Origin of the sequence: Mesorhizobium sp. B2-1-1, from assembly GCF_006442975.2 — a bacterium.
In the GTDB taxonomy this organism is placed as follows: Bacteria; Pseudomonadota; Alphaproteobacteria; order Rhizobiales; family Rhizobiaceae; genus Mesorhizobium.
The window spans coordinates 3196039-3422979 of sequence record NZ_CP083954.1 but is presented as its reverse complement, the minus strand read 5'-3'; the positions used below and the strand labels follow the sequence as shown (position 1 = coordinate 3422979).

Annotated in this window: 219 protein-coding genes, 4 tRNA genes and 1 riboswitch (2 of these 224 cut by a window edge); of the genes, 95 read left to right on the top strand and 128 right to left on the bottom strand. The window is 63.1% G+C overall.

Going from position 1 to position 226941, the window contains the following annotated elements; all coding sequences use genetic code 11:
- The 5 genes from FJ972_RS16735 to gcvP form a co-directional block, all read left to right on the top strand.
- Positions 1-227, top strand: the 3' portion of a protein-coding gene (locus FJ972_RS16735) for a cytochrome b/b6 domain-containing protein (RefSeq protein WP_140521252.1). Its footprint begins 658 nt before the window's first position; only the last 227 of its 885 coding nucleotides appear in the window; its start codon lies off the left edge, out of view; its stop codon occupies positions 225-227.
- A 1-nt stretch (position 228) separates the two neighbouring features.
- Positions 229-1020: a molybdopterin-binding protein gene (locus FJ972_RS16730; RefSeq protein ID WP_140520988.1), complete on the top strand. Its 792-nt coding sequence runs from the start codon at positions 229-231 to the stop codon at positions 1018-1020.
- Between the two features lie 222 nt (positions 1021-1242).
- Positions 1243-1329: riboswitch (glycine riboswitch) on the top strand.
- A gap of 148 nt (positions 1330-1477) precedes the next feature.
- Positions 1478-2575 carry a glycine cleavage system aminomethyltransferase GcvT gene (gcvT, locus tag FJ972_RS16725; RefSeq protein WP_140520989.1) on the top strand — a complete coding sequence of 366 codons (1098 nt, stop codon included), beginning with the start codon at positions 1478-1480 and terminating at the stop codon, positions 2573-2575.
- Positions 2576-2582: 7 nt separating this feature from the next.
- Entirely contained in the window at positions 2583-2951 is a 369-nt protein-coding gene (gene gcvH / locus FJ972_RS16720; RefSeq protein WP_140495853.1) for a glycine cleavage system protein GcvH, read from the top strand.
- Positions 2952-2968: 17 nt separating this feature from the next.
- Complete coding sequence (gcvP, locus tag FJ972_RS16715) at positions 2969-5779, top strand: aminomethyl-transferring glycine dehydrogenase (RefSeq protein WP_140520990.1); 2811 nt, start codon at positions 2969-2971, stop codon at positions 5777-5779.
- A 9-nt stretch (positions 5780-5788) separates the two neighbouring features.
- On the opposite strand, the gene FJ972_RS16710 is transcribed toward gcvP, so the two are convergent.
- The 10 genes from FJ972_RS16710 to cpaB form a co-directional block, all read right to left on the bottom strand.
- Entirely contained in the window at positions 5789-6964 is a 1176-nt protein-coding gene (locus tag FJ972_RS16710) for a GGDEF domain-containing protein (protein WP_140495851.1), read from the bottom strand.
- A gap of 175 nt (positions 6965-7139) precedes the next feature.
- Positions 7140-7610, bottom strand: coding sequence for a hypothetical protein (locus tag FJ972_RS16705; RefSeq protein ID WP_140495850.1), 471 nt, complete (start codon positions 7608-7610; stop codon positions 7140-7142).
- Between the two features lie 163 nt (positions 7611-7773).
- Positions 7774-8601, bottom strand: a complete 828-nt coding sequence (locus FJ972_RS16700; protein ID WP_226880314.1) for a hypothetical protein — start codon at positions 8599-8601, stop codon at positions 7774-7776.
- 60 nt (positions 8602-8661) lie between these two features.
- A complete protein-coding gene (locus FJ972_RS16695) occupies positions 8662-9624 on the bottom strand; it encodes a type II secretion system F family protein (protein ID WP_140520991.1) in 963 nt (320 codons plus the stop codon).
- Between the two features lies 1 nt (position 9625).
- Positions 9626-10591 carry a type II secretion system F family protein gene (locus FJ972_RS16690; RefSeq protein ID WP_140517027.1) on the bottom strand — a complete coding sequence of 322 codons (966 nt, stop codon included), beginning with the start codon at positions 10589-10591 and terminating at the stop codon, positions 9626-9628.
- A gap of 4 nt (positions 10592-10595) precedes the next feature.
- Complete coding sequence (locus FJ972_RS16685; RefSeq protein ID WP_140517029.1) at positions 10596-12017, bottom strand: CpaF family protein; 1422 nt, start codon at positions 12015-12017, stop codon at positions 10596-10598.
- A complete protein-coding gene (locus FJ972_RS16680) occupies positions 12014-13228 on the bottom strand; it encodes an AAA family ATPase (RefSeq protein ID WP_140517031.1) in 1215 nt (404 codons plus the stop codon). Before FJ972_RS16680 ends, FJ972_RS16685 begins: the two co-directional genes overlap by 4 nt.
- 24 nt (positions 13229-13252) lie before the next feature.
- Complete coding sequence (locus FJ972_RS16675) at positions 13253-13522, bottom strand: hypothetical protein (RefSeq protein ID WP_140520992.1); 270 nt, start codon at positions 13520-13522, stop codon at positions 13253-13255.
- 4 nt (positions 13523-13526) lie between these two features.
- Positions 13527-14966 carry a type II and III secretion system protein family protein gene (locus tag FJ972_RS16670; RefSeq protein WP_140520993.1) on the bottom strand — a complete coding sequence of 480 codons (1440 nt, stop codon included), beginning with the start codon at positions 14964-14966 and terminating at the stop codon, positions 13527-13529.
- A gap of 62 nt (positions 14967-15028) precedes the next feature.
- Positions 15029-15955, bottom strand: a complete 927-nt coding sequence (cpaB, locus tag FJ972_RS16665) for a Flp pilus assembly protein CpaB (protein ID WP_246671066.1) — start codon at positions 15953-15955, stop codon at positions 15029-15031.
- Between the two features lie 235 nt (positions 15956-16190).
- Between cpaB and parE the strand changes: the two genes are divergently transcribed.
- Positions 16191-18251 carry a DNA topoisomerase IV subunit B gene (parE, locus tag FJ972_RS16660; protein ID WP_140517037.1) on the top strand — a complete coding sequence of 687 codons (2061 nt, stop codon included), beginning with the start codon at positions 16191-16193 and terminating at the stop codon, positions 18249-18251.
- A gap of 38 nt (positions 18252-18289) precedes the next feature.
- Entirely contained in the window at positions 18290-20356 is a 2067-nt protein-coding gene (locus tag FJ972_RS16655; RefSeq protein WP_140520994.1) for an FUSC family protein, read from the top strand.
- Positions 20357-20363: 7 nt separating this feature from the next.
- On the opposite strand, the gene FJ972_RS16650 is transcribed toward FJ972_RS16655, so the two are convergent.
- The 3 genes from FJ972_RS16650 to FJ972_RS16640 all read right to left on the bottom strand — a co-directional run bounded on the left by FJ972_RS16650 (position 20364) and on the right by FJ972_RS16640 (position 22342).
- A complete protein-coding gene (locus FJ972_RS16650) occupies positions 20364-20822 on the bottom strand; it encodes a HEPN domain-containing protein (protein ID WP_140495841.1) in 459 nt (152 codons plus the stop codon).
- On the bottom strand, positions 20815-21123 hold the full coding sequence (locus FJ972_RS16645) for a nucleotidyltransferase family protein (RefSeq protein WP_224646996.1): 309 nt from the start codon (positions 21121-21123) through the stop codon (positions 20815-20817). The genes FJ972_RS16650 and FJ972_RS16645 overlap by 8 nt, the downstream gene beginning before the upstream one ends.
- A gap of 94 nt (positions 21124-21217) precedes the next feature.
- Positions 21218-22342: a DUF2336 domain-containing protein gene (locus tag FJ972_RS16640; RefSeq protein WP_140520995.1), complete on the bottom strand. Its 1125-nt coding sequence runs from the start codon at positions 22340-22342 to the stop codon at positions 21218-21220.
- Between the two features lie 151 nt (positions 22343-22493).
- On the opposite strand from FJ972_RS16640, the gene FJ972_RS16635 reads away from it, so the two are divergent.
- Both FJ972_RS16635 and FJ972_RS16630 read left to right on the top strand, forming a co-directional pair.
- Positions 22494-22946: a MaoC family dehydratase gene (locus FJ972_RS16635; protein ID WP_140495838.1), complete on the top strand. Its 453-nt coding sequence runs from the start codon at positions 22494-22496 to the stop codon at positions 22944-22946.
- Positions 22946-23827, top strand: a complete 882-nt coding sequence (locus tag FJ972_RS16630) for an HpcH/HpaI aldolase/citrate lyase family protein (protein WP_140495837.1) — start codon at positions 22946-22948, stop codon at positions 23825-23827. Before FJ972_RS16635 ends, FJ972_RS16630 begins: the two co-directional genes overlap by 1 nt.
- Positions 23828-23830: 3 nt before the next feature.
- Here the strand turns inward: FJ972_RS16630 and FJ972_RS16625 are convergent, their stop codons facing one another.
- From FJ972_RS16625 to FJ972_RS16615, 3 genes are all read right to left on the bottom strand, one after another.
- Positions 23831-24505, bottom strand: coding sequence for a methyltransferase family protein (locus FJ972_RS16625; RefSeq protein WP_140495836.1), 675 nt, complete (start codon positions 24503-24505; stop codon positions 23831-23833).
- Between the two features lie 202 nt (positions 24506-24707).
- Positions 24708-25316, bottom strand: a complete 609-nt coding sequence (locus tag FJ972_RS16620; protein WP_140520996.1) for a flavin reductase family protein — start codon at positions 25314-25316, stop codon at positions 24708-24710.
- Positions 25317-25901, bottom strand: a complete 585-nt coding sequence (locus FJ972_RS16615; RefSeq protein WP_140520997.1) for a nitroreductase — start codon at positions 25899-25901, stop codon at positions 25317-25319.
- Between the two features lie 154 nt (positions 25902-26055).
- On the opposite strand from FJ972_RS16615, the gene FJ972_RS16610 reads away from it, so the two are divergent.
- Positions 26056-27018, top strand: a complete 963-nt coding sequence (locus FJ972_RS16610) for a hypothetical protein (protein ID WP_140495833.1) — start codon at positions 26056-26058, stop codon at positions 27016-27018.
- Between the two features lie 53 nt (positions 27019-27071).
- On the opposite strand, the gene FJ972_RS16605 is transcribed toward FJ972_RS16610, so the two are convergent.
- The 5 genes from FJ972_RS16605 to FJ972_RS16585 form a co-directional block, all read right to left on the bottom strand.
- Positions 27072-28010, bottom strand: a complete 939-nt coding sequence (locus FJ972_RS16605) for a lysophospholipid acyltransferase family protein (RefSeq protein WP_140520998.1) — start codon at positions 28008-28010, stop codon at positions 27072-27074.
- 118 nt (positions 28011-28128) lie between these two features.
- Positions 28129-30105, bottom strand: a complete 1977-nt coding sequence (thrS, locus tag FJ972_RS16600; protein WP_140520999.1) for a threonine--tRNA ligase — start codon at positions 30103-30105, stop codon at positions 28129-28131.
- A gap of 147 nt (positions 30106-30252) precedes the next feature.
- The gene (gene blaOXA / locus FJ972_RS16595) at positions 30253-31071 is read right to left on the bottom strand and encodes a class D beta-lactamase (RefSeq protein ID WP_140521000.1); all 819 of its coding nucleotides are present in this window, start codon (positions 31069-31071) and stop codon (positions 30253-30255) included.
- Positions 31072-31213: 142 nt separating this feature from the next.
- Positions 31214-31588, bottom strand: a complete 375-nt coding sequence (gene yidD, locus FJ972_RS16590; RefSeq protein ID WP_140521001.1) for a membrane protein insertion efficiency factor YidD — start codon at positions 31586-31588, stop codon at positions 31214-31216.
- A gap of 76 nt (positions 31589-31664) precedes the next feature.
- Entirely contained in the window at positions 31665-31823 is a 159-nt protein-coding gene (locus FJ972_RS16585) for a hypothetical protein (protein WP_140521002.1), read from the bottom strand.
- Positions 31824-31914: 91 nt separating this feature from the next.
- On the opposite strand from FJ972_RS16585, the gene FJ972_RS16580 reads away from it, so the two are divergent.
- Entirely contained in the window at positions 31915-32820 is a 906-nt protein-coding gene (locus FJ972_RS16580) for a LysR substrate-binding domain-containing protein (RefSeq protein ID WP_140521003.1), read from the top strand.
- Positions 32821-32836: 16 nt separating this feature from the next.
- Here the strand turns inward: FJ972_RS16580 and FJ972_RS16575 are convergent, their stop codons facing one another.
- On the bottom strand, positions 32837-33283 hold the full coding sequence (locus FJ972_RS16575; protein ID WP_140521004.1) for an iron-sulfur cluster assembly scaffold protein: 447 nt from the start codon (positions 33281-33283) through the stop codon (positions 32837-32839).
- A 242-nt stretch (positions 33284-33525) separates the two neighbouring features.
- Between FJ972_RS16575 and folE the strand changes: the two genes are divergently transcribed.
- From folE to FJ972_RS16560, 3 genes are all read left to right on the top strand, one after another.
- On the top strand, positions 33526-34161 hold the full coding sequence (gene folE / locus FJ972_RS16570) for a GTP cyclohydrolase I FolE (protein ID WP_140517057.1): 636 nt from the start codon (positions 33526-33528) through the stop codon (positions 34159-34161).
- A gap of 90 nt (positions 34162-34251) precedes the next feature.
- Entirely contained in the window at positions 34252-34710 is a 459-nt protein-coding gene (gene hisI, locus FJ972_RS16565) for a phosphoribosyl-AMP cyclohydrolase (RefSeq protein WP_140521255.1), read from the top strand.
- A gap of 97 nt (positions 34711-34807) precedes the next feature.
- Positions 34808-35779: a patatin family protein gene (locus FJ972_RS16560; RefSeq protein ID WP_140495825.1), complete on the top strand. Its 972-nt coding sequence runs from the start codon at positions 34808-34810 to the stop codon at positions 35777-35779.
- 11 nt (positions 35780-35790) lie between these two features.
- On the opposite strand, the gene recJ is transcribed toward FJ972_RS16560, so the two are convergent.
- The 7 genes from recJ to FJ972_RS16525 all read right to left on the bottom strand — a co-directional run bounded on the left by recJ (position 35791) and on the right by FJ972_RS16525 (position 42563).
- Positions 35791-37575 (bottom strand): single-stranded-DNA-specific exonuclease RecJ, encoded by a 1785-nt coding sequence (recJ, locus tag FJ972_RS16555; protein WP_140521005.1) that lies wholly within the window; start codon positions 37573-37575, stop codon positions 35791-35793.
- Positions 37576-37635: 60 nt separating this feature from the next.
- Complete coding sequence (glpX, locus tag FJ972_RS16550) at positions 37636-38619, bottom strand: class II fructose-bisphosphatase (protein WP_140495884.1); 984 nt, start codon at positions 38617-38619, stop codon at positions 37636-37638.
- A gap of 179 nt (positions 38620-38798) precedes the next feature.
- Positions 38799-38966 (bottom strand): Thivi_2564 family membrane protein, encoded by a 168-nt coding sequence (locus FJ972_RS16545; protein ID WP_140495823.1) that lies wholly within the window; start codon positions 38964-38966, stop codon positions 38799-38801.
- A gap of 65 nt (positions 38967-39031) precedes the next feature.
- Positions 39032-39388, bottom strand: a complete 357-nt coding sequence (locus FJ972_RS16540; protein ID WP_140517065.1) for a hypothetical protein — start codon at positions 39386-39388, stop codon at positions 39032-39034.
- Between the two features lie 128 nt (positions 39389-39516).
- Positions 39517-40830, bottom strand: coding sequence for a homoserine dehydrogenase (locus tag FJ972_RS16535; protein ID WP_140517067.1), 1314 nt, complete (start codon positions 40828-40830; stop codon positions 39517-39519).
- Between the two features lie 48 nt (positions 40831-40878).
- On the bottom strand, positions 40879-42096 hold the full coding sequence (locus FJ972_RS16530; protein ID WP_140495820.1) for an LL-diaminopimelate aminotransferase: 1218 nt from the start codon (positions 42094-42096) through the stop codon (positions 40879-40881).
- Positions 42097-42170: 74 nt separating this feature from the next.
- Entirely contained in the window at positions 42171-42563 is a 393-nt protein-coding gene (locus FJ972_RS16525; RefSeq protein WP_140521006.1) for a hypothetical protein, read from the bottom strand.
- A gap of 98 nt (positions 42564-42661) precedes the next feature.
- Between FJ972_RS16525 and phaC the strand changes: the two genes are divergently transcribed.
- From phaC to FJ972_RS16505, 4 genes are all read left to right on the top strand, one after another.
- The gene (phaC, locus tag FJ972_RS16520) at positions 42662-44497 is read left to right on the top strand and encodes a class I poly(R)-hydroxyalkanoic acid synthase (RefSeq protein ID WP_140521007.1); all 1836 of its coding nucleotides are present in this window, start codon (positions 42662-42664) and stop codon (positions 44495-44497) included.
- A gap of 216 nt (positions 44498-44713) precedes the next feature.
- A complete protein-coding gene (locus tag FJ972_RS16515; protein ID WP_140521008.1) occupies positions 44714-45961 on the top strand; it encodes a YcbK family protein in 1248 nt (415 codons plus the stop codon).
- A gap of 268 nt (positions 45962-46229) precedes the next feature.
- Positions 46230-46304, top strand: a tRNA-Glu gene (locus FJ972_RS16510).
- A 167-nt stretch (positions 46305-46471) separates the two neighbouring features.
- Entirely contained in the window at positions 46472-47614 is a 1143-nt protein-coding gene (locus FJ972_RS16505) for a hypothetical protein (RefSeq protein WP_140521009.1), read from the top strand.
- Positions 47615-47654: 40 nt separating this feature from the next.
- Here the strand turns inward: FJ972_RS16505 and FJ972_RS16500 are convergent, their stop codons facing one another.
- The 4 genes from FJ972_RS16500 to FJ972_RS16485 form a co-directional block, all read right to left on the bottom strand.
- A complete protein-coding gene (locus FJ972_RS16500; protein ID WP_226880309.1) occupies positions 47655-48014 on the bottom strand; it encodes a DUF6074 family protein in 360 nt (119 codons plus the stop codon).
- Positions 48015-48056: 42 nt separating this feature from the next.
- Positions 48057-48353, bottom strand: coding sequence for a DUF982 domain-containing protein (locus tag FJ972_RS16495; protein WP_140517077.1), 297 nt, complete (start codon positions 48351-48353; stop codon positions 48057-48059).
- Between the two features lie 178 nt (positions 48354-48531).
- On the bottom strand, positions 48532-48768 hold the full coding sequence (locus tag FJ972_RS16490) for a hypothetical protein (RefSeq protein ID WP_140521010.1): 237 nt from the start codon (positions 48766-48768) through the stop codon (positions 48532-48534).
- Between the two features lie 108 nt (positions 48769-48876).
- Complete coding sequence (locus tag FJ972_RS16485) at positions 48877-49275, bottom strand: hypothetical protein (protein ID WP_140521011.1); 399 nt, start codon at positions 49273-49275, stop codon at positions 48877-48879.
- Between the two features lie 209 nt (positions 49276-49484).
- Between FJ972_RS16485 and map the strand changes: the two genes are divergently transcribed.
- The 9 genes from map (at position 49485) to FJ972_RS16440 (ending at position 58458) form a co-directional block, all read left to right on the top strand.
- Positions 49485-50312, top strand: a complete 828-nt coding sequence (gene map, locus FJ972_RS16480; RefSeq protein ID WP_140517079.1) for a type I methionyl aminopeptidase — start codon at positions 49485-49487, stop codon at positions 50310-50312.
- A 48-nt stretch (positions 50313-50360) separates the two neighbouring features.
- On the top strand, positions 50361-51149 hold the full coding sequence (radC, locus tag FJ972_RS16475) for a RadC family protein (RefSeq protein WP_140521012.1): 789 nt from the start codon (positions 50361-50363) through the stop codon (positions 51147-51149).
- A gap of 231 nt (positions 51150-51380) precedes the next feature.
- Complete coding sequence (locus FJ972_RS16470) at positions 51381-52562, top strand: carbohydrate kinase family protein (protein ID WP_140521013.1); 1182 nt, start codon at positions 51381-51383, stop codon at positions 52560-52562.
- Between the two features lie 36 nt (positions 52563-52598).
- Positions 52599-53375: a glutamine amidotransferase gene (locus FJ972_RS16465; protein WP_140495807.1), complete on the top strand. Its 777-nt coding sequence runs from the start codon at positions 52599-52601 to the stop codon at positions 53373-53375.
- Between the two features lie 27 nt (positions 53376-53402).
- On the top strand, positions 53403-54173 hold the full coding sequence (locus FJ972_RS16460) for an ATP-binding cassette domain-containing protein (RefSeq protein ID WP_140517083.1): 771 nt from the start codon (positions 53403-53405) through the stop codon (positions 54171-54173).
- A gap of 31 nt (positions 54174-54204) precedes the next feature.
- Positions 54205-55191, top strand: a complete 987-nt coding sequence (locus FJ972_RS16455; RefSeq protein WP_140495805.1) for an autoinducer 2 ABC transporter substrate-binding protein — start codon at positions 54205-54207, stop codon at positions 55189-55191.
- A gap of 68 nt (positions 55192-55259) precedes the next feature.
- Complete coding sequence (locus FJ972_RS16450) at positions 55260-56186, top strand: ABC transporter permease (RefSeq protein ID WP_224518945.1); 927 nt, start codon at positions 55260-55262, stop codon at positions 56184-56186.
- Positions 56183-57139 carry an ABC transporter permease gene (locus FJ972_RS16445; RefSeq protein ID WP_140517085.1) on the top strand — a complete coding sequence of 319 codons (957 nt, stop codon included), beginning with the start codon at positions 56183-56185 and terminating at the stop codon, positions 57137-57139. Before FJ972_RS16450 ends, FJ972_RS16445 begins: the two co-directional genes overlap by 4 nt.
- A 2-nt stretch (positions 57140-57141) precedes the next feature.
- Positions 57142-58458, top strand: a complete 1317-nt coding sequence (locus FJ972_RS16440) for a M20 family metallopeptidase (RefSeq protein ID WP_140521014.1) — start codon at positions 57142-57144, stop codon at positions 58456-58458.
- A gap of 193 nt (positions 58459-58651) precedes the next feature.
- Here the strand turns inward: FJ972_RS16440 and FJ972_RS16435 are convergent, their stop codons facing one another.
- The 7 genes from FJ972_RS16435 to FJ972_RS16405 all read right to left on the bottom strand — a co-directional run bounded on the left by FJ972_RS16435 (position 58652) and on the right by FJ972_RS16405 (position 67116).
- On the bottom strand, positions 58652-59530 hold the full coding sequence (locus tag FJ972_RS16435; RefSeq protein WP_140521015.1) for an SMP-30/gluconolactonase/LRE family protein: 879 nt from the start codon (positions 59528-59530) through the stop codon (positions 58652-58654).
- Positions 59531-59571: 41 nt separating this feature from the next.
- Complete coding sequence (locus tag FJ972_RS16430) at positions 59572-60534, bottom strand: 3-keto-5-aminohexanoate cleavage protein (RefSeq protein ID WP_140521016.1); 963 nt, start codon at positions 60532-60534, stop codon at positions 59572-59574.
- Complete coding sequence (locus FJ972_RS16425; RefSeq protein WP_140521017.1) at positions 60531-61478, bottom strand: 3-hydroxyacyl-CoA dehydrogenase; 948 nt, start codon at positions 61476-61478, stop codon at positions 60531-60533. Before FJ972_RS16425 ends, FJ972_RS16430 begins: the two co-directional genes overlap by 4 nt.
- A 10-nt stretch (positions 61479-61488) precedes the next feature.
- The gene (locus FJ972_RS16420; RefSeq protein WP_140521018.1) at positions 61489-62295 is read right to left on the bottom strand and encodes an SDR family oxidoreductase; all 807 of its coding nucleotides are present in this window, start codon (positions 62293-62295) and stop codon (positions 61489-61491) included.
- A gap of 13 nt (positions 62296-62308) precedes the next feature.
- Positions 62309-64375 (bottom strand): ABC transporter permease, encoded by a 2067-nt coding sequence (locus FJ972_RS16415; protein WP_140521019.1) that lies wholly within the window; start codon positions 64373-64375, stop codon positions 62309-62311.
- Positions 64372-65913, bottom strand: coding sequence for a sugar ABC transporter ATP-binding protein (locus FJ972_RS16410; RefSeq protein WP_140521257.1), 1542 nt, complete (start codon positions 65911-65913; stop codon positions 64372-64374). The genes FJ972_RS16415 and FJ972_RS16410 overlap by 4 nt, the downstream gene beginning before the upstream one ends.
- Positions 65914-65988: 75 nt before the next feature.
- On the bottom strand, positions 65989-67116 hold the full coding sequence (locus FJ972_RS16405) for a sugar ABC transporter substrate-binding protein (RefSeq protein WP_140495797.1): 1128 nt from the start codon (positions 67114-67116) through the stop codon (positions 65989-65991).
- 216 nt (positions 67117-67332) lie between these two features.
- Here FJ972_RS16405 and FJ972_RS16400 point away from each other — a divergent pair, with 216 nt between their 5' ends.
- From FJ972_RS16400 to FJ972_RS16370, 7 genes are all read left to right on the top strand, one after another.
- Positions 67333-68013, top strand: coding sequence for a GntR family transcriptional regulator (locus tag FJ972_RS16400; RefSeq protein ID WP_140521020.1), 681 nt, complete (start codon positions 67333-67335; stop codon positions 68011-68013).
- A gap of 284 nt (positions 68014-68297) precedes the next feature.
- Positions 68298-69182, top strand: coding sequence for a cytochrome c oxidase subunit II (gene coxB / locus FJ972_RS16395; protein WP_140521021.1), 885 nt, complete (start codon positions 68298-68300; stop codon positions 69180-69182).
- 21 nt (positions 69183-69203) lie between these two features.
- Positions 69204-70973, top strand: a complete 1770-nt coding sequence (gene ctaD, locus FJ972_RS16390) for a cytochrome c oxidase subunit I (protein ID WP_140495794.1) — start codon at positions 69204-69206, stop codon at positions 70971-70973.
- Positions 70970-71674, top strand: a complete 705-nt coding sequence (locus FJ972_RS16385; RefSeq protein WP_140495793.1) for a cytochrome c oxidase subunit 3 — start codon at positions 70970-70972, stop codon at positions 71672-71674. The genes ctaD and FJ972_RS16385 overlap by 4 nt, the downstream gene beginning before the upstream one ends.
- Before the next feature lie 13 nt (positions 71675-71687).
- Entirely contained in the window at positions 71688-72407 is a 720-nt protein-coding gene (locus FJ972_RS16380) for a heme-copper oxidase subunit III family protein (RefSeq protein ID WP_140495792.1), read from the top strand.
- Between the two features lie 9 nt (positions 72408-72416).
- Positions 72417-72815 (top strand): cytochrome C oxidase subunit IV family protein, encoded by a 399-nt coding sequence (locus tag FJ972_RS16375; RefSeq protein WP_140495791.1) that lies wholly within the window; start codon positions 72417-72419, stop codon positions 72813-72815.
- Positions 72816-73004: 189 nt separating this feature from the next.
- Positions 73005-73478, top strand: coding sequence for an aminoacyl-tRNA deacylase (locus FJ972_RS16370; RefSeq protein WP_140521022.1), 474 nt, complete (start codon positions 73005-73007; stop codon positions 73476-73478).
- Positions 73479-73537: 59 nt separating this feature from the next.
- Here FJ972_RS16370 and FJ972_RS16365 read toward each other — a convergent pair whose 3' ends face one another.
- The 5 genes from FJ972_RS16365 to tig form a co-directional block, all read right to left on the bottom strand.
- Positions 73538-74359, bottom strand: a complete 822-nt coding sequence (locus FJ972_RS16365; RefSeq protein WP_140495789.1) for a DUF2189 domain-containing protein — start codon at positions 74357-74359, stop codon at positions 73538-73540.
- 312 nt (positions 74360-74671) lie between these two features.
- Complete coding sequence (locus tag FJ972_RS16360) at positions 74672-75607, bottom strand: heme o synthase (protein ID WP_140521023.1); 936 nt, start codon at positions 75605-75607, stop codon at positions 74672-74674.
- Positions 75608-75759: 152 nt separating this feature from the next.
- Positions 75760-76140, bottom strand: a complete 381-nt coding sequence (locus FJ972_RS16355; RefSeq protein WP_140521024.1) for a c-type cytochrome — start codon at positions 76138-76140, stop codon at positions 75760-75762.
- 192 nt (positions 76141-76332) lie between these two features.
- A complete protein-coding gene (locus tag FJ972_RS16350; protein WP_140495786.1) occupies positions 76333-76851 on the bottom strand; it encodes a hypothetical protein in 519 nt (172 codons plus the stop codon).
- 163 nt (positions 76852-77014) lie between these two features.
- A complete protein-coding gene (gene tig / locus FJ972_RS16345) occupies positions 77015-78490 on the bottom strand; it encodes a trigger factor (protein ID WP_140495785.1) in 1476 nt (491 codons plus the stop codon).
- Positions 78491-78965: 475 nt separating this feature from the next.
- Between tig and FJ972_RS16340 the strand changes: the two genes are divergently transcribed.
- Positions 78966-79050 (top strand) — tRNA-Leu (locus FJ972_RS16340).
- Between the two features lie 63 nt (positions 79051-79113).
- Here FJ972_RS16340 and FJ972_RS16335 read toward each other — a convergent pair.
- The 3 genes from FJ972_RS16335 to FJ972_RS16325 form a co-directional block, all read right to left on the bottom strand.
- Positions 79114-79332 carry a hypothetical protein gene (locus FJ972_RS16335; protein WP_140495784.1) on the bottom strand — a complete coding sequence of 73 codons (219 nt, stop codon included), beginning with the start codon at positions 79330-79332 and terminating at the stop codon, positions 79114-79116.
- Positions 79333-79527: 195 nt separating this feature from the next.
- Positions 79528-80112: a GDYXXLXY domain-containing protein gene (locus FJ972_RS16330; protein ID WP_140521025.1), complete on the bottom strand. Its 585-nt coding sequence runs from the start codon at positions 80110-80112 to the stop codon at positions 79528-79530.
- A complete protein-coding gene (locus FJ972_RS16325; RefSeq protein WP_140521026.1) occupies positions 80109-81227 on the bottom strand; it encodes a DUF2157 domain-containing protein in 1119 nt (372 codons plus the stop codon). The genes FJ972_RS16330 and FJ972_RS16325 overlap by 4 nt, the downstream gene beginning before the upstream one ends.
- Before the next feature lie 235 nt (positions 81228-81462).
- Between FJ972_RS16325 and FJ972_RS16320 the strand changes: the two genes are divergently transcribed.
- The 6 genes from FJ972_RS16320 (at position 81463) to FJ972_RS30265 (ending at position 84442) form a co-directional block, all read left to right on the top strand.
- Positions 81463-81603, top strand: a complete 141-nt coding sequence (locus tag FJ972_RS16320) for a DUF1127 domain-containing protein (protein WP_013531315.1) — start codon at positions 81463-81465, stop codon at positions 81601-81603.
- A gap of 48 nt (positions 81604-81651) precedes the next feature.
- Positions 81652-81792 (top strand): DUF1127 domain-containing protein, encoded by a 141-nt coding sequence (locus FJ972_RS16315; RefSeq protein ID WP_013531314.1) that lies wholly within the window; start codon positions 81652-81654, stop codon positions 81790-81792.
- 570 nt (positions 81793-82362) lie between these two features.
- The gene (gene trmFO / locus FJ972_RS16310) at positions 82363-83769 is read left to right on the top strand and encodes a methylenetetrahydrofolate--tRNA-(uracil(54)-C(5))-methyltransferase (FADH(2)-oxidizing) TrmFO (RefSeq protein WP_140521027.1); all 1407 of its coding nucleotides are present in this window, start codon (positions 82363-82365) and stop codon (positions 83767-83769) included.
- Positions 83770-83836: 67 nt separating this feature from the next.
- The gene (locus tag FJ972_RS16305; RefSeq protein WP_140521258.1) at positions 83837-84127 is read left to right on the top strand and encodes a type II toxin-antitoxin system ParD family antitoxin; all 291 of its coding nucleotides are present in this window, start codon (positions 83837-83839) and stop codon (positions 84125-84127) included.
- Entirely contained in the window at positions 84111-84338 is a 228-nt protein-coding gene (locus FJ972_RS16300) for a type II toxin-antitoxin system RelE/ParE family toxin (RefSeq protein WP_318012665.1), read from the top strand. The genes FJ972_RS16305 and FJ972_RS16300 overlap by 17 nt, the downstream gene beginning before the upstream one ends.
- The gene (locus tag FJ972_RS30265; protein WP_319023017.1) at positions 84242-84442 is read left to right on the top strand and encodes a type II toxin-antitoxin system RelE/ParE family toxin; all 201 of its coding nucleotides are present in this window, start codon (positions 84242-84244) and stop codon (positions 84440-84442) included. The genes FJ972_RS16300 and FJ972_RS30265 overlap by 97 nt, the downstream gene beginning before the upstream one ends.
- 17 nt (positions 84443-84459) lie before the next feature.
- On the opposite strand, the gene FJ972_RS16295 is transcribed toward FJ972_RS30265, so the two are convergent.
- The 7 genes from FJ972_RS16295 to yajC form a co-directional block, all read right to left on the bottom strand.
- Positions 84460-85410 (bottom strand): sterol desaturase family protein, encoded by a 951-nt coding sequence (locus tag FJ972_RS16295; RefSeq protein WP_181167414.1) that lies wholly within the window; start codon positions 85408-85410, stop codon positions 84460-84462.
- Entirely contained in the window at positions 85410-85844 is a 435-nt protein-coding gene (locus FJ972_RS16290; RefSeq protein WP_140521028.1) for a type II secretion system protein, read from the bottom strand. The genes FJ972_RS16295 and FJ972_RS16290 overlap by 1 nt, the downstream gene beginning before the upstream one ends.
- An 82-nt stretch (positions 85845-85926) precedes the next feature.
- A complete protein-coding gene (locus tag FJ972_RS16285) occupies positions 85927-86742 on the bottom strand; it encodes a phytoene/squalene synthase family protein (protein WP_140495880.1) in 816 nt (271 codons plus the stop codon).
- Positions 86743-86767: 25 nt separating this feature from the next.
- On the bottom strand, positions 86768-87157 hold the full coding sequence (locus FJ972_RS16280) for an Mth938-like domain-containing protein (RefSeq protein WP_140495776.1): 390 nt from the start codon (positions 87155-87157) through the stop codon (positions 86768-86770).
- A 29-nt stretch (positions 87158-87186) separates the two neighbouring features.
- On the bottom strand, positions 87187-89739 hold the full coding sequence (secDF, locus tag FJ972_RS16275) for a protein translocase subunit SecDF (protein ID WP_140495775.1): 2553 nt from the start codon (positions 89737-89739) through the stop codon (positions 87187-87189).
- An 89-nt stretch (positions 89740-89828) separates the two neighbouring features.
- Positions 89829-90896, bottom strand: coding sequence for a SecDF P1 head subdomain-containing protein (locus FJ972_RS16270; protein WP_140521029.1), 1068 nt, complete (start codon positions 90894-90896; stop codon positions 89829-89831).
- A 52-nt stretch (positions 90897-90948) separates the two neighbouring features.
- The gene (gene yajC / locus FJ972_RS16265; RefSeq protein WP_140495773.1) at positions 90949-91287 is read right to left on the bottom strand and encodes a preprotein translocase subunit YajC; all 339 of its coding nucleotides are present in this window, start codon (positions 91285-91287) and stop codon (positions 90949-90951) included.
- 287 nt (positions 91288-91574) lie between these two features.
- Between yajC and FJ972_RS16260 the strand changes: the two genes are divergently transcribed.
- Complete coding sequence (locus FJ972_RS16260) at positions 91575-92450, top strand: ATP-binding protein (RefSeq protein WP_140521030.1); 876 nt, start codon at positions 91575-91577, stop codon at positions 92448-92450.
- An 84-nt stretch (positions 92451-92534) separates the two neighbouring features.
- On the opposite strand, the gene FJ972_RS16255 is transcribed toward FJ972_RS16260, so the two are convergent.
- The 14 genes from FJ972_RS16255 to FJ972_RS16190 all read right to left on the bottom strand — a co-directional run bounded on the left by FJ972_RS16255 (position 92535) and on the right by FJ972_RS16190 (position 109248).
- Positions 92535-92840: a hypothetical protein gene (locus FJ972_RS16255; RefSeq protein WP_140521031.1), complete on the bottom strand. Its 306-nt coding sequence runs from the start codon at positions 92838-92840 to the stop codon at positions 92535-92537.
- A gap of 238 nt (positions 92841-93078) precedes the next feature.
- The gene (locus tag FJ972_RS16250) at positions 93079-94608 is read right to left on the bottom strand and encodes a LysM peptidoglycan-binding domain-containing M23 family metallopeptidase (protein WP_140521032.1); all 1530 of its coding nucleotides are present in this window, start codon (positions 94606-94608) and stop codon (positions 93079-93081) included.
- Positions 94609-94785: 177 nt separating this feature from the next.
- Positions 94786-95439 (bottom strand): protein-L-isoaspartate(D-aspartate) O-methyltransferase, encoded by a 654-nt coding sequence (locus FJ972_RS16245; RefSeq protein ID WP_140495769.1) that lies wholly within the window; start codon positions 95437-95439, stop codon positions 94786-94788.
- The gene (gene surE / locus FJ972_RS16240; protein WP_140495768.1) at positions 95436-96194 is read right to left on the bottom strand and encodes a 5'/3'-nucleotidase SurE; all 759 of its coding nucleotides are present in this window, start codon (positions 96192-96194) and stop codon (positions 95436-95438) included. The genes FJ972_RS16245 and surE overlap by 4 nt, the downstream gene beginning before the upstream one ends.
- Positions 96194-97498, bottom strand: a complete 1305-nt coding sequence (gene serS, locus FJ972_RS16235) for a serine--tRNA ligase (protein WP_140495767.1) — start codon at positions 97496-97498, stop codon at positions 96194-96196. The genes surE and serS overlap by 1 nt, the downstream gene beginning before the upstream one ends.
- A gap of 376 nt (positions 97499-97874) precedes the next feature.
- Positions 97875-98738: a twin-arginine translocase subunit TatC gene (gene tatC / locus FJ972_RS16230; protein WP_140495766.1), complete on the bottom strand. Its 864-nt coding sequence runs from the start codon at positions 98736-98738 to the stop codon at positions 97875-97877.
- A complete protein-coding gene (gene tatB / locus FJ972_RS16225) occupies positions 98735-99469 on the bottom strand; it encodes a Sec-independent protein translocase protein TatB (RefSeq protein ID WP_140521033.1) in 735 nt (244 codons plus the stop codon). The genes tatC and tatB overlap by 4 nt, the downstream gene beginning before the upstream one ends.
- Before the next feature lie 86 nt (positions 99470-99555).
- Positions 99556-99777: a twin-arginine translocase TatA/TatE family subunit gene (locus FJ972_RS16220; RefSeq protein WP_015317533.1), complete on the bottom strand. Its 222-nt coding sequence runs from the start codon at positions 99775-99777 to the stop codon at positions 99556-99558.
- A 179-nt stretch (positions 99778-99956) separates the two neighbouring features.
- Positions 99957-100736, bottom strand: a complete 780-nt coding sequence (gene scpB / locus FJ972_RS16215) for an SMC-Scp complex subunit ScpB (RefSeq protein ID WP_140521034.1) — start codon at positions 100734-100736, stop codon at positions 99957-99959.
- Positions 100733-101536, bottom strand: a complete 804-nt coding sequence (locus FJ972_RS16210; protein WP_140521259.1) for a segregation and condensation protein A — start codon at positions 101534-101536, stop codon at positions 100733-100735. Before FJ972_RS16210 ends, scpB begins: the two co-directional genes overlap by 4 nt.
- 60 nt (positions 101537-101596) lie before the next feature.
- The gene (gene nagZ, locus FJ972_RS16205; protein ID WP_140521035.1) at positions 101597-102616 is read right to left on the bottom strand and encodes a beta-N-acetylhexosaminidase; all 1020 of its coding nucleotides are present in this window, start codon (positions 102614-102616) and stop codon (positions 101597-101599) included.
- A gap of 125 nt (positions 102617-102741) precedes the next feature.
- A complete protein-coding gene (locus tag FJ972_RS16200) occupies positions 102742-106110 on the bottom strand; it encodes an SPOR domain-containing protein (protein ID WP_140521036.1) in 3369 nt (1122 codons plus the stop codon).
- 103 nt (positions 106111-106213) lie between these two features.
- Positions 106214-107971 (bottom strand): arginine--tRNA ligase, encoded by a 1758-nt coding sequence (gene argS, locus FJ972_RS16195; RefSeq protein WP_140521037.1) that lies wholly within the window; start codon positions 107969-107971, stop codon positions 106214-106216.
- Between the two features lie 62 nt (positions 107972-108033).
- Positions 108034-109248, bottom strand: a complete 1215-nt coding sequence (locus FJ972_RS16190; RefSeq protein WP_140521038.1) for a deoxyguanosinetriphosphate triphosphohydrolase — start codon at positions 109246-109248, stop codon at positions 108034-108036.
- 127 nt (positions 109249-109375) lie between these two features.
- Between FJ972_RS16190 and erpA the strand changes: the two genes are divergently transcribed.
- From erpA to FJ972_RS16170, 4 genes are all read left to right on the top strand, one after another.
- A complete protein-coding gene (gene erpA / locus FJ972_RS16185) occupies positions 109376-109723 on the top strand; it encodes an iron-sulfur cluster insertion protein ErpA (RefSeq protein ID WP_140495759.1) in 348 nt (115 codons plus the stop codon).
- A gap of 7 nt (positions 109724-109730) precedes the next feature.
- Entirely contained in the window at positions 109731-110123 is a 393-nt protein-coding gene (locus FJ972_RS16180; protein ID WP_140495758.1) for a VOC family protein, read from the top strand.
- Positions 110124-110130: 7 nt separating this feature from the next.
- A complete protein-coding gene (xth, locus tag FJ972_RS16175; protein ID WP_140495757.1) occupies positions 110131-110925 on the top strand; it encodes an exodeoxyribonuclease III in 795 nt (264 codons plus the stop codon).
- A 64-nt stretch (positions 110926-110989) separates the two neighbouring features.
- A complete protein-coding gene (locus FJ972_RS16170) occupies positions 110990-111307 on the top strand; it encodes a hypothetical protein (RefSeq protein WP_140521039.1) in 318 nt (105 codons plus the stop codon).
- 36 nt (positions 111308-111343) lie between these two features.
- Here FJ972_RS16170 and FJ972_RS16165 read toward each other — a convergent pair whose 3' ends face one another.
- From FJ972_RS16165 to FJ972_RS16145, 5 genes are all read right to left on the bottom strand, one after another.
- A complete protein-coding gene (locus FJ972_RS16165) occupies positions 111344-112171 on the bottom strand; it encodes a tetratricopeptide repeat protein (RefSeq protein ID WP_140517142.1) in 828 nt (275 codons plus the stop codon).
- Complete coding sequence (ilvD, locus tag FJ972_RS16160; RefSeq protein WP_140495754.1) at positions 112158-113882, bottom strand: dihydroxy-acid dehydratase; 1725 nt, start codon at positions 113880-113882, stop codon at positions 112158-112160. The genes FJ972_RS16165 and ilvD overlap by 14 nt, the downstream gene beginning before the upstream one ends.
- A 307-nt stretch (positions 113883-114189) precedes the next feature.
- Positions 114190-115419, bottom strand: coding sequence for an OmpP1/FadL family transporter (locus tag FJ972_RS16155; protein WP_140495753.1), 1230 nt, complete (start codon positions 115417-115419; stop codon positions 114190-114192).
- 359 nt (positions 115420-115778) lie between these two features.
- Positions 115779-118562 (bottom strand): valine--tRNA ligase, encoded by a 2784-nt coding sequence (locus tag FJ972_RS16150; protein WP_140521040.1) that lies wholly within the window; start codon positions 118560-118562, stop codon positions 115779-115781.
- 259 nt (positions 118563-118821) lie between these two features.
- Positions 118822-119319, bottom strand: a complete 498-nt coding sequence (locus tag FJ972_RS16145) for a MarR family winged helix-turn-helix transcriptional regulator (RefSeq protein WP_140517148.1) — start codon at positions 119317-119319, stop codon at positions 118822-118824.
- 43 nt (positions 119320-119362) lie between these two features.
- On the opposite strand from FJ972_RS16145, the gene FJ972_RS16140 reads away from it, so the two are divergent.
- Entirely contained in the window at positions 119363-120907 is a 1545-nt protein-coding gene (locus FJ972_RS16140) for an FAD-dependent oxidoreductase (RefSeq protein WP_140517150.1), read from the top strand.
- Between the two features lie 193 nt (positions 120908-121100).
- Here the strand turns inward: FJ972_RS16140 and FJ972_RS16135 are convergent, their stop codons facing one another.
- The 4 genes from FJ972_RS16135 to FJ972_RS16120 all read right to left on the bottom strand — a co-directional run bounded on the left by FJ972_RS16135 (position 121101) and on the right by FJ972_RS16120 (position 124580).
- Positions 121101-121931 carry a PopZ family protein gene (locus tag FJ972_RS16135; RefSeq protein ID WP_140521041.1) on the bottom strand — a complete coding sequence of 277 codons (831 nt, stop codon included), beginning with the start codon at positions 121929-121931 and terminating at the stop codon, positions 121101-121103.
- A 258-nt stretch (positions 121932-122189) separates the two neighbouring features.
- Positions 122190-123569 (bottom strand): TolC family outer membrane protein, encoded by a 1380-nt coding sequence (locus tag FJ972_RS16130; protein WP_140521260.1) that lies wholly within the window; start codon positions 123567-123569, stop codon positions 122190-122192.
- A 178-nt stretch (positions 123570-123747) separates the two neighbouring features.
- The gene (locus FJ972_RS16125; protein WP_140495747.1) at positions 123748-124416 is read right to left on the bottom strand and encodes a protein-L-isoaspartate O-methyltransferase family protein; all 669 of its coding nucleotides are present in this window, start codon (positions 124414-124416) and stop codon (positions 123748-123750) included.
- Positions 124417-124506: 90 nt separating this feature from the next.
- A tRNA-Cys gene (locus FJ972_RS16120) sits at positions 124507-124580 on the bottom strand.
- Between the two features lie 220 nt (positions 124581-124800).
- On the opposite strand from FJ972_RS16120, the gene FJ972_RS16115 reads away from it, so the two are divergent.
- On the top strand, positions 124801-125052 hold the full coding sequence (locus FJ972_RS16115; RefSeq protein WP_140495746.1) for a hypothetical protein: 252 nt from the start codon (positions 124801-124803) through the stop codon (positions 125050-125052).
- 55 nt (positions 125053-125107) lie between these two features.
- Here the strand turns inward: FJ972_RS16115 and FJ972_RS16110 are convergent, their stop codons facing one another.
- Entirely contained in the window at positions 125108-125368 is a 261-nt protein-coding gene (locus FJ972_RS16110; protein ID WP_140495745.1) for a hypothetical protein, read from the bottom strand.
- Positions 125369-125588: 220 nt separating this feature from the next.
- On the opposite strand from FJ972_RS16110, the gene FJ972_RS16105 reads away from it, so the two are divergent.
- Positions 125589-125663: transfer RNA gene (locus FJ972_RS16105), tRNA-Asn, on the top strand.
- A 450-nt stretch (positions 125664-126113) separates the two neighbouring features.
- Here the strand turns inward: FJ972_RS16105 and FJ972_RS16100 are convergent.
- From FJ972_RS16100 to FJ972_RS16090, 3 genes are all read right to left on the bottom strand, one after another.
- On the bottom strand, positions 126114-126800 hold the full coding sequence (locus FJ972_RS16100) for an ABC transporter permease (protein WP_140495744.1): 687 nt from the start codon (positions 126798-126800) through the stop codon (positions 126114-126116).
- A gap of 1 nt (position 126801) precedes the next feature.
- Positions 126802-127524, bottom strand: a complete 723-nt coding sequence (locus FJ972_RS16095) for an ABC transporter permease (RefSeq protein WP_140495743.1) — start codon at positions 127522-127524, stop codon at positions 126802-126804.
- Between the two features lie 74 nt (positions 127525-127598).
- Positions 127599-128384 (bottom strand): transporter substrate-binding domain-containing protein, encoded by a 786-nt coding sequence (locus FJ972_RS16090; protein WP_140495742.1) that lies wholly within the window; start codon positions 128382-128384, stop codon positions 127599-127601.
- A 552-nt stretch (positions 128385-128936) separates the two neighbouring features.
- Between FJ972_RS16090 and FJ972_RS16085 the strand changes: the two genes are divergently transcribed.
- Together FJ972_RS16085 and FJ972_RS16080 are read left to right on the top strand one after the other, a co-directional pair.
- Positions 128937-130232 carry an amidase gene (locus tag FJ972_RS16085; RefSeq protein WP_181173484.1) on the top strand — a complete coding sequence of 432 codons (1296 nt, stop codon included), beginning with the start codon at positions 128937-128939 and terminating at the stop codon, positions 130230-130232.
- A gap of 152 nt (positions 130233-130384) precedes the next feature.
- Entirely contained in the window at positions 130385-131389 is a 1005-nt protein-coding gene (locus FJ972_RS16080; protein ID WP_140521043.1) for a LysR substrate-binding domain-containing protein, read from the top strand.
- Between the two features lie 6 nt (positions 131390-131395).
- On the opposite strand, the gene FJ972_RS16075 is transcribed toward FJ972_RS16080, so the two are convergent.
- Positions 131396-132421 (bottom strand): aminotransferase class V-fold PLP-dependent enzyme, encoded by a 1026-nt coding sequence (locus FJ972_RS16075; RefSeq protein WP_224671531.1) that lies wholly within the window; start codon positions 132419-132421, stop codon positions 131396-131398.
- A 121-nt stretch (positions 132422-132542) separates the two neighbouring features.
- Entirely contained in the window at positions 132543-133544 is a 1002-nt protein-coding gene (locus FJ972_RS16070) for an ornithine cyclodeaminase family protein (RefSeq protein ID WP_181173483.1), read from the bottom strand.
- Positions 133545-133758: 214 nt separating this feature from the next.
- Here FJ972_RS16070 and FJ972_RS16065 point away from each other — a divergent pair, with 214 nt between their 5' ends.
- The 4 genes from FJ972_RS16065 to FJ972_RS16050 all read left to right on the top strand — a co-directional run bounded on the left by FJ972_RS16065 (position 133759) and on the right by FJ972_RS16050 (position 136741).
- Complete coding sequence (locus FJ972_RS16065; protein ID WP_226880292.1) at positions 133759-135105, top strand: NAD(P)/FAD-dependent oxidoreductase; 1347 nt, start codon at positions 133759-133761, stop codon at positions 135103-135105.
- Positions 135106-135175: 70 nt separating this feature from the next.
- Entirely contained in the window at positions 135176-135526 is a 351-nt protein-coding gene (locus FJ972_RS16060; protein ID WP_140521045.1) for a RidA family protein, read from the top strand.
- A 107-nt stretch (positions 135527-135633) separates the two neighbouring features.
- Positions 135634-136065, top strand: a complete 432-nt coding sequence (locus FJ972_RS16055; RefSeq protein ID WP_140521046.1) for a cupin domain-containing protein — start codon at positions 135634-135636, stop codon at positions 136063-136065.
- 229 nt (positions 136066-136294) lie between these two features.
- Positions 136295-136741 carry a hypothetical protein gene (locus tag FJ972_RS16050; RefSeq protein ID WP_140521047.1) on the top strand — a complete coding sequence of 149 codons (447 nt, stop codon included), beginning with the start codon at positions 136295-136297 and terminating at the stop codon, positions 136739-136741.
- A gap of 69 nt (positions 136742-136810) precedes the next feature.
- Here FJ972_RS16050 and FJ972_RS16045 read toward each other — a convergent pair whose 3' ends face one another.
- Positions 136811-137266, bottom strand: coding sequence for a carboxymuconolactone decarboxylase family protein (locus tag FJ972_RS16045; RefSeq protein ID WP_140495736.1), 456 nt, complete (start codon positions 137264-137266; stop codon positions 136811-136813).
- Between the two features lie 122 nt (positions 137267-137388).
- Entirely contained in the window at positions 137389-137817 is a 429-nt protein-coding gene (locus FJ972_RS16040) for an SRPBCC family protein (protein WP_140495735.1), read from the bottom strand.
- 199 nt (positions 137818-138016) lie between these two features.
- Between FJ972_RS16040 and FJ972_RS16035 the strand changes: the two genes are divergently transcribed.
- A complete protein-coding gene (locus FJ972_RS16035) occupies positions 138017-138775 on the top strand; it encodes a copper homeostasis protein CutC (RefSeq protein WP_140521048.1) in 759 nt (252 codons plus the stop codon).
- Positions 138772-139266, top strand: coding sequence for a GNAT family N-acetyltransferase (locus FJ972_RS16030; RefSeq protein ID WP_140521049.1), 495 nt, complete (start codon positions 138772-138774; stop codon positions 139264-139266). Before FJ972_RS16035 ends, FJ972_RS16030 begins: the two co-directional genes overlap by 4 nt.
- Positions 139267-139293: 27 nt before the next feature.
- On the opposite strand, the gene FJ972_RS30365 is transcribed toward FJ972_RS16030, so the two are convergent.
- The 6 genes from FJ972_RS30365 to FJ972_RS16005 form a co-directional block, all read right to left on the bottom strand.
- Positions 139294-139410 (bottom strand): MFS transporter small subunit, encoded by a 117-nt coding sequence (locus FJ972_RS30365; RefSeq protein ID WP_140495732.1) that lies wholly within the window; start codon positions 139408-139410, stop codon positions 139294-139296.
- An 11-nt stretch (positions 139411-139421) separates the two neighbouring features.
- Entirely contained in the window at positions 139422-140801 is a 1380-nt protein-coding gene (locus FJ972_RS16025; RefSeq protein ID WP_140495731.1) for an OFA family MFS transporter, read from the bottom strand.
- A gap of 239 nt (positions 140802-141040) precedes the next feature.
- Positions 141041-142063 (bottom strand): acyltransferase family protein, encoded by a 1023-nt coding sequence (locus FJ972_RS16020; protein WP_140521050.1) that lies wholly within the window; start codon positions 142061-142063, stop codon positions 141041-141043.
- A 192-nt stretch (positions 142064-142255) separates the two neighbouring features.
- Positions 142256-143053, bottom strand: coding sequence for an FAD binding domain-containing protein (locus tag FJ972_RS16015; RefSeq protein WP_140521051.1), 798 nt, complete (start codon positions 143051-143053; stop codon positions 142256-142258).
- Between the two features lie 112 nt (positions 143054-143165).
- A complete protein-coding gene (locus tag FJ972_RS16010) occupies positions 143166-145514 on the bottom strand; it encodes a xanthine dehydrogenase family protein molybdopterin-binding subunit (RefSeq protein ID WP_140521052.1) in 2349 nt (782 codons plus the stop codon).
- A gap of 89 nt (positions 145515-145603) precedes the next feature.
- Positions 145604-146092: a (2Fe-2S)-binding protein gene (locus FJ972_RS16005; protein WP_140521053.1), complete on the bottom strand. Its 489-nt coding sequence runs from the start codon at positions 146090-146092 to the stop codon at positions 145604-145606.
- A gap of 304 nt (positions 146093-146396) precedes the next feature.
- On the opposite strand from FJ972_RS16005, the gene FJ972_RS16000 reads away from it, so the two are divergent.
- The 4 genes from FJ972_RS16000 (at position 146397) to FJ972_RS15985 (ending at position 151303) form a co-directional block, all read left to right on the top strand.
- The gene (locus FJ972_RS16000; RefSeq protein ID WP_226880289.1) at positions 146397-147533 is read left to right on the top strand and encodes an FIST signal transduction protein; all 1137 of its coding nucleotides are present in this window, start codon (positions 146397-146399) and stop codon (positions 147531-147533) included.
- 8 nt (positions 147534-147541) lie between these two features.
- Entirely contained in the window at positions 147542-148882 is a 1341-nt protein-coding gene (locus FJ972_RS15995) for a hybrid sensor histidine kinase/response regulator (protein ID WP_140495725.1), read from the top strand.
- Positions 148883-149008: 126 nt separating this feature from the next.
- Positions 149009-149614, top strand: a complete 606-nt coding sequence (locus FJ972_RS15990; protein WP_140521055.1) for a hypothetical protein — start codon at positions 149009-149011, stop codon at positions 149612-149614.
- Positions 149615-149650: 36 nt separating this feature from the next.
- Positions 149651-151303: a hypothetical protein gene (locus tag FJ972_RS15985; protein ID WP_140521056.1), complete on the top strand. Its 1653-nt coding sequence runs from the start codon at positions 149651-149653 to the stop codon at positions 151301-151303.
- Between the two features lie 76 nt (positions 151304-151379).
- Here FJ972_RS15985 and FJ972_RS15980 read toward each other — a convergent pair whose 3' ends face one another.
- Positions 151380-152063 (bottom strand): response regulator, encoded by a 684-nt coding sequence (locus FJ972_RS15980; RefSeq protein ID WP_140495724.1) that lies wholly within the window; start codon positions 152061-152063, stop codon positions 151380-151382.
- A gap of 226 nt (positions 152064-152289) precedes the next feature.
- Between FJ972_RS15980 and FJ972_RS15975 the strand changes: the two genes are divergently transcribed.
- From FJ972_RS15975 to FJ972_RS15965, 3 genes are all read left to right on the top strand, one after another.
- On the top strand, positions 152290-152988 hold the full coding sequence (locus FJ972_RS15975) for a fumarylacetoacetate hydrolase family protein (protein ID WP_140517182.1): 699 nt from the start codon (positions 152290-152292) through the stop codon (positions 152986-152988).
- 4 nt (positions 152989-152992) lie between these two features.
- Positions 152993-153643: a maleylacetoacetate isomerase gene (gene maiA / locus FJ972_RS15970; RefSeq protein ID WP_140517184.1), complete on the top strand. Its 651-nt coding sequence runs from the start codon at positions 152993-152995 to the stop codon at positions 153641-153643.
- A 133-nt stretch (positions 153644-153776) separates the two neighbouring features.
- Positions 153777-154817: a zinc-dependent alcohol dehydrogenase family protein gene (locus FJ972_RS15965; protein ID WP_140517186.1), complete on the top strand. Its 1041-nt coding sequence runs from the start codon at positions 153777-153779 to the stop codon at positions 154815-154817.
- Here FJ972_RS15965 and FJ972_RS15960 read toward each other — a convergent pair.
- Positions 154814-155713, bottom strand: a complete 900-nt coding sequence (locus FJ972_RS15960) for a DMT family transporter (protein ID WP_140521057.1) — start codon at positions 155711-155713, stop codon at positions 154814-154816. The two genes, FJ972_RS15965 and FJ972_RS15960, sit on opposite strands and share 4 nt — an antisense overlap.
- Before the next feature lie 108 nt (positions 155714-155821).
- Between FJ972_RS15960 and FJ972_RS15955 the strand changes: the two genes are divergently transcribed.
- On the top strand, positions 155822-157222 hold the full coding sequence (locus FJ972_RS15955; protein WP_140521058.1) for a PLP-dependent aminotransferase family protein: 1401 nt from the start codon (positions 155822-155824) through the stop codon (positions 157220-157222).
- Between the two features lie 23 nt (positions 157223-157245).
- Here FJ972_RS15955 and FJ972_RS15950 read toward each other — a convergent pair whose 3' ends face one another.
- Positions 157246-158136 (bottom strand): LysR family transcriptional regulator, encoded by an 891-nt coding sequence (locus FJ972_RS15950; protein WP_140517192.1) that lies wholly within the window; start codon positions 158134-158136, stop codon positions 157246-157248.
- 136 nt (positions 158137-158272) lie between these two features.
- Here FJ972_RS15950 and FJ972_RS15945 point away from each other — a divergent pair, with 136 nt between their 5' ends.
- Positions 158273-159718, top strand: coding sequence for an MFS transporter (locus tag FJ972_RS15945; RefSeq protein ID WP_140521059.1), 1446 nt, complete (start codon positions 158273-158275; stop codon positions 159716-159718).
- Between the two features lie 34 nt (positions 159719-159752).
- Here the strand turns inward: FJ972_RS15945 and FJ972_RS15940 are convergent, their stop codons facing one another.
- From FJ972_RS15940 to FJ972_RS15930, 3 genes are all read right to left on the bottom strand, one after another.
- Complete coding sequence (locus FJ972_RS15940) at positions 159753-160250, bottom strand: MaoC family dehydratase (protein ID WP_140495716.1); 498 nt, start codon at positions 160248-160250, stop codon at positions 159753-159755.
- A gap of 247 nt (positions 160251-160497) precedes the next feature.
- The gene (locus FJ972_RS15935; protein WP_140495715.1) at positions 160498-160926 is read right to left on the bottom strand and encodes a phasin family protein; all 429 of its coding nucleotides are present in this window, start codon (positions 160924-160926) and stop codon (positions 160498-160500) included.
- A 69-nt stretch (positions 160927-160995) separates the two neighbouring features.
- Positions 160996-162291, bottom strand: a complete 1296-nt coding sequence (locus tag FJ972_RS15930) for a DUF445 domain-containing protein (protein WP_140521060.1) — start codon at positions 162289-162291, stop codon at positions 160996-160998.
- 398 nt (positions 162292-162689) lie between these two features.
- Here FJ972_RS15930 and rirA point away from each other — a divergent pair, with 398 nt between their 5' ends.
- A complete protein-coding gene (gene rirA, locus FJ972_RS15925) occupies positions 162690-163151 on the top strand; it encodes an iron-responsive transcriptional regulator RirA (protein WP_140495713.1) in 462 nt (153 codons plus the stop codon).
- Between the two features lie 96 nt (positions 163152-163247).
- Here the strand turns inward: rirA and FJ972_RS15920 are convergent, their stop codons facing one another.
- The 5 genes from FJ972_RS15920 to hemP are packed head-to-tail and all read right to left on the bottom strand — an operon-like array spanning position 163248 to position 167357.
- Positions 163248-164036, bottom strand: coding sequence for a heme ABC transporter ATP-binding protein (locus FJ972_RS15920; RefSeq protein WP_140521061.1), 789 nt, complete (start codon positions 164034-164036; stop codon positions 163248-163250).
- 9 nt (positions 164037-164045) lie between these two features.
- Entirely contained in the window at positions 164046-165146 is a 1101-nt protein-coding gene (locus tag FJ972_RS15915; protein WP_140521062.1) for a FecCD family ABC transporter permease, read from the bottom strand.
- Between the two features lie 5 nt (positions 165147-165151).
- The gene (locus FJ972_RS15910; protein WP_140521063.1) at positions 165152-166060 is read right to left on the bottom strand and encodes a heme/hemin ABC transporter substrate-binding protein; all 909 of its coding nucleotides are present in this window, start codon (positions 166058-166060) and stop codon (positions 165152-165154) included.
- A 10-nt stretch (positions 166061-166070) separates the two neighbouring features.
- Positions 166071-167132 (bottom strand): hemin-degrading factor, encoded by a 1062-nt coding sequence (locus tag FJ972_RS15905; protein WP_140521064.1) that lies wholly within the window; start codon positions 167130-167132, stop codon positions 166071-166073.
- An 18-nt stretch (positions 167133-167150) separates the two neighbouring features.
- Positions 167151-167357, bottom strand: a complete 207-nt coding sequence (gene hemP, locus FJ972_RS15900) for a hemin uptake protein HemP (protein WP_140521065.1) — start codon at positions 167355-167357, stop codon at positions 167151-167153.
- 202 nt (positions 167358-167559) lie between these two features.
- On the opposite strand from hemP, the gene FJ972_RS15895 reads away from it, so the two are divergent.
- From FJ972_RS15895 to FJ972_RS15885, 3 genes are all read left to right on the top strand, one after another.
- Complete coding sequence (locus FJ972_RS15895; protein WP_140521066.1) at positions 167560-169749, top strand: TonB-dependent hemoglobin/transferrin/lactoferrin family receptor; 2190 nt, start codon at positions 167560-167562, stop codon at positions 169747-169749.
- A 2-nt stretch (positions 169750-169751) separates the two neighbouring features.
- Positions 169752-170195, top strand: coding sequence for a hypothetical protein (locus FJ972_RS15890; protein WP_140495707.1), 444 nt, complete (start codon positions 169752-169754; stop codon positions 170193-170195).
- Between the two features lie 71 nt (positions 170196-170266).
- Positions 170267-170581: an antibiotic biosynthesis monooxygenase family protein gene (locus FJ972_RS15885; RefSeq protein ID WP_140521067.1), complete on the top strand. Its 315-nt coding sequence runs from the start codon at positions 170267-170269 to the stop codon at positions 170579-170581.
- 28 nt (positions 170582-170609) lie between these two features.
- On the opposite strand, the gene putA is transcribed toward FJ972_RS15885, so the two are convergent.
- Positions 170610-174221, bottom strand: coding sequence for a bifunctional proline dehydrogenase/L-glutamate gamma-semialdehyde dehydrogenase PutA (putA, locus tag FJ972_RS15880; RefSeq protein WP_140521068.1), 3612 nt, complete (start codon positions 174219-174221; stop codon positions 170610-170612).
- A gap of 164 nt (positions 174222-174385) precedes the next feature.
- Between putA and FJ972_RS15875 the strand changes: the two genes are divergently transcribed.
- Positions 174386-174838 carry an Lrp/AsnC family transcriptional regulator gene (locus FJ972_RS15875; protein ID WP_140521069.1) on the top strand — a complete coding sequence of 151 codons (453 nt, stop codon included), beginning with the start codon at positions 174386-174388 and terminating at the stop codon, positions 174836-174838.
- 1 nt (position 174839) lies between these two features.
- On the opposite strand, the gene FJ972_RS15870 is transcribed toward FJ972_RS15875, so the two are convergent.
- Positions 174840-176039 (bottom strand): cytochrome-c peroxidase, encoded by a 1200-nt coding sequence (locus FJ972_RS15870; protein ID WP_140521070.1) that lies wholly within the window; start codon positions 176037-176039, stop codon positions 174840-174842.
- Positions 176040-176046: 7 nt separating this feature from the next.
- Positions 176047-176496, bottom strand: a complete 450-nt coding sequence (locus FJ972_RS15865; protein ID WP_140495703.1) for a FixH family protein — start codon at positions 176494-176496, stop codon at positions 176047-176049.
- Positions 176497-176648: 152 nt separating this feature from the next.
- Here FJ972_RS15865 and FJ972_RS15860 point away from each other — a divergent pair, with 152 nt between their 5' ends.
- The gene (locus FJ972_RS15860) at positions 176649-177569 is read left to right on the top strand and encodes a sugar kinase (protein ID WP_140521071.1); all 921 of its coding nucleotides are present in this window, start codon (positions 176649-176651) and stop codon (positions 177567-177569) included.
- A 3-nt stretch (positions 177570-177572) separates the two neighbouring features.
- On the opposite strand, the gene FJ972_RS15855 is transcribed toward FJ972_RS15860, so the two are convergent.
- From FJ972_RS15855 to FJ972_RS15845, 3 genes are all read right to left on the bottom strand, one after another.
- A complete protein-coding gene (locus FJ972_RS15855) occupies positions 177573-178595 on the bottom strand; it encodes an aldose epimerase family protein (RefSeq protein WP_140517222.1) in 1023 nt (340 codons plus the stop codon).
- Between the two features lie 85 nt (positions 178596-178680).
- A complete protein-coding gene (locus tag FJ972_RS15850) occupies positions 178681-180138 on the bottom strand; it encodes an NAD-dependent succinate-semialdehyde dehydrogenase (RefSeq protein ID WP_140517224.1) in 1458 nt (485 codons plus the stop codon).
- 228 nt (positions 180139-180366) lie between these two features.
- A complete protein-coding gene (locus tag FJ972_RS15845; protein ID WP_140521072.1) occupies positions 180367-181317 on the bottom strand; it encodes an AEC family transporter in 951 nt (316 codons plus the stop codon).
- 263 nt (positions 181318-181580) lie between these two features.
- Between FJ972_RS15845 and FJ972_RS15840 the strand changes: the two genes are divergently transcribed.
- From FJ972_RS15840 to FJ972_RS15815, 6 genes are all read left to right on the top strand, one after another.
- Positions 181581-182129 carry a histidine phosphatase family protein gene (locus FJ972_RS15840; RefSeq protein ID WP_140517227.1) on the top strand — a complete coding sequence of 183 codons (549 nt, stop codon included), beginning with the start codon at positions 181581-181583 and terminating at the stop codon, positions 182127-182129.
- A gap of 303 nt (positions 182130-182432) precedes the next feature.
- Positions 182433-182714, top strand: coding sequence for an acyl carrier protein (locus tag FJ972_RS15835; protein WP_010909964.1), 282 nt, complete (start codon positions 182433-182435; stop codon positions 182712-182714).
- Between the two features lie 17 nt (positions 182715-182731).
- Positions 182732-183919, top strand: a complete 1188-nt coding sequence (locus tag FJ972_RS15830) for a beta-ketoacyl-ACP synthase (RefSeq protein ID WP_140521073.1) — start codon at positions 182732-182734, stop codon at positions 183917-183919.
- A gap of 41 nt (positions 183920-183960) precedes the next feature.
- Positions 183961-185232: a beta-ketoacyl-ACP synthase gene (locus FJ972_RS15825; protein ID WP_140495696.1), complete on the top strand. Its 1272-nt coding sequence runs from the start codon at positions 183961-183963 to the stop codon at positions 185230-185232.
- A 37-nt stretch (positions 185233-185269) separates the two neighbouring features.
- Positions 185270-186298, top strand: a complete 1029-nt coding sequence (locus FJ972_RS15820) for a zinc-binding dehydrogenase (RefSeq protein ID WP_140521074.1) — start codon at positions 185270-185272, stop codon at positions 186296-186298.
- Positions 186299-186337: 39 nt separating this feature from the next.
- Positions 186338-187279 carry a lipid A biosynthesis lauroyl acyltransferase gene (locus FJ972_RS15815; RefSeq protein ID WP_181173485.1) on the top strand — a complete coding sequence of 314 codons (942 nt, stop codon included), beginning with the start codon at positions 186338-186340 and terminating at the stop codon, positions 187277-187279.
- A 44-nt stretch (positions 187280-187323) separates the two neighbouring features.
- Here FJ972_RS15815 and FJ972_RS15810 read toward each other — a convergent pair whose 3' ends face one another.
- Positions 187324-187752, bottom strand: coding sequence for a L,D-transpeptidase (locus FJ972_RS15810; protein ID WP_140521076.1), 429 nt, complete (start codon positions 187750-187752; stop codon positions 187324-187326).
- 217 nt (positions 187753-187969) lie between these two features.
- On the opposite strand from FJ972_RS15810, the gene FJ972_RS15805 reads away from it, so the two are divergent.
- The 5 genes from FJ972_RS15805 to FJ972_RS15785 all read left to right on the top strand — a co-directional run bounded on the left by FJ972_RS15805 (position 187970) and on the right by FJ972_RS15785 (position 194615).
- Positions 187970-189244: an acetylornithine deacetylase/succinyl-diaminopimelate desuccinylase family protein gene (locus FJ972_RS15805; RefSeq protein ID WP_140521077.1), complete on the top strand. Its 1275-nt coding sequence runs from the start codon at positions 187970-187972 to the stop codon at positions 189242-189244.
- Positions 189245-189402: 158 nt separating this feature from the next.
- Positions 189403-190881: an ABC transporter substrate-binding protein gene (locus FJ972_RS15800; RefSeq protein ID WP_140521078.1), complete on the top strand. Its 1479-nt coding sequence runs from the start codon at positions 189403-189405 to the stop codon at positions 190879-190881.
- A gap of 301 nt (positions 190882-191182) precedes the next feature.
- Positions 191183-192130: an ABC transporter permease gene (locus FJ972_RS15795; protein ID WP_140521079.1), complete on the top strand. Its 948-nt coding sequence runs from the start codon at positions 191183-191185 to the stop codon at positions 192128-192130.
- Positions 192127-192996, top strand: coding sequence for an ABC transporter permease (locus tag FJ972_RS15790; protein WP_140521080.1), 870 nt, complete (start codon positions 192127-192129; stop codon positions 192994-192996). The genes FJ972_RS15795 and FJ972_RS15790 overlap by 4 nt, the downstream gene beginning before the upstream one ends.
- A complete protein-coding gene (locus FJ972_RS15785) occupies positions 192993-194615 on the top strand; it encodes an ABC transporter ATP-binding protein (RefSeq protein ID WP_140495688.1) in 1623 nt (540 codons plus the stop codon). The genes FJ972_RS15790 and FJ972_RS15785 overlap by 4 nt, the downstream gene beginning before the upstream one ends.
- 95 nt (positions 194616-194710) lie before the next feature.
- Here FJ972_RS15785 and FJ972_RS15780 read toward each other — a convergent pair whose 3' ends face one another.
- A complete protein-coding gene (locus FJ972_RS15780) occupies positions 194711-195142 on the bottom strand; it encodes a TerB family tellurite resistance protein (protein ID WP_140521081.1) in 432 nt (143 codons plus the stop codon).
- A gap of 185 nt (positions 195143-195327) precedes the next feature.
- On the opposite strand from FJ972_RS15780, the gene FJ972_RS15775 reads away from it, so the two are divergent.
- From FJ972_RS15775 to FJ972_RS15760, 4 genes are all read left to right on the top strand, one after another.
- Complete coding sequence (locus FJ972_RS15775) at positions 195328-196113, top strand: TSUP family transporter (RefSeq protein WP_140495686.1); 786 nt, start codon at positions 195328-195330, stop codon at positions 196111-196113.
- A 56-nt stretch (positions 196114-196169) separates the two neighbouring features.
- Entirely contained in the window at positions 196170-196340 is a 171-nt protein-coding gene (locus FJ972_RS15770; protein ID WP_140495685.1) for a hypothetical protein, read from the top strand.
- 82 nt (positions 196341-196422) lie between these two features.
- Positions 196423-197262 carry a helix-turn-helix domain-containing protein gene (locus FJ972_RS15765; RefSeq protein ID WP_140521082.1) on the top strand — a complete coding sequence of 280 codons (840 nt, stop codon included), beginning with the start codon at positions 196423-196425 and terminating at the stop codon, positions 197260-197262.
- Positions 197263-197347: 85 nt separating this feature from the next.
- Positions 197348-197770 (top strand): VOC family protein, encoded by a 423-nt coding sequence (locus FJ972_RS15760; protein WP_140521083.1) that lies wholly within the window; start codon positions 197348-197350, stop codon positions 197768-197770.
- Here FJ972_RS15760 and FJ972_RS15755 read toward each other — a convergent pair whose 3' ends face one another.
- Both FJ972_RS15755 and FJ972_RS15750 read right to left on the bottom strand, forming a co-directional pair.
- Positions 197771-199246 carry a cobyric acid synthase gene (locus tag FJ972_RS15755; RefSeq protein ID WP_140521084.1) on the bottom strand — a complete coding sequence of 492 codons (1476 nt, stop codon included), beginning with the start codon at positions 199244-199246 and terminating at the stop codon, positions 197771-197773.
- Positions 199247-199249: 3 nt separating this feature from the next.
- On the bottom strand, positions 199250-199864 hold the full coding sequence (locus FJ972_RS15750) for a dimethylsulfonioproprionate lyase family protein (protein WP_140521085.1): 615 nt from the start codon (positions 199862-199864) through the stop codon (positions 199250-199252).
- Between the two features lie 144 nt (positions 199865-200008).
- On the opposite strand from FJ972_RS15750, the gene FJ972_RS15745 reads away from it, so the two are divergent.
- Together FJ972_RS15745 and mmsB are read left to right on the top strand one after the other, a co-directional pair.
- Positions 200009-201175 (top strand): isobutyryl-CoA dehydrogenase, encoded by a 1167-nt coding sequence (locus FJ972_RS15745; protein ID WP_140521086.1) that lies wholly within the window; start codon positions 200009-200011, stop codon positions 201173-201175.
- Between the two features lie 26 nt (positions 201176-201201).
- Positions 201202-202086, top strand: a complete 885-nt coding sequence (mmsB, locus tag FJ972_RS15740) for a 3-hydroxyisobutyrate dehydrogenase (RefSeq protein ID WP_140521087.1) — start codon at positions 201202-201204, stop codon at positions 202084-202086.
- Positions 202087-202356: 270 nt separating this feature from the next.
- Here mmsB and FJ972_RS15735 read toward each other — a convergent pair whose 3' ends face one another.
- The 7 genes from FJ972_RS15735 to FJ972_RS15705 all read right to left on the bottom strand — a co-directional run bounded on the left by FJ972_RS15735 (position 202357) and on the right by FJ972_RS15705 (position 211424).
- Positions 202357-203001, bottom strand: coding sequence for a cytochrome c oxidase assembly factor Coa1 family protein (locus FJ972_RS15735; RefSeq protein WP_140495678.1), 645 nt, complete (start codon positions 202999-203001; stop codon positions 202357-202359).
- Positions 203002-203136: 135 nt separating this feature from the next.
- A complete protein-coding gene (locus FJ972_RS15730; protein WP_140521088.1) occupies positions 203137-204516 on the bottom strand; it encodes an aspartate aminotransferase family protein in 1380 nt (459 codons plus the stop codon).
- A 49-nt stretch (positions 204517-204565) separates the two neighbouring features.
- Entirely contained in the window at positions 204566-204706 is a 141-nt protein-coding gene (locus tag FJ972_RS15725; RefSeq protein ID WP_140495676.1) for a capsid protein, read from the bottom strand.
- Positions 204707-204773: 67 nt separating this feature from the next.
- Positions 204774-206834, bottom strand: coding sequence for a prolyl oligopeptidase family serine peptidase (locus tag FJ972_RS15720; RefSeq protein ID WP_140521089.1), 2061 nt, complete (start codon positions 206832-206834; stop codon positions 204774-204776).
- Positions 206835-206938: 104 nt separating this feature from the next.
- Positions 206939-208099 carry an MFS transporter gene (locus FJ972_RS15715; protein WP_140521090.1) on the bottom strand — a complete coding sequence of 387 codons (1161 nt, stop codon included), beginning with the start codon at positions 208097-208099 and terminating at the stop codon, positions 206939-206941.
- 94 nt (positions 208100-208193) lie between these two features.
- Positions 208194-209369: an MFS transporter gene (locus FJ972_RS15710; RefSeq protein ID WP_140521091.1), complete on the bottom strand. Its 1176-nt coding sequence runs from the start codon at positions 209367-209369 to the stop codon at positions 208194-208196.
- 165 nt (positions 209370-209534) lie between these two features.
- Complete coding sequence (locus FJ972_RS15705) at positions 209535-211424, bottom strand: phospholipase D-like domain-containing protein (protein ID WP_140521092.1); 1890 nt, start codon at positions 211422-211424, stop codon at positions 209535-209537.
- A gap of 216 nt (positions 211425-211640) precedes the next feature.
- On the opposite strand from FJ972_RS15705, the gene FJ972_RS15700 reads away from it, so the two are divergent.
- The 4 genes from FJ972_RS15700 (at position 211641) to FJ972_RS15685 (ending at position 217812) form a co-directional block, all read left to right on the top strand.
- Entirely contained in the window at positions 211641-213218 is a 1578-nt protein-coding gene (locus FJ972_RS15700) for a trimethylamine methyltransferase family protein (RefSeq protein ID WP_140521093.1), read from the top strand.
- A gap of 164 nt (positions 213219-213382) precedes the next feature.
- Positions 213383-213868, top strand: coding sequence for an endonuclease domain-containing protein (locus FJ972_RS15695; protein ID WP_140521094.1), 486 nt, complete (start codon positions 213383-213385; stop codon positions 213866-213868).
- Positions 213865-216447: a GcvT family protein gene (locus FJ972_RS15690; protein ID WP_140521095.1), complete on the top strand. Its 2583-nt coding sequence runs from the start codon at positions 213865-213867 to the stop codon at positions 216445-216447. The genes FJ972_RS15695 and FJ972_RS15690 overlap by 4 nt, the downstream gene beginning before the upstream one ends.
- Positions 216448-216456: 9 nt before the next feature.
- Positions 216457-217812: a M24 family metallopeptidase gene (locus FJ972_RS15685; protein ID WP_140521096.1), complete on the top strand. Its 1356-nt coding sequence runs from the start codon at positions 216457-216459 to the stop codon at positions 217810-217812.
- Here FJ972_RS15685 and FJ972_RS15680 read toward each other — a convergent pair.
- Positions 217777-218607 (bottom strand): phosphate/phosphite/phosphonate ABC transporter substrate-binding protein, encoded by an 831-nt coding sequence (locus FJ972_RS15680; RefSeq protein ID WP_140521097.1) that lies wholly within the window; start codon positions 218605-218607, stop codon positions 217777-217779. The two genes, FJ972_RS15685 and FJ972_RS15680, sit on opposite strands and share 36 nt — an antisense overlap.
- Before the next feature lie 91 nt (positions 218608-218698).
- The gene (locus tag FJ972_RS15675; protein ID WP_140521098.1) at positions 218699-219706 is read right to left on the bottom strand and encodes a fatty acid desaturase; all 1008 of its coding nucleotides are present in this window, start codon (positions 219704-219706) and stop codon (positions 218699-218701) included.
- 229 nt (positions 219707-219935) lie between these two features.
- On the opposite strand from FJ972_RS15675, the gene FJ972_RS15670 reads away from it, so the two are divergent.
- Both FJ972_RS15670 and bmt read left to right on the top strand, forming a co-directional pair.
- A complete protein-coding gene (locus tag FJ972_RS15670) occupies positions 219936-220793 on the top strand; it encodes a helix-turn-helix domain-containing protein (RefSeq protein WP_140521099.1) in 858 nt (285 codons plus the stop codon).
- 116 nt (positions 220794-220909) lie between these two features.
- Positions 220910-221932, top strand: a complete 1023-nt coding sequence (gene bmt, locus FJ972_RS15665) for a betaine--homocysteine S-methyltransferase (RefSeq protein WP_181171550.1) — start codon at positions 220910-220912, stop codon at positions 221930-221932.
- Between the two features lie 16 nt (positions 221933-221948).
- Here bmt and FJ972_RS15660 read toward each other — a convergent pair whose 3' ends face one another.
- From FJ972_RS15660 to FJ972_RS15635, 6 genes are all read right to left on the bottom strand, one after another.
- The gene (locus tag FJ972_RS15660) at positions 221949-222212 is read right to left on the bottom strand and encodes a hypothetical protein (RefSeq protein WP_181169919.1); all 264 of its coding nucleotides are present in this window, start codon (positions 222210-222212) and stop codon (positions 221949-221951) included.
- 208 nt (positions 222213-222420) lie between these two features.
- Positions 222421-224535, bottom strand: coding sequence for a vWA domain-containing protein (locus FJ972_RS15655; protein ID WP_140521101.1), 2115 nt, complete (start codon positions 224533-224535; stop codon positions 222421-222423).
- Positions 224536-224537: 2 nt separating this feature from the next.
- Positions 224538-225098 (bottom strand): RNA polymerase sigma factor, encoded by a 561-nt coding sequence (locus FJ972_RS15650; RefSeq protein WP_140516325.1) that lies wholly within the window; start codon positions 225096-225098, stop codon positions 224538-224540.
- Positions 225099-225245: 147 nt separating this feature from the next.
- Entirely contained in the window at positions 225246-225983 is a 738-nt protein-coding gene (locus FJ972_RS15645) for a dienelactone hydrolase family protein (protein WP_140521102.1), read from the bottom strand.
- Between the two features lie 105 nt (positions 225984-226088).
- Complete coding sequence (locus tag FJ972_RS15640; RefSeq protein WP_140521103.1) at positions 226089-226778, bottom strand: 4Fe-4S dicluster domain-containing protein; 690 nt, start codon at positions 226776-226778, stop codon at positions 226089-226091.
- Positions 226779-226867: 89 nt separating this feature from the next.
- Positions 226868-226941, bottom strand: partial view of a trimethylamine methyltransferase family protein gene (locus tag FJ972_RS15635; protein WP_140495659.1) — the end only. Its footprint extends 1501 nt past the window's final position; the window shows 74 of its 1575 coding nt (coding positions 1502-1575); its start codon lies off the right edge, out of view — the gene reads right to left on this strand; its stop codon occupies positions 226868-226870.

The window sequence follows — 226941 nt, the reverse complement described above, 5'->3', positions numbered from 1 at the left end:
GCATGAATTCGGTGCTGCCGTTCCTCAACGACCTGCTCGGCGGCCGGCAGACGGCGCGCACCATCCATTTCACCGTCATGGTGCTGCTCGTGGGCTTCTTCATCATCCATATTCTGATGATCGTCGCCGCCGGCCCGATCAACGAACTGCGCTCGATCGTCACCGGATGGTATCGGACCGACCCGCCGGCGCATCATGACGCAAAATCCTCCGAAAGGAGCGCCTGACATGGCAAAATTCGAGATCAACCGCAGGAAATTCCTGACCGCGGCCAGCCTTGGCCTTTCCGGTATCACGCTTTCAGGCTGCGATGCCTTCGACAGCCAGCTCGGCGTGGGCGACGGCCTGCGCAGCTTCCTCGAAAACGCCAACGATCTCACACACCACGCGCAACGTCTGCTCGCGGGCCGCGATTCGCTGGCGCCGGAGTTCACTGAAGCCGATATCCGTCAGCCGATGCGCCCCAACGGGGTGACGTCACCCGACGACGATACCTACAAGACCCTGCTCGCCAACAACTTCGCCGACTGGCGACTGGAGGTTTCGGGTCTGGTCGAAAAGCCGCTGTCGCTGACCCGCGAGCAGCTCGTGAACATGCCGAGCCGAACGCAGATCACCCGCCATGATTGTGTCGAAGGCTGGAGCTGTATCGCCAAATGGACCGGCACGCCGCTGTCGCTGGTGCTCGACCAGGCGGTGGTCAAACCCGAGGCGCGCTACGTCATGTTCCATTGCCTGGACACGATCGACCGCAGCCTTTCGGGCGACATCAAATATTACGGCAGCATCGACCTCATCGACGCCCGCCACCCGCAAACGATCCTGGCCTACGGCGTCAACGGCAAGCCGCTGCCGGTCGAGAACGGCGCGCCGCTGCGTGTCCGGGTCGAGCGCCAGCTCGGCTACAAGATGCCGAAATATCTCTACAAGATCGAGCTGGTCGACGGCTTCGCCGCCGTAGGAGCGGGACGTGGCGGTTATTGGGAAGACAACGGCTACGACTGGTATGGCGGGATCTGATCGCAATCGGCACGCTGCTACCGAGCCAGGCATTGCCTAAGCGGCCTTGCCTCGTCGTCAAGAGCTGGGCCGGCCCGCACAGCCTCGCAATCCCAGTGATATCGGCCGTGTCTTGCCCAGCAAACAGCCTGGTTGGCGAAGACTGTCGGCAACACGTCGCCGGCAGGTGACAATCTGTCGTTGACGGGCTATGGATAACGAGTCGAGGGCTTTTGCGAGCCCTACCTGTTTGCGGGAGAGAGCAGCGAGAGCTGTCGCCGAAGGGGAAATCGCCCGAAATCTCTCAGGCAAAAGAACCGTAGACGGGAAAGACACTCTGGAAAGTCGGGGCCTGCCCCCGCGCCGAAGGTGTAAGCGCTGCCGACAGAGTTACGGGGCGCGAGTCTCTCAGGCTTCAGACAGAGGGGCACGGACTGGTCGCCATTCGCGACCGATTGCGTGCGACTCTGGAGAACACATGACGGGCGACACCAAACACCTTCCTCTCGAAGACGTCCACGCAGCTGCCGGTGCGCGCTTTGGCGCCTTTGCCGGCTGGTCGATGCCGCTGACCTACCCGGCCGGCGTCATGAAGGAGCATCTTCACACCCGCGAACATGCGGGCCTGTTCGACATCTCGCACATGAAACTGTTCAGGGTCAGCGGGCCGGGCGCGGTTCTCCTGCTCGACCGTGCCTGTCCGCTCGATGCGGGCGCGCTCGAAATCTCCCAGTCGAAGCTGACGTTTTTCCTGAACGAGGCCGCCGGCATCCTGGACGATCTGATCGTCACCCGGCTGGGCGATACCAACTTCATGGTCGTCGCCAATGCCGGCAACGCGATCGCCGACGAGAAGCATTTGCGCGAGCTTGCGACCGGCTTCGACGTCAAGGTCGAACCGCTCGACCGGGTCTTCCTCGCCATCCAGGGTCCCGAGGCCTGGGCGGCGCTTTCCCGCGCCGGTATCGAGACCGGGTCGCTGCTGTTCATGCATGGCATCGAACCGCGAAAGAACTGGTTCATGAGCCGGTCCGGCTACACCGGCGAGGACGGGTTTGAGATCGGCCTGCCTGAGGCAGACGCGCGCGGTCTCGTGGCGAAGCTGCTCGAAGACGAGCGCGTGCTGTGGATCGGCCTTGCCGCCCGTGACAGCCTGCGGCTGGAAGCCGGCCTCTGCCTGCACGGCCAGGACATCACCGCGCAAACCGATCCGGCAAGCGCGGCGCTGATGTGGGCCATCCCGAAGGACATCCGCGCCAACGGCACGTTTATCGGCGCCGACGCGCTGCGCGCCGCCGTCGAGCGCGGCTCCGCTCAGAAGCGCGTCGGCCTGAGGCCGGATGCCCGCCAGCCAGTGCGCGCCGGCGCCACGCTCTTTGACGCCGACGGCAATCCCGCCGGCCACGTAACCTCGGGCGGTTTCGGCCCGTCTGCCGGCCATCCCGTCGCCATGGGTTATGTCCCGACGCCCTTGGCGAAACCCGGAACTCGGATTTTCGCCGACGTGCGCGGAACGAAGATTCCCGTCGACGTTTCTTCCCTGCCTTTCCTCCCGCATCGCTACCGCAAAGGATAATTTTCATATGGCAAAGACCTATTTCACCGCCGATCACGAGTGGCTCAGCGTCGAGGGTGGCATCGCCACCGTCGGCATCACCGACTACGCGCAGGAGCAGCTGGGCGACCTCGTCTTCGTCGAACTGCCCGAAACAGGCAAGAAGCTCGCCAAGGGCGACACCGCCGTCGTGGTCGAATCCGTCAAGGCGGCCTCCGACGTCTACGCGCCGGTCGACGGCGAGATCACCGAGGCCAACGCAACGCTGTCGTCCGATCCGTCGCTGGTCAATTCGGCGGCGACCGGCGCCGGGTGGCTATGGAAAATGAAGCTTGCCGACGAAAGCCAGCTCGCCAGCCTCATGGATGAGGCCGCCTACAAAGCCCATATCGGCTGAAATCAGGACGCATTGACATGACCGCAGCACCCTACCCCTTCTCGGCCCGCCATATCGGACCCGGCATTGCCGATGTGAGAGCCATGCTGGCCGTCATCGGCGTGCCCTCGGTCGAGACGCTGATCAGCCAGGCTGTGCCGAGATCGATCCGCCTCGACCAGCCGCTGTCCCTGCCCGCGCCGGCCAGCGAAGCCGAAGCGCTGGCCGAATTGTCGGCGACCATGGCCCGGAACACGGTGCTGAAGAGCTTCATCGGCGCCGGATATCACGGCGTGCACGTGCCGCCGGTCGTCCAGCGCAACCTGTTCGAGAACCCGGCCTGGTACACGGCCTATACGCCCTACCAGGCGGAGATCAGCCAGGGCCGCCTGGAAATGCTGTTCAATTTCCAGACCTTGGTTGCGGAATTGACCGGCCTGCCTGTGGCGTCGGCTTCGTTGCTCGACGAAGCGACAGCGGTCGCCGAAGCGATCGGTATCGCATTGCGCCATCACCGCGACAAGCGCACCAAGGTGGCTCTCGCCGGCACGCCGCACCCGCAGACGCTGGATGTGGCGCGCACCCGCGCCGAGCCGCTCGGCATCGAGATCGACGGCGAGACGATCGACGACAACACAGCCGCCCTGCTCGTCTCCTGGCCGGACACTTTCGGCGTCTATGGTGATCACAAGGCGGCCATCGACAAGGCGCGCGCGGCCGGCGCTCTGGTCGTCTTCATCGCTGACCCGCTCGGCCTGACACTGACCGACACGCCGGCAAGGCTCGGCGCCGACATTGCCGTCGGTCCGATGCAGCGCTTTGGCGTGCCGATGGGCTTTGGAGGCCCGCATGCCGCCTACTGCGCCGTTGCCGACAAATTGACCCGGCTGATGCCCGGCCGCCTGGTCGGCCAGTCGGCCGACAGCAAGGGCCGTCCAGGCTACAGGCTTGCCCTACAGACGCGCGAGCAGCACATCCGCCGCGACAAGGCGACGTCCAACATCTGCACCGCGCAGGCGCTGCTTGCCAACATGGCGACAGCCTACGCGATCTGGCACGGCCCCGCCGGCCTTCAGGCAATCGCCGGGCGCATCCACGCGCTGGCCAGCCGCCTGGCAGCCGGGCTCAAGGCGGCAGGCTTGCCGGTGATCGGCACGAGCCGCTTCGACACGGTGACGGTGGAGACGAAGGGGAAGACCGCGCAGATCGCCGCCGCCGCCGAAAAGGGCGGCCGGCTTCTGCGCGTCATCGACGCCGACCGTGTCGGCATCGCCTTCGACGAGACCTCTGACGAAGCCGACCTGGAAGCCATTGCCGCCTTGTTTGGGGCCAAGCCGAGCGCGGAGGCCGCCGCCGCCATGCCCGGCAAGCCACGCGGCAAGGAGTTTCTTACCCAACCCGTCTTCCACGAGAACAAGTCGGAAACCGAGATGATGCGCTTCCTGCGCCGGCTGGCCGACAAGGACCTGGCCCTCGACCGCGCGATGATCCCGCTGGGGTCCTGCACCATGAAGCTCAATGCCGCGGCCGAGATGATGCCTGTGAGTTGGCCTGAAATCGCCAACATGCATCCCTTCGCGCCGGCCGCGCACTCCGCAGGCTACCGCGCCATGATCGACGATCTGGAAGGCTGGCTTTCGGAGATTACCGGCTTCGATGCGGTAAGCCTGCAGCCCAACGCTGGCAGCCAGGGCGAATATGCCGGATTGCTGGCCATCCGCGCCTATCACCGCTCGCGCGGCGAGGGCCATCGCACGGTCTGCCTGATCCCGTCCTCCGCGCACGGCACCAATCCGGCGAGCGCGGCGATGGCCGGCATGAGCGTGGTCGTCGTTCGCTGCCTGGAGGACGGCAATATCGACATGGACGACATGAGGGCCAAGGCCAACGAGCATTCCAGGAATCTCGCGGCGCTGATGTTCACCTATCCCTCGACGCATGGCGTCTATGAAGAGGGCGCGCGACATCTCTGCGCCCTCATCCATGAGCATGGCGGCCAGGTCTATTTCGACGGCGCCAACCTCAACGCCCTGGTCGGCCTCGCCCGCCCGGGCGACATCGGCGCCGACGTCTGCCACATGAACCTGCACAAGACCTTCTGCATCCCCCATGGCGGCGGCGGCCCGGGTGTCGGCCCGATCGGCGTCAGGGCGCATCTGAAGCCCTATCTGCCGGGCCATGTTACCGAAGGCTCCGCGCATGCCGTGGCCGCCGCACCTTTCGGGAGTGCCTCCATCCTGCCCATCACCTGGATGTACATCCGCATGATGGGCGCTTCCGGCCTGAAGCAGGCGACCGAGACGGCGATCGTTTCGGCCAACTACGTCGCGACGCGGCTCGCCCCACACTTCCCGCTCCTTTACAAGGGCAGGAGCGACCGCGTTGCCCATGAGTGCATCCTCGACACCCGCGTGCTCAAGGAGAGCGCCGGCATCAGTGTCGAGGACATCGCCAAACGGTTGATCGACTACGGTTTCCATGCGCCGACCATGTCGTTCCCGGTCGCCGGCACGCTGATGGTGGAACCGACCGAATCCGAGCCCAAGCGCGAGCTCGACCGCTTCTGCGAGGCGATGATCGCCATCGCGGGCGAAGCGGCCAAGGTTGCGAGGGGCGAGTGGCCCCTGGCTGACAATCCGCTGGTCAATGCGCCGCACACCGCCGCGGAGGCGCTGGCCGGCCAGTGGAGCCATCCCTATTCGCGCCTGGAAGCGGCCTACCCCGCCGGAGACGCCGACATGGCGGCGAAATACTGGCCGCCGGTATCGCGCATCGACAATGTCGCCGGCGACCGCAACCTGGTCTGTTCATGCCCGCCGCTGTCGGACTATTTGGGCGCGGCCGAATAGTCTCGCAAACTATGCTGAGCGCAAGGCCGGCTTGATCGGCTCGGCCTTGCCCATCCTTTTGTGGCTGACGACGCAATTGCGGCCCGCGCGCTTGGCGGCATAGAGCGCTGCGTCCGCCTCGGCCAGCACCTCGCCGAGGCTGTTGCCGTTGGCGCCGCCAAAGCCGATGCCTCCGCTGACAGTGCTGCGCAAGGGACCGTGGGAGGTCGCAACGATCTCGGTGCCGAAGGCGACGCCGATCTTGCTTGCGAGCTCGTAAGCCCTCTCTTCGGTCACCCGGGACATGACGATCGCGAATTCCTCGCCGCCGAGACGAAAGGCGTCGACGCCCGTTCTGGCATATTTTCTGATGACTGCGGCGAAGCGGCACAGAACCTGATCCCCCACCGGGTGACCATAGATGTCGTTCGTCTTCTTGAAATGATCGAGGTCGAACATGACGACAGCCATGAACGGACCGAAGGCCCGTTCGCCATGGAGCGACATCAATCCCCGGCGGTTCATCAGCCCGGTCAACGGATCGGTCATCGTCTCGGCCTTCAGCTCGATCTGCGCCTGCAGGTGATGCAGGGAAAGCGTCAATGCGCCGAGACCGGTCATGCAGGCCACGGCCACGACCGAATTCAGGCGTTCGGCCCAGTTATCGGGGGCTGCCCCGAGCGTCCATTGCCCCTTGGCCACCAGGACGACCGCGCAAAGTGCAAACGACACCGCACAGGTGCCGCCTAGGAACGAAACCACCAGCAGGATTTTGCGATCATGACTGCCGTTGAGCCAGAACATGGTTCCGATCGCCGAGAGCAGCACAGTCACCGTTACATAGGTAACGATGAAGCCTACCCCGTCGAGACCGAGGGAAGTCACCGCCGCGCAGATCGTCATGGCGGCCAATGTCGGCAAAATGGCACGCCGGTAATCCGGCACGCCGAGATACTGCATGGCCGAGAGGCAGATGACCAGGAAACCGAGGCTGAGCAATGCAAGCGCGACCTGGCAAAGCAGCGGATCAGGCTCCTTCGTGTATCGCCAGAACAGGATGACATGCACAACGAGCACGAGAATGCCGCACCCCACCGTCAGCACGAAGCTGGCCCGGGGCGCGGCGAACCAGATCGCGAACATGGTGATGCTGAGGCAGATGCCCGACAGCGCGGCTGCGAGCAGGAGCGAACTGAAATCCAGCATATTGGGCGGGGGTTCCCTGAGCGTCGGCCTTACCGCTGCATTCTAGGTCAGCGACAGCCATCAGACATGATTTTCAACTGATCTTTCGGCTGAGACCTTCGGATAGGGTTTACAAAGCGTCGACGCCGAGTGTCCCAAAATCGTCCTCGCGACAATCATGGCCACCAGACAGCCGTCAGCCCTTGTTCAGGAGGGCAAGATTGGCATCGACGACCGTGGGGTCGGCCATGCCGGCCTTGGCTTCGAGCAGCAGCGCCCTTGCCTTTTTCCTGTTGCCGCGCAGCAATTGCGAATAGCCCATATTGTTGACGATCTGCGGCTTGCGCCCGGCGATCTTGAGCAACTGGTCGTAGGCACGATCGGCGAAGTCGAAACGGCCGAGTTCGTCATAGGAAGCGGCGAGCCCCATCCAGGCTTCCGCATTGTCGGCCTTCAACTCGACGGCCTTGCGGAAACGCTGTTCGGCAAGGCCGTAATTCGCGTCGCGAAACTGCGCCTTGCCTTCCGCCAGATCGGATGTGCCGACGTCCTTCGCGGCCGGTTGAATCGCGGTGGTTTTGGTGGTGTCGACGCCACTCGTCGTACAACCAGACATCATCAAGACGGCCGCCATCGCGGCCATTGCCGTTAAATTGCTGTGACGCATGCCCCTGCCCCATCGCCCGGTTTTTTGCCGGGTCGTTCTTCAGGAAACACACTATTCCAGAGCAATTAAACTTAGGTGCCGAAACGCCGCCAAAATTAGGCCTTGGGTACACCAGCTATTAACCACCAGGCCGCAACGCCTCAACCATGGCCCAGCGGCGTTCTCACGGTTCCAGGGCCTTGAGCCCCGCCGGAACCGTATACCGGCTGCCGTCATAGCGCAGCCGGTAGGTTTGGCTCACGGGCTTGCCGGGATGGGACTGGCACTCGCCATTGCTGTCGGGCAACGGATTGTCGGTGTCCATCCGTTCGACCACCGTGATGTCGTGATAGCCATGATGTTTGGCCGGGCTCATCGCCAGGCTCACCTGACTGGTATGGAAGAATCCGGCGCAATTGGTATCGCCCTCGCCGCCATTGCCGGCCACGACCAGGCCATCGAGAACCATCCGCAGGGCATCGTTGTCGATGGCATAGAGCCGCAGGTCGGTTTCACTGAAAGGGTTAGGCAGCGAATTGTTCGCCATTTCGATGCGCAGGCCGAAGGCGGAGACATCGGGCGCCAGCGCATACCGGCCGGTATCGAGTTCGACTTTGCGGATGGCGATGGCATCATCATTCATCAGCCCGGGCTGCAGCAGACGCTGGCGCACCTGCCGGCTCTTCCTGTCGATGACCAGAAGCTCGATATCGCCGGCATGCGCGTAGTCGCTGGGTTGCGAACTGTCCATCAGCGGCACCGCGACCAACAGCAGGGCCTCATGGGCGGGCCAGATCTTGCAGACCAGCCCCGGCGGGTCGCCAAATGCGGACGTCAGGGCGATGCTGGTGTGGGGTTCGAGCGTGAACGAGGCACCGTCAGCGCTCTTGCGGGCCTTGGGATAAGCCTGCTGCACCAGGGCAGCGGCATCGCCGCAATCGGCTGCAGCCCAGGCGGGCGACAGACTGGCCGCGGCAAGGCCGAGGACAAGAGCGCGCAACAGCATTCCCATGGACTTCTCATTCATTTGCGGACTTTGCAGATCGCCGGCTTCACTGAATATCAGCAAATCCTAGTGGCCGGTCATTTTGACGATGATCGGAATGACCGCGATCATCAGCACCACCGGCAGGATGCAAACCACGACCGGCACCGACATCTTGGCCGGCAAGGCATGCGCTTTTTCCTCGGCCAGCGACATGCGCTTGTGGCGCATTTCGTCGGAAAAGACGCGCAGCGCCCCCGACAGGCTGGTGCCAAGCTCCTTGGACTGTTGCAGCAGCGTGGCGAAGGAGCGCACCTCGTCCAGGCTCAGGCGATCGGCGAGCGCCTTCAGTGCATCGTCGAGGCTGCGCCCGGCCCGCAGCTCCAGCGACACGAGCTGCAGGTTCTGGCTGAGCGACGGGTAGGTCTTTGCGAGTTCCTTCGAGACGCGCTCGACGCCCGCTTCCATGCTCATGCCGGCATCCGAACAGACGATCATCAGGTCCATGAAATCGGGGAAGCCGTTGCGGTATTCGCGCATCTTTTCCCGTATCTTCTGGGTCAGCACCAGCCCTGGCAGGAAATAGCCGGCCACGCCCGACAGCACGACGAAGGCCCAGCGGCTGGTCATCGTGGCGTCGGGGCTGGCCATCCAGCGGTTGAGCACGAAGACGGCGAGCGCGATGCCCACCATCGCCGTGAAACGGATGAGGAAGAACATGCCGACGGCGCGCGGCTCCATGTAGCCCGCCTGGATGAGTTTCAAACGCAGGCGGGCGACGTTTTCGGGATCGCTCTTGGCGTAGAATTCCTGCGCCTTCTTCACCGCCTTCTCGCGAACGACGCCGGTATTCTTCTTCTGGACCGGTTCCGGCCTGGCGGCCATCGGACCGTCGTCGACCTTGAGCCTCCGCCTGACTTCGTTGCGATCGCCCTTTGCCACCACCATCGGCCAGGCAAAAGCGGCAGCGCCCACGGCCAGCAGCAGGACAGCCACCGGCATCAGCGAGGTCGGCGCGAGCGAGGCGAGGAATTCAACGACCTTCTGCATGTCAGAATTTGAAGTTCGACATTTTGAACATGATCAGATTGCCCAGCATCAGCCAGGTGACCGAGCCACCAACCATGTACCACGTCTTCGGCACGCCCCAGACGTCGCTGTAATATCCAGGCATGAATGCCATGATGGTCGTGAACAGCAGCGCCGGCACGGCCGTCAGGATATAGGCCGACAGACGGCCTTCGGTTGAAATGGCGCGCACCTTGCGGCGCAGCTTGCCGCGTTCGCGGATCGTCGTCGACAGTCCGTCGAGGATTTCGCGCAGATTGCCGCCAGAACTCGTCTGGATCGACACGGCGGTGACGAACAGCGGCAGATCCTCATGGCCGACCCTGTCGAACAGCGAATTCAGCGCCGAAACCAGATCCGAACCAAAGGTCACCTCATCGGCAATCACGCCGAACTCGGTGCCGATCGGGTCGGGCATTTCGCGCGACACCATGGCGATGGCCACCGGTACCGGATGGCCGGCCTTGAGGCCGCGCGTAATCAGTTCCAGCGCTTCCGGCAACTGCATGCCGAACCGCTTCAGCCTGCGCTTGCGCATGGAGCGCATCGCCATCACCGGCAGCACCGGCAACACGACGACAAACAGAATGGCGCCCATCAGCAGCGGCAAGCCATACCAGATGGCGGCAAGGGCCGCAGCCAGCGCCATCCCCGAAGTGATTATCAGGAACTTCGACAGCGGCATGATCATGCCCGACTGGGCGCGCAGGGCGCGAAAACGGTCAGGCGAGAACAGCGACGTGCCCGCATCGAGACCGCGCTCCTTACGCAATTGGATCAGCACCTGTTCCTGACTGATCCTGTTTTCCTGCAGCTTCATGCGCCGGTTGATGGCGGTGCGCCTGTCGCTGCGGCCGGCGTAGAGCAGGTAAACGGCCTCGGCGATCATGATGCCGGTCAATGCAGCCCCGGCATAGACGACATAGATCGCGCTGAATCCGTCCAACACCTGGTTACTCCTGCGGCCGGCCGGGTTCGAAATAGCGCCCGGGAAACTCGATGCCCATGGCGCGCAGGTCCTCCAGGAAGCGCGGCCGGATCCCGGTCGCTTCGAAATGGCCGAGGATCGTGCCGTCGGCGTCCATGCCGGTGCGCACGAAGCGGAAGATCTCCTGCATCTGGATGACGTCGCCTTCCATGCCCGTCACCTCGGCGACGCTCGTCACCTTGCGCTTGCCGTCGGAGAGCCGGGTCAACTGGACGATGATGTCGATGGCGCTGGCGATCTGGCTGCGGATCGACTGCACCGTCATCGGCATGCCGGTCATGCCCAGCATCTGCTCGAGCCGCGAAATGGCATCGCGCGGCGTATTGGCGTGAATGGTGGCCATCGACCCTTCATGGCCGGTGTTCATGGCCTGCAGCATGTCGAAGGCCTCCTCGCCGCGGCACTCGCCGAGGATGACGCGATCAGGCCGCATGCGCAGCGCGTTCTTGACGAGGTCGCGCTGCTTGAGCTCGCCATGGCCTTCGATGTTGGCCGGCCGGGTTTCCATGCGCGCGACATGCGGCTGCTGCAACTGAAGCTCCGCCGCGTCCTCGATGGTGATCAGCCGCTCGTCCTCGGGAATGAAGGCCGACAGCGCGTTGAGCATGGTCGTCTTGCCGGTACCGGTGCCGCCCGAAATGATCGTCGTCTTGCGGGCATGTACTGCCGCAGCAAGCACTTCGGCCATGTTCTGGGTGATGGCGCCGAATTCGACCAGCCGGTGCAGGCCGAGCTTGTTCTTGGAAAATTTGCGGATCGACACCAGCGGCCCGTCGACCGCGACCGGGCGGATGGCGGCGTTGAAACGCGAGCCGTCCAGCATGCGGGCGTCGACCATCGGCTGCGATTCATCGACGCGGCGGCCGACCGCGGCAACGATTTTGTTTATGATTCTAAGCAGATGCGCCTCATCCTTGAACGGGATGTGGACCTGCTGCAGCTTGCCCTTCTTTTCGACGAAGCAGTTCTGATGGCCGTTGATCAGGATATCGTTGATATCGGGGTCCTTGAGCAGCGGCTCGAGCGGGCCGAGCCCGACCATCTCGTCGACGATGTCGTCGACCAGGGCATCGAGTTCGACGGTGTTGATCGCCATCCGCTCTTCGCGCGTCTTTTCCGACACGAAATCATGCACCTGCCGGCGCATCTCGTCCCTGGGCAGCCGCTCCAGCGCGACAAGATTGATCTCCTCGAGCAGCAACCGGTGGATGCGCACGCGCGCATCGAGCACCTTGTTGGCACTCTTGCCCGGCACGGCTTCGGCTTTCGCCGGCAAGACCTTCCGGCTCGTCGGGATGACGACCGCGTGGTGCGCAACCGCCGTCGGCTCGGCGGAGCGCTGGGGACGCGCATCGCGGTTCTGCAAGGTGGAAAAGCGGCTGCTCATCCGGCCTTCCTCTTCAAAAGGCTCTTGCCGAAGCCGAACAGCGATTTCGATTTGCCCGGCGCCGCCGCCACTTCCTCCGGAAGGATGATCCTCTTGAGGTCGTTGACGACGTTGGCATTGGCATCGATCTCGTGCAGCGGCACGCCGCGATCGACGGCCTCGCGCACCAGCCGGTAATTGTTGGCGATGCCGCCGACGAAATGCTCGCCGAGGATTTCCTGGACGTCCGCCTGCTTGATGCCGCTGTCAAACATCTTCTGCTCGAAACGGTTGACGATGACGTTCGGCTTCACTTCCTTGCCGGCGGTCTCGTAGACCGCCTGGATCAGGCGTTGCGTGTGGCGCAGGCACGGTACCGTCATTTCGGCGACGATGTAGAGCTTGTTGGAGCCGAGCAGCACCGTCTCCGTCCACGGAAACCAGGTGCGCGGCATGTCGATGACGACATTGTCGAAATAGGCCGAGACGAGGTCCAGCATCCGCACCACGACATCGGTCTTGAACGAGCGCATCTCCGCCGGCTGCGTCGGTGCGGCCAGAACACAAAGTCCGCTGGCATGCTTCGACAGCATCACGTCGAGCAATTGCCTGTCGAGACGCTCCGGCTGGTTCTCGATTTCGGTGATGTCGAAACGTGGCTCCAGGTCGAGATATTCGGCGCAGGCGCCCTGCTGGAAATTGAGGTCCACCACGCAGGTCGAGGCGCCGCGCGTCACTGAATGATGCAGTTGGAACGCGGTCTGCAAAGCCAGCGTCGTGGTGCCGACGCCGCCTGCCGCGGGCATGAAGGTATAGATCTGCGACTCGGTGTTTTCCTCGCGCCCCGGCCCTTGCAGCGCACGCACCACCGAACGCACGAGATCGGCCGTGGTGATCGGCTTGACCAGGAAATCCGCGACCTTGAGCTGCACGAGGATGCGCGCGGCGGCGGCGTTGAACTCCTGGGTGACGACCACGACCGGCGCCTTGCCTTCCAGCCGGCGCATGACGCGTTGCAGCGCATCGATCTCCTCAAGCTTCGCTGCGTCCATATCGACGATGATCGCCCCGAGATCGGCCTCCTGGACCTCGCCGCGAAGTTCGGTGATATTCTTGTCCACCGTCGAGAGCTGGATGATCTCCGAGGCGGCAAACGCCGTCCGGGTGTCCTGCGCGAAGGTTCTGTCCGTCGATATGAGCAGGATTTTCCTGATCTTGATGCCGTTTGCCATTACTTGTCAGCCTGTGATCTCGGATCAATTGTCGGCGCTGGCTTGCGATGCCTTGGCGCTGGCCGCCTGCTCGGCGGTGGCGGGTTCCGTGCTGCCGCGCTGGGCAGGCACGAGAAGCCTGGTGTTCTGGACGCCGTATTTCCAGGGATCGACCATCTGCATGACGGTGTTGGCGGCCTGGGCCTCCCCGGCGCCGCTGGTCACGCCTTCGCTGCGCACATAGTCGTCACTCGTGCATCCGGCGGTGAAGCCGGCAAGCAGCAAGGCGACGCTCGAGCTCAAGGCCAGACGCATGGCTTCAGTCCTTCGGCAGGTCGAGGAAATGCCCGACTTTGGTGGCGGGAGCGGCACGCGCGGCGCTGCCGTCAGCCAGCGCCAGCGCGCGATTGGTATCCGACGCCCTCACCTCCTCGGTGTTGTTGAGAAAATAGTCGACATTGCTGGCAGGCTGCGTGCCATCGGTCGGCTCGGCCATTTTCTTCGATGGATCCACCGGCTTGACCAGGTAAGGCGTGACGATGATCACCAGGTCCGTCTCGCGCCGCTGGTAGGATTTCGACGAGAACAGGGCCCCGAGCACAGGCATCTTGCCGAGGCCCGGTATGCGCGAGGTGGTGATGTCGTTCTGCGACTGCAGCAGCCCCGCGATCATGAAGCTCTGGCCGTTCTTCAGGTCGACCGACGTCCTGGCGCGGCGCACGATGAAGCCGGGCACCGAGATGCTGCCGATATTGTAGGAAGCCGACGCGTCGATCGAGGAGACTTCCGGCGCGATATCGAGGCTGACCAGCCCGTCCTTCAGAACGGTGGGCGTGAAATCCAGGCTGACGCCGTACTTCTTGTAGCTGACGGAAATCTTGCCGTTGTCTTCGGAAACCGGGATCGGAAACTCGCCGCCGGCCAGGAAGCTCGCCGTCTCGCCGGACCGGGCGATCAGGTTCGGCTCGGCCAGCCGACGAGCCAGGCCGCGCTCTTCCAGTGCCTTGATGGCGATGTCGATGGAAACGCCGTTCGACAGCAGCTTGCCGATGATCTCGCCGGTCCCCGCCGGCTCAATGGTGCCGGGAGCAATCGTAACGTCGCGTCCGCCCATGCCATAAGCGAAATTGGCACTGTATTTGGCGCCGAGATCCTGCCCCGCCTGGCGGTTGATCTCGACGAAGCGAACATTGAGCTGGACCTGCTGTGAGGACGAGATGTTGACCGAATTGATCACCTCCTCATTGCCGGAGAAGCGGGTAGCGATCTTGTTTGCCTTTTCGGCGGCGACCGCGTCATCCGCCTCGCCCGACAGCACGACACGCCCATTGGCGGAGCCGACCTTGATCTTGGCGTCCGGCACGCTGGCGCGGATGGTGTCGGCCAACTGGTCGGTATCGAGCGTCACTTCGATGTCTACGGTGCCGACGAGCTGCTTGTTCTCGTCGAACAGCGCAATGCCAGTGGTGCCGAGATTGTTGCCCAGCACATAGAAGGATTTGTCGGTCAACGGGTTGACGTTGGCGATCTCCGGATCGCCGATGACGATCTGGTAGAAAGCCGCGCTCGTCATGATCGTCTTTGGCTTGCCCTTGGCGACCTTGATCGAGGCGTTCTTGGTCGCCGAGACATAGACGATGTCGTTGTCCGCCCTGGCCGGGCCGGCGAAGATGCCGGCCGCCGCCATCGTCACCGCCATCGCCATCGCCTGCGCGACGTGCAACCGGCCTGTCGTTCGATATTGAAGTTGCCTGAACATTGTTCCCGTCCCGTCCGGTCCCCACCGGTCCTGCTCTGGTTCCACTCAGGAACCTGATATTCCTATTTCTGGTCCCGCGCAGGAACCTGATATTCCTCGGCCGTCGTTCCACGCGTCACGATGACCGTCTTGAATTTCGGCTTCTCAGGCTCCTTTGCCATGGCGTCGAACAGCGAGCCGGCCGCGGCCTGCGCCTTGCCCGCCACCGATCCGCCAAAGGAGGAGATGGTGGTGACACCGTCCTTGCCCTCGCCGCCCTCGCTGGCGGAGCGAAGCGACAGCGACAGCGTGCCGACAGTGCGGGCCAGCGCCACTTTCTGCGCGCCTTCGGTGGTCACCTCGATGGTTATGGAATTGGCCACCTGCGGCGTCGTTTGGCGCTCGTCGGCGCCCTGCCCGACGCTCAGCACCTTCGCGTCGGCAACGACGATCTCTGAGGTGATGGTCGAACCGGCGGCGCCTTGCGCATTCTTGGCCACTTCCTGGATTTCGCCGGCATCGCGCGTCAGCACGACATCGACCCGGTCGCCCGGCGTGACGAAGCCGCCGACGCCCGCGATCTCGTCGGTGCGGATGGTGACGGCCCGCATGCCGGGCGTCAGCATGTTGGAGAGCGTGGCGCGGCCATTCGGGCCGGACAGCTTTGTAAGCAGCACCGGTTCGTTGACCTCGATCGGCGACAGCACCACGCGGTTGCCGTCCCCGAGCAGTCCATCGATGGTGGCGAAGGCGCCCTGCGGCAGCGAATCCTGCGGCCACGGAATTTCGCTGAGTTTCGCGCGGTCGAGATCCATGCCGTACCGCAACGGTGCATTCGCCACCACGATGGTCTTGAATTCGACCGTCGGCGCGGCGGGCGCCGCGATCGACGCGGTTTTCTCCTCGGCGTCGGCCCTGGCCTGGCGCTTGACCCAGAAATCCGCGGCAAAGATCGAGATCGCGCCGAAAACGGCGGCGATGCCGATCATCGTTATGGCCTTGCCCCTCACGCCCAAACCCCTGATGCCCGTAGTTTCTTGTTATGTTGGCTCACGCTAGGCGGCATTGTTAAAGAATCAGGAATCTTCTCGCTGGCTATCCGCCTGATTTCCGCCGGCTTGGTTATCGAATGGTTTTAGGATAAGAGGGGGTTAATCCCCGAACGTAACAGGAACCTCCGTCGCTTGGCGCTGAAAAGCGTGGCAGTATCGGCGGGTGATTCGCAGCTTGGGCTCTATGGCAGGCATGGACGACAACAACGATCTTTTCGGCAATCTGGAGAAGCAGCCGCAACCGGTTCGCACACCGGCGCGTCCGGCCGATCCGCTGGTGCAGGCGGCAGCCAAGCGTCCGGCGGCGGCGTCTCGTGACGGCTCAGAGGGCTACAGCGCCGCCGATATCGAGGTACTCGAAGGCCTGGAGCCGGTGCGGCGCCGTCCGGGCATGTATATTGGCGGCACCGACGACAAGGCCATGCACCATCTGTTCGCCGAGGTCATCGACAACTCGATGGACGAGGCGGTTGCCGGCCATGCCACATTCATCGATGTCGAGCTTTCGGCTGACGGCTTTCTCACCGTCACCGACAATGGCCGCGGCATTCCCGTCGATCCGCATCCGAAGTTCAAGAAGCCGGCGCTCGAAGTGATCATGACGACGCTGCATTCGGGCGGTAAGTTCGATAGCAAGGTCTATGAAACCTCGGGCGGCCTGCACGGCGTCGGCGTCTCCGTGGTCAATGCGCTGTCGGATCATCTCGAAGTCGAAGTCGCGCGCGGACGGCAACTTTACCGGCAGCGCTTCTCGCGCGGCATTCCGGTCAGCGGCCTCGAGCATCTTGGCGAAGTTCACAACCGGCGCGGCACCAGGACCCGTTTCCACCCCGACGAGCAGATCTTCGGCAAGGGCGCCGCGTTCGAACCGGCGCGGCTCTACCGCATGACGCGCTCGAAAGCCTATCTGTTCGGCGGCGTCGAAATCCGCTGGACCTGCGATCCCTCCCTGATCAAGGAAAAGGACACCACTCCGGCCAAGGCCGAATTCCATTTTCCCGGCGGCCTCAAGGACTATCTGAAAGCGTCGCTTGGCGACGAATTCCAGGTGACGCGCGAAATCTTCGCCGGCAAGAGCGACAGGCAAGGCGGCCATGGCTCGCTGGAATGGGCAGTGACCTGGTTCGGCGGCGACGGCTTCATCAACTCCTACTGCAACACCATCCCGACCGGCGAAGGTGGCACCCACGAGGCCGGCTTCCGCAACGTCTTGACGCGCGGCCTGCGCGCCTATGCCGACCTCGTCGGCAACAAGCGCGCCTCGATCGTCACGTCGGAGGATGTCATGATCTCGGCGGCGGGCATGCTGTCGGTGTTCATCCGCGAGCCTGAATTCGTCGGCCAGACCAAGGACAGGCTGGCGACGATCGAGGCGATCCGCATAGTCGAGACGGCGATCCGCGACCCGTTCGACCATTGGCTGGCCGACAATCCGCAGGAAGCGTCGAAGCTGCTCGAATGGGTTATCGCACGCGCCGACGAGCGGGTACGACGCCGCCAGGAAAAGGAAGTGTCGCGCAAGAGTGCGGTGCGCAAGCTGCGCCTGCCGGGCAAGCTTGCCGATTGCACGCAGAATGCGGCCGCCGGCGCCGAACTCTTCATCGTCGAAGGCGATTCGGCCGGCGGCTCTGCCAAGCAGGCGCGCGACCGCGCCAGCCAGGCGGTGCTGCCGCTGCGCGGCAAGATTCTCAACGTCGCCAGCGCCGGCAACGACAAGCTGGCCGCCAACCAGCAGATTTCCGATCTGATCCAGGCGCTTGGTTGCGGCACGCGGTCGAAATACCGCGACGAGGATCTTCGCTACGACCGCGTCATCATCATGACCGACGCCGACGTCGACGGCGCTCACATCGCCTCGCTGCTGATCACCTTCTTCTACCAGGAGATGCCGAACCTGGTTCGCGGCGGACATCTCTATCTGGCGGTGCCGCCGCTCTACTCGATCCGGCAGGGCGGCAAGGTCGCTTATGCGCGTGACGACGCGCACAAGGACGAATTGCTGCGCACCGAGTTCACCGGGCGCGGCAAGGTCGAGATCGGTCGCTTCAAGGGCCTGGGCGAAATGATGGCCGCGCAGCTCAAGGAGACCACAATGGACCCGAGGAAGCGTACGCTGCTCCGGGTCGATGTGATCGATGCCGAGGCCGCCACCAAGGACGCGATCGATGCGCTGATGGGCACCAAGCCGGAGGCTCGTTTCCGGTTCATCCAGGAACGCGCCGAATTCGCGGAAACGGAAGTGCTGGATATCTGAGCGCAGGCCGGTCGATCAAGGCTTGCGGAGACGCGCGTGTGAGCTGGCAACGGCTGAAAGACTATTTCGAAGCGGCTCTTGCCGGGCTGACACAGCCGACCCGGTCGGACTGGATCTTCGCCTTGCGCACGGTCTCGGCCGGCCTGATCGCGCTTATGGCCGCCTACGCCCTCAAGCTCGATCACCCGCAATGGGCGATGATGACGGTGTTCATCGTTGCCCAGCCGGTCGCCGGCATGGTGTTGGCGAAAGGCTTTTATCGGTTGCTCGGCACGCTGGCGGGCGGTGCTGCCGCAATTGCCATCACCACTGTCTTCGGCACGAATCCCTGGGTGCTGGTGACGGTGCTTGCCCTATGGATCGGCATTTGCACCTTCGTGTCGTCGCTGCTGCGCAACCCGGAAGCTTACGGAGCGGCGCTGGCCGGCTACACCGCGATGATCATCGGCTTGCCGGCGTTTGGCCAGCCGCATCTCGTCGTCGACCTCGCGGTCGCGCGCTGTGCCGAGATCGTACTCGGCATTGTCTGCGCCGGCCTGACCAGTCGGCTGATCCTGCCCAAATTGGCCAGCGAGGCCATCATCTCGCGGCTGAAGCGCAGCATTCTCGACCTTGCCACCTATGCCGGCGGCGCCTTTTCCGGTGGCGACACGGCAATGCTTTCCGGCCTGCACCGGAAGCTGGTCGCTGACACCCAGACGCTCGCCGAGATGCGCGCCTATGCCAGGCTGGAGGCCCCGAGCTTCGCGCCGCGCGCCCATCCGGTCCGGCGCACCATCGGACAACTGCTTTCAGCCCTGTCCGCGGCCCGCGCGCTGCATTCACACGCCGCACCGAAGAACGCGGCGCTCATTCCGGTGCGCTCGGAGCTGCAAGCCCTCGTCACTGAAATGGCGGCGACGCCGGGCGCGCTCGACGACACGGCGCCCTGGCTGGCACGGCTCGACGCGATCGGCGCCAAAGCGACGCAAATGCCCGAGGCCTTGGCTGACCAGGACGACGACAGGGTCGGCACCGTCACCCGGCTCACCATCGCCGCCGATTTTGCCGAAGCGCTGAAACAGGCGCTGCGCGGCCTCGATGCCTTGCGTGCGCCCGTCGCGCGGCCTTCACGCGAACGCAGGCCCCCGGCGCTGGTGGTACATCGCGATTATCACGGGGCGAGCCGCAACGCGGTCCGCGCCGCGCTTGCAACGCTGCTGGTCGCCGCTTTCTGGCTGACGACGAGATGGTCGGAAGCCGCCGGCACGGTCATTCTGGTTGCCGTCGTGTCGAGCTTGTTTGCCGCCCGCCCCGATCCGGTGCGGGTAGCCTGGGGGTTCTTCCAGGGAACGCTGTTGGCTCTGCCCTTTGCCTTTCTCGTCGGCCAGATCGCGCTTCCCGTTTTTCCTGGTTTCGGCTGGTTCATGCTGTTCGTCGTACCGATCCTGGTGCCGGCGGCGCTCGCCATGGCCAATCCCCGCTATGTCGGCGTGGCGACGGCCTTCGCCATCAATTTTCTTGCTTTCCTCAGCCCGCACCAGGCGATGACCTACGACCCGGGCCCGTTCTTCGCCGGCTCGGCCTCGATCCTGGTCGGCATCCTTTTGGCAATCGGCGTCTTCATCATCGTGCTGCCCGCCGACCCATGGCTCGCGGCGCACCGCATCGTGCGGGCCATGCGCGAGGATCTGGCGCGGCTTTGCCTGCACGAGCGCGTGCCGAGGCGTTCGGCCTTCGAGAGCCTCGCCTATGACCGCATCAACCAATTGATGCCGCTGGTGCAGACCAGCGGCAGGAAGGGTGAAGCGGTTCTGGGCGGCAGTGTCGCCGCCGTCACCGTCGGTCTGGAGGTCCTGCGGCTGCGTGGCGCACAGCAGGCGCACGCCGTTCCGGCCGAGACGACGCTTTCGATCGCCAACTTCCTGCGTGGACTGGCACGCGAACTGCTCTTCCGCGCCCCGGGCGATCCGCAGACATCCACCATTGCCGTCGCCCGGCAGTATGCCGCCGGCATCGCCCAGCGAAACGCCACTGGTGAAATGCTCCAGATCGCGGCGTCACTACGGATTATCGCGGCGGCGATGGAGGATTTTCCGGATTTTTTTTCCAGGGGCAGAGCTTAGGCGAACCTCAACGCGGTTTGGACCTGCGCATGGGCGTCACTGCTTGGGCGGGCTTTGCATCATCGGCAAGATCGACTTTGAAGTGCCCCGCGGCCCGCGAGATAAGGGCTGCGATATCGTCGATGGCTTTCTGAAGTTTTTCCCTGTCAGGCGCACGAGGTATCTGGCCCGAAGGCAATGTATATCTGAAAGTGGTGGCATAAGCCTCCAGCCAAACGAGTGATCCCAACGCCGTTTTCTCGGCGTGGTCGTCCGGAAAGCGTCTTAGAATCTTGTCGAGTTGGTGTGCATCATGACGTTCGATGTGAATGGCCTCCGACGTCGCCAGCGCCCTGATGATCTGCTCAACGGCCTGTTGGCTGAGATAAGCGGCGTTGCGAGACCCTGTTGCGACCAGAATACGCGCATCACTCATACAGCCGTTCGCCAACCGAAGCGCGCTGGCGATAGTCCACTGATCAGACATCTAATCGACGTCCGTCCCGAGCGATGTCATACGCGATCGTATTTCGCGAATCCCAACTTGCAGCCAAAGCGCCCGATGTCGTGGAAAGGATTGTCGCCGGAATTCCGATTTCGTGCTGAATGGTCCAGCCAATGAGTGGGTCGAGAAGTTCTGGTCTGGCATCATCTGGCAAAGCCACGAGGATATCCCAGTCGCTGTCAGGTCGATTGTCGCCGCGTGCTCGGCTTCCAAACAGCCAAATAGAATCGGGATTCATGCGGATCCTGATTTCATCGATCAGCGGCCTGATCTCGATCGGCACCGGAAGATGCTTTGAGGACGAGTGGCTCATGCGCGAAACATAATACCATTCTTTTGCGCCGACAACGCAATGGCATCAAGCCCGCCCAAAGGGGCTAAGCGGCTGCGATCGCCAGCGCATGGCCGCGCGCATTTTCACGCAACGCAGCGAGATGGATCGACTTGATCAGCGCGGCGAGATCGCCTTCCGCGGACTGTCCGCCCAATTCCTTCAGCATCAGCCAGCTGACTTCCTGCACGCCGGCGACGCGCTTGCCGTTGGCGACCTCTCGCCAGATTTTCAGCGCGCGCAAGATGACCGCGTGCGTGGCGGCAGCCAGGCCGGCACTGCGGAACAGCGCCTGCAAGGCCACGTCGTGTCCGCCGGCCAGCAGCGCCCTCACTCTTTGGGCGGACTGCTGGCTGAGCGCGACCAGCGCCGAGCCGAAGAAGTCGACCTTGCCATGCGCGATGGTGCGGATGAGGAAGCTCGCGGTGAGATCGCCGCGCAGCCTGAGATGCTCGATCAGTGCTGCATGCTCTTCCTGGCGCGTGCTCTCGATCAGCGTCACGCAGGCCTTAACGCAGGCGTCGCGCATGACGCGGTCGGCCCGGGCGGCTCCCATCAAGGCCATGACCAGCGGCGAGGTCTTGAGCATCTCACCGAGCTTGACGAGCAGCATGTGCCGGCAGTCGGCGGGCAGGCGTGAATCCGATATAAGCGCCTCGCGCACCAGCGGCAGATGGCCGTGGCGCTCGGCCATGCGGCGAAAACTCAACGAAGCGACATCGGCCCCGCTGTTGGCCAAAAGCACGGCGCAGGCCTCCGCCTCGCCGATCTCTGCGATAGCCGCCGACAGCGCCATCGAGACCAATGGCCGATCGGCGATCAGTTTTTGCGTCGCCTTCGGACCTGAAGCCACGCGATCGATCAGGTCTGCGTCGGTAAGCAGTGGCGATCGCGTCAGCACGACGCCGGCGACTTCCGGCTGGTCGGAAGCAAGCGCGCTGATGATCTGGGGCGGTGCGTGATGGCTCATGGACAGCGCCTCGGCCATCGCCAGCCGTACCTTCGACGATGCGTCGTCGAGCAGCAAGGTCAGCGCCGCCTCGGCGGCGCAGCGATCCTCGAACGGCAATTCCGCGTCGACATAGGCGCGGGCGAGCGCGCTTGCCGCCGCGGCGCGCTCCGACACCCTGGCCGTGTAGATCCATTTCAGGAAATGCGAGACAACAACCATACCGCCTGCTTACGCCCCTTGCCGGAAGGTTTCCGACCCCGTGCCGGACGTTAGGCCGAATTGGTTTATGAAGCGTTCACCATGTTCGTTAACTGGCTTGCGAGCGCTGGATGCAGCGCCTATCAACCGTCCAGCAGCGGAGGAGAATGAAATGGCTGGGCTTTATCTCGAGGAGTTCGTCGTCGGCCATGTCTTCCAGCACACGCTGCGCAAGACTGTCACCGAAAGCGACAACATGCTGTTCTCGGTGATGACGCTGAACCCGCAGCCGCTGCATATCGACTTCGATTTCGCCGCCAGGAGCGAATGGGGCAAGCCGCTGGTCAACTCGCTGTTCACGCTCGGCCTGATGATCGGCATTTCGGTTAACGACATCACCGTTGGTACGACGGTCGCCAATCTCGGCATGAAGGAAACGGTGTTTCCGCATCCGGTCTTCCATGGCGACACCATCCGCGTCGAGACCACTGTCGTCTCGGTGCGCGAATCCAGGTCGAAGCCCGATCGCGGCATCGTCGAGTTCGAACATCGGGCCTATAACCAGAACGGCGACCTCGTCGCCAAATGCACGAGACAGGCCATGATGCTGAAGAAGGTAGCCTGATGCGTTCGCTGCTGTTCGTTCCCGGCGATTCCGAGAGGAAGCTGGAGAAGGGCTTTGGCGCCGGCGCAGACGTGGTCATTGTCGACCTCGAGGATTCGGTGGCGCCCCAAAACAAGGCATCGGCGCGAATGACCGCGGCGCGCTTCATCGCCAGCCACAGGGCGAAAACAAGGTCGGCAATCTACGTCAGGGTCAACGACCTTTCGACGGGATTGACGGACGACGATCTTGCGGCGCTTATCCCGGCAAAACCCGACGGCGTCATGCTGCCCAAATCGGCTGGCGGCCAGGATGTCCAGCACCTCTCGGCAAAGCTCAGGCTGCGCGAAGCGGAGAACGGCTTGGCCGACGGCGCGACAAAAATCCTGCCGATCATTACCGAAACACCGGCGGCCGTGCTGGCGGCGGCGAGCTACGCCGGGGCAAGCGCGCGACTTGCCGGGCTGACCTGGGGCGCGGAAGACCTGTCGGCGGCGATCGGAGCGCGCACCACCCGCGACCAACATGGCCGTTACACCGAAATATTCCGCTTCGCTCGCGCCATGACCATTCTCGCCGCCGGCGCGGCGGAAGTCGCGGCGATCGACACCGTCTTCCCGAATTTCCGCGATATGGCGGCCTTCGAGGCCGAATGCAGGGAGGCCGAACGTGACGGCTTCACCGGCAAGATGGCGATCCACCCTGATCAGGTGCCGGTCATAAACGCCGCCTTCACGCCCTCGGTGGAAGCGGTGCAACAGTCGGCGGCAATTGTCGCGGCATTCCAGGCGGCGGGAAATCCCGGCGTCGTCGGCATCGACGGCAAGATGTATGACCGGCCGCATCTGCGGCTGGCCGAGCGGCTTCTGGCACGCGCCCGGGCAGCCGGAATCTCCGCCTGACCGCTACCAGACCAACGGGATCAGGCGGTAGCGGACATGGGCCGCATAGTCGTCATAGCCGCGCAGACCGGTGCGAAGCGTTTTTTCCTCGATGAATGTGCGGATGGCCAAGAGAACGATGAACACGACGACCAGTGCCAGCCCCCACCAGGAGCCGAGCAGGAGAGCCGTGCCGGCAAAGAAGAGGATGGCGCCGGCATACATGGGATGGCGCACATAGCTATAGGGACCCGTTGTGATCACTTGCTGTCCGCGCTCCGCCTGGATCTTCACGACGGGCGCCGCGAAGCTATTCTCCAGCATCGTCAGATAGCTGATCCATAGTCCGACCAGCAGAACCAGCGCACCGATCGCCTGTACCCAGACCGGAACGACGGACCAGCCGAAGCGGTAGTCGAAACCCATGAAGGCCAGCCAGGCAAATATGCCGAGCAGGAGTATGCTCAACAGAACCTTGTCGGCCGCGGTCTGGTCCTTCTGGATGGGAGAGCTCAGCCGTTCGTTCATCAGCCCGGGATCGCGCCGGGCCAGCGTCACGCCAAGGGTCAGGCTCAGCCCGGTCATCACCGCCAGATATACCCAGGCTCCCGGCCAGGTCAGCGTACCCGCTGTCAGGAAAAGCAGCGCGCCCATTGCGCCGAACCACACGAACGTCTGGAGGATCAATCTCGAGACCATGATCAACCTTCCATGATATTTGCCGTCGGCATTTACCAGCAACAGACTACCGCCGACCCTCAGCGGACTATCGCCCATCCCGCGCCTGGACGAAACGGTCCTGGTGTGCAGAAGGTTTCGTCATGCCGCGTCATCAAGCTCAGGGCGCGTCGTGATGACGGCTCGCCGTCAGGAAAGCACAGTGACTGGGCCCCCTTGCGGGCTAATCCTTGCCCCAACGCGGCCGGCGCATCGAAAACACTTCGTTGACGCTGGCATAATCCATGTAGCCGAGGCGAGCGACATTGCCGGCCTTGCTGATATCGAACAGGCCGTCTTTCAGGTAGGCATCGTCAATATGCACGCCGATCACTTCGCCGGCCACGACGACGGCGCTGGTCGGCGTTCCGTCCAGGGCCTTTGGCCGGAACACTTCGGTCACCTTGCATTCGAGTGCGGCGGGTGCGGCCGCCACGCGCGGCGGCGCGACAAGACGCGACGGCGCCATGGCGAGATCGGCATAAACGAACTCGTTGACGCCGCGCGGCGCGTCGACCGACGTCCGGTTCATCTTCTCGGCGAGATCGCGGCCGACCAGATTCGCTACGAACTCGCTGGTCTCCTGGGCGAAGGAGGCGCTGTCCTTCTCGCCCTCGGAGGAAAACCAGACGATGAAGGGCCTTGTCGAAACGGCATTGAAGAAGGAATAGGGCGCGAGGTTGATCTCGCCGGCCCCGTTCAGGGTCGAGATCCAGCCGATCGGGCGCGGCGCCACGATCGCCTTCGACGGATCGTGCGGCAGTCCGTGCCCCTTTGACGGCTCGTAGAACACTTAGCCCGCCCAGGGCCCGGCATAGTCCGCATAAAGCTTTGCCGGATCGGGGCGCGGCCGCTCCGGCGCCGGGCCGCCATAGGAGCCGATATGGACGAAGCCGATTACGCGCTCTTGCGGCGCCAGCCCCAAGATCGCCCTGCCCTCCGGCACGTCCGAATACCAGTTGCTGATCATGTTGGTGCCATAGCCCAGTGCGTTGGCGGCAATCATCAGGTTCATCGCCGCCATGCCGCCGGACAGGAACATCTCCCATTGCGGGATTTTTGGATTTTCCTTCGGCACCGACACGACGCCGATCACCAGCGGCGCGCGCGAGAAGCGCGCCAGCTCCTGGTTGCGGCGGCCATCCGGTAAAGGTCCCTCCCGCTGTTCGGCAAGGGCCGCCAGCTTCCTGCCGATCTCGATGCGGGCATCGCCGCGATAAAGAATGAAGCGCCAGGGCTCGAGCCGGCCATGATCGGGCACGCGCGTGGCGGCGGCGATCATCGTGGCGATCTCGGCGTCGCCGGGCGCGGGCTCCTTCAACTCCGGTATCGGCGCTGAATTGCGGGTCAGCAGGAAGTCGATGATCGGGGACGCCATGGGCGCAAGTCTCCTAAGTTCGATTTTGAGCTGAAGCGCGCCATGGGAATGCGGGGCGGCTCGGGCATCGACGCGGGCGCGCCAGGCTGGAGAGTCGTATCGGTCGGACTCTTAAGCCTTGAAATTGCCACCGCCATGGGCTTCAACGCAAGGCATGTTTGAGGGGACTTTGCGTCTTTTCCTGATCTGGGTCTGCACCCTGCTGCTCATGGCGCCGGTTTCCTTTGCCGTGGCGCAGAATGTGGATGGCGTCAGCGACCTGAAGCTTCCCGGAATTTCGAGCTACGCGACGCCGAAAGGCGAGACATCGCTGGCGCTTGGTGGCGGCGGCGCCATCACCTTGTCCGCGCAATTGACCGACAAGGGAGGCGATATCACTCGCGGTATCGTCTGGCGCGTCTTCAAGCCGGAGGCCGTCAACGGCAAATTGCCGATGGTGGCTTCCGCCCATGGCGGCACGGCGGTCTTCCAGCTCGAACCCGGCAGCTATCTGGTTCACGCTTCCTACGGCCGGGCCGGTGCCACCAAGCGCATCACCGTCGGCAAGGACGCCAAGCGCGAGAGCCTCGTGCTCGATGCCGGCGGCCTGAAGCTCGATGCCGTCCTTTCGGGAGGGGCGCGCATCCCGCCAAAGAAGCTGCGCTTCTCGATCTATGAGGGCAATGCCGAACCCAATGGCGATCGCGCGCTGATCATTCCCGACGTCGAGCCCAACAGCGTCGTGCGTCTCAATGCCGGCATCTACCACGTGGTCTCGACCTATGGCGCGGTCAATGCCGTCATCCGCTCCGACATCCGCGTCGAGGCCGGCAAGCTGACCGAAGCCACCGTCGAGCATCACGCCGCCGAGATTACCTTGAAGCTGGTGCGTGAAGCGGGCGGCGAAGCGATCGCCGACACGTCGTGGTCGCTGCTCAACGAATCCGGCGATCCGATCAAGGAAACCGTCGGCGCCTTCGCCTCGATGGTGCTGGCCGAAGGCGACTACACCATCATCGCCAAGAACCGCGACCGCATCTACCAGAAGGATTTCACTGTCGTGGCCGGACAGAACCAGGAAATCGAGGTTCTCGCGACGGAAGCCGCCGCGATGGATCCGGAAGAAGGCGCGGATTAGTCAATTCCGGAAAGCCTCGAGCCGCTTTCCCTTCGGATCTCCACGAAATGGACCTACGCCGCCAGCTTGGCTCGTGCCGGTAGGAATGGAATCCGGCGGCGAGGAACCGGCGGCGCCAGATCGAAGACGCCTCTATAGAGGCGCTCGAGCAGCGCCTTGCGGTCGCGCACGGGCTCCAGTTCATTCCAGTTCAGCACATCGCCGACACGCACGTCGATCGACTTGCCGGAAAGCCGGGCGAATTCGCGGATAAGCAGCGAAATGCGCAGCGCCAGCGATGCCTTGCCGACGAACTTCGCCACGCGTCCGTCGCGCTCGGCCATGTTCATGGGACCGCTGACCAGATGGAACAGCCTGCCGTTCTGGCCGGAGAAATGCATCGGCACTACGGAAGCCTTGGCATCCTGCACGAGACGCGCCGGAAACATCTTCCATGGCAGGTCGCGTGCCCGGCCAAAACCTTTCGGCGCGGTGGCGACACCGCCGGCCGGAAACACCACGATGGTGACGCCTTCCTTCAAGAGCCGCACCGCCTCGTGACGCACCGCCATGTTGTTCTTCAACGCGTCCTTGGTTTCGGAAAAGTCGATCGGCAGCGAATAGGGCTCCATCTCGCTGATCTTGAGCAGATCCTTGTGGATCATGACCCGGAACGGCCGCCCAAGCTGCTCAGTCAGCGACAGCACGGCAATCCCGTCGCCGATGCCAAAGGGATGATTGGCGACGATCACCAGCGGCGTGTCAGGCAGGGTCTGCGGGGGCCATTGGTCGGGGGTTCGCACCCGCACATCGATCAATTCGAGCATGCGGCTGAACACGCGCTCGCCGGACGGGACCACCTGGCGGCGCCAAAAATCATAAAGCGCTGCAAAACGGTCGCGTCCGGACAGGCCTTCGATGGAATGGATGACCCACCGCGTCAGCGCTGGCTGTCGGGGATTAGCATAGGAAAGCTCGGGAAACGGTTTTTCACGCAATTTCAGCTTGAGCATGAGGGCTTGTTACAAGACTGCCGTGACAGGGATGTGAAAATGGAGGGATGTGAAGACGGTGCGATATGGAAATGGCGGTGGACTGCTCCACCGCCATTCCGCTTGAAATACTACCGGGTCAGGCCGCAGGTTTGCGTCGGCGATCGGGCGTGATCGCTTCTTCGGTCAGCTGCGCGACCGCTTGGGCGAGACCCAGCGACTCCTGATCGCGCGATCCGAGGCGGCGCATGTTGACCGTCTGCTCTTCCGCCTCGCGCTTGCCGCAGACGAGGATGACCGGAACCTTGGCTAGGCTGTGCTCACGGACCTTATAGTTGATCTTCTCGTTGCGCAGATCCGCCTCGGCGGACAAGCCCGCGGCTTTCAGCTTCGCCACCACTTCGTTCGCATAGCCGTCGGCGTCCGAAGTGATCGTCGCCACCACTACCTGCAGCGGCGCGAACCACAGCGGGAAATGGCCGGAATAGTTCTCGATCAGGATGCCGAGGAAGCGCTCCATCGAGCCGCAGATGGCACGGTGCACCATGACAGGCTGTTTCTTCTCGGAATCCGAGCCGATGTAGAAGGCACCGAAACGCTCCGGCAGGTTGAAGTCGACCTGCGTGGTGCCGCATTGCCATTCGCGGCCGATGGCATCCTTCAGCACATATTCGAACTTCGGCCCGTAGAAGGCGCCCTCGCCAGGATTGATCGAGGTCTTGATGCGGTTGCCCGATCGCGTCCTGATCGTCTCCAGCACGCCGCTCATGATCGCTTCGGCGTGATCCCAGGCTTCGTCGGTGCCGACGCGCTTGTCCGGCCGGGTCGACAGCTTCACGCTGATTTCGTCGAAGCCGAAATCGGCATAGGTCGACAGAATCAGATCGTTGATACGCAGGCACTCCGACGCCAGTTGCTCCTCGGTGCAGAAAATATGCGCGTCATCCTGCGTGAAACCGCGCACGCGCATCAGCCCGTGTAGCGCGCCCGACGGCTCATAGCGATGCACATTGCCGAATTCCGCAAGCTTCACGGGCAGGTCGCGATAGGATTTCAACCCGTGCTTGAATATCTGCACATGGCCAGGACAGTTCATCGGCTTCAGCGCGAACACGCGGTCGTCATCGGTGTCGTCGCCGGCAACGGTGACCTTGAACATGGCGTCGCGATACCAGCCCCAATGGCCCGACGTCTCCCACAGGCTCTTGTCGAGCACCTGCGGTGCGTTGACCTCCTGGTAGCCCTGCTCGTCGAGGCGGCGGCGCATGTAGTTGACCAGGTTCTGGAACATCTTCCAGCCCTTGGCATGCCAGAAGACGACACCGGGCCCCTCTTCCTGGAAATGGAACAAATCCATCTCGCGGCCGAGCTTCCTGTGGTCGCGCTTTTCGGCTTCCTCCAGCATTGTCTGGTAGGCGTCGAGCTGCGCCTGATCAGCCCACGCCGTGCCGTAGATGCGCGTCAGCATCGGGTTGTTCGAATCTCCGCGCCAATAGGCGCCCGCCACCTTCATCAGCTTGAAGGCATTGCCGATCTGCCCGGTCGAGGCCATATGCGGACCGCGGCAAAGGTCGAACCAGTCGCCTTGCGCGTAGATCTTGAGATCCTGATCGTCAGGAATGGCGTCGATCAGTTCCAGCTTGTAGCGCTCGCCCTTGTCGGCAAAGACCTTTTTGGCCTTGTCGCGCGACCAGACTTCCTTCGTGAACGGCTTGTTGCGCGCAATGATCTCGCGCATCTTCTTCTCGATCACCGGGAAGTCGTCCGGAGTGAACGGCTCGTTGCGGGCGAAGTCGTAGTAGAATCCGTTCTCGATCACCGGCCCGATGGTCACCTGCGTTCCCGGCCATATCTCCTGCACGGCCTCCGCCAGCACATGTGCCGCGTCATGGCGGATGAGTTCCAGCGCGCGCGGATCGTCGCGGGTGATGATCTCGATCTTGCCGGACTTGCCGAGCGGATCGGAGAGATCGCGCACGGTACCGTCGATGGCATAGGCCACGGCCTTCTTGGCCAGCGACTTGGAGATCGATTCGGCAAGACCTGCACCGGTCATCGCCGCATCGTAGTCGCGCACGGAGCCATCGGGAAATGTCAGGGAAACGGCATTCAGCATCAGGTATTCTCCTATCCAGTCCCGCAAACGAGCGCGGGTGGTGAAATGCAGGTCGTCAGCCGTTCGAGGCTGCGGCCTGCCAGATAGCCGGAGGCGTCCGGCGGCGGCAGTCTTTTATGGGCAGATGCCGCCGCCGTAAAGCCTCGGCTATTTAATCAGCAGCGGCAGGTCCTTCAGGAAGGCCGCGCGCGTCGCGAGCCCCTTCGGCATATCGCTCCGCTTCGTATCGACGACGAGCCGGGCAAACACGATCTGGCGGCCGTTTTTCTGCGCCCAGCCGACGAACCAGCCGAGTGAACGCCTGTCCTTGCCGCCCTCGCCGACCCTGGTGCTGCCCGTCTTGCCCTGGACGGTCCAGTCGCCGGCCTTGAAGCTGGGTAGGATGGCTTTCGTCATGTCGTGAGCCTTGGCCGAGACCGGCATCTTGCCGGCGAGGAGCTTACGCAGGAAGTCTATCTGTTCGACCGGCGTGATCTTGAGCGAGGAGTTCACCCACGAGTGGGTCAGGCCGTCATTCTTGCCGGGATCGCCGGAAACGTCCGCATTGCCATAGGCGAACTTCGAGACGTAGCCGGCAAAGCTCTCCGGTCCAAGCCGGCGGGTGATCTGGCGCGAATACCACAGCACCGAGTCCCGCTCCCAGATCGTCGGATCGACGGTCTTGTGGTCCCGCTTGACCGCCTTGAATTCAGGCTTGTAGCCCCAGCTCGGCGTGTGTTCGTCGCTGAGTATGCCGGCATCGTAACCGATCAGCGACAGCGGCACCTTGAACGTCGAGGCCGGGCTGAACCGCTGATCGCAGACGCCGTTCTGGTAAAGCGTCTTGCCGCTCTGTGCATCGGCGATCAACGTGCACTGCACATCCCCGAGCGGCGCCGATTGCGCGCGCATCGGAAATCCCAGAAGCCAGGCAAGCAGGAACAGGACTCCGGCAAGGATGAAGGGAAGACGGTCGACATTGCGCATTGGATGCTCGCTCCAGAGGGGGTTCGGCGAGCGGCTTAGCGAGGTCTCTTGTCTCGATTTTGTCTCAAATTCGCAGTTGTTGTGCAGGCTGCCGTTAACCCTACCAGATCGTAAACGGTTGCCTTGAAGAACTGACCGGCAGTCAGCTTCGCGCCTCGTCGCGGTTGCTGCCGATCCGCCAATATCGCCACGGCGTGAACCAGACATACCGATCCGCCAGAACCTCCGGAACAAGGTCGACGCCATGGGTGCCGAATGGTCCGCAACGCAGAACCCTGAAAAATCCCATCCAGCCGCCGGCCCAAAGACCATGGCGGGCGATCGCCTCATGCGCATATTCCGAGCAGGTCGGCAGATGACGGCAGGAATTGCCGATGAAGCTGGACAGCGTCAGTTGATAGAGGCGCACCAGCGACGTGCCCAACACCCGGCCGGGGGTCTTGCGCCACGGGCCGGACCAGTTGCGGCCGCGCCGCGGCGGCCCGGCTGTATGTGCATGCCCATGCTGGTCGCCCACTGCGATCTCCGTCTTTCCAGACGATAGATGTGGGCTTCATCGGGAGAACGCAATCCCGCCCCTGCTTGCTGAGCTTTCACGGGCGGAAGCGGCGAAGTGGCTGCCGATCAGCCGGCGGTGCCCACCGGCAGGGGCTAGGCTGCTCTTCGTGGTGCTTTCGACAGGTTTTTTCGTCACGCCACTGAAACGTTGCAATCCGCATCACATCGCCAAAAATCTCCAGCAACTGGATCATGGCCGTATCTCCTTGGCGACGAGTAGACCGCCGCTGGCCTTCGCCTTCAAACGAGTATAATTTCCACTTCGGATAATCCTGGGTTATGCGAATGAAGCGTGGGCGACTGCCGCTGACGGCCTTGAGGAGCTTTGAAGCAGCCGGGCGGCACCTGAGTTTCAGCAGGGCGGCCGAGGAGCTTTTCGTCTCGCAGGCAGCGATCAGCCGGCAGATCCGCGAGCTCGAGATCTTTCTGCGCCGGCCCCTGTTCGAACGTCACCATCGCCGGGTCGAACTGACCGATGCGGGCCGCCGGCTGCTCAGTCAGCTGGTCAGGAGTTTCGACGCCATCGACGCCCTGCTTTCCGAGTTGGTGGCGGCTCCCGCGCAGACAGTGGTTCGCGTCAGCGTCGAGCCGTCTCTGGCATCGGTATGGCTGGTGCCGCGGCTCAACCGTTTTCGCCAATTGCGGCCCGACATCGACGTCGCGCTCGAAGTCGATCCAAGGCTGATTGAGTTTCGCGGCGACCAGCCTGAACTTGCGTTACGCTTCAGTGCGCATGCTGTGTCGTGGCCGCGCAGCGAGGCCGAGCAGCTTGCCTCGACGGTTGATTCACCGGTTCTGTCGCCGGCGCTGCTTGCCGCGGGGCCTCCCCTCGACAAGCCGGCCGACCTTGGCCGCTATACGCTGTTGCATGAGGAAAACCGACAGGGTTGGGCGCGCTGGTTTGAGGCGGCTGGTGTGCCTGCCGACGCGGTGCCCGCGCGCGGTCCCATGCTGGCGGATGCATCGCTTTCGAAGCAGGCCGCTCTGCTCGGACACGGCGTGGCGCTGGGCGATCTCCTGCAGATCGGCGAAGAGCTCGCCTCCGGCACGTTGGTCAAGCCGTTCGACATCGACGTCGCGTCCGGCGCCTATTGGCTGGTGGCCAGAAGCCTGCGTGATCTCCCCGAGCCAGCCGCCGCCTTCGCCGACTGGGTGAGAAGCGAATTCGCCGAAAGCAGACGGCCCCGATAGGCCGCCAAGTGGGCTATCAGGCGGCTTCTTCGGCGCGCTTCTTCTCGATCTGACCGATCGCGTCGACCACGGCGTCGAAGGTCAGCATGGTCGAGGCATGGCGCGCCTTGTAGTCGCGCACCGGTTCCAGATATTTGAGATCGGCGAAGCGGCCTTCCGGCGGCGCTCCGTTCTCTTTCAGCATTTTCAGCATGGTCTCGCGCACCGCGCGCAATTCGTCGGCCGTAGCGCCAACCACATGCTTCGCCATGATGGAGGACGAGGCCTGGCCGAGCGCGCAGGCCTTCACGTCATGTGCGAAATCGGTAACCACGCCGTCTGCCATATTGAGATCGACGGTAACGGTAGAGCCGCACAATTTGGAATGTGCCCTCGCGCTGGCGTCGGGATGATCGAGCCGGCCGATCCGTGTGATATTTCCGGCAAAACCGAGAATTTTCGCATTGTAGACGTCGTTGATCATTATTTTCCAGTCCGTCGCCGCCAGGCGAACAGCGTTTGCCGCTGACGCGTCTTTCTTTCGCTCGTCATGACCATATATAATGGTGGCAGTCCGGTATCGACAAGGCGACGAAAAGCCCACGTCTTTGCCGCAGTTTGCTCACGCCGCTTACGGGGCTGGAAACCGGGCGAGTTTCCGACGCCGAAAGGTCGTGGTCCGTTCAACTCGTTCCTCCTGAGAGAGGGACTACGGGAGACGCCTTTATGGATGCCGTTATCAAGAAGTTCATGCCCCAGTCGGCCTACATGGAAAAGCCCGTCACCGACCGGCCGAGCGAGGCCGAGGTCGAGGCTGCGGTCCGCACGCTTTTGCGCTGGACCGGCGACAACCCCGATCGCGAAGGGCTGGTCGACACGCCCAAGCGGGTGGCCAAGGCCTATCGGGAAATGTTCGGCGGCTATGACATGTGCCCGGCCGAAGAGCTTGGCCGCACCTTCGAGGAAGTGGCTGGTTACGACGACCTTGTCATCGTCAAGGACATCCAGTTCCATTCGCATTGCGAACATCACATGGTGCCGATCATCGGCAAGGCCCATGTCGGCTATCTGCCGGACGGCAAGGTCGTCGGCCTGTCCAAGATCGCGCGCGTGGTCGATATCTTCGCCCACCGCCTGCAGACCCAGGAAGCCATGACCGCGCAGATCGCCGGCGTCATTCAGGATGTGCTCAATCCGCGCGGCGTTGCCGTGATGATCGAGGCCGAGCACATGTGCATGGCCATGCGCGGCATCCGCAAGCAGGGCTCCACCACGCTGACCTCGACCTTCACCGGCGTGTTCAAGGATACTCCCGAAGAACAGGTTCGTTTCGTCACCATGGTGCGTGGCGGTGGGGTGTAAGCCGCCTCGCCCGGCATCGTCGGGACCATGATTCCGAAAGTGGCTACCGGTTTTCGGATAATCATGGTCAAACAGGAAGATAGCCCGGCGATGTCGGCACTGGAATTTCCGAAGGCTCCCTCAGACAAGAAATCGCTGGAAGAAGGCGCGGTGTTTTCACCGCGCTTCGATGCCGCCGGCCTGGTCACCGTCGTCGTCACCGATGCGGCAGACGGCGTGCTTTTGATGGTCGCGCACATGAATGCGCAGGCTCTGGCGTTGACGCTTGAAACAGGTATCGCCCACTACTGGTCGCGTTCGCGCAATGCGCTGTGGAAGAAGGGCGAAACGTCAGGCAATCTCCAGCATGTCATCGAGGTGCTCACGGATTGTGACCAGGACGCCATATGGTTGCGCGTCAAAGTGCTAGGCCACGACGCAACTTGTCACACAGGCCGGCGTTCCTGCTTCTATCGGACGGTGGGGCTGATCGACGGCAAGGCGATGCTTGCCGACGATGGCAGCGAGCCCTTGTTCGATGCGGAAAAAACGTATCGGAAGCTCCCGTGAATAACCAGCTTGAACCTTTTGCCCGCAGCCAACCACATAGATTCACCATTTCGATACGGCCCGCCTATATATTAGCTGTGGGACAAGGGAGATCATGATGCTCGAGTGGGCGTCATTGCGTAACAGAGCGGACGTACGAGAGGCGAATGGTCCCGCTTCGTCCGGCGGCGCGGCCGAAACAACATCACCAAAGAAAACTGGCATCTCGCTTGCACTGGGCGGCGGTTGCGCAAGAGGCTGGGCGCATATCGGCGTGCTGCGCGCGCTCGATGAAGCCGGCATCGAGGTTTCGATGATTGCCGGCACCTCGATCGGCGCGCTGGTCGGCGGCTGTTACCTCGCCGGAAAACTGGACGAGTTGGAAGAGTTCGCCCGCAGCCTGACCAGGCGGCGCATCTTCGGCCTGCTCGATCTAAACCTGCGCGGCAGCGGTCTGTTCGGCGGCATGAAGCTGGATGCTCGCCTGCGTGAGCATGTGGCCGGCATTCGCTTTGAGGATTTGTCCAAGCCGTTCGTCGCGGTCGCTTCCGAAATCCGCACCGGCCACGAGATTTGGCTGTCGAACGGTTCGCTGATAACAGCCATGCGCGCTTCCTATGCCTTGCCCGGCGTGTTCGAGCCGGTGACTTGCAATGGTCGCGTGCTGGTCGACGGAGCTTTGGTCAATCCGGTGCCGGTGTCGGTCTGCCGTGCCTATGAGCAGCCGCTGGTTGTCGCGGTCAACCTTCATTACGACCTGTTCGGCCGTGCCGCCGTCATCAAGCATAGCGCCGGCGAACTGGTCGTCGAGAACGATGCGCCGCGCAGTGGCCAATTCGACCCTGAGCACCGGGCACATCAGACGCGGCTTGGCATCACCGGCGTCATGGTCGAGGCCTTCAACATCATCCAGGATCGAATCTCGCGCGCCAGGCTTGCCGGCGATCCGCCCGACATGTCGCTGCAGCCCAAGCTCAGCCACATCGGCCTGACCGAATTCCACCGCGCCGACGAGGCGATCCAGATCGGCTATAGGGCGACGATGGCACAGATCGGCGAACTGACCCGGCTTCAGACGGTTCTCGCCTGATCAAAGACGCATCAGGCGCGTGCCGCGTCGACGATGCGGAACTGCACGCTGCGATTGCCGTTCCAGTAATTGCCCGACAATGAGCCGGCGACGTGGATCGTCTTACCACGGTTCTTGAACAGGAAGTCGCCGAGCACCGTGTCGACGGCACGAAAGGCGATCGCCTGGATGCGACCGCCACTGCCCGACTGGAGGTCGGCGCGGATGTGGTTGGTGCCGACCAGCCGGGCGTCGGCCAGCCGATGGCGAGGCAGCGCGAAAACAGGCGCGACATGCCCTGCACCGAACGGGCCGGCCTTTTCCAGCGCATCCAGCAAGGCCAGCGTCGCACCCTCGGCGGCAAGCGCGCCGTCGATCGCCAGGCTTTCCTCGTCTTGCAATCGGAACACGTCGGCTGCTGCGCGCTCCTCGAAAAATGCCCTGAGCTCGCCGAGCCGCGTGCGCTCGACGGTAATGCCGGCTGCCATGCCATGGCCGCCGCCCTTGACGATCAGCCCGGCATCTGCGGCTTCGCGCACCAGCCGGCCGAGATCGAAGCCCGACACCGAGCGACCTGAACCGGTGCCGGTGCCGGTGGCGTTGAAGGCGATGGCGAAGGCCGGCCGTCGGGCATGGTCCTTGAGCCTGGAGGCAAGCAGGCCGACGATGCCGGGATGCCAGTTGGTGCTAGCGGTAACGACGATGGCCGGCCCGCTGCCGCCGGCAAGCTCGGCATCGGCCTCGGCACGCGCCGCGGCCAGCATCTCGTGTTCCATCAGCTGCCGCTGCTGGTTGAGCCGATCGAGCGTCTCGGCGATGGTGCGGGCCTCGACCGGATCGTCGGTCGCAAGCAGCCGGCTGCCGAGGGCGGCGTCGCCGATGCGCCCGCCGGCGTTTATGCGCGGTCCGATCAGGTAGGCCAGATGGAAGGTGCTGAGCGGCTCGCCGACGCGCGAGACCCGCGCCAGCGCAGACATTCCCTCGTTCTTCTGCTGGCGCGCCACTTGCAAGCCCTTGACGACGAAGGCACGGTTGACGCCGGTGAGCGGCACCACATCGCAGACCGTGGCCAGCGCCACGAGATCGAGCAGCGAGAGCAGGTCCGGCGGCGTGGCGTCGGCCAGCCGGCCGCGCAGGACCTTGGCCGTCTGCACCAGCGCGAGAAAAACCACTCCGGCGGCGCAGAGATGGCCCTGCCCGGAAAGGTCGTCGTCGCGGTTGGGGTTGACCACCGCGTGTGCCGCCGGCAAGGCGCCGCCGACCTGATGATGGTCGAGCACCACGACATCGGCACCGGCGGCATTGGCCGCGTCGATGGAAGCCGCGCTGTTGGTGCCGCAATCGACGGTGACGATCAGCGTCGCGCCGCGCGAGATGAGCTCGCGCATGGCTTCGGGATTGGGACCGTAACCCTCGAAGATACGATCGGGAATGTAGATTTCCGACGATATCGAGAAATGCGCGAGGAAGCGTTTGAGCAAGGCCGACGAGGCGGCGCCATCGACATCGTAGTCGCCGAAGATCGCCACCTTCTCCCGGGCCATCACCGCGGCGGCTATTCGAATGGCCGCCTTGTCCATGTCGGTCAGCGAAGCCGGGTCCGGCAGCAGGTCGCGGATCGTCGGGTCGAGAAAGCGCTCCGCCTGTTCCGCCGTCACGCCACGTCCGGCAAGCACGCGCGCGACGATATCGGGCACGCCGTGCCCCTGTGCGATGGCAAGCGCGGCCATGTCCTGCCGCTCGGTCAGCCGATGTTCCCAGGAAACACCGGTGGCCGACTGTCGGACATCGAGAAAAAGGCGTCTCTCGCCCGTCATGCGAGGCGACGTTTGCGGATGATCATTGCCCACAATATGCGACGGCCAGTCAGGAATGCATCAAAACTTTTCCAGGTCCTGATGCCGGGCCTTGATCTCGCGCACGGTGCGCGACGACGAGCGCAGCACGATCGTGTGCGTTGTGATGTAGTTGCGGCCGAACTTGACCCCTGCCAGCATGTTGCCGTCGGTGACGCCGGTGGCCGCGAACAACACATCGCCGCGCGCCATGTCCTCGGCCCGGTAGACCCGCTTCGGGTCGGCAATACCCATCTTGCCGGCGCGGGCGACCTTTTCGGGCGTATCGAGGATCAAGCGGCCCTGCATCTGGCCACCCGTGCAGCGCAGCGCCGCCGCGGCCAGCACGCCCTCCGGCGCGCCGCCAATGCCGAGATAGATGTCGATGCCGGTTTCCTCGGGATCGGTGGTGTGGATGACACCGGCGACGTCGCCATCGCCGATCAGCCGGATTGCCGCCCCGGTGGCGCGCACGGCGTCGATCAGCTTGCCATGGCGCGGACGGTCGAGGATGCAAGCGGTAACGTCGGACACCGCGACGCCCTTGGCCTTTGCCAGGCTGGCTATGTTTTCGGCCGGCGAGGCATCGATGTCGATGACGCCCTCGGCATAGCCCGGGCCGATGGCGATCTTGTCCATGTAGACGTCGGGCGCGAACAGCAGGCTGCCCTTCTCGGCGATGGCGATCACGGCCAGCGCGTTGGGCAGGTTCTTCGCGCAGATCGTGGTGCCTTCCAGCGGGTCGAGCGCAATGTCGACCGCCGGGCCTTTGCCGGTGCCGACCTCCTCTCCGATATAGAGCATCGGCGCCTCGTCCCGCTCGCCTTCGCCGATCACCACCGTGCCCTTGATGGCGAGGCGATTGAGCTCCTGGCGCATGGCGTCCACCGCGACCTGGTCGGCGGCCTTTTCGTCACCGCGTCCGCGCAGCCTGGCGGCCGCGACGGCGGCGCGTTCGGTGACGCGCACCAGTTCCATGGTGAGTATCCGGTCAAGTCCGGCGATAATGTTGTGGGCCACGTTCATCAGGTCGATCCTCGTTCGCATGCCACCTCCCGCCGGAGGCGCGCCTCTTGTGTCAAACGAGCATGACAACGGCAAGACCTCTCGAAGGTTTTCTCGAAAAGCCTGCAATATCAATCGATTAAACTATGGATAGCACGATTCCGGCGAACTTGGGCCGCTTTCAAAGTAGGTATCGAGATCTAAAACACGGCCAGATATTTCAATAGCGAAACGATGCCGATGATGATGACGATGATCTGCGCGATCTGCCGCATCCTGGCATCCAGCGGCAATCGCTGAATGAGATAAAGCACCAGAATGATCACGAGGAACGTGATCAGAATACCGATCAGGACGGAAGAAGCCATGGTGCTCCCCTGGAAATTGCTCGATGGACAGGTAAGCCGGCAAACCCGGTTCGGTCGTTACCGGATCAATACCAGCGGCGCTGGGTGTCATTCATCGATTGGCCAACGGCGAGGCCGGCCAGAAAACCCAGCAGCCCGATGACGCCGACCACAGCCGTCGTCGTGCCCGGATTTTCCCGCGCGACCTCCGAGACCGCCTGCGCCTGGCTGCGCAACTGCTGAGCCGTTCGCGACGCACGGCTCGCCGCGCTGTCGTAGACATCGGATGCCTGAGCCGAGGCCTCGTCAACCAGTTCCGCACCTCGCTCCGAAAGGCTCTTGTTGATCCTGGTGATCTCCTTGCGCAGATCGGCGATCTGCTTTTCGAGCGTCTTTTGGATGTCGTCGATCTGGGGGGTGTCGGATTTCGATGTTTCGGCCATTGGCATTCCCTCGGTTTGCACCTCGGGAGAACGGCGCTGGCCGGGATTGGTTCCGGCGAGCCAGGCAGCGGCATCGGCCGCAACAGTATCGTCGCAGCAATCCCGTGGTAGGCGACGGAAGGAAATATCTATCCTGCCCGTTCGATCCGGATGACCTGCGGCTTGTCGGTCAGGTGACCATCCTTGGTGATACCGTCCACGGCCTTGCGCACCGCGGCTTCGGTGGTCTCGTGGGTGACGAGGATCACCGTCTTTTGCGCCGCCGCTTCGCCGCTGATCGCGTGCTGGACGATCGATTCCAGCGAGATATCGTTGTCGGCCATGCGCTTGGCGATGGCCGCGAACACGCCGATGCGGTCATGCACGGTCAGCCGGATGAAGTAGCCGCCGGCATGGCTGCGCATCTGCGCCTTCTTGTAAGGCTTCAATTCCCTCGCCGGCCTGCCGAATACCGGGCCGTGCTGGAAGCCGGGACGGCTCTTTGCGATATCGGCGATGTCGCCGATGACGGCCGAGGCGGTGGCATTGCCGCCGGCGCCGGGGCCGGAGAGCAGCAGTTCGCCGAGGATGTCGGTCTCGATCGCCACCGCATTGATGACGCCGTGGACCTGCGCGATCACCGAGGCCGTCGGCACCATGGTCGGATGCACGCGCTGCTCGATGCCGCTCTCGGTGCGCTGGGCAACGCCAAGTAGCTTGATCCGGTAGCCGAGATCGCCGGCCGCACGGATATCGGCCTGGGTGATGTTCGAGATGCCTTCCATGTAGATGTCGTTGGCGGCGATCTTGGTGCCGAAGGCCAGGCTGGTCAGGATCGACAGTTTGTGCGCGGTGTCATGGCCTTCGATGTCGAAGGTCGGGTCGGCCTCGGCATAGCCCAGCCGCTGCGCGTCCTTGAGGCAGGCGTCGAACGAGATGCCTTCGGCCTCCATCCGGGTCAGGATATAGTTGCAGGTACCGTTGAGAATACCGAAGACACGGGTGACCGAGTTGCCGGCCATCGCCTCGCGCATCGTCTTGATAACGGGAATGCCGCCCGCCACCGCGGCCTCGTAGTTGAGCAGCACGCCCTTCTTCTCGGCGATCTCGGCGAGCGCGACGCCATGTTTGGCCAGCAGCGCCTTGTTCGCGGTAACGACATGGCGGCCGGCTTCGAGCGCCGCCCTGACCGCCGCGAACGCCGGCCCCTCGTCGCCGCCGATCAGCTCGACGAAAACGTCGATCTCGGCGGCCTGCGCCATCTTGACCGGATCGTCGAACCATTTGGCGGCATTGAGATCGACGCCGCGGTCGCGCTTGGGATCACGCGCCGAAACCGCCGATACGACGATGTCGCGCCCACACTGCCGTGTCAGCTCCGCCGCCTTGTTGCGCAGCACGCGCGCCACCGAGGCGCCGACCGTGCCGAGGCCGGCAATTCCAACACGCAGAGCTTCAGCCATGGCCGGCGATGTCCCCCGAAAGATCAAACGAAATTGTGTGCGGAAAGCTTACCGATGGGCGGAAAGCGGCACGACATTGTTGGGTTGCTTGGCACTGGTCGCCAGGAAGCGCTTGATGTTGCGCGCCGCCTGCCGGATCCGGTGCTCGTTCTCGACCAGCGCGACACGCACGAAATCATCGCCGTGTTCGCCGAAGCCGACGCCTGGCGCCACCGCAACGTCGGCATGTTCGATGAGCAGCTTGGAGAATTCGAGCGAGCCGAGATGGCGGAACGGCTCGGGAATCGGCGCCCAGGCGAACATGGACGCAGCCGGAGCCGGAATGGTCCAGCCCGCGCGGCCGAAGGCATCCACCATCACGTCGCGCCGCTTGTGGTAGATGTCGCGCACTTCGGCGATGTCGGCGCCATCGCCGTTGAGGGCGTGTGCGGCCGCCACCTGGATCGGGGTGAACGCACCGTAATCGAGATAGGATTTCACCCGGGTCAGCGCCGAGATAAGCCGCTCGTTGCCGACCGCAAAGCCCATGCGCCAGCCGGGCATGGAGAAGGTCTTCGACATGGAGGTGAACTCGACGCAAACGTCGATCGCGCCCGGCACCTGCAGCACCGAAGGCGGCGGATTGCCGTCGAAATAGATCTCCGAATAGGCAAGGTCCGACAGGATGATGATGTCGTTCTTCTTCGCGAACGCCACCACGTCCTTGTAAAAATCGAGCGAGGCGACCAGCGCCGTCGGGTTCGACGGGTAGTTGAGGATCAGCGCCAGCGGCTTCGGAATCGAATGGCGGATGCCGCGCTCGACCGCCGGGATGAAACCGTCATCGGGTTCCACCTGCAGCGACCGGATGACGCCGCCCGACATGATGAAGCCGAAAGCATGGATCGGGTAGGTTGGATTCGGGCACAGGATCACGTCGCCAGGGGCGGTGATCGCCTGCGCCATGTTGGCGAAGCCTTCTTTCGAACCCAGCGTTGCCACCACTTGCGTATCGGGATCAAGCTTCACGCCGAAGCGGCGCTGATAGTAAGCGGCCTGGGCGCGGCGCAGGCCCGGAATGCCGCGCGAGGAGGAATAGCGATGGGTGCGCGGATCGCGCACCACTTCGCACAACTTGTCGACGATTGCCTTGGGCGTCGGCAGGTCCGGATTGCCCATGCCGAGATCGATGATGTCGGCGCCGCGCGAGCGGGCGCTGGCCTTGAGCCGGTTGACCTGCTCGAAGACATAGGGCGGAAGCCGGCGGACCTTGTGAAACTCTTCCATGGCAGTTCCAGACATCACTTGGCGTTTGGCAAGGCGCGCCGTGTCGGCAAGTGCCTTGGGCGCGCGCTATATACTTATTTGCAGGTAGGGTCGAGGGTGGGGTCGCATTTGCCTTCGATCTGCTTCAGCGTCTGGGTGCCATGCTTGCTGGCCAGGTCCGTCAGCGCCGCTTGATTGGTGACGTTGGGGGCGCCGCCATTGGCTGCCTGCGCGCTTTCGTCCCCCTTCAATTCCGCGAGCCTGGCATTCCTCTCGGCATCGGTAAACTGTTTGGCTGCCACTTTCGGCGGGATGTTCAGGTTCGGAAAGGTGCCGGTATCCTTCGGTCCCGCTGATGTGGCGATGGGCACCGGGCCGCTGGTATTGGTGCTCGAGCAGGCCCCAAGGCACAGCAGGGCAATTGCCGCACCGATGCGGCAAAAACGACAGGCGCCGAAAAAAACAGTCTCGCCAATGTTAATCGTCATATTGTTTCCTTGGCAGCCGGGGTAGAGCGAGGTTGGACCCGGTCGGATGTCCCATGGTAATATGTCAAGAAAACGCTTCGGGAGGAACCCCGCGCACCATGTCCAAAACACCCGATTCGGGCAAAGCGGAAGATGGCGGACCTTCGACGGTCGAGCAATATCTGGTGAAGGATCCGGAACGCTTCGCCCTGAACATGGCGCGCATGATCGAGCAGGCCGGCAAGGCGGCTTCCGCCTGGGCCGAGCCGCGCGAGAAGGGCGAAGTGCGCGACCACGTCGCCGAACCGGTCGTCGACATGGTGAAGACCTTTTCCAAGCTCAGCGAATACTGGCTTGCCGACCCGCAACGCGCGCTCGAAGCACAGACGCGGTTGTTCGCCGGCTACATGACGGTTTGGGCGAACGCCATCCAGCGCGTCAGCCCCGATGCCGAGCGAACCGAGGACGCGGTCAAGCCGGAGCGCGGCGACAAGCGTTTCCAGGATCCGGAATGGGGCCGCAACGCCTTCTTCGATTTCTTGAAACAGGCCTATCTCGTCACCTCGCGCTGGGCGGCTGATCTTGTCGAGCACGCCGAGGGCCTGGATGACCACACCCGCCACAAGGCGAGCTTCTACGTCAAGCAGGTGTCCAACGCCATCTCGCCGTCAAATTTCATCCTGACCAATCCGGAACTGTTTCGCGAAACGATCGCCTCGAACGGCGAAAACCTTGTACGCGGCATGAAGATGCTGGCCGAGGACATCGCCGCCGGCAAGGGCGACCTGAAGCTGCGTCAGGCCGACTACTCGCCCTTCGAGATCGGCCGCAACATCGCCACCACCCCCGGCAAGGTGGTCGGCCGCAGCGACGTCGCCGAGATCATTCAATACGATCCCGCCACCGAGACGGTGCTGAAACGGCCGCTGCTGATCTGCCCGCCCTGGATCAACAAGTTCTACATACTCGACCTCAACCCGCAGAAATCCTTCATCCGCTGGGCGATCGAACAGGGCCACACCGTGTTCGTCATCTCCTGGATCAACCCTGATGAACGCCACGGCATGAAGAACTGGGAGGCTTATACAAGAGAGGGGCTGCAATACGGCCTCGACACTATCGAGAAGGCCACAGGCGAGAAAGAGGTCAACGCTATCGGCTACTGCGTCGGCGGCACGTTGCTGGCGGCGGCACTTGCCCTGCTGGCGCAGGAGGGTGACGATCGCATCAAATCGGCGACCTTCTTCACCACCCAGGTCGATTTCACCTATGCCGGCGACCTCAAGGTGTTCGTCGACGAGGAACAGGTCGCGGCGGTGGAAAAGGCGATGAACGAAAAGGGCTATCTCGACGGCACCAAGATGGCGACCGCCTTCAACATGCTGCGCTCGGGCGACCTGATCTGGCCCTATGTCGTCAACAACTACATGCGCGGCAAGGATCCCCTGCCCTTCGACCTGCTTTACTGGAATGCCGATTCGACACGCATGGCGGCGGCCAACCACTCCTTCTATTTGCGCAACTGCTATCTCGAGAACAACCTCTCGCGCGGCAGGATGGAACTTGCCGGACGCACCGTTTCGCTCGCCGACATCAAGATCCCCGTCTACAACCTCGCCTCCAGGGAAGACCACATCGCTCCCGCGCTGTCCGTCTTCCTCGGCTCGAAATATTTCGGTGGCGAGGTCGAATACGTGATGGCGGGCTCCGGTCATATCGCCGGCGTCGTCAACCCGCCCGCATCGGGCAAGTACCAGTACTGGACCGGCGGCAAGCCGGAGGGCGACTTCGGCGAGTGGATCGCAAGGGCCACCGACCATCCTGGCTCCTGGTGGCCGCACTGGCAGAGCTGGATAGAGGCTAAGGACAATAATCGCGTGCCTGCCCGCAAAGCAGGCAAGCATATGAAAACTTTTGGTGATGCCCCCGGCACCTATGTCAAGGTGCGTGTGTAACCGACTGTAATCTCTGGTGAGTTGACGGACCCGTAAAAGCGGGCGAAATGGTGTCGTCAACCATCTTGCCGCCTAAATTCGGCAATTGCCGCAAAAATACTTCCAGGCTTGCTGATTTGACACAGGTCTCGTTTCCGGATCGGAGACAAGGGGCACCTCGACGCAGCCGTTCGGACGCCGCGCCAAGGATATACCGATCGGATATCGAGGGGGAATTTGACTTTGAAATCAGCAGGGTGGAGCCTCGCGAAGGGAGAACGCCGCACCATTGCGGCGGCGCTCTGCTCCGTGCTCCTGGCCTCCTGCACCTCGGCCGGCGACCCCACAATGTCGGTTGGCATGCCCGGCTACAATGCCTCCGCGTCGGACATCAACGCAGCCTCGACAAACAAGCCGATCGTGGCCGGCGATTCGTCGTCGCAGACGGCGACCACGCAGACCACAGTGATGGCGGAAGGCGACACAGCGCTGCCCGAGACGGTCGCCTACGTGCCGATTACCAAGCCGCAGGCGGCCTTCCCGCTCACCGCGCCGGCTGAAGCTGAAACGATTGCCGGGAACACGCCGCAATCGCTGCAGCAACCGACGCAGACGGCGCAGCAGACTGAGGCGGCGGCGCAGAAGATTGCCGCCGCCGACGCGGCCGTGACGGCACCGAAGCCGGCTTCGGCACAGGCGATGAACAATCCCGTCTATGTGACCGCAGGCGAAGCGCCGACTACCGACACGCCGAAGAAAAGGGGTTTCCTGGCCTCGATGTTTGGCGCCACGCCGGCTTCGGCGAAGCCCGCTCCACTGGTCAACACGCGCGCAGGCGAACAGCCGGCTGTGCAGGCCAAGCCCGCCCCGGCGGCGGCAAAGCCGATCATTACACTGGCCTCGGCCGATTCCACGGCGAAACCGGTGCAGCTGGCTCCGCTCGGCGACGACTCAGGTCACATCACCGGCAGCGATGCCCTGCCGGGCGTCCGCCAGACGGCGCTGTTCGAGATCAAGCGCAAATCCGGCCTCGACGACGAAAGCGACGTCGACCTCAACGAGGATGAAGGTTCGGGCGGCCTCTACCAGGTAGCCTCCGCCGCCGGCATGGCGCGCCTCGCGCCTAACGGCCTCTTGAAGCAGAACGAGAGCGTCGACGTGGCGTGCCTCAAGCCCTCGCTGGTGCGCGTGCTCAAGACGATCGAAGGCCACTACGGCCGCAAGATGGTCGTCACCTCCGGCTATCGCGACCCCGCCCGCAACCGCCGTGCCAACGGCGCCAAGAATTCGCTGCACATGTATTGCGCCGCCGCCGACATCCAGGTGCCGGGCGTCTCGAAATGGGAGCTGGCGAGCTACGTCAGGACGATGCCCGGCCGCGGCGGCGTCGGCACCTACTGCCACACCGAATCGGTCCACGTCGACGTCGGCCCCGAGCGCGACTGGAACTGGCGCTGCCGCCGGCGCAGCGGTGGCGAAGGCTGACCAGGGCCGGTTCGGCTGGACGCGCCAAAGCGCGTCGCGCTGAAACGGAGCTCACTTTTGAGCGACATGCATTTGCATCGGGCCGCTTCCGCAATCGTCTGAAAAGTGCCCGGAAATCCACGCAGCGGCTGGTGACGGCCGCCAGAAAAATTGCCGCTGGCGCTGCGTGAATCACTCGCTTCGGCAGGCAGGAAAAAAGTTGTCCAAGCCGGCACCTGACGGGTTGCCGGTTGCGCACAACGCCAGTATAAGCCGCTTTCATCTGAGCGCGCCCATCGTCTAGCGGTCAGGACACCGCCCTTTCACGGCGGTAACAGGGGTTCGATTCCCCTTGGGCGTACCAGCTTCACTCGATGTCCCCTCCGCTCCTTTCGGCGTCAAGAGCTATTGCGCCGGACAGGGTAACACCCCCTTCCGGAACGTCATTTTACGTGTTGACCATTCCGCCGCCTCGACCTTGTCGAGGGCAAGGCTCGATGGTTAAATCGGCTTTCCCAGGGGGATGCTAATATGGCAGTTCACCTTTCGGCGGATGCTCGAGTTCCTGCGGCGACGCCGCCACAAAGATATCTCTTTGGCCCGCTGGCCGACTTCCTCATGCTTGGCGGCAGCGCATTCCTGATTTTGCCGGCCCTGTTCTTCGTGCCTACCAAATACGACAGCCTTGTTGCGGCGGCGATGTTTTTCCTGGCCTACTTGATAAACTATCCGCATTTCGCCCACTCTTACCAACTTTTCTATCGCAATTTTGGAAGCAAGGTGCGCGGCGAGGGATACGACAGGGGCCTCCAGATCCGCTACATTTTCGCCGGCATTGTCGTTCCCCTGCTCATGGTCGGGTTTTTTGCTTACGGCTCGATAACGGCGAACGCCCGGCTGCTCGGAAACGCAGCCAACGCGATGTTCTTTTTCGTGGGCTGGCACTACGTCAAGCAAGGCTACGGCATGTTGATGGTGGACGCCGTGTTGAAGGGCAGGTTCTTCACCAATCCGGACAAGAAAATCTTGCTGGTCAACAGCTATGCCGTATGGCTGTTCGCATGGCTTCAGACGAACACGGCGGTCAGCCAAGCAAAATATTACGGCTTGGAATATTATACGTTTGCCACGCCTGCGTGGCTCAACACGATTGCGCTGTCGGCCGCGGCCGCTGCCACGGCCGCCACCGTCGTGATGCTGATCAATCGCTGGAGTAAAAATGGCGGCAGCCTGCCGTATAACGGCGTCGTCGCTTATATCGCGTCCCTATATCTTTGGATCCTGGTCGTGAGAATAAACCCGCTGTGGCTGCTCGTGGTGCCGGCTCTCCATTCGCTACAGTACCTGGCCGTGGTCTGGCGCTATCAAAGCAATGTCGAGCGTGACGGTCCCGATGCACAAAAGGTTCCGGACTCCAGAATCCTCTCCGTTCTTGGTCCGATCTACAGGACGCGAGTCCTGGGGTTCGTCGTCGCCGGCGGGATCCTCGGCGGTCTCGGTTTCTGGCTGATCCCGGCGGCACTGACTGCCTTGATCCCTTACGACAAGGAAGTCCTGGGTTCGTCGCTGTTCTTCTTCATAGTGCTGATCTTCATCAACGTGCACCACTACTTCCTTGACAACGTCATGTGGCGACGCGGCAACCCCGAAGTTTCAAAATATCTGTTCCGCTAGCGGTGGCATGGACCGGCTGTGGGACGCCTTGCGGAGCACTTCAGGCGGAAAGAATTGGCATCGGCTCAGCGGCCGCGCCGGCCGATATCTCTTTTTGCACGGCGAAGAAGAACCTGCGCACCTCGTCGCTGGCCGCCGCCCTGTCCCTGCCTGACCTGACGACGAGATCGAACAACTCCGTCGCCTTGGCCCTCCAGAACGAGGTGGCGCTGTCGCCATGCAAACTGTCGAGCCTGGCAGCCACCTCCCGAACCAGGAATGCCTGACGGTCAATCGGGAATGCACGGATTTTTTCTGGGGACATCTTCCGAACCACGAGACTGACGCAACGAATCAACCATTGCCGAACAAGCATGGCGTAGCCGCGAAAGTGGAAACGGAAGCTTAATGGCATCGGCATCGATGCTTCGTTCGGCCAGGAGAACGAAGAGCGCAGCGTACCTCAGGCTTGCAGCCCTCTCGCCTGGCCACCGCGCTTGCGCGGCGCCATCATGTCCCGGGCCATCAGCCCGGTCACCCGGCAGAACGCCATGAACGCCCGGCAGGCATCCTCGGTCTTGACCACGTCCACGGTGGCGCCGAAGCAGGCGTTGAAGGCCTTCTGGTAAATCGGGCCTTGCCGGCGCAGCGGCCAGGCCTGGAGAAAATCAAGGGCCTGTTCGACGCTGTAGATCTCCTCGACAGGCAGGCCGGGTCCGGGCGCGATACGCACCGGCACCTCGAATTGCAGTCTGTCCATCCGCCATCTCCCGAACTGTCGTCACCAGCGGCAACGCCATCCGTCGTAAAAAGTTGCTCTGGCCGGTCGCTACCGCAGGAATGTGGCGTCTCCGCGGTCATGGACGTTTTGCCGCAGCCGCCGCAAGCAAGCGCCAAGGCGCCCGGCCTTGTCGAGCGCGGGCGCCTTGGCGGTCCGGCTACTGGTTGGCGGGATCGGTCTCCGCATCGAAGGCCATGCGCACCGCCGTAAGCAGCACGAGGGCAGACGGCACAGCGAAAATCCCGCCAGGGACAAGTGCCCCTGTCGCCGAAAGGCCGAGCGTCTCCGTCAGCGCCCAGTAGACGGTTCCGATACAGATGAGCGCCTGGACGGAAAGGAAAATGGCGGCGCAGGCCGCGCGCGAAAGGCTCTTGAGTGTCTTGATACGTTGCATGGAAACAATCCGGAAATGACGCGCTACGCACCGCTGCGCGACCGAAGCCGCCGCGCGGATCGAGGCGCGAACAGGAAGTGGTTTGAGTGAAGGAGCGGTTGAAACCGCTCAGGCCGGAACCGATGGCGGCGCGCGCGGCTGATTGGCAGTCGCCCACGGTGTGCGGGCGTCCCTGTCGGCGGCGACGACCTCTGCCGGCGGAACCGAAACAAACCAGGAAAAGACGGTGTCCCGAGCCGGCAGGGCCGGATGGCCGCCGGCGAACTTAACCAGGGCCGGCCGGCCGGAACGAACTTCCAGCGCCTGCCCCTTGCCGGTGATGCGCAGCAGCGCCGCCGCTTCGCCGGACCGCTCCACGCCGGCGCTGGCGACACCGGAGGCTGCTCCGGCAAAGACGGGCACCTCCGCCCGGCCAAGCGACAGCATCGCCAGCAGCACAAGGCTCATCAGCAATGAGCAGGCCGCCTTCAACGGCGCTTCAGGCAATCTGGCGTGCTCGACGCTCATGAAATCTCCAAAAACCTCCCTCGCCCTACCGCACGGTCGACTGAAAGGGAAGGAACAAGGGCGTCAAGGACACCGGGGCGCGCCGAATATCCCTGCCGCTTGGTCGTGTCCGGGCAGTTCTTCCTTGAACCTTTTGCCCTCAAGTGCCAAATCTGGGGAGATTTTCACGCCGGCTCCCTTGCAGAGCCACACCGGCAAGACGGACACCAATGGTCACTTATCTCGACGCCGCCACGGCACCGCTCAGAAACACCGGCCAGATCCGCCTCTATGGCGAGGAAGGTTTTGCCGGCATGCGCAAGGCATGCGACCTCACGGCGCGCTGCCTCGACGAACTGGTGCCGATGGTTGCGCCCGGCGTCACCACCGACACCATAGATCGTTTCGTTTTCGAGTTCGGCATGGATCATGGCGCGCTGCCGGCGACGCTCAACTACCGCGGCTACACCAAGTCTTCCTGCACCTCGATCAATCATGTCGTCTGCCATGGCATCCCCGACAACAAGCCGCTGAAGGATGGCGACATCGTCAACATCGACGTCACCTACATCCTCGACGGCTGGCACGGCGATTCCTCGCGCATGTACCCCGTCGGCACCATAAAACGCGCGGCGGAACGCCTGCTCGAAGTCACCCACGAATGCCTGATGCGCGGCATTGCCGCGATCAGGCCTGGCGCCCGCACCGGCGCCATTGGCGCGGCCATCCAGAGCTATGCCGAGGGCGAGCGCTGCTCGGTGGTGCGCGACTTCTGCGGCCACGGCGTCGGCCAGTTGTTTCACGACGCGCCCAATATCCTGCATTATGGCAGCGCCAATGAGGGCGTCGAGATGCGGCCCGGCATGATCTTCACCGTCGAGCCGATGATCAACCTCGGCCGGCCGCATGTGAAAGTCCTGTCGGACGGCTGGACCGCGGTGACACGCGACCGCTCGCTGTCGGCGCAATACGAACACACGATCGGCGTGACCGACACCGGCTGCGAGATCTTCACGCTCTCCCCCAAAAAGCTCGACCGCCCCGGCCTGCCAGCCTAATGTTTCGTTCTCCCGGCGCTCGCGGTCGGGGAGCTGGGGGCAGACGAGATGTCAGGTGACGACGACGAGCGCAGTTTCTTTGCAGAAAAGCCTGCGCAGCTTTCCGCGACCATGCACTCTCCTGGGACAGCCCGGCCTCCTGCGAAGGCCAGGAGGATCGAGGAGAAGCCGCATTATCTCGGCCATCGCGACCGTTTGCGCGAACGCTTCGCCTCGGCAGGTCCGGACGCCCTGCCCGACTATGAGCTTCTGGAACTCCTGCTCTTCCGCCTGATCCCGCGCGCCGACACCAAGCCGGTCGCCAAGGCGCTGCTCTCCCGCTTCGGTACCCTGGCCGAGGTGCTTGGCGCGCCCGTCGGCCTCCTCCAGGAGGTCAAGGGCGTGGGCCCGGTGGTAGCGCTCGACCTGAAGGTCATTGCGGCGACGGCCCAGCGCATGGCGCGCAGCGAGGTCCATGGCCGCGAAATCCTCTCCTCTTGGCAGCAGCTTCTCGACTATTGCCGGTCAGCCATGGCCTTCGAGGCGCGCGAGCAGTTCCGCATCCTGTTCCTCGACAAGAAGAACACGCTGATTGCCGACGAGGTGCAGCAGACCGGCACTGTTGACCATACGCCCGTCTATCCGCGTGAGGTGGTCAAGCGCGCTCTCGAACTGTCGGCGACGGCAATCATCCTGGTGCACAACCACCCGTCGGGCGATCCGACGCCATCGCGTGCCGATATCGAGATGACCAAGGAGATCATCGACGCGGCCAAGCGGCTGGGCATTTCCGTGCATGACCACATCATCATCGGTCGCAAGGGCTATTCCAGCATGAAGGGCTTGCTGCTGATCTAGATCATCGGCTCGGCGAAGCTATCCGAATGAAAGCAGGCAATTCGCCGACGCAGTCTTTCGGCTTAAGAATTGAAAAACGTTCAATTCTGGAACGAATGACCCGCAATTGGGGCCACATCGCCATAGTTTTCCAAGTTTCTCTGCAAATTCCAGACCTTTTTAGAAGATAATTCCGTTGAGGGGCGGCATTTCCGTTGATACCGTTTGAAACGCTTCAATCGGAGCCAACCATTGCAACGCAAGCGCCCAACCATAGCGGATGTCGCACGCGCGGCCGGTGTCTCCATCGGAACGGTGTCGAACTTCATCAACGGGACTGCCGGCCTGAAGGAGGCCACGCGCGAACGCATCGAAAAGGCGATCGCCACGCTGATGTACCGGCCGAGTTCGTTTGCGCGCTCGCTGCCGGGCCGCGCGCCCCACAGGCCGAAGAATCTCGATCATCTGCCGAGGCTCCTGGTCGCGGGCCGGGTCAGTGTCGACTTTCTCTGCCGCGTCGACGTCCTGCCGCATCGCGACGACCGCATCACAGCCAGCCATATCGAGAAGGCGCTGGGCGGGCCCGCGGCCAATCTCGCGGTTGCCGCCGCCGGTGTTGGGGCGCCCTACGCTCTCGACGTGGAACTGGCGACGGCGGTCGGTGAAGACCCGGAGAGTGACTGGGCGCTCGGCGCGCTTTCCAAACTGGGCGTCCACGCATTGCCGATCCGCAACACGCCCAACAACCGCCTTTCGCAAGCCATCGTGATCATCGAGCGCAATGGTAGCCGCACGATCATCAGTGAACCGTTCGAACTCGGCGAGATCGATCTGACCGCCAATCTGGACATCCAGCCCGAGCCGCGCCCGGCCTGTCTTCACATCGAAGGCTTCCACTACGAAACGATGACCGCTTCCATCGCGCGCTTTCATCAGGCCGGCTGGAGGGTGAGCCTGCATTCGGCCGGCCTGCCCAAGAGCGCACGCACGCCTGAAACCTTCACGCAGATGGTCCGGCACATCGACCTGACCTTCATCAACGATGTGATGATGCGGGAGATTTTCGACTTTCGCTCCAGGATGGCGACGATGATCGAAGAGGTGCGGCTGATGCTGGCGCGCATCAAGCCGCGCGGAACGGTCGTGCTCACTCTCGGCGAGTTTGGCGCGGTCGTCTTTCCGGCGAATGGCGGACCGCAGATCGAGGTGCCGGCACTGCCTGTCGACCGCGTCGATGCGACGGGCGCCGGCGACAGCTTCGCCGGCATATTCCTAAGCCTCTGGCTGCATGGTGCGTCGCTGGACGACGCCGCCCGCCATGCGGCGATCGGCGCGAGCCTGACGACCACGGTCGAAGGCGCACAGGGCTACATCGCGGATTTCGCGACTTTGAAGGCTGCCGCTTTGGCGAACAACGCCATGTTGGCAAGCTGAACCAACAACTTACGGGAACCCAGGAGAGTATTGGTCATGGCGAAAACAAGAGTGCTTCTGGTCGGCGAGAGCTGGATGAGTTCGGCGACCCACTACAAGGGGTTCGATCAGTTCGGCAGCGTCACCTTTCACCTGGGCGCGACGCCGCTGGTCGATGCCTTGAAGAGCAGCGAATTCGACCTCGACTACATGCCGGCCCATGAAGCCGTCGAAAAGCTGCCTTTCACCACGGAGGGCCTGTCGCAATACAAGGCCATCATCCTCTCCGACATCGGCGCGAACTCGCTGCTGCTTCACCCCGATGTCTGGCTGCACGGCAAGACAGTGCCCAACCGGCTCAAGCTTCTGCGCGACTGGACGCAGGCCGGTGGTGGCATGGTCATGATCGGCGGCTATTTCTCTTTCCAGGGCATCGACGGCAAGGCGCGCTGGCACCGCACGGCCGTCGAGGAGGCGCTGCCGGTAACCTGCCTCCCCTATGACGACCGGCTCGAGATTCCCGAAGGGTTCCGGCCTGAAATCACCGGTCCCAAGGATCACCCGATCTTTGCCGGCATCGAAGGCGAATGGCCGCTGCTGCTCGGCGCCAACGAGGTCGTCGCTCGCGATCGCGATGACGTCGAAATCCTCGCACGGTTGCCGCAGGATCACGGCGGTCATCCGCTGCTGGTCACCGGCCGCCATGGCCAGGGCCGCACGCTGGCCTGGACGTCGGATATCGGCCCGCATTGGCTGCCCAACAGCTTCGTGGAATGGCCGGGCTATGCGCGTCTTTGGACCAACGTGCTGCGCTGGGTCAGCAAGGCCGTCTAGCCGACCAGCAACCGCCGGGGAACCGCCATGACAGAACCGTTTCTTGTCGCCAGAAATATCGCCAAGCGCTTCGGCGCTCTGACCGCGCTTGCCAATGTCGACCTGGAGATCCGCTCTGGCGAGGTGCTGGCGCTTCTCGGCGACAACGGCGCCGGCAAATCCACCTTCATCAAGATCCTGGCGGGCGCCCATCCGCCCAGCGATGGAAAGCTTCTCATCGAGGGCAATCCGGTGGCTTTCTCCTCGCCCAAGGATGCGGCGTCGTCGGGGATCGCGACGATCTTTCAGGAACTGGCGCTCTCGGAAAACCTGTCGATTGCCGAAAACGTCTTTCTCGGCCGCGAATTGAAACGCTCCATTTTGGGTATTCCCTTCCTGAAGCGCAAGGAAATGCGCCAGCGCGTCGACGGCCTGCTGAAAGAGCTCGACGCGCATATTTCCGATCCGGAAGCACCCGTCGGCAGCCTGTCCGGCGGTCAGCGCCAGGCCGTGGCCATCTGCCGGGCCCTCAATCTGAATGCCAGGCTGGTCATCATGGACGAGCCGACGGCGGCCCTTGCCGTCGCCGAAACCCGCAAGGTTCTGGCACTGACGCGGCGGCTTGCCGCGCGCGGTTGTGCCGTCGTCCTCATCAGCCACAACATTTCCGAAGTGTTCGAGGTCGCCGACCGCATCGTGGTGTTCCGGCGCGGCCGCAAGGTGGCCGAACGGCTGGCGGCCGAGACCAATCACGAGGAAGTCGTTTCGCTCATAACAGGCGCTCATCCCGACGTGCGGGCGCTTGAAAAATCAAACTGAAATGCACGTCCATTCCAGAGAGGATAAACCAATGCTTTCTCAACTCAAAAAAGCGCTCGCCGTTTCCGTGCTGTCACTCGTGGTCGCCACGGCGGCGCATGCCGCCGACAAGCCCAAGGTCGCCTTCGTCCCGCAATTGATCGGCATACCCTATTTCAATGCCATGGAAGCCGGCGGCAATCGCGCCGCGAAGGACCTGGGCGTCGATTTCATCTATTCCGGCCCCGTCGACACCAACCCGGTCGATCAGTTGCAGATCGTGCAGAACCTGATCGACCAGGGTGTCCAGGCGATCTCGGTCAGCGTGCTGGATGCGTCCAGCATCGCGCCCGTCGTCGAGAGCGCCAAGGCCAAGGGCATCAAGCTTTTCACCAGCGACAGCGATGCACCCGACAGCGGCCGTGCCGTCTATGTGGCGCAGGCGACCGACGAAGGGCTCGGCACGACGATCATCGATGAGTTGGTGAAGCGCGTCGGCGAGGACGCCACGATCGGCATCGTCTCCGGCGAGGCGACGGCGTCCAATCTCAACGCCTGGATCGGCTTCATGCAGAAAGAGGCCACCGCCAAATATCCGAAGCTGAAACTGCTGGCTCCGCAATTCGCCGGCGGCACGGCCGAGCGCGCCGCGCAGATATCAGGCGATCTCATGGCCGCCAATCCCGACATCAAGGCCATCATCGCCGTCGCATCCTCGACCTGCCCGGGCGTCGCCCAGGCCATCGAAACCGCCGGTAAGATCGGCTCCGTCATCGGCACGGGCTATTGCAGCCCGAACACGGCGCGATCCTACCTGAAGAGCGGCGCCTTCGGCTTCACCGTGCTGTGGGATCCCGAACAGCTGGGCTATCTCACGGTCTGGGCCGGCAAGCAGTTGATCGACGGCAAGAGCTTCGAAGCGGAAAACAAGATCGCCGGCCTCGAAAAGCCCGCCACCTATGATGCCGCCAAGGGCATCCTGCTGCTCGGACCGCCGGCGGTCTTCACGAAGGACAATGTCGACAAGTTCAACTTCTGAGCCTTGGGATGAACACGGTGCGACAGTTTGGAAACGGCGTTTTGGCCATGAACGGGCGGGAGTGGTCCTTGCTTGCCGCCTGTCTCCTGGCGATCGTCATCTTTTCTGTCGCATCGCCCCACTACGCGACGCCAGGCAATGCGGCGACCGTCCTGCGCAACAGCGTCGAACTGCTGCTGATCGGCCTTGGCATGACCTTGCTGCTGGCCATGGGCGGCATCGACGTCTCGATCGGCATCGTCATGGGTCTGGCGGCAATAGCGATCGGCCGTGTGCTCGGCGCCGAGGGCAATCCGCTGCTGGCGCTCATCGCTGGCCCTGCGGTCGGTGCGCTGCTCGGCTGCGTGACGGCCACCGTCGTCGTCCTCGGTCGCGTTCCGGCAATCGTGGGAACGCTCGGCCTGCTTGGCGTCTACCGCACCGCCGTCTTTGTCCTTCTCGGCGGGCAGTGGCTCTCGGGCCTGCCCTCGAGCCTCACCAATCTTCTGGCAACCACCGTACTCGGCATTCCAGTCCCAGCCATCGTCATTGCCATCGCCTATCTGGTCGTCTGGCTGGCGTTGCGGCGAACCCCCTACGGGCCGCACCTGCTGGCGATCGGCAATTCCGAGGAAAAGGCCCGGCTGTCCGGAATCCCCGTGGTCAAGGTACGCTTCATGACCTTCGTCATCAGTGGCGTCCTGACTGGCATTGCCGCCACGTTTTACGTCGCCACCTACCGCAATGTGGAGATGACGATCGGCAGCACGCTGGCGCTCGATGCGATCGCCGCGGTCATTCTCGGCGGCACGAGCATATTGGGCGGCAGATGCAGCTTGATCGGCACGGTCTTCGGCGTACTGCTTCTGAGAATTCTCCAGAATGGATTGCTCCTGATCGGCGTCCCCTCGCTTTGGCAGCCTGTGGTTACCGGCGTTCTCATCATCGGCGTGCTTGGCTTCGAAGCTGTCTCCAACCGGCTGCCGCTTGCCCAATTCCTGCGAGCCCGCGCATGAACAGGATCCGGAACCTGCAGGGCCCCGCCCTCACTTTGGCTCTGCTGTGCGGCCTCTGGCTGGTCGTTATTGTCGGCCTGCTGGCGCTCAAGCCCTCGGTCTTCAATCTTGGCACCGTCACCACGATTTTGCAATTTTCGACGATCCTGGCCCTGGTCGGCCTTGGACAGGCGCTGGTCGTCCTGGCCGGGGGCGCGGGCATCGACCTGTCCGTTGGCGGCGCCGTTTCGCTCTCGGCGATCGTTGCCATGCTTTCCCTGAAGCTGGGGTTGCCGCCCCTTCTGTTGCCGGTCGTCTGCATCCTGGCTGGCGCTGTGCTCGGTGCCTTGAACGGATGGCTGGTGAACGAGCTCGCCCTTCTCCCCTTCATCGCGACGCTGGGAACATTCTTCGTCTATTCCGGCCTCGCGCTTGCGGTCACCGGCGGCGCGGCGCAGTCCGGCGTGCCCGCCTGGCTGCTCGTTTGGGGGCGCGGTGCGATTATGGGCATCCCCGTGCCTTTCCTCACGCTCGCCGTCCCCTGCTTCGCGCTTGCCGGTCTCGTGTTGCTCTCGACGGCCTGGGGGCGCTGGATCTATGCCATGGGCTTCAACGAGCGCTCGGCCAAACTGGTCGGCATTCCGGTCGATCGCGTACGCTTCATTCTCTACGTGCTGAGCGGCGCACTGGCCGGTGCTGCCGGCCTCGTCTCTCTCGCCTGGCTCGGCAGCGGCAGGCCCAATATCGGCCAGAACCTCGAACTGGAATCGCTGACCGCGGCCATGCTGGGAGGCATCGTCATCACCGGCGGACGCGGTGGCGTCGGCGGCGTGTTCGCGGCCGTCCTGCTGCTGGTCACGCTGAAGACCGGCCTTCTGCAATTGAACATCAACACGGTCTGGCAGGTGGGGATTGTCGGCGCCCTTCTGGTTTTCGTCCTTCTCGCCGACCGACTTTCCCAACGTTGGAGATAACAATGCCTTCCATGGAAGAGACCATCGCCGCGCGCGTCGAGGCAGCCGCCGAGCGCATCGTCAAGACGCTGAGCGATCTCGTCGCCTTCCCTTCGATCGTGAAATCGAATCCGAAGGAGGCCGGCCCCGGCGAGCGGGATTGCCAGCTCTACCTGCAAAAGCGCCTTGAGGCACTCGGCTTCTCGACCGATCTCTGGGATCCAGACGGCCCGGCACTCTACGAAAAATACAAGGGACGTGCCGGCGCCAACAAGGGCAGGACGTTCGAGGGCCGGCCCAATCTCGGCGGCGTTTTGAAAGGCACCGGCGGCGGGCGGTCCATCATGCTGACCGGCCATATCGACGTCGTGCCGCCGGGTGCCGCCGGGCACTGGACCACCGATCCCTTCCAGCCTGTCCTGAAGGATGGATTCCTGCACGGTCGCGGCACGGTCGACATGAAGGGCGGCGTCGCCTGCATGCTGATGGCGGTCGAAATCCTGAAGGAACTCGACGTTTCCCTCTCCGGCGACGTCGTCTTCACCACCGTCGTCGACGAGGAAATCGGCGGCATGGGGTCGCTCGCCATGGTTGATCGCGGCTTTCGCGCCGACGCCGGCATCATGACGGAACCGACGGCGAACAGGATCGCACCGCTTTGTCACGGCATTCTGTGGGGCAAGATCATCATCGACGGCATAGGCGGCCATGCCGAACTGACGCCGAACGCCTGGTATTCGAGCGGCCCGGTCGACGCCGTCCAGCTTTGCCGGCAGATCCTCGACGGCATCGACATCCTCAACCGGCGCTGGATGTTCGATCCCAGGAAGAACCACCCGCTGATGGACCTGCCCAACCAGATCATCGTCACCCAGATCAATGCCGGCGAACATCCATCCTCCATGGCAGGACGCGGCGAGATCATCATCGACGCACAGTATCTGCCGAGCGAGCATGACGAGTTCAGGCTGGGCGGCAATGTCAAACGCGAAATCGAAGAGCACATCGCCAATGTCTGCCAGGCGGATCCTTATCTGCGAAAGCACCCTGCCCGTGTCGAATGGATCCTCGATGCCGATTGCGCCGAGATCCCGTCGGACAACCCCTTTGTCGGCCTGTTCCAGGAGGCCGTCAAAGCAGCCGACCTGTCGCCGGCCCTGAGCGGCTTCGGCGCACACAGCGACATCGGCCTGCCGACCGGCCTGGGCAACACCCCGACCGTCAACTTCGGTCCTGGCGATCCGGCGCAGGCGCATCAGCCGAACGAGCGCGTTTCGGTGCGCGATCTCGTCGACTGCACGAAGGCCATCGCCTTAGCGGTGGAGAAATGGTGCCGATAGTTTTTAGCTGATTGCGAGCGGCAGGAAGTTTGCGGAAGACGTCCGGGAGGAGCGGCGAGAGCAATTCAAGGAAAAGTGTGTACGGTTTTCCCGGGAAAAGCGCGTAGCGCTTTCCCTATGGATTGCGCAAAAACAAAGAGATGGAGCGGTTCGCCGTTTCATAAAACGGTGAACTGCTCTAAGAGGCCGCCCGTCAGCCACCAAACCTCGGCTCGGGAACTCCGGTCACGCCAAGGCCGGTGATGGCGAACAGGCTGCCGCGCAGCACGCCATCGCCGGGAAAACGCGGCAGCGGCGGCTTGGCCATCGAGGTGACGTAGAGCGTGTCGAGCCTCGGTCCACCGAACATGGCGCTGGTGATCTTCTTCACCGGCATGTCGATGATACGGTCTATGCTGCCGTCCGGCGCGTAGCGCACCAGGCGGCCGTCATAGACCAGCGCATTCCACAGACAGCCTTCGGCATCGACGGTCGAGCCGTCGGCGGCACCACCGCGGCTGGTATCGACGCGAACGAAGGTGCGGCGGTTGCTGGCCGCACCGGTCTCGATGTCGTAATCATAGGCCCAGATCTCGCCGGTCCAGGTGTCGGCGAAATAGAAGGTGCGGTCGTCGGGGCTCCAGCATGGACCGTTGGAGCAGATGATGCCGGAATCGATCCTGGTGACGGAGAAATCCGGATCGAGCCTGTAAAGGCCGCCGGACGGCCCCTCTTCCATCGTGTCCATCGAGCCGGCGAAGAAGCGGCCGCGCCGGTCGACCTTGCCGTCGTTGAGACGGTTCATTGGCTTGTCCGGCTCCGGATCATGGATCCGCGTCACCTCGCCGGTGGCGAAATCGAGCAGATGGAAACCGCGCTGCAACGAGACGACAGCGCCGCCGCCATCCTTGCGCAGCGCCATCGAGCCGATTTTCATCGGCACGTCCCAGCAACGGATCTCGCGCCCGTCGGCGGTCGCGCGGAAGACGCGCCCGTCGAAACTGTCGATCCAGTAGAGACGCTCCTGCTCGACGTCCCAGAGCGGTCCCTCGCCCAGCGTGGTCTTTACGTCCACCACGACTTCGATCCTCATGCCGTCCTCCTCTTTGTTGGCTCGCGCAGCGATTGGCTGTGTCAGAAAGCGACCTTGTCGCCGCCTTTCAGCGAAAGGATCTCGCGCGCTTCGTCCGGCGTCGCCACCTCCATGCCGAGCCCCTCGATGATCTTGCGCGCCAGCACGACCTGCTCGGCATTCGACTTGGCAAGCTTGCCCCTGCCGGCCCACAGGCTGTCCTCCAGCCCGACGCGGATGTTGCCGCCGAGTGCTGCCGATTGCGCGGCGATGCGCAACTGGCTGGCGCCGGCGCCGAGCACCGACCAGCGGAACTGGTCGCCGAACAGCCGGTCCGCCGTGCGCTTCATATGCGCGACATCCTCCGGATGCGTGCCGATGCCGCCAAGCAGGCCGAACACCGACTGCACGAAGAAGGGCGGCTTCACCAATCCGCGGTCGGCGAAATGGGCGAGATTGTAGAGATGGGCAATGTCGTAGCACTCGAACTCGAAGCGCGTGCCATTGTCGTAGCAGGTGGCAAGGATGTACTCGATATCCTTGAACGAGTTGCGGAAGACGAGGTCGCGCGTCGCTTCCAGATGCGGCTTTTCCCAGTCGAACTTGAAGGTCTCGTATTTGTCGGCGAGGTGATAGAGCCCGAAATTGATCGAGCCCATATTGAGCGAGGCTACCTCCGGCTTGAACTGGGCGGCCGGGCGCACCCGCTCCTCGACCTTCATATAGGGGCTGCCGCCGGTGGTGATGTTGATGGCGGCATTGGTGCCTTGCTTGACGCGTGGCAGGAAACGGGCAAAGGCCTCCGGCGTCTGGTCGGGCTTGCCGGTCTCCGGATCGCGGGCATGCAGATGCAGGATCGCGGCGCCGGCTTCCGCGGCGGCGATCGCCTCAGAGGCGATCTGGTCCGGCGTGATCGGCAAATAGGGCGACATGGTCGGCGTGTGGATCGCCCCCGTCACCGCGCAGGTTATGATGACCTTGCCCCTGGCCGCCGTGGCGCCGGGCTTGCGGCTGGTTTCTTTCATTGTCCGAACTCCTGATCCGATTTCTTCTTGTGCGCCGCCAGCGCCATCAGTCGGCGATCCCGCCATACCTGCCGATCGCCCAGTTTCTCCCGGGGCAAGCGCCTGCTGCGCTCGGCCTCGACGGTCTCCATCACCTCGCCCGCCCAGTCGACGCGGCGCAGCATCTGCGGAAAAATATTGGAATAGATGCCCTGATAGCGCTCGGCATAGTCGCGCACGCCGCCCGGCGCATTGAGGTCGATGGTCTCGAAGGGCCCCATGAACGACCAGCGCAGCGCCAGCCCGTCGCGGATGCCGATATCGACGTCCTCGACGCTGGCATAGCCATCGGCGACAAGCCGGAAAGCTTCTTCAAGCAGCGCCCCTTGCAGCCGGTTCATGATGAAGCCGTCGAGCTCGCGCTTCATCACCAGCGGCGCATGGCCGGCATCGATGAGGAAGGCGCGCGTTCTTTCGAGCGTCTCGGCGGACGTCCACGGCGCCGGCACCACCTCCGCCGCCGGAATGAGGTAGGGTGGGTTGATCGGATGCACGACCAGGCAGCGGTGCCGCCCCGGGAGATGATCGGTGAATTTCGACGGCAGCAGCGCCGAGGTGGAGCTGGCGATCACCGCCTGCGGATCAGAGAGGGAATCGATCCGCGAAAACACCTCGCGCTTCACTTCGAGATTTTCCGGTGTGTTCTCCTGGATATGCACGGCGCCGGCCAGAGCCGCGTCCAAGTCTCCCATGACGACGATGCGCTCGAGCACCGCGTGCGCGGTCTGTCCGCGCAGCAGATCATTCGAAGCGAGATCGCCGAGCACGCCTTCTATGTAGTCGCGCGCGCCGCCTGCCGCGACCGGCGACTGGTCCCACATGCGCACATCATGGCCGGCGCGCGCGAAGCTGATCGCCCATGCCCGTCCGATGAACCCGCTTCCGACAATTGCAACCCTGGCCATGGCTTGCTCCTCAAAGCGTTTCGACGTTGCCGTCGACGCCGAGCGACTGGCCTGAAATGTTGATGCCCGCGTCGGACAGCAGGAATGCGACCATCGAAGCCACGTCGTACGGGCTGGTCATGCGGCGCAACGAGATGTTCTGCAAATAGCGTTCGGTCATCTCCTGATGGCTGATGCCGACCTGTTTGGCGCGTGCCGAGATAACGCTCTCGATGCGCGGCCCCTCTATGATGCCCGGCAGGATGGCGTTGACCCTGATCCCGTGCGGCCCAAGCTCCTTGGCAAGGCTCTGCGTGAAGCCGATGACGCCGAATTTGGCCGCCGAATAGGGCGTGCGGAACGCATAGCCGTGGCGGCCGGCCGCCGACGACATCGAGACGATCGAACCGCCGCCGGCCCCCTTGATGAGCGGCACGGCGCGCCGTGCGCACAGGAACTGGCCGGTCAGGCCGATGTCGAGACAGCGCCTCCAGTCGGCCGGATCGATTTCGTCGACGCCGCCGGTCGGCCCGGCGATGCCGGCATTGTTGATCAGTGCGTCGAGGCCGCCGAGTTTCTCCTCCACCGCCTCGAACAGCCGGTCGACATCGTCGTCGCGCGACACGTCGGCCTTGACCGCTGCGACGAGCGCCATCTTCTTGGGGGCGGCCGCCAGGGATTCGTCGGACACATCGCAGACGACGATGCGCGCACCGAGCCGCGACAGCGTTTCGGCAATGGCGAAGCCAATGCCGCCGGCGCCCGCCGTGACCAGGACACGTTGCCCTTTGAGCCCCGCCAGGAATTCGTCGGGCGATTTGGGTGCGCTCGTGCTCATGATTCCATTCCCTTCATTGTATGCGTCTTTCGCGCAGCGCCATGACGGCGCCGAGCACCACCAGCCCGAACAGGATCGCCCGTGTGGCGTAGGGCAGCGTCGTGCCGGCCAGAAGCATCTGCAGCGCCGTCAAAAGCAGCACGCCGCCGAGCATGCCGAGATAGTGGCCGCGCCCGCCGGTGATCAGCGCGCCGCCGACCACGACAACGGCGATGGACGGCAGGAGATAGTCGTCGCCCATGCCAAGGCTGGCCTGGCCGGAAAAGCCGGTCAGCATGACGCCGACGATGGCCGCGCACAGCGCCGACAGCATATAGACGAAGATCAGCATCCGTCCGACGGCGATGCCCGAAAGCTGGGCCGCGCGCGGGCTGTTGCCGATGCCGTAGACCTTGCGGCCGAAGGCCGTGCGGCCAAGCAGCAGCACCGCAAGGGCCACGAAGACGACCATGAACGGCACGACCGGCGTCACCACCCATATCTTGCCGGTCATGAACCAGCGCAGCATGGGCGAGGAGAAGCCGGCCGGCGTGCCTTGCGAATAGAGAAGCGCGAAGCCTTGCAGGATGCCGTTGATGGCGAGCGTCATGACGATCGGCGAGATGCCGAGGAAAACGATACCGATGCCGTTCGCCAGTCCGATAAGACAGGCGATGGCGAGCACCACCGGCAGCGCATAGGCGAGTGCCGCGTCCGATCCGTTGACCATGCCGGCAAGGAGGATGCCCGACAGGCCAATGGTCCATGGCACCGATAGGTCGAGTCCACCGGTGAGTATGACGCTGCCCTGCCCGAGCGCAAGCACGGCAAGGAAACTCGACAGCACGAACAGCGAGTTCCAGTAGGTGGGATTGAAGATGGCCCGGCCGAGCCAGATCTGGGTGACGATCATGACGACGGCCAGGCAGACGTAAGCCGGCAGCGCGTAGCGCAGCGCCTCGGCATTGCGAACGCGAAAGCCGGGTGCCTGTCCTGGAACGGCCGTTTTGTGAGCGATGCGCAGCCTGCGGTCGGTATGATCGAGTTGCGACGGCAGCATGCCGGCGCGCCATGCGGCGAACCGCGCGCGCAAGGCGCGGACCTGGTAGGCGAGCACGGAGCCATGCGACAGCGAGCCCGCGAGAACGGCAAGGATGAGGATGGTGCCCTCGGCGATGGTCGAATAATAGGCCGAGACGTTGAGCACGAGCAGGACGTTGACGACCATCATCAGGATATAGGCGCCGAAGACGGTGCCGAACGGACCGCCCTGCCCGCCGCCGAGCCGCGTGCCGCCGACCACGACGGCGGCGAACATCGACAGCAGCAGCGGATTGCCGACCAGCGGATCGCCGCTGCCGGTCTGGGCGCTGATGAACACACCGGCAAGCCCATAGCAGCCGCCGGCGATGACATAGACGAGAAAGCGCACGAGAACGACGCGCACGCCGACCGCGGCAGCGGCGTCCGGATCGCTGCCGACCGCGTAGAGCGCCGTGCCGAACCGCGTGCCCTTCAGCCAGAACCATGCCAGCAGGACCACGCCGATGACGACCAACGGCATGGGCAACCAGCCTGGGATCGCGTCGCCGAGATAGAAGGCGCCGAGATCGGGCGAGACAAAGCCGCCGGGCTTGTCCATGACCAGCAGTGTGATGCCTTGCAAGATGAACATGGTCGACAGCGTGACGACGATGGGCTGCATGCGCAGCACCGCGATGAAGAAGCCGTTGAACGCCCCGACGAGCATGCCGACGCCAATGCCGGCCAGCGTCCACAGCCAGACGTTCGTTCCGGTCGCCATCGGATCCATCGACGTGGCCAGCACCACATTGACCAGCGAAACCACGGCGCCCGCCGACAGGTCGAAGCCGCCGGACAGGATGACGATGGTCTGGCCCATCGCCGCCAGCGCCGAGGTGGCGCCGCCGCTCGACAGGAACGAGATGTCGAAATAGGTGAGCCGCCCGGCGCTGATCAGGTCGACGACGACGAGCAGCACTGCAAAGACGATCGCCGCGATGATGGCGCCGCGATGCCGCGCCAGGAGGCGCACCAGGGATCCGGCCTGTCCGGTTGCCGTCGAACCGACCGCGCTCACTGTGCCGCCTCCAGGATATTGCCGTCATGCCCCAGCGCCGGCCGCATGATCGCGCTCTCGGTGATCTCGTCGCCGGCGAGCTCGGCCACCAGCCGTCCGTCATAGAGAACGAGCACGCGGTCGCATTGATGGACGAGTTCGGGAATTTCGGTCGAATGCAGCAGGATCGAGCCGCCCGCCGCCACATAGTTGCGCATCATCACGTAGAGCTCATGCTTGGTGCCCACATCGATGCCACGGGTCGGGTCGAAGAGCAGCAGGATGCGGCTTTCGGCGACCAGCCACTTGGCGATGGCGATCTTCTGCTGGTTGCCGCCGGAAAAGGCGCCTGCCCTTGTCCACAGCGCTCGGTTGTCCACCTCGACCGTCGAGAAGGCCGCCTGCACCGCGCGTGCTTCCTCCTCCTCGCGGATCAAGCCGAGCCGGGTGAAGCGGCCGACCACCGGCAGGGATGCATTCTGCCGGCCCGACAATTTCAGGAACAGGCCTTCAGTCTTGCGATCCTCCGGCACCAGCCCGATCGCCATGTTGGGCCTCAGCGCATCGGCCGGCGAGCCGAGCCACACTTTGCGGCCGTCGACCATGACGTGGCCGCGTTCGATCTCGGCCATGCCGAAGCAGGCGAGGAACAGGTCTAGCTGGCCCATGCCCTGAAGTCCGGCGATGCCGAGGATTTCGCCCCTGCGCAAATCGAAACTGGCGCCGTCGAGTTTTCTGCCCGCCTTGAGGTCGCGCACGCCGAGCACCGGCGGACCGAAGACGGCCGCGCCCTCAGGCCTTGGCGGAAAGGTCTGCGCGAGGGCGCGGCCGATGATCTTCTCGATCACATCCTCATCCGAGATGTCGGCCACCGGTGCGGTGATGATGTGGCGGCCATTCCGAAGGATGGTCAACGTATCGCAGAAGGCCCGCACCTCACGCATGCGGTGGGTGATGAACACGACCGTCGTTCCGGCGGCCTTGAGCCGCGCGATGATTGTTCCCAGCCATTCGACGTCGCCGCTCGAAAGCGTCGAGGTCGGCTCGTCCAGCAGCAGGATGCGCGGCTTGCGGTAGACGGCGCGCGCGATCTCGATCTTCTGGCGGACCGCGAGATCGAGCGTCGCAACCTCGGCGTCGAGATCGACCGAAAAACCGAGATCGGCAATGTGCCGGCCGACTGCCTTGCGCGCGGCCGACCGCCTGATCAATCCGGTCGGGCTGGATGGCGCATAGGGCAGCAGCATATTGTCGAGAACGCTGAGGTCGCGGACCAGCGTCATCTCCTGGAACGCCGTCTGCACCCCGCGTTCATGCGCGGCGCGCGGCGAACCGAGCGCGGCCGGCGCGCCAAGGATGCTGATCTGGCCCTGATCGGGCCGCACCAGTCCCGATAGGAGCTTGACCAGCGTCGACTTGCCGGCGCCGTTCTCACCCAGCAAAGCGTGCACGCTGCCAGGCGAGATCGCGAAGGAGACGTCGTCAAGCGCGACCGTCGCGCCAAACGCCTTGCGTATGCCGTTGACGGCAATAGCCGGCACATGCGTTGTTGAAGTCATCATTCCCGGTTCCGGCATGCCATGCTTGCGGGCGCGTGGAGCCCACAGTGCCCCACGCGCACGGATTGCTGAAGCCTACTCCTCGGGCTGGCCGACGAGCGCCGCGTTGAGGCCGATCTCGGGCGTCTGGTCGGAGAAGATCGACGCGAACCAGCCGGGGTTGGAAACCAGCGACGGTTTGAAGGTGTTGCATCCGGCCTTCATTTCGGCCCAGGTGCCCTCGTTGCAAAGCTTGCTCGTCTCGTTGGTGACGATCGGCAGCGGCAGGATTGTCGCTTTCGGCACATCCTTGCCCTCGATCGCCTCGATGGCGAGCTTCAAGGCGAGCGCGCCGGAATAAGGCGGCGAGGCATACGAAATGCGCGGCGCGCCGAGCGGTGCATAGGGAGAAGCAGCACCCTCGACCTCCGTCCCTTCCGGCAGCATCTGGATGCGGCCGCCATTGGAGCCTTCACCGGCGCAAGGCAGAAGCTGGCTGGCCTTCCTGCCCGCCTCGAGCTGCATCGAATTGGCGGTGAAGCAGCCTACCTGCATCCACAGCCCGTTAATGTCGTCCCAGCTGCGCGTGGCGAGAATCTTGGAGAGTTCGGTGCGTGCCACCGCCTGGCTCCACATGCCGACCGCTTCGCCGACAATCTTGATGTCCGGATATTTGGCGAACACCGCCTTGGCGGCCTTGGTGCGCAGCTCGTCGACCGAAGTGCCGGGAACGCCGGTCACGGCGATGATGTTGCCCTTGCCGTTGAGCTTCTTGGCCAGCCATTCGGCTGTCACCCTGCCAGCCTCCTCCTGGTCGATATGGACATTGTAAGCGCATGGCTCGGTGATCTCGGCGTCGTAGGCGAAGACCTTGACCCCCTTCTCGCAAGCGTTCTTGACGACCTGGTTCAGCGCCGTCGGCGAGATCGGATAAATCACGATCGCCTCCGCTCCCGCCTGCACCATGGCGTTGATCTGCTGGATCTGGCGCTGCGCATTCGGCCCGGCCACCTGGACCTGCAGGTCGACCTTGTCGACCAGGCTCTTGTGCGAGGCCATCGCCTTGACCATGTTCGCCGCCTCGGCCTGCCAGTCATTGCCGATGAAGCTCATGCTGAGAAAAATCTTGTGTTTTTCAGCGGCCTCGGCCGCGGAGATGCCAAAAGCACAGGCAGCCATGCCGGCCAGCAGCGCAAGCCGCCGGGCTTTCAATCCGATACCCATTATGAAACTCCTCCCGATCCGAACGATCGGATGCCTCCCAAGGGCACGAGACGTGACCTTGCCATCCGATATCGCAACCGTATCACCATTTGATCAAAGATCAATGATGAAATATGCTCATGACAAGGCGACGGCCGGGGTGCTTGACGCCGCAGCCGGAAGCCTGCATTCCGGATACGGGTTATGGCGCAGCTTGCGCGGGAAGGTTGAGGGGAGATGGCTGGAGCGGCGTTCAGAAAGCCGGGTGTCGAGATCGCGCCCCTGTCCAAGGAGACCTTGCAGGACAGGGTCTATCGCCATGTCACCGAATTGATCCTCGACGGCAGCATCGTGCCGGGCGAGATGGTAACGGTGCAAAGCCTTGCCGATGCTTTCGGCGTCAGTCCGATGCCGGTCAGGGAGGCCCTGCGGCGGCTGACCGCCGCCAACGCGCTGATGGTGGTTTCAGGCCGCTCGATCGGCATTCCCGCACTCAGCCGCACACGCCTCGTCGATCTGAGAAACGTCCGCTTCGAGATCGAAGCGATCGCCGCCGCATGGGCGGCCGAGCGTATGGACGACCAAGCTATCGCCCGGCTGCGCCAGCATCTGGACGCGCTCGAACAGGCCAATGCGGCGGGAGACGTCAAGTCCTATCTGCGCGCCAACTACGCCTTTCATTTCTCCATCTACCGGGCGGCCGGCTCCGAGAACATTCTCAACATCATCGAGAACTTGTGGCTGCAGATCAGTCCTTATTTCAACATGCTGCACGATTCCGGAAACTATTCGACCGCCAATACGCACCATCAGGAGATGTTCGCTGCGTTGCGCGACCGGGACGCGGAAGCGGTCAAGGCCGCGGTCCGCGCCGACATCGACGCCGCCTTCGACGTTCTGGTCGGCCTGCTGAAATAGCACAAACGAAACTTCGTCGGCGCGAAGATCGAATTCGGCCTGCCGACGTGGCTTGGCACACCCCACCGTCGACTTCGCCCAAACGATCCGGCGCAGGCGCATCAGCCGGACGAACGCGTCCCCGTGTGTGATGGACGGCTCCTCTCGAAGGGTTGGCGCAGGCAAGGCGGGATTTTTCCCGTCAAGACAGTCGGCTCTAGAATTGCGACCCCAAATCAAGCTATGATGCACTTGGCATTTCCGGAGACGGCTTCGCGCCCCTGGAATGCCGGGAGGAACGGGACATGGCCTTCGCGCTTGTACTCGTTTTGATAGTTGTGGGCTCGGTGCTGTTCCACCTCCTGAGCCCATGGTGGTGGACGCCGATTGCCTCGAACTGGGACTATATCGACAACACCATCATCATAACTTTCTGGATCACCGGCGTCGTCTTTGCCGCCGTGGTTTTGTTCATGGCCTATTGCGTCTTCCGCTTCCGTCATCGGGAAGGCAATCAGGCGGCGTATGAACCGGAGAACAGGCGGCTCGAATCCTGGCTGACGGTTGTCACCGCGGTCGGCGTAACGGCTTTGCTGGTTCCCGGCCTGTTCGTCTGGAACCGGTTCGTCAACGTTCCGAGCGACGCAACCGTGGTCGAAGTTGTCGGCCAGCAATGGCAATGGAGTTTCCGCCTGCCCGGCAAGGACGGCAAGCTCGGCACATCCGACACCCGCGGCGTCACCGCTGACAATCCGTTGGGCGTGATCACCAGCGATTCCAATGGCCAGGACGATGTCGTGGTCGAAGCGGCCGATCTGCATCTGCCGGTTGGCAAGCCGGTCAAGATGTTACTTCGCTCGATCGACGTGCTGCATGATTTCTATGTGCCGGAATTCCGCGCGAAAATGGACATGATCCCGGGCTCGGTCACCTACTTCTGGTTCACCCCAACGAAAACCGGAACCTTCCAGGTCCTGTGCGCTGAACTCTGCGGCCAAGGACATCCGATGATGCACGGTGTGGTGATGGTCGATACGCAGGAGGATTATCTGGCGTGGCTTGGCCAGCAACAGACGTTTGCGCAATTGTCGGCGCCCCAGCAGACGGGCTCGGCAAGCCAGGCGCCGGGTCCAACGACGGTGTCAAGTTCGAGGATTGCAGCAAAGCTCGAAACCGTCGGGTCTCGCTAAAAAGGACACGGAGGTGTTCCTATGGTCGATATTACCCCTGCAGATGCCATCCCGCCGGCCGAAGTCGCGGAAGTCGAACTGTATCATCCGCACAGTTGGTGGACGAAATACGTCTTCTCGCAGGACGCCAAGGTCATTGCCATCCAGTATTCGGCGACGGCAACGGGAATTGGCCTGGTCGCCCTGGTGCTGTCCTGGCTGATGCGGCTGCAACTCGGCTTTCCCGGCACCTTCGACTTCATCACGCCTGAAGCCTACTACCAGTTCATCACCATGCACGGCATGATCATGGTGATCTATCTGCTCACGGCGCTCTTCCTCGGCGGTTTCGGCAACTACCTGATCCCATTGATGGTGGGGGCTCGCGACATGGTCTTTCCCTATGTCAACATGCTGAGCTACTGGATCTACCTGCTTGCCGTGCTGGTTTTGGTGTCGAGCTTCTTTGCGCCTGGCGGACCGACGGGGGCCGGCTGGACGCTGTACCCGCCGCAGGCAATCATGACCGGCACACCGGGGGGCCAGGACTGGGGCATCATCCTGATGCTCGTCTCACTGATCCTGTTCATCATCGGCTTCACCATGGGCGGGCTGAACTATGTCGTGACGGTGTTGCAGGGCCGCACGCGCGGCATGACGCTGATGCGTCTGCCGCTGACTGTCTGGGGCATCTTTACCGCGACCGTCATGGCTCTGCTCGCCTTCCCGGCGCTATTCGTCGCCTGTGTGATGATGCTGCTTGATCGGACGCTCGGCACCAGCTTCTTCATGCCGGCGATCGTCGAAATGGGCGAGCAATTACAGCATAATGGCGGCAGCCCGATCCTGTTTCAGCATCTGTTCTGGTTCTTCGGCCATCCCGAAGTCTACATCGTGGCCCTTCCGGCCTTCGGCATCGTGTCGGACCTGATCAGCACCCATGCGCGCAAGAACATCTTTGGCTATCGCATGATGGTCTGGGCCATCGTCGGCATCGGTGCGCTGAGCTTCGTCGTCTGGGCGCACCACATGTATGTCAGCGGCATGCATCCCTATTTCGGTTTCTTCTTCGCCACCACGACATTGATCATCGCGGTTCCGACCGCCATCAAGGTCTACAATTGGGTGCTGACGTTGTGGCGCGGCGACATCCACCTCACCATACCGATGCTATTTGCCCTGGCTTTCATCGTCACCTTCGTCAATGGCGGGTTGACCGGGCTGTTCCTTGGCAATGTCGTGGTCGACGTCCCGCTGTCGGACACGATGTTCGTCGTTGCCCATTTCCATATGGTCATGGGGGTCGCGCCGATCATCGTGATCTTCGGTGCGATCTACCACTGGTATCCGAAGGTCACCGGCCGGATGCTGAACGAGGCGCTGGGCCGGTTCCATTTCTGGGTCACCTTCCTCGGCGCCTACCTGATTTTCTTTCCCATGCACTACCTCGGACTGATGGGCGTGCCCAGGCGTTACAATGAACTGACCGATATGACGGTGATGACAGAATCGGCCCACCATCTGAACTCGTTCATCAGCATCATGGCGTTCATCGTCGGCTTTGCCCAGATTGTGTTCCTGTTCAATCTGATCTGGAGCATCCGTCATGGCCGCGAGGCCGGCGGCAACCCGTGGCGGGCCACGACCCTCGAATGGCAGACGCCGCAAACACCACCGGCCCATGGCAATTTCGGCAAAGACCTACCGATCGTCTATCGCTGGGCCTATGACTACAGCGTACCGGGCGCCAAGGAGGACTTTATCCCGCAAAACGTACCGGGCTCCTTCGGTCCCTCCAAGGAGCCGGCATGAGCGTCATTCTGGTCTTCATGCTCGTGATCGCCGGTTTTGCCGGATGGTGGCTTTCCCACCAGCGGCTGATGACCAAGCCATGGCTCGAGCAAGGTATGGCCGGGGATTTTGTTGGTATGGAAGGATCGGCGCTACCGACCGCCAAGATCGGCCTCGGCGTCTTCCTGGCGGTCGTCGGCTGTCTGTTCGCGCTGATCACCAGCGCCTACTTCATGCGCATGGCGCTGTCGGACTGGCAGGCGCTGCCGCTGCCGCGGCTGCTCTGGTTCAACACCGGCATGCTGGTCCTCAGCAGCATTGCGCTGCAATGCGCCTCGCTCGCGGCGCGTAAGGGTCAAATGGACATGGTTAAGCTCGGCCTTGCCACCGCCGGGTTTACGGCGCTCTCCTTCCTGATTGGACAGTTTATGGCCTGGCGCGAGCTGTCTGCCGATGGCTACTTTCTGGCTTCCAATCCGGCCAACAGTTTCTTCTACCTGCTTACCGGAATGCATGGCCTGCACATACTGGGCGGACTGGTGGGCCTGGGCAGAACAACCGTCGGCGCTTGGAACGGGGCAAGGCCGGCGCGGCTTCGCCTCAGCGTCGAGCTGTGCGCCATGTATTGGCATTTCCTGCTTTTCGTCTGGCTTGCCATCTTCGCGCTTCTGGCCGGCTGGGCCGCGACTTTCATCGATATTTGCCGGGGGTTACTGACGTAGGAGGAACGGGCGGATGGCAGAGACACTCACGCATATCGCTCAGACAGAGCCGCGGCCCGCAGGCTGGCAAGGCATCGCCGCCGACTGGTCCTCGGATCAGCGGGCGTTCAAGAACGTGTCATGGGGCAAGGCCATGATGTGGATCTTCCTGCTCAGCGACACCTTCATCTTCGGCTGCTTTCTGCTCTCCTATATGACCGCGCGCATTTCGACACGCGTGCCGTGGCCCAATCCCAGCGAGGTCTTTGCGCTTCGTATCGGCGGCTCGGATATTCCGCTGATCCTTATTGCCATCATGACTTTCGTGCTGATCTCAAGCAGCGGAACCATGGCCATGGCGGTCAATTTCGGCTATCGCCGCGACCGCCGCAAAACGGCAATCCTGATGCTTCTGACCGCAGCACTCGGTGCGACCTTTGTCGGTATGCAAGCCTTCGAATGGACCAAGCTGATCACCGAAGGCGTGCGGCCCTGGGGCAATCCCTGGGGCGCTGCCCAGTTCGGGTCAACCTTTTTCATGATCACCGGCTTCCACGGCACGCATGTGACAATCGGGGTGATCTTCCTGATCATCGTGGCGCGAAAGGTGTGGCGTGGAGATTTTGACTTTGGGCGGCCCGGCTTCTTTACCAGCCGCAGGGGCCGCTACGAGAACGTCGAGATCATGGGACTCTACTGGCATTTCGTCGACCTGGTCTGGGTCTTCATTTTCGCGTTCTTCTATCTTTGGTGAGAGGCAGATATGGCTGAAGCAACCGCAAACGGCCTCGGGCAACACACGCTGCACGCTACTCATGACGCGGCGACGACCGGCGCCCCCCCGGCAGAAGTTCATCAGGAGCACCCGATCAAGCTTTATCTGGTGGTCTGGGCATGGCTGTTCATTCTCAGCACCTGCTCCTATCTGATCGATTATTTCGGTCTGCACGGCTATCTCAGATGGTCGCTGATCCTGATCTTCATGATCCTCAAGGCAGGGCTCATCGTCGCCATTTTCATGCACATGGCCTGGGAACGGCTGGCGCTGACATACGCAATCATCCTGCCGCCCGTGCTGGTGTTGGTATTCGTGGCGATGATGGTCTTTGAAGCGGATTACACGCTTCTCACCCGGATGGCGTTTTTCGGGGCTGGGCCCTGACGCCAAATCGGAGTTCAGACCTTGTCGATGGCCGATCAGGATTCCGACGATGCTGCGGGCGGTCCGGTGCCGCCACCCTCGCCTTGAAACAATCGACGGTTGGGCCATCTTTATTCATACCGAAACGACGGAAGCGAAATGATTGCCGCGTTTTGACCTGCGTCGCGAACTCAGCAAGGGACGCCCAAAATGACAATCGCAAACAAACTGAAGGACTATATCGACCGGAAAGGGATTTCCTACGACACTGTCGCGCATCATCGCACGGCCACAAGCAGGCAGGCCGCTATAGCCGCGCACGTGCCCGGCAGCATAATGGCCAAATCGGTGCTCGTTCACCACGATCTGGGTTATGCGCTGGCCGTGGTCCCCAGCACACATAGGATCGAGGTCGGCGCGTTGCAGAAGGTCATGGACAAGAGTCTTGGACTCGCCACCGAAGATGAAGCGGTTTCGCTCTTTGACGATTGCGATACCGGCGCCATTCCGCCGATCGGCGCGGCCTACGATGTGCCGGTAGTCCTTGACGAAAGCCTTGGCAGTGCCGCCGATATCTATTTCGAGGGCGGCGATCACAGGACGCTGGTGCGTGTCAGCGGCAAGGATTTCCGTAACCTGACTATGGGCGCCCACCAGGCCCGCTTCAGCCATCCGGCTTACTGAAGCCGGAAAGGGCTCTGATCAACCTGCACGCACCGGTCCTTGCCGGCGCGGCAGGGAGTTCATCGAGGCGCCGGTCCGGCCGTCGGCGGCGGTTCCACGACCTTGCGGTAGACATGCCAGGTAGCGTGACCGAGGATCGGCAGCACGATCGCCAACCCCGCGAATACTGGCAGCGTGCCGATGATCAGGGCGACGGCGACAATCAGGCCCCATACCGCCATCACGATCGGGTTCGCCAGCACCACGCGCACCGAGGTGTGGATGGCTTCATAGGCGCCGACATCTCGCTCGAGCAACAACGGGAAGGCGACGACCGTCGTGCACAGCACGATCGCAGCGAAGACGAAGCCGATGGCGTGCCCCAGGATGATGAGCGTCCAGCCGCGTCCTGTGGCGAATATGTCATTGATGAAGCTGGAGAAGGATTGCGGTGGGGCGGGGCCGAACAGGTGTTGGTAAAACGCCTGCGCAGTCAAAAGCCAGGCGATGAAGATTGCAAGCAGCATGATCGCAACCGCGGCGATGGCTGGCAGCGCCGGAGAATTCCTGACCTCGAAGGCGGCCCTCCATGAGGCGTCTAGCCCGGCTTCCCGTCGCCGGCTGATCTCATAGAGGCCGATTGCGGCGAATGGACCAATTAGCGCAAATCCGGACACGAGCGGAAACAACAATGGGAGCGTGTTATTGCCTGATGTCCAGACTGCAAGCACGACCCCCGCAAGCGGGTAGATCAGGCAGAGAAAAATGATGTGCGACGGTTTGACCATGAAATCGTCGACGCCGCGCCTGAGCGCATCGAAAAGGTCGGTGACACCGATCTTGCGAATTCTGGTGTGCTCCAGCGTCTCGCTGGCGCCTGCTATGACGTGAAAGCTTGCCATGACCATTCCTCCAGACAGGTCTGGTAAGGCCGCGGTTTCACGGTGCTGCCGTTCTGCATGACTGGCCACGCAAACCGCGACCTGCACCAGGATCAATATACTCTCATGCGAGCGACTTGTCGCGCTTTGTAAGAAGGTTGGGTAAGAAGGCCCGGTCGCCTGGCTAGCTCTGGACGCCTTTCTTCGATATTCTCCTCAAGTCGAAGGTGAAGGGTCATGGACGGAAGGACAGTTCTCATACTCGGCCTTGGCGTCGTTGTTCTGCTGCTGCTGGGTTTTTGCGCACTGCCGACGTAATGTTTTGCGCCGGCGTCAACGGCCAGCTGATGCGATCGTACGCATTACAGTAGTGTCGGCAAGTAACGTTGCAAAGATCGCGAACAGGTAGAAAATCGAATAAGAAAACAACGCCTTTGCTTGCTTCATCTCCTTGTCGGGGATGGTGAGCACCTTGCAGGCGCGCCAGACGAATCCCGCACCCAAGACGGTCGAGACAGTCCCGTAATATCCGCTCGCGAATCCAAAGGCCCAGGGAAGCACGCCGATTGGCGCCAGAACCAGCGAATAGGCCAAGATTTGCTTTCTGGTCGAGGGTTGGCCAGCCACGTTCGGCATCATGGGGACGCCCGCCGCGGCGTACTCTCCGACCTTGAACAGGGCTAGCGCCCAGAAATGCGGTGGTGTCCAGAGGAAAATGATCAGGAACAGAATGATGCTTTCAATGCCGATGGCGCCGGTGGCAGCAGCCCACCCGATCACCGGAGGAAGAGCGCCTGCCGCGCCACCTATGACGATGTTCTGCGGTGTCGAGCGTTTCAGCCAGATCGTATAGATGACGACGTAGAAGAAGATGGTGAATGCCAGCAGCGATGCGGCAAGCCACCCCACCAGCACGCCGAGCACCGTCACCGAAAGTGCGGAAAGCACCAGACCGAAGCCGAGGGCTTCGCCTGGCGCGACGCGGCCCGACGGGATTGGCCGCTTGGACGTGCGAGACATCAACGCATCTATGTCCGCGTCGTACCACATGTTGAGCGCCCCGGCCGCGCCTGCTCCCATCGCAATCGCACTGATGGCGATCACCGCGATGACCGGATTCGTCGGGCCAGGCGCCGTCATTAGGCCCACGAAAGCAGTGAATACGGCAAGCGCCATGACCCGCGGTTTTAAAAGCGCGAAGAAATCACCCGCCGTCGCTTCCGGAAGGCGGATGACGATATCCTTGAGGCGGCTTTCCCTAGTCGACATCTCAGACCGATGGAAGCAAGAAACCTAGGCCATGATCCCGAACCGAAGGCACGCGTGAGCGAAATTGAAACCCGGTTTTTGCTTACGCGGCCCCTTCGGGTTCGGACGAGATCACGGCGAACGAGAGGATAGACGCATGGCGGAGGAGAAAGTCACTTGGAGAACGTTTTCAAATAGGCGATGACGTTGGTCACGTCTGCATCGTTCTTGAGGCCGGGAAACGCCATCTTGGTGCCTTTGACCATAGCCTTGGGATCGTGAAGATAGGTCATCAGTGTTGGTTCGTCCCATTTGACGCCGGATTTGCCGGCCGCAATCATGGCGTCGGAATATTTGAAACCGGGATGCGTACCGGCAGTGCGGCCGATGACGCCGTGCAGCGATGGACCGATCTTGTTCTTGTCCTCGTCCGCAATGTGGCAGGCCTTGCATTTGGCGAAGACCTTCTCGCCAGCCGCAGTATCCTGAGCCTGCGATGGATTGGCGACGAAGGTTGCAACAAACACGACGGCGAAAAATGCGGCTAAGCGCATGACTTTTTCCTCCCTGATCGTCAAATGCGCCTGAGACGATCTGGTATAAGCCAGCATCGCCAGCGAAGCGCCTTGTACGGCAGAACAGATTGTCCACTTCTCCCATATGAAATTGCGGCCTCTATATACCACGGAATCTGGCCGGCAGGTAGAAGAGGTCGACCTACAAAGGTTTAGGTTGTCCGCAGCGGATCAAGGCATAGCAGTGTTGCAGCTGCCGGCGAGCTGGCTGACCGCTTCATCAAATCCGGTCAGATCGAAATCGGCGTGGCCCCGCCCCGACAGCAGCCCGAAGCGCCACGAAAGCTGGAGCCGGTTCGCGGCGGTAAGGCGCTTTATGCCGTCGGCGCCATCGCGCACCAGCATGCGGCCGCGCGGGCCGACCAACCAGCTCTCGTCGAACTTGTTGTCGCCGTCGACGGTGACCGACATGGTGATCTTGCGATTGGCCGAGACGGTGTCGTTCAATTGCAACCATTCGGTCCAGCGCGGTTGGCTGTCCGGGCGGCAGGCGATGGTCAGGATCGGGCTATAGCTCAGGGCGCCACCGCCGGTGATCAGCTTGTTGGTGGCATGGACCGAAGCCGTGACAAGGCCGTCATCGTCCGTGCCGATGCGCCAGGTGCCGGCATCGGCCTGGGCGAAATCGCAGGCAAAGGCCAGGACGATCGCCAAGGCGACGACGCGTCGCGTTTCGAAGAATAGGCTCAACCGCCCCTCCAACAACCCTGTGGTTTGCAGCAGGAGCGCAGATAGTGATCAATGCTTGGTATCGACAATGGTCACCGTCCGCGAAACGGATTGGCTGTTGCAGTTTCGCAACGAAAAAGGCCGCCTCGAGGGGCGGCCTTCGTCAGTTCCATCAACTCGGGATTTACTCGGCGTCCTTGGCGGCCTTTTTCTTCGGCGCGGCCTTCTTCTTCGGCTCTTCCGCGTCGTCGCTCTTCTTGTCTTCAGTCTTCTTCGACGCGGCCTTCTTCGCCGGCTTCGCCTTGGTCGCCGTCTCGGCTTCCTCGTCGTCGGCCATCAGCTCTTCCTTGCTGACCTTGACGTCGGTAACCGAGATCTGCCCGAGCAGGTGATCGACCACCTTCTCCTCGAACATCGGCGCGCGCAGCGCATTCAGCGCCTCGGGATTGTTGCGGTAGAACTCGAAGGCTTCCTGCTGCTGGTTGGCCGGGAAGCGACGAACCTGCTCGAACAGGCCGCGCTGCAATTCCTCGTCCGACACGGTGACCCCGGCCTTCTCGCCGATCTCGGCCAGCACAAGACCAAGGCGCACGCGGCGCTCGGCGAGCCGCATATATTCGGCGCGCGCTTCTTCCTCGGTCGTCTCTTCATCGGCGAAGGTGCGGCCGGCCGCTTCCAGATCGCGGTTGACCTGCGCCCAGATGTTGTTGAACTCGGCCTCGACAAGCCTCGAAGGCGCCTCGAACGAGTAAGCCGCGTCAAGCTGGTCGAGCAGCTGGCGCTTGACCTTCTGGCGCGTCATCGAGCCGAACTGGCTCTCGATCTGGCCACGCACCACATCGCGCAGGCGCTCCAGCGATTCCAGGCCGAGGTTCTTGGCGGTCTCATCGTTGATTTCGAGTTCGCCCGGCTTGGACACTTCTTTGACCGTGACGTCGAAAGTCGCTTCCTTGCCGGCCAGATGCGCCGCCTGGTAGTTTTCCGGGAAGGTCACGGTGACCTGCTTTTCATCGCCGGCCTTGGCGCCGATGAGCTGATCCTCGAAGCCCGGAATGAATTCCTTGGAGCCAAGCACCAGCGGCTGATCCGTGCCGGCGCCGCCGGCAAAGGCCTCGCCGTCGATCTTGCCGACATAGTCGATCGTGACGCGGTCGCCTTCGGCCGCCTTGCCGGTCTTCGGCTCGTAGCTGCGCGCCGATTCGGCGACGCGCTTGACCTGCTCGTCGATCTCCGCGTCAGGGACGTCGAACACCTGGCGCGTCACCTTGATGTCGGAAAAATCCTTGATCTCGATGGGCGGGATGATCTCGTAGTTAAGGCGGAATTCGAAGTCGGCGCCGCCGGCCAGGATCTTCTCTGCTTCCTTCTCGTCCTCGGTCATGATGACTTCGGGCTGCATGGCGGCTTTTTCGCCGCGGCCCGAAATGATCGACCGGGTCGAATCGTTGAGGATCTCGTTGACCACTTCGGCCATGAACGACTTGCCATAGACCTTGCGCAGGTGCTGCACCGGCACCTTGCCGGGACGGAAGCCGTTGATGCGAACCTTATTCCTGGCGTCCGTCAGCCGCGCCATCAGCTTGGCTTCCATGTCACCAGCCGGCACGGTGATCTTGATCTCGCGCTTGAGACCGGAATTGAGTGTTTCGGTGACCTGCATCGTAAAACCTTTGTTTTCACCAATGAGGCTGCCAAACGGCTCTCTGCCGTTCACAGCCTGCCGGTGTAATCTTGCCGGGAATGGCTTTTGGTACGGAACCTGGCGATTTGACCTGAAATACGGCTCAAACTCTTCCAAACTGCGTTCCAAAATGTGAATAAGTCTTTGTTTTTCCTACTTCTTATCACATTTTGCAGAAGCGGATCGTCGCGTCCCGTCACATTCGACACGCCTTTTGTCACAGGCGAGGCCAATTTTCAACCATCTTCGCGTTTAGGCGAATAACCATCATTTCGGCCCTGACATTGACAGAATGATGGCTAATGGGATCGCCGGACCGTGCGGGCGTGAAGGAATTGCCAGACCCTCAGGTCGGGGCTGGCGGCTGCCGCGATATTCAAAGGACGATGCGGTATTCCACCTCACTCCCAAGACCTCGACAAGGCCGCCGAGGCTCTGCTACAGCCCGCCCGAGGCGCGTGTGGTGGAACTGGTAGACACAGCAGGTTTAGGTCCTGCCGCCGCAAGGCTTGGGGGTTCGAGTCCCTTCACGCGCACCACTGCCGGCATGGCATCGGATAGTCCACTAGCGCACAGGCGCTGGCAGGAAATCAGGACACTGCCTAGGCGAGCTTCTTGATACGTCCCTTGTCGAGGCGGAAGATGCCATCGTTACCGCCTTGGCGCTGGAAATCATCCTGCAATTCGTCCCATGTGCCAAGATACTGACCGCAGTCGTCGCACCGGATGCCCGTCGAAGGTTCGGCATCGGCAGGAATCCGCAGCCTTATCGTGCCGCAAAAAGGACACTCCAACTGGTGATCCAAGTACCCGGTCGCCATGGGCTTTCCATCTTTCTGAATGCCACCGCCAGCGTTGAGAATATACCTACCACGCAACACAATCCAGTGGCGAGACGCTAGCGCCGTAAAGGACGCCCCTGAGGTCGATTAGACGTAAGCTTCCAAGGCTTGAGCCTTCGAGGCCGCATCGCCCTCCCCGTTCAAGCTATGGATGGCAGCCCACCCCTGCACACCTTAATATAGAGGCTCCTGAAACAGCGTCTTGTCGCCGTCCACCAGCGCCTTGATCTGGGCGGTGCCGTCGCTGGCCAGTGCAAGACGGATCCCGAACGGGCGTACCCGCATATCGTTCTGAATTGCCATCCCCGAGCCTTCCGGCAGGTAGAACCGTTCGATGCCGTAATCCGGCGCGATCGTCAGTCCCTCGCCGCGAAGATCCCAGCCTCCGGCGACATGACCGCGAATGTCGGCCTCGTCGGCGCCGGTCGGTGTCGGCGCCGCGCCGAACCACGCGGCGCTCGGCGTCCAGTAGCCGTCGGCGTTCTTCTTCAGACGGACGACGATCGAGGTGTCGTCGCTGGAAAGTTTTCCGGCCGGGATGTTGGCGATCATCTTCACCGGTATGCGCGAGATGTCGTAGCCGAGGATGATATGGTCGCCGCGCAGCAGGTCGCGCGGATCGACAGGCTCGATCTTCAGCAGCACTTCCTTGCCGCTGCGCAGGATCGCCGCCCGGCCGGCGATGATCCAACCCAGGAAGCCGATCTGGACGAGCGCCAGTACCAGCGCCGAGATGACGAGCCTCTTTCCGGTCATCATGCCGTGGCTCCTCCGGTGGCCGGATCCTTCATGCGTTTCTCCACGCGGATGATGACGATCGCCAGGATGCCAAGCAGCACCGCCGCGGCAAGGAAGAAGCCGGCGGTGTCGAGCATCGACTGCAGGGTCACGACATAGATCATGGCGAGTTCGAAGGCGAAGCCGAGATAGGCAAGCCAGCGCAGGCCATGGCTCTCGCGCCCCGCGAGCACAATGGCGGCAACAATGCCGGCCAGCGCGACGACCGAAGCAATGGCGAAGCCTCTGTCGTAGCTGCTTTCGCCGGCCAGTTCGAACTGGATGATGGCCAGTCCAGTGAGGAAGCCAAGCAGAGCATGCAGCGGCAAGCGGCCGCCAAGCTGCACGATCCGGTCGACCGGTTCCGGCGCGAAGACGGAAGCCACGAACAACAATACCGATACGATGACCAGCGGGATCGCCACCGGCAGCGTCTCGTGATCCACGGCGACCAGCACAAGGTAGAAAAGCAGCGACAGGATGATCAGGTGCCGCGCCGCCTGGCTGCGGGTCCAGAACGAGACGGCAAACAGCACAGCCGCCATGACGAGGAAGAGATGCGGAAATTCGCTGCGATTGAAATAGTCGAACCCTTTCAGGAGCAGCCAGGCGTCGGCGATGCCGACCGCGGCGACGGTCAGCGGGTTGGACCGCAGCGCCACCGCCGCCAACACGGTGCCGGCGCCCCAGGCGATCAAGGCCGAGGCCTCGTCGCCCGACAGATGGTACATCTGGCCGATCAGCGCGATCGAACCGCCGAAAGCCGCCGCCGCCACGATCCACAACGCCTCGCCGATCGCCGCGTGGTCGCGGGTTTTCAGCACTGCACCGCCGACATAGCCGCCAAGGATGACGGCAAAGAGCGCGGCAACGCGCGCCAGCCGCGGGATGGCTTCCCAGTTGGCGGCGACGAAGATCAGGATGGCCGCGCCGAACAGCAGCGCCGCCATCATCGCCAGGATCGAACCGAAGCTCAACGACTGGCGCGCGTTGATCTCGACGTCGCGCCGCAATGCATCGGCCGTCGGGGCGTCGATCAGTCCGGCCTCAAGCCATCGCGCAATGTCCGACCTGACCCGTGTCGCGTAGCCCGCCATGCTTCCCCCTGCTGCTTGGTCGGTTTTTCAGCTGGAGCTGCCAAACCGTTGACGTCACGGCACTTTCTGATTCTGGCTTCTTTGTGTCAGGTCCGCGAAGGCTTGTTAATGTTGCATTGCACAATTTGCATTGCTGCCATGCAGCCATAGCGCTTTTAAATCGATATGGGCCCGCCTATTTATGGTTTGTACACAAACGGAATGATCCGCAAGAAAAGACGAAACGAGAAATACCATGAACCTGATCCGCAACTACCGCAACTGGCGCCGCTACCGGGACACCGTTTCCGAGCTGAGCCGCCTGAGCAACCGTGAACTGACCGACCTCGGCATCAGCCGCAGCGACATTCCTTACGTCGCTCGCAAGGCGGTCTAATCCTTCGGACCGCGAATGGTCCGAACCAGTTTTGAGAAGAGCATGACAATGAACCTGATCCGCAACTATCGTAACTGGCGCGTTTATCGCGAGACGGTTACCGAGCTGGGTCGCCTTTCCAACCGCCAGCTGCATGATCTCGGCATCGTCCGCGACGAAATCAAGATCATCGCCCGCCAGGCGATCTAACAACGGAATTTCGCCAGGGTCGACCTCCTCCCCGATCCTGACGAATACGGTCACCCCTTACCTCCTCCCAAGGGTTGACCACCAAAACGGCGCCCGCCGCACCTCCTCCCGCGGCGGGCGTTGTTTCCCGGAGCAAAACGAGTTTTGCTCCAGAGGCTTCGCCCCTCTTCAAAATGGCGAAAAGAATTTCGTCAAAGCCGACCTCCTCCCCGGCGATGACGGATAGGCCCGACCTTCACCTCCTCCCGAAGGTTGGCCACCCAAACGGCGCCCGCCGCACCTCCTCCCGCGGCGGGCGTTGTTTCCCCGGAGCAAAACGAATTTTGCTCCAGAGGCTTCGCCCCTTTTCAAACGGCGAAAGGAATTTCGTCAAAGCCGACCTCCTCCCCGGCGATGACGAATACGGTCGGCCTTCACCTCCTCCCGAGGGTCGACCCCCAAAACGACACCCGCCGGACCTCCTCCCCCGGCGGGTGTTGTTGTTTTCAGGGCAGCCTTCGCCTTCGCCGCCGCGGCATGTTCCAGGTGCGGCAATTGCAATCGTCCCGCCAACCGATTATTCCGGCGCTCATGAGCAAAAAACCTATTCACATCATCGGCGGTGGCCTCGCCGGATCCGAAGCAGCATGGCAGGCAGCCCAAGCCGGCGTTCCCGTTGTGCTGCACGAAATGCGGCCCGTTCGCGGCACAGAGGCGCACAAGACCGACGGCTTGGCCGAACTCGTTTGCTCCAATTCTTTCCGCTCCGACGACGCCGAGAACAACGCCGTCGGTCTTTTGCATGCCGAAATGCGGCTGGCCGGCTCGCTGATCATGAGCGCCGGCGACGCCAACCAGGTGCCGGCCGGCGGGGCGCTGGCCGTGGACCGCGACGGATTTTCCGACGCGGTGACGGCCAGGATCGAGGCCCATCCGCTGATCTCCATCCAGCGCGAGGAAGTACCCGGCTTGCCGCCGGTCGAATGGGACCAGGCCATCATCGCCACCGGCCCGCTGACCGCACCCTCGCTCGCACAGTCGATTGCCGAAGCGACGGGCGCCGATGCGCTCGCCTTCTTCGACGCGATCGCGCCGATCATTCATTTCGACACGATCGACATGGACACCTGCTGGTTCCAGTCGCGCTACGACAAGGTCGGGCCCGGCGGCACCGGCAAGGACTACATCAACTGTCCCTTGGACAAGGACCAGTATCTTGCCTTCGTGCAGGCACTGGTGGAGGGCCAGAAAACAGAATTCAAGCAATGGGAAGGCACGCCCTATTTCGACGGCTGCCTGCCGATCGAGATCATGGCCGAGCGTGGCGTCGAGACGCTGCGCTACGGGCCGATGAAGCCGATGGGCCTCACCAATGCGCACAATCCAACCGTCAAGGCCTACGCCGTCGTGCAACTGCGGCAGGACAATGCGCTGGGCACGCTCTACAACATGGTCGGCTTTCAGACCAAATTGAAGCATGCCGAGCAGGTGCGCATTTTCCGCACGATTCCTGGTCTGGAGAACGCCGAATTCGCCCGCCTCGGCGGCCTGCATCGCAACACCTACATCAACTCGCCGACCTTGCTCGACGCCTCGCTGCAGCTGAAGTCGCGCCCGGGCCTGCGTTTCGCCGGCCAGATCACCGGTTGCGAAGGCTATGTTGAAAGCGCCGCCATCGGCCTGCTCGCCGGCCGCTTCGCCGCTGCCGAGCGGCTCGGCCACGCGCCGTCGCTGCCGCCACTCACCACGGCGTTCGGAGCGCTGCTCAACCACATCACCGGCGGACACATCGTTTCAGACGACGAGCCGGGAAAGCGCTCTTTCCAGCCGATGAACGTCAATTTCGGCCTGTTCCCGCCTGTCGAGGCGGTGAAGATCGAAGGCAAACTGCGCGGCAAGGACAAGACGGTCGCCAAGCGGCATGCGATTACGTCGCGTGCGCTGGGTGATTGCCGGCGATGGCTGGGACTGCCGGCGCAAGCTCAAGCGGCGGAATAGCCTTTCAGATTGGCTTGCCGCGGAAAGTAGGATAGTATCCTACTCGCTCGATCATGGGAGTCATCGCTTGGAACCAGCCGAGAAACTGTCCGTCACCGTCACGCCCGCCATGGCGCGCATGATCCGCGAAAAAGTCGAGGACGGTTCCTTCGGCTCGGCGAGCGAAGTCATTCGCGCCGCGCTCCGCGCTTTCCAGCGCGAAGAGGACGAGCATGCCGAGCGCATGGCGTCGATCCGGGCGCGGGTAAAATCTTCGATTGAGGACACAAGGCCGAACCTTTCCGGAAAAGAGGTTCGCGACCAGCTTAAGAAATTCGCTGAACAACATTCGAGCCGCATTGATGATTCGGCGGCTTGAGGTCGAGTATCGCGAAAGTGCCAGAGACGATCTTACCAACATTTTCAGATACATAGTTGAGTCGGGCGGAAGCCCCAACGCGGCGCTGAGATTCGTGCTTCGAATTGAAGACCGTTGCCAAACATCGGCAACGCACCTCGTAGCGGTCGCCTGCGCGACGACATCGTGCCGGGACTGCGAACCGTTCCGTTCGAGCACTCCGCCGTCATAGCCTATCTAATCGAGAGCGACATCATTCGCATCGTCAACATCTTCTACAGTGGCCGCGACTACGAGACATTGATGCGAGATCGCGGATCGAGCGGCCTTTCCTAGAAAGGGCTACGAAATAGCTACTCGGCCGGCTCGGCACGCGCCGGTCGCAGCCCGGGCTTCCCGGCCTCACCCGGATTTCGCCTGACATAGGCTGCTTTCAGGCTCTCGGAAGTTTCGCGCGAGCCGTCATGGCTCCAGCCGGGCGGCTTGATCAGGTAGTTCAGGCGGTCGCTCAGGGTCAGATCAGGTGCGAAGGCATCCCTGAACATGCCGATCCATTCGTGGAAAGCCACTTTCAGCGGATTGAAGGTGCCAAGATTTTTCACGATGCCGTAGCGCGGGCGGTCCTCTTCCAACTCCTCGACGAAGGTGCCGAACATGCGGTCCCAGATGATCAACGTGCCGGCGTAGTTGGCGTCAAGGTAGCGCGGATTGGTGGCGTGGTGGACGCGGTGGTGCGAGGGCGTGTTGAAGACGAATTCGAACCAGCCCCACATCTTGCCGATCGTCTCGGTGTGGATCCAGAACTGCCAGATAAGGTTGAAGCCGAAGGTGAAGGCAATCACCGCCGGATGGAAGCCGAGCAGCACCAGCGGCGCCTGCAGCACGAACATGAAGGTGAACAGGCCCGTCCAGCTCTGCCTGAGTGCCGTCGACAGATTGTAGTGCTGGCTGGAATGGTGGTTGACGTGCTCGGCCCACACCCAGCGCACCCGATGCGCGATGCGGTGGTAGATGTAGTAGCGCAAATCATCGAGCAGGAAGGCCGCCAGGAACACCCAGATCGACAGGCCGAGGTTGAAGAAACGGAACTGCCAGAGCCACAGCAGCGCCCAGTAGGAGACGACGCCCAGTAGCAGCCCGGCGACGACATTGCCGGTGCCCATCATCAGGCTGGTCAGCGTGTCGTGCGTCTCGAACGAGCCCTTGGCCCGGCCGGTGCGCACCAGCCACAGCTCGATCAGGATGGCGGCAACGAAGAACGGGATGGCGAGCTGGGTAACCTGCGGGAAATTGTAATCGCCCATCACGCGGCCTCCTTGGTCGAACTAGGATGCTGCGGCTGAAGAACTCTTAGCACAGCGTGCGCGTCGGCAGCGTTAGCGAAGGTGAAGTGACCGCCTTTCCAGGTGAAATCGGCAAGGCGCAGCGCAATCGTCCCGGCACCATCGTCACTCCGCGCCAATACATCGCGCGGCGTGATGATACGCGTCAGGAAACGATCTCCGATGGCATGGACGATGCCAAGGCGCCCTCGCCCGAGTTCCAGGAACGCGGTTCGGCCATCGGATGTGAGGTGGATGGCGGCCGCCGGTTCATCCGGAAAATCCTCGGCAAAACGCTCTCGCGCCTGCTCTGCATCGGCCAGCCTGGCCTTGCGGCTGCCGCCGGTGAAATGAACGGCGGCGACCGACAACGCGATGCCGAATACGACGATCACGACCAGCACGGGCAGGCTCATGGACAGGCATCTCCTCCAGCCGGCCTGTTGTCTTGGCAACAGTTCCCGGTTGAGCGATCCCTTAGCACAATTGACGTTTACGTCAAACTGCTGGCCAGCCCACCATGGCGCGACGCAGCATGAGCCAGTGGCGGCGCATGGTCGAGAGTCGCACCGTGCCGTCGAGCGGCGAACCGCGTTCCATTTTCGTCAGGTAGGCTCGCGACAGGACCAGCGGCAGAAAGGCCGGGCGCAGTGAAGCCGGCAAATCCGATGCGCCTTTCTCGAAGACCGAGAGATGCTCCCGCGCCAGCGCGATCATGGCGGCGACGGCGCGCTGCGCACCTGGTCCACCATCGTCGGTGACGAATTCCTCCGGAGACGAACCCGCCGCGGCCAGGATATCGGCCGGAACAAAACACTGTCCGCGACTGCGGTGCAGCGGCAGCAGGAGCAACAGTCCCGTAATCGCCTGCGCGCAACCGGCCCTACCGGCCAGTTCGGCGAAACGTGGCGCCACTCCTGGATCCAGCACCATTGCCGCCAGTTGAATAAGCGCGGCTGCCGTTTCGCCGCAATAGCCTTCGAGATCGGTTCGCGACGGCATCGGGTCGTCATAGAGGTCGAAGATGCGGGCCTCGAGCATATTCTCGAATGCCTGTTTCGGCAGGCCGTACCTGGAAATCGTGGCCTTCAGCACATCCGCGATCGGATGGCCCGTCTCGGACCCTTCGGCTGCGATGACATCGCGCCACCATTGCAACCGCACCTCGCCCGGCAAGGCCTCGCGGATGCGATCCCGAATGCCCGCGATTTCGGCATTGAAGGCGTAGAGCGAAAACAGCGCTTCGCGCTTGTCCGTCGGCGCGTAGAGCGCGCTGAGATAGCGGTCATGGTCGGCGGCGCGCACGGCGCCCATGACGATTTCGCCCTTTTGGTCCACGTCAGTCGACGGCGATCAGCGCGGCGGCTACCGCGCGATCCTCTGCGAGCAGGACATTATATGTCCGCACCGCTGCACCGGTCGCCATCGGGTCGGCGGCTATGCCCGCGGTCTTCAAGGCGGCGCGAAGCCCCGCCGGCAAGGGTCGTAAATCCTTGCCCGTGCCGACCAGCAGGATTTCGATCTTCTCGGCCTGGGCCAGCAGCCGTTCGAAATCCGCCACCGTCAGCGCAGATGGGTCCGCCGGCTCCCAGCCATGGATACCCGACGGCAGGCACAGAAGCGAACCGCGATGCGACATGTCGGCGAAGCGGAAGCCGCCATTGCCATACGCCTCGATAGGGGCGCGGCCGGGGAAATGCGCCTCGCGGATGACGATGCCTTTGGCCATCCCTGCCGATCCGCCCTTCGGGTCGCGCGTCAGGTCGCGACCGCCTTGCCGCCGCCGACCGGCTTTTCCTCGTCCGAGCTCGTGGCCTGCGGCCGCAGCTTGAACAGGATCAGCAGCGGCGCGGCGATGAAGATCGACGAATAGGTGCCGAAGATGACGCCGAACAGCATTGCCATCGTGAACGAGCGGATCACCTCGCCGCCGAACAGCACCAGTGCCAGGAGCGCCAGGATCGTCGTCACCGAGGTCAGCGTCGTTCGCGACAGCGTCTCGTTGATGGCGTTGTTGAGGAGCTGCGGCAGCGGCATCTTCTTGTATTTCCTGAGATCCTCGCGAACGCGGTCATAGACCACGATCGTGTCGTTCAGCGAGTAGCCGATGATGGTCAGGATCGCCGCCAGCGACGATTGGTTGAACTCCAGCCCGGTTATAACGAAGAAGCCTATGGTCATGACCACGTCATGGACCGTCGCCACGATGGCGCCGACCGCGAACTGCCATTCGAAGCGGAACCAGACATAGATCAGGATACCCACCAGCGCGACCAGCATGGCGATCGTGCCTTGCTTGGCCAGTTCTCCTGACACGGTCGGTCCCACCACCTCGACGCGGCGGAAATCGTAATTGTCCTGCAACTCGCCACGAACCTTGTCGATGACGGTCTGCTCGGCATTCTCGCCGCCGTCCTGCGTGCCGACACGGATCAGCACGTCATTCGGCTCGCCGAACTGCTGCACCTGCACTTCGCCGATATTCAGTTCCGAGAGCCTGGCTCTGATGTCGGCAAGATCGGCATTGCCGCTCTTGGACTTCACCTCGATCAGCGATCCGCCCTTGAAATCGATGCCGTAATTGATGTCGACGGTCATGAACAGCACCACCGACAGGACCGACAGCAGGCTCGACAGCGCGAAGGTCCAGCGGCGGATGCCCATAAACGGGATCTTCGTGCCGGGCGGAATGAAGGTTACCGGCGCCCGCGGCAATTCCTTCGGACGCGCGCGGCGCAGCCAGATGGACACCAGCAGCCGGGTAAAGGTGAAGGCGGTGAACACCGTGGTCAGGATGCCGATGGCGTAGGTGATGGCAAAGCCCTTCACCGGCCCCGTTCCGAGATAGAACAGCACCACGGTCGCGATCAGCGAGGTGACGTTGGAATCGACGATCGTCGCCAGCGCCTTCGAGAAGCCGGTGTCGATCGCCTGGATCACCGAGCGTCCGGCGCGCCGCTCCTCGCGGATGCGCTCATAAATCAGCACGTTGGAATCGACGGCCATGCCGATGGTCAGCACGATACCGGCAATGCCTGGCAAGGTCAGTGTCGCGCCAAGCAGCGATAGCAGTCCGACGATCATCGCCACGTGCACCGCCAGCGCGATGTTGGCGAGGAAGCCGAGGAAGCCGTAGGCGACGAACATGAAGGCGACGACAAGGATAGAGCCGATGATGCCGGCGACCTTGCCGGCATGGATCGAATCTTGGCCGAGGCCCGGACCCACCGTGCGCTCCTCGATCACGGTCAGCTTTGCCGGCAGCGCGCCTGCGCGCAGCAGGACCGCGAGGTCATTGGCGCTCTCGGCCGTGAAATTGCCTGAGATCTGGCCGCTGCCGCCCAGGATCGGCTCGCGGATCTGCGGCGCCGAAATCACTTGGTTGTCGAGGATGATGGCGAACAGCTTGCCGACATTCTGCGATGTCGCCTGCCCGAACCGTGTCGCGCCGCGCGAGTTGAAGGTGAAGGAAACCACCGGCTCGTTGGTCTGCGAGTTGTAGGTTGCGGTCGCTTTGGAGAGGTCTTCGCCGGAAACGATGACGCGGTTTTCGATCAGGTAGGGAACCGGCGGATCGTCCTGCGAATAGAGGATCGATGAACCGGCCGGCGGACGGCCCTTCAGCGCATCCTGCACCGGCATAGACTGGTCCACCATCTGGAAGGTCAGCTTGGCGGTCTGGCCGATGATTTCCTTCAGCCTTTGCGGGTCCTGCAAACCGGGCACCTGCACCAGAATGCGGTCGTCGCCCTGCCGCTGCACGATCGGTTCGGTGGTGCCGAGTTCGTTGACGCGGCGTTCGACGACTTCGATCGACTGTGCCAACGCAGCCGACGTGCGATATTTTATGCCGGCGTCGGTGACGGTGAATTTGAGCAGGCCGGGCTCGGAATCATCCAGCGCCATCTCCTGGACGGAGCCGCCGGTGAACAAGCTGGCGGCGACCGGATCGGTCAGCGGCTTCAGTGCCGTCTTGGCCGCATCGAGCTGGTTCGGGTCCTGTATGCGGACCTGTACGGTCCTGCCCGTGCCCGCCAGGCCGGTATAGCCTATCTTGGCCTCGCGCAGCAGCGTCCGGATCTCGTCACGCGTCGTCTCCAGCTGCGCCTTCACCAGATCGTTCTGATCCATCTGGAGCAGGATGTGCGAGCCGCCCTGCAGGTCGAGGCCGAGCGTCATCTGCCGCTTGGGCACCCAGCTCGGAAGCTGCGCCAGCGTGCTTGCGGGAATGAGATTGGGCGCGGCGAGGACCACTGTGGCGGCCACGGCCAGCCAGATCAGGATCATCTTGAAGCGCGAGAAATAAAGCATCAGTTCTTATCCGTTCAGGCGTACAAGCGGCAGCATTCCGCCATCGGTTCGGTTCGCGGGCCCGTTTCTCATTCTGAGCACGGCCGGCCCTATCGTGCTTCTTCAGCGATTGTCAATCTTGCCGGCAATGGGCCGGTTCGCAACAGCATGGCGATGGTGTTGGCTTCCCGGACCGTGAAATTGCCCGAGACTTGACCGTAACCACCATCGATGGGCTCGCGAATGACAGGTGCTGAAATCACGTGGTCATCCAGGATCACAGCCAATGGCTTGCCCACATTTTGCGTTGTAACCTGTTTGAACCGTGCCGCGCCTTTGGCGCCAAACCGGAACACGACAACCGGTTCGTCATTTTGCTGCCCACTGTAAGTTGGGCGGGCGTCGAGCACGTCCTTATCCGAGAGGATGACCCGATTCTCGACCAGGTAAGGAACCGGCGGATCGTCCTGCGTATACACCACCAGCGAGCCAACAGGCGGGGAACCGCTGATCGCATCGTTCACCGGCATCGAAAGGTCAACCAAATGGAAGCTCAGGCGACCAGGCCGGGTGAGAATTTTTTCCAGCGTTTGCCGATCGGCGATGTCTGACGTCTGAACAAGTATGCCGTCTTGGTCCGCTGGTTGGGCCACCGTGCCGGCGACACGCAGATCTTGGAGACGATTTTTGATGACCTTAATCGACTGAGAAATCGCGTTAGAGGTCTGATACTTCAAACCCGCATCCGTCAGCGTGAATTTGAGCAAGCCGGCTTTGGAATCCAGCGTCATTTCCTGAACGCGGCTGTCCGGGGCAACATCCGTTACCGTCTTGAGCGCTGTCTTTGCCGCCTCAAGCTGAGCCGGATTCGTGATGCGCACCTGCAAGGTCCTGCCCGACACAGCAAGCCCCGTGTAGCCGATCCTGGCCTCCATCAGAAGCGCCCGGACATCGCCACGCGCAATCTTCAGCCGGCCGTCGATCACATCCGCCACCACCAGATGGAGCAGGAGATGCGAACCGTCTTGCCCTGCTCGAACGACTGCCGGACTGTCGGCAGGCCGCTCGGGCCGCATGGCATGCGGACTGGCGGCGAAAAGGTTGGACGTGTCGAAGACGGTCATCGTGGCTACGGCAAGCCACGTCAGCATCATCTTCAGGCGCCAAAAATGAGACATATGCCGTCGCTTGTCAGGGCCCCGTCCGCGGATCGCTCCGCCTGGAATTTGGTTATTTCTTGGCGTTCTGGTTCGCTACCGGCTCGCCCTTGACGCGCACGTCGGCGATCGTCGAGCGCAACGCCGTCACCTTCGTGCCGCCACCGAGGTCGATCTCGAGCTCATGGTCGTCGATCACCTTGGTCACCTTGCCGACGAAGCCGCCGCCGGTGACGACCGTGTCGCCGCGGCGCACGGCCGCCAGCATCTCGCCGCGCTTCTTCAGCTGCGTGCGCTGCGGCCGGATGATGAGAAAATACATGATCACGAAGATCAGGACGAACGGCAAAATGCTGATGAACATGTCGGGAGAAGCCCCAATGCCTTGGGCATATGCCGGTGTCACGAACATCGAGGTACTCCTGAATTTTGAAAACAGCCGCCAAACGGCTCAGTGGATTTGGCAGCCCCGCGAAATTTGGCCGGAATATAGTCGGTAAAGTTGCCAATGCAACTGCGTGGCCGGGCAAATCGGCTGCTTTTCCGGCCTGTTCGCCCGTGTTAGAGCATGACCGCGAAAAGCGCGAGCGGGTTTTCGCAAAAGATCGCGCTGTAACAAACGGTTGCAGCGAGTTTCGAAACCGTCGGGATCGAACCCGGCCACACCTTCCCTCGCGGAACCAGAGCAAAAGACCTGAGATGACCGATACCAGCATCGACGCATTGAACCAGAAACTCGACCGCCTGATCGAGGCGGTCAGCCGCCTCGCCCCGCCGCCTGTGCCCGAAACCGACCTTGGCGGAGCCGATTGCTTCGCCTGGCAGGCGGATCCGGGTTACCTGGAGCCGGTGCGCAAGGTGAACCGCGTCGACATCGGCCTGATCCGCGGCGTCGACCGTGTGCGCGACATCCTCGTCGACAACACAGAACGCTTCGCCTCCGGCTATGCCGCCAACAACGTGCTTTTGTGGGGCGCGCGCGGCATGGGCAAATCGTCGCTGGTCAAGGCCGTGCATGCCGCAATCAACGCCTCGCCGAAACTCGACCGCCCGCTCAAGCTGATAGAGATCCATCGGGAGGACATCGATACGCTGCCGAAGCTGATGACGCTGCTGAAGGCCGCGCCTTACCGCTTCATCCTGTTTTGCGACGACCTCTCCTTCGACCATGACGATACCTCCTACAAATCGTTGAAGGCAGCACTCGAAGGCGGCGTCGAAGGCCGCCCGGCCAATGTCATTTTCTACGCCACGTCGAACCGCCGCCATCTTCTGCCGCGAGACATGATCGACAATGAGCGCTCCACCGCCATCAATCCGTCCGAGGCGGTCGAGGAGAAGGTTTCGCTCTCCGATCGCTTCGGCTTGTGGCTCGGCTTCCACAAATGTTCGCAGGACGAATATCTCGAAATGGTCAACGGCTACGCCAGCCATCATGGGCTCGACATCGACCCCGGGCAGTTGCGCGCCGAGGCGCTGGAATGGGCGACGACACGCGGCAGCCGCTCGGGCCGCGTCGCCTGGCAGTTCACGCAGGACCTCGCAGGCCGGCTCGGCAAGCCGTTGAAGGATTAGGCGCGGCTCACCGAGTGACGGCAGGAGCCGGCCACAAAAGTTTCGTGGCCGACCCGTCCGGGGACGCCGGTTTCTATATCGTGTTCATTCCCGCACAGGCTTTATGCTTCCCAGAACCATGGGAATATCGGTTTGTATCCCGAGTGTATCGGTCGCCCAGGCCTGCATTTCTGGTGAAGCATCACCTGATTTCAGGATGGAAATGGCCAGCTCGGACATGTCTGTGGGCGGCTTGGTATTGATCACCGCATAGGAGAAATAGCCGGCCAAAGCGGCACTTGCGATCGAAATGACCGGCGCAACGATTAAAGCAGTTGCTCGTACATGCGATTGCCAGCGATGCGTTGGGCTGGCGGACGGAAGTTCATCCTCTTCGACAGATTCAATCATTCCACTCTCCTTGCAGAGCGTCGAGAATGACTTTCCTCTACATTAGTTAAAATGCAGATAACCGCTTTTCTGACGGCGGCCCCGGTTTTGGAACGACGACATACATTGAGATAGCGACGTGCATCCCGCGACCAACTGAAAAAGCCCGCTCCTTGCGGGGCGGGCTGAGCCGGCGGGCCGGACTGGAGGTCAGGCGGCCCGCAAATCGCTTTTTTTATTCTATTCGAAATAGCCCCGACTATTCGAGATAGCCGGAGGGATCGACCGGGGCCGAGTTCTTGCGCACTTCGAAATGCAGCTTCGGCGAGTCCGTCGTGCCGCTCATGCCCGACAGCGCGATCTCCTGGCCGCGCTTGACCTTCTGGCCGCGCTGGACCTCGATCGAGCTGGCGTGACCGTAGACGGTGACCAGGCCATTCTCGTGCCGCACCAGCACCGTATTGCCGAATTCCTTGAGGCCGTCGCCGGCATAGATGACGACGCCATTCTCGGCCGCCTTGACCGGCGTGCCCGCCGGCACGGCGATGTCGACGCCGTCCTTGCCGGAACCGAAGCCGGAAATGACGCGGCCGCGCACCGGCCAGCGCATCTTGCCTATGCCGGTGGCGTCCGGCGCCACAGCGTCGTCATCCTCGGCCTGCTGGATGACCTTGGCGTCCTTCTTCGGCGGCGTGTAGGAAGCCAGCGTTTGCGACGGCGTCGTCTTGGCCGTCGGCTGCGTCGTGGCTGTCGTCACCGGGTCTACCGTCGCCGGCTTTGCGGCGGCCACCGTGGCCGTTCCGCCGGCCGGCACCTTCAGCGTCTGGCCGATCTTCAGCAAGCCGTCCTGCATGCCGTTCGCCTGCTTGATGGCGACAACCCCGACGCCAGTCTTCCTGGCGATCGAGGAAAGCGTATCGCCCGACTGCACCGTATAGGCGCCGGCGCCGGCCTTGGGCGCGGCGGCGGCAATTTGCGGCGCGGGCTTGCTGTCTTTGGGCTTGTTCGCCGCGGCCGAAGCATCGACCTGCGCGGCTGACTTGCCCTCCTTGAGCTTCGGCTGCTGCGGCAGCACGGCAACCTTTTCCGGCGCGGTGGCCGGCACGTCGCGCTTGCCATTAGCGGGCTTGGCATCGGCCATCTTGGGCTCGGCCTTGCTGGAATAGGCGTAGGCCGGAATGATGATCTTCTGGCCGGTCTTCAGCCCCTTGGTCGCGCTCAGCCCGTTGACCTTCATGATCACGTCGGCCGGCACCTTGTAGTGCTGCGCCAGCCCGGAGATCGTTTCACCGTCCCTGACGACGATTTCGGTGGCATGCGCCGTGCCGGCTGCCTTGGCGTCGGGCTGGGCATCCTTGAAGGGCTTGGCCGCGGGAGCAACCGTGCCGGTCGCCGTCCGGTCGACATGCGGTGCCGGGCGCACCAGAGCGGGCGCCGATGCAACACGCACCGGATTGGCGGCGGGTGCCAGCGCGGGAGCGGGCTGCGCCTGGGCGACCGGTGGCGGCAGCGGCCGCGTCGACACCGGTTCGAGGCTGGAGCGGCTGACCGACTGCGTGTGGCTGCCATCGAGCGGCGCGGCCGCGACATCCCCCGGATAGGGCTGCTGCACGGCATCCTGCTTGTTGATGATGGCGCGCTGATTGTTTGTCGAGGAGGTGAAGACGTCGTCGACGCCGTTGAACCGCGACACTTGCGAGCTGCACCCAGCCGCGGCACCCGCGATCATGAGAACAGCGCAGCCCCGCGCCAAATTGCGATTGTTTGCCTTCAAAACACTGAGTTGCATCGCACTAACCCGCACAAACTCTGCACCAACTGGACAGGATTAAAGCGCGTTAATGTTACTGGTCGGTTAACCCCTTAGAATCAGACGCAAAATTTCTTAAAATATTTGAGGCCGCCCAGACTGCCCATATAGAGGCACGCGCAGCCGCCGTTGCAGGCCGGCTGACATGGACAATCCCTAGATAACGGCCGCCAGGCTGCGCAATACCGGCTGCAGGCGCACGAGGCCGATATCCTCGCGCTCGAAACGGCTGCCGACCTTGGTGAGCTTGGCCAGCACCTGCTCGCCCTCCTCCGGTCCGATCGGCGCGATCACGATGCCGCCGCTCGACAACTGGTCGAGCAGGAAACGCGGCAGGCTGTCGAAGGCGGCCCAGGCGACGATCCGGTCGAACGGGCCTTCTGCGGCCAAACCGGAGGAACCATCCACCTGGCGCGCGATGACGTTGCCGATGCCGAGCGCCTCGAAGCGCTGCCGCGCCTGTTCGACCAGCGTCTTGTAGCGGTCGATGGTGACAACCCGGCCTGACAGGCGCGACATCACCGCTGCCGTATAACCGGAGCCGGTACCGATCTCGAGCACGCGATTCCCGACTTCGATGGCGAGTGCGGCGATCACCGCCGCCTGCATGTCCGCGCCCTCGATCGCTTCGCCGCATTCGATCGGCAGCATGCGGTCCGACCAGGCGATGGAATGGAATTGGGCGGCCAGGAAGCCGCGCCGCGGTGTCGCCTCGAAGGCCGCGATCAGCGCCTTCGGCACGGTCCCCCTGCCGCGCAGGCGCAGCAGGAAGGCGGCAAATCCTTCTCGGTCATCGATCGGCAGGTTCATGCAAGGGCCTTGCTCAGCTGGTCACGAATCTCATGCGCTGTGAGGTCGAGCTGCAACGGCGTCACCGACACCAGGCGATTGCGCAGCGCAAAAAGGTCGGTGCCCTGCTTGCCCTCGACGGGTTCGCGGCCGAAGCGCAGCCAGTAGTACGGCAGCCCGCGCCCATCGCGGCGTTCCTCGACCCACAGGCTGTGTACGAGCTTGCCCTGCGAGGTGACCACCGTGCCGGCGACCTCTTCAGGCAGGCAGTTCGGAAAATTGACGTTGAGCAGCACGCCGTCCGGCAGCGGCGTCGCGACGAGTTTCTTGAGCAGCGCCGGCGCCAGCGCCTCGGTGGTCTCGTAGGGAACGACGCGGTCCTCGCCGATAGTGCTGTAGCCCTGGCTGAGCGCGATCGAGCGTATGCCGAGCAACGCGCCCTCCATCGCGCCGGCGACGGTTCCCGAATAGGTGACGTCGTCAGCGATGTTGGCGCCGGAATTGATGCCCGACAGGATCAGGTCGGGCGCGCCGGGCAGAATCTTCTTCACGCCCATGATGACGCAGTCGGTCGGCGTGCCGCGCACGGCAAAGTGCTTCTCGCCGATTTTCCTCAGCCGCAGCGGCTCCGAGATCGAGAGCGAGTGCGCATAGCCGGACTGGTCCTGCTCCGGCGCCACCACCCAGACATCGTCGGACAATGTGCGCGCGACGCGCTCGAGCGACGCCAGGCCCTCGGCATGAATGCCGTCGTCATTGGTCAGGAGAATACGCATTATTTCGATTCGATCTTTTCCAGCCCGCCCATATAAGGCCGCAGCACTTCAGGAATGGTTACGCTGCCATCCTCGTTCTGGTAGTTTTCGATGACGGCGATAAGTGCGCGCCCGACAGCCGTGCCTGAGCCGTTCAGCGTATGGACGAAGCGGTTGCCCTTGCCGTCTTTGTCCTTGTAGCGGGCTTCCATGCGCCTGGCCTGGAAATCGCCGCAGACAGAGCAGGACGAGATTTCGCGATAGGCGTTCTGGCCGGGCAGCCACACCTCGATGTCATAGGTTTTTCGCGCGCCAAAACCCATGTCCCCGGTGCACAGCACCATGGTGCGGAACGGCAATTCGAGCCGCTTCAGCACTTCCTCGGCACACTCGGTCATCCGCTCATGCTCGGCGAGCGAGGACTCCTGATCGGTGATCGACACCAGCTCGACCTTGTAGAACTGGTGCTGGCGCAGCATGCCGCGCGTGTCGCGCCCTGCCGAGCCGGCCTCCGAGCGGAAGCACGGCGTCAGCGCGGTGTAGCGCAGCGGCAGTTTCTCATGGGCGGTGATCTCCTCGCGCACGAGGTTGGTGAGCGGCACTTCGGCGGTGGGGATCAGGCCAAGCCTGCCGTCCCCATGCGGCGTGAAGAACAGATCCTCCTCGAACTTCGGCAGCTGGTTGGTGCCGAAAAGAACATCGTCCTTGACCATCAGCGGCGGGATGACTTCCTCATAGCCATGCTCGGTCGTGTGCAGGTCGAGCATGAACTGGCCGATCGCGCGTTCCATCCGCGCCAGCCCGCTCTTCAGCACGGTGAAGCGCGAGCCCGACAGCTTTGCCGCACGCTCGAAATCCATCATGCCGAGCGCTTCGCCGATCTCGAAATGCTCCTTCACCCAGTTCGGGCGGGTCGGCACCTTGCCGACGATATGCTTGACCACGTTGTCGTGCTCGTCCTTGCCGACCGGCACATCGTCGAGCGGCACATTGGGCAGCACCGCCAGCGCGTCGTTCAGCGCCTTGTCGAGCTCGCGCTCGCGCGCCTCGCCGTTCTGGATGAAGGTTTTTATCTCGCCGACTTCGGCTTTCAGTTTTTCGGCAAGGGCGGCATCGCCCGAACGCATGGCGTTGCCGATCTCTTTCGAGGCGGCGTTGCGGCGTTCCTGCTTGGTCTGCAGCTCGGTGACATGTTCGCGCCGCGCCTCGTCCCTGGCGATCAGGTCATCGACGGTGGACTGCGCTTCCTCGACCGACCACGAGCGCTTGACCAGCGCCTCGACAAGGGCCTTCGGGTTGTCGCGAATCCATTTGATGTCAAGCATGGTCTGAAAGCTCCTGCGGTAGCTTGCCGCCAAAGCGCGCGGCGGTTTGCGCTACGATATGCTCCAAGAATATAGCCTGAAACGCATCGTCGGTTTCGCGATGCGTTTCAGGCCAGAGGGGGTAAACCGCATCTCTGATCGATGCAAGATCGGGCTTGCTGACGGCAGGGGCCGCGAGCCCGCTTTCGAGTGGTGAGGGATAGCGCGACAGTCCAGAAATAAAAAACCCGCCTCGGCGGCGGGTCGTTGGCGCAAATCAGCACCATAACCGAATATGTACCATAGCGGCGGGCACCAAGTCAAGAAAAAATTCCTATCGGCACCGGGCCGCGCACCGATTCCGAGGCCGGCAGCCCGCAGGGGCGACGCGCCTGCCCTATGTGGAGGATGCGTCTGCCGGCTTTTCCGCCACCTCTTCCTCGGATTGCTGCTTCTCCCGCGCCAGGCGCTCGCGCTCCTGGCTGCGTTCAATCATCCGCGCCGACCAGATGGCGACCTCGTAGAGCAGGATGGTCGGGATGGCGAGGCCGATCTGGCTCATCGGGTCGGGCGGCGTCAGCACCGCCGCGACGACGAAGGCGATGACGATCGCCCATTTGCGCTTCTCGGCCAGCGCCTTGGATGACAGCATGCCGACGCGCGTCATCAGGCTGGTCACCACCGGCAGTTGGAATACCAGGCCGAAGGAGAAGATCAGCGTCATGATCAGGCTGAGATATTCCGACACCTTCGGCAGCAGCGAAATCTGCACCTGGTCGTTGGTGCCCGACTGCTGCATGGCGAGGAAAAACCACATCACCATCGGCGTGAAGAAGAAATAGACCAGCGAGGCGCCCATCAGGAACAGGATTGGCGACGCGATCAGGAACGGCAGGAAGGCGTTGCGTTCGTTCTTGTAGAGGCCGGGCGCGATGAACTTGTAGATCTGCGTGGCGATCAGCGGAAAGGCGATCACCATGCCGCCGAACATGGCGAGCTTGACCTGCGTGAAGAAGAATTCCTGCGGCGCGGTATAGATCAGCTCGACCTTGTGCGGGTCGAGCCCCGCCCATTGCGTCGCCCATTTGAATGGCACGACAAGTAGGTTGAACAGCTTCTTGGCGAAGAAGAAGCAGACCAGGAACGCGGCGAAGAAGCCGCCGAGCGACCAGATCAGCCGGCGGCGCAACTCGATGAGATGCTCCATCAGCGGCGCCGAGGATTTCTCGATCTCGTCCTTTTCCTTGTCCGAAACGCTCACTTGGCGGCTCCCGCCGTCTTTTTGGCCACTGACTTCTTCGCTGGAGCCGGTTTCGCCTCGGCCTTGGTCGTCGCCGCCTTGGCTGCTGCCGGTTTGGCAGCCTTTGACGCCGCCACGGGCTTCGCCGGCGCTTTGGGTGCTGGCGCGGGTTTGGCGGTCGCCGCTTTCGCAGGCGTGGAAGCTTTCGCGCCGTTCGCCGAAGCCTTGGCGGGCTTGGCCGCTTTCCCTGCCGCAGGTGTCTTTGGCGCCAGCTCTGTCGGCGCTGAGGACGCCACCACCGATTCATCGGTCATGACTGGGAAGATCGGCGCGGCCGGCGCGGTATCGGGTTCAGTGGGCCCCGGCATGGTGGTCGCGCCGTTCTTCAACGGTTCGGCCGCCTGCGGCACCGAGCCGGCGGGCGCTGCCGTATCGACGGCCGGCTTCGGCTTCATCGCCGCGTCGACGCCGGAACGTACATCGGCGGCCGCCTGCTCGAACGGATTGAGCTGTTTCCTGATCTCGGCAACCGGGCTGAGCCCCCTTAGCTCGTCGACCGATTTCTTGACGTCGTCGAGCTCCGCTTCCTTCAGCGCCTCGTTGAACTGCTTCTGGAAATCGGCCGCCATGGCACGCAGCTTCGCCGTCGTGCGGCCGAAGGTGCGCAGCATGTTGGGCAAATCCTTCGGCCCGACGACCACGATCATAACGATCGCGATCACCAGCATTTCGGTCCAGCCGACTTCAAACATGGCTATCCGTTCCGACTAATGCATGCCGCCCAAAAGTGCGAAGCGGTTCTGGGACAACGACACACACAAAAGCAACAACCCTTGGCTCAGCTCTTGCTGGCCTTTTCCTTCGCTGCCGAAACGGTTTCGTCGGCGCGATGTTCGACGGTACGCTTGTCGTCGGCAACGTCGTCGTCGGCCATGCCCTTCTTGAAGCTCTTGATACCCTTGGCCATGTCGCCCATCAGCTCGGGTATCTTGCCGCGGCCGAACACCAGAAGCACGATGACCAGCACGATCATCCAGTGCCAAATCGAAAATGAACCCATAGCAACTCTCTCTCGAATGGTTTCCCTGCCGATGATCTATGCGTTTTCGCGTTGGGATTCAAACACAACCGCGACAGAGTTTATGAAAGGGTGTCGGATGTCACGCATTTTCCGCAATGCGGTCCGCTACCAATCGGCGCATCTAGCCCGGGAAAGCCTCCAGGAACAGAGGCTTGCGGTCAATCTTCCGTGACGCGCGGCGTCAGCAGGCCGAGTTCCTCGAGATCGATATCCGTCAGCGGATCCTCGTCCTCGGTCAGTACATCCGGGTCCGCCGGCGGCTGCGGAATGGAGAAATTCGAAGGCATGCGGCCCGAAAGCAGGCCGGCACCCTTCAACTCCTCCATGCCGGGGAGATCGCGGATTTCCTCGAGCGCGAAATGGTCGAGGAAGGTTTCGGTGGTGCCATAGGTCACGGGACGGCCGGGCGTTTTGCGCCTGCCGCGCATGCGTACCCATTCCGTCTCCAAGAGCGTATCCAGCGTGCCCTTCGAGGTTTCGACGCCTCTGATGTCCTCGATCTCGGCGCGCGTCACCGGCTGGTGATAGGCGATGATCGCCAGCACTTCGAGCGCCGCGCGCGACAGCTTGCGCTGCTGGACGGTGTCGCGGCTCATCAGGAAGGCGAGATCGCCGGCGGTGCGAAACGCCCAGGCATCGCCGACCCGCACCAGGTTGACGCCGCGCCGCGCATAGATCTGCTGCAGCTCGGCCATCGCGAGCGCGATGTTGATGCCATCGGGAAGGCGCGCGGCCAACTGCTTTTCGCTGACGGGCTCGGCACTGGCGAAAACGATCGCCTCGGCCATGCGCACCGCCTCCGCCATATGCAGCCGCTCGGCGGGATTCTGCGCCGGATTCTGGGCCGGATTCTGAACCGAAGCCTGGTCGATCTCGCCCTCCTCCGGTTCGTTGTCCATCTTGAACGGGACAACCGAAGCGTTGGCGCGTTCGCTCATGATGCCACCTCGACTGCCTTGATTGCCGGTGCGCGGTGGTCGCGCAGATAGATCGGCGCGAACACCTCGTCCTGCCGCACATCCATCTTGCCCTCGCGCACGAGTTCCAGTGTCGCCGCGAACGAGCTGGCGATCGCGGTGCGCCGCTCTTCCGGGCTGGACAGATATCGGACGAGAAAACTGTCGAGCGCCGTCCAGTCCTGCAGCGAGCCGATCAGCCTTGTCAGGATATCGCGGGCGTCCTTGAGCGACCAGACGCCGCGCCTGGCGATCGTGACATTGGTGATTGCCTGCTTCTGGCGCTGCTGGGCATAGGCGGTGAGCAGATCGTAGAGCGACGCCGAATAGGCATTGCGCTTCTCGATGATGACCATTTCCGGCATGCCGCGCGCGAACACGTCGCGGCCGAGCCGGTTCCGGTTGACCAGCCGCGCCGATGCATCGCGCATGGCTTCCAGCCGCTTGAGCCGGAATTGCAGCACCGCCGCCAGTTCCTCGCCGCTTTCGCCTTCCTCGCCCGGCTGCTTCGGGATCAAAAGCTTCGATTTGAGGAAGGCGAGCCACGCCGCCATCACCAGATAGTCCGCGGCGAGCTCAAGTCTCAGTGCCCTCGCCGTCTCGACGAAGGCCAAATACTGCTCGGCCAGCGCCAGGATGGAAATGCGCGCGAGATCGACCTTCTGGTTGCGGGCAAGATGCAGCAGAAGATCGAGCGGGCCTTCGAATCCTGCGACGTCGACGACCAGCGACGGATCGCCGGTCAGCCGGGAATCATCGCTTTCGGCCCACAGGCGGTCCATCGGTGCGGCCTTCCCGGCCTTGCTTTCCAATGCTTCCGCCACGTCCCGTTCTTCCCTCTGTCAGGCCACCGCATCGAAATAGGTGGCGAATTCGGCGCGTATCTCGGTTTCTTCAGCCGCGTCGCGTTTTTCTATATAGGTCATTGCCCGGTTTGCACGCTCAAGCGACTTGCCCTCAAGCCCTTTGGTTCGCGATGCGGTGCCCGCCATCTCCTCGAAAACGCCGTTGCAGTGAAGGACCAGATCGCAGCCGGCCGCAAGGATCGAGGCCGCCTTTGTCGGGAAATCCCCAGAAAGTGCCTTCATCGAGGTGTCGTCGCTCATCAGCAGCCCATCGAAGCCGATCTCGCGGCGAATGATCTCGTCGATGACCTTGCCGGAGGTGGTTGCCGGGTTTTTCGGGTCGATCGCGCTGTAGACGACATGCGCGGTCATGGCCATCGGCAGGTGGTTGAGTTCCCTGAACGGCGCAAAATCGTGCCGCTGCAGCTCGCTCATCGAAGCGTCGACGACAGGCAGTTCGAAATGCGTGTCCGCGAAAGCCCGGCCATGGCCGGGAATATGCTTCATGACCGGCAGCACGCCGCCAGACATCAGGCCTTCCGCCGCGGCGCGGCCGAGCTCGATGACCGGGCGCGGCTCCTTGCCATAGGCGCGCGCGCCGATGACGTCGCTCGCCCCTTCGATCGGCACGTCGAGCACCGGCAGGCAATCCGCCGTGATGCCGTAGCGCAGAAGGTCGAAAGCGTGCAGCCGCGCCATCAGCCAGGCGGCGCGGGCTCCGGCGTCATGGTCGTCGCGCCACAGCGCACCGAGCGCGCCGCCGGCTGGATAGTTCGGCGCCAGAGGCGGCCGCAGCCGCTGCACCCTGCCGCCCTCCTGGTCGATGAACACCAGCGCGTCCGGGCGTCCGATGCAGTCGCGCATCTCGGCGACCAGATCGCGGATCTGCTCGGTCTCGCTGATGTTGCGGGCAAACAGGATGAAGGCCCACGGGCATTCATTGCGATAGAAACTGATTTCTTCGCGGGTGAGCGACTTCCCGGCACAGCCGAGGATCATGGATTTTGATTCGGTCATGCCGACGAGTCTAGAATCTTCCGCGGCCAAAGGGAATCACGTCGAAAAGTGCAAAAAGAAAACGGCGCGGCGTTGAGGCCGCGCCGGTTTTCAAACTGCTCTCCTCCGACACGGGAGGTGAATGACTACCTCGACACGAAGCAGTTGCCGCCGGCAGCCTTGTAGCTGGTGCACAGATTGATGGCATCGTTGCGCGACTGCGCGGGCACGCGGACGCGGTAGAAAGTCCCCTTGCCGGCGATCTCCGCCTTGACGATGTTGGCGGTGCGGCCGGAAAGCACGCCACCATAGCGACGCTGCAGATCCTGATAGGTCGACTGCGCGCTTTCGACCGTCGGCTGCGAGGCGATCTGCATCGACCACGAACCGCCGCCGGTCGAGGGCGCCGCGGGACTGATGGAGGCAACCTGATCGGGCTTGACCTCGCCGACCACGTCGACCGGCTGGTCGGACGGGCGCTGCGGCGCGACCGGAACCTTGGCCGGCGTGTTGGCCGACTGGGCCTTGGCTTCCGCCTTGGGCTCGGCCACCGGTTTCAGGGCTGGCTCGTCGTCCGCCTGCGCGGCGTCCGGCGCCACCGTGCCGGTCTGGTCGGCATCGGCCTGAGCCGACGGCGCGACATGTTGCGGCGCCGGATCGACCGGCTCCACGGCAGCCACTTTCGGTGCGGCGGGCGCCGGATCCTCACGCGGCACCAGCGACCCGTCCGATTTGACCACCATGGTCCTAACCTTGCGCGGCGCCACGGCGACGACGTCGGGATTTGCGCCCTTGTCGACATCCTGCAGAACCTGCGCGATGCGGTCCTCCGACTTGGCTGCGGGCGCGGCGTTGTTGGCCGGCGCCGCAACGGCAGTCGGAGCATCGCCGCCGTCGCCGTCCGCCATGTCGGCTGCGGTCTGGTCGGGCGAGAGATCGACGGCGCGAGCCGGATCTTTCGCCGCCACATCCACCGGTTCCTCGACATTGGTGACGAGCTTCTGCTGGACCGGCTCGGCGGGCTTGGCGCCCTTGGCGACCGCGTCATAGACCTTGTTGTCCTGGTTCGGCACCACGGCGCCGCCCGGGTTTTCCGGCTTGACCTTGATCGGTGCATTGTCCGCCTTGACCAGGACCGGGGCGTCACTGCCGCCCTGGCCGCCCGGAGACAGCGCGAAGGCGCCGAGGCCTCCGGTGACAACGACTGCACCGACAATGGCGGCGATGAGCAGGCCGCGCCTGCGCGGCGACCCGCCGGCCTCGCGTTCGGCGAGACCAGGAACCGACATCGCCTCGTCCAGCTCGGGATCGTAGTCGAGCTCGTCGACGGCAAAATCGTCGGCCTGTGAAACCGGCTGGCTGCCGGGCAAGTCGTCGACGTCGAAGCCGTTGGTGGCGTCGGCATAGCCTGCCGGCGCTGTCGCGCGGGCAGACATTTCCGCCGGCCGTGCCGCGTAGGTGCGGGCCTCGGGCTGATAGCCCGGCTTGAGCCCCTCATAGCCCGGCTTGAGCCCCTCATAGCCCGGCTTGAGCGCCTCATAGCCCTGTTCAAAGGCATCGTATCCCGACTTGAAGCCGGGATTGTAGGAGTCGTCGGCATAGGGCGCGCTGGCGTTTGCGGGAGCCGCAGCGACATCCACTGTATTCATCTCGGTCAGCAGATTGGAGAATTCGGCGTCGAGATCGTCGTAGCCGGGCGCGGCCGGCTCGTCCTCTTCGAAGTGCAATTCCGGAATGTCGAGATCATCCTGAAGCGCCACGACGCGCTCCGGCACATCGACGGTCTCGACGTCAGGCATCTCGTCATCGAACGCGGACTGCTCGCACTGCGCGGCGGCCGGCGCCGCATAAGCGGCAGGCTCGGCCGCACGATAGGTCGGGATCGCGGCAGCCGGCGCCGCCATGGGGGCCGCCGAAGCCATCGGCTGGGCGGTAAAACTCGCCTGTTGCGGCTGCGGGACCGGCGTAACCCGGCTCCACGAGCGGGCCGGCTCGGGCGGAGTGGACTGCGTCGTCAGCCAATCGAGGGGATCGTCGCGGAAAGTTTCCGGCGCGGCGGAATCCGCGGCGAGGTCTTCATCCCGGTCGATTCCTTCGGCCAGGTCGATGCTTGCGGCGAGTTCCGCTTCGAAATCATCGTCTCCAGAGACAGTGGCATGCGCGCCGAGGTCCTGGTCCTGAAGCTCATCGAGCATGAGATCGTCAAGATCGACGTCAGCGGTCGAGACCGCCTGATGCTGCTGCGTCGCCGCAGGTTCGTCCAGGTTCCAGTCGAGGTCACCGGCCGTCGGTTCTTCGTCGGGTTTCGCGGTCGCGGCGACAGGCTGCTGAACCGCTACCTCCTCCTCGGCCACCGGCGCCGAGCGTGCGCTCATGGCGCCCAACAGCGCGTTCAACTCGTCTTCAAGGCTACGCTCGTCGGCGGCGGCATGCACCGGTTCGGCCATAGCCGGGGCGGCCGGATGAACGGGGGCAGCCACAGGCTCAGCGGCCGGCTCGTCCGTCGCTTCGGCAAGCGCGTCGTTGAAATCCTGCTCGAAAGCATCGTCCAGCGGCTCATCGGCGGCCAGGTCTGCCGCCTCGCCTTCCGCATCCGTCGCCTCGGCGAACACGTCCTCCATTTCGTGCGCATCTGCCGTCTCGGCGGTCACGTCATGCGCGTCAAGCGCATCCGTCTCCGCAGCCACGGGCGCATCGGTCGCGACCGAGTGATCGGCAGCCAGATCGAAATCGATATCCGCCAGCCCGTCGTCGAAAGCCGTGGCGTCATCAAAGCGATCGCCAAAATCCTCTTCGGAAACCGCATGGTTCGCGTTCAGCGCCGCCTCGACGGGAGGCTCGACCGGAGCCGCGGCCGCTTCAGGCTGCTGCTCCGCCACGTGACCATCGAGCATCAGTTCGTCTTCGAGCGAAAGGGCAAAGCCATCGTCGAATTCATGGTCGACGGTAGGCTCCGCGACAGGCTCCGCCACTTCGGCGGTCAAGGCGGGCTCGGCCGCATCGGTCGCGTCATCAAGCCGGAAGTCCTGATCGAGCGATGCCGCAAGCTCGTCCGCCATGGGCAGATCGTCATCGAGCGGCGAAACGCCATCGAGAGAGCTGGCTACCGCATCGTCGAAATCCGTATCGAAAGCGGCATCGACGGTTGGCGCGGCCTCGGCAACAGCGTCGTCGGCACCATGCTCATCGTCGAGCTGCATGTCGTCGAACGCCATGGCGAGTTCGTCATCCATGCCGTCGGTAGCGGCGGCGTCGAACGCCGGCTCATCAACATCGGCGACCGTCGCGGCGTTGCCTTCGGCAAAGTCGAAGTCGCCCATCAACTCCTTTTCGAGATCGATGTCGAAATCGACCTCCTGCGCCTGCTGGTCAGCGGCGGCTTTCGGTTGGGCGGGCGCCTGTGGCTTGACCGGCTGGCGCGGGTCGAACCCCATGATCCTGGTCAGTTCCGCGAACGGATCATCGTTGGCGATGTCGTTGTTGTCGGCTATTCTCAGCTGGGTTCTGTCTGCCATTATTGTTCCCGAACTCGCACTCATTCGGACGCCATGGACGTCGCGCAGGGTTGGCCCTTACCAGCGCAATGTGGGCAAAAGGTGACAGGTTTTTTAGTCAAACCTAACGCATTTCGGTGGGCGCCGCGGCGCCGATCAGCGTCAGGCCGGACGTCAAGACATCCGAAACAGCCTGCACCAGCCCTAGTCTGGCATGCGTCAATTGTCGGTCGTTAACCTTAACAAAACGTAAGTCCGGATTATCGGTGCCGCGGTTCCAGTGCCCGTGGAAGCTTGAGGCCAGATCGTAGAGGTAGAATGCCAGCCGATGCGGCTCGAGCGCAAGTGCCGCCGACTCGATCAACCGTGGATATTCAGCGAGTTTCCTGATCAGGCCGATCTCGCCTTCGTCGGTCAGCAACGCCACGGCAGCCGCCAGACTGTTGCGATCGAAATTGGCCTCTCCCAACTGCTCGCTCGCCTGCCGGAATACCGAATGGCAGCGCGCCGAAGCGTACTGCACATAGAACACCGGATTGTCCTTGGACTGCTCGGTCACCTTGGCGAAGTCGAAATCGAGCGGCGCATCGTTCTTGCGATAGAGCATCATGAAGCGGATGGGGTCGCGGCCGACTTCCTCCACAACCTCGCGCAGCGTCACGAAATCGCCGGACCGCTTGGACATGCGCACCGGCTCGCCATCGCGAAACAGCTTTACCAGGTTGCACAGAAGAACCGTGAGCTTCACCTCGTCGCCGGCGATCGCCCGCGCCAGCGCTTCCAGCCGCTTGACATAGCCGCCATGATCGGCGCCGAGCACGTAGATCAGTTCGACGAAGCCGCGATCGACCTTGTCCTTGAGATAGGCGACGTCGGCGGCGAAATAGGTGAACGAGCCATCCGACTTGACCAGCGCCCGGTCCATGTCGTCGCCGACCGCCGTCGAACGGAACAGGGTCTGTTCGCGATCTTCCCAGTCGTCCGGCCTCTCGCCCTTGGGCGGCGGCAGCTTGCCTTTGTAGATATGGCCCTTCAGCGTCAGGTCGTTGATCGCCGAGCGGATCTTCCTGGCATTGTCGGCGTGCAGCGTGCGCTCGGAGAAGAACACGTCATGATGCACGTTGAGCAGCGCCAGATCCTCGCGGATCATCGCCATCATCGCGTCGATGGTGCGGTCCTTGACGATGGCGAGCGCCTCTTCGTCCGGCATCTGCAGCAAGGACCGGCCGAATTCCTTGGCCAGCGCCTGCCCGACCGGGACCAGATAGTCGCCTGGATAGAGCCCGGCCGGGATCTCGCCGACCTCGTCGCCAAGCGCTTCGCGATAACGCAGCATCACCGAGCGCCCGAGAACGTCGATCTGCGAGCCGGCGTCGTTGATGACATATTCCTTGGTCACGTCATAACCGGCAAAGGCCATCAGATTGGCAAGCGCATCGCCAACGACGGCACCACGGCAATGGCCGACATGCATTGGCCCCGTCGGGTTGGCCGATACATATTCCACATTGGCCTTCCTGCCGCCGCCGATGCTGGAGCGGCCGTAATTGCGGCCCTCGCCCAGAAGCGTCGTGAGATGTGCCTGCCAGAAACCGTCCTTGAGCCGCAAATTGACGAAGCCCGGGCCAGCAACCTCGGCGGCCGCGATATCCTTGTCGTCCCGCAGCGCGAGCGCCAGGCGCTCAGCCAGCACCCGCGGGTTCTGGCCGGTGGGCTTGGCCAGCACCATCGCCGCATTGGTCGCGAGATCGCCATGGCTGGCATCGCGCGGCGGCTCGACGGCGATGCGCGACAGATCGGGCGAAACACCGTCACTGTCTTTCAGATCAAGCGCTTCGACGGCTTTTATGATTCGCGCGGTGAAGTCGGCGAAGATGTTCATGGGTATGACTCTGGCGGCTTTGCAGGGAATCCGGCTTGTTGGCCGGCAAAATCGAGCCCGCCCTAGCTCAAATCCGGCGTATGGTCAAACAAACGCCGGTGTTCCTTCAGCGCGTAGGTGTCGGTCATCCCCGCCAGGAAGTCGGCCACGCTGCGCGCCTTGATGCGATCCTCGGCCCGGTCGAGCCCCTCGCGCCAGCCGTCCGGCATAGCGCGCGGGTCGGCGAAATAGACGTCGAACAGGTCCCTGACGATCCGCTCCGCATCGGCGCGCACGCGCATGACTTCCTTGTGCCGGTAGAGGTGCTTGTAGAGAAAGGCCTTCAGCTCTTTCTCGGCGACGGCCATTTCGGCGGAAAAGGTCACCATCGTCTCGCCCGCCGCCCTCACCGCATCGGCGCTCCGCGGCCCGGTGCGTTCCAGATTGGCGGTGGTCGACCTGATCACGTCCTCGACCATGGCCGTAATCTGGCGCCGCATCAGCTCGTGGCCGGTGCGCACCTCGTCGAGATTGGGATAGCGCGCGCGCACCCCCTCCAGGATTGTGCCCGGCAGCGAGACGGCCTTCAGCATGTCCAGCGTCAGCAGCCCCGCCCTCAGGCCGTCGTCGATGTCGTGCGTGTTGTAGGCGATGTCGTCGGCGATGGCAGCACACTGCGCCTCGATGCCGGCGAACCGGTCGAGCTCGAGGTCGTGCAGTTCCGAATAGTCGCGGATCGCCTGCGGCACCGGACCCTTCAGGCCCTTGCCGTTGGCATCGGTCAGCGGACCATTGTGCTTGACCAGGCCTTCCAGCGTTTCCCAGGTCAGATTCAGCCCGTCGAACTCGGCGTAACGCGCTTCCAGCCTTGTCACGATGCGAAGCGATTGCGCGTTGTGGTCGAAGCCGCCCCAATCAGCCATCTTCTCGTTGAGGGCGTCCTCGCCGGTGTGGCCGAAGGGCGTGTGGCCGAAATCATGCACCAGCGCCACCGCTTCAGCCAGATCCTCGTCGCCGCGCAGCGCCCGCGCCAGAGCGCGTGCGATCTGCGCCACCTCGATCGAATGGGTCAGCCGGGTACGGTAATGATCGCCTTCATGGGCGATGAAGACCTGCGTCTTGTGTTTCAGCCGGCGGAACGCGGTGGAATGGATGATGCGGTCGCGGTCGCGCTGGAACGGCGTACGGGTCGGGCTTTCGACCTCTTCGAACAGGCGCCCGCGCGAGCGCGCCGGATCGCTGGCATAGGCCGCGCGGGGCCTATAGCCGAATCCGATGTCGCCCAACTCGTTGGTCATGGTCGATGCCGCCTGACTTTGGCCGCCTGACTTTGGCCGCTAGACTATGGCCGCCAGACTATGGCCGGTTGACTTGGCCCTTCGCGCTTCATACCTATCATGTGAAACCGAAAGCAAGGTGACGCCCATGGGCGCGGATGCCAAGACCGCCATGAAAGTCGAGATGACCGATGCCGCCGCAAGGCGGATCGCCAAGATTGTGTCGGACGAGGCCGGCAAGACGGCGTTGCGCGTTTCCGTCGAAGGCGGCGGCTGCTCCGGCTTTTCCTACAAGTTCGATCTGGTCGACGCGCGCAACGACGACGATGTCGCCATCGAGAAGGACGGCGCCACGGTTCTGATCGATGATCTGTCGCTGGTCTATATGGGCGGGTCGGTGATTGATTTCGTCGACGACCTGATGGGCCAGTCGTTCCAGATCCGCAACCCGAATGCGGTCGCCTCCTGCGGCTGCGGCACAAGCTTCTCCATTTAGGAACAACATGCCTGCCATTGGCGCGGTTCGTCAGGTCGCGCTCTCGGCCGGGCGAGACCTCGACGCGACTCTGGCCTTCTGGTGCGACGTGCTCGGGATGAGCGTGCATGTGCGTTACGATCCGCCGGGCATCGCCTTCATCATGGCCGGCAGCGTGCGGCTGCTGTTCACCGACGGCATTCCGGCCGGAACCGTCTATCTCGACATATCAGGTCTCGAGGATTTCCACGCCGGCGCGAAAGCTGCGGGCGTTCCCTTCACCGCGCCTCCAACGCTTGTTCATCGCGACACCGAGGGCCAGTTCGGTCCGGCGGGGGAAAGCGAGTGGATGGCCTTTCTAAAGGATCCCGCAGGCAATACGATCGGCCTGGTCGAACGTCTTGCCCCGGAAGAACATTGAGGCCGCCATGAAGATCGTCACCTGGAACATCAACGGCATTCGCGCCCGCATCGGCAATCTCACCCATTGGCTGACCGAAAGCGCCCCCGACATCGTCTGCCTGCAGGAGATCAAGACGGTCGACGAGCAGTTCCCGCGCGCCGAGATCGAGGCGCTTGGCTACAATGTGGAAACCCACGGCCAGAAGGGTTTCAACGGCGTCGCCCTGCTGTCGAAATTGCGCTTCGACGAGGTCATCAGAGGTCTGCCCGGCGACGACGCCGACGAGCATGCGCGCTTCATCGAAGGCGTGTTCTCGACCGACAAGGGCGCATTGCGCGTCGCCTCGCTCTATCTGCCGAACGGCAATCCGATCGATGACGAGAGGAAATTCTCCTACAAGCTGTCCTGGATGGCACGGCTGGAGCGCTGGGCCGAGGAGCGGCTGAGGCTGGAGGAAGCCCTGGTGCTGGCCGGTGACTACAACGTCATTCCCGAACCTGTCGACGCGAAGTTCCCGGAGAACTGGCTGAATGATGCGCTCTTCCAGCCGCAGACGCGGCAGGCGTTCCGCAGGTTGAAAAATCTCGGCTTCACCGAAGCGGTGCGTTCGGTCACCGATGCGGGCGACACCTTCACCTTCTGGGACTACCAGGCCGGCGCCTGGCAGAAGAACAACGGCATCCGCATCGACCACCTGCTGCTGTCGCCCGAGGCCGCCAACCGGTTTTCATCGGCCTCGATCGAAAAGCATGTGCGCGCCTGGGAAAAACCGTCCGACCACGTGCCGGTGGCCATCGATCTCGATTTGCTGCCGGCCTGAGGGAGACCCCGGGCCCGCGCTGGACCTCGTATCGCCACAATCAGGCGCATGATGGGAGATCATCATGGCGGCTGGGGTTCCCATGACCATACGACTTGTCCTTTGTCCGATCGGCCTGGCATTCGCTGTCGCCGTCCCTGCGGCGGCTTTCGCCGCCGAGGAATGTCTTGCCAATGGAAAATCCTACCCGGTCGGCCAGGTCGCCTGTCTGACGATCGCCGACAAGAACCACCTCGCCCGCTGCGAGATGGTGCTCAACAACACCTCATGGACGAAAGTCGGGGACAGCTGCCCGGCAGACAGGCTGGCGCCGCACCGGCGGATGACGCCGATCTCGGCGCCGGCTCCCAGCATGGTGCCGCCGGAGCCGACCGAGAATTAATGTCTGATTAGCGATCTCCTCGTGGGGAGATCATCCTTACTGATCGGCGCTGTTGCCCTTGGTCAGGATGTCGTCAGCGAGCGAGATCGCTGTGCGGCGGTCGGCTTCGCCGGCGGCGGCAAAGGCCTCCTCCTGCATGCCGCGGATCCAGGGCTGGTCGGCGGGCGCCGCACGTTCGAGTGCTGCCGTCATCATCGCCAGGCCGCGCACGATCTTGCCGCTCTGGAACAACAGATGGCCAAGCGTCGCCTGCGCGCCGGCATGGCCTTTTTCGGCGGCGAGCTGGAACCAGCGCCCGGCCTGCTTGACGCTGGCCTTCACGCCGCCCTCGCCCTTCAGGAACATCTGCCCCATCTCGAACTGGGCATTCGGGTTGCGGTAGTTGGCGGCGGCGCGCATGTAATATTCCTGGGCCGCCACTTCGTTCTCGGTCACCGGGCTGCCGGGAATGCCCTTGCGCAAATAGTCGCCCAGCGCCACCAGCGCGTCGGAAACGTAGCTTTCTTCCGGTGAGCCGGGCTCGACGTCCTGATCGACGATCTCCGAGAAGAACTTGAACGCCTCGTAATCGTCGCGCGCCACGCCGTCACCCTCGGCATACATGCGGGCAAGCTTCCAGGTAGCGCCGATCTGGCCGTTCTCGGCGGCGTATTTATAGGCCTCCGCGGCCTGTTCCTTGTGGCCGTTCTTGTAGGCGGAGAAACCGAACTGGAACACCGCCCAGGGGCTCGACTGCGGCTTCACGCCGGTCTTGTCGTCGAACACCTTGTCGTCGAAGGCCATGGCCTGGCCGACGGCGCCAAAGATCGCTAACGCGACCAGTGCCGGAAGGACAGACGACCTCAACAACTCAGATGTCCGCATAGCAGTGTGTTTCTTTCGCACCGCCCGGATGGGTGACTGCGCCGTCGCGGGCGGAACCTACCGTCTGTGCGTATTTCCATATCGCGCCGGACTGATAGTCGGTCGTGCGCGCCTTCCAACTCTTTGCCCTCGCAGCCAGTTCCCTATCGGACAACGCCACATCGATCGTGCCGTTCACGGCATCTATAGAGATCACATCGCCGTCCCGGATGAGGCCGATCGGACCGCCAACGGCTGCCTCCGGCCCGACATGGCCGATGCAGAAGCCGCGCGTCGCGCCCGAGAAACGGCCGTCTGTGATCAGCGCCACCTTGCCACCCATGCCCTGGCCGTAGAGTGCCGCCGTCGTCGACAGCATCTCGCGCATGCCCGGTCCGCCGCGCGGCCCTTCGTAGCGGATGACGAGAACTTCGCCTTCCCGGTAGTTGCGATGCGTCACCGCTTCGAAACATTCCTCTTCCGAATCGAAGCAGCGCGCTGGGCCGGAGAACTTCAACTCCGTCATGCCCGCGACCTTCACGATCGCGCCTTCGGGGGCAAGGTTTCCCTTCAAGCCCACGACACCGCCGGTTTGGGTAATAGGTCTGTCGGCCGGGCGGACCACATCCTGGTGTTCATTCCAGGCAATATGCTCCATATTTTCGGCCAAAGTGCGGCCAGTGACCGTCAGGCAATCGCCATGCAGGTAGCCGTGGTCGAGCAGCGTCTTCATCAACAGCGGAATGCCGCCGGCCTCGAACATGTCCTTGGCGACATATTTGCCGCCGGGCTTGAGGTCGGCGATGTATGGCGTCTTCTCGAAAATCCGGGCGACATCGAACAGGTCGAACTTGATGCCGGCCTCATGCGCTATGGCCGGCAAATGCAGCGCCGCATTGGTCGAGCCGCCGGTGGCCGAAACCACCGTCGCCGCGTTCTCCAGTGCTTTCAGCGTGACGATGTCGCGCGGCCGGATGTTCCTGGCGATCAGTTCCATGATCTTTTCGCCGGAGGCGAAGTTGAAACGATCGCGCATTTCATAAGGCGCCGGCGCGCCGCAGGAATAGGGCAGTGCCAGACCGATCGCCTCGGCCACGGTCGCCATCGTGTTGGCGGTGAACTGGGCGCCGCAGGAGCCGGCCGAGGGACAGGCGGCCTGCTCGATTTCAAGCAGTTCGGCATCGCCGATCGTGCCGACCGAGTGCTGGCCGACCGCTTCGAACACATCCTGCACGGTGATCTGGCGGCCGCGGTAGCTGCCGGGCAGGATCGAGCCGCCATAGATGAAGATCGACGGCACGTTGAGCCGCACCATGGCCATCATCATGCCGGGCAGCGACTTGTCGCAGCCGGCGAGCCCGACCAGCGCGTCGTAGCAATGGCCGCGCATGGTGAGCTCGACCGAATCGGCGATGACCTCGCGCGACACCAGCGACGACTTCATGCCCTGGTGGCCCATGGCGATGCCGTCGGTGACGGTGATGGTGCAGAATTCGCGCGGCGTGCCGTTGGCGGCCGCGACGCCCTTCTTGACCACTTGCGCCTGGCGCATCAGCGAAATGTTGCAGGGCGCCGCTTCGTTCCAGCAGGAGGCGACGCCGACCAGCGGCTGTGCGATCTCGGCCGCCGACAGGCCCATGGCATAGAGATAGGAGCGATGCGGCGCACGCGCCGGACCGACGGTCACATAGCGGCTGGGGAGCTTAGCCTTGGAGATGACTTTGGCGTCCATACTCTTCCTTGCCCCACATCTTCCTCGCAAGAGGGCGGTGCGGCCTGCTCCCATCGCCGAGCCTTTTGGCGCGTGTCCCGAGACAAGATCGAGGTGCGCCGGGTTTATGGCGGGAAATGGGCAATTTCGTCGGCCTGACTTCTAGCGCAGGGGTTGTTCAGAAAGTGTTGCCAAAACATCACAACGACACGAGGCGGAGCTGGTGCGGTTTATCTGCAACGCAGCCCTGGGGCCGACAGGCTCGGCCACAGCCCCGGAACGAAAAAGGCCGGGCATTGCCCGGCCTTTCATTTGATTTTACAGAGACTTAGAACTTGATCTTCACACCACCAGAGATCGCCGTGATCAGATCATTCCCGAAATCATAGCTGGCATCCTCGCCTGCAACATAGCCGTTCTCACCAGCCAATGTCCCCGAGTGGCCGCTGGTCAAAACGCCGACCGCTCCAGCGAGCCGCACTTCGATGTTGGGCTGCGGCGTATAGGCGACGCCGCCGCCCAGGGTCCACGTATCGGTCTGCGCACCATAGCCATGCGAGGTGCCACGATCCCAGGTCAATTGACCGGCGGCACTCCATTGATCATTGAACTTGTGGCCGATACCACCTGAAACGGTCCAGCCGTCACGATACATCAGGTCGAGCGACGTCACCTGACCCGGGCCGTTCGTGAAGCAAGCCGCCCCAGGCGCAATTGTTGGACAGATCGGAACGCTCTGCAGCACGCTCCAGTTGACCCACTTGATTGAGCCGAAGGCCAGCCAGTCAGGCGCAATACCGGACTGCAGTTTCAGTTCCAGCGAATCCGGCATCGACTCCTCTGCGCCATAGATCGGCCGAGAACCTCCAAGAATAGCTGGTAAGGTGAGTGTGCCCGAAATGTTGTCTAGCTTGACTTTCGAATTGTAGACCAAGCTGGCGCGGAGCGCGATATCAGGGATTTCGTAGGCAACGCCGGCGCGCCAGCCCCAACCGTTAGCCTCCAGATCGACACGACCAAGCAGCGGTTGTCCGAGGGGAGTAAAACCGACCAAGCTTTCCTTGAAGCCTGAAATGTCCTGATAGAACAACCCGCCGATAAAGCGGAGCTGGCCCTTGCCAGCATCAAACTTGTAGGAACAGGTGCCGGCGTAATTGTTGCTCTTGATATCAGTCTCGACGTTAGAAAGCGCTCCGTTCCACATACCTGGTGCGGTATGCGCGCCCCAAGGCTGCGAATAATCGACCATGCAGTCGACGCCCTGCACAACCTGGGCCTTCATTCCTATGCGCGGTACCCAATAGCCCTCGGCTCCGTCGGCCGAGGTACCAAGGCCGAGATTGGCTCCGCCGGGACCACGCGCATTCTCGTACTTACGGTCCGGCATCACATAGGTCGCTTCCGCGTCCGTCGCGAACGGCGCCGGATCAAACAGCAGGTCGATATCGTAGCCGCCACGTTCCAGGCCGCCGGCATGTGCCGAGCTCATTGCCGTCCCCAGCAAAGCCAGCGAAAAGCACCCTGCCCCCAGCAGTGCTTTCAAACGCAGATTGTTCATGGATGTCCTCCCCGAATAGTCAGTGCATCCAGCTAGAACCAATTCGGGTTAACGGTGCAACAACGAATTCTTGGGGCGTACATGTACATGTCCACCGGACGCATTCCGGACAAAATGCAGACCAGCGCAGCGAGGCAGAAAAACGGTTCGCCGGGCGTGTCTCACTCAGAAAAACGGGAGAAAATCGGCCAAAAAGGCCAAAAATAATCAGTTTTGAGCAGTCGAATGCCCCATTGTTACATTATGGCAACAATGGGGCGAAAACTTCCGTTTACGTCAACATTAACGCTACGGAATGCCGGTTTCGAGGCAAAAAGCCACCCCATTTTAGAGGGCCCTAAAGTCTCCCGAATCTGCCCTCAACCCGCTTCGCGAACCCTGGCCAGCGCCACCGAAAGCTTGCCCTGCGCCTCGCGGTATTCGGCCAGCTTTTCACGCTCGGCTTCCACGATCTCGGCCGGCGCGCTGGCGACGAATCTTTCGTTCGACAGCTTCTTGTGCAGGCGTGCGATCTCCTCGGTCACCTTGGCCAGTTCTTTCTGCAAGCGCGCGGCCTCGGCGGCGAGATCGATCAGGCTGCCGAGCGGCAGGCAGACCGTTGCCTCGTTGAGCACGATCTGCGCCGAGCCCTTGGGTGCGGCGTCAACCTGCGAGATGTCGCCGACGCGCGCCAGCCGCTTGATCGCGGCGGCGTGGCGCCCCAGCCGTTCGCGGGTAAGCGTGTTGGCTCCGATCACCATCAGCGGCGCGATGGCTGCCGGCGGCACGTTCATTTCCGAACGCACGGAACGAATGCCGGAGACGAGATCAACCAGCCAGTTGATGTCGGCGGCCGCTTCAGCGTCTTCGAAATCCGGCGACGGCCACGCGGCATGGCAAAGCAGCGAAGCGCGCTCCTTGCCCTCGCCCGCGGTCTGCGCCCAAAGTTCCTCGGTCATGAACGGCATCATCGGATGCAGGAGCTTGTAGATTTCGTCGAGCACGAAGGCGACGCAGGCGCGGCTTTCGGCCTTGGCCGCCTCGTCCGTGCCCATGAACACCGGCTTCAGCAGCTCCAGATACCAGTCGCAGAACAGGTTCCAGACGAAGCGGTAGGCCGCCCCCGCCGCCTCGTTGAAGCGATATGAGGTGATGCCGTCCGTGACCTCTCGCGCGGCGCGCGTCAGCTCGGTCAGGATCCAGCGGTTGACCGCCAGCTTGGCGTCGTTCAGCCAGAAATCGTCGTTGCGCGCGACTTCGTTCATCTCGGCGAAGCGCGTCGCGTTCCAAAGCTTGGTGCCGAAATTGCGGTAGCCGGCAATGCGCGCCGGGTCGAGCTTCACGTCACGCCCCTGCGCCGCCATCACCGTCAGCGTGAAGCGCAGCGCGTCGGCGCCATATTCGTCGATGAGGTCGAGCGGGTCGACGACGTTGCCTTTCGACTTCGACATCTTCTGCCCGTTCTTGTCGCGCACCAGCGCGTGCATGTAGACGGTGTGGAACGGCTCCTCGTCCATGAAGTGCAGGCCCATCATCATCATGCGCGCGACCCAGAAGAAGATCAGGTCGAAGCCGGTCACCAGCACGTCGGTCTGGTAGTAGGTTTTCAGCTCCGGCGTCTCATCCGGCCAGCCCAGCGTCGAGAACGGCCACAGCGCCGAAGAAAACCAGGTATCGAGCACGTCCTCGTCACGGGTCAGGATTTCGCCCGGCTGGAAATTCTCGAGCTTGTCCTCGACCCAGGCCTTCCAGGGTCCTTCGAGCGCCAGATAATATTCGATCGCGGCACTCAGCGCCTCTTCCTCCGTCTTCTCGACGAAGACGCGCCCGTCCGGCCCATACCATGCCGGAATCTGGTGGCCCCACCAAAGCTGGCGCGAGATGCACCAGGGTTCAATGTTCTCCATCCACTGGAAGTACGTCTTTTCCCAATTCGCGGGTATGATCTTGGTACGCCCCTCGCGCACCGAGGCGATCGCCGGCTTGGCCAGTTCGGCGGCGTTTGCATACCACTGCTCGGTCAGGAACGGCTCGATCGGCACGCCGCCGCGATCACCATGCGGCACGGCGTGGCGATGCGGCTCGACCTTGTCGAGGAAGCCGCCTTCTTCCATCAATTCGACGATCCTCTTGCGCGCGACAAAGCGGTCAAGGCCGTTGAGTTCATCCCAGACGGCTTGGCGCTCCGGCGTCACCTCGAGCCCGGCGAGGAAATCCTCGTTGTCCCTGAGGTTTACCGCCGCCTCGACGGTGAGGATATTGATCGCCGGCAGCTTGTGGCGCTTGCCGACCTCGAAGTCGTTGAAGTCATGCGCCGGCGTTATCTTAACCGCGCCAGAGCCCTTCTCGGGGTCGGAATACTCATCCGCCACCACGGGAATCTTGCGGCCGACGATCGGCAGGACGACATTCTTGCCGACCAGGTGCCGGAAGCGCTCGTCGTCCGGATGCACGGCGACGGCCGTATCGCCCAGCATCGTCTCGGGGCGCGTCGTCGCCACGATGATGAAGGTCTTCGGGTTTTCCGGATCGAAGGCCACGCCTTCGACGGGATAGCGGAAGTGCCAGAGATTGCCGTTGACCTCCTGCTGCTCGACCTCGAGATCGGAGATCGCGGTGAGCAGCTTGGGATCCCAGTTCACAAGGCGCTTGTCCTTGTAGATCAGGCCTTCCTTGTAGAGCGTGACGAACACTTCGAGCACGGCCTTGGACAGGCCTTCGTCCATGGTGAAGCGTTCGCGCGACCAGTCGGCCGAGGCGCCGAGCCGCTTCAGCTGGTTGAGGATCGCGCCCCCGGATTCGGCTTTCCACTCCCACACTTTCTCGATGAACTGTTCACGGGTGAGGTCGCGGCGATGGATCTGCTTTTCCATCAACTGCCGCTCGACCACCATCTGCGTGGCGATGCCGGCATGGTCCATGCCCGGCTGCCACAGCACGTTCTTGCCGCGCATGCGCTCGAAGCGAACGAGAATATCCTGCAACGTGTTGTTGAGCGCGTGGCCCATATGCAGCGAGCCGGTGACGTTGGGCGGCGGGATGACGATGGTGAAGGCCTCGGCCCCCTCCTCGGCGCCGGCGCCGGCGCGAAACGCGTCGGCCTCTTCCCACACCTTGGCAATCTTCGGTTCGACGGTTTTGGCGTCGTAGGTCTTTTCAAGCATGGGAAAATGGTCCGCGCTGTCGGATTTTTGCTGGTCCGGTGTAAATCGGAAGGCTTTGACCGAGTCAACCGTAGGGGCCGCCTCGGCAACCGGCACAACAGAAAGAGGATCACCGTTCAGATAGTGTCTGTCCCGTATGCGACAATCCCTGGTGGCGTCGGCACTGTCACCGGCTCCAGCCGGAGAGGCATTGCACGCCTACGCCGCCCAATCCCAAATGCCAGCTCGGGTCGTACGAAACGAGGAATAGTGCGACGTCTCAGGACGCGCTGGAGTCCTCTGGTTTTTCTTTCAAAGCTTCGGCGAACTTGCGCATGAGCCGCACGAGTTCGTCGATGTCGTGTGCGTCCCAGCTTTCGAAAACGGCGCGAGCGTTTCTCTCTCGTGCTGCGTCGATCTTGTCGGTCATCGCCTTGCCCTTTGGCGTGACGACAGCCTCATTCACGCGGCGGTCTGTCTCGCTCTGCCGGCGCACGGCCAGGCCAAGGCTTTCGAGCTTCGCCACCTGACGGCTGACAGTGGTGTAATCGCGGCCAGCCCGGTCGGCGAGGTCCACTATCCCTATCGGCCCAAGCCGCTCTATCCCGACCAGCAGAGGAAACAGTGCGCGGTCGAGCGCAATTCCGGCCTCCTTTACCATCTGCTCATCGCGCTGAGGCCGGTTCATAAGGCTGGCAATCTCGATCAGCGCTCCGTGGAGTTCACGAATCTGATGACTCCCAATATGTGTATTTTTCACGCTTTTCATTGACAGCACTCCGACTCTCCATTATGTGCATTTTACACACAAGGAGATCGACATGACAAACGGTTTTGCGGCAGATGTGCTCATCTGCGGCGCAGGAGCGGCTGGCCTGACGCTGGGGATCGAGCTTGCACGGCGCGGTATATCCTTCCAGCTCATTGAGAAGATGAGCGAACCCTTCCGTGGCTCGCGCGGCAAGGGCATCCAGCCGAGGACACAGGAGATTTTCGAAGATCTTGGCATTCTCGACAGGGTCGTTGCCGCAGGCGGCGTCTATCCGCCGATGCGCGTGTATGGCGATGACGGCAGCTATATCGAAAAGGACACCGGCGAGCGCCCCGATCCGACGCCGGCAGAGCCTTACGCCATCGCGCTAATGATTCCGCAATTCCTCACCGAGCGGATCATGCGAGAGCGGCTGGCAGAACTAGGCCATAGGGTCGAGTACGGATGTGAGTTGGTTGGGTTCGAGCAAGGTGAGAACGGTGTCATGGCACGTCTTGCGGGGCCGAATGGCGAGCAAACCGTTCGCGCACGCTATCTTGTCGGGGCGGACGGCGGGCACAGCTTCGTGCGCGGCGCGCTCGGCTTGAATTTCCCCGGCAAGACGCTGGGCGTGCGTGCGGTCGTGGCGGATGTGCTGTTGACCGGGCTGGACCGCGATGCGTGGCACCAGTTCAACGACGGTGACATGGAGCGAATGGTCGCGATTTGCCCGCTCGCCGGAACCGATCTCTTCCAGATTCAGGCACCCATTCTGCTGGACGGCGAAGTGGACCTCTCAGCAGAACAGCTGGGGCGCTTGATTAATGAGCGGACCGGCCGCGGCGACGTGCGGGTGGATTCGGTCGCCTGGGCGTCGGCCTACCTGATGAACGCCCGGCTTGCCGATCGCTACCGGGTCGATCGGGTATTCCTCGTTGGCGATGCAGCTCATATCCATCCGCCAACCGGCGGCCAGGGCCTGAACACCAGCGTGCAGGATGCCTATAATCTGGGCTGGAAACTTGCCGCCGTCCTCGACGGCGCGGATGATTGCCTGCTCGACACCTATGAGCAGGAACGACGTCCGGTCGCAGAATCGGTTCTCGGCCTTTCGACCCGGCTGCTCGACACCCAGAAACAGGGTGGAATGCACCGCGGCCGCGAGGTGCGCCAGCTCGATATCGCCTATCCGGAATCGCCGCTCTCCAGGGAAATGGCCGAACGCAGCAGCGGCCCGCACGCGGGGGACCGCGCGCCGGATGCCCAAATCAGGGGCGCGGCGGGGCAACCATGGCGACTGTTCCAATTGCTGCAAGGGCCGCATTGGACACTGCTTGTTCATCAAGCCGGGAGAGAGACGGTTGGGCCACTCAAGGGGCTGCATGTCCACCACATCGGCCCGCAAGGCGATGTCATCGATGCCTGGGGACACCTTCGCGATGCTTATGCACTGGCACCGGGCGAGTGTGTGCTGATCCGGCCGGACGGATATATCGGTGTGATGGCGATTCTTGATGCAGACCGAACCGCGAAGCTCGAAACCTATTTGGCCCGCATGGGCCTAGTCCAACCCGGAGAAGACCCGAAAGACTGCCGAGATATGTTCGAACAATGAGGTTGGCGGGCTCTATGCTTGGGTCGGGCCTATATGAAGCGTGGAGCGGCGTGGTCGTGGCAATCGCCATCATCGGAGCTATTATTGCGGCCACCGCCTCCTTCGACGTGCCGATCCTGAGATTACCGTGCCTGCGCCAGGGTGAAGGCGCAGCGGTGTCCAACTAGCCACCTAAGGCGACCCGGGAAAATCATTACGCGCCGCGCGCCACGCGCTCGATCTCCTCGCGCACCAGGCGCTCGACCAGCGTTGGCAGGTTGTTGTCCAGCCAGTCCTGCAGCATCGGCCGCAGCATCTCCTCGGCCATCTCGTCGAATGTCTTCTTGCTGCGGCTGGCAAAGGCGTCGGAGAGTTCGCCAAAGGCCGCGGCGACCTGCCGGCCCGTATGCTCGGAAAGGATTGCCGGACGGGCCGCAGGCGTTTCATCCGCCGCCTTGCGCGCCTCGTCGGTGCTCGCCGGGGCGGCGATCGAAGGGGTCCGCTCGAACGCCGGCTCCGGCATCGGCTCGTCCACCGGCGCTTCGGGCTGAACAACCGGCTTGCGAATGCCTGGTATCGCCTTCGCCTGCTCGCCGACCGCTGCGATCTCGCGGCGCCAATCGGCGACGATGGCATCGCTTGCCGCACCGGCCTCGGGCGTCGCGGGCCTGTCGGTCCTTTCGGCGGGCAGCGGCTCGGCGGCGATCCGGGCGCTCACCTCGGCAAGCGTCATCGACGCCCTTGGTGCCACGGGATCGGTTCGCTCCGGCGCTTCCATGCGCGCGACCGTTGGTTCGGCCGCCGATGTCTGTGCCTGCACCTCCGCCAGCGTGACCGGCTTCCTGACCTCGGGAGCGGCATGCAATTCGGCGCGGAGCGCATCGACGTCGGGAGCAGCGCCCGCCGCCGGCTTCAGATCCTGCCGCAAGTCATCGGCATCGTCCGGCTGCTTGCGGCCGCTGTCGCTGTCCTCGATGATCCTCCTGATGGAAGCCAATATCTCTTCCATGGAAGGTTCGCGCTGTGCGCTGCTTGCCGTTGCCATCGTCACATCCGCCGCCCTTGTGACCTGTTACAGACTTCCGCTCCGGTAAAAGCCGGATTCGAATCATGGCGACAGCGTAACCGACGGAGCGCCGTACGAGAATCCCCATTCTGGGGACATGTGGGATTTCAACAGATTAGCGCAATTCGTCGAAAAGCATGTGACGAGTTGCCGGCGCAGTTGCGCAAACAATGAAGCGACCCGGCGTTTCGATCGAACGCCGGATCGCTTCGAGAGAACTACTCGAATCTGTGGAGTTTAGCGGCCATCCGGCGTGCGCAGGCCGATCCACTTGTCCTTGACGGCATTGTAGTGCTCTTCAGGCCTGTACTTCGTCGCCTGCAGCGCAAGGCGCTCGGCCGAGAGGCGGCCGATCGCCGACAGGATGGCATAACTCGCCACCACAACGTCGTGCTCGGAATTTGCCTGGTTGATCTTGGCGGTGATGACGGTGGCCTGCGCGTTGAGCACATCCAGCGTGGTGCGCTGGCCGACATTGCGTTCCTCGATGACACCGTTCAGCGCCAGTTGAGCGGCGTCGATCACCTGCCTGTTGGCAGCGACGCTCTGCTGCGCGGCGGTGTATTGCGACCACGCCGAGGCGACGGCCTGGCGCACCTGGTCGCGGCTGACGTCGACCTGGATGCGGGCCTCGCCAAGCGATTCCTTGTTCTGTCGCACGACCGCCGAGGTGCGGCCGCCCGAATAGATCGGGATCGTCAGTGTCGCACCGATGTTGGCCGAGGTCGAACCGCCGTTGCTCCCCTGGAGGTCGGGATTGCGATGCAGATAATCCTCCGAAATGCCGGCCGATGCGGAAAGCTGCGGCAGCAATGCGCCCTCGGACGACTTCACCGAAAACGCGGCCGCATCGACCAGATGCTGGGTGGCGAGGATCGCCGGATGCTCGGCCGAGGCGATGGCTATCGCCGAATCGAGGCTCGGCGGCAGCAGCCTGGCCAATGGCGAGGCAGGCCTGAGCTTGCCCGGCTCGTCACCGACGATCTGGTGATAGCTCGCCGCACTTGCCAGCGCCTGCGCGCGGGCGGCGCTGAGCGACGCCACGGCGGAAGCGCGCGACGCATCGGCCTGCGCAACGTCGGTGCGCGTGCCTTCGCCGACCTCGAACCGTGAGCGCGCGGCGCGCGCCTGCTCGGTCAGGAACTGCAGATTCTGCTCCGTCAGCACCGCGATCTGCCGGTCGCGAATCACGTCCATATAGGCCGTGGCCGCGCTCAACAGCGTGTTCTCCTCGGTGTTGCGCAGGCTTTCGACGGATGCCTTGACCCGCGATTCGGCTGCCGCCACATTGTTTCTCGTCTGGAAGCCGTCGAACAGGTTCTGGTTTATGACGATGCCCACACTGGCCGACCCCGTCTTGACGTTGGCGCCGCTGGCACGGGTATTCACATAATTCGTGTCGGCCGTCCCGGTGATGGTCGGGCGCCAGCCGGACTTGGCGATGGCCACGCTCTCATCGGTGACGCGTACGCCGGCTCGGGAGGCATTCAGCGAGGAATTGTATTGATAGGCCTTTGCAAGCGCGCCGGAGATGGTTTCGGCCGAGGCGGCCAGCGGGGAAAGCGCGGTCGCCGAAACGAGGACGGCGGTGAAAAGTGACTTGCGTAGAGACGGCACCATTAAACCCTCATTCGTTTTCCATGGGAACCACGCCGCACCGGCTTCTCCTTAGAGAACCGGAGCGGCGTGTCAGAATGTTCCCTGTCGCTCGGCCCAAAGTGCCCCCATTGGGATCAGCAACGATTGTTCAAATGCAAGCGACCATGACAAAGCCTCTGCTGCAAGGCCAAATCATTCAGAATTCGAAAGCATGCTCACGTTCGAACCCGGGTAGTGGCTTAATTGCCGCATTAAATGCCCGTCTACCGGTTACAACCCCCCCTGCTTTGAAAAAAAGCCGCGCCACGCCGGAATTGCCCTGCCCTTCGACCGCGACGAGGCGGCCGCCTTCGGCGAGCTGGTCGAGCAGCGCCGCCGGCACTTTGCCGACGCTGCCGCCGACGAAGACGACATCGTAGGGCGCCTTGGCGGCATATCCCTGCGGCAGCGGGCCCTGGACCACGGTCACATTGCCGCAGCCCAGCGATGAGAGCACCGACTTTGCGGTTTCGGCCAGCGCCGAATCACTTTCAAGCGCCACCACGGAGCCCGCCAGTCGCGACAGGATGGCCGAGGCATAGCCGGTGCCGCAGCCGACATCGAGGACCGAATCAGCCTGACTGATCTCGGCCAGTTGCATCAGCTTGGCCAACGGCGAAGGCTCCATCAGATATCGCGCGCCGCCGGGGCCGTCCGCGATGCGGATGTCTTCGTCGATGTAGGCGAGATTGCGCTGGCGTTCGTCGACGAAAAGCTCGCGGGGCACGGAAAGCATGGCGTCGAGCAGCGGCGTGCTGGTCACGTCGGTGGTGCGGATCTGGCCATCGACCATCTTGACGCGAAGCTCGGAGAAATCAGCGCTCATGTCCCAACCAATCCGCTTGCCGCGCCACATCGCGGTTCATTTAGACGGGAACGGCGAGCTCCCTGCGCTGACGCGCGGGAGCCCGGAGATTGGAGGCCTCGCCCGGAATCGAACCGGGGTGCAAGGATTTGCAGTCCTCTGCGTAACCACTCCGCCACGAGGCCTCGTTACTCCCGGCGTTCCACCCGGTTCCAATAGGTTGCGGCGAAAAAGCCGTCAAGCGGCGACAATGCATTCGCGACGGTTTCGCCTGCGCCAGTCCTCGCACCCCGCCCTAAATGCGAGACGGGGCGGTTCGAGCTGCGTTAGCAAGCCGTTAAGCATGGCGGAGGATCGGGAGAACTCCGCGCACCGGGCTGCGTTGAGGCCGAGGAGGACTGCGCCATGCAGCTGGCCAAACCGGACGAGTCGACCAACAACGCGGACAGCTCGCCGCTGCTGGGGTGCGAGGAGCTGGTGCGCTACGCCATGGATTGCCTCAAGATAGAAGGCACCGGCCGGCTTTCACCGCGCGACCGCGCGCGCCTTGCCTCGGCTTCCGCCGTCCTGAAGGAAATCAGCGAGGATCTGAGAGCAGGCCAGCAGGACGCCCCGGAGGAGGCGAGCACTGGAACGCAGGATAGCGCTGCGATTTGATTCGGGCCCCAAAGGCCGCCGCGACGAAGCCGGGCAAGGTCCCCGGCGTGGCCGATCAATCCGGCCGGCGCCGCCGTTCCCACCAGACGACGAACCGGCGCCGATGGCGGCGCACCATGGCGAATTCGTAGGAGAGCACCAAAAGTCCGAGCGGCACCATCCAGAAACCGAGAATCGGCAAGAACCCCAGAATGCCGCCAATCGTCAAAAGCACGCCGATTGCAATCCTGAGGCCGCGCGAACGCGGCATGGTGAACTTGCGCCCGAAGACCGATATCTTTCGCGCCGGTGCCTGGTTTTCTTCTGCTGCCGTCATCTCGAATGGCTGGTCCGTCTGGTGGTTTGAGGATGTCACTTGACGAAAGCCGCGACCGCGCATTCGGTTCCGCGCCCTCGCAAGACGGCTAATATGAGGACGAACGCCGCCGATTGCGAGAAACGCCTGAGCGAAAAAGTCTCGGAAAAATGCGAAATGGTTCTTTGCAAAGCCGAAAAGGGTTTGCTATAGGCTGCGCCACTCGCATGAGAGCCTCTGTTCCCCGGTAGCTCAGTGGTAGAGCAACCGGCTGTTAACCGGTTGGTCGCTGGTTCGAATCCGGCCCGGGGAGCCACTTAATCCAGAAATGTCTTTAAACCCAAGCACTGCAAGGGTTTCCGCCTCCCAGAGGTACACTGCGGGGTACACTGGGCTATGACGATCGGCGTGAACCACATTCAGAAGCGCGGCAAGGCCGGATGGGGCTACAGGCGCAAAATCCCTGGAGAACTTTGGACCATTTTGGGCACGCGAGAACACCTCGTGCCCGCTTGGTGCCACTTACCAGGAGGCGCTAAAGAAATACCCTGCGGTTCATGCAGAGGCCGAGAAGTTTTTTGTCCGACGCGGTCAAGCGCGCCAACTGCCCCGACAGCGTGGGATCAGTTCCGCGACGAAATAGCCGCTGCTGGCAAAATGGGATTTGGCGAGGTCATCGAAGCGGCGCGATCCTATGGCGAATTCGGCGTGGCCTGAAGATCACGTCGCCTTCCACGCAGCGGCTCGATATGCCGATCCGTTCCGCTCAATGTCGTCGAGCAAGCCGTCTCTCGAAGAAACCAAAGCCGATAGTGATCAATGCCGCCAGCAGGAAATATCCTAGCGCGGCGGCGAACAGAGGCTCGTAGACCCGAAATGTCTGCGCGCGAACGAGGTTCGCCGCACCCATGAGTTCGAACACCGTGATCGTCGACGCCAGTGCGGTCCCCTTCAAAAGCAGGATATTCTGGCCGCCGATCGCCGGCAAAGCCAACCTGAAAGCCTGCGGGAGAAGGACGGAAATCATGATCCGTGTTTTCGACAGGCCAAGCGATTGGCCGGCCTCACGCTGCCCTTCTGGAATGGCCTGTATCGCCCCTCTCCAAATCTCGCCACAGTAGGCCGCGGTGTTCAGGGAAAGGGTAAAAAACGCATAGAAGTCCGCGCCTCGCAAAATGGGCCAGAGCGGGCTGTAGCGGATCGAGGGGATCCCCGAGAGAATTTGGCCGATACCGAAGTAGCAGAGGTAAAGCTGGACCAGGAGCGGGGTCCCCCGGAACGCGAGGATAAACGCAACCGCTGGATATCGCAGCCATTTGCTGTTGGATAGCCGGGCCAGTGCAACCGGGATGGCAAGCAAATTGCCGACCACCGCACAGCCGAGGAACAGGATTATGGTGACCTGGACGCCGGCCAGAAGCTGATTGGCAAGGTAGGCTCCAAACTCAGTCACGCTAGCCCCGCCTCCCGCCACGGACGGTGGCTGTTTCGAGGGCATGGAAAAGCATCGCCGATATGCCGGACATGGCGAGGAACACGAACGCGATCGCGCAATAGAACATGAAGTAATCGCGCGTCGCGCCGGCAGCCATCTTGCCGGCGAGAACGAGCTCGGTAAAACCGATCAGGCTGACCAGTGAGCTTTCCTTCAAAACGACCAGCCACAAATTGCCAAGCCCCGGCAAGGCCAGGGGGACCATTTGCGGCACGGTGACCAGGAAGAAGGTCTGGCGCCGTGTCAGACCGAGTGCATGGGCTGCCTCGACCTGACCTCGCGGGATGGCCACGATCGCGCCGCGCAGGACCTCCGTGCTGTAGCCGCCTTGAACGATCCCAAGCGACAGGGTCGCGGCGACAAACCCATTGACCTGGAATTCGGAAGTCAGTCCCGCCAGGCTCACGGCCCAGCGCAACGCGTCCGTCGCGGTATAGTAGACGAGGAATATGATGAGAATGTCCGGTACGGACCGGATGATTGTCGTATAGGCAACGGCTGCGGAGACCGCCACGCGGTTCTTCGAGATCTTGGCCACCGCACCCATGAGGCCGAGGGTCAGGCCCACGAGATAGGCGCTGATCGAAATTCCAAGGCTCAGGCAAGCGCCAAGAAGCAATTCGTCGCCCCAGCCCTTGTCCCCGAAGCTGAGCAGGGTTGCCCAAGACACGGTCGAGTTCATACAGCGCGTTCCAGTTCAATGAAGATGGCGACGGCCGCCCCGGGCCGGCCGTCCCCTGGGCCTGAACCAGATGATCAATCGCCGTAAATGTTGAAATCGAAATAGCGCTTGGTGATCGTCTCGTACTCGCCGCTGGCGCGCACCGCCTTGAGTGCTGCATTGAGGCGGTCCCTCAGAGCGGTGTCCTCCTTGCGCAGGCCGCCGCCGTCGCCGTATCCAAACATTTTCTCATGCGGCAGCGTCACCTTGATTTCATAAGCTTGGCCCTCCGGCTTCTTCAAGAAATCCTGGATCTGGATGCCTGCCGCAGCCATGAGATCCACGCGTCCGGCCTGGATGTCCGCGATTTCGTCATCGAGTGTTGGATAGATCTTCACTTCGGCAATGCCGTTGAACTTATCCTGCATGTAGGTCGCCTGCAGGCTGGCACTCTGTGCCGCGACCGCAATCCCCTTGAATGTCTCCGGCTTGGTCACGTCGAACTGCCGCGTATCCGCCTTGGCGCCGACAAGCACGTTGGGCGAATAGTAGTACTTGTCGGTGAAATCGATCACCTCCTTGCGCTTGTCCGTGATCGACATCGAGCTCCAGATGACGTCGAACTTCTTGGCCAACAGCGCGGGAATGATGCCGTCCCAGGCGATATCGACGATCTCACATTTCGCCTTCATCTCTTTGCAAACGGCATTCATCAGGTCGATTTCCCAGCCCTGCCAGGTGCCGCTGGCATCCTTGACGGAGAAAGGCGGGTATGGCTCCGCGGCGACACCGAAACGGATGACATCGTCGGCCGCCGACGATGAATTGGCGGCGCCAAATACCGCCACGATCAGTGACAAGGCGAGTGCAAGCTTTTTCATGATTGTTCCCCTTTTTGTTTATGTGGATTTGTATCTTCCGCAATGATGATGCTGGTAGCCGGGCATCTGCCGATCTTTCGACGTCGGCCCGTGGCCAGCCGGCAGCATCGAGCATCGTGGACTGGTTCGGATGTCGGCGATGCGAACTTGGCCATTCGGCTCGGTCGACCTTCTTTCAGGGCGGTGTTTGAAAACGCTAACAGTTCAAATGATCTCGATCTAATGCCCCCTGCCGTGCGGTTCATCACCAATAGTTATGACGATAGCCCCTTCGAGTGGCGCAGTCCGGCGACCGGCAAACGATCGGCGCTCATTGATCGGCGCGTGCGAGGACAGGGCTGAATTGAACGGTTCACGACGCCGCCATTGATCGCGCCTATGAGTTTTCAGCGATAGTCCCGCGCCCACGGGAATAAGCTCGCGACTGTCCACCAAATTTCTGATGTGGCATCGTCGGCTGGTTCCGGGATGGCCGGCCGCAATGCGGTCGGTCCGGTGCGTTCGCTCTAAGGTCGTCATATGAATAGCAGCCCTTGCCGGTCCATCGAGGAGATGAGCGAAAAGATCGCTGCCGGCCTGTCGCCCGTGGAAATCATGGAGGGTTGCCTCGATCGCATCCAGGAACTGAATGAACACATCAAGGCGATGATTTTCGTGGCCGAAGCTGATGCCCTGGACGCCGCGCTTCAGGCCACACGCGAAATCAGATCCGGTCACAGGCGCGGCCCGCTGCATGGCGTGCCGATCGCGGTCAAAGACGTTATCGACGTCAAGGATTGGCCGACAACGGCTGGCTCCCGGTTGTTTCGGGATCACGTCGCGACGGAAACGGCAACATGCATTGCCAATCTTCAGGCGGCCGGCGCCATCATCATCGGCAAGACGAACCTGCACGAACTGTGCGTCGGCGGCCACGACAATCCTTGGCACGGCAAGGTCGCCAACCCGCTTGATCCGGACCGTGGGACAGGTGGCACGAGCAGCGGGTCGGCCGCAGCGGTCGCGGCCGGTTTTTGCCTGGCAGCGGTTGGCACGGACAGCGGCGGGTCAAACCGATCCCCGGCTGCTGCAACCGGCTTGTTCGGTTACAAGCCGACGAATGATCTGATCGCTGTGCAGGGCGTCATGAGCATAGCGCCTTCGCTGGACTGCGTCGGCGTTCTTGCACGCTCGGTCAGGGACGTTCGCCTGATGACCGAGGCGCTTGCCGGAAAACGGCTCGCCCCGTCGGCAAGCGGGGGCAGCAAAACGACAACGAGCATCACGATCGGCATCTGCCCCGAACTGCTTGGCGCTCACGTCGACACGTCAGTCGATATCGCGTTGGCTACCATGCTCGATCGTCCTGAAGTGCGCACGGTCGAGATCACCTTCGACGACAGGGAGGCGTTCGTTGCCGCGGGACTGACAATCCTCCAATGTGAGTTCGCGCGAATCTACCGCAATGCAATCGAGCAGAAGCCGGACATGGTCGGCGACGCGGTTCACTCATTCCTGCAGGGCGGCATTCGCATCCATGCCGGCGCCTATGATAGCGCCATCGAAATCCGTAACGGCGTGCGAGGCCGGTTTCTGGAGAAAATCGCGGGCCTGGACGCTTTTGCCATTCCTACGGCGCCTGGATCGGCGCCGCGGCTTTCCGACGAACTTACCGAGGTGAATGGGGAAATGGTGCCGTGGGGAATGGCCGGCGGCCGCTTCCGCCGCTGGGCAAATATGCTTGGCATGCCGGCGTTGGCTATTCCTTTGCCGGTTCCTGACGGGCTTCCGGTGTCGGTGCAACTGGCCGCAGGTCCGGGTCAGGACGCCGGTTTGCTCGATCTCGCCGAAATGTTGACAGGCAACTGAAATCAGTTCCGCCAAATCGCTGAAAGTTCATAACCTCCAGGAATAAACTTCCTTCGCGCGCCTCTTGGAACATCCGACCCTTCCCATTAATCTTGGCGTTCGCAGCTCGCTGTTTCGGCACAGCGATCAGCTGCCTGGCAAGGTAAGCGGGCATGAAATTTGGCGAAAAGGACACCGTCACGAAGGAGGCAGAGTTTACGCCTCGCGAGATCGAGGTCTTCGCTTCGGTCATGCTGCATGGAACAACCACCAAGGCGGCCGACGCACTTGACATCACGCAGCCGGCTGTCAGCAAGATGCTCCAGCAACTCAGCGAGAAGGCGGATTTCCAGCTGTTCAGGAAAAGCCGGCAGCGGCTGATCCCCACTCCTGAAGCGCACATGCTCTATGCCGAGGTGAAGCGCGTTTTCGAGTCCGCGCGCGGCATCTCGCGCGCCGCGAGGGAGATACGCGAGCTACGAAGTGGCAGGTTGAATATCTGCGCGCTCCCGGCCTTCGGGTCCACGCTGCTGCCATCCATCATCACGAGCTTCTCAAAACAGCATCCATCCGTGTCGATTTCCCTGGATATCCGCAGCTCCGCCACGGTGGTGCAGCGGGCGAGCCGCAATCAGCTCGACATCGGAATAGGCGTAACGGCATCGGACGAGAATTCTTCAATCGTCAGGCGAGCGCTGACAGCGACCCCACCGGTTTGCGTCATGCCGGCGGGTCACCGTCTGGCCGAGCTCGACGTGGTGCAGGCGGAAGATCTCGACGGTCTCGACTTCATCTCGATGGGCTCTGCCGATCCGATGCGGCAGCAGCTCGATGCCTTGTGCGAAGAACGCGGAGTGGGACGTCTGTTGAAGGTAGAGGCCAGCCTGTCCAGTGCGTGCATCGCCCTTGTCGCGTCCGGGGCGGGCGTGAGCGTCGTCGACAGGCTTTCGGCGTGGCTGGCACGCGACCTGCCGATCGAGATCAGGGATTTCCGGCCACGTCTCGATCTGAACCTCAGCGTCTACCGGCCTTGGGGTGTCATTGCATCGACGGCGGCGGACGCCTTCACCGAGCATCTCATCCAGACGACGCGAAGCTTTATGAACGGCGTAGAGGCAGGAATCACCGCCCTGGGTCCTCGCCGCCAGGCCGACAGAACTGTTTTCATTCACCGCTGAAAGCCTCTAGCGGAGCGGCAGGCATTCGAACAGGCGGCCGATATCGGCTTCGTCATTGTAGACATGCGGCGACACGCGCATCTTCGTGCCGCGCAGCGTGACGTGCACGTCAGCCCGCTTCAGCTCTTGTGCCGCATTCGGCGCGAGACGGCCCCCTATGTCGAGGATCGCGATATGGGGCGTTGGGTGTCGCGGACGCGCGACCGGCAGCCCTCTGCTTTCCGCCTGCGCCCAGACAAGCTCATTAAGGTGACGCAGGCGCTCAAACACGCGCCCGACGGTCCAGCCGCGGATGAGCTTCATTGCGGCGATTGCGATGGGCAGGACCGCGAAATCGGAGCGTTCCCCCATGTCGAACCGCCGCGCGCCGGGAAGAAACTCGGCTACGGCCACCTTGTAGAAGTCCGATTTGTCCCCGCCCATCCGGTTCCATGAATGATGCTCCAGAGTGCGCCCCTCTGTGTGCCAACGCCGGTCGGCGTAAAGGAATGCGAGGCGATATGGCCCCAGAAGGAACTTGTAGGTGGCAAAGACGAGAAAGTCCGGTCGGACGCGCCGGACATCGAAGGGTATCGCGCCAACCCACTGGGTTCCGTCAACGACAAGACTGGCGCCCGCTGCCCGTGTGGCGGCGACCACCGCCTCCAGGTCGATCGCCATGCCCTCGAACCAATGCACCAGCGTCCCCGCAACGACCGCGATGGGACGGCTCGAGTCTTGGATTGCCGATACGATCGCGCTGGTCCAGTCGCCGTCGGCTGGTTGCGGGACGATATCAACGCAGGCGCCGGCGCGTTGCGCGAGGTCGTACCAGACATATCTGTGCGAGGTGTGTTCGTTCTCCATCAGAAGGATGGCCGAACCTGCCGCAACCAAAACGTTGGCGGCTGCGATAGCCATGCCATAGCTGGTGGCGGCCACAATGGCGATCTCATCGGCATCGGCGCCCACCATTGATGCGGCGAGCTGCCGCGCCTCTTCCACCTCGTCGTAATAAGAGGCGATGGTCATTTTCCAGGGTTCGGCTTTCACCCTGACGCCGGCCTCGCCGGCCGCGACGGCGGCGGTCGGGATCGGAGACATGTATGCGGCATCCAGATAAGCTGTCTCGCGGGGAATGGAGAAGAGATCTCGTTGGCAGCTCAGCATGGCATCACAACCTGAAATCAATTGAGGTGCCGAGTCCGGCGTTGCGGGCGGAGATATAGACAAGATTGGCAAGCTCGATGTCTTGCGCGGGAACGCCGAGAGACCGGAAAAGCGTGATCTGATCGTCGCCAGTGCGGCCGGGTTTCGCACCTGCCAGCACGTCGCCGACCTCGCCACGGATATGATCGACGCCGATCACGCCGGTTTCAATCGCCTCGATCAGTTCTCCCGCGGCCGTCAGCGCCATAGGCAGGTAGTCGACCCAGATCTGCGCTCTGCGCACACAGTCGAGGTCGAGCTCGCGGCATGAAGCGACGCTCGCCCCGACCGCATTGATATGGACACCAGGCGGAAGCCATTGGCCGCACAGCACCGGCTTTTCGGAAGATGTCGTGGTGCAGATGATGTCGGCCTCGCGAACGGCCTCGCCAGGGTCGCGATGTGCCTTCGCCTGGAATCCGGCGGCTGACTGCTCCTCGGCGAAGTGCTGCGCCTTTGCAAAGTCGCGACCCCAAACATGGATCGCATGGATCGGCCGGACGTCCGCAATAGCCGCGACATGCCGGCGCGCTTGCTCGCCATATCCGAACAGTGTCAGCGTGGTGCTGTCTTCGCGCGAAAGTGCCCTGGTCGCGACAGCACTGGCCGCCGCGGTCCGCCAAGCCGTAAGCTCTCCCCCGTCGATCAAGGCTACAGGCCGTCCATGATCCTTGTCGAACAGGAAGACACCGCCGCGATGAGACGCGAACCCATGCGCGAAATTGTCAGGAAACACGGAAAGCACCTTCGCCCCGAACAGCGGCCGGTCATCCAGCGCAGCATACATAAGCGACAGACAACTCCCGGCCGCACCCGGCAGATCGAGTGTGCGCCTGATCTGCTGGCGCGCCATGCCGCTCGATGTTTTGCGCAGTGCGGCCTCGGTCGCTTCAAGAGCCAGGGATAGGCTCAAAATGTCCCGGATCGCGTTCTTGTCGATCAGGAGGAATTCCGGCTCGCCACTCACCGTGCAGTCTCTTCCATTCCGCGATCCCCGATGCGCCGATAAGCGTAGCATTGCTCTCGCAAACGGTTGCGCCCGAATTTGATAACTTCGCACGAGAAGTTGCCCGTGCGGGCTAATGGGCCGACCTGGGCAGCCGCAGATGGCTGGGACATTGGTTCATAACTTTTGGCCATGAACGGCAGCGACCAGTTCAATTGACCGCAGTTGGCACCCATTGCAATGTTTTCAGGCAACCGAGGATGTTGTGCGGGGTTGCAAACACATCGCAGGCGCCGATCGAATTAAGAAGAGCGGCGTCAGCAGTACTGTCAAGAACTCCAGCAACATCTCTCAACGATATAGCGGCATTTGCATCGATTCGTCTTTCAGAGATTACTCGTATCGGATGACGTCATTAGCCCGGGAATTTTTGGAGGTCATCTTTATGCGTGTCGTGGTCATTGGTTCCGGTATCGTCGGCAGTTCCGCCGCCTATGAATGCGCCAAGGCGGGAGCAAGCGTCGTCGTGCTGGAGGCCGGACGGATAGCAGGCGGCACGTCGGCGGTAAGCTTTGCCTGGACAAATGCGACGACCAAGCGGCCCCGGCCGTATTTCGATCTGAACGTCTCGGGAATGCGCGCCCATCTTGAACTCAAGCGCGACTTCGGCATCGCTCCCTGGCTCACCCAGACCGGCAGTTTCGATTGGCGAACAGAGCCGGAGTCGATGGACGATTATTTCGAGAACTTCAGGCAGATGAAGGAATGGGGCTACGGCGTCGAGTGGATCGACAAGAAGCGCGTCGCCGAGATGGAACCCGATATCGATGTCTCCGCTTTCGGCGATTGTCCAATCTCCTACTATCCGGAAGAAGGCTGGGTCGATCCGGTGCTCTACTCGGCCTGGCTTTTGCGGGCGGCGAAGGAGCGCTGGGGAGCACAGGTCAAACTCGGTTCACGCGTGACCAAGATCGAGACCGAAAGCGGGCGCGTACGGGCAGTTCGGACGGCGAACGGAGACCGACACCCTGCGGATGCCGTCGTGAGCTGCACCGGCGGCTGGTCTAGTGAGAGGCTCGGCGATGCCCAGGGTATTCCACTTTCCTCGACCATAGGCGTGCTCGCCTTCACCCCGCCGGTGGCCCTGACGCTCCGCAGCCAGCTGCATGCCGACGATCTGGATATCCGTCCCGACGGAGCGGGCCGCATCATGATCCATAAGGTCTCGGTGGACATGACCCTGGAGAAGCCGGAGGTGCTCAGCCCTGCCGGGAACGAGGCGGCGACGCTCCTGGATGCGGCGACCAAGGTCCTGCCTTCGCTCCGCGACGCAGGTGTGGAAGCCATTCGCACGACGGTCCGGCCGTTCCCGGAGGACGGCTACACCTGTGCCGGCGCCATGCCGGATATCGTCGGCCACTACATGGCCGTAACGCACAGTGGTGTGACCATCGGCCCGCAATTGGGCAAGGTGGTCGCCGACGAAGTCGTGCGCGGCAAAATCCATGACGAAATGGAAACGTTTCGTCCGCAACGCTTCTTCCAGGCCCACGCCCAGCGCTCCGCTGTCGCGCACGTCTGATCCCGCTCAGCAGACCGCTGGATTGCGTACGGCGGCCTGCTTTTGACCAACGCAACCAGGGGCCTCCGCCATGGGGAACATCGAACGATTCGACAAGAACGAACGGCTTAGCCGTATCGTCGTCCGCAACGGCACGGCCTATCTCTCGGGCTTGACGGCCGATGACAAGAAAACCGGCACGTCTGACCAGACGAAGGAGATATTGGAAAAGGCGGATCGCCTTCTGGCGAGCGTCGGTTCGGATAGATCGAAGCTGCTGTTCGCGCAGATCTGGTTGAGGGATGTCGAAGACCTCGACGCGATGAACAAGGCTTGGGTCACATGGCTCGACGGCGTGGAGCCCCCGGCACGCGCCACGGTCGGGGCGAGCTTCGCCTTGCCCGAGATCCGTGTCGAGATCCAGCTTACCGCAGCGATTTGACACGTCGCACGCCACGTCCAGGCCAGCGAGTCCAATCAGATTCGTCAGGGACATGCTTGCGCACCGGCCTTCGCGGCGCGATAGATGCGGCGGTTCGGGGAGGAATTATGCGAAAAATCCTGGCATCGGCATTGCTGCTGGCGGCTGCGGCGTTCGCGACCGGCGCTCATGCGCTGGACAGCAGCGGCACGCCCGTCGTCGTGACACCCCTCGCCTCGCGCACGACCACCGCTTCCGGCCAGCCGATCACGCTGCCGCAGAAGAACGTGCAGGTGCTGGTGTCGACCTACGACATAGCGCCGGGCGCGACCTTGCCGGTGCACAAGCATCCGTTCCCGCGCTACGCCTATGTCGAGGCCGGCACGTTGAAGGTCACCAATGTCGACACCGGCAACAGCAACACCTACAAGACTGGCGATTTCATCATCGAGATGATCGGGCAGTGGCATCAGGCCACCAATATCGGTGAAGGCCCGGTCAAGCTGCTGGTGATCGACCAGGTCGAGGAAGGCACCAAGAACACGGTTTTGCGCCAGTAAGCCACCGCTGCTCCGGCTCCTCGAACTGTCTCGCCACGGGAGCGCGCCGCGTTAAGTGTTGGCCCAGCTCTTCACATCCGGTTCCGCACGACCGGGCTGACGATGCTATGCCGGTTGCCCGCCTTACCGGCGGAACCGGATTCCCCCCGTTGGGTTTTTCGCGAAATCCCTTTGCTTGGTGAATGCCTTTTCCTGGAGCAAACTCCCTGCCGGGGCTCAAGGAGCAGAAATGAGAGCACGAACAGCGACGGTCGGCGATCTGGAAGACGTGTTTCGCCATTTGTCCAAGCGCATGTCCGACGAATACATCGCCGCCGGCAAGGACAGCAAGGTCGCCTACGACAATCTGATGATGAACCTGAAGGAGGGCCGCGCCCATGCCCTTGTCGACAACGACGGGACCGTAGCGATCGTCGCCTGGCACGAGCATGGCGACGCCGCGGACACGCTGTTCGCCGCGCGCGAGGGCTTTTTCAGGGCCGCGACCGTGCGTTTCTGCAGGCGGCATATCAGGCAGATCCAGGCGCTCGCCGGCAATCTCCCTATTCACTCCCGCAGCTGGCTCACGGGACCGGAAATCGCAAAATGGTTTCGCACCATCGGCTATGTCGAACGCGGCGAGGAAAATGGCGCCAAACTGTTCGAATTGCCGCCGGCCGCGACCCGGCCGGGCTAGGCAAGCAGGTTTGGTGCACCGCGAGTCCAGCCGCCATTGCACCGTGGCACGGCTCGCCTTCGCGCGGCCTTAGCCCCAGGCGCCGACCATTTGGCGTGTCGTGGCGTTCAGCCGATTGAAGGCGTTGATCACGGCGATCTGGATGACGAGCCCGGCAAGCGCCTTTTCGTCATAGTGCCGGGCGGCCTCGTCCCATACCTCGTCCGTCACGGCATCCGTTCTGTCGGCCAGCCTTGTGCCGGCTTCGGCAAGGGCAAGCGCGGCGCGTTCGGCATCGGTGAAGTACGGCGTCTCCCGCCAGGCCGACAAGGCAAAGATGCGTTCGTCCTTCTCGCCAGCCTTCTTGAGTTCGCGCGCATGCATGTCGACGCAAACCGAGCAGCCATTGATCTGGCTGGCGCGCAGATGGACGAGCTTGCGCGTCACATAGGGCAAATCGGCCGCCTCGGTCGACTTGTCCAGCGCCAGCAGCGCCTGCAGGGCGCCGGGGATGAGCATCACGGGGTTCTTGAGCCTGGCTTCCATGGCGTTTCTCCGTTTGAAAAGTTTGGTCAGGGCGCGGTTTGCCATGCCCGGGAGCGGCGCATCCGGGAGACTTGTTGTGGTTCGCCGGCCATGGCGACCGGTCGGTCGAGGAGAGTCGGCGCTCAGCCTTGCTTCGCAGCCACCTGCTCAAGTCGCTCAAGAATACGCGGCCAGCCGCTTCCCATGCCGACATATCCACGCTCGTCGGCCGGCCGGAACCCCGAGTGCTCCATCCGCACCCGGGTCGCCGCGCCCTCAGGCGTGAGCGACCAGGTCACCACGGTTTTCAGTCCGCTGTCGGATTCGCTTCCGTCGCCCCAGCTATAGGCAAGCAGGCGTGGCGCCTCGACTTTCAGCACGACGCAGTTCGTCACCCCGGACCAGCCCGGTACCGGTGAAGCGCGGAACGTGAAGCGATGCCCCTCTTGCGGCGCGAAGTCATTCTGCATGAGCCATTCTGCGACGAGTTCGGGCACTGTCAGCGCACGCCATATCTTCTCCGCCGAATGCGGAATCAGCCGTTCAACGACGATCGATTTGGTCTGTGTCATGCCGTGCTCCTCTTAGTCGTCGTCGAGCCACCGCTCGCGATCAATAACTCGATGGCTATGGGTTAACTCATAACCATGTAGTTATAAGACTGTCAAGCAGGGAAATGCCCCCTGGTCCAATGCGCCGTGCCGTTCCTGCTTTCGCGCCCGCCGCGCGGGTGCTACGGGCTTCTCACAACATCATGGACAGGATCACACCTTGACTGAAGAAGCCCGCCCGCCGCTGATCGAAATCTGTGTCGAGGGCATTGATGGCCTTCTGGCCGCACAGGCCGGCGGCGCCGACAGGGTCGAACTGTGCGCCAGCCTCGTCGAAGGCGGCATCACGCCGAGCTTGGGAACCGTGCGCGCCGCGCTCGACCAGGCGATTGTGCCGTTCCATGTCATGGTGCGGCCGCGTGGCGGCGATTTTCTCTACAGCGAAACCGAGTACCGTTCGATGCTGGCCGACGTAGCCGCCCTGCGCGACCTCGGCGTGCCCGGCGTGGTGTTCGGCTGCCTCACCGCCGAAGGCACCATCGACGAGCGCCGCATGAGCGAACTGACGGAGGCCGCCGGCGGCCTTAACGTCACGTGTCACCGCGCTTTCGACATGACGCGCGACCCGGCCGAGGCGTTGGAAGCGCTGATCCGCTGCAAGGTCGGCCGCGTGCTGACCAGCGGCCAACGCGACACGGCGATGGAGGGCCTGTCGCTGTTGGCGGACCTGGTGCGACAGGGGGGCGACCGCATCGTCATTCTCGGCTGCGGCGGGCTCGATCTCGGCAACATTGCCGAGGTGCGGCAAAGGACTGGACTGTCCGAAATGCATTTCGCCGCCCTCAAGGACGTGCCCAGCGCCATGCGCTACCGCAATCCCAAGGTCGGCATGGGCGGCTCCGACCTCGACCGCGAGTATCGCAATACGCTAACCGATACGCCGCTTGTGGCAGCGACGATCGCGGCGGCCAAGGCATGACCGCTCTCTCCCCGATCAGCCGTGTCTCGCAAAGCGACGAAGCGGCCATACTCGCGCTCAACAACGAGCATGCCGCCGAATTGTCCTGGCTTGAGCCCGAGCGCCTGTCCTTCCTGCTTGGCGAGGCGTTCTATGCGCGCCGCATCGGCGCGCTCGAAGCCTTCATCATGACCTTCGATCAGGGGGCCCGGTACGACAGTCCGAATTTTCTCTGGTTTCGCGAACGCTACGAGCGCTTCGTCTATGTCGATCGCGTCGTGGTGGCCGCGCAAGCTCGTGGCCGCGGCCATGCCCGCCTGCTCTACCAGGACCTGTTCGAGCACGCCACGCGCGCCGGCCACGCACTGGTCACATGCGAGGTCAATGCCGACCCGCCCAACCCGGCTTCGGACGCCTTCCATGCCGCGCTCGGCTTCACCGAGGTCGGCGACGCGGTGATCCACGGCGGCAAGAAGGCGGTGCGCTACTACGTCAGGCGGATCATCGCCTGAGCGCTGCTCCTTTCCAGGTCTCTGCCGCTACTGGAACAACGCCGCTGCACTGACCAGCGTCGTCCAGAACCCCCACAACAGCGGGATGCCGACCAGCAGCCAGGCAAGGACCAATTTGACAGAATTGCTGTTGTCTTGCGCCATGATCACTCTCCTTACGCTGCAGCCGGTTCGGCCTTCATGTGGAACCGTGCATCCACCGGCCGCATCATCAGGTTGAGCAGGAAACCGACGACGAGCAGGCCGGCCATAATGTACATGGTGACCGTGTAGGCATCGGCCTTCGCTACTCCTGCATCGATCTGGTACTGCCTGATGTAGTTGACCAGGACCGGCCCCAGCACGCCCGCCACCGACCACGCCGTCAGCAGGCGGCCATGGATGGCACCGACATACCGCACGCCGAAGACATCGCGCAGATAGGCCGGAATGGTGGAAAAGCCGCCGCCATACATGCTCAAGATGACGCCATAGAACAGCACGAACAGGAACACGTTGCCCGACTGGCCCGTCCACGGCACCACCGCATAAAGGATCACGCCCAGCACGAAGAAGACCGCGTAGGTCGTCTTGCGGCCGATATAGTCGCTGGTCGACGCCCAGAAGAAGCGGCCGAGCATGTTGAAGATCGATAGCAGGCCGACGAAGCCGGCGGCGGCGGCCGGCGTGATGCGTCCCGGGAACATCTCCTGGCTCATGGCGGAGGCTTGGCCGAGGACGCCGATGCCGGCCGTCACGTTGAGGCACAGCACGCCCCACAACAGCCAGAACTGCGGTGTCTTCAACGCGTCGTCGAGATGGACGTTGGCGGTTGTCACCATCGTGTTTTGTGTCGTCGGCGGCGTCCAGCCGGCCGGACGCCAGCCATCGGGCGGCACCCTGACGATGACAGCGCCGATCAGCATGAAGATGAAGTAGACAATGCCCAGCACGATGAAGGTTTCGGCGACACCGATATGCTGCGGGGTCGAAAACAGCTTCAGCAGATAGACCGAAAGCGGCGAAGCGATGAAGGCTCCGCCGCCAAACCCCATGATCGCCATGCCGGTCGCCATGCCCGGCCGGTCGGGAAACCAGGTGATCAGCGTCTTGACCGGCGAGATGTAACCGAGCCCGAGGCCGATGCCGCCCAGGACGCCGTAGCCGAGATAGATGATCCACAGTTGATGCAAGGTGACGCCGAGCGCCGACACGATGAAACCGCCGCCGAAACAGCAGGCGGCCGCGACCATCGCCTTGCGCGGGCCGACGCGATCCAGCCAACCGCCGCCGAAGGCTGCCGCGAGGCCAAGAAACAGGATCGCGATCGAAAAAATCCAGCCGAGTCCGGTCAGCTTCCAGTCGTCGGGCGCCGAATCGGTGATACCGATCAGTTTCGACATCGGCAGGTTAAAGACGCTGAACGCGTAGGCCTGACCGATGCAAAGATGAATGCACAACGCCGCCGGCGGCACCATCCATCTGCTGAAACCGGGCTCGGCGATCGTGCGCGAGCGGTCGAGCCAGCCGCCGGCGTTTTCCCTGGTCGTTGCCATTCCATCCTCCCATGCAATGCTCCGATTCGAATAAACTAGGCGGAGCACGGGGCGGGACAACAAGGAATAGCTGCCATAATACCAATGTCTAAGGACATTGGGCTATCCGGCAAGCAGATCGCCAGGTCACCCCTGGCTATATTAGGACGAACTTACCAAACAAGCTGCCGGACAGGCGGCATCGAGCGAGGCTGACCTTGGCCGCTAGGCAACGCAAGGGAGGGACACTGCGGCGTCACTCACCAGTTGCGGTTCAGCCACTCACGCGACGGCCGCTCGATGACATAATAGCTGCAGAGCGCGCAGGCAAAGACCCCAGCCAGCATCAGCCATGGGTCGCTGCCTCGCTCATAGACGAATTTGTAGAATGGCTGCTGCCACAGATAGAGCGAATAGGACCATAGACCCAGCGTCGCCATAGGCCAGGACGACAGCAGTCCAGAAAACAATCTCGTGCTGAAATCGAGAGCGTTGACGGCAAGCGCCAGGAGCGGCACGGCGACCAGATAGTGGATCGGGGTTGGTACCGGGTCCATGAACAGAAGCACCGCCGCGATGGCCGCCGCCACCGCCACATAAGGGCCCTTCAACAGGGCCGGCAGCTTGCCGTCGGTCTTCAGCAGGCAGATGGCGGCCGACAGCAGGATCGACGCCATATGCACGTCGGTGCGCCAGTATGTGGTCTCGTAGTCCATGTGCAGGAACCAGTACGAAACCGCACCGTTTGCCATGGCCAGCACCGCCAGCACCAGGAGCAGCGGGATGACGCGGCTACGGCTTGCGACAAGTGCGCTGATCGCTGCCAGGATGATGTAGGCATGCTCTTCGACACAGAGCGACCAGATGTGGTCGAGCGCGCCGGCGCGGTTCACGAGAATTCCGGCATAGTTGTAGGTGAATGTCAGCGCCGTCAGCGCCGCCTTCCATTTGAAGGCGACGAACGTGCCCGACAGCGCAATCATCGAAACGATCACGAACACCAGCAGCGCGGGATAGATGCGGGAGAAGCGGCGCTTGAAGAATTTCTTCAGCGGGTAGCGCTCGACGAACAGGATCTCGGCCATCAGCCGGCCGCTGAGCACGAAGAAGAATTCGACGCCCAGTACGCCGAGATTGATCCCTGCAACGGGAAAGAAATGGCCAATGAGCACCAGCGCGATCGAAAGTCCGCGCCAGCCGTCGAGATAGGCCAGTCTTGTCCTGGCGGATCTGTCGGCGACGGATCTTGGCGGCACAACATGCGTCGCGGAGATGTCGGTCATGCCGCTCCCTTCGCATTGAAACATGCGAATAGGGTCGCAGGTCGTGATGAACACTCCGAACCCGGCTCGCGTTTGATCGCCGGCATAGTGCAGTGCAATATCGCTTTGTGCAAGTGCGAGATTGCCACAATGCGCCCATCTGCGGAAAAGGGGCGAGAAGTCCCTCTCCTGCCTGACAGGAGCAGGAAGGAATCAGGCGTTGGCGGCGGCCACCGCGCGCTTAGCCATGACCGCGACCAGATTGGCACGGTAGTCGGCGGAAGCGTGGATATCGCTCATCAGCTTGGTCGCCGGCACCTTGACGCCGTCGAGCGCCGAAGCCACGAAGTCCTTCGCGAGCGCGGCCTCGATCTCCTTCGAGCGGAAGACGCCATCGTCGCCGGCCCCGGTCACGGCCACCCTGACGCCGTCCTCACCCTTGGCCACGAACACGCCGACAATGGCGTAGCGGGAGGCCGGATTGCGGAATTTTTTATAGGCTGCCTTTGCCGGTGCGGTGAAGGTGACGGCCGTGAGGATTTCGCCGTCCTCCAGCGCCGTCTCGAACAGGCCTGTGAAGAACTTGTCGGCCGCGATCTGGCGCGTGTTGGTAATGATGGTGGCATTTAGCGCCAGCATGGCCGCTGGATAATCGGCCGCAGGGTCGTTGTTGGCGATCGAGCCGCCGATCGTGCCCCTATAGCGCACTGCCGGATCGCCGATCAGCGATGCCAGATGCGCGAGCGCCGGGCAGGCCTGTTTCAACCTGTCGTCGCTGGCAACATCGAAATGCGTGGTGGCGGCGCCGATCGTGACCGTCCTGCCGGACACTGTCACCCCTTGCAACTCCTTGATCCGCGACAGGTCGACGACATCGGAGGGGGCCGCCAGCCGCGTCTTCATGGCCGGGATCAGGGTCATGCCGCCCGACAGCAACTTGGCGTCGCCGCCCGTGACGAGCTTCGCGGCATCGGCGACTGAGGCGGCGCGGTGGTAATTGACTGCGTACATTGTCTCTCTCCCTTTGGGAAAGAGCGAATAGGGAATAGCGAGTAGCGAATAGGACCTTCCCTTCGCATCACGCTTTTCCCCTACTCGCTACTCCCTATTCGCTATTCGCTTTTCAATGCTTCGCCGCACGGATCGCGGCCCACACCGTAGACGGCGAAGCCGGCATGGCGATGTCAGAGATTCCTATGGCGTCGGTGATGGCGTTGATCACCGCCGGCGGCGAGCCGATAGCGCCGGCCTCGCCGCAGCCCTTGATGCCGAGCGGATTGCCCGGACACGGCGTGTTCGAGGTCGAGACCTTGAACGAAGGCAGGTCATCCGCACGCGGCATGGTATAGTCCATGTAGCTCGCTGTCAGAAGCTGGCCGTCGGCATCATAGTGGGCGCCTTCGAGCAGTGCCTGGCCGATGCCCTGCGCGATGCCGCCATGCACCTGGCCCTCGACGATCATCGGGTTGATGATGTTGCCGAAATCGTCGGCCGCGACGAACTGGATAATCTCGGTCGTTCCGGTCTCCGGATCGATCTCGACCTCGCAGATGTAGCAGCCGGCCGGAAAGGTGAAATTGGACGGGTCGTAAAACGCCGTCTCCTTCAATCCCGGCTCCATGCCACCGGGCAAATTATGAGCGGTATAGGCCGCCAGCGCCATCTGGAACCACGGCACGTTTTTGTCGGTGCCGGCGACCTTCAGCGTGCCGTTCTCGATGACGATGTCGCCCTCGTCGGCCTCGAGCAGGTGCGCCGCGATCTTCTTGGCCTTGGCCTCGACCTTGTCCAGCGCCTTGGCAATCGCCGACATTCCGACCGCGCCCGAGCGCGAGCCGTAGGTACCCATACCCATCTGCACCTTGTCAGTGTCGCCATGGACGATCGAGACGCTGTCGATCGGCACCCCAAACCGTTCGTTGACCAGTTGCGCGAAGGTCGTCTCATGGCCCTGGCCATGGCTGTGCGAGCCGGTCAGCACCTCGATGGTGCCGGCGGCATTGACGCGCACCTCGGCCGATTCCCAAAGGCCGACGCCGGCGCCGAGCGAGCCCACCGCGGCCGACGGCGCCAGGCCGCATGCTTCGATGTAGCAGCTCATGCCGATGCCGCGCAGCTTGCCGTTCCTGGCGGCCTCCGCCTTGCGTCCGGCAAAGCCGGCATAGTCGGCGGCCCCCATCGCCGCGTCGAGCGAGGCGCCATAGTCGCCGGCGTCATAGTTCATGATGACCGGCGTCTGGTGCGGAAACGTGGTGATGAAGTTGGTCCGCCGAAGCTCCGCCGGCGAGACGCCGAGTTCCCGCGCTGCGGTCTCCATCGTGCGCTCGATGAGATAGGTGGCTTCGGGCCGCCCTGCCCCCCTATAGGCATCGACCGGTGCTGTGTTGGTGTAGACCGTGCGGACATTGGCGTGGATCGCCGGGATATCGTACTGGCCCGACAGCAGCGTCGCGTAGAGATAGGTCGGCACGCAGGACGAGAACAGCGACATGTAGGCGCCGAGATTGGCCAACGTGTCGACCTTGAGACCGGTGATCCTGTTGTTCTTGTCGAAGGCCATTTCCACTGTCGAGACATGATCGCGGCCATGCGCATCGGAGAGGAAGCTCTCGGTGCGGTCGGCCACCCATTTCACCGGCACGCCGGTTTTCTTGGACGCCCACAGGCAGACGATTTCTTCTGGATAGATGTAGATCTTGGAGCCGAAACCGCCGCCGACATCGGGCGCGATGACGCGCAATTTGTTTTCCGGCGCGATGTTGTAGAAGGCGCTCATCACCAGCCGGGCGACATGCGGGTTTTGCGAGGTCGTCCAGCAGGTATAGTGGTCTTCCGCCCTGTCGTAGTGGCCCAGCGCTGCCCGCGGCTCCATGGCGTTGGGCACCAGCCGGTTGTTGACGATTTTCATGCGGGTGACGTGGGAAGCCGCCTTGATCGCCGCGTCGGTCGCCTTGGCGTCGCCGATCTCCCAGTCGAAGATCAGATTGTTTTCGGCTTCCGGATGGAGTTGCGGAGCGCCCTTTTCGAGCGCCTTCGTCGCATCCACCACCGCCTCGAGTTCATTGTAGGTGATCTCGACCGCTTCGGCGGCGTCGCGCGCCTGCCCCTTGGTGTCGGCGACCACGACGACGACTGCATCGCCGACATAGCGAACCTTGTCGAACGCCAGCGGAGACCAGGCTCCCATCTTCATCGGGGAGCCGTCCTTGGAATGGATCATCCAGCCGCAGATGAGATTGCCGATACCATCGGCCTTCAGCTCCTTGCCGGTCAGCACGCCGATGACGCCCGGCATGGCTTGAGCCTTGTCGACGTCGATCTTCACGATCTGGGCATGCGCGTGCGGGCTGCGCACGAAGGCCGCATGCTTCATGCCGGGCACCACCATGTCGTCGACATAGCGACCGGCGCCGGTGATGAACCGCTTGTCTTCTTTGCGCGCCACGCTAGCGCCAACACCTTCAATGCCCATCAGAAATTCCTCCCGAAATAGTGAGTAGGAAGTAGTGAGTGGTGGAGATCGGCGCCGGTTCGTACCGACTACTCACTACTCAACTTTTCTCACGCCGCTTGCCTGACCTTGCCGCTCATCCCCTCCGATGCGGCGAGGATCGCCTTGACGATGTTGTGGTAGCCGGTGCAGCGGCAGATGTTGCCCTCGAGCTCTGCGCGCACCGTCGCTTCGTCGAGGCCCTCGGGGTGGCGCTTGATCATGTCGGCCGCCGTCATGATCATGCCCGGCGTGCAGAAGCCGCATTGCAGTCCGTGATGCTCCTTGAACGCCGCCTGCACGGGATGCAGGTCGGCACCGTTGGCAAGTCCCTCGATCGTCACCACGCTCGATCCGGACGCCTGCACCGCGAGCATCGTACAGGACTTCACCGCCTTGCCGTCGACATGGACGACGCAGGCGCCGCATTGCGAGGTGTCGCAACCGACATGGGTGCCGGTGAGGCCGAGATTCTCCCGCAAGAAGTGAACCAGCAGCGTCCGGTCCTCGGCCGCACCGCGGACCTGTTTTCCGTTCACCATCAACGAAACGTCCGACATGAATCCTCCCTGGGTATCACCTTGGTCATCACGCTGCCGACGCGGTGTTGGCTTCGGCCATGCGTTATTCGTACACCGCACAAGCCGTAAAAAACAGCGCGGCGCAAAAGCCGGATCATTGTACTTTCGGCCATGGCAGGGCGAAACACGCATTCCCCTCGCCCCATTGCCAAAATGCCGATTGGCGGCAACAATGGCTTTCGACGTTGGCGCAAGAAGCATATCAACAGCCGCGCACAGGCAGCGTCGGAGGAAATGCGGGAGAACGTCGCTGACCGTTTCACGGACGCGCTACGCATGCGGTTTGTCGGCGCTGACCACGGACGAGCCCGACCCGGACGTCTTCGCACGCGCGGTGGCGGCGGAGGCGGCCGCCATCGAGGCCAGCTTCGCCCTGTTATTCTTTTCCCAGCGCCTTGTCGAGGCCGGCGCCCTTTCGCGCGCAATCGCGGCTCATGCGCCGGCGCTCCACTACGCCGGCTGCTCGACCGCCGGCGAAATCACGCCGCAGGGCCTCGAGGAGGGCCATATCCTCGCCATGCTGCTCCCTTCGGCGTCGTTTACCGCGGTCAGCACCACGGTCGACAACCTGTCGTCATCGGGCTTGGACAGGGTCACTGGTGATGTCGAGGATCTGCGGCGCACGCTGTATGGGCGCATCGGCGGCGAGCGGGCTGGGAACACCTTCGCGCTCTGTTTCATCGACGGACTGTCCTATGCCGAGGAAGCGGTGAGTTCGGCCATCCATTGGGGCCTCGATGACATACCACTGCTCGGCGGTTCCGCCGGTGACGACCTGAAATTCGAGACGACGAGCCTGATCTCCAACGGCAAGGTCACCTCCGACAGCGCCATCATCGTGCTGGTCGCCACGGAAATCCCTTTCCATGTCTTCAAGACCGACAATTTCGTTCCCACCGACGAAAAGCTGGTGGTCACCGCCTCCGATCCCGATCACCGCATCGTGCGCGAGTTCAATGCCACCAATGCGGCCGAGGAATATGCCGCTTCGGTCGGCATCGTCGCGCAGACGCTGACACCGCTGAGCTTCGCCTCGCATCCGGTGGTGGTGAAGGTAGGCGGTGAATATTACTGCCGCTCCATCCAGAAGATGCATGCGGACGGCTCGCTGTCGTTCTTCTGCGCCATCGACGATGGTGTCGTGCTGTCGATCGCCCAACCCAAGGACATGGTGGAATCGACCCGCGCGGCTCTGCTCGACGTCGAGGCGAGGCTTGGCGGCATCGATATGATCATCGGCTTCGACTGTGTCCTGCGCCGGCTGGATGCGCGCAACCGCCAGGTCTTTCGCGAGATTTCCGAACTCTACCGGGTCAACAACGTCATCGGCTTCGGCACCTATGGCGAACAATACCGGTCGATGCATCTCAACCAGACCTTCACCGGCATCGCCTTCGGCGAGCGCCCGGCCGCCGAGTGAGCGCTGCCGTGCCCCTCAAGGACATAGACGATCCCGACAGGCTGAAGAAGATCAACGCCGCGCTGGTCAGCCGCGTCGAGCGCTCGATGGACCAGCAAGGCAACGCCTTCTCGCTGTTCCAGACCGCGATCTCACTGGAAAGCAGGGTACGCGCCCGCACCGAGGAACTGCACTCGACCTTGCGGCGGCTGGAACAATCGAACATCGACCTCAGCGCCGCCAAGGAAAATGCCGAGCAGGCGAACCTGTCCAAGACCCGCTTTCTCGCGGCGGCCAGCCACGACGTGCTGCAGCCGTTGAATGCGGCGCATCTGTCCGTCTCCGCCCTTGCCGAAGTGCAGACCAGCGACGAGGGCCGGAAACTGGTACGGCAGGTCGAGCGCTCGCTGGAGACGATGGAGGACCTGCTGCGCACGCTGCTCGACATCTCCAAGCTCGATGCGGGTGTGGTCCAGCCCGACATTGGCGACGTCAGCCTGGAGGCGCTGTTCTCGTCGCTGCGGTCGGATTTCCAGCCTGTGGCCGAACTGAAGGGCCTGTCGCTGAAATTCCGCGCCGTCAACGCAGTGGTTCGCTCCGATCGCACGCTGCTGCGCCGCATCCTGCAGAACATCCTCTCCAATGCGCTGGGCTACACCCGCTCGGGCGGTGTCCTTGTCGGCACCAGGCACCGCGGCGATGCCATCCGCATCGATGTCGCCGACACCGGCTGCGGCATTCCCGACGACCAGCGCGAGGCGGTGTTCGAGGAATTTCATCGCGGCATCATGCCTGCCAATGCCGAACTCGCCGGCGGCGGCCTCGGCCTTGGGCTGGCCATCGTGCGGCGCATCGCCGGCGCGCTCGGCCATCCCGTGACGTTTTCCTCGAAGGTCGGTCGCGGCACGATTTTTCACATCGATGTCCCCGTCGGCATCGGTGCCACGGCGGACGCCGTCGCCAGCGCTGCAAGCCTGGAGCGGCCGCGCGGCTACGGCTTGTTCGGCACCAAGGTTCTGCTGGTCGAGAACGATGTCGAGGTGCTGCAGGCGATGACCTCGTTGCTCGAACGCTGGCAATGCCTGGTGCGCGCCGCGACCTCGACCGACGACGCGCTCGACATGCTCGGCGACACGGACTGGGTGCCCGACATCGTCATAGCCGACCAGCATCTCGACGGCGGCGATCTCGGCACCGCCACCATATCGAAGGTCCGCCGCTATCTCGGCCGCGCGGTGCCGGCGCTGATCGTCACCGCCGACAGTTCCGAAGCCGTCGCCAAGGCGGCGCGGGCCGGCGGCATCGAGTTGATGCGCAAGCCGCTCAAGCCCGCGCAACTAAGGGCGCTGCTGGCACATCTGCTGGCTTAAAGGAGGCCCCGGCCAATCCAGCCTAAATTCATTCCGCTCTAAACGTGAAGAAGCGTGAATACTAATTTACTTACTGATGAAATAATACTAAGTTTCGGCACGCAATTTTACTGCTCGGAGGGTTGAATGGCCAGGAAATGCGTAGGTGGTAGCCTTGTTCCGCCAGGGCAAACCAGTTGGAACATTCCAGCTTTGCCAAATGATGAGGGCGGACGGCAATGCACCGAAAGCGGGGGAAACATCGTCCCAGATGAAACCACATCCTGCGGAGCAAGCACGTCTTCTGTTGGTCAGATGACTGGCTCGACATCTTCTGCAATGTCGCTGACGACAGCGGTGTTGGATCCTGTGCGACGCGTCCGGGATGCCTTTTTCGACACGCATCTGGTTCGCTCTCTCGCCTTGATCAACGACTCTGACGAACTCATCAAGATCGCAATGAGCGACAGGTCGATTGCCGGCCGCATCGCAGAAGGTGTGGGGTTCTTGAGCAGTGTTTCTACCGCGGTTCTAGCAGAGAACGACAAGGATCCGATGCTTCGATTGCAATACCAGCCTGACCTTCATGAATGGGTCGTTGCGCTCGCGAAGGACGTCCAGAAGCGCCTGTCGAGCAAGGATCTGCACGAAGCCATGGAACAAGCGATTGGAATCCTCGACACGTATGTCGGGCGAACTTTTGGAGACGTCGCGGCGGACCTGAAGAAAGGTCGCCTCAACTCGGCAACGTAGTCGCACTGATCCACTTCGTCTTCGCTGGAGACCATCATGTCGCGCGAACTGACATCAGGCTTCGCCTTGGTCGCACAAGTTGCTGAAAAGGAAATCTCGTCGATTTTTGTGAAGACATTCCTCGGATTGATGCCAAAAATTCAGCGTTCGGTGGAAGGTGTCACGGTTAACATCTGGTTCGGCAATTTAAGCCCGAGCGTCCGACTGATTGCGAGCAATAATCCGTTCGAAAACCTGGTGGAAATAAGCCTGCCTTTTATCGGCCGGGCGAGCGACCAATTCGATGAATGCGTAGGTACTTTGGTGGTCAGGCCGTCATTGATCCAAACCGAGGTCCAACAGAACGGCCAGACCCTGATCGCGCCCATGGTCGATTTTCGGGGGCTGTCGGTTGCGGCGTTCGAAGTCAGCGTCAACAAGGACAAATTCAAGGCAGTTATGCATCAGGCCTTGTTTGACTCGCTCAAGGGGCAGGGAACGATAACTGCTGGACCGCTTTTCCCGACGAGCGGCCGGCCGTTTTTCTTCAAAACTTTTCTTTCGGCCCCGCCGCGGGCTAATATCCTCGCCGTTTTCATCGCCGACGTGGGGAATGTGCCAGATCTACCAGACTCAGCAAACACCCTTACCAACAGCATTATGGTTCTTGTTCCGGTTGAAACCATCAACGCGAACATTCACGATCAACTTGCCGCCCATGGTCTGGGACAACTGCCTGCCGGACTTGAAGGAGGGACACTGACCTCCCTTTCGATCGAATTGAAGGCCGGGCACGTGTTCGTGAAGGGCACCATGGACGCTGACGTAGGTCCGTTTACCTCGACCGTTCATTTCAAGGCCTGGCTGACACTTTTCGTACAAGGAGGGAACGTTCAGGTATCCGTCGCCCGTACGCAACAGGACACAGATATTCTTGGAGATTTGCTGGACTTCTTTTCGGCAGGCGCGGTCACCCGGGCTCTTGAAGAGGCAATTCCTGCGGCGGTGAAGTCCATCGGCGGTGGTGCTTTCGGAACCTTGGGCCTTTTTGCGGATGAGGTTCCCTTCGAGCAGAGCTTTGCGGCGGCCCAGGCATCTGGATCGATTCTGATCCGTCCGGATGGATTGGGAATCCCCGTTGCACTTACGAACAGGGTGTCTCCGGCCACCGAAAAGCCCACCTATATGAGAGCGCACAAGCTGAGCCGCGAGTTTCACGTTCCGTCAGGCTGTCAGTTCGGTGACTTAATAAACGCCACAAATATCCGCCGTTTTGTTTCATGGCAGGAGGCTGTGCAGGTCGGTTACGATGGATGCAAGACATGCCAACCACAGTTCAACATCACAGTGTTTGGTCAGGTGGTAATACATGTGTCCGGCCCCTTCCAGCAATCGGAAGGCATGCCCCAAGTCGAAGCGGTGCTAACTGACAATGTCGTTCGCTTTGATGTTCAGGTCAGTCCGCTCAAGGAAACCGCTGGCCGTGCGTTTGCTCAAACAAATAATGGGACTACCGACTTCCGTTATTTCATTTCGCCGATTGTTCCTGGTCGATGGCAACTGTCGATCAGATGGGACGATTGGGCTGTGATCTCTCCCGTAGATGTCGCGCGAAGATGGATAAGCCACGATGGCCACTGGGAAGGGCAGTCCACAGTTGTACGAACGAAGCGCGGGGAAGACCAGGTAGCCGTCACCTATGAGGCGTGAATTGAAATGAAGGGTTTGATCGTCGCGCGGACTGGGAAAATACTGCGCTAGTGCACCCATTGCCCTGATCGCCGACTCAAAACCCCGCCTGATCCCTGAAAAGCTCCGCATTATCAAGCTTCGAAACCTCGATCACCGCTTGCGTGCGGCTGTAGACGTTGAGCTTGCGCAGGATCTCCGAGACGTGCGCCTTGACTGTGGTCTCGCCCACTTGCAGCTCATAGGCGATCTGCTTGTTGAGCAGGCCCTGGCGTAGCATCTGCAACACGCGCAACTGCTGCGGCGTCAATGTCGAAAGGCGCTGCACCATGTCGGCGCGGTCGGTGCTGTCGGCGTCGGGCGGGCGGCCCTCATAAGTTTCCGGAACATAGATGGCACCTTCCATCACCGAGCGTATGGCGTTGGCCAGATCGCTCTTGCGCGCCGATTTCGGGATGAAGCCGGCAGCACCGTAGGACAGCGCCTCGGAGATGATCTTGGGCTCCTCGTAACCGGATACTATGACCACGGGCAGGCGCGGATAGCGGGTCCGAAGCTGCAGCAACCCCTCGAAGCCGTGCACCCCGGGCATGCTGAGATCGAGCAGGGCAAGGTCGAACGGCTTTGTCCCGGCCAGCAGGTCGAGTGCCTCGGCGATCGAGCGCGCCTCCACCGTGTCGACCTCGGGATAGGCCATCTGCACGGCGCTGTGCAGCGCCTCGCGAAACAGCGGATGATCGTCGATGATCAGGAACCGGGCGCTGTCAGTGGCTGCTGTCATGTGGCTCGTTTCGGTTTGCCGGCCGCAGCATAATCCCGCGACCATGGCCGACTTATTGGCAAATAGTCTATCCCAACGGAGGATGCATCGCCGCGAAAGTGATGGAAACTCCGGATTCCTTATACGGGCCGGCAAGCCAATGCTTTATGAAAAGCGACGCCTTGCCCGACCCCTTAATTCGGCCGAAGGTGCCCGCGACCCCGACATCCAACAGCAGAGACAGACCATGACCGCCTTTGTCCTCCCCGCTCCGCCAACGCCCTCGGTCGCGGTAGCCGGCTCGAACGAACGATTTGCGGTGCGCCGCATCTTTTGCGTCGGGCGCAACTACGCCGCGCATATCAGGGAGTTCGGCAATGACGAGCGCGATCCACCCTTCTTCTTCACCAAGCCCGCCGATGCGGTGGCCGACTCCGGCGCCACGATCCCCTACCCGCCGCTGACGACCAACCTGCACCATGAGATCGAACTGGTGGCCGCGATCGGCAAGCCGGGCTTCCGCATCCCGCGCGCCCAGGCGCTGGATCATGTCTGGGGCTATGCCGTCGGCATCGACCTCACCCGCCGCGATCTCCAGGACGAAGCCAAGAAAGCGGCGCGGCCCTGGGACTGGTCGAAGGCTTTCGACCGCTCCGCGCCGTGCGGTCCTCTGGTTCCCGCGCAAAAATCCGGCCATCCGAGCCAAGGCCGTATCTGGCTGGCCGTCGACGGCAAGGTCCGGCAGGACGCCGACCTCGCCGAGTTGATCTGGCCGATCTCCGACATCGTCTCGATCTGCAGCGAAGGCATGGAATTGCAGCCAGGCGACCTCATCTTCACCGGCACGCCGGCCGGCGTCGGCGCGGTCAACCCTGGGGAGACGATGACCGGCGGCGTCGACGGCATCGGCACGATCGAAGTGACCATCGGCCAGCCAAATCGGTGAGTGCATGAGCGACATCGTCCTTCACAACTACTACCGCTCCTCCACCTCCTACAGGGTGCGGATTGCGCTGGAGATGAAGGGGCTGACCTATGACTACGTGCCGCATCACCTGCGCCATGGCGAGCATCTCGAACCGGCCTATCTCGCGGTCAACCCGCAGGGCCTAGTGCCGGCGCTGATCCTGGGCGACGGCACCCTGCTGACGCAATCGCTGGCGATCATCGAATTTCTCGACGAGACGACGCCCGAACCGCCTCTGCTGCCGAAGGACGCAGTTGGGCGCGCCCGTGTCAGGATGCTGGCGCAGATGATTGCCTGCGATATCCATCCGGTGAACAATCTGCGTATCCTGACCGCGCTGCGAACCCTGTTCGGCGCCGGCGACGAGGATGTCGCCAAGTGGTTCCGGCACTGGGTCAAAGAGGGTTTCAAGCCACTCGAAGACCTGTTGATGGCTTCGCCCGAGACCGGCACCTTCTGCCACGGCGACACGCCGGGGCTGGCCGATATCTGCCTGGCGGCACAAGTCACCAGCAATGCCCGTTTCGGCGTCGATATGGCGCCCTACCCGACGATCTCGCGCATCAACGCCGCTTGCATGGCCCTGCCGGCCTTTCAGAACGCCGCGCCGCAAAACCAGATCGATGCCGAGTAACCTTTTCGGCGACGCGCAGCGTCGCCATCGGCGTATGCCCAAACGGCCGGCTTGTCTGGCGGAATCGATTTCCGCTTGACCGGCCAGGGAATCGGCTATCGTTTCCCGAAGTGCGCGCAAGGTGGAGTTGCCGATGAAAGCCGTCGTCTTCGAAAAATTCGGCGAGGCGCCGACGATCCAGACCGTTCCCGATCCGAAGCCGGCGCCGGACGGCGTCGTCATCAAGGTCGAGGCGACAGGCCTGTGCCGCAGCGATTGGCACGGCTGGATGGGCCATGACGCCGATATCCGCTTGCCGCATGTCCCCGGTCACGAGCTGGCCGGCGTCGTGGTAGCCGCCGGCAAGCAGGTGACCCGCTGGAAGGCTGGCGAGCGCGTCACCGTCCCGTTCGCCGTCGGCTGCGGCCATTGTTTCGAATGCACGTCCGGCAATCACCAGGTCTGCGAGCACCAGTCCCAGCCGGGCTTCAACGCCTGGGGCTCGTTCGCCGAATATGTCGCCATCGAGCACGCCGACACCAACCTCGTGCGCCTGCCCGACGAGATGGAATTCGCCACTGCCGCCAGCCTCGGCTGTCGCTTCGTCACCTCGTTCCGCGCCATCGTCGACCAGGGCCGGGTGAGGCCGGGCGAATGGGTGGCGGTGCATGGCTGCGGCGGCGTCGGCCTGTCGGCGATCATGATCGCCAGCGCCATGGGTGCCAATGTCATCGCCATCGACCTCACCGAAGAGAAGCTGGACTTTGCCAGGAAGATCGGCGCGGTGGCGACCATCAACGCGGCGACGACCCCGAACGTCGTCAAGGCGGTCAAGCAGATCACCAATGGCGGCGTGCATATGTCCATGGATGCACTCGGTCATCCCACGACCTCGTTCAATTCGATCGCCAATCTGCGCCGGCGCGGCCGCCATGTGCAGGTCGGCCTGATGCTGGGCGATCACGCCCGCCCGCAGGTGCCGATGGACAAGGTGATCGCGTTCGAACTCGAAATCCTCGGCAGCCACGGCATGCAGGCCTACCGCTACCCCGCGATGATGGAGATGATCCGCACCGGCAAGCTGAAACCCGAGCTTCTGGTCGGAAAGAAGATCAGCCTTGAGGAAGCGCCCGCCGCCCTGATGGCGATGGGCGGCTTCGAAGGCATCGGCATCGGTGTGGTGACGAAGTTTTAGCCAGCGGCGCCGGTTGCGGGCCGTGGCAAATCCCGCCTGGCAAACTTTTTGGCGCCGAATACGCACAGCACCACGCCGAGCGTGATGACGACCATCAGGGGGCTGACCTGTTCATGCAGCAGGGACGCCGCCAGGGCGAGGCCAAAGAAGGGCTGCAGCAGTTGCAACTGCCCCACGGCGGCGATGCCGCCTTGCGCGAGGCCGCGATACCAGAACACGAAGCCGATCAGCATGCTGAACAGCGAGACATAGGCAAGCCCGATCCATGCATTGGTCCCGACCGTGGCGAAGGACGGTGGCAGGGTGACCACGGTCAGCACCAGCATGACCGGCAGTGACAGCACCAGCGCCCAGCAGATCACTTGCCAGCCGCCCAGCCTGCGCGACAGCGCGGCGCCTTCTGCGTAGCCCAGGCCGCACACGATGATGGCGGCAAGCATCAGTGCGTCGCCAACGGGTGAGGCCGTCATGCCTTGCGCAAGGGCAAACCCACCCACCAACGCGCTGCCGAGGCATGAGAACAGCCAGAAGGCCGGTCTCGGCCTCTCGCCCCCGCGCAGCACGCCGAAGATCGCGGTCGCCAGCGGCAGCAAGCCGACGAAGATGATGGAATGAGCAGAGGTGACATGCTTCAGCGCCAAGGCTGTCAGCAAGGGAAAGCCGACCACCACACCCAACGCGACGATGACAAGCGACATCAGGTCATGACGTTCCGGGCGCTTCTCGCGGAAGACGAGCAGCAGCGCGAGGCCAAGCAAAGCTGCTATCACCGCGCGCGCCGACGTCAGGAATGTCGGATCGAGATCCATCACCGCCACGCGCGTTGCCGGCAAGGAGCCGCTGAAAATCAACACGCCGATGAATCCGCTCACCCAGCCGCTCGTCGTCTTGTCCATTGCAGGCACTCCATCCGTTGCGCCCTCTATCGGGCCCATACCCATGGCGTCACCAGAGACAATGCAGTACAATTCAACAAAACTGTAATGGTTTGCCGGAAGGTACAGATGGACGTATCAGCGAGATTCGACAACAGCGGAACCCTTGTCGAAGGCGTCATGGCCGCGATCCGCCGGCGAATTGCCGCGCGCAGCCTCACGCCCGGCGCCCGATTGCCCTCTATCCGCGCCTTCGCCAAATCCATGCAGGTTTCCAAATCGACAGTGGTCGAGGCCTATGAGCGACTGGCGGCGGAAGGCGCGATCCGTTCCCGGCCAGGCTCCGGCTTCTATGCCGCCGGATCGCTGGCGCCGCTGTCGCTGGCCGAGATCGGCCCCCGACTCGATCGCGCCGTCGATCCGCTCTGGGTTTCGCGGCAGTCGCTGGAAGCGGGCGATGAGATGCTGAAGCCCGGCTGCGGCTGGCTGCCCGCCTCGTGGATGCCGCAGGCAGCGCTACGTCGCGCGCTGCGCACCGTGGCGCGCGCCGATGATGTGGCCCTTGCCGACTACGGCACGCCGCTCGGGCTGCCGCCGCTGCGCCAATTGCTGGCGCGGCGCATGGCCACGCATGGCATCGAGGCTTCCCCCGAACAGATCATGCTGACGGAATCGGGCACGCAGGCCATCGACCTCCTGTGCCGGTTCCTGCTCGAACCCGGCGATACAGTGCTGGTGGACGATCCCTGCTATTTCAATTTCCACGCACTGTTGCGTGCCCATCAGGCCAAGGTCGTCAGCGTCCCCTATACGCCATCGGGACCGGATATCGACTTGTTCGCGCAGGCGCTGGCCGAGCATCGGCCGCGCCTCTACATCACCAACTCCGCCATCCACAACCCGACCGGCGCGATCCTGTCGCCGGTCACCGCGCACCGGCTGCTCAAGCTCGCCGATCAATCGGACCTGACCATCGTCGAGGACGACATCTTCGCCGATTTCGAACACGCTCCTGCCCCAAGGCTCGCGGCTTTCGACGGTCTCGAGCGTGTCGTCCATATCGGCAGTTTCTCCAAGACGCTTTCGGCCTCGATACGCTGCGGCTTCATCGCCGCGCCCCGTGACTGGATGGAAGGGCTGGCCGACCTCAAGATCGCCACCACCTTCGGCGGCGGGCGGCTCGCGGCCGAATTGGTGCTGACCCTGCTCAGGGATGGCAGCTATCGCAAGCACATGGACCTGCTGCGCGCCCGGCTCTCACGCGCCATGATCGAGACAGGCGCTCGGCTGAAGGCGATCGGGATCACGCCCTGGATCGAGCAGCCCGCCGGTCTGTTCCTCTGGTGCAACCTGCCGGATGCAGTGGACGCAGCCGAGATTGCCCGTCGCGCGCTTGCGGCCAATGTCGTGCTGGCGCCCGGCAATGCGTTCAGCCTGTCGCGATCAGCCAGCCGATTCCTGCGCTTCAACGTTGCGCAATGCGAAGACGAGCGGATTTTCAAGGTGCTGGAGGCAGCCATGCCGCGTTGACGGCCGGGGCGCGGCTTGCGCGATCAGGACTTCACGCAAATCTCGCGCACACAACTCCGCAGCCAGCGCTGCGCCGGATCGGCATCGAGCCGCGGATGCCAGAGCATGGAAATGGTGACCGCCGGAATGTCGACCGGCAGGGAAAAAGTCTGCATGCCGGCGCGCGCGCCTTGCGTATGCCGCTCGGGCACGCTGGCGATCAGTTCCGAGGCGCGCGCCATCGCGAGCGCGGCCGAAAAACCGGAAGTCATGCACACGACCATTCGTTGCAATCCGAGCCGGCTCAAGGCCTCGTCGATCGGCCCCCTTTCGCGGCCCCGCCGCGAAACATTGATGTGGCGGCCGGCCGCATAGCGTTCCGGCGTCATCGCGCCCTGGCCGAGCGGATGGCCGCTGCGCACCGCGCAGACGAAACGGTCGCGAAAAAGCGCCTGGATGCGCACCTCCGGCCCGGTCTCGCCGGCCACACCTACTTCCAGGTCGATCGCCGCTTCGCGCAGTGACGCCATGTCCTTGTCCGACTTCGGCGCGAAACGCAGCCGCACGCCCGGCGCATCGGCCTGGATGCGGGCGATCAGGCGCGGCCCGAACTCCTCGACGAAGCTTTCATTGGTGCGCAGCGTGAAGGTCCTCTCCAGGCCCGGCAGATCAAGCAGCCTCGCCGGGCGCAGCAGCGTTTCCGCATCCTGAACCACACGACCGACCTGCTGGCGCAGTTCCTGCGCGCGTGGCGTTGGAACCAGACCGCGACCGGCCCGCACCAGCAGCGGATCTCCCGTCGCCGCGCGCAGGCGCGCCAGCGTGCGGCTCATCGCCGAGGGGCTGAGCCGTAATCGCGTCGCCGCACGCGCCACGCTGCCTTCGTCCAGCAGGACATCGAGGGCGACGAGCAGGTTGAGATCGGGCGGCGACATGGTTCGATCCTAGCACGAAATCCGCTGATGTGGCGTGCAACGCACGAATAGAATGCAAATGCTGCGCGTTCCGCCACATCATACAAACGATTAGATCTTCGAAGCTTCGACCTGAAGCCGACAAAGGGAGATCGCCGTGGCAGTCACTGAGCAACATCGCAACGAGCACGCATCGGTCGCACAGAAAATCCCATCGGCTGGATGGGCGCTGGCGAGCCTGTCGCTGGCCACGCTGCTGTCGTCGCTCGGCACCAGCATCGCCAGCGTCGGCCTTCCCGCGCTGATGCAGGCATTCGATGCCTCGTTCCAACAGGTGCAATGGGTCGTGATTGCCTATCTGCTCGCCATCACCATCCTGATCGTCAGTGCCGGGCGCCTCGCCGACATGCTCGGGCGGCGGCCGCTGCTGCTTTTCGGCATCGCGCTGTTCACATCGGCGTCGGTGCTCTGCGGCCTCTCGCCGGCTTTGTGGCTGCTGATCGCGGCGCGGGCGGTGCAAGGGCTTGGCGCGGCGCTGATGATGGCGCTGACATTGGCCCTTGTCGCCGAGACGGTGAGCAAGGCCAGGACCGGCAGCGCCATGGGCCTGCTCGGCGCCATGTCGGCCATCGGCACCACGCTCGGCCCCTCCATGGGCGGCCTGCTGATCGCCGCTCTCGGCTGGCGTTCGATTTTCCTGGTCAACGTGCCGCTCGGCATCCTGACCTTTGCAATGGCCTGGCGTGCTTTGCCTACCGGCAACCGGACGGTGCGGACCGGCCAAGCCGGCTTCGATGGTTTGGGCACGGGCCTGCTGGCCCTGGCATTGGCGGCTTACGCATTGGCGATGACACTGGGTAGAGGCAGTTTCGGCCCCATCAACATCGGCCTGCTGGTCGCGGCTGGCATCGGCATCTTCCTGTTCGCCACGGCGCAAAGGATGGCGAAAAACCCATTGGTCGAGCTTTCCGCCTTCCGCGATCTCTCACTGAGCACCAGCCTTGCCATGAACCTGATCGTCGCCACGGTGATGATGGCGACCTTGGTGGTCGCGCCGTTCTATCTCTCGCGCGGGCTCGGACTGGACGCGGCAAACGCCGGACTGGTGCTCTCGACAGGCCCGCTGGTTTCGGCGCTGTCGGCGTTGCTTGCCGGACGCCTTGCCGATCGCTTCGGAGCCAAAAGGATGATGGTCGCGGGCCTGCTCGGCCTTGCCACGGGCACGTTCCTCCTGTCCCTGGCGATAACGACACTCGGCATCGTCAGCTATGTCGTCCCCATCACCGTGACCTGCTTCGGCTATGCCCTGTTCCAGACAGCGAACAACGCCGCCGTCATGAGCAGCGTCGGCGGCGGTCAACGCGGCGTCATCTCCGGCCTGCTCAATCTGTCGCGCAACCTTGGCCTCATCACGGGCGCCTCCGTGATGGGCGCCCTATTCGCCGCCGCATCGGCCGGAGGACGTGAAGCCGGCGGCCAAGGCATGCTGACGTCAGCGGCGGCGGCCAGCGGAATGCAGGTGACCTTCCAGACGGCAACGGCACTGGCGGTGGCGGCGCTGGCGCTCAGCCTTTTGCCGAGCCGGCGGGCGGAGAATGCCTGACGAAGATCAATTCAGGGGCTTGGGCGAATGCCGCTCAGGCCCCTGCCCGCTTGCGGCGCTCATAGAGCATGACCAGCGTCTCGGCCGTCAGCGCCGGCTTTTCCTCGCCCTCGATCTCGACGGTGTTGGCGGCCTTCATCAGGTATTGGCCCGGCCCCCTGTCCTCCATGGACAGCAGCGTGGTGCGCAGCCGGATGCGTGCGCCCACCTTGACCGGCGCCAGGAAACGCACCTTGTCGAAGCCGTAGTTGAAGGCGGCCTGCGTGTTCTCGGGCACGATTCCCATGCCGAGCGCCAGCGCGCCGATGATCGACAGCGTCAGATAGCCATGGGCGATCGTCGTGCGGAACGGGCTTTGCCGCCGCGCCCGTTCGGGGTCGACATGGATCCATTGATGATCGCCGGTGCATTCGGCGAACTGGTTGATACGGTTCTGGTCGACTGTCGTCCATTCCGAGACGCCAAGCTCCTGCCCGGACATCGTCCTCAACTGCTCGTAGGTCGGCGGCGTCTTAGGCCGTATTTCGGTCATTCCTGTTTTCCCGATAGCTTCCAACGCTTCCGGACCACGAACCGGCGGCCTCTGTCAATTCGCCCTGCATGATTCGGTCCCCTTGGGATCGATGCGAATCCTGGCATCACTCTACGTCAAGCCGTGTTCGCCCGGCCTTGGCATTTGAGGGTACCCATGGTGTAAAGGCATAGCGGCCGATGAAAGAGCATCCGAACAAACTTCGCCTGGCGCAGGGTTGGCAGGCAACCGGTCTTTGTCACGCAAGCTACTTCTTCTCGTAGCCGGCGCGGATTTCCTCCATCGCCTCTTTGATGCGCATGCGCAGGATGTCGACCGATTCGGTGCCGGATTTCCTGACCAGCTCGGCCACTTCGCTGGCATTCTTCAACGTAGTCTCGAAGGATTTCCTGGCGAACTCAGTCTGTTTGGCCATCAGGTCCTGCGGCGTGCCGGGCGCTCTGTAGCCTTGCGTCATGTCGGCAATTTCGCGCAGCGTGTCCTGCAGCATCTCGCGTTGCCTGGAGAACAGCGACGACGCGCCGGCGGCACTTGCCCGCGCCGATTTCTCCAGCGCTTCAAGGTTCTTGCGGTGGTGCGCGAGGATCGCCTCGACATCGACATTGGGCAGTTTCAGGTCACGGCCGAACCGGCCGAACATGTCCGTGAAGGAATCGGAATCCGGTTGTTTGGCCATGCTCATCTGCTCCCCTGTTGCCGCGACTGCTGATGCCCGTCCATGAGAATAGGGCATGGCGTGCGCCCGTCAATTGACGAGAAACAGCCGCTCAGCTGTGTAAAGCGCGATGCCAGCCAGACCGCCAATGATCATGCCGTTGAAGCGGATATATTGCAGGTCCCGGCCGATATTCATCTCGACCAACCGCGTCAGCTGCGCCAGGTCCCAGCGCTTGACCTGGTCGGCGATGAATTTCGATACGCCGCTCTTCTGGCTCTCGACGAAAGAGGACAGCGCCACCACGAATCCCTGGTTCATGTCGGCCCTGATCTTGGCGTCTCCGGCCAGATGCCGGCCGACCTCGACGAACATGTTGGCAAGATGCGCGCGGATGATCGATCGCGGCGCCTTGGCATCCTGCTCGATGAACAGGCTGAGGCTTTCCCACATGTCGCCGGCCAGCGCCTTGACTTCCGGCCTGGCGAGGAAATCGCGCTTCAGCTTCTCGGCGCGCCTTGCATATTGCTTCGACGTTCTCAGCCGCTCGACGAAGCCCTGTGCGAAACGATCGAATTCTGCGCGCATCGGGTGCTCGGGATCGGCTCTCACCTCGTCGAGCAGCGAACCGGCCGAGGCGACGATCTTCTTCAGGAGATAGGCGTCGGCCCTGAACAGGTTGAACAGCGACGGCAGTTCCTCGCGGATCTTTTCGCGCATGGTCGTCAGCGCCTGTTCATCGTTGAGGAACTGGCCGATCACCTTGATGAACTCATCGAACAGCCTCTGGTGACGGCGATCGTCGGTCAGGGCCGAGAGCAATTCGGCCGCCAACGGCGCCAGCGGCACTTTTTCGATCTGCTCCAGCATCCGGCTGGTGACGAAGCCGCGCAGCCCCGATTGCTCGACGGCGGCAAGCGTCTGCGGAACCAGGCGCACGACGAAACGCGACAGGCCCGCGGCACGTTCGGAATCGGCCAGCCAGTCGGCTACGAGCGCCGAGAAATCGACCTCGGCCAACTTTTCGCGCACCGGCTCGGGGGCAAGGAAATTGGCTTCGATGAAACGGCCGAGATTATCGGCGATACGGTTCTGGTTCTCGGGAATGATCGCGGTGTGCGGGATCGGCAGACCGAGAGGCCGCTTGAACAGCGCGACCACCGCATACCAGTCGGCCAGACCGCCAATGGTCGCCGCCTCGGCAAAGGCGGCGACGAAGCCGAGCCAGGGATAGGTGCTCTCGAAGGACTTGGCCAGGGCGAACACGGCGACGCAAAGCGCAAGTGCCGCCGTGGCGACGAATTTGGTCCGCCGCAGCATTGTAAGCTTGGCATGCGCGTCGGCATCGTATCCGCCGGAAGCCAGGGCCGTGGCTGATTGTGACATGTCAGAGCCGCTCCTCGTCGATCTCTGATCTATTTAGAGCATTCCAGGAAAGGTGTGTAACGCTGTTCTCTGGAAAAGCGCCTGGCGCTTTCCCCAGGGAATTGCGTGAAAACAAAGAGTTAGGGCGGTCGGCCATTCTGCCAATCACTGGACCGCTCTGGTGTTTCGCCCGAGAAAATGCGCGTGACAGCCGATTCGGCCCGCGTCTTGCCGCCTTGCGCACACAAAGTTGACGGAAATATTCAGCTATTAGGCGAAGCTAGTCTGGAATTATTCCAAGGTATAGGCCATATTCCGCCGAGGCCAGTGTGGCGAATCCGAAAGCTCGGAGCAAAGCCGCACCAGCAAAGTTCAAAATCTGGCGTGATCGCAGCTCGCCGGCGCTTTGTGAGGACAAGATGCGACTTACCCGCCAGACCAATTACGCCATGCGCATCCTGATGTATTGCGCGGCCAATACCGATCGGCTGAGTCGCATCCCCGAGATCGCCGCCGCCTATTCGGTGTCGGAGCTTTTCCTGTTCAAGATCCTCCAGCCACTGGTTGAGAATGGCCTTGTCGAGACGGTGCGTGGCCGCAATGGCGGCGTCAGGCTTGGCCGTGCCGCGGAATCGATCAATCTGTTCGACGTCGTGCGCGTGACGGAGGAAAGCTTCGCCATGGCCGAGTGCTTCGAGAACGATGCCGCGGAATGCCCTCTGGTCGACAGTTGCGCGTTGAATTCCGCATTGCGCGAGGCGCTCAACGCCTTCTTCGCGGTGCTTGCCCGCTACACGATCGCCGATCTCGTGGCGGCGCGTCCGAACGTGCGCAACCTGCTCGGCATTGACCTGCTAGAGCGCCGCGCACCGGCGGCCTGATCCGGTTCGCCGCAGGCTGGACCTGCGGCGAACGTCCCGAATCTAGACCGCAGCCAAAATCTAGGCCGCTGCCAGAATCTAGGCCGCTGCCAGAATCTAGGCCACTGATTGAGGCAGCACGAACGGCATATTGCCGGCGGGCAGGACTCCGACCCTCAAGCGGCAACCGAACACCCTTTCGATCAGATCGTCGCTCAGCACATCCCGCGGCGAACCGGTGGCGGCAAGCCGGCCGCGGTGCATGACGAAAATCCGGTCGGCATACATCGCCGTCAGGTTGAGGTCGTGCAGGATGGCAACCACGCCGCCGCCCCTTCTGGCGAAGTCGCGGGCGATGTTCATGATGATCAGCTGGTGCTTGATGTCGAGGCTGGACACCGGCTCGTCCAGGAACAGATAGCGCGGCTTGCCGTCGAGCACCGGCGCCCAGACCTGGCACAGCACGCGGGCGAGTTGAACGCGCTGCTGCTCGCCGCCGGAAAGCTCCTGATAGAAGCGGCCGGCGAAACCGTCGAGGTCGACACGCGCCAGCGCCCGTTCCGGCAGGCGTTCGTCCTCGCCCGGCAGCACACCCGAGCGGCCTCCGACAAGGCCGAGCCTGACAATCTCGCGCACGGTAAAGGGAAACGACAAGGTCGTCGCCTGCGGCAGCACCGCGCGCAGCGTCGCCGCCTCGACTGGCGTTATCGTCGAGAGCTCGCGGCCGTTGATGGCAATCCGGCCGGTATGCGCGAGTTCCCCCGACAGCGCCTTGAGGAAGGTCGTCTTGCCCGACCCATTGGGGCCGACAATGGCCGAAATCTCACCCGGCCTGACCTCGAAATCGACGCCGGCGACAATGCCTTTCCTGCCGATCGCCACCGAAACATCGCGCGCTTCGATCATGAAACACCCCTACAGGTCGATGACGCCGCGCTTGCGCAGCAGGATCCAGAGGAAGAACGGCGCCCCGGCGATCGCCGTGACGATGCCGATCGGCAGTTCGGCGGGCGCCACGATGGTGCGCGCGACCGCGTCGGCCAAAAGCAGCAGCGAGGCGCCGAGCAGCGCCGAGGCAGGCAGCAGATAGCGATTGTCGGGGCCGATCAGCAGGCGCAGCAGATGCGGCACCACGATGCCGATGAAACCGATGCCGCCGCTGACGGCGACGGAGGCGCCGACCGCCGCCGAGACGCCGACGATGGCCGTGTACTTAAGCCGTTGCACCGGGATGCCGAGATGGCCGGCGGTCGCCTCGCCCAGCGCCAGCGCATTGAGGCCGCGAGCCAGGAACGGCATCGCCGCCAGCGAAAGCACGATGACCGGGCCGACAGAGCCGATCTTCTGCCATGTCGCACCGGCCAGCGAGCCGAGTTGCCAGAAGGTCAGGTCGCGCAGTTGCCGGTCGTCGGCCATGAAGATCAGGATACCGGTCAGCGCCATGGCAAGTGCGGCCAGCGCCAGGCCGGCAAGCAGCATGGTGGCGACGGATGTGCGGCCCTGTCGCGTCGCGACCCTGTAGAGCAGCAACGTCACCGAAAAACCACCGCCGAAGGCCGCCAGAGGAAGGGCCAGCGCGCCCAACCAGGCGGTAACCGGAGACAGCACGGTCGTGCCGAGCACGATGACGGCCACCGCGCCGAGGCTGGAGCCCGCCGAAACGCCGATAAGGCCGGGGTCGGCAAGCGGATTGCGGAACAGCCCCTGCATGACCGCGCCGGACACCGCGAGGGCGGCCCCGATCAGCACGCCGAGCACGACGCGCGGCAGCCTTATGTCATAGACGATGAGGCGATCTCGCGCGCTCATCGCCACGTCGCCAGGCGCTGCGCCGAACAGCCAGTCGCCAACGACCTTGACGGCGGACGCATCCGAGGCGCCGGAGGTCAGCGACAGCAATACCGCTGCCGCAAGCATGACGCAGGCGAGCGCGATGACCAGACGGGCGCGCCCGGAACGGTCACCGTCGCTGGCCATCTTCCTCTCCGCCGGCCCGGCGATCGACTGGTCGACCATGCCGCTCAGTCCGTAATCTGCGTGCCATAGAGCGCGGCGGCAAGGTCGTGGACGGCGTCGGCCGTACGCGGTCCGAAGCCGAGCAGATACCCGCCGTCGATGCGGATCAGCTTGCGCGCGGTTCCGGCCGGCGTCGAGGCGATCGATGCGTTGCCGAACAGTTCATCGTCCGATACCGGCGGCCCGGCATTGCTCATCATCAGGATCGCGTCCGGCCTGGCGGTGACAACAGCCTCGTCGGACAGTTGCTTGTAGCCGGAGAAGCCTTCGATCGCGTTGACGCCGCCGGCCAGCTTGATGATGCCGTTGGCCGCGGTGTCGCTGCCGGCCGCCATGATCTTGCCGCCCTGCATCGACAGCACGAACAGAACGCGCTTGCGCTCCTTGATCGAGGCCGTCTGCTTTTCCGCCGCCTGCAGCTTGGCATCGATCTCCCTGGCCAGCGCTTCGGCCTTGGCGTCGGCGCCGAGCGCCTTGCCGACGATGCGGACCTTTTCGAGGATGCCTTCACGGTCATACAGGTCAGGCACTTCGATGAAGGGTATGCTCGTCTTCTTCAGCACATCGAGCGCCTCCTTGGGGCCGCTGCCGTGCAGCGCCAGAATGCCCGAAGGGTTGACCGACAACACACCCTCCGGCGACAGCTGGCGCATGTAGCCGACATCTTGCAGGTCGAGAGCGGCTTTCGGATAGCGGCTGGTGGAATCGCGCGCCACAAGACGCTTTTCCTCGCCGAGCGCATAGACGATCTCGGTGATCGAGCCGCCGATCGACGCGATCCTGGTGGGATCGGCGAAGACGGAAACACCGTCGCTGGCGCCGGCCGGCTGCAGCGCTGTGAAAGCAAAGGAAAGGCCGACCATCGGGCCAAGCATCGATCCGCGCGCAGCCGTCAATCCGGAGAGAAGACCCATCATCGTTTCCTCAGGCTGCCGTCGGGCTTGGAATGCGCGGCAGGTTTTCGGCCAGGAAGCGCCAGTCGTCGCGCTCACCCTCTCCTTCATGGCGCTTGCCGAAGAACTGGATGATCATGTTGCCGCCGGCGTCGTAGACCTCCAGCGACGTAACATGGCCGTCCTTGGTCGGCTTGCGCACGGCCCAGACCTCATGAATGTGGTCGGTTCGCAGGTGCAGATGGAAGGTCTCGTCCAGCACATTGATCCATGGCCCCATTGGCTTGATCGACTTGACCGGACCGGAATGGATTTGGATACAGCCACGGTTTCCCACAAAGCACATGATCGGCATCTCGCCCTCGGCGGCACGATTGAACATGGCTCTCACCGCATCATTGTCGAGCAGCCATGCATAGTCCTGGCCCACCATGCGCACCGCCTGGCGACGGCTGAGCTTCAACGTCTTCAGCATGCCGAAGAACTGATGCACGTCGGTCAGCCGGCTCCAGCGATCGCGCAGATCGTCGAGATTCGCGGTCGTTGTCACCGCCTCGCCTTCGTTCTCGGCGGCTGGCCCCGAAATGGCGACCAGTGGCTCCTGGTTCGGCGATTCCAGCGAAGCGACCAGTTTCTGATAGGCATAGAGGTTTGACCCCGGCCGCAGATGCACCTTGTGCACCGCCTCGCCCGCCGCGTCGAAGAATTGCAGGCTGCGGCGGATGTCGTCGCCGTCGCGTTTTTCCACGGCAAAGCCGTGCGCCCATATTTTCGGGAAAATGCGCAGGTCGATGTTCTCGCCCAGCACCATGGCATTGTGATTGCCGGTGACGACCTTGTCGTAGGCGCCGATCTTTTCATGCACGGCGCTTTCGTTGCGGGTGAGCGCCATCACCTCGCCGAGGGCTTCGAGGCCGGTCAGAAGATCGTTGACGCGTGGCTCGACGCGAACGACACCGTCGCCGCAATGCGCGGCCACCAACTCAGCCTCCGAAATGCCAAGCTGTGCGGCCAGATCGCGCTCGCGCGTTTTCGGATTATCCGTCCGCGCCCGCCGGATTTCGTGCGGGGTGGGTTTTACGCGCTGGTCCATTGTCCTGCTGCCTTACGCTTACTTGTTGAGGATGAGCTTGCCCTGACGGGTGATCTTGAGCCGGTAGAGCGCGCCGTGATGCTCGATGCCGATCTCGTGCTCACCTTGGAACAGCGTGTTGCTCGACAGCGTCCGCACCGCCAGCGGAACGCCGTCGAAACGGGCGGAGGCATCGTCGGAACGGCGGACGCGATAGCGGAAGTCGTTGGGATTGTGCGTGTTCATGTGGATCGGTCCCTTTCCTGTGCCGGGCGTCTGGCTAGGCGTTTTGCGTAATCCGATTCATTCTTGACTTGAATAATCATGTTTACTAGTCAGTGCAATACCGGATTAAATGAGTCAAGATTTAAGACGCGAATACGATCACAAATGCCAGCCAGCCCCAGGCCAGCCCGCATCGAACCTGGAAACTTTGGAGTTGGGGCACATGGGGTTAGCGATTTGGGAACGGCGCGGCTGGTCGGGGCCGAACGGTGCAGCGGCTTTGCTGGCGGGCGTGGCGGCGATTGCCTTGTTCGTGCCACCTGCCAACGCTCAGCAATCAGCACAGGCGGCGGGAGAGCAGGCCGATCAATCGAAGCAGGCTGAGCAGGAAAAGCCGGCGCCAGCGGGCGCAACACTGCTCGACAAGGTTCTGGTCATCAGCCGCACCGGAGAAACGGCCATCCAATCGCTGGCCTCGGCCAGCCATGTCGACCAGGAACAGCTCGACCGCCGCATGGCGACGACGCCGAACGAAATGCTGTTCGGCGTGCCCGGCGTCGCGGCGCAGGCCGATGCCAGGCGCGTCAGCACCAGCGTCAATATCCGCGGCCTGCAGGATTTCGGTCGCGTCGCGGTTATCGTCGACGGCGCGCGGCAGAACTTCCAACGTTCCGACCATGGCACCCAATCGACCTTCTACGTCGACCCCGAGCTTATCAAATCCGTCGACGTGATCCGCGGGCCGGTCGCCAACACCTATGGCTCGGGCGCGATCGGCGGCGTGGTCTTCTTCGACACCAAGGACGCCCAGGACTTCCTCAAGCCGGACGAGACATGGGCTGGTTCCGTCACTGGACGCTACGAGAGCAACGGCAAGGGCTGGACCACCAGCGCATCCGGCGCCTATCGCTTTAACGACAATTTGGATGCGCTGGGCAATATCGTCTACCGCAATTATGACGACTACAAGGATGGCGACGGCGACACCGTCAAGGGCACCGGCTTCGACGTGCTGAGCGGATTGCTAAAGACCACGATCCGCCCGAGCGACAATAGCGAACTGAAGCTCGGCTGGGTCGGTTCGAGCGACGGCTGGAACGAGACCAGCGGCGGCATGCCGGTCAATGACGTCGACCTGAAGTCGAACACCTTCACCGCTCGCTACAATATCACGGACGAAGACAGGAGCTGGCTCGACCTCCACGTCAACACCTCCTACAACAAGACCAATCTCGACCTGACCGGCCTTGTTCCGCAAAACCGCTTCGATCCCGTCACCGGCCTTCCCGTGATGTTGCCGGCAGGTTCGACGTCGACCTTCGATGTCGGCACCGCCGCCATCGACATTTGGAACACGTCGCGATTCGAGACAGGCGGCCTCGCGCATGAACTGACCTATGGCGGCGACTGGGTGAATGACGACGTCGAGACTGGCGGCACGGCAGGCGGTGACAGCTTCTACACGCCTTCCGGCAAGCGCAACGTTTCTGGCGCCTACGTCCAGGACAAGCTCAGCTGGGATTGGCTCGAAGTCATTGCCGGGCTGCGCTATGACAATTACAGCCTCGAGAACGACACGCACGAAACGTCGGGCGACCGCCTGTCGCCACGCATCACCGTCGGCGTCTCGCCTTTCGAAAGCGCCGGCCTTGCCGGCCTGCAATTCTACGGCACCTACGCGGAGGGCTACCGGTCGCCTTCGCTGACCGAAACCATGATCAGCGGCAACCATCCGGCGGGCGTCAGCTTCCCGTTCCTGCCCAATCCCAATTTGAAGCCCGAAACCGGCAAGACCGTCGAATTCGGTGTCAATTACAAGCAGAACGACATTCTGGAATCCGGCGACGCGTTTCGGCTGAAGGCAGCCTATTTCAACAACGACGTCGACGATTATATTGACGGCGTTACGCTGTCGGCCTTCGATCCGACCAGCGGCTGCCCCTTCGGGCCGGGCATTCCGATCTGCTTCCAGTACCAGAACTTCGCCAAGGCAAAGATCAACGGCTTCGAGATGGAAGGCGTTTATGATGCAGCATGGGGCTACGCCGGACTTTCCGCCTCCATCATCAATGGTCACACCATATCCTACGAAGGCGATCGGGCGGACCTTGCCACGATACCGTCCGCGCAGGTCACCGTGCAGCTCGGCCTGCGCTTCCTCGAGGACAAACTCACTGTCGGCGGCGAGGTGCAGTACAATGGCAAGCCCAAGGGTAACCTGATCGCCGAGGACTATACGCTGGTCAACGCTTTCGCCAGCTACCAGGCGACCGACAATCTGAAGGTTGATTTCCGCGCCGACAATCTGTTCGATGTCAAATACGCCAATCCGTTGAACGGCAGCACCACGGTCGCGGTCTATGAACCGGGCATAACGCTGAAGCTGGCGGCAACGATGCGATTTGGAGGATGATGATGACGAACTTGACGGCATCCCTTCGTCTGCTGACCTCGGCGCTGGCGATGTCGCTTGCAGCGGTTCCGGCGTGGGCACAAGAGTCCGCGCCGGCGCCTGCTCTCTCCCTCGAACTCAATGGCGCGCAACCGTCTGAAAAGGGCTGCCGCCTGACCTTCGTGGTCACCAACAATCTCGGCGCCGACCTTTCCAGGGCGGCGTTCGAGATCGCGCTGTTCAACGACGCCGGCGTCGTCGACCGCCTGACCGTGCTCGACTTCAAGGACCTGCCGGCCGGCAAGACCAAGGTGACGCGCTTCGATCTCGCTGGCACCAACTGCGCCAAGGTCAGCCGCGTGCTGATCAACAGCGCGACCGAATGCGTCGGCACCGGCGTCGAGCCGAACACCTGCATGCGAAAACTCAAGACAGATGCCAAGACCGGCATCGCCTTCGGGGTCTGAGCACGGCGTGGGGCCGCACGCGGCATCCTGCGGCACCACCCGTCTAAGTCCAGGAAATCGAAAGGAACTCCATGTACATCGCCATGAACCGCTTCAAGGTGCAGAACGGCTCGGAAGCCGATTTCGAGGCCGTGTGGAAACACCGTGATTCCAGCCTTGCGGAAATGAAGGGCTTCCGGGAGTTCCATCTGCTGCGCGGCCCAGTCAACGAGACCGAAGGCTATACGCTGTTTGCCTCACACACGGTCTGGGCAAGCCACGACGATTTCGTCGCCTGGACCAAGTCGGAGAATTTTCGCGCGGCCCACAGGAATGTCGGCACGACGAAGGTCCACTATCTCGGCCATCCCCAGTTCGAGGGTTTTTCGGTCGTCGAGGGCGCCTGAAGCAACCTCGCCAGCCGGATAAGGGTCCTCACGCCGCCGCAAGCAGGCTGGCATTGCCGCCCGCGGCGGTCGTGTCGACGCAAACGGCCCGCTCATGCGCGTAAGCCGCCGGATTGAGCACCTCGCTGACCAGCGGCACGATCGGCCCTGCGCGTTCGGCGATCACCTTGCGCACGATACGCGCCGCTTCCGGCGTCCCCGAGAAGGCGACGACGTCGACGTGCAACGACCGAGCCTCGACCGGATCGGGGCGGCCGTCGATCGCCGCCAGCGGCAGGCCCTTGCCGGTCAGCGCTGAAAGTGCCGCCGGCGCTCCTGGCGCCACCGCCAGCACCGCATTGCCGGCGGCGAGCGCCTGAATCGTCTGGGCAAGCAGCGTGTCGCCGTCTGGTCCCAGGCACAGCACCCGGCCGCGCGGCGCCAGTGACAGCGTGTTGGCCTCGCCGGTCGGCCCGGGCAGGTCGATCTGGCCGAAATCGATACCGGCGGCTGCTCCGATCGCCGCGGCACCTTTGCCGCGCAAATGCTTGCGCAGGATGGCGATGCGGTCCGGCCGCGTCGACCAGCCGCCAAGCGCGGGATCGGGCAGATTGTCGGCGAGTTCGGTCGCCGTCACCTTGTGGCCGTCGCCAACAGGCGCGCCTGCCTCCGGTCCCTTGCGAAAGCGCCGGAGATAATGCGGTCCGCCGGCTTTGGGCCCGGTGCCGGACAGCCCCTCGCCGCCGAACGGCTGCGAGCCGACGACCGCGCCGATCTGGTTGCGGTTGACATAGATGTTGCCGGCATGGATCCCGTCGACGAAATGCTGCACGCGACCCTCGATGCGGGTGTGCAGACCGAACGTCAGGCCGTAGCCCTTGCGGTTGATGGCGGCGATCACCGCATCGATCTCATCGGCGTCGAAACTGGCGACATGGAGCACCGGCCCGAACACTTCGCGCTCCATCTCCTCGATACCCTTGACCCGAAACACATGCGGCGCGACGAAGCGGCCATCCCTGGGTGCTTCGAGCTTGGCGATCAGCCGTCCCTGCAAACCCATCGTCGTGCAGTAATCGCGGATCGAACCCTGCGCCTCGTCGTCGATGACGGGACCGACATCCGTCGAGATAGCCCAGGGATCGCCGACCTTGAGCGCCTCCATGGCGCCCTTCAGCATCTCCAGCATCTTCTTCTCGACATCCTTCTGCACATAGAGGACGCGCAGCGCCGAACAGCGCTGGCCCGCACTCTGGAAGGCGGAGGCGAGGATATCGCGCACCGCCTGCTCGGGCAGCGCGGTGGAATCGACGATCATGGCATTCAGCCCGCCCGTCTCGGCGATCAGCATGGCATCGGGCGCGGCTGTCTCGGCCAGTTGCTTCTCGATCAGCTTGGCGACGTCGGTGGAGCCGGTGAAGCAGACGCCGGCAATGCGCGGATCTGATGTCAGTGGCCCGCCAACCGAGGGGCCGTCGCCCGGCAGAAGCTGGATGACGTCTTCCGGCACGCCGGCCTCGCGCAGCATTTCGACGGCTCGGAAAGCGATCAGCGGCGTCTGTTCTGCGGGCTTTGCAATTACCGAATTGCCGGTGACGAGCGCTGCGGCGATCTGGCCCGTGAAGATGGCGAGGGGGAAATTCCACGGCGAGATGCAGACAATGACGCCGCGCGCCTCGGTGCCCGCTTCGGCATTGGCCGCCTCGGCCGCGTAATAGCGCAGGAAATCCACCGCTTCGCGCACTTCGGCGACGCCGTCGGCCAGCGATTTGCCGGCCTCGCGGGTGGCCAGCGCGAAGAATTCGACGGCATTGGCCTCGTAGAGATCGGCGGCGCGATTGAGGATGGCCGCGCGCTCGGCAACCGGACGCTTTGCCCAGGCTGGCTGCGCTTCGACGGCGATGCGCACGGCGGTTGCCGCCTGCTTGGCGGTGGCTTCGCTGACCGTGCCCACCACTTCCGAAGGCCTGGCGGGATTGACGACCGGGCGTTGCTCGCCATAGCCGGCCGCGCGCGTGATCGGCTTGGCGTGCCAGCGGTTAGGGCCCGCGAAGGCTGTCCTCTCCTTCTCGATTCCTGCCAACGTCACCGGATCGGTGATGTCGAACCCTTTCGAGTTGCGGCGGCTTGCACCGAAGATGACGGCAGGCCGGGGGATCGCGGGATTGGCGGCGGGGCCTTGGCTCTCGACCGCTTCTAGCGGGTCGCGCGCGATGTCTTCGGGCTCGACATCCTCGTCGGTGAGTTGGTGGACGAAAGATGAATTGGCGCCGTTCTCCAGCAGTCGGCGCACCAGATAGGCGAGCAGGTCGGAATGCGCGCCGACAGGCGCGTAGATGCGGCAGCGCGTGCCTTCGGCCTTGCGCACCGTCTCGTGCAACGCCTCGCCCATCCCGTGCAGGCGCTGGAACTCGAAGCTCTCACGGTTCTTCGTCATCGACAGGATGGCGGCGACAGTGTGGGCATTGTGGGTGGCGAATTGCGGATAGATGCGATCGGTCATCGACAAAAGCTTTCTCGCGCAAGCGAGATAAGAAACGTCGGTGTTGACCTTGCGGGTGAAGACGGGGTAGCCGGCGAGCCCCAGCGTCTGCGCCCGCTTGATCTCGGTATCCCAATAGGCACCCTTGACCAGCCGCACCATGATGGTGCGATCGTATTTCGTGGCAAGCGCATAGAGCCAGTCGATGACGAAGGCAGCGCGCGGACCATAGGCCTGGACGACGACGCCAAAGCCGTTCCAGCCTGCAAGCTCCGGCTCGGCAAGCACGCGCTCGATGACGTCGAGCGAGAGGTCGAGGCGATCGGCCTCCTCGGCATCGATATTGAGGCCCATGCGCGAATGGCGCGCCGCGAGCGCCAGCGAAAGGAGCCGCTCGGCCATGACAGGCAGCATCTCTTCCTTCTGCGCTTCCTCGTAGCGCGGATGCAGCGCCGAGAGCTTCACCGAGATGCCGTGGTTGTGGCGGATATCAGGCCCGTTTGAACCGGCATCGAGTGACGAGATGGCATCGGCATACGCCTTGTGGTAGCGCAGCGCATCGGCCTCGGTGCGGGCCGCCTCGCCCAGCATGTCGAAGGAATAGAGATAACCCTTCTGTGTCATCGGCCGGCCGCGCTTCACCGCTTCGGCGATGGTGCGGCCGAGCACGAACTGCTCGCCCATCTCGCGCATAGCCGCCGCCACCGCCTTGCGGATGACGGGCTCGCCGAGCCGGCGCACCATGGCGCGCAGCGTGCCTTCGATGCCGCCCTCGCCTTCATCGAGCACGCGGCCGGTCAGCATCAGCGCCCAGGTCGATGCATTGACGAAGATGGAGCTCGAGCCGCCCGAATGCGCCGACCAGTCGTGCGGCGCGATCTTGTCGGCGATCAGGTCGTCCATCGTCTCGGTATCGGGCACGCGCAGCAGTGCTTCGGCCAGGCACATCAGCGCCACGCCCTCCTTGGTGGAAAGGCCATAGGCGGAGAGGAAAACCTCCATCAGCCGTGGATCGGACGAGCCGCGCACCGCCCGCACCAGATCGGCGGCACGAGCCGAAATCGCCCGGCGATCCTCCGCCGAGAGGCCGCTCGCCTCGGCCAGCCGCTTCACGGCCTGATCCTCGTCGGGCAGATAGTTGGCGCGGATTTGCTGGCGGATGGCGTCGAGCGCTGGCATGGCGGGTCCTACTGGCAAGCACAAGGGAGCGGGCCGGCGGTCACCGGACCGAATGGCGCAAGCTAGCACAAGTCCCGATTTTCAGGCGGTCTGAAGAAATCGACATTGCAGTTCGATCGATCTATCATATCACCGCAAACTACCCGAAGAAGGCTGCATTTTCGATGAGGGAAGACCAATTGGACCGCATCGACAGGAACATCCTGTCGGCGCTGGCAAGCGCCGGCAGGCTTTCCATGTCGGAGCTCGCCGCCAAGGTCGGCCTGTCCAAGACGCCGGTTCAGGCGCGGGTGAAGCGGCTGGAGAAGGACGGCTATATCAGAGGCTACCAGGCGATTATCAATCGCGAGCGCATGGGCGAAGGCCATGTCGCCTTCGTCCAGGTGAAACTGTCCGACACCCGGTCCGCCGCGCTGGACGCTTTCAACCGCTCTGTCCAAGCCGTTCCGGAGGTCGAACAGTGCCACATGATGGCGTCGAGCTTCGATTATCTGCTGAAGGTCCGCACCCGCGACATCGCCGCCTATCGCCGCGTGCTGGGCGAGCGCATCTCCGCCCTGCCCCATGTCGCCCAGACCTCGACCTTCGTGGCGATGGAGACTGTGAAGGATCGATAGTTCATTCCGCCAAGGTCTTCAAAAACGCCACCAGCGCCGCGCGCTCGCGGTCCGACAGCGCCAGCGGATGAATTTCGGATGTCCCCTCCACACTGGGGGCAGCCTTGGCATAATGCGCCACCACCTCGTCGAGCGACGCAAACTGACCGGCGTGCATGTAGGGCGGCCGCGTCGCCGCGCCGCGAAGCGAAGGCGTCTTGTAGGCGCGCACCAATTCCGGCGCATCCTTGACCATGAACCGCAATTCGCCGCAGGCGCCGACATCGCCATCGCGATAGGCGCCGAAGCAGTTGAACGGGTCGGCTTGAACTTGGCGTACCGCGTCGACGCGGCCGCGATCCGGCGGCAGCCCGTTGACCGGCGGCACGCCGGTGTTGTGGAACCCATTGTCGGTGAAGCGCGGCCCATTGTGGCAGGTCACGCAATTGGCCTTGCCGATGAACAGTTTCAGGCCGAGGATTTCCTCCCGGGAGAAGGCGGCGTCGCCTTTCGGCTCGGCGCCGGTCGCCAGGTCCAGCGCGAACCGGTCGAAGCGGGCCTGCGGCGGCTCGATCGAGCGTTCGAAGGCAGCGATTGCCTTGCCGATGTTGGCGAACACCCGGTTTATCGCGTCACGCTGCTGGTCGCTCATGGCGCTCCATGCAGCCTTCTCGGCATCGCTGCCGAGCGGACTGGCATTGGCTGGTATGTCGGACAGATCGGGCAGCGGGCCGAAGATGCGCTCATAGCGGTCGCCGAAGCGCGCCTTGATGTAATGCGCATAGGCGGCACGGTTTCCCGCCTGCTCCAGCGGGTTCTCCAGCGGCGTCAGCGCCTGCGCCCACAGGCTGTCGCGCCGTCCGTCCCAGAAAAACCAGGGATCGCGTGCGATGCCGGCGAGCGGCATGGTACGCCGGTTCGTGCGGCCGACGCCAACCGCCTGCGGCAGGCCGTCCTGAAACTGCCGGTCGATCTTGTGGCAGGTCGAGCAGGACACCGTGCCGTCGCGGCTCATGCTGGCGTCAAAGAACAGCGTCGAGCCAAGGGCAGCGGCGGCCGGGACATCGGCGAACCGGTTGGTGGTGTCGGGTTTCAGCGCCGGCAGCCTCGACAGCGCCAGCGAGGCGATGGTCTTCTTCTCGGCATCGGAAAAGTCCGGCTTGCCGCAGCCGGCAAGAACGGCCATCGCCATCAAGACGAAAAAGCGCGCAAGACGCCTCATCTGCGGCTCACAGCACGACGTTGAAGACGACCGTATCCGACCCAGCCGTCGCGGAGATGGCAAAATGCAACTGCCACCAGCCGCTCATGGTGAATTTCACGCCCTCGATGCGATAGCGCCCGTCGCCGAGATAGTCCGTCGCTTGCGGGCTGGTCGGCAGGCCGTGGCGGTGCTGCGGCATGCCTCCCGATACCGCGATCGCGGCCCCTTCCACCGGCGTCCCGGCTATCGTCTTCAACGTCAACAGCCAGGCTTCCAGTTCGCCTTGACGGACGACGCCGCGTTCCGGCGCGAAGCTCGCCATAAACAATCCGTTCTCGGTCTTTTTGGTTCGGGAGATATCCGGGCCGGCAACCTGCGCGGTTCGCGGTGCGGTCAGATAGACCACTGCCAGGATGCCAGCCAGCAAGGCTGCCAGACCAAGACCCGCCAAAAGATAACGCCATATCGAAGCCAAGCCGGTTCCTCTTCAGGGGATAACGTTTTGCCGCACCGATCGCATCCCGCCAAACCTGTTGGAATCGCAGGTGACGGAAAAAACCGCCCTTGCCAAGCATGGCGCTCTACTCTCCAAAAAGCTACAGCAGCATCGTAACAGGGGAATGGATCATGATCGGCAAAGGTGTCGCCTCGATCGGCGAATGCATGATCGAGCTTTCGGGCCAAACGGGTTCGAACTGGCGCATGGGATTTGCCGGCGATACGTTCAACACGCTGTGGGCCCTGCATGCGCTGAGTGGAAGGCCAGCGACCTACGTCTCGGCTTTCGGAGACGATCCTTTCTCGCAAGACCAGATCGGCTTCTTCGCGGACAATGGCATCGGCATTGGCGAAAGCCCTGTTATCCCGGGGGCGCGGCCCGGCCTCTATGCCATCACGCTGACCGGCGCTGAACGCTCCTTCACCTATTGGCGCGGCGATGCAGCTGCCAGGCAGCTTGCCTCCAATCCGGCTGCGTTGGCAAAAAGCCTTGAAAAGCAGGCGCTTGTCTACTTTTCCGGAATCACTTTGGGAATTCTGGACTCCGCTGCGCGCGCCACGTTGCTATCGGCCGTGGCCGAGGCGCGATCCGCGGGGTCCCTGATCGCCTTCGATCCCAACTACCGGCCACGGCTGTGGCGCGATCGCGAGGAGGCGCAAGCCGCGATCCTGGAGGCGCTCGCCGTCACCGACATCGCATTGCCGACTTTCCCGGACGAGCAGATGCTGTTCGGCGATGAAGCGCCACAGGCAACGGCTGGGCGGCTCGGGCAACTGGTCGGCGAAGTGGTGGTCAAGAACGGCGAACAGGCCGCGCTGATCGTCGAGAACGGGACGCTGCGGGACGTTCAGGCGATCCATGTGGCCACGCCCGTCGACACCACGGGCGCGGGCGATTCCTTCAACGGCGGCTATCTCGGCGCGCGTCTCGCCGGACACACCCCTGCGGAGGCTACGAAGCGCGCGCACCGTGTCGCGGCCAGCGTGGTGCAGGTTCGCGGCGCATTGGCGCCATTCGAGACGTTGCGTGCGGCATTCGAAACGGATTGAGGGTCAGGGCAGCCGGAACCGATATTCCGTCACGTGATGGTAGATCGCACCCGGCCACAGTGTCGCCTGCGGGAAATACGGCCGGTTCGGCGCGTCCGGCCATATTTGCGGCTCCAGGCAAAAACCACAGAAAGCTTTGTGGTTTCGCCCTTCCAGCCCCGTGCGCGGCGTCACATACTGGCCGGTATAGAGCTGGACGCCGGGCTCCGTGGTCCACAGTTCCATCTCGACGCCGGAGCTCGCGCCTTGCACCCACGCCGCCTGCTTGAGCGGCCCGCGCGCCGAAGCGAGGCAGAAGTTCTGGTCATAGGCAAGCTGCTCGCCCTCGATCTCCATGCGCAGCGGCCGTGCCTGGCGGAAATCGAAAGGCGTGCCGTCGACAGGCTTCACCGTGCCCGTTGGAATCATCTCGCCATCCACCGGCAGATAGGCGCCGGCATTGAGCATCATCCGGTGATCGAGGATGTCGCCCGTCCCGCCATCATCGAGATTGAAGTAGGAATGCTGCGTGAGATTGCACAGCGTCGGCTCCTCGCATGTGGCTGATATCTCGACGCTGAGCGTGCCGGGGATCTTCAGCCGGTAGGTGCAGGTGACGTCGAGTGCGCCGGGAAAGCCCATCGTGCCGTCGGGATCGTGCAGCGTCAGCGTGACGAAGTCCCGCCCGTGCAGCGAAACCGTCCACGGCCGATGGAAAAAGCCTTGCGAGCCTCCATGCAGCGTGTGCTTGTCGAGAAAATTGCGCTCGGTCTGGTAGCGCTTGCCGGCGATGGTGAAACGGCCGTCGCGGATGCGGTTGGCATAGCGGCCGACGACCGCGCCGAAGAAAGCCGTGTCGGTTTCATAGGATGATAGATTATCATAGCCGAGCACGAGAGGCGCATCGTGGCCGGCCAGGCGCAGGTCCTGGATGATCGCGCCGAGCCCAAGGATATTGGCGCTAAGTCCGCCGCCTCTGATGGTGAAGCGGCGAATCGGGTCGCCCGCCTGGGTGGTGCCGAAAACCTCGCCGTCCTTCATTGCCATGCCCGCAAACGTCAGTTGATCCAGACGGCCCGTTTCGTAGCCGGGGCAGGCAGATCATAGGCCTGCCTGTCCCGGCGACAGTCTATCAGAGGCCGAGGCCGCCGATGCAGACATATTTGGTGTCGAGGTAATCCTCGATACCCTGATGTCCGCCTTCCTTGCCGAGCCCGGACTCCTTGACGCCGCCGAACGGTGCTTCCGGCGTGGTGATCAGGCCTTCATTGACGCCGACCATGCCATATTTCAGCCCTTCCATGACGCGGAAGGCGCGGCCGAGATCGCCGGTGTAGAAATAGCAGGCGAGGCCGAATTCGGTGTCATTGGCAAGCGCAATCGCTTCTTCCTCGGTCTCGAACCTGAAGACGGGCGCCACCGGCCCGAATATCTCTTCCTTCATGAAGCGCATCTTGGGCGTCGCATCGGCGATGACGGTCGGCTGGAAGAACGAGCCGCCGAGCGCATGGCGCTTGCCGCCAGCGACGACCTTGCCGCCCTTCGAAGTCGCATCGGCGATCAGTTCCTCGACCTTCTCGACCGCCTTCTCGTCGATCAGCGGCCCCTGCTGCACGCCCTCCTCCAGGCCGGAGCCGACCTTCAGCTTGTCGCTGGCGGCAGCCAGCTTCTCGACGAACCGGTCATAGACGCCGGCCTGGACAAGGAAGCGGTTCGTACAGACGCAGGTCTGGCCCGAATTGCGGTACTTGGCTGTGATCGCACCGGCGACGGCGCGGTCGATGTCGGCGTCGTCGAAGACGATGAACGGCGCATTGCCGCCGAGCTCCATCGACACCTTCTTCACGGTGACGGACGACTTCTGGATCAGGATCTTGCCGACCTCGGTCGAGCCGGTAAAAGTGATCTTCTTGACCAGCGGATTGGCGCAGATCTCATCGCCAATTTCGCCGGCCGCACCGGTCAGGATGTTGATTACGCCCTTGGGGAAGCCGACTTCCTCGGCCAGCGCGCCCCAGGCGAGACCGGAGTAAGGCGTCTGCGAGGCGGGCTTGACCACGGCGGTGCAACCCGCGGCGAGTGCCGGGCCGAGCTTGCGGGCCAGCATCGAGGACGGGAAATTCCACGGCGTGATGGCGGCGATGACGCCGACCGGTTCCTTGGTCACCAGGATGCGGCGGTCCGCCCACGGCGACGGCACGACATCACCATAGGTGCGGCGGCCCTCCTCGGCGAACCACAGGATGTAGGAGGCGGCCGAGCCGATCTCGCCCTTCGATTCGAACAGCGACTTGCCCTGTTCAATGGTCAGGAGCTCCGCCAGAACGTCCTGATTGTCCATCATGGCATCGTGCAGCTTGCGCAGCAGCTTCGAGCGCTCGAGCGCGGTCGTCTTGCGCCAGGTCTTGAAAGCTTCGTCGGCGGCTTCGATGGCGCGGCGGGTCTCGACCTTGCCCGCTTTCGGCACGGTGCCGATCTTGAGGCCGGTTGCCGGATTGGTGACGTCGACCGTCTGGCCGCTGTCGGCCTGCACCCATTCGCCGTTGATAAGATTGGCCTGGCGCATGAAATGGCTGGTTTTCTGAAGCATGGTCTAGCCTCCGTTCGGCGCTCACGGGCCGCTATCTGGATGTCTTCGATTAGCGCACCGTGCGCTGGGGCCATTGCTCTTAACCTAGGGAAAGCCCCGCAAGCAATCGCAAGATGGCATATAGGGGTTATGCCAGTGCAAGGCGAGAGCCGAGGTTTGATTTCACCGCTGAGACATCGCGTCAAACCGGATTCACGCCGAGCGGCTCAGACTCCGGTCTTATTCATGTCAGCCGAACACGTGCACGCTCACCGCCAGCCAGAAAGCAGTGGTAACGACCGCGCTCGCGGTCGCGATGGTCATCTGGTTCGACGCCAGCGCCTGGCCTGTGTTGAACTGCACGGCAATGAGATAGGAATTGATGCCGGATGGGAGCGCCGCCACCACGACCGCTACCTTGGCGGTCAAGGGCGGCAGGCCGAGCAACCAGACGAAGATCAGAACCAGCGCCGGCATCAGGAACAGCTTCAGTGTTGATAGCGCCAGCGCCGGGCGGACATTGCCTGATATGCCGAAGCGGCGCAGGCTGAGCCCCATGGCGAACAGCGCCACCGGCCCGGCGGTGCCGGCCAGCGCGTCCACCAGCCGCATGACCAGTTCGGGCAGCGGGATGCCGCTGAAGCGCCATGCGAGACCCAAAAGAATGCCGATGATCAGCGGATTGATGAACAGCCGCCTCAGGAAATTGCGGACGACGCGCACGGGGTGCACATGCTCGCCGCCGCCGCGGCCGAACATCTCGAACAGCACGATCGAAGCCATCATCATGACAGGCAGATGCACGGAAACCAGGAGCGACAGCACCTCGAATCCATCCCGCCCGAATATGCCGAGAATGAACGGCGCGCCGAGCAGGACAACATTGGAATAGGCCGACGACACCCCGCCGACGACACCCGCGCGTGCGTCGCGTCCGAATATCCGCGTGGTAACGACATGGCCGGCGGCCCAGGTGATTGCCACCGCCGCGAAATAGGCCCCCCATAGCGACCACGGTGCCACCCCGTGGAAATCGGCATTCACCATCGTCTGGAACAACAGCAGCGGCATCGCAACGCTGACCGCGAAATCGGATATCCCCTCGCCGCTCGCCGGCTTCATATAACCGGTGAACCCGGCGAGGTAGCCGAGCGCCACGAGGCTGAAGACGAAAAGGACGGTTTCGGTAAGCGGAGACATTTTTCCAGGGATAGGCGAGCCAAGGTCGCGGTGCAATCGCGCCCGAATTTCTTCGACCCCGAATTTGTTCTGCCAAGCGGGGCATCGCCGAAGGCGGCTGGACTTTTCCCATCCCGCTCACGACCGGAAGACCGATCTGGTGAAGCAGCGGATGACGAAGGAGAAGTGAGACCGCGGAGACCGCAGGCCTTTCGCTTGTCTTTGTACCTGCTTTCCGATCCCTATATGCGGGTGGCCGGTACCCGGCTTCTGGAAGGATTACGATGATCCGATTTGCCTTGGCGTTGTTCCTGTTTGGCGTTCCGGCTGCAGCGCATGCGACGGATGCCGGCTGGGCGCTGCTGCGCGATGGCGGCCATGTCGTGCTTTTGCGCCATGCCATGGTCACCGGCACCACCGATCCCGCCAATTTTGATATCGACAGCTGCGCCACCCAGGTCAATCTGTCCGCACGCGGCAAGCAGCAGTCGAGCAAGATCGGCGCCTTGCTTGCCGCCCGCGCCGCGCCGATCGAGCGCGTGCTGTCCAGCCGCTATTGCCGCTGCCTCGACACCGCGCGCATCGCCTTCGAGACCGAGCCGGAGCCTTTCGCGCCGCTCGACCTGCTGAAGGGCGACGCGGCGCAAAAGGCGGCCCAGATCGCCGCGATCATGAAGGAAATCCGCGCCTATTCCGGCTCTGACAACCTGGTCATGGTCACTCATCTGGAAAATATCGCTGCGTTGACCGGCGTCTCGCCGCGCGAGGGCGAAGCCGTTGTCGTCGAGCCGCAGGGCGACGGTCTGCGTGTGCTCGGCCGGGTTACGTTCTAAATCGGGGCCGACCGGCGCATCCGCGAGCAGCCACGCGTCGATGAGGACTTGCGACAGAGGTAATGTTGCCAAAATACCACCCAAAAAAGATGCCGCGCTAGGGCCGCGACAATGAGGCCAACATCATCCGCGGTCGCCAGCCATGGGGGGGCCGCCGGGTTGACCGGCGGCCCGTCTTGCGTTTCTTGGGCACGCTACCCATCTGCGCCCGGCGTATCAGGCCTTTTCCTGCCGGGAAAAACCGATTAGACAGCGCCCAAACAAGATGCGGACAGATTCCGCCCGCAACCGAAGGAAAAGCCCTTGTCCACCACGTTCGACAAAGTCGCCAAGATCATTGCCGACACCAGCGAGATCGATATCGACACCATCACGCCCGAGAGCCACACGATCGACGATCTCGGCATCGACAGCCTCGATTTCCTCGACATCGTCTTCGCCATCGACAAGGAATTCGGCATCAAGGTGCCGCTGGAAAAGTGGACCCAGGAAGTCAATGACGGCAAGGCCTCGACGGACGATTACTTTGTCATGAAGAACCTGTGCGCCAAGATCGACGCACTGGTCGCCGCCAAGACCGCCTGATCCGTACCCGATCATCCATGAGCCCCCGCGACGTCGTCATCACCGGCATTGGCCTTGTCTCCTCGTTGGGAGAAGGCCCCGATGAACACTGGCGCAAGCTCACTCAGCCGGGTCAGAAGCCGGTGCTCGAAGCCGAGCGTTTCGCGCCCTACACCGTCCATCCGCTGCCGGAGATCGACTGGAACCTGCAGATCGCCAAGCGCGGCGACCAGCGCCAGATGGAAACCTGGCAAAGGCTCGGCACCTATGCCGCGGGTCTTGCGCTGGACGATGCCGGCATCAAGGGCAATGACGAGCTCTGCACGACCATGGACATGGTCGTGGCCGCCGGCGGCGGCGAGCGCGACGAAGCGGTCGATGCCGCCATCCTGGCCGCCTCAGAAAGCCGCAACGACCGTGACGTGCTGCTCAACGAGAAGCTCACCACCGAACTGCGCCCCACCCTGTTCCTGGCACAGCTTTCCAATCTGCTCGCCGGCAACATCTCCATCGTCCACAAGGTGACGGGATCGTCCAGGACCTTCATGGGCGAGGAAGGCGCCGGCGTAGCCGCCGTCGAGACGGCTGCCGCGCGCATTCGTTCCGGCCAGTCGACGCATATACTGGTGGGCGGCGCTTTCCAGACCGAACATTCCGATATGTTGCTCGGCTATGAGCTTGCCGGCTACCTGCATCGCGGCGCCTGGAAGCCCGTCTGGCAGCGGCAAGGCGCCGAAGGTGGCGGCGTGGTGTCGGGATCCGGCGGCGCTTTCCTGGTGCTGGAGCAGCGCGAACACGCGGCAAGCCGGGGGCGCAAGATCTATGCCGAGCTCGGCCCGGTCGTCTCCGGCCGTGCTAGGCGGCGGCAGGGCGAGCTCGATTCCGAGATCGCCGCGCTGCTCAAGAAGACCGCCGTGCCGAATGGCGGCTTGCTTTCCCTGTCTGGCGCCTCAGGCGCTCACGCGGCTACCGCCGCCGAGAAGTCGGCGTTCGACAGCAATCCCGCGATCGCGGTGCGCGGCTTCGCGACGCTGACCGGCCACATGAAGGAAGCGCAGTTTCCCTTCGCCGTGGCGCTGGCGGCGCTCGCCGTCGACCGCAAGGCCGCTTATCCCGTTTTCGATGCCGCTGCCGAGAAACCGTTCGAAGGCATTCCAAGAAGCGTCCTTGCAACGGCGATCGGCTACCACCAATTCGAGGGCATGGCGCTGGTCAACGCCGCATAGAGCGGCCAGCCACATACAACGACAAAGGTTAGGGCTTCCGGATGGCCAATCTCAGAGATCACATGGGCAGGCCGATCGTTGCCGTCACAGGCATCGGCGTGGTTACTTCCCTTGGAGCCGGCAAATCAGACAACTGGACGGCGCTGACCTCGGGCAGATCGGGCATCCACCCGATCACCCGCTTCCCTGTCGACCACCTCAACACCCGCATTTCCGGCATGGTCGATTTCCTTGCGTCGAGCTCGAAGGGCGCCAGCCCCCTCACATACGAACTGGCGGAGACGGCCGCGCAGGAAGCCGTTGCCGAAGCCGGCCTCAATTCCAGCGACTTCGGCGGACCGCTGTTTCTGGCCTCGCCGCCGGTCGAACTCGACTGGCATGAGCGGTTCGCGCTCTATAATTCCGACAAGCACGACGCCGGTGCCGAAAGGCTGCTTCGGGTGGCGCGCGGCCTGAAGGAGCTCGATACTTTCGAGACCACGCAGTTCGGGTCGATCGCCGACCGGCTCGCCGACCGTTTCGGCACGCGCGGCCTGCCGATCACGCTGTCGACCGCTTGCGCCTCCGGCGCCACGGCCATCCAGCTTGGGGTCGAGGCAATCCGCAGAGGCGAATGCGACCGGGCGCTGTCGATCGGCGCGGACGGCTCGGCGACCGCCGAGGCGCTGATCCGTTTTTCGCTGCTGTCGGCGCTTTCGACCCACAACGACATCCCGGAAAAGGCTTCCAAGCCCTTCTCCAAGGACCGCGACGGCTTCGTGCTGGCCGAAGGTTCCGGCGCTCTGGTGCTGGAATCGCTGGAGGCAGCGCTCGCCCGTGGAGCGAGCGTTCTGGGCATTCTGCGCGGCTGCGGCGAAAAGGCGGACGATTTCCACCGCACCCGCTCCAAGCCGGATGGTTCGCCGGCGATCGCGGCGGTGCGCGCCGCCCTCGCCGATGCCGGCCTGGGCGAGGACGAGATCGACTATGTCAACGCGCACGGCACCTCGACGCCGGAAAATGACAAGATGGAGCACCTGTCGCTGTCGACGGTGTTCGGCGAGCGGATCGGCTCGATGCCGATCTCGTCCAACAAGTCGATGATCGGCCATACGCTGTCCGCCGCCGGCGCGGTGGAAGCGGCATTTTCCCTGATGACCATGCGCGAAGGCGTCATTCCGCCGACCATCAACTACGACAATCCCGATCCGGCGATCGTGCTCGATGTCGTGCCCAACAAGAAGCGCAATGCGCAGGTTGGCACCGTGCTTTCGAACTCCTTCGGCTTTGGCGGCCAGAACACTTGCCTTGTCATGGCGCGGGAACCGGTCTAAGCGAGCCACTTCCGCTAGAACAGAACCGACAGGCTCCATGCGCGCACTGCAACTTATCGAGGACCGCCGTCTTGAAACGGTGGACCTGCCGCCCCCGCCGCCGCCCGCGCTCGGCGAGGTGACGCTGCGCATCAAGGCAGTGGCGCTGAACCACATTGACGTCTGGGGCTGGCGCGGCATGGCTTTCGCCAAGCGCAAGCTGCCGCTGGTCGTCGGCGCGGAAGCCTCCGGCGAGGTCGAGACCGTCGGTCCCGGCGTTTCCGGCCTGCTGCCGGGACAGTTGGTCTCGATCTACGGCGCGCGCACCTGCGGCCTTTGCCGTGCCTGCCGCGAAGGCCGCGACAATCTTTGCGAACACGTCTCGGGCGTTCATGGCTTCCACCTCGACGGCTTCGCGCAGGAGAAGATCAACCTGCCGGCGCGCCTGCTGGTCCCCGTCCCTCCAGGCGTGAGCGAGATCGGCGCGGCTGTCGCCCCCGTCACTTTCGGCACCGTCGAACACATGCTGTTCGACAATGCCAGGCTCGAGCCCGGCGAGACGATCCTAGTCCATGCCGGCGGATCCGGCATCGGCTCGGCCGCCATCCAGCTGGCGAAGCGGATGGGCTGCACGGTCATCACCACGGTCGGCTCGAACGACAAGATAGACAAGGCCAAGGCGCTCGGCGCCGATCATGTCATCAACTACCGTGACGACCGGTTCGAGGGCGTCGTGCGCAAGCTGACCAAGAAGAAGGGCGTCGACGTCGTCTTCGAACATGTCGGCGCCGACACCTTTGCCGGCTCGATGCTGTGCCTGAAGCGCGGTGGCCGGCTCGTCACCTGCGGCTCGACGTCCGGCGTGTCGGCGCAGGTCAATCTGATGCAGCTCTTCCAGCAGCAGTTGAAGCTGCTCGGCTCCTTCGGCTGCCGCATGGAGAACATGGCCAACGCCATGCAGAAGATGGCGGCGGGACAGGTCGCACCCGTCATCGATACCGAAGTCGGCTTCGACGACATCGACGCCGCGCTGAAGCGCATGGAAGGCCGCGACGTCTTTGGCAAGATCATCCTACGCGTCGTCTAGGCCCTGACTTCTGTGTTGAAGAAGCTTCGCCGCGACCTGATGTTCCGCTACGGCCGGCAATTGCGCCGGTTCGAGCACTGGCTGGTCGCGCGCATTGCGATGATCATCATCTCGGTGCTGCGCCTGCTGCCGCCCGACAGCGCGCTGAATTTCGCCGACCGCGTCGCCCGCCGCATCGGTCCATGGGTCGGACGCCATAATGTGGCTGTCGACAATCTGCGCAAGGCCTATCCGCACAAGAGCGAAGCCGAGATCCAGGCCATCGCCTCCGACATGTGGGGCAACATGGCGCGTCTGGCCGCCGAATACATCTTTCTCGACGCCTTGTTCGACTACGATCCAGCCGCCACCAGTCCCGGCCGTGTCGAGGTCAGGGGAGTAGACCATTTCGTCGAGATCGCGGCCGAAAAGAAGCCGCACATCGTCTTCACCGGACATCTCGGCAATTTTGAATTGCTGCCGGTGGCGGCGGCTACTTTCGGCATGAATATCACCGCGCTGTTTCGCCCGCCCAACAATCCGTACCTGGCTGACTACATCCTCTCGACGCGCCGCGCGACCATGGGATCGTTGCTGCCCTCGATGGCGGGCGCCTCGTTCGCGCTCGCCTCGGTATTGGAAAACGGCGGCAATATCGGGGTCCTTGTCGACCAGAAGTTCACGGGCGGCCTGGAAACGACATTCTTCGGCCGCCCCTGCCAGAGCAATCGCGTGCTCGGCACACTTGCCCGTCATTATGATTGCGACGTCTACCCGGCGCGCTGCGTCAGGCTGCCGGGCAATCGCTTCAGGCTCGAGATAGAAGAGAAGCTGACATTGCCCCGCACCGCCGATGGCAGTGTCGACGTGCGCGCCACCACCCAGCTTCTCAACGACGTGGTCGAGCGCTGGGTGCGCGAGGATCCCGGCCAGTGGATGTGGTTCCACAAGAGATGGGACATCAGCCGCAAGCGACGCAAGGCAAAGACCCGAAGCGCGTAGTCTGGAGCCGTCCGATGCGCCTCCGGCACAAGCCGGCTTAGCAGTCAGTTCCTCACGACGATGCGCGTGTTGCCGAAGCCGACTTCTCGCACCATCGAGTAGAAAGCCGCCGCATTGGCCGTATGCAGCCGCACGCAGCCATGCGACGCCGGTCGGCCGAGCTGCCTCACCGCGCCCGTTCCGTGGATGGCATAGCCGCCGTGGAAGAACACGGAATAAGGCATCGGCGACATGTCGTATTTGCGCGAATACCACATCCGGGCCGTTCGCTGCGGCCGGTAGGTGCCGCGTGGCGTGAAGTAGCCGGACCGAGCCGTGGACACGCTCCACCGGTAAACGTCCTGGCCGTACCTGATCGTCATCGTCTGCGACGACACGTCTATATTTGCAATGAGGCTGGCTGCCCAGCTCTGCACCGAAACACCCAACAGCATCGTGACAAGTGCTGCTGCCATGAGAACTGTCTTTTTCATGCGATCAAACCCCTTTGATTGCCCCTTGCCTGCCTTCACGTCGTTTTTCATCTCTTTAATGACAGGTGAACGGCATAACATATACCCTTGACCAATTCGCCAATCCAAAGCAGCGAATTTGAACGAATTCCCGCAAGAGTTGCCGTAACGACACGCCGCAACGGCCCAATTGCCAGCGGACTTGCAAAACGACGCCGATCGTTGCTCAACTCGGGCCATGAACGAGCGACTCTTCCAAGCGATCGATGACCGGCGCGACGATCTCGTCGCGCTGACCGCCGAGTTGATCCGTTTTCCCACCATCAACCCCCCCGGCGAAGCGTACCGGCCATGCGCCGAATTTCTTGGCGCGCGGCTGAAGAAGAGCGGCTTCGAAACCGAGTTCATCCGCGCCGAAGGCACGCCCGGCGACACCGACCGCTACCCGCGCGTCAACGTCGTCGCACGCTTCGAGGGCCGCTCGCCCGGCGCCTGCGTCCACTTCAACTCGCATATCGATGTCGTCGAGGCCGGCGACGGCTGGACCGTCGATCCCTTCGCCGGCGTCGTCAGGGACGGCAAGGTCTATGGCCGCGGCGCCTGCGACATGAAGGGCGGCCTGGCTTCCTCGATCATCGCGGCCGAAGCCTTCATGGAGGTATTTCCCGATTTTCCCGGTGCCATCGAGATATCAGGCACGGTCGACGAGGAATCCGGCGGCTTCGGCGGTGTCGCGCATCTGGCGAGGCTCGGCTATTTCTCGAAACCCAGGGTCGACCACGTCATCATTCCCGAACCGCTGAACAAGGACCGCATCTGCCTTGGCCATCGCGGCGTCTGGTGGGCCGAGATCGAGACCAAGGGCGAGATCGCGCATGGCTCGATGCCGTTCCTCGGCGACAATGCGGTGCGCCATATGGGCGCCGTGCTGCAGGCATTCGAGGACGAATTGTTCCCCGCGCTTGACCGCAAGATGACGCGCATGCCGGTCGTGCCCGAAGGGGCGAAGCGTTCCACCATGAACATCAACTCCATCCATGGCGGCCAGACCGAGGATTTCCGGCCCGGCCTGCCCTCGCCCAACGTGCCCGATTCCTGCCGGCTGACCATCGACCGCCGCTTCCTGCTCGAAGAGGATATCGCCACGGTCAAGGGCGAGGTGACCGGCATTCTCGAGCGGCTGAAGCGTGATCGGCAAAAGTTCGACTACGAGATCCGTGACCTGATGGAGGTGCTGCCGCTGATGACCGAACGCGACGCTCCCGTCGTCAAGGCAATCGCGCAAGGCATCCACGCGATCTTCGATCGCGAGCCCGACTACGTCATTTCACCCGGCACCTACGACCAGAAGCACATTGCCCGCATCGGCCATGTCTATGATTGCATCGCCTATGGCCCGGGCATTCTCGATCTCGCCCACCGGCCGGACGAATGGGTCGGGATCTCGGATATGGTGGAATCGGCCAAGGTGATGGCGTTCGGGCTCAACATGCTGCTGCGCGGCGCCCGATAGCGCCGCACGGGCAAGAGCCAACGATCAATGCGGCCGTCCGGAGAAAAACATTCCCGGCTACGCCGCCGCGCGGCACGAAACGCAATTTACTCCCGTGCGAAATCACGCTTCTATTCGCCCGGTTTGAGCGCATGTTTGACCACACGGGGAGTAGCACCATGAAATTGTGGAAAACCATCCTGGCCGCCGCCGTCCTGGCGCTGGCCGTCGGCACTCCCGCGCTGGCGGCGCGAACCGATCTGGTCATTGGCATCCCGCTCGAACCGCCACATCTCGATCCGACCGCCGGCGCGGCCGCGGCAATCGACGAGGTTCTCTACGCCAACGTGTTCGAAGGCTTGACCCGCATCGGGCCAAATGGCGAGGTCCTGCCGGATTTGGCTGAAAGCTGGACCATCTCCGACGACGGCAAGACCTACACCTTCAAGCTGCACACCGGCGTGAAATTCCACGATGGCGCCGGCTTCAGCGCCGACGACGTGAAATTCTCGCTCGACCGCGCCCGCGCCGACAATTCGGTCAATGCGCAAAAAGCCCTGTTCGCAGCCATCGATACGGTCGACGTGGTCGACCCGGCAACGGTCAAGGTGACGTTGAAGAACCCGCAGGGATCCTTCCTCTACAATATGGGCTGGGGCGATGCTGTCATCGTCTCGCCGAAATCCGCTGACGCCAACAAGGAAAAGCCGGTCGGGACCGGCCCGTTCAAATTCCAGAGCTGGGCCAAGGGATCCTCGATCAAACTGGTGAAATCCGACAGCTATTGGGGCACGCCGGCTTACCTCGACAAGGTCGAGTTCCGCATCGTGCCCGATGCCGCTGCTAGCGTACCGGCATTGCTTTCCGGCGATATCCAGGCGTTCCCATTCTTCGATCCCGACAGTCTCGCGCAGGTCAAGGACGATCCGCGTTTCAAGGTGGTGATCGGTTCGACCGAAGGCGAAACCATCCTGTCGATCAACAACAAGAAGCCGCCCTTCGACAAATTGCTGGTCAGGCAGGCGATCTCCTACGCGCTCGATCGCAAGGCGATCATCGACGGTGCCTCGGCCGGCCTCGGCCTGCCGATCGGCTCGCATATGTCGCCGGCCAACAAGGACTACGTCGACCTCACCGGCCGCTATCCGCACGATGTCGCCAAGGCCAAGGAACTCTTGAAGGAAGCAGGCCTGGAGAATGGCTTCAAGGCGACGCTGAAGCTTCCGCCGCCCACCTATGCCAGGCTCGGCGGCGAGATCATCGCCTCGCAGCTCCGTGACGTCGGCATCAACCTTGAGATCATCCCGGTCGAATGGGCGCAGTGGCTGGACCAGGTGTTCACCAAGAAGGACTACGACCTGACCATCGTCTCCCATACCGAGCCCAACGACATCGGTATCTATGCGCGTAAGGATTATTACTTCAATTACGACAATCCGGCCTTCGACAAGGTGATCGCCGATCTGGACGTCACCTCCGATGAAGCCAAGCGCAAGGAATTGCTGGGGCAGGCACAGAAGATCTTGGCCGACGACGCCGTGGTCGGCTTCCTCTACGAACTGCCCAAGGTCGGCGTCTGGGACGCCAAGCTGCAGGGCCTGTGGGAAAACGCGCCGATCCAGGCCAATGATCTCACCAAGGTGAAGTGGAACGAGTGAAGCCGTTGGCCAAGAGGCGACGCTTGCGCTCCGCACTCCCCTCTGCCCTGCCGGGCTGCCTGACCCGAGCCGCAGGACGATCGCTTCAGGTTTGCGCCGCCCCTCATCGCCCTGCCGGGCACTTCTCCCCGTATAGTGACGGGGAGAAAGGGGCTGGCCGCAACCTCGGCACCCTTTCTGCAACGCTGAAGATTGGCGAAATCCTTTGCGAAGGCGTCCTTCTCCCCGTCTCTATACGGGGAGAAGATGCCGGCAGGCAGATGAGGGGCAGCGCCGATTTCGACTGTTGGCCGATCAAGCGATGACCGCCTACCTCCTCAGGCGTCTCGCGATCGCCGGCGCCACGTTGGCGCTGGCCTCCATGGTCGTCTTCGCGGTGCTGGAGATCCTGCCCGGCGACCCGGCGCGGCTGATGCTGGGCATGAATGCCAGCGCCGACCAGGTCGAGCTGCTGCGCAACCAGATGGGCCTCGACGCGCCCCTGCCCTGGCGCTACCTGCACTGGGCCGGCGGCCTGCTCTGCCTGGATTTCGGCCGCTCCTACACCTATTCGGTGCCGGTCATCGACCTCGTGCGCGAGCGTCTCGTCGTCTCGCTGCCGCTGGCGCTGATCGCGCTCGCCCTATCCACCCTCATCGCCATCCCGGTCGGCCTGTTTTCAGCGAACCATCGCGGGCGGATGGGTGACACAGCGGCGATGGGCGCCGCGCAGCTCGGCGTCGCCATTCCCAATTTCTGGTTCGCGCTGATGCTGATCTATCTCTTCGCGGTCTGGCTGCGGCTGGTTCCGGCCGGCGGCTTTCCCGGTTGGGGGGCCGGTGCCTGGCCGGCGCTGAAATCACTGCTGCTGCCGGCTGTGGCGCTCGCATTGCCGCAGGCCGCGATCCTGGCACGCGTCACCCGTTCGGCACTGATCGAGGTGCTGAACGAGGACTATATCCGCACCGCCCGCGCCAAGGGCCTGCCCTATCGCGCGGTCCTGTGGCGGCACGCACTGCGCAACGCCATGATCCCGGTGCTGACCATTCTGGGCCTGCAATTCGCCTTCCTGCTCGCCGGCACCATCATCATCGAGAACGTCTTCTACCTGCCCGGCCTCGGCCGGCTGGTGTTCCAGGCGATCACCCAGCGCGACCTGATCGTCGTGGAAAGCGTCGTCATGCTGCTGGTCGCCGCGGTCATCGCCGTCAACCTCGTCGTCGACCTCTCTTATGCCGTCGTCGATCCGCGCCTCCGAAGCCGGCAATGATGTTGCATCCGGACATCCCCGAAGAGACGCTGGGCGGCATCCTCGTCAAGGCGTTCGGCAACCGCTCGTTTCTTGCCGGCTTCGTCGTCACATTGTTCGTGGCGGCGGTGGCGATCCTCTCCTATCTCTGGACGCCCTATGACGTGACCCGGCTGGTGATATCCGACAAGACGCTGGCGCCGTCCTGGGCGCACTGGTTCGGCACCGACCATTTCGGCCGCGACATCCTGTCGATGATCATGGTCGGCGCCCGCAATTCGATCGCGGTAGCGCTGGTCGCGGTCGGCATCGGCATGGGCATCGGCGTGCCGCTCGGTGCTTTCGCCGCGGCGCGCGGCGGCCTCGTCGACGAGGCGCTGATGCGCGTCAACGATCTGGTCTTCGCCTTCCCTGCGCTTTTGTCGGCCATCATGATCACCGCCATCTTCGGCCCCGGCGCCGTTAATGCCATCATCGCCATCGGCATCTTCAACATCCCTGTCTTTGCTCGCGTCGCCCGCGCCGGCGCCTTGGCGATCTGGCCGCGCGAATTCATCCTCGCCGCCCGCGCCGCCGGCAAGGGCAAGGCGCTGATCACTATCGAACATGTGCTGCCCAACACCGCCACCTTGCTCCTGGTACAAGGCACCATCCAGTTCGCGCTCGGCATATTGGCCGAGGCCGGGCTTTCCTATCTGGGCCTTGGCGCCCAACCGCCAATGCCGAGCTGGGGCCGCATGCTGTTCGACGCCCAGACCCGCATGGTGGTGGCGCCCTGGATGGCGATCTTTCCCGGCATGGCGATCGTGATCACCGTGCTTGGGCTGAACCTTTTGGGCGACGGCATCGCCGACATCCTCGATCCGAAATCGCGGCGGCAACGATGAGCCTGCTGGAAATCGACAATCTGTCGCTGGCGATCGGCGACACGCCGATCCTCCGGAGCATCGAGTTCTCCATCGCGCCCGGCGAGGTAATGGGGCTGGTCGGCGAATCCGGCTCCGGCAAATCGATGACGGCTCTGAGCGTCATGCGGCTCTTGCCATATGCCGCGCGTGCCAGCGGGCGCATCACCTTCGACGGCATCGACATCCTCGCGGCAAGCGAGGATCAGATGTGCGCCCTGCGCGGCGACGATATCGGCATGGTGTTCCAGGAACCGATGACCGCGCTGAACCCGCTCAAGACCATCGGCGAGCAGGTCGCCGAAGGTATACGCTGGCATGCCAAGGCGAGCCGCGCCGAGGCGGAAGAGCGGGCGCGAAAAATGCTCGACCGGGTTGGCTTGCCGTCGGCAAAATTCCCGCTGTCGCGCTATCCGCACGAACTGTCCGGCGGCCAGCGCCAGCGCGTCGTCATTGCCATGGCCTGCGCGCTGAAGCCGAAGCTGCTGATCGCCGACGAGCCGACCACGGCGCTCGATGTTGTGCTCCAGGCGCAAATCCTCACCCTCTTGCGCGACCTTGTCGCGGAGAGCGGCATGGGCCTGCTCCTGATCTCGCATGACCTCGCCGTGGTCACCGAGATGGCGGACCGCATTACCATCCTTCGTCGGGGCGAAGTCATGGAAGCCGGCGATACGGCCCGCACGCTCTCTGAACAGCTCCACCCCTATACCCGCCAGCTGGCGCTGGCCTCGATGCACGTGCCGGCTCGCGCCCGGCCGCATGGCCCCTCGGCAGCCCGGCCGTTGCTCGAGGTTGAGGGCGTGACGCGCGATTATCCCGGCCGGCGCACCTCGCTGTTCCGGCGCGCGCCTGACATCCGCGCCGTCAACGGCGTGTCGCTGTCCATGGCGCCGGGCCAGTCGGTGGCGCTGGTCGGCCGCTCCGGCTGCGGCAAGTCTACCTTGGCGCGCATGATCCTGGCGCTGGACCGGCCGAGTTCGGGAACCATCCGCTTTCGCGGCGAGCCCCTCACCGGCAAGAGCGAGGCGGACCTGAAGCCGGCGCGGCGCGACATGCAGGTGGTATTCCAGGACCCCTATGGCTCGTTCGATCCGCGCCAGACGGTCGAGAAACTGGTCGCCGAGCCGCTGCACGTGCTGGACAGGAAACCGGGGCGCGCCGAGCGCCGCGAGATGGTGGCGCAGGCGCTGCACGAGGTCGGCCTCGACCAGCACGACATGGAAAAGTATCCGCACGAATTTTCCGGCGGCCAGCGCCAGCGCCTGTCGATCGCCCGCGCCATCATCACCCGCCCAAAACTGGTCGTCGCCGACGAGCCGGTTTCGGCGCTCGATGTTTCGATCCGCGCTCAGATCCTCGACCTGTTCGCCGAGCTCAACCAGAAACTCGGCATCGCCTATCTCTTCATCACCCACGACCTCACCGTCGCCCGCGCCATAACGGACGAAGTGCTGGTCATGCATGACGGCCAGATCGTCGAGCGTGGCCGGACGAGCGAGGTGCTGGATCACCCGCAATCCGAGGCGGCCAAGACGCTTGTCGCCGCAGCGCCGGACCTGCACAGGGCAATTGCACGCCGTATGCAGGAGCAGGGGTGAGCGATCGGTTCGCGAAGCGAATCCGCCGTGTGAGTGAAAGGCCGCAAATGCCGGAGGCTGCCGTAGACAGCCGGCCCGGCTGGGATCCCATCAACCTACTGCTCAGATTTCACCACGTCGACCGGGCTGATGTCGAGCAGGTCGAGCGTGCGGCGCAGCAGGCGCACCTCGGTCTCGGCCAATTGCGCGTCCGCCCTGGCGATCTCGGCCATATGCTGCGCCAGTTGCTTGCGCCGCTCGACATCGAGGTCGCGGAACAGCGCGATGGCCTGTGAGCCATTGGTTTCGTAGCCGAATTCGTTGAGATATTCGATGACGGCGTCGATGCTGGTTTCCGGAATGCCGAAGGCATCCTTGCAGATGCGCCGGAAGGCAACCATCTCGCTCTCGCTGACCGTTCCGTCAGCCAGGATCATGCGGAACAGCATCAGAAGTTCCGCCGACAACACGGGGTCGTCCGCCACCTTGCGCACCCCGGGGTCGCCATCGAAGATCGAGCGTATCTGGTCGAGCAGTTCGAATGCCATCGGGAGCCCCTTTGCCGATTCCTCTAATCCATGTAGCCCAAAAAAGCGGAGCGGTTTTGGGATAATGACAGCACAATGCGAAATCCAGGCGCGACGCGCTTGGATAGAAGTAGCGTGAAATCGGTCTTGCGCAAACGGGGTGTTCGTGATCGAAGCCGGAGCATCTCTGGCTTGATTTCTCCCTGATGATCGACCTCACCTTAGAATCCGTCGCCATGCTCGCCTTCGCCGGTTTTGCCGCGGGCTTTGTCGACTCGATTGCCGGCGGCGGTGGGCTGATCACTATTCCCGCACTGCTGCTGGCCGGCTTCTCGCCGGTCGAGGCGCTGGGAACCAACAAGCTGCAGGGCATGTTCGGCTCGGGATCTGCGACCATCCACTATGCCGCGAAAGGCCATGTCGACCTTCGCCGGCAACTGCCTTCTGCGCTGCTGGCGCTTGCCGGCGGTGCCGTCGGCGCCTTGCTGGCAACGGTCGTGCCCGGCGATCTGCTGCGGGCGCTTCTGCCGCTGGTGCTGATCGCCATCGCGCTCTATTTCGCCCTGAAGCCCAACATGACCGACGTTGACCGCGCCGAACGTATGACGCCCTTCCTGTTCGGGATAACGCTGGTGCCGGCCATCGGCTTTTACGACGGCCTGTTCGGGCCGGGTGCCGGCTCCTTCTACATGCTGGCCTTCGTCGCGCTGGCCGGCTACGGCGTACTCAAGGCGACGGCCCACACCAAGCTGCTCAACTTCGCCTCCAATATCGGCGGCTTCGTCGTCTTCGCCGCGGTCGGTGTCATCTCCTGGAAGATCGGCCTGATGATGGGCGTCGCCCAGTTCCTCGGCGCCCGCCTTGGCGCCAGCCTGGCCATGCGCATCGGCGCCAGGCTGATCAAGCCGCTGCTTGTCATCGTCTGCGTCGCTCTGGCGGCGAAGCTCCTGGCCGACCCGGCGAACCCCCTGCGCGTCCTGATTGGTGTGTGACCCGCGCGCCTGATGGAATGCCGCTGTTCGAATCATGTCGAGGAGAGGACCCGCACATGAATCTCAGCACACCCACCGAGATTGTTTTCATCATCTCCCTTGTCATCGCCCTCATCGGCATTCTCGCCGCCCTCGGCCTTCTTTCGTTCATCCCACTCGCATCGGTGTGGATCGTGCTCATTGCTTACCTCGTGCGTGCCGGCGGCTGCCTGATGCGCGGCGCCTGACATTCAAATCTCAGGCAATTCGGAGCGCCCGGCCGAGCCGGGCGCTTTTGATTCGGGTCCGGGCTCTGCTAGAGTCCTGTCGATGCCAATCGAGATGCCATGTCAGGAGGAACAGGACCGGTCAGTCCCCGGGCGGTTCGAGATGCGGCGGCGCCTTCCCAGCCCTGCCCTCGCGGGCATTGTGTCAGACATTTGCGGTTATCGCGAAACGGCGCCCGGCCATTACCGCAATGTCGAATATGCCTCCCTTACCGTGCCTCTGGTCATCAGCTTCGCCGAACCTTTCGCCATCGGCCTTGGCAAGCCGCCCGGCGACAATGATCGCTTCGCCAGTTTCGCCGCCGGCCTCTATGCCGGACCCGTGATGATCGAATCCTTCGGCGGCGCCTGCTGCGTCCAGGTCAATTTCACCCCGCTTGGCGCACGCCGATTCTTTGGCCAGCCGATGAGCGGGTTGACCGACCGCATGGTCAGCCTGGACGATGTGCTCGGCATCGAAGGCGTCGCCTTGCGCGAGCGGCTTGGCAACGCGGCGGACTGGAGCAAACGTTTTGCCCTTGTCGAGATGTTCGTCGCCGCCCGGCTGGCCGATGCGCCGGAAACGCAGGCCGGGGTTGCCTGGGCCTATGACAGGATCCTCGCCTCCGGCGGCCGCGTGCGCGTCTCCTCGCTGGCCGACAGGCTGGGCTGGAGCCGCAAGCATCTGGCGGGGAAATTCGCGGACGCGACCGGCATCGGCCCGAAAACGCTGTCGCGCATCGTCCGCTTCAACCGCGCGCTTGGCCTGTCGAGGCAGCAAGCTGGCGATTGGGCCGACATCGCGGCCGATTGCGGCTATGCCGACCAGGCGCATCTGGTGCGTGAGTTCCGCGTCCTTGCCGGCGAGACACCGACCGCGATCGAGGGTTCGGCACAGGCCTGAAGTCCCGGGTAACATTTCTTCAAGACGCCGGAACGGCTGTCGCTCAGACTGGGTTCATCGACCAGCCTGAATGAAGGAGGTTACCATGCCCGCATCACCTGAAGCCCCCCGCCTCTACCCCGCCTTGCGTTACAGGAACGCCGCAAAAATGATCGACTGGCTGTGCGAAGCCTTCGGCTTCAGGATCCGTGCTCGCTACGGCGAAGGCGATGTCGTGCACCATGCCGAACTGGTCTTCGGCTCCTCGATGATCATGCTCGGCAGCGCGCGCGACGACGACTACGGCAAAATGGTTGGCGAACCCGGCACAGGCGGCGGCAAGTCAATCTACATCACCGTCGACGACGCAGACGCCGCCTACGCCAAGGCGAAGAAGGCAGGCGCCACGATCCTCCAGGAATTGACCGACCGCGACTATGGCAGTCGCGAGTTCATCTGCCGCGACCCGGAGGGCAATGTCTGGTCCTTCGGCACCTATTGGCCGAAGGCGGGAGAAAAGAGCAGCTAGCTACCGCGCCAGCGAAAAGATCGCGTCGCAGTCAAGATGGCTCTCCAACTGGGCCGCGACCTCGTCGAGAGCCCTCTCGACCTCGGCGCGATAGTCGATGCCGCTGCCCTTGACGCCGAGGCTTTCGAGGAACCTCCCTCGAAAGGCGTCGGCGCCAAACAGGCCGTGCATGTAGGTTCCGACCACCTTGCCATCCGCCGAGACCGCACCGTCCTCGGCGCCATTGATGATCGCCGACGGCCGCAGCATGTCCGGGCCGGTGGTGCGGCCGAGATGGATCTCGTAGCCTTCGAGCGGCAGGTCGAACGGCACCGAGCGGGCGCTGACGTTGCGCACCGTCTTTTCCGGTTCCATCACTGTTTCGATGTCGAGCAGGCCAAGCCCTTCCGCTTCGGTGACGCTGCCCTCGATGCCGTCGGGATCGCGCACGATGCGGCCAAGCATCTGGAAGCCGCCGCAAATGCCGACGACATGGCCGCCGCGCCTGCGATGGGCGAGAAGATCACGGTCCCAGCCATTTTCGCGAAATTTCAGCAGATCCCCGATCGTCGACTTCGAGCCGGGAATGACCACCAGTCCCGCATCCTGCGGCAACGGCTTTCCAGGCGGCACGAACACCACTTCCACCTGCGGCTCGGCCTTGAGCGGGTCGAGATCGTCGAAATTGGCGATGCGGCCGAGCATCGGCACCGCCACCTTCAGCGCACGTGCCTCCCCGGAGGCAAGCCGTTCGAGCACCACCGAATCCTCCGAGGGCAGCCGCGCCGCCGCCTTCAGCCACGGCACGACGCCGAAGCAGCGCCAGCCGGTGAACCCTTCGATCGCCTTGATGCCGTCGTCGAACAGCGACACGTCGCCGCGGAACTTGTTGATGAGGTAGCCGACGATCATGCGCCGGTCTTCCTCCGGCAGGATCAGATGCGTGCCCGCGACCGAGGCGATGACGCCGCCGCGATCGATGTCGCCGACCAGCACGACAGGCACATCGGCCCGCGTCGCAAAGCCCATATTGGCGATGTCGCGGCTTCTGAGGTTGATCTCCGCCGGCGAACCCGCGCCCTCGACGATGACGAGATCGGCGCCCTCGCCAACCTTTGCCCAGGAGTCCAGCACGGCCTCCATCAGCCGGCCCTTCAACGCCTGGTAGTCGCGCGCCCGTGCCTCGCCGAACACCTTGCCTTGCACGATGACCTGGGCGCCGACATCGGTCTGCGGCTTGAGCAGCACCGGGTTCATGTGAACCGATGGCGGCACGCCGCAGGCGATCGCCTGCAGCCATTGCGCGCGGCCGATCTCGCCGCCGCCAGCCCTGTTGTCGCCGGGAATATCGGCGACAGCGGCATTGTTCGACATGTTCTGCGGCTTGAACGGACGCACCTTCAGCCCACGCTTTTTCGCGGCGCGGCACAGCCCGGCGACCAGCACGGTCTTGCCGACATCCGAACCCGTGCCTTGCAGCATAATGGCTTTAGCCATGGCTCAGCCCCTGCCCTGCGTCGCGGTCCCGGTGATCGTGGATTTCTGCGCCAGCGGCCCGCCGCGCCAGATATAGAGCGCCAGCAACGGCTCCTTGCCGGTGCGCATGGCGTGATTGACCTTAGAAGCGTGGTGGATGACCTCGCCGGCCTCTCGCTTGTGAAAGCTGTCCTCGCCCATGCGCCACTCGGTGCCGCCGGTCAGCGGGATATAGATCTCCTCGGCGACATGATGGTGGTCGGGATAGACGATATCAGGCCCAAGGATCAGCACGCCGGCGGCGACCTCGTCGTTGGCGAAGTGGCCGCGGGTGCCGAATACTTCGAGCCAGCCATAATTGTCGATGAACGCCTTGCCGAAATCCGACTCGCCGTAGGTCTGGCCCCAGCGCAATTCGCCGCGCTCCTGCGCCAGAAATTGCACCAGCTGCTTGGTCCGCGCCGGCGTCAATTCGGCGGCGCGATCGAGATGGCGCAGGCAGCCGAGTGAGTGCGGTTCAAGCTCGCGGGCGGGCATATCCCACCCTATGCGCGCCACCGCATCCTGCACCAGGAAGTCACCCACGGAAGCGAGATAGGCGTGGAACCGCTCTAGCAGCTCATCGAATTTTGTCGTCACATCTTGCTCCGGGCATGCATTGACGCACAGCCGCTCCGCGGCGGCTCGGGTTGCGCGGCGGCATCATTGGTCTAGATTGGTGCGCGCGCAAAGCCAAAAACGACAGGCCAGCGAGCCAGCTGGCCAGTATATAGGGAGCACGCCATGGACGCCGCGGTCGATGCGAGCACCAGCCAGTTCGAACTCAACGAGGACCAGCGCGCCATCCAGGAAATGGCTCAGGCCTTCGCCGCCGATCGCGTCGCGCCGAATGCGCTAGACTGGGACCGCAATAAGCATTTCCCCGCCGACGTGATCCGCGAGACTGGCCCGCTGGGCCTCGGCGGCATCTATGTCAGGGACGATGTCGGCGGCTCCGCGCTCGGCCGGCTCGACGCCGTGCTGATCTTCGAAGCGCTGTCCCACGCCGACCCGGCCTTTTCTTCCTTCATCTCGATCCACAATATGGTGGCCTCGATGATTGACCGTTTCGGCGACGACGCCCAGCGCCGGCGCTTCCTGCCGAAGCTGACCTCCATGGAGTGGCTGGCGAGCTATTGCCTGACCGAGCCGGGTTCCGGCTCCGACGCCGCCGCATTGAAGACGCGGGCGGTGAAGAGCGGCGGCGACTACGTGCTGAACGGCGCTAAGCAGTTCATCTCCGGCGCCGGCGACAGCGATGTCTATGCCGTCATGGTGCGCACCGGCGCCGAGGGACCGAAAGGCATTTCCACCATCGTCGTGCCGAAAGATGCGCCAGGCCTCTCCTTCGGCGCCAATGAGCACAAGATGGGCTGGCATATGCAGTCGACCCGCCAGGTCATTTTCGAGGATTGCAAGGTGCCGGCCGAAAACCTTTTGTCAGGCGAAGGCGCCGGCTTCGGCATCGCCATGGCCGGGCTCGATGGCGGCCGGCTGAACATTGCCGCCTGTTCGGTTGGCGGGGCCCAGTCGGCGCTCGACAAGGCGCTGTCATACACCGCCGAGCGCAAGGCATTCGGCTCCAGGATCAACCAGTTCCAGGCGCTGCAGTTCCGGCTGGCCGATATGGAAACCGAGTTGCAGGCGGCGCGCATCTTTCTTTATGCCGCCGCTTCCAAGCTCGACCGCAAGGCACCGGATGCCTCGAAATGGTCGGCAATGGCCAAGCGCTTCGTCACCGACACCGGTTTCAACGTCGCCAACGATGCGCTGCAGCTGCTCGGCGGCTACGGTTACCTGCACGATTACGGCATCGAGAAACTGGTGCGCGACCTGCGTGTGCATCAGATCCTCGAAGGCACCAACGAGATCATGCGCGTCATCATCGCCCGCGCGTTGATCGGTCGCTGAAGCGTGCAAACTCCGGGAGAGACACAATGACCACAATCGCCTTCATCGGCCTTGGGAATATGGGCAATCCAATGGCGGCGAACCTGGTCAAAGCGGGGTATGCCGTGCACGGCTACGACCTAATGTCCGAAAACCTCACCGTCGCCAAAGAACATGGCGTTACGATCATGGCCAATGCCTTGACCGCAGTGAAAGATGCGGATGTTGTCATTACCATGCTGCCCGCCGGCAAGCATGTCCTGTCGGTCTACGAAGACATCGCGTCCAAGGCAAAGAAGGGCGCGCTTTTCATCGATTCCTCGACCATCGACGTCGAATCGGCGCGCAAGGCGCATGCCATCGCCGCAAAGCACGGCCTGCTGTCGGTTGATGCGCCGGTCTCGGGCGGCACCGGCGGTGCCGCCGCCGGCACGCTGACTTTCATGGCCGGCGGCTCGGACGACGCCTTCGCCGCCGCCGAGCCGATCCTGAAGCCCATGGCCGGGCGCATCGTCCATTGCGGCGGCGACGGCGCCGGCCAGGCGGCCAAGATCTGCAACAACATGATTCTCGGCATTTCGATGATCGGCGTCGCCGAGGCCTTCGTGCTGGCCGAAAAGCTCGGCCTGGCGCACCAGGCCCTGTTCGACGTTGCCTCAACCTCTTCAGGCCAGTGCTGGTCGCTGACCACCTATTGCCCGGTGCCCGGCCCGGTGCCGACCTCGCCCGCTAACCGCGACTACAAGCCCGGCTTCGCCGCCGCACTCATGCTGAAGGATTTGAAGCTGTCGCAGGAAGCCGCACAAGCCGCGGGCGCGGTGACACCGCTTGGCGCCGAAGCGACACAGCTCTACGGCCTGTTCAACGCGCAAGGGAATGCCGGCGCCGATTTTTCCGGGATCATAAATTTTCTGCGCGGCGCCAATCAATAAGCAATTGATAAAGCTCGTTTTCTTTCGTACGCCTCGCCGGAGAACCGCAAAATTTAGGTTTGCTTAAGCTCTCGATAACTCCGCGGTAACGATGTCCCTATAAAACGGACTGCGAGGCGGATATCGCGTCCGCCCGGCGCTCCGGATCAGGTCTCGCGTACCGGAGCCCGTAAGTTTCGCCAAGTGTTTGCGTAGCGAAACGCCAAGCGTATCTGGCAAAGCCGCGTTCCCGGTGGGGCGCGGTTTTTGCGTTCCAGGATCCGACATCCCTCATATTCCGATTGCCGCGTTCGGGATCGGCACGTGATCTTCATTGGTCAGCACGATCGGCGCATCGGCGCCCTCGACCCGGACCACGAGCAGGTGCGTGCTCCACGTGCCTGCATTGCGAACAAGATGCGAAAACACCGTGCCCTTTCCCTTGGCGCCGTGGATGGGAATGCTGAACTGCGCGTCACCCGTCCCATCTGCGTTGACGTTGAGATGGCCGCCGACCCAGAAATTGGCGGTCACGTCGTCGCCGATAGCGGCTTTCACCCGGGTATCGGCGCGAACGACCTCCATGGTCATGTGATAGGCGTCACTGCCTTTGATCATGAAAGGGATGCCGCCGACCATCGTCGCGCAGCCCCCGATACTAAGCACCCAGACGGCAAGACCGGCGATCGCCCAGTTGCGCTGCGTTCTGCGGAACTGCTCGGCATCGCGCCACACCCGGTTCCGCCATGCCCAGCGGCTGCCGCGCGCGCCGAGCACGAAGATCATGACGATGTTGACGATCGGGATCAGCGCCAGCAGGGCGATGAAGGTGGAGTTGCCGATGCCCCAGATCCAGTTGAGGAAGAAGGCGCCCCAATTCCAGCGATCGAGCTCAGCCGGGATTTCGGCGGGCTGGTTGAGCGGTTGTCCGGCCATCGCGTTCCCCGTCGGCAAAACTGCCTTGGCGGGTTGTAACCGATAGCGCCGGCGACCGGAACCCTCGGTCGTCTGGGACCGGCATTGGGTCACCGACGGCCGGGCGTCTCGATCACGAACGCCCGGCCATTTCTTTTACCGTTTGCGCAGATCCGCTTGCGCCAGGTCGAGCGCCTTGCCGACACGCTCGCAGGCCATATCAATCGTGTCGTGGGTCCAGATCAGCGGCGGTGAGAGGATCATTGTGTCGCCGGTGGCGCGCAGCATCATGCCGTTGGCGATCGCATGGTCGCGCACGGTCACCGCGGCACTTCCAGCCGGCAGGAACCGCTCCTTGGTCGCCTTGTCCTTGACGATCTCGATCGCACCCATCAGCCCGATCGAACGCACCTCGCCGACCAGCTCGTGCCCGGCGATGCGCTCTTGCAGCGCCTTGGCGAAATAGGGCCCGGTGTCGCTCCTGACGCGGTCGACCAGACCCTCCCGCTCCATGATCTCCAGGTTCTTCAGCGCCACGGCGCAAGCCACGGGGTGGCCGGAATAGGTATAACCGTGATTGAACTCGCCGCCCTTCTCGATCAGCGTCGAGGCAATGCGATCGCCGACCAGCAGCGCCGACAGCGGCTGGTAGCCCGACGTCAGCGCCTTGGCGGTGGTGATGGTGTCGGCCTCGATGCCAAGCGTCTGCGCGGCAAACCATTCGCCCGTGCGGCCATAGCCGGTGATGACCTCGTCCAGCATCAGCAGCACATCGTATTTGCGGCAGATGCGCTGTATCTCGGGCCAATAGCTTGCCGGGGGGATCTTCACGCCGCCGGCTCCCATCACCGGCTCGCCAATGAAGGCGGCGACCTTGTCGGCGCCGGCTTCGAGGATGGCGTCCTCGACCGCCTTTGCCGCGCGCAGGCCGAAATCATGATCGCTCTCGCCCGGCAGCGACAGCTCATAGGCGTACGGCGTCATCACATGGACGATGTTGGGCACCTCTCCGTTGAGCTGCTTGTGCATGGCGTCCATGCCGCCGAGCGACGTGCCGGCGATGGTCGAGCCGTGATAGGCCATCTTGCGCGAGATGACGCGGTTCTTCTGCGGCTTGCCTTCGAGCACCCAATAGTGGCGCACGAGCCTGAGCGCGGTGTCGTTGGCTTCCGAACCGGAAGAACCATAGAACACCTGGTTGATGGTCTTCGGCGCGATCTCCGCCAGCTTCTTCGACAGAAGCACAGGCGTCGGTGTCGAGCATTTAAAGAAGGAATTGTAGTAAGGCAGCTCCTTCATCTGCGCATAGGCAGCCTCGGCGAGCTCGTCGCGGCCATAGCCGATATTGACGCACCACAGCCCCGCCATGCCGTCGAGAAGTTCGTTCCCTTCGGAATCGTAGATGAAGGGACCGTTGGCGTGGGTGATGATGCGCGATCCGGCCTCGCGCAGTTCCCTATGGTCGGTGAACGGGTGCAGATGATGCGCGGCATCGATCTGCTGAAGCTGCTTCAGCGAATAATTTTGATAGGTCATGGATCTGATCTTCCTCTGGAACCAATCCGGCTGCGCCGGGGCGGATTCTTCAGAGGATAGCGGGTGGCGAATAGCCTATGCGGGCGCAAAGCCGCAAAAGCTCGGCGCGCAACGTGCGCAGCGACGGCGTCACCGCGCCCCCAAATGCCCGAACCCCGAAAAGGCCGGCCAATGTCACCACGGGAGCCATGAAGGCACCTTAGAGCAAAGAAGGTTCGAGGTGAACCACCCTTCGCTCCGGTCCGAAGGCTTTCGGTTCAGCCCTTCCCGCCCAGCGTCCTCTGCAGGAAAACGTACTTCATCGCGGCCTGTGCCGCCTGCGGCCGGCGGTCGCCGCGGCCGCCATGGCCGCCCTCGGTCTCTTCGAAGAAGAGCGTCCCGGCGTGGCCGGCCTCCTGCAGGCGGGCGGCCATCTTGCGCGCATGGCCGGGATGCACCCGGTCGTCGGCGGTCGAGGTGGTGAGCAGCACCGGCGGATAGGCACCGGCCTCGACATGCTGGTAAGGCGAGTAGGCGGCCAGCCAGGTCGCATCTTCCGGCTTCGACGGATCGCCATATTCGGCCATCCACGACGCGCCGGGCGGCAATTCGGTGTAGCGCAGCATGTCGAGCAGCGGCACCTCGATGATCACGGCGCCGAACAGCTCCGGATGCTGCGTCAACGAGACGCCCGTCAGCAGGCCGCCATTCGAGCCGCCCTGGATGCCGAGCGAGGCAGCTGTCGCAATGCCGCGCCTGACGACATCCTGCGCGACCGCCGCGAAATCGTCGAAAGCGTTCTGCCGGTTGCCCTTGAGCGCTGTCTGGTGCCAGGCCGGGCCGAACTCGCCCCCGCCGCGGATGCAGGCCTGCACATAGGCATTGCCCTTCTCCAGCCACAGCCTGCCGCGCACGCCGGCATAGCCAGGCAGCAAAGGCACTTCGAAGCCGCCATAGCCGTAGAGCAGCGTCGGCACCGGGCCCTTCTGGTCACGCCGCCTGACGACGAAATAGGGGATCATCGTGCCGTCCTTCGAGCGCGCCTCGAACTGTTCCGAGACGAGCTGCGAAGCATCGAACCGCGACGGCTGCGACTTCACTGTGGCGAGCGTCTCGCCATTGTCGTCGGACCAGATGATCGAACTCGGCGTCAGGAAATCGGTGAAAGAGAAGGAGACGCTGGCGCCGAAATGTTCGGCATGGCTGATGCCTACCGTGCCGTTTTCCGGCAATGCGACCGGTTTCAGCGACCAGGCGCTGTCCCTGCGTTCGCAGGCCACAACCTTGCCGCGCACATTGTCCATCAGGCTGATGAACAGGTGGTCCTGCGTCCTGGCGAGAGCGGCGATGGACACGCGATGCGCCGGCGCGAGCAAGGTCTCGATGGCGCCGAAACTGCCGGTCTCGATCCAATGAGCGAAATCGAACGAATAGAGCCCGTCCGGCCGGCAGGCCGTTCCATCCTGCGCCGTCCAAGGCGTACGCACGCCAAACACCATCTGGTCCTCGAAGAGCGCCGTGTCGGTAACGTCGTCAGGCAACGGAATGCGTCTGTTTTCACCTGACGGGAGACGCAGGAAACTGTGCGATGCAAAGAAGTTGAGCGTCCGCGTTAGAAACAAATGCCGCTTCTCGCCATCGAACTCCAGGCCGGCGCCGACGGCGAGGTCTTCCTTCTGCGCTTCGAAGATCGGCGTCGCGTCTTCAAGGTCCGTGCCGCGCGTCCACAATTTGACGACGCGCGGGTAGCCGGATTCGGTCTTGTCGGCCTCTTCGAAGGCTGCCGAGACGATCACCGTATCCTTGTCGAGCCAGCCGAAACCGGACTTGGAAGCGGGCGCGCGAAAACCGTCCTCGACGAACGATTTGGCGGCGATGTCGAATTCGCGCATCTCGCTGGCGTCACCGCCATCAGGCGACATCGAAACCAGGCAGCGGTTGAAATCGGGGTAGAGCCGGCTGGCGCCGCCGAACACCCACTTCACTCCCTCCTTCGCCGCGAGCTGGTCGAAGTCGATGATGGTTTCCCAGTCCGGTCTGTCGGTCTTGTAGGAAGCCACCGTCGTGCGGCGCCACAGGCCCAACACATTGGTCTTGTCCTGCCAGAAATTATAGACGTAGCCGTTGAGCGCGGAGCCAACGGCTATGTTGTCCTCGGCGGTCATCAGATCGAGCGCGGTTTCGAACGACGCCTGGTAGGACGGATCGCCCTGCAATTGCGCCACCGTGACTTCGTTCTGGCGATGTACCCAGTCGAGCGCCTCCTTGCTCGTCCTTTCCTCCAGCCAAAGAAAGGGATCATCGGTCGCCAAGCCAGGCTTTGTCGTCGAAATGGTCATGGGGGTCTCCGGGAAATCGGGGGGCGGCCCTGCCTACATCGCGTCAAAGGGCGCCGGATTCAAGGTGTTGAAGCCGCGTCATCGCGGCAGATCGCTTCAGGCCGTCACACGATCCGCCGCCGGATGACGGTCGCAGCCGCCAGCGCCAGGCAGATCGCGCCGAGCGTCACCGGCAGGCCGCTCGCGCCGATCCCGTCCATCACGCCGCCCGCAAGCGGCGGGACGAGGATGCCGCCGACGCCCCACATCAGGGAGAAAGCGGCATTGCCGGCAATTAGCGCCGAGCCGCTGAAACGCTCGCCGAGTTCGATGATCGCCATCGTATAAATGCCGTAGGACACCGCGCCCCAGACGAAGATCATCGGCCAGACCAGCGGCGTTTCGATCAATAGCGGCAGCAGCAGACAGCCGAGCAGCGTCAGCACCAGGCAGATGAACCGCACCAGGCGCGCCGTCAGCCGCTCGGCCAGCAGGCCGAGCGGCACCTGCATGGCGATGTTGCCGGCGATCATCGTCGACAGCAGGGCCGACATGCGGTTCTCGGCGATGCCGTAATGCGTGCCGTAGACGGGCAACAGCGCCAGCACCGCCTGCTCGAAGCCGGCAGCCACGATTACTGCCGACAAAAGCAGCCAGGCGAGCGGCATGAAGCCCATCACCGAAAGCCGATGCCCGGCTTCGTCGACCTTAGGCAGGCGCCCGACCACCAGGGCGAGGCACCCGCCGCAGAAGATGAAAGCGGAAATGCCGACCAGGAATGGCGGCCAGCCCTCCGTACCGACGGCCAGCAGGCAAAGCGGCCCGGCGGCGAAGCCGGCCGAGATGATCGTGGAATAGACGCCCATGATGCGGCCGCGCCGGGCCGGCGGCGCCAGCGCGATCACCCAGATTTCGCTTAAGACATAGAGCGGATTGGTCACCGCGCCGATCAGGAACCGCAGCGGAAACCAGAGATAGACGTTCTGTGTCCAGCCGATCAGCGCCAGCACGACCGCCGAAAGCGCCGCGCAGGTCAGCGCCGTGCGCCCTGCCCCGAACCGCCGCGCCAGTGACGGGATGAGCGGCGACGAGACGATGAAGCCAATCGGCGTCATCGCCGCCGACAGGCCGATCATGACAGGCGAAACGCCCTGCCGCTGCAGGATGAAGCTCAAGAGCGGATAGGACAGTCCCTGCGCGATGGCGAACACCGACACGGTCGCGATCACACCGGTGATCGCTGCCCACTGCATCGTCTCGTCGCGCTTCGGTTCCACCCGGTCCATGATCCACATCGCCTCTCGGCTGCAGGCTTAGCGTTTCGACCCGATAGCCGTAAGCCCCAAAGCCCGAACCCACGCTTGTTCCGGCCAAACCCTGTCAGGAGCCTCTGCGGCTGGCCGATCTGTAGAGCACGAAGGCGACCAGCAGCGCGTCCAGGCCGACGATCACCGCCGGCAATCCCAAAGGCCCGATCGCCTGCATCAGCAGACCGGCGCTGGGCGGACCGACAATGCCGCCAACGCCCCACAACAAGGCGAAAGCGGCGTTGCCGGTGACCAGCAGCGAGCCCTTGAACCGGCTGCCGAGTTCCACCAACGCCATCGTGTAGACGCCATAGCCGACCGCTCCCATCACCAGCAGCACCGCCCAGATCAGCGGCGTCGTGATCAGCAGCGGCAGCAGAAGCGCGCAAACGGTGGTCGCCACCGCACAGGCCAGGATCATGGGGCGGCCGCCGAAGCGTTCGGCGAGCAGGCCGAGCGGGATCTGCAGCAGGATATTGCCCAGGGATAACGCCATCACCAGAGCGGCGAGCACGGCTTCCGGCAAGCCATAGCCGGCGCCGAAGACCGGAACCAGCGCATAGGTGCTTTGCTGGACCGCTGCCGAGACCAGCACCGCCAGCAGCAGCGCCGGCGCCAGCCGGGCAAAACCGACAAAGCTGCCGGCTGGCTGGCCGTCATCCTCGAAACCGGTGAGCTTTGAGGAGACAAGGCGCAGAATGACGGCGCAGAGCACGAACCCGCCAATGCCGACGCTGAAGGGAGCCCAGCCCGACGTGCCGAGCAGGGTCAGTGTGAAAGGCCCGGCCGCGTAGCCGGCCCCCATCAGCGTGTTGAACACGCCCATCACCCGGCCGCGTCGCGCCGGCGGCGCCAGCGACAGCGCCCAAACCTCCCCGAGGATATAGAGCGGGTTGATGACCACGCCGATGATGAAACGGAGGACGAACCACGCCACCCAATCCTGCAGATAGCCGATGCCCACGAAGCACAGCGCACCGATCAGCGAGCAGCCGACGGCGAGCGTGCGGGCGCCGACCAGCCGCACGGCAGCCGGCACGAACGAGGCAGACAAGATCAAGCCAACCGGCATCATCGCCGCCGACAGGCCGATCAGGCCCGGCGACATGCCTTGCTTCTGCATCAGCAGCGTGAACAGCGGCGAGCTCAGCCCTTGCGCGGCGCCGAACATCGCCAGCGCTGCGGTGACGCCGGCGAGCGCTGCCCACTGCGTTGCCGCTTCGCCTTGGCTCGAGCCGGTCGCGACCATGCTGCCGTTCCATGAGTGAATCGCCGACCTGCGGATCGGCAAGCCATCAGCTACCGGTTCGATCACGGGAAAGGAAGGGCCGGACAGCGAAATCCGCTTGCGCCAACGGCCGGCGCCGTGCACCGGAAGGCTCGCGTCAAAAGCCGCCAGCACCCGCCGGCAGCACTATGGAAAATACCGTGCGATCGCGCCTTTCCTGCCTTGCGCGTAAGGCTTCAGCCACTTGTCGTCGATGGAGAGCCCATCGTCATCCGAAGGTCCCTTGCCGATGGTCCTGCGCCAGGCGCGGAACTTGTAGTGGTCGAACACGTCGAGCATATGCACGGCATAGGCCGCGGCGAAGGTCTTGTCGCCTTCGACGATCACCATGTTCTCGTCATTCTCGTAGGAAGCCTTGTAGCCGAGGTTGTGGCTGCCGGTGACGACCGTCGCGTTGTCCTCCATCGGATCGATGATGACGATCTTGTCGTGCACGATGGCATGGCCGACGGTCAGCACCTCCGCCTGGAAATCGCGGGCGATCGTGGCGCCGGTCAGGTTCGCCGCCCGCACGATGGAAACGTTCGGCACCTCCCAGACCTTCTCCGGATAGACGAAGGGCGACTTGCCGTCCCTGTTCGACTTGTGGGTGACCGTATCCTTGGTCGGCGCGACATAGTTGGGCATGGCGGTCTCATCGCTGATCGCCCCTTGCACGATCAGCTTCGGATCGGCCCTCGCCGCCGCCACCGCCTGGTCGACGATCGAATTGTCCCCGAGCCGCGAAGGATTGAACACCAGGAACAGCACGGCGCGCTTGGCTGCCTTGATGCGGGCGAAGAGGTCCTCGAGATCGACCGGCCGCACCGAGATGTCCTTCTTGTTGCGCTCGGGATCATTGGGCGAGAACCACACCGTCATGCCGTCCAGCGCCGCCGTGGCGCCGCTGAGCGGGTTTGGCCTGTGGTTCTCCCTGCGAAACGGCACGCCTTGCGTCTGCGCGACATGGCCGGCGGCACTTTCCGTGGCCGGCGGCGGGAACAGGTCGGCCTTCATGCGCTGCCAGTAGGCGTCGAATATCTCGGCCATCGCCGGGTCGTCGCGGATGAAGGCGTTGTTGGATTGCCCGCAAATGCCCATCGAGGTCCAGTTGGTGCTGCCCGTCATCACCGATTGCGGCTTTCCCTGGGCATCGCGATAGACGGCGAACTTGTTGTGGCCGATATGGTTGTTGTTGAACAGGCGATCCGTCATCGCGACGCCTGCGTCGTGCAGCCGCTTCCTGTAAGGCGCGTTGCCAGCGTCCCAGGCCTTCGTCTGGTCATCCCTGCCCGAGTTGGAAAGAATGACCTCCACGACATCCCTGGCGGCAATGATTGCGTCGCACAGTTCGTCGTCGCCAAGCTCGTAGAGCGCAAGCCTGACCGTGCCGCCTTCGGCCTTGGCCCGCTTCAGCAGGCTGGTCAGCACATCAGGCACGTCGCCATGCAGGTAGGCGCGTATCTTGCTGGTCGGGTCCTGCAGCACAGCCCTGATCTTGTCGCGCTGCCCGAGCTTGATGCCGGCCTCGGCCAGCGCGCGCGACATCCATTGCGTCGACAGCACGCCATTCGTGAAGGCGACGCGCGCCTTGCCGAACATCTGGCCGAGGAAGATCGGCGGACTGACCGCGCCCCGGCCGAGATAGCCCAGCGGCCGCGCTGGGCCGGTATAGGTCTTTTCCGGGCGCACCGGCACGGGATCGAGCCCGGCCTTCATATCGCCGACCGGACGCACCCGGTAGGCGATCATTTCGCCGTCTGGCCTGACATCCAGGCTGTCGCGGCGCCGCCGGACAGTGAGATCGCGCCAGAATGTCTTCTGCACCGGCCAGACGCCGGTATCCTGGGGGATCCAGTCCTTGTTGCGCTGTCCCTTGAAGGGCACCCAGGAAGCCAGGCAACGCTCCTCGCCGGTGTCGGGATAGAGGCGAACGATCTCGAAGCCCAGGCAGCCCGGGATCATCCCGTCGAGGTCCCAGGAGAGGAACGCGACTTCGTTGTTGGTGGCGGCACGCACTTTGACGACGTCAGGCATGGCTCTCCCTCCGGAGATATTCGACGCACAAGTTTATCAGAAGCAAAAGACGATACTGCAACGAATGGCGCCCCCTTATCCGCGGGCCCGCCTCGGGACCACGCAGCTGCCGTTCCGGCATGTCGCTTCCCTCGCTCTAGTGGTCGCCGCCTCCGCAATGGCCGGACAGCCGCCGGTCCATTATGCCGCCCACTTTCGCATCGTACGAGGCCCCTCATGACCGCCGCCCTTCAACCCGCCGAACCGGCATTGGCAACCGATCGTGCCCGCCGCGGCGGCCGCGCCGGAAAACGCGCAGGCGGCTCGGCCGCGTTCGAGCAGCCGCCGTTCCGCCAGCTGAAAATCCCGCTCCAGCCGACCAAGCTGGTTTCCGACGACGAGCTGGAATCGATCCACCTGGCCTCGCTGCGGGTGCTGAAGGAGATCGGTGTCGACGTCCTGCATGACGAAGCCCGCCGCATCATGAAGGAACATGGCGCCGACGTGCGCGAAGGCAGCGAGCGCGTGCGCTTCGACAGCGACATGATCCTCGATCTGGTGTCGCACTGCCCACCTGAATTCACCATCCATGCCCGCAACCCCGCGCACAATGTGCGCTTCGGCGGCGACAATCTGATCATCTCGATGATGGCCTCGGCGCCCAATTGCTCGGACATCGATCGTGGCCGCCGGCCCGGCAACCAGCAGGACTATCGCAATTTCCTGCGCCTGGCGCAGATGCACAACATACTGAACTGCACGGGCGGCTATCCGGTCGAGCCGATCGACATCCACCCCTCCGTCCGCCACCTCGAATGCATCCGCGACCTCGCCACGCTGACCGACAAGGTGTTCCACATCTATTCGCTCGGCAAGGAACGAAATGTCGACGGCATCGAGATCACCCGTATCGCGCGCGGCATCAGCCACGAGCAGTTGCTCGAAGAACCGTCCGTTTTCACCATCATCAACACCAATTCGCCGCTGAAACTCGACGTGCCGATGATGGAAGGCATCATCCAGATGTCGAGCAAGGGCCAGGTCGTCATCGTCACGCCGTTCACCCTGTCGGGCGCCATGGCGCCGGTGACCATTGCCGGCGCGCTGGTGCAGCAGAACGCCGAGGCGTTGTCCGGCATCGCGTTTGCCCAGATGGTCAGGAAGGGCGCGCCGGTCGGTTATGGCGGCTTCACCTCCAATGTCGACATGAAGTCGGGTGCGCCCGCCTTCGGCACGCCCGAATACATGAAGGCGCAGCTCGTCGGCGGCCAGCTGGCCCGCCGCTACAACATCCCCTACCGCACCTCCAACACTTGCGCCGCCAACACGGTCGACGCACAGGCCGCCTATGAAAGCGTGTTCTCGCTGTGGGGCGCCATCCAGGGCGGCGGCAATTTGATGATGCACGCCGCCGGCTGGCTCGAAGGCGGCCTGCGCTGCTCCTACGAGAAGACCATCCTCGACATCGACCTGTTGCAGATGGTGGCGGAATTCTTGACCCCGCTCGACCTGTCCGAACAGGCGCTTGGCTTCGACGCCATCCAGTCGGTCGGCCCCGGTGGCCACTTCTTCGGCACACAGCACACGCAGGATCGCTACAAGACCGCCTTCTACTCGCCGATCCTGTCCGACTGGCGCAATTTCGAGACCTGGGCCGAAGCCGGCTCGCCGACGGCGCTCGAAAAGGCCAACAAGGTATGGAAGGAGCGGCTGGCCTCCTATGACGAGCCCTACATGGACCCGGCGATCCGCGAAGAGCTCAACGCCTTCGTCCAGAAACGCCGCGCCGAAGGCGGCGCGCCGACCGATTTTTGATCGTCTGCGTTGTTGATGAACTGATCACGCGTATGGATTCGATGAACGGTCGACCCCCACTCCGTCGAGCTGCGCTCGACACCTCTCCCCCGATCGACGGGGAAGAGGAAGGGCGCGGACTTGGCCAGGCTGGCTCCCTTCCTCTCCCTCCGGAGGGGGGAGAGGTGGCGCTGCGAAGCAGCGACGGAGTGGGGGAAGCCGCTCGTAAAACCCGCAGTCGCCGAAAGTCAGTTACAACCCAGAGAACCAGGAAACTCAGGCAAGGCAACAATCAGGCCGAAGCACTGCTTTGGCTCGAGCTGAAAACCCGCAAACTTGGTAGCTACAAGTTCACGCGACAGTTCTCTATCGGACCATATTACGCCGACTTCTGTTGCCGCGAAAAATGGCTGATCGTCGAGCTCGACGGCTCACAGCACGCCGACAGTTCCTACGACCGCCGCCGTGACGATTTCATGCGCGCCCAAGGCTACTCGATCCTGCGCCTCTGGAGCTATGAAGTCCTGAAACACCGTACTCCCGTGTGCGAAACCATCCTCGCCGCGCTCGACGACAGGCTGGTCGAAAACATCGCTGCATCCGACCTCCGCTTTGTTTTCATACCGCACTCACCCGATTCAATCTCTTCAAAAACGGACCTAGCTTCATGAAATCCCATGTAAAAGCGGTTGTCATCGGCGGCGGCGTCGTCGGCTGCTCGGTGCTCTATCACCTGGCAAAGGCCGGCTGGACAGACATCATGCTGATCGAGCGCTCGGAGCTCACCTCCGGCTCGTCCTGGCACGCGGCGGGCGGCTTCCATACGCTCAACGGCGACCCCAACGTCGCCAAGCTGCAGGCCTACACCGTGCAGCTCTATAAGGAGATCGAGGAGCTTTCCGGCCAGTCCTGTTCGCTGCACCTGACCGGCGGCGTGATGATGGCCGATTCGCCCGAGCGCATGGACTTCCTGCGGCTTGCCCACGCCAAGGGTCGCTACCTCGGCATGGATACCGAGCTGATCACGCCATCCGAGGCCAAGGCGATGTTCCCGCTGATGGACGAGACGAATTTCGTCGGCGCCATGTGGGATCCGGTCGAAGGCCATCTGGATCCGTCCGGCACCACGATTGCGTACTCGAAAGCGGCGAAGAAACTCGGCGCCGAGATCGTGCTGCGCAACCGCGTCGTCGAACTGACGCAGCAGGTCGACGGCACCTGGAACGTCATCACCGAACAAGGCACGGTTCACGCCGAGCATGTCGTCAACTGCGGCGGCCTGTGGGCGCGCGAGATCGGCCGCATGGTCGGCCTCGAGCTGCCGGTGCTCGCCATGGAGCATATGTATCTCTTGACCGAGCCCATGCCGGAGGTCGAGGAATTCAACAAATCGACCGGCCGCGAGATGATCGGCGTGATGGATTTCAAGGGCGAGATCTACACCCGCCAGGAGCGCAACGGCATCCTGCTCGGCACTTACGAAAAGGCGTGCAAGCCGTGGTCGCCGGTCAACACGCCCTGGGATTTCGGCCACGAGCTGTTGCAGCCCGACCTCGACCGCATCGCGCCGTCGCTGGAGGTCGGCTTCAAGCATTTCCCCGGCATCGAGAAGGCCGGCATCAAGCAGATCATCAACGGTCCCTTCACTTTCGCATTGGATGGCAATCCCCTGGTCGGCCCGGTGCAGGGCCTGACCAACTTCTGGTGCGCCTGCGCCGTCATGGCCGGCTTCAGCCAGGGCGGCGGTGTCGGCCTGGCGCTGTCCAACTGGATGGTGCATGGCGATCCCGGCTTCGACGTCTGGGGCATGGACGTCGCCCGCTTCGGCGAATGGGCGAGCCTGCGCTACACCAACGCCAAGGTGCGCGAGAACTATTCGCGCCGCTTCTCGATCCGCTTCCCCAATGAGGAACTGCCGGCAGCACGCCCGGCGCAGACGACGCCGCTCTACGACACCATGCTCGCCAACAACGCCGTCATGGGCGACTCCTGGGGCCTTGAGACCCCGCTATGGTTCGCGCCGAAGGGCAAGGAGCCCAAGGATATCGTGTCCTTCCACCGCTCCAACGATTTTGGGCCGATCGGCGAGGAAGTGCGCGCCACGCGCGAGCGCGTCGGCGTCACCGAAATCGCCAACTTCGCCAAATACGAAGTCTCCGGACCAGGGGCGGAGGATTTCCTCAACCGGCTGATGACCAACCGCATGCCGAAGGCGGGCCGCATCGTGCTGACCCCGATGATCAACGAATTCGGCAAGCTGATCGGCGACTTCACCATCGCCAAGGCCGCGGAAGACCGCTTCATGATCTGGGGCTCGTCGGCCGCGCAGAAATATCACATGCGCTGGTTCGAAAAGCACCTGCCGAAAGATGGTCCAAGGGCGTCAGAGGTTCGCATCCACCGCTTCGACCAGACGCTTGTCGGCCTGTCGATTGCCGGACCGAAGTCGCGGGATCTCCTGCAGAAGCTGGTCGATGTCGACATCTCGACCAAGGCCTTCCGCTTCATGGATTTCCGCGAAATGGCGGTCGGCGGCGCGCCCTGCATGGTCAACCGCATCACCTATACCGGCGACCTCGGCTACGAGATCTGGATGGCGCCGGCCTATCAGCGCTTGGTTTACAAGGCGATCAGGGACGCAGGCGAAGAATTCGGCCTGGTCGATTTCGGCATGCGCGCCCTGCTCTCCATGCGCCTGGAAAAGAACTTCCCGACCTGGTTCCGCGAATTGCGCCCGATCTACGGACCGTTCGAAGGCTCGATGGACCGCTTCATCAAGCTGGAGAAGAACGACTTTATCGGCCGCGACGCGGCCGCCAGGGAACGGGCCGAAGGACCGAAGCTGCGCCGCGTGTCCTTTATCGTCGAGGCGGCCGACGCCGACGTGATGGGTGACGAGCCGATCTGGGCCAAGGTCGGCAAGGACTACGGTACGGTGGAAAAGCCGCATGGCTTTGGCGCGCCGCGCTTCGATGCGGCCGGCAAGGAAGTGCGGGGCTCCAAGGCGGCACAAGGCGCATCCGCCGTGCGCGGCATCGTCGACGGCGACTGGCGCGTGGTCGGTTGGGTCACCTCCGGCGGCTATGCCCACTACGTCCAGAAGTCGATGGCGCAGGGCTACGTGCCGGCGGCGCTGGCCCAGGATGAAAGCGCCGGCCTGTTCGAGATCGAGATTCTCGGCCATCGCCGTCCGGCCCGCATCAATGTCGAGGCGCCGTTCGACCCGAGCGGCGAGAAGATGCGGAGCTGAGGTTTCGCCATGGACAGCGCGGCGCCAAAGGGGAGCTTCGGCCGCCACCGCAAGATCATGCCGTTTGTGCCGGGCTCGATCGAGGCGCTGCGCGAGGCCTCCCGCCGGAAGGCGGCTGATCTCAACCAGCATGTGCTGGGCTACGGCGCGACAGCCGAAGCGGAATGGGCGGCGGCAGGCATTGCCGCCCCCGACCTGGCCAAAATGCGCAAATATCGGCTGGAGCGCATCCGCACGGAGCTGAGGCGCCGGGGCTACGCCGGCGCGCTGCTCTACGATCCCGTCAACATCCGCTATGCGGCCGATTCCACGAACATGCAGCTTTGGGTGGCGCACAACCCGACACGTCATTGTTTCGTCGCCACCGAAGGGCCGGTGGTGCTGTTCGACTATTTCTCCTGCGAACATCTGTCGGACCATTCCGGCGTCGTCGACGAGGTTCGCCCCGCCGTCTCGTGGATGTATCTCTACAGCGGCGAACTCACCGAGCAGAAGGTCCGCCGCTGGGCGGCCGGGATCGCCGATCTGGTGCGGGAACATGGCGGCGGCAACAGCCGCATCGCGGTCGACCACATCAACCCGGAAGGCGTCGAGGAACTTGCGCGCCTCGGCATTTCCATCGGCAATGGCGAAGCGGTGATGGAGAATGCGCGGCTGGTCAAATCCCCGGACGAGATCCTTGCCATGCGCCGCGCCATCGTCGCCTGCGAGGCGGCAATGGGCGAGATGGAACAGGCGCTGAAGCCCGGCACCTCTGAGAATGAATTATGGGCCGAACTGCACCGCGGCAACATTGCCCGCGGCGGCGAATGGATCGAGACGCGGCTGTTGGCATCCGGCCCGCGCACCAATCCCTGGTTCCAGGAATGCTCCTCGCGCCTCATCGAGGCGGGCGATCTCGTCGCCTTCGACACCGACCTGATCGGCCCCTACGGCTTCTGCGCCGACCTGTCGCGCACTTGGCTGTGCGGGGATGTGAAGCCAACCGACGAACAACGCGATCTTTTCCGCATCGCCGCCGACCAGATCGCGCACAATACCGAATTGATACAGCCGGGCACCTCCTTCCGCGACCTTGTCGACCGCTCGGCGGTGCCGCCCGGCGACTGTTTCCCGATCCGCTATGGTGTGCTCTACCATGGCGTCGGGCTGGCGGACGAATACCCGACCTTGCCGCATGCCGACGACTGGACATCGGATACGCCCGACGGCGTGATCGAGCCAGGCATGGTGCTGTGCGTGGAGAGCTATATCGGCAGGCTCGGCGGGCGCGAGGGTGTCAAGATCGAGGAACAGATCCTGGTCACCGGCACCGGCAACGAAAAGCTTTCAACCTATCCGCTGGATGCGAGGCTGCTCGGCTAAGCCGGCAAGGGCCTCGCGCATCGCGGCAACCGTTTTTTCCGGCGTCGCTTTCGCGGTGATGAAGGGCAGGCCCTTGCGCAGGCCCGTCCAGCCGACGACCTTCACCTGGCTGGCCGCCGGCTCGAAGCGCTGCGCCAGCGCCCAGCTCTCGCAGTCGATCGCCGCGACATCGGCCCTGCCCTCGGCCACGGCGACGATCGAAGCGCGATGTCCGCCGCTTTCGCTGCGCGAGGAAAACACATCAAGGCTTTCGCCCAACGCCTCCAGGTCGCGCGTCGGCGCGATGATACCGGACATGGAATCGAGGCTGTTGAAGGTGAAGCGCTTGCCCCGGATCAGATCGAGCGGGATGACGGGCCTGCCATTGCCAGGCGCAGGCACCGACGCCTTGCCGTCCGCCCGCATCACCAGCGCGCTCGAATAAAGCTCGCCCTGGCCGCCTTCGTAGACGTCATAGCTCGGCTGGCCGACAACCTGCACATGGCTGGCCAGGCCAAGCTCCATTGGCCCCCAGCAAGTCTGCGCGAACAGCAGTGCGGGATGCAGCCAGAGCTGGTGAAAATCGAGCGCGTCCGGCGGCAATGTCGCGGGGTCGGGCGCGATCAGAACGCCGGTGCCACTATGAATGCCACCCGGCACCGGCGGCAGATCGCCGTTGCGGCGAATGACGGTCTCCGGCGCATCGATTATCCCCCCTTGACGGAAGGCATCGCGCAGCAGTGCCCATTGGTCGTCGACCTCGCGACGCACTTCCGGCCAGTCATACATCGGCAGCGCTGCAACGAATTCGCTCATGCCGGGATCTGACCATTAAATCTGGAGAGAGGTTCACAAAAACGCGGCGTCGGATTTGAGATAGCCGACACCGTCCGTCGTGTCGCGGGCTTCATTCCTTGGGCGGCTCGGCCGGGACTGGCGCGGTGCCGAGCCCGCTGATGCTGCGCGCCCTGACGCGCGGCTTGAACGCCCTGCCCGGCTCCGGCTGGCGCCGCAACACCGGATGCACGATCGGCTCCTTGGCCTTGAAAGCATAGGACCTGATCAGCGCGAAATAGTTGGGATAGGCATAGCCATTGTTCATCCGCAGCCATTCCTCGCGACGCTCGCGAAACAGCTGAGGCAGTCTGTACCAGGCCACCGTCGGGGTCTTGTGGTGGACGAAGTGCAAATTGTTGTTGAGGAACAGGAACGACAGCGGCGAGCGCTCGATGATCACCGTGCGGCCTTCGGGATGCTCGGACCATTGATGCTCGGCAAAGGTGCGGATCGCGATCAGCGACTGGCCGAGCCACACCGGGAGAATATAGAGCCAAAGCGGAATGCCAAAGCCGAACTGCACGATCGGCGCCACGACGGCGAGGCCGATCGCATGCAGCAGCCAGGCTTTGCGGATGGCCTTGTCGCCGGCCATTATGTGCTTGGCGTCGTCGATGAAGAAGCCGATGCAGGACAGCCAGGGACCGAGAAAGAACCGGCCGGCCATGGTGTTGTTGATCCTGAGCAGGAATTTCATTGCTCGCGGCAGGTCGTCATGCTGCCAAAGCGCCTGGTAGTAGCTTTCCGGATCGTCGAGCGGATCGGTCAGGCGCTCGTCGGCATGGTGGCGCAGATGAAGCGTCTTGAAGCGGCGGAACGGCCAGACCACACCGATCGGCAGGAAGACGAAAGCCTCGTTGATCAGGGCATTGCGCGTCGGATGGCCGTGCAGCACTTCGTGCATGATCGACGACTGAAGTGCCAGGATGAAACCGAGGAGAGCGAGCGCGAAGATCGGATAGGACGGCCAGAGCAGTAGACCGGTGGCAAGCCATGCTCCGTAACAGAAGAAAGCGAGGGCTGCGGTTGGCCACTCGATGGCCGGTGTATTGCGTCGCCTTATGCTCTTGCCAGTCATGCTATCGACCACTGCCCCTCAGTCGCCGGAACCCCAGCGGCTCCTGACAGCATAGTGTCAGGAGAAACGATTCCACTCAACGAGACAAAGTGTACAAAATGTTGCGATTGCGCATTTTCAACCGCACATGTTACAGATTGTAAACAGACCCAGGGATTCATTTACGCCTGGAGCGCCTCGTCAGGACGTCTCGGCGAAAATTTTTCCTCATGATTCGGAGACTTGGAAGATGGACAAACGAGATCTGTCAGCAATCTTTCGGGAGCGTCTCAAGTTGCTCCTGACACGGTCCGACCTCAACCAGTCCGCCTTCGCCACCGCCGTCGGCATCGATCGGTCGGCGCTGTCACAGCTGATGTCCGGCGCGTCGACGCGATTGCCGCGGGCCGAAACGCTGCTCAATATCGCGGCCGAGTTCAAGGTGTCGCTGGATTGGCTGCTCGGCCTCAGCCAGGACGAGGGCGTCACCGGTGAAATCCGCGAAAGCCTGGAGATCGAGGAAGCCCCCGACGGTTTTGACCGCACGCTTCTGGCCAGATGGTTCGCCGAGGCCGCGGGCACCAAGATCCGCTATGTGCCGGCCGGCATCCCCGATCTTCTGCGGACGCACGCGCTGGTCGACTATGAGGCAAACATCACCAACAGGAGCAGGCTCGCACAGGCCAGCGAGACCCAATACCGCATCGAATACAACCGGCGCCCAGAGACCGACATGGAAGTCTGCATGCCGCGTCACACGCTGGAGATTTTTGCACGCGGCCTAGGCGTCTGGGATCGCTTTCCGGAGGCCGATCGTCGGCAGCAACTCGCCCATATGGCGACGCTGCTTGATGACCTCTATCCGACTTTCCGCCTGTTTCTCTACGACGGCCGCATGCGCTATTCGATCCCGCTCACCATTTTCGGACCCTACCGCGCCGCCATCTATGTCGGCGACATGTATGTCGTGCTGAATGCCACCCAGCCGGTCCAGGCATTGACCCGGCATTTCGACAATCTGATCCGGGCCGCCGACGTCAACCCGCATGAGGCAGCAAGCTTCGCGCGCAATCTGGCCGGCATGTCGTTCCCATCAGGTTCCGCATGACAGTGGGCACCCGTAACCGCGCCCTTCAACTGCGACTCCGCCGTCGCTATTTTATTGACTGGACATAAAGACTTCTTTATATCCTTATTCGAATTCAGAATGTGAAAGCCAATCCGATGACGACGACCAACCCGATCGACGCGCTGCTGGCGCAAAAAGGCGTGCTTTTGGCTGACGGCGCCACCGGCACCAATTTGTTCGCAATGGGTTTGGAGGCTGGCGAGGCGCCGGAGCTGCTGAACGAGACCAAGCCCGACACCATCACCAGCCTGCACCAGAATTTCGTCGACGCCGGCGCCGACATCATCCTGACCAACTCCTTCGGCGGCACCCGTCACCGGCTGAAGCTGCATCATGCGCAGGACCGCGTGCACGCCCTGAACAAGCGCGCCGCCGAGATCGCCCGCGCGGTTGCCGACAAGGCCGGCCGCAAGGTGATCGTTGCCGGCTCCGTTGGCCCTACCGGTGAGTTGCTGGTGCCGCTTGGCGCCATGACCTATGACGAGGCGGTAGACGCCTTCGCCGAGCAGATCGAAGGCCTCAAGGAGGGCGGCGCCGAAGTCGCCTGGATCGAGACCATGTCGGCGCCCGACGAGATCCGTGCCGCCGCCCAAGCGGCGATCCGCGTCGGCCTGCCCTATACCTATACCGGGTCTTTCGACACAGCCGGCCGCACCATGATGGGCCTGCTGCCGAAGGACATACACGGCGTCGCCGACGGCTTGTCGCAAGCACCGCTCGGCGTCGGCGCCAATTGCGGCGTCGGCGCTTCCGACATCCTCGCCTCGCTGCTCGACATGACGCAGGCGAAACCGGAGGCAACCGTGATCGTCAAGGGCAATTGCGGCATTCCCGAATTCCGCGGCACCGAGATCCATTATTCCGGCACGCCCGAATTGATGGCCGACTATGTGCGCCTTGCCGTCGACGGGGGCGCGAAAATCATCGGCGGCTGCTGCGGCACCTCGTTCCAGCACCTGGCCGCCATGCGCAAGGCGCTCGACGCCCACACCAAGGCGGATCGTCCGACCGTCGAGACGATTGTCGAGCGCATCGGTCCGATGCGCAACAAGGTGGCCACGGCGAACAGCGCCGAGACCAGCGAGGCCCGCCGCGAGCGTCGTCGCAGCCGGGCCTGAAGCCACCGCTTTCTAATTATTCGCTGTTGTCGGCGTAGCTCGACTGCGCCGATTTGAGATCGACGACATTGTCGCCGCGCATCGTCATCAGCGCTCCGGATGAAACCGGATCGGTGATCTGCTCCAGCATAATGCGGAAACGGTCGTTGGTCAGAGCCGACATGGCGGTGTGGCGCGCCTGCGCGACATCGTCGCCGATGCGCCTGGATTCGGCTGATTGGGCGGCCGCCGAAGCGTCCCGTGCCGGCGGTGTCGAGTTGGCGGTAGTCCTGATCTGCAATTCCGGCTCCCTCAGCCCCACACACCTATCCGGCGTAACAAGAGGAAATTGCGATCCGGTACCGGAAATGCCGCGCAATTTAACAATCGCAAATTCCGCAAAAAACGGGCCGGCAGGGAATGCCCCCTCGCCGGCCTCGCCTCACCCGCCCATGGCCGGTTTTCCCATCAGAACGACCCCATCTGGAAGAAACCGACCGTCATCAACATCAGCGGTTGCCGCCCAGCGCCGAGGCAAGGCGCACAAGCGAGAGGAACTCGGACCTGTACCCAAACGGGTCGGCTCCCCGGGCGGCTGTGGCGATCTCCAAGATCTTGTCGTAGCCGAACTTCGCCGTTGCATCCTCCTCGCGCAGTTTCTGGCCGAAGGCCGCGACCGCGACGGAGAAACGCTGGTCGGTGGTGGCCTGGTCGAAAGACGCAACCTCGTTGGCCGACGTCACCGGCGTGGTGATCAGCTTCGAGAGGTCCTCGTTGGGCAGCTTGTAGCGTATCTTGACGAAGGCGTATTCGTCCGCATTGGCGACGCCACCATTGTTCACCGCGGCCTGGCCATAGCGAAGCGGTTCGATCTGTTCGCCGCCGCTGCCCTTGGGCGTGATCTCGTAGATCGCGGTGACCGAATGGCCCGAACCGATCTCGCCGGCATCGACGCGGTCATTGTTGAAATCCTCGCGGTTCAAGGCGCGGGTCTCATAGCCGATCAGCCTGTACTCCGAGACCTTGGCGGGATTGAACTCGACCTGGATCTTCACGTCCTTGGCGATGGGGAACAGCGTCGAGGAGGCATCCTCCACCAGCACCTTTTCCGCCTCGGCCAGCGTGTCGATATAGGCGGCGGTGCCGTTGCCGTTCTGCGCGATGGTCTGCATCATCTGGTCATTCAGATTGCCGCGGCCGAAACCGAACACCGACAGGAAGACGCCGCTCTTGCGCTCTTGTTCGATCAGGCGCTTGAGATCGTCGTCGTCGCTCTGGCCGACATTGAAGTCGCCGTCGGTGGCGAGCATCACGCGGTTGACCCCGTCCTTGATGAAGGACTGCTCGGCCAACTTGTAGGCCTCCTTGATGCCGGCCTCGCCGGCCGTCGAGCCACCCGGCTGCAAATTGTCGATGGCGTTGAGGATCTTGTCCTTCTCGGCAACCTTTGTCGGCATCAGCACCGTGCCGGCATCGCCGGCATAGGTGACGATCGAGATGGTGTCGTCGGCCTTCAGCTTGCTGACCAGCAGCCGGAATGCCGACTTGAGCAGCGGCAATTTATCCGGTTCGTCCATCGAGCCCGAGACGTCGATCAGGAACACCAGATTGGCCTTGGGCTGCTCGGCCGGCTTGACGTCGAAACCCTTGATGGCGACATGCATCAGCTTGCTGTGCGCGTTCCACGGCGTCGGCATGACGCTGACGGTCGAATTGAACGGCGTCGACACCGCATCCGGCCCCTTCCAGTCATAGGGGAAGTAGTTGATCATCTCCTCGACCCGCACCGTGTCGGCCTGCGGCAGGAAACCCTCCTTCAGCGAACGGCGCACGAAGGAATAGGAAGCGGTGTCGACATCGATCGAAAAGGTCGAGACCGGGTCCTCGAGTGCCGAATGCACCAGATTGGTCTTGAAATCCTGGACGCGGTCGCGATTTTCCTCCGGTGGTGCGATCTGGTCCGCCGGCGCCACGGCCGGCTGCTGCGGTGCTATCATTTTGGACATGCGTGCGGCTCGCGACGTGCTGGGCGCGGCAGTGCTATCCAGGGCGAACTCGCCCGTTGGGGCAGGTGGCGCAGGTTCCGCCGGCGCAACCTGTTCCTGCGCATTCTGCGGCGCCAGGCCTCCAGCAACGGCCGATTCGGATCTGCTCGGCGCCGCCAAGGCCTCCGTTTCGTCGCGGCTTTCTGCGTCGGTCTTCTTGTCTTTCTCAGGCGCGCTCGTTGCGAGCGGTTTGTCGATCGCCTGATCGCCCGTGGCCTGTTTAGCCAGCGGCTTCACCGTGGCGGGCTTGTCGGCCAGCGTCTCGGTGATCTTTTCGCCGCCGCCGAAAGTGGACGGCTGTTCCCTCAGCATATGGAAAGTGGCGTATCCGGCAATCGGCAGGGCGACGAGCCCGGCAATAGCCGGCGTGGCAATGAGTTTCTTTTGCATGATTTCGCTCCAGAGCTTTCGTGCTCGCTCTGTGAGACGAAGACCGCCGGCCGATCCTTGGCTGACGGCGGAAATATTTTCCTCATCATAGGCGCGCAAGGCGGCCTCGAAGGCGCGCGCCTTCGCGCTCTCGCCGGGAGCCGGGATCACTATGTCGCGCAGCCTCTTGAGTTCGTTCTCGTCGACCATGGTCACACTTCCCCGGCTGAACGCATGAGCGTCTTCAGCCGTTTCTTCGCTTCATGGATGTGCCAGGAAACCGTCGTCTCCGAGATCGCCATCGCCTCGGCGGCGGCCGCGTGGCTCAAGCCCTCGCCATAGACCAGCAGCACGGCGTCGCGCTGCTTGTCGGGCAGTCGCCGCACCGCGGCCCACAGCGCCTCGGCAAGATCCTCGTTCTCGGCCGGAGCCTCGCCCGAAATCAGCGCATGGACGCCATAGGCTTCGGTCTTGACCGTCTCGCGGGCGCTCTTGCGCATCATGTCGCGCGCGGCGTTCAGCGTCATGGCATAGAGCCACGTGGTGAAGGCGCTGCCGCCGCGATAGTCGCGGATCGCCTTGCCGAGCCGGACGCAGACTTCCTGGGCGATGTCTTCGGCGTCCGCCTTCCGACCGCACCAGCGGTAGGCGGCGCGATAGACGAAGTCATAGTGCCTTTCGAGCAACGCGCCGAAAGCTCCCCTGTCTCCGCCCTTCGCCCGCCCGATCAGTTCGGCGTCGGAGGCTTCGCTCTCATCCAGCATCATCGCCATCATTTGCCTGTTGGACGAAGGCTAATGGCCAATCCTTGGGGTGAGGGAAAGATTTTTTTACTGGTACCTCTTCCTTCTCCCCGTTCTACGGGGAGAAGGTGCCCGAAGGGCGGATGAGGGGCGGCGCCGACCTCTCGAAGATTGGCTTTACCCGAGCGTCTCGGAAAACAGGGTGATCAACCGGTTCCAATGCCGCTCGGCGCCATCTTCGTTGTAGACGCTGTGGTCCGGCACGCACCAGCCATGCGCCATGCCGACATAATTCTCCAGCACGTAATCGACTTCCGCCGCCCTGAACGCCTCGGCCAGCCGCGCCGACTGTTCGGGCGGAAAACTCCTGTCGACGCCGGCCATGCCGACATGGACGCGTGCCTTGACCGACCCCGCCTTGCGGTGCGGACTGTCGGCCGCGTCGGTGGCGAGATTGCCGCCATGGAAACTGGCCGCCGCCCTGATGCGATCCGGATAGGAGGCGGCTGCGTTCAGCGCCCGCGCGCCGCCCATGCAATAGCCGACAACGCCGATCGGCCCGGTGACGCCTTCGGCAGCGAGTGCGTCGAGGAAGGCGCCGCTGTCGGCAATCGTCATCTCCTGCGTCGTGCCGCTGATCAGCGCCATTAGCGGCACCTTGGTTCTCTCCTCGACGAAGGCGGTCTTGGCATCGAAAGGACCGTAGGGCGCGTTGCGATAGAAGAGATCGGGCACCAGAACCGCGTAGCCCTCCTCCGCCAGCCGCTCGGCCATGCCGTCGAGCGCAGGGCGCGGGCCGAAGGCATCCATATAGAGGATGATGCCGGCCTTGGGCGGGGAAGCGTTGGCCGGGCGGAACAGCCCCGCCCTCGCCGTGCCGTCCCTGGTCTTGATCTGAAGGTCCTGTTTCGGCATCGCCAGCTCCGTTCGGTTGCTGGGCGATACATATCCGGGCACGCCGACAGGGCAAGCTGTTGCCTGATTTTGGCAGTCAACATTTCGTGCGGCAGCGCGACGAGCTTACCGGCTCGCGAACGCTGCCATGTGGAAGGCCTGCATGTCCGCGGGGTAGCGATAGGCCACGCCATAAGGGCAGGCATTGCGGTCAAGGCAGCCGCCGTCACGGCAGGGGTCGCCACTCGGCCCGCGCACATGCGTCAGGCAGGCTTGATGGGCGAACCCCTCCGCGGAATAGGCATCTACCGGACAGGATTTCAGGCACGGTTTGTCGACACAGGCGTCGCAAAGATGGATCGCCTCGCGAGCCTCCGGAAGCGCGATCTCGTCCTCGAACAGCAGCGCGCCGCGATAGGCATGCCAAAGCCCATATCGCGGATGCATGAGGATGCCGAGCGGTGACGGCTTCAGGCCCTCGGCCCGCATCGCCCATCGCTGGAACGGCAGATAGGGCTTGTCGGACGGCGACACGGCGCGTGCGCCGAATTCTTCCGCGACCGCGCCTATGACCTGCCGGGACCAGGTGTCGAGCGGATTGGCGATTGCTCGCGGCTGCTTTTCACGCCAGCGCAGAAAATGCGGCCAGGGTGCTGCCCCCGCCTGTCCCACCAGCAGCGCCGACCTGGCTGGTGCACCGGAGCGGCCACAAGGCGCCGCCTCGCCGTCCGCAAAGGTGAAGCCGCCACGCAGGATGAGGCCGTCGGCGCCAAGCACGGCCGCAATCTCCTCCATCCTGCCGCGCGAAGGAATCATCCCTTCTTGACCGGATCGGAGAAGGCGCTCCGCCAGACTTCCTTGTGGATGATGTTGGCGACTTTAGCCCCGCCTGACTCGGGCTCCTTTCACGTGAAGGCGTCGGGCATCGACCCCTTCTTCTTGGCGATGAAGTCCTTCAGCGCTTCGTCGATCGCCGGAT

What these genes read in the sequence shown, in the direction of transcription:
- FJ972_RS15710 (WP_140521091.1), bottom strand. Translation starts at nt 209,369, where the DNA reads ATGGTCGCGACCGGCTCGAGCCAAGGCGAAGCGGCAACGCAGTGGGCA.
- FJ972_RS16700 (WP_226880314.1), bottom strand. Translation starts at nt 8,601, where the DNA reads ATGGGAATGCTGTTGCGCGCTCTTGTCCTCGGCCTTGCCGCGGCCAGT.
- coxB (WP_140521021.1), top strand. Translation starts at nt 68,298, where the DNA reads ATGGCCTTCGCGCTTGTACTCGTTTTGATAGTTGTGGGCTCGGTGCTG.
- FJ972_RS16330 (WP_140521025.1), bottom strand. Translation starts at nt 80,112, where the DNA reads ATGATGACCGGAAAGAGGCTCGTCATCTCGGCGCTGGTACTGGCGCTC.
- FJ972_RS16615 (WP_140520997.1), bottom strand. Translation starts at nt 25,901, where the DNA reads ATGGCGTCCCCGATCATCGACTTCCTGCTGACCCGCAATTCAGCGCCG.
- FJ972_RS15985 (WP_140521056.1), top strand. Translation starts at nt 149,651, where the DNA reads ATGTCGCGCGAACTGACATCAGGCTTCGCCTTGGTCGCACAAGTTGCT.
- FJ972_RS15960 (WP_140521057.1), bottom strand. Translation starts at nt 155,713, where the DNA reads ATGGACAAGACGACGAGCGGCTGGGTGAGCGGATTCATCGGCGTGTTG.
- bmt (WP_181171550.1), top strand. Translation starts at nt 220,910, where the DNA reads ATGACGACGACCAACCCGATCGACGCGCTGCTGGCGCAAAAAGGCGTG.
- FJ972_RS16005 (WP_140521053.1), bottom strand. Translation starts at nt 146,092, where the DNA reads ATGTCGGACGTTTCGTTGATGGTGAACGGAAAACAGGTCCGCGGTGCG.
- FJ972_RS16125 (WP_140495747.1), bottom strand. Translation starts at nt 124,416, where the DNA reads ATGAGCGCTGATTTCTCCGAGCTTCGCGTCAAGATGGTCGATGGCCAG.
- erpA (WP_140495759.1), top strand. Translation starts at nt 109,376, where the DNA reads ATGGGCGCGGATGCCAAGACCGCCATGAAAGTCGAGATGACCGATGCC.
- FJ972_RS15965 (WP_140517186.1), top strand. Translation starts at nt 153,777, where the DNA reads ATGAAAGCCGTCGTCTTCGAAAAATTCGGCGAGGCGCCGACGATCCAG.
- FJ972_RS15800 (WP_140521078.1), top strand. Translation starts at nt 189,403, where the DNA reads ATGAAATTGTGGAAAACCATCCTGGCCGCCGCCGTCCTGGCGCTGGCC.
- FJ972_RS15735 (WP_140495678.1), bottom strand. Translation starts at nt 203,001, where the DNA reads ATGGCCGGACAACCGCTCAACCAGCCCGCCGAAATCCCGGCTGAGCTC.
- recJ (WP_140521005.1), bottom strand. Translation starts at nt 37,575, where the DNA reads ATGACGGGCGAGAGACGCCTTTTTCTCGATGTCCGACAGTCGGCCACC.
- trmFO (WP_140521027.1), top strand. Translation starts at nt 82,363, where the DNA reads ATGAGCAAAAAACCTATTCACATCATCGGCGGTGGCCTCGCCGGATCC.
- FJ972_RS16270 (WP_140521029.1), bottom strand. Translation starts at nt 90,896, where the DNA reads ATGTCTCATTTTTGGCGCCTGAAGATGATGCTGACGTGGCTTGCCGTA.
- FJ972_RS16540 (WP_140517065.1), bottom strand. Translation starts at nt 39,388, where the DNA reads ATGGCCGAAACATCGAAATCCGACACCCCCCAGATCGACGACATCCAA.
- FJ972_RS16495 (WP_140517077.1), bottom strand. Translation starts at nt 48,353, where the DNA reads ATGGACAGACTGCAATTCGAGGTGCCGGTGCGTATCGCGCCCGGACCC.
- FJ972_RS15875 (WP_140521069.1), top strand. Translation starts at nt 174,386, where the DNA reads ATGAGGGAAGACCAATTGGACCGCATCGACAGGAACATCCTGTCGGCG.
- FJ972_RS16560 (WP_140495825.1), top strand. Translation starts at nt 34,808, where the DNA reads ATGCTCGAGTGGGCGTCATTGCGTAACAGAGCGGACGTACGAGAGGCG.
- FJ972_RS16040 (WP_140495735.1), bottom strand. Translation starts at nt 137,817, where the DNA reads ATGACACAGACCAAATCGATCGTCGTTGAACGGCTGATTCCGCATTCG.
- FJ972_RS15805 (WP_140521077.1), top strand. Translation starts at nt 187,970, where the DNA reads ATGAACGAGCGACTCTTCCAAGCGATCGATGACCGGCGCGACGATCTC.
- FJ972_RS16465 (WP_140495807.1), top strand. Translation starts at nt 52,599, where the DNA reads ATGGCGAAAACAAGAGTGCTTCTGGTCGGCGAGAGCTGGATGAGTTCG.
- FJ972_RS15775 (WP_140495686.1), top strand. Translation starts at nt 195,328, where the DNA reads ATGATCGACCTCACCTTAGAATCCGTCGCCATGCTCGCCTTCGCCGGT.
- FJ972_RS16505 (WP_140521009.1), top strand. Translation starts at nt 46,472, where the DNA reads ATGGCAGTTCACCTTTCGGCGGATGCTCGAGTTCCTGCGGCGACGCCG.
- FJ972_RS15680 (WP_140521097.1), bottom strand. Translation starts at nt 218,607, where the DNA reads ATGAGCGAATTCGTTGCAGCGCTGCCGATGTATGACTGGCCGGAAGTG.
- FJ972_RS16625 (WP_140495836.1), bottom strand. Translation starts at nt 24,505, where the DNA reads ATGGTCTCGAGATTGATCCTCCAGACGTTCGTGTGGTTCGGCGCAATG.
- FJ972_RS16680 (WP_140517031.1), bottom strand. Translation starts at nt 13,228, where the DNA reads ATGGCAAACGGCATCAAGATCAGGAAAATCCTGCTCATATCGACGGAC.
- FJ972_RS15935 (WP_140495715.1), bottom strand. Translation starts at nt 160,926, where the DNA reads ATGGCCAAACAACCGGATTCCGATTCCTTCACGGACATGTTCGGCCGG.
- FJ972_RS16490 (WP_140521010.1), bottom strand. Translation starts at nt 48,768, where the DNA reads ATGCAACGTATCAAGACACTCAAGAGCCTTTCGCGCGCGGCCTGCGCC.
- ilvD (WP_140495754.1), bottom strand. Translation starts at nt 113,882, where the DNA reads ATGGACGCCAAAGTCATCTCCAAGGCTAAGCTCCCCAGCCGCTATGTG.
- FJ972_RS15840 (WP_140517227.1), top strand. Translation starts at nt 181,581, where the DNA reads ATGATCCGATTTGCCTTGGCGTTGTTCCTGTTTGGCGTTCCGGCTGCA.
- thrS (WP_140520999.1), bottom strand. Translation starts at nt 30,105, where the DNA reads ATGCTGAATGCCGTTTCCCTGACATTTCCCGATGGCTCCGTGCGCGAC.
- FJ972_RS16015 (WP_140521051.1), bottom strand. Translation starts at nt 143,053, where the DNA reads ATGTACGCAGTCAATTACCACCGCGCCGCCTCAGTCGCCGATGCCGCG.
- FJ972_RS16115 (WP_140495746.1), top strand. Translation starts at nt 124,801, where the DNA reads ATGCAGCTGGCCAAACCGGACGAGTCGACCAACAACGCGGACAGCTCG.
- FJ972_RS16400 (WP_140521020.1), top strand. Translation starts at nt 67,333, where the DNA reads ATGGCTGGAGCGGCGTTCAGAAAGCCGGGTGTCGAGATCGCGCCCCTG.
- FJ972_RS15905 (WP_140521064.1), bottom strand. Translation starts at nt 167,132, where the DNA reads ATGGACCAGCGCGTAAAACCCACCCCGCACGAAATCCGGCGGGCGCGG.
- FJ972_RS16650 (WP_140495841.1), bottom strand. Translation starts at nt 20,822, where the DNA reads ATGTCTGATCAGTGGACTATCGCCAGCGCGCTTCGGTTGGCGAACGGC.
- surE (WP_140495768.1), bottom strand. Translation starts at nt 96,194, where the DNA reads ATGCGTATTCTCCTGACCAATGACGACGGCATTCATGCCGAGGGCCTG.
- map (WP_140517079.1), top strand. Translation starts at nt 49,485, where the DNA reads ATGGTCACTTATCTCGACGCCGCCACGGCACCGCTCAGAAACACCGGC.
- FJ972_RS15745 (WP_140521086.1), top strand. Translation starts at nt 200,009, where the DNA reads ATGGACGCCGCGGTCGATGCGAGCACCAGCCAGTTCGAACTCAACGAG.
- FJ972_RS16335 (WP_140495784.1), bottom strand. Translation starts at nt 79,332, where the DNA reads ATGGCGACCGGGTACTTGGATCACCAGTTGGAGTGTCCTTTTTGCGGC.
- FJ972_RS15820 (WP_140521074.1), top strand. Translation starts at nt 185,270, where the DNA reads ATGCGCGCACTGCAACTTATCGAGGACCGCCGTCTTGAAACGGTGGAC.
- FJ972_RS15705 (WP_140521092.1), bottom strand. Translation starts at nt 211,424, where the DNA reads ATGCCTGACGTCGTCAAAGTGCGTGCCGCCACCAACAACGAAGTCGCG.
- FJ972_RS15760 (WP_140521083.1), top strand. Translation starts at nt 197,348, where the DNA reads ATGCCCGCATCACCTGAAGCCCCCCGCCTCTACCCCGCCTTGCGTTAC.
- FJ972_RS15930 (WP_140521060.1), bottom strand. Translation starts at nt 162,291, where the DNA reads ATGTCACAATCAGCCACGGCCCTGGCTTCCGGCGGATACGATGCCGAC.
- FJ972_RS16220 (WP_015317533.1), bottom strand. Translation starts at nt 99,777, where the DNA reads ATGGGTTCATTTTCGATTTGGCACTGGATGATCGTGCTGGTCATCGTG.
- FJ972_RS15790 (WP_140521080.1), top strand. Translation starts at nt 192,127, where the DNA reads ATGATGTTGCATCCGGACATCCCCGAAGAGACGCTGGGCGGCATCCTC.
- FJ972_RS16460 (WP_140517083.1), top strand. Translation starts at nt 53,403, where the DNA reads ATGACAGAACCGTTTCTTGTCGCCAGAAATATCGCCAAGCGCTTCGGC.
- FJ972_RS15675 (WP_140521098.1), bottom strand. Translation starts at nt 219,706, where the DNA reads ATGACTGGCAAGAGCATAAGGCGACGCAATACACCGGCCATCGAGTGG.
- FJ972_RS16425 (WP_140521017.1), bottom strand. Translation starts at nt 61,478, where the DNA reads ATGGCCAGGGTTGCAATTGTCGGAAGCGGGTTCATCGGACGGGCATGG.
- FJ972_RS16500 (WP_226880309.1), bottom strand. Translation starts at nt 48,014, where the DNA reads ATGCCGATGCCATTAAGCTTCCGTTTCCACTTTCGCGGCTACGCCATG.
- FJ972_RS16360 (WP_140521023.1), bottom strand. Translation starts at nt 75,607, where the DNA reads ATGTCGACTAGGGAAAGCCGCCTCAAGGATATCGTCATCCGCCTTCCG.
- FJ972_RS15795 (WP_140521079.1), top strand. Translation starts at nt 191,183, where the DNA reads ATGACCGCCTACCTCCTCAGGCGTCTCGCGATCGCCGGCGCCACGTTG.
- FJ972_RS16605 (WP_140520998.1), bottom strand. Translation starts at nt 28,010, where the DNA reads ATGCTCAAGCTGAAATTGCGTGAAAAACCGTTTCCCGAGCTTTCCTAT.
- blaOXA (WP_140521000.1), bottom strand. Translation starts at nt 31,071, where the DNA reads ATGCGCAATGTCGACCGTCTTCCCTTCATCCTTGCCGGAGTCCTGTTC.
- FJ972_RS15640 (WP_140521103.1), bottom strand. Translation starts at nt 226,778, where the DNA reads ATGATTCCTTCGCGCGGCAGGATGGAGGAGATTGCGGCCGTGCTTGGC.
- FJ972_RS16060 (WP_140521045.1), top strand. Translation starts at nt 135,176, where the DNA reads ATGGGGAACATCGAACGATTCGACAAGAACGAACGGCTTAGCCGTATC.
- FJ972_RS15845 (WP_140521072.1), bottom strand. Translation starts at nt 181,317, where the DNA reads ATGTCTCCGCTTACCGAAACCGTCCTTTTCGTCTTCAGCCTCGTGGCG.
- FJ972_RS16675 (WP_140520992.1), bottom strand. Translation starts at nt 13,522, where the DNA reads ATGCGTCTGGCCTTGAGCTCGAGCGTCGCCTTGCTGCTTGCCGGCTTC.
- FJ972_RS16170 (WP_140521039.1), top strand. Translation starts at nt 110,990, where the DNA reads ATGGCGGCTGGGGTTCCCATGACCATACGACTTGTCCTTTGTCCGATC.
- FJ972_RS16140 (WP_140517150.1), top strand. Translation starts at nt 119,363, where the DNA reads ATGACAAACGGTTTTGCGGCAGATGTGCTCATCTGCGGCGCAGGAGCG.
- tatB (WP_140521033.1), bottom strand. Translation starts at nt 99,469, where the DNA reads ATGTTTGAAGTCGGCTGGACCGAAATGCTGGTGATCGCGATCGTTATG.
- nagZ (WP_140521035.1), bottom strand. Translation starts at nt 102,616, where the DNA reads ATGACCGAATCAAAATCCATGATCCTCGGCTGTGCCGGGAAGTCGCTC.
- FJ972_RS15920 (WP_140521061.1), bottom strand. Translation starts at nt 164,036, where the DNA reads ATGATCGAAGCGCGCGATGTTTCGGTGGCGATCGGCAGGAAAGGCATT.
- FJ972_RS15885 (WP_140521067.1), top strand. Translation starts at nt 170,267, where the DNA reads ATGTACATCGCCATGAACCGCTTCAAGGTGCAGAACGGCTCGGAAGCC.
- FJ972_RS15685 (WP_140521096.1), top strand. Translation starts at nt 216,457, where the DNA reads ATGGACAGCGCGGCGCCAAAGGGGAGCTTCGGCCGCCACCGCAAGATC.
- FJ972_RS15870 (WP_140521070.1), bottom strand. Translation starts at nt 176,039, where the DNA reads ATGAGGCGTCTTGCGCGCTTTTTCGTCTTGATGGCGATGGCCGTTCTT.
- secDF (WP_140495775.1), bottom strand. Translation starts at nt 89,739, where the DNA reads ATGCTTTATTTCTCGCGCTTCAAGATGATCCTGATCTGGCTGGCCGTG.
- yajC (WP_140495773.1), bottom strand. Translation starts at nt 91,287, where the DNA reads ATGTTCGTGACACCGGCATATGCCCAAGGCATTGGGGCTTCTCCCGAC.
- FJ972_RS16705 (WP_140495850.1), bottom strand. Translation starts at nt 7,610, where the DNA reads ATGCGTCACAGCAATTTAACGGCAATGGCCGCGATGGCGGCCGTCTTG.
- FJ972_RS16155 (WP_140495753.1), bottom strand. Translation starts at nt 115,419, where the DNA reads ATGAACAATCTGCGTTTGAAAGCACTGCTGGGGGCAGGGTGCTTTTCG.
- FJ972_RS16585 (WP_140521002.1), bottom strand. Translation starts at nt 31,823, where the DNA reads ATGATCCAGTTGCTGGAGATTTTTGGCGATGTGATGCGGATTGCAACG.
- FJ972_RS15655 (WP_140521101.1), bottom strand. Translation starts at nt 224,535, where the DNA reads ATGGTCGACGAGAACGAACTCAAGAGGCTGCGCGACATAGTGATCCCG.
- FJ972_RS15715 (WP_140521090.1), bottom strand. Translation starts at nt 208,099, where the DNA reads ATGGACCGGGTGGAACCGAAGCGCGACGAGACGATGCAGTGGGCAGCG.
- FJ972_RS16420 (WP_140521018.1), bottom strand. Translation starts at nt 62,295, where the DNA reads ATGAGCACGAGCGCACCCAAATCGCCCGACGAATTCCTGGCGGGGCTC.
- hemP (WP_140521065.1), bottom strand. Translation starts at nt 167,357, where the DNA reads ATGAACACGCACAATCCCAACGACTTCCGCTATCGCGTCCGCCGTTCC.
- FJ972_RS16435 (WP_140521015.1), bottom strand. Translation starts at nt 59,530, where the DNA reads ATGAGGATCGAAGTCGTGGTGGACGTAAAGACCACGCTGGGCGAGGGA.
- hisI (WP_140521255.1), top strand. Translation starts at nt 34,252, where the DNA reads ATGTCGGCACTGGAATTTCCGAAGGCTCCCTCAGACAAGAAATCGCTG.
- FJ972_RS16640 (WP_140520995.1), bottom strand. Translation starts at nt 22,342, where the DNA reads ATGGTTGTTGTCTCGCATTTCCTGAAATGGATCTACACGGCCAGGGTG.
- FJ972_RS16210 (WP_140521259.1), bottom strand. Translation starts at nt 101,536, where the DNA reads ATGGACCGCCTGTGGGCCGAAAGCGATGATTCCCGGCTGACCGGCGAT.
- FJ972_RS16575 (WP_140521004.1), bottom strand. Translation starts at nt 33,283, where the DNA reads ATGATCAACGACGTCTACAATGCGAAAATTCTCGGTTTTGCCGGAAAT.
- FJ972_RS16535 (WP_140517067.1), bottom strand. Translation starts at nt 40,830, where the DNA reads ATGGCTGAAGCTCTGCGTGTTGGAATTGCCGGCCTCGGCACGGTCGGC.
- FJ972_RS16085 (WP_181173484.1), top strand. Translation starts at nt 128,937, where the DNA reads ATGAGCGAAAAGATCGCTGCCGGCCTGTCGCCCGTGGAAATCATGGAG.
- FJ972_RS15785 (WP_140495688.1), top strand. Translation starts at nt 192,993, where the DNA reads ATGAGCCTGCTGGAAATCGACAATCTGTCGCTGGCGATCGGCGACACG.
- FJ972_RS16080 (WP_140521043.1), top strand. Translation starts at nt 130,385, where the DNA reads ATGAAATTTGGCGAAAAGGACACCGTCACGAAGGAGGCAGAGTTTACG.
- FJ972_RS15890 (WP_140495707.1), top strand. Translation starts at nt 169,752, where the DNA reads ATGACGAACTTGACGGCATCCCTTCGTCTGCTGACCTCGGCGCTGGCG.
- FJ972_RS15895 (WP_140521066.1), top strand. Translation starts at nt 167,560, where the DNA reads ATGGGGTTAGCGATTTGGGAACGGCGCGGCTGGTCGGGGCCGAACGGT.
- FJ972_RS16320 (WP_013531315.1), top strand. Translation starts at nt 81,463, where the DNA reads ATGAACCTGATCCGCAACTACCGCAACTGGCGCCGCTACCGGGACACC.
- FJ972_RS15755 (WP_140521084.1), bottom strand. Translation starts at nt 199,246, where the DNA reads ATGGCTAAAGCCATTATGCTGCAAGGCACGGGTTCGGATGTCGGCAAG.
- gcvP (WP_140520990.1), top strand. Translation starts at nt 2,969, where the DNA reads ATGACCGCAGCACCCTACCCCTTCTCGGCCCGCCATATCGGACCCGGC.
- FJ972_RS16530 (WP_140495820.1), bottom strand. Translation starts at nt 42,096, where the DNA reads ATGGAAGAGTTTCACAAGGTCCGCCGGCTTCCGCCCTATGTCTTCGAG.
- FJ972_RS15915 (WP_140521062.1), bottom strand. Translation starts at nt 165,146, where the DNA reads ATGGTCGACCAGTCGATCGCCGGGCCGGCGGAGAGGAAGATGGCCAGC.
- FJ972_RS16525 (WP_140521006.1), bottom strand. Translation starts at nt 42,563, where the DNA reads ATGACGATTAACATTGGCGAGACTGTTTTTTTCGGCGCCTGTCGTTTT.
- FJ972_RS16635 (WP_140495838.1), top strand. Translation starts at nt 22,494, where the DNA reads ATGGCTGGGCTTTATCTCGAGGAGTTCGTCGTCGGCCATGTCTTCCAG.
- FJ972_RS15940 (WP_140495716.1), bottom strand. Translation starts at nt 160,250, where the DNA reads ATGACCGAAATACGGCCTAAGACGCCGCCGACCTACGAGCAGTTGAGG.
- phaC (WP_140521007.1), top strand. Translation starts at nt 42,662, where the DNA reads ATGTCCAAAACACCCGATTCGGGCAAAGCGGAAGATGGCGGACCTTCG.
- FJ972_RS16695 (WP_140520991.1), bottom strand. Translation starts at nt 9,624, where the DNA reads ATGCAGAAGGTCGTTGAATTCCTCGCCTCGCTCGCGCCGACCTCGCTG.
- FJ972_RS15690 (WP_140521095.1), top strand. Translation starts at nt 213,865, where the DNA reads ATGAAATCCCATGTAAAAGCGGTTGTCATCGGCGGCGGCGTCGTCGGC.
- FJ972_RS16110 (WP_140495745.1), bottom strand. Translation starts at nt 125,368, where the DNA reads ATGACGGCAGCAGAAGAAAACCAGGCACCGGCGCGAAAGATATCGGTC.
- FJ972_RS15765 (WP_140521082.1), top strand. Translation starts at nt 196,423, where the DNA reads ATGCCAATCGAGATGCCATGTCAGGAGGAACAGGACCGGTCAGTCCCC.
- FJ972_RS15700 (WP_140521093.1), top strand. Translation starts at nt 211,641, where the DNA reads ATGACCGCCGCCCTTCAACCCGCCGAACCGGCATTGGCAACCGATCGT.
- FJ972_RS16255 (WP_140521031.1), bottom strand. Translation starts at nt 92,840, where the DNA reads ATGATTGAATCTGTCGAAGAGGATGAACTTCCGTCCGCCAGCCCAACG.
- tig (WP_140495785.1), bottom strand. Translation starts at nt 78,490, where the DNA reads ATGCAGGTCACCGAAACACTCAATTCCGGTCTCAAGCGCGAGATCAAG.
- FJ972_RS16630 (WP_140495837.1), top strand. Translation starts at nt 22,946, where the DNA reads ATGCGTTCGCTGCTGTTCGTTCCCGGCGATTCCGAGAGGAAGCTGGAG.
- FJ972_RS16245 (WP_140495769.1), bottom strand. Translation starts at nt 95,439, where the DNA reads ATGAACCTGCCGATCGATGACCGAGAAGGATTTGCCGCCTTCCTGCTG.
- FJ972_RS15950 (WP_140517192.1), bottom strand. Translation starts at nt 158,136, where the DNA reads ATGTCGCCGCCCGATCTCAACCTGCTCGTCGCCCTCGATGTCCTGCTG.
- rirA (WP_140495713.1), top strand. Translation starts at nt 162,690, where the DNA reads ATGCGACTTACCCGCCAGACCAATTACGCCATGCGCATCCTGATGTAT.
- FJ972_RS15670 (WP_140521099.1), top strand. Translation starts at nt 219,936, where the DNA reads ATGGACAAACGAGATCTGTCAGCAATCTTTCGGGAGCGTCTCAAGTTG.
- ctaD (WP_140495794.1), top strand. Translation starts at nt 69,204, where the DNA reads ATGGTCGATATTACCCCTGCAGATGCCATCCCGCCGGCCGAAGTCGCG.
- argS (WP_140521037.1), bottom strand. Translation starts at nt 107,971, where the DNA reads ATGAACATCTTCGCCGACTTCACCGCGCGAATCATAAAAGCCGTCGAA.
- FJ972_RS16685 (WP_140517029.1), bottom strand. Translation starts at nt 12,017, where the DNA reads ATGAGCAGCCGCTTTTCCACCTTGCAGAACCGCGATGCGCGTCCCCAG.
- FJ972_RS16580 (WP_140521003.1), top strand. Translation starts at nt 31,915, where the DNA reads ATGAAGCGTGGGCGACTGCCGCTGACGGCCTTGAGGAGCTTTGAAGCA.
- FJ972_RS16430 (WP_140521016.1), bottom strand. Translation starts at nt 60,534, where the DNA reads ATGAAAGAAACCAGCCGCAAGCCCGGCGCCACGGCGGCCAGGGGCAAG.
- FJ972_RS16250 (WP_140521032.1), bottom strand. Translation starts at nt 94,608, where the DNA reads ATGCAACTCAGTGTTTTGAAGGCAAACAATCGCAATTTGGCGCGGGGC.
- FJ972_RS16315 (WP_013531314.1), top strand. Translation starts at nt 81,652, where the DNA reads ATGAACCTGATCCGCAACTATCGTAACTGGCGCGTTTATCGCGAGACG.
- xth (WP_140495757.1), top strand. Translation starts at nt 110,131, where the DNA reads ATGAAGATCGTCACCTGGAACATCAACGGCATTCGCGCCCGCATCGGC.
- FJ972_RS16030 (WP_140521049.1), top strand. Translation starts at nt 138,772, where the DNA reads ATGACCGCTCTCTCCCCGATCAGCCGTGTCTCGCAAAGCGACGAAGCG.
- FJ972_RS16090 (WP_140495742.1), bottom strand. Translation starts at nt 128,384, where the DNA reads ATGAAAAAGCTTGCACTCGCCTTGTCACTGATCGTGGCGGTATTTGGC.
- FJ972_RS16050 (WP_140521047.1), top strand. Translation starts at nt 136,295, where the DNA reads ATGAGAGCACGAACAGCGACGGTCGGCGATCTGGAAGACGTGTTTCGC.
- FJ972_RS16385 (WP_140495793.1), top strand. Translation starts at nt 70,970, where the DNA reads ATGAGCGTCATTCTGGTCTTCATGCTCGTGATCGCCGGTTTTGCCGGA.
- FJ972_RS16200 (WP_140521036.1), bottom strand. Translation starts at nt 106,110, where the DNA reads ATGGCAGACAGAACCCAGCTGAGAATAGCCGACAACAACGACATCGCC.
- FJ972_RS16325 (WP_140521026.1), bottom strand. Translation starts at nt 81,227, where the DNA reads ATGGCGGGCTACGCGACACGGGTCAGGTCGGACATTGCGCGATGGCTT.
- FJ972_RS15645 (WP_140521102.1), bottom strand. Translation starts at nt 225,983, where the DNA reads ATGCCGAAACAGGACCTTCAGATCAAGACCAGGGACGGCACGGCGAGG.
- FJ972_RS16380 (WP_140495792.1), top strand. Translation starts at nt 71,688, where the DNA reads ATGGCAGAGACACTCACGCATATCGCTCAGACAGAGCCGCGGCCCGCA.
- FJ972_RS15955 (WP_140521058.1), top strand. Translation starts at nt 155,822, where the DNA reads ATGGACGTATCAGCGAGATTCGACAACAGCGGAACCCTTGTCGAAGGC.
- FJ972_RS15810 (WP_140521076.1), bottom strand. Translation starts at nt 187,752, where the DNA reads ATGAAAAAGACAGTTCTCATGGCAGCAGCACTTGTCACGATGCTGTTG.
- FJ972_RS15780 (WP_140521081.1), bottom strand. Translation starts at nt 195,142, where the DNA reads ATGGCATTCGAACTGCTCGACCAGATACGCTCGATCTTCGATGGCGAC.
- FJ972_RS16300 (WP_318012665.1), top strand. Translation starts at nt 84,111, where the DNA reads ATGATTCGGCGGCTTGAGGTCGAGTATCGCGAAAGTGCCAGAGACGAT.
- FJ972_RS16290 (WP_140521028.1), bottom strand. Translation starts at nt 85,844, where the DNA reads ATGAGCCTGCCCGTGCTGGTCGTGATCGTCGTATTCGGCATCGCGTTG.
- FJ972_RS15825 (WP_140495696.1), top strand. Translation starts at nt 183,961, where the DNA reads ATGGCCAATCTCAGAGATCACATGGGCAGGCCGATCGTTGCCGTCACA.
- FJ972_RS16670 (WP_140520993.1), bottom strand. Translation starts at nt 14,966, where the DNA reads ATGTTCAGGCAACTTCAATATCGAACGACAGGCCGGTTGCACGTCGCG.
- FJ972_RS16545 (WP_140495823.1), bottom strand. Translation starts at nt 38,966, where the DNA reads ATGGCTTCTTCCGTCCTGATCGGTATTCTGATCACGTTCCTCGTGATC.
- FJ972_RS15725 (WP_140495676.1), bottom strand. Translation starts at nt 204,706, where the DNA reads ATGGCTCCCGTGGTGACATTGGCCGGCCTTTTCGGGGTTCGGGCATTT.
- FJ972_RS15910 (WP_140521063.1), bottom strand. Translation starts at nt 166,060, where the DNA reads ATGGGTCTTCTCTCCGGATTGACGGCTGCGCGCGGATCGATGCTTGGC.
- FJ972_RS30365 (WP_140495732.1), bottom strand. Translation starts at nt 139,410, where the DNA reads ATGGCGCAAGACAACAGCAATTCTGTCAAATTGGTCCTTGCCTGGCTG.
- FJ972_RS16295 (WP_181167414.1), bottom strand. Translation starts at nt 85,410, where the DNA reads ATGGGCGATTACAATTTCCCGCAGGTTACCCAGCTCGCCATCCCGTTC.
- FJ972_RS16730 (WP_140520988.1), top strand. Translation starts at nt 229, where the DNA reads ATGGCAAAATTCGAGATCAACCGCAGGAAATTCCTGACCGCGGCCAGC.
- FJ972_RS16370 (WP_140521022.1), top strand. Translation starts at nt 73,005, where the DNA reads ATGACAATCGCAAACAAACTGAAGGACTATATCGACCGGAAAGGGATT.
- FJ972_RS16365 (WP_140495789.1), bottom strand. Translation starts at nt 74,359, where the DNA reads ATGGCAAGCTTTCACGTCATAGCAGGCGCCAGCGAGACGCTGGAGCAC.
- FJ972_RS16025 (WP_140495731.1), bottom strand. Translation starts at nt 140,801, where the DNA reads ATGGCAACGACCAGGGAAAACGCCGGCGGCTGGCTCGACCGCTCGCGC.
- FJ972_RS16190 (WP_140521038.1), bottom strand. Translation starts at nt 109,248, where the DNA reads ATGACCAACGAGTTGGGCGACATCGGATTCGGCTATAGGCCCCGCGCG.
- FJ972_RS16485 (WP_140521011.1), bottom strand. Translation starts at nt 49,275, where the DNA reads ATGAGCGTCGAGCACGCCAGATTGCCTGAAGCGCCGTTGAAGGCGGCC.
- FJ972_RS16440 (WP_140521014.1), top strand. Translation starts at nt 57,142, where the DNA reads ATGCCTTCCATGGAAGAGACCATCGCCGCGCGCGTCGAGGCAGCCGCC.
- putA (WP_140521068.1), bottom strand. Translation starts at nt 174,221, where the DNA reads ATGCCAGCGCTCGACGCCATCCGCCAGCAAATCCGCGCCAACTATCTG.
- maiA (WP_140517184.1), top strand. Translation starts at nt 152,993, where the DNA reads ATGAGCGACATCGTCCTTCACAACTACTACCGCTCCTCCACCTCCTAC.
- gcvT (WP_140520989.1), top strand. Translation starts at nt 1,478, where the DNA reads ATGACGGGCGACACCAAACACCTTCCTCTCGAAGACGTCCACGCAGCT.
- FJ972_RS15855 (WP_140517222.1), bottom strand. Translation starts at nt 178,595, where the DNA reads ATGGCAATGAAGGACGGCGAGGTTTTCGGCACCACCCAGGCGGGCGAC.
- FJ972_RS16045 (WP_140495736.1), bottom strand. Translation starts at nt 137,266, where the DNA reads ATGGAAGCCAGGCTCAAGAACCCCGTGATGCTCATCCCCGGCGCCCTG.
- parE (WP_140517037.1), top strand. Translation starts at nt 16,191, where the DNA reads ATGGACGACAACAACGATCTTTTCGGCAATCTGGAGAAGCAGCCGCAA.
- FJ972_RS15770 (WP_140495685.1), top strand. Translation starts at nt 196,170, where the DNA reads ATGAATCTCAGCACACCCACCGAGATTGTTTTCATCATCTCCCTTGTC.
- FJ972_RS16095 (WP_140495743.1), bottom strand. Translation starts at nt 127,524, where the DNA reads ATGAACTCGACCGTGTCTTGGGCAACCCTGCTCAGCTTCGGGGACAAG.
- FJ972_RS15650 (WP_140516325.1), bottom strand. Translation starts at nt 225,098, where the DNA reads ATGGCGATGATGCTGGATGAGAGCGAAGCCTCCGACGCCGAACTGATC.
- scpB (WP_140521034.1), bottom strand. Translation starts at nt 100,736, where the DNA reads ATGAGCGAACGCGCCAACGCTTCGGTTGTCCCGTTCAAGATGGACAAC.
- FJ972_RS16180 (WP_140495758.1), top strand. Translation starts at nt 109,731, where the DNA reads ATGCCTGCCATTGGCGCGGTTCGTCAGGTCGCGCTCTCGGCCGGGCGA.
- FJ972_RS16020 (WP_140521050.1), bottom strand. Translation starts at nt 142,063, where the DNA reads ATGACCGACATCTCCGCGACGCATGTTGTGCCGCCAAGATCCGTCGCC.
- FJ972_RS15980 (WP_140495724.1), bottom strand. Translation starts at nt 152,063, where the DNA reads ATGACAGCAGCCACTGACAGCGCCCGGTTCCTGATCATCGACGATCAT.
- glpX (WP_140495884.1), bottom strand. Translation starts at nt 38,619, where the DNA reads ATGAACGTGGCCCACAACATTATCGCCGGACTTGACCGGATACTCACC.
- FJ972_RS16260 (WP_140521030.1), top strand. Translation starts at nt 91,575, where the DNA reads ATGACCGATACCAGCATCGACGCATTGAACCAGAAACTCGACCGCCTG.
- FJ972_RS15815 (WP_181173485.1), top strand. Translation starts at nt 186,338, where the DNA reads ATGTTCCGCTACGGCCGGCAATTGCGCCGGTTCGAGCACTGGCTGGTC.
- FJ972_RS16445 (WP_140517085.1), top strand. Translation starts at nt 56,183, where the DNA reads ATGAACAGGATCCGGAACCTGCAGGGCCCCGCCCTCACTTTGGCTCTG.
- FJ972_RS15975 (WP_140517182.1), top strand. Translation starts at nt 152,290, where the DNA reads ATGACCGCCTTTGTCCTCCCCGCTCCGCCAACGCCCTCGGTCGCGGTA.
- FJ972_RS16405 (WP_140495797.1), bottom strand. Translation starts at nt 67,116, where the DNA reads ATGGGTATCGGATTGAAAGCCCGGCGGCTTGCGCTGCTGGCCGGCATG.
- FJ972_RS16165 (WP_140517142.1), bottom strand. Translation starts at nt 112,171, where the DNA reads ATGCGGACATCTGAGTTGTTGAGGTCGTCTGTCCTTCCGGCACTGGTC.
- FJ972_RS15720 (WP_140521089.1), bottom strand. Translation starts at nt 206,834, where the DNA reads ATGACCATTTCGACGACAAAGCCTGGCTTGGCGACCGATGATCCCTTT.
- mmsB (WP_140521087.1), top strand. Translation starts at nt 201,202, where the DNA reads ATGACCACAATCGCCTTCATCGGCCTTGGGAATATGGGCAATCCAATG.
- FJ972_RS16355 (WP_140521024.1), bottom strand. Translation starts at nt 76,140, where the DNA reads ATGCGCTTAGCCGCATTTTTCGCCGTCGTGTTTGTTGCAACCTTCGTC.
- FJ972_RS16055 (WP_140521046.1), top strand. Translation starts at nt 135,634, where the DNA reads ATGCGAAAAATCCTGGCATCGGCATTGCTGCTGGCGGCTGCGGCGTTC.
- FJ972_RS16410 (WP_140521257.1), bottom strand. Translation starts at nt 65,913, where the DNA reads ATGACTTCAACAACGCATGTGCCGGCTATTGCCGTCAACGGCATACGC.
- FJ972_RS15860 (WP_140521071.1), top strand. Translation starts at nt 176,649, where the DNA reads ATGATCGGCAAAGGTGTCGCCTCGATCGGCGAATGCATGATCGAGCTT.
- serS (WP_140495767.1), bottom strand. Translation starts at nt 97,498, where the DNA reads ATGCTTGACATCAAATGGATTCGCGACAACCCGAAGGCCCTTGTCGAG.
- FJ972_RS16010 (WP_140521052.1), bottom strand. Translation starts at nt 145,514, where the DNA reads ATGGGCATTGAAGGTGTTGGCGCTAGCGTGGCGCGCAAAGAAGACAAG.
- FJ972_RS16610 (WP_140495833.1), top strand. Translation starts at nt 26,056, where the DNA reads ATGTTTGAGGGGACTTTGCGTCTTTTCCTGATCTGGGTCTGCACCCTG.
- FJ972_RS16710 (WP_140495851.1), bottom strand. Translation starts at nt 6,964, where the DNA reads ATGCTGGATTTCAGTTCGCTCCTGCTCGCAGCCGCGCTGTCGGGCATC.
- FJ972_RS15850 (WP_140517224.1), bottom strand. Translation starts at nt 180,138, where the DNA reads ATGCTTCAGAAAACCAGCCATTTCATGCGCCAGGCCAATCTTATCAAC.
- radC (WP_140521012.1), top strand. Translation starts at nt 50,361, where the DNA reads ATGTCAGGTGACGACGACGAGCGCAGTTTCTTTGCAGAAAAGCCTGCG.
- FJ972_RS15730 (WP_140521088.1), bottom strand. Translation starts at nt 204,516, where the DNA reads ATGACCTATCAAAATTATTCGCTGAAGCAGCTTCAGCAGATCGATGCC.
- folE (WP_140517057.1), top strand. Translation starts at nt 33,526, where the DNA reads ATGGATGCCGTTATCAAGAAGTTCATGCCCCAGTCGGCCTACATGGAA.
- FJ972_RS16135 (WP_140521041.1), bottom strand. Translation starts at nt 121,931, where the DNA reads ATGGCAACGGCAAGCAGCGCACAGCGCGAACCTTCCATGGAAGAGATA.
- gcvH (WP_140495853.1), top strand. Translation starts at nt 2,583, where the DNA reads ATGGCAAAGACCTATTTCACCGCCGATCACGAGTGGCTCAGCGTCGAG.
- FJ972_RS16285 (WP_140495880.1), bottom strand. Translation starts at nt 86,742, where the DNA reads ATGGGCGCCGTGCGCGCCGCCGACCATGACCGCTATCTCAGCGCGCTC.
- FJ972_RS16150 (WP_140521040.1), bottom strand. Translation starts at nt 118,562, where the DNA reads ATGCTTGAAAAGACCTACGACGCCAAAACCGTCGAACCGAAGATTGCC.
- FJ972_RS16375 (WP_140495791.1), top strand. Translation starts at nt 72,417, where the DNA reads ATGGCTGAAGCAACCGCAAACGGCCTCGGGCAACACACGCTGCACGCT.
- FJ972_RS16455 (WP_140495805.1), top strand. Translation starts at nt 54,205, where the DNA reads ATGCTTTCTCAACTCAAAAAAGCGCTCGCCGTTTCCGTGCTGTCACTC.
- FJ972_RS16280 (WP_140495776.1), bottom strand. Translation starts at nt 87,157, where the DNA reads ATGGCCAAAGGCATCGTCATCCGCGAGGCGCATTTCCCCGGCCGCGCC.
- FJ972_RS15830 (WP_140521073.1), top strand. Translation starts at nt 182,732, where the DNA reads ATGAGCCCCCGCGACGTCGTCATCACCGGCATTGGCCTTGTCTCCTCG.
- FJ972_RS15990 (WP_140521055.1), top strand. Translation starts at nt 149,009, where the DNA reads ATGGCCAGGAAATGCGTAGGTGGTAGCCTTGTTCCGCCAGGGCAAACC.